The organism is Pantoea sp. EKM20T (assembly GCF_011800485.1).
Classification (GTDB): Bacteria; Pseudomonadota; Gammaproteobacteria; order Enterobacterales; family Enterobacteriaceae; genus Pantoea; species Pantoea agglomerans.
The window spans coordinates 1-230,686 of record NZ_JAALFW010000001.1; the positions used below are offsets into that span (position 1 = coordinate 1).

Below are 230,686 nucleotides of genomic sequence, written 5' to 3' on the forward strand. Positions count from 1 at the left end.
ACGGTTCGTCGGCACGACGTCAAAGCCGAAGGTACCGCGTGAGCGGCGCGAGGACGGCCCGGCAGCAGCAGAGGTGCTCTGGCCCGCACTGCGGCTCGCTCGCCCGGAAAAAAGCTGCCACGTTTGACCGTGACAGCCTTTACAAATCTAATCTTAACTGACCAGCATTACCCTGTTGGGCAGCGGATTTTCTTTGACAGCATAAAAAGCAGGTGCAAACGGTTGCCTGAATCCTTATGCTTAGACCCCGGCCAAAACACGCCTTTTGTTTCCCTTCTGCCGGAGCTTCACTGATGACAGCACAACCTCAGCAACTTACCCTGCGTCGCCCTGACGACTGGCATATTCATCTGCGCGACGATGAGATGCTCAACACGGTCCTGCCCTATACCAGCGCGGTGAATGGGCGTGCCATTGTGATGCCTAACCTGGTGCCACCGGTGACCAGCGTGGCAGCAGGTGAAGCGTACCGCGATCGCATCCTGGCGGCGCTGCCCGCCGATCACGCCTTTACGCCGCTGATGACCTGCTATCTGACCGACTCGCTTGATCCTGATGAGCTTGAGCGCGGTTTCACCTCCGGTCTGTTTACCGCGGCTAAGCTCTATCCGGCGCACGCTACGACGAACTCCAGCCATGGCGTTACCGATATCGCCTCCATTGCCCGCGTGCTGGAGCGGATGCAGAAGCTCGGTATGCCACTGCTGATCCACGGCGAAGTCACCGATGCGCATGTCGACATTTTTGACCGCGAAGCCCGGTTTATCGAAACGGTTATGCTGCCGCTGCGCAGCCAGTTTCCGGCACTGAAAGTGGTGATGGAGCACATTACCACTCAGGACGCCGCAGAATATGTTGCCGCCGCCGATGAGACGCTGGGCGCGACCATTACCCCGCAGCATTTGATGTTTAACCGCAATCACATGCTGGTGGGCGGTATTCGTCCGCACCTCTATTGCCTGCCGATTCTTAAACGCAACGTGCATCAGGAAGCATTGCGCAAATTAGTAGCGAGTGGTCATCCGCGCGTCTTCCTCGGCACCGACACAGCACCGCATCTGCGTCATCTCAAAGAGGCCAGTTGCGGCTGCGCGGGGGTATTTAATGCGCCAGCGTCGTTACCCGCTTACGCCACCGTTTTTGAAGAGCTGAACGCGCTGGAACATTTTGAAGCGTTCTGTTCGGAGAATGGCCCGCGTTTTTACGGCCTGCCGCTGAATGAAGGGACGATTACTTTGGTGCGTGAGTCCTGGCAGGTGCCAGAGTCCATCGCCCTCGGCAGCCATTCACTGGTGCCGTTCCTGGCGGGTGAAACGCTTAACTGGCGCATCGCATAATTTTACTTGCCTCCGGCCTGCTGATACTGTAAATATATACAGTATCTTAAACGGAGGCTGTTATGCGCGTTGAAATTACCGTATCAAATACCCGACCTCTTCCTGCTGGTGCGATAGAAGCGTTAAGCGATGAATTATCGCGCCGCATTGATGAACAGTTCCCTGACTCGACCAATCACGTCAAGGTACGCTATGCCAGTGCCAATAATCTCAGCGTGCTGGGCGGTGGAAAAGAGACGCGCGACCAGATCAGCGAAATCCTGCAGCAGACGTGGGAAAGCGCTGACGACTGGTTCAATACTGATTAACCGCCACTGTGCTTTTTTTCCGGGTGTCGCCACCCGGTTTTTTTATCTTTTCTCCCCTCTCGCACTTACCCCGACCTGCATCTAGACTCTTAATGATCAATGCCCTATCCTTGCGCTCGTCACGCATAACAGGAGGTGCGACACCATGACTACTGATAAACCGGAAGAGGCGATGACCTTTGGTGAGTTGTTAGCACTGATTGGTGATCAGAAGCGTCGTTTAACGGTGCTGGAAAATGCCTTTTCCAGTCTGATTTTCTGTCTTGACGATCGTGCCAGTCAGCTACTGGTACACAATCTGTCGCTGGAAGCCCAAAATCAAAACCATGATGAGCAGCTTCAGCAGCACTTTGCCCGTCTGGCAGAAACACTGCAAAAACGCGGCGGCGGCGTAGTGCCAGAAACGCCGGCTCTCTGAGTCCGCTCACGCGGCTAAGCCCGCTTTTTGCCTCTCTTTTGACTGCTGATAAAAATGCCTGCCCGTCAGGCATTTTATTTTTTTACGCCCGCCTTTCAAACGCAAATATTCTGTGAGAAGCTGACTCACGGCATTTTTTAAACAGTGATACCCTCGTTTACTGTTATAATTGTTTCGCTATTGGAATAAAAAAGCCGCATTGAACCTCATCATGCACTTCGTTTAACGAGTAATAAGGAGGTTATAATGGACAGAAGAAAAGATGTTATACAGACTCACCCACTGGTGGGCTGGGATATCAGTACCGTTGACAGCTATGACGCCATGATGATCCGCCTGCACTCGTTGTCGTCGCAGGATCAAAAAGAAGAAGAAGCGGATGTTGGCCCGACATACTGGCTGACAACGGATGTGGCAAGGCAATTTATCTCGATCCTCGAAGCAGGCATCGCCAAGATAGAATCAGCCGAGCAGATAGAACGACTCCTCAAAAAGCATTAATTTCTGCCGCATCAAAGAGGCGCCCTCAGGGGTGCCTTTTTCGTTTCTGTTTCTGGTATGCTTTTGATTATCTGTCTCTTAGAGCGTAGTTACCATGATTTATGATCTTATCGTCGTTGGCAGCGGTTCCGTGGGCGCGGCGGCAGGCTACTATGCCACCCAGGCGGGTTTATCGGTGTTAATGATCGACAGCGCCCATCCTCCCCATAATCAGGGCACACATCATGGCGAGAGCCGGCTGATTCGTCACGCCTATGGTGAAGGTGAACGCTATGTCCCCCTGGTTCTGCGGGCGCAAACGCTGTGGGATGAGCTGGAACAGCGTGCCGGTGAGCGCATCATGCATCGCAGTGGCGTACTTAACCTCGCCCCGAATCAGTCGCCGTTTATTCAGAACGTCATCGACAGCGCGACCCGCTGGCAGCTCAATATTGAGGTGATGCAGCCAGATGACGTGCGCAAGCGCTGGCCACAAATCAATGTGCCTGAGGGCTATCTGGGCGTATTTGAGCCGCAGTCCGGCTATCTGAAATGTGAACAGGCGGTACGCAGCTGGATCCAGCTGGCGGAGCAGGCGGGCTGCGCGCAGCTGTTTAACTGCCCGGTTTCAGAGCTGGGTCGCGATGGCGATCTGCAGCAGGTCACTACCCTGGATGGCGTCTACCGGGGCCGCAAAATGTTGATCAGTGCGGGCACATGGGTTGGCAAATTAGTTCCTGACCTGCCGGTCGCGCCCACCCGCAAGGTGTTCGCCTGGTATCAGGCCGATGGCCGCTACAGTGAGAACAATAAGTTTCCCGGTTTTACGGTGGAAATGGGCGATGGCAGCCAGTTTTATGGCTTCCCGGCGGATAACAACGCCCTGAAAGTGGGTCGTCATGATGGCGGTCAGTTGATGCAGCAGCCTGAGGATCGTAAGCCTTTTGGCGCGGTGGCGGCCGATGGCAGTGAAGCTTTTGGATTTCTGCGTCAGTTTTTACCTGGCGTCGGTGTCTGCCTGCATGGCGAAGCCTGCAGCTACGATTTTAGCCCGGATGAAGACTTTATAATTGATACCCTGCCGGGTGAACCAGACCGCTTGTTAATCACCGGGCTCAGTGGACATGGGTTTAAATTCGCCAGCGTATTGGGCGAACTGGCTGCAGAATTTGCCCAGCTAAAACCGTTCTCTTTTGATCTGACACCCTTCCGCCTCTCACGTTTCTGACTCTGATAAAGGGTGGTATCAGCCTGATGCCGCCCGACTGACAGACTTTGACGAAAATTGACTATTACTGACATAAAATCAGAATATATCTCGCCCTTTGGGTTAATTCCGGCTCTTTTTAGTTGACGACCAGCGCCTCACAAATAACTCATTCAGTAATATTGCGCATTTCACACCTGGTTTATTCAACCTTTTCACAATATAAAATTAAAGTTATAGAAGCGTAAGGATGATTGCTTTTATATTTCATAATGTGGATGCTTATTTCAGATTATTACTTCATGAAACCTCATTATGTTATTACGTAATTCATCTCATCAGTTTGGCCTGGTTGCTGTGCTGCTGCACTGGTCGATGGCGCTGGCGATTTACGGCATGTTTGCGCTGGGATTATGGATGGTCGGCCTCGGCTATTACGATAGCTGGTATCACGACGCGCCTGAGATCCATAAAAGCATCGGCGTGATCCTGTTGCTGACGCTGATCGTTCGCCTGCTGTGGCGCGTTATTTCACCGCCGCCAAAACCGCTTAGCAGTTATTCCCCGCTGGTACGCATCAGTTCGGTGGTGGCCCACCTGTTACTGTATACCCTGCTGCTGGCGATTCTGATCAGCGGCTATCTGATCTCCACCGCCGATGGCAAACCCATCTCAGTATTCAGCTGGTTCACCCTGCCCGCGCTGTTCAGCGGTGCTGGCGAACAGGCTGATCTTGCGGGCGACATTCACCTCTGGCTGGCCTGGACGGTTGCGGTCCTGTCACTGCTGCATGGGCTGGCTGCGGTAAAACATCACTTTATCGATCGCGATATCACCTTAAAACGGATGTCGGGTTTGCGTTTCACCTCTCCCTCTGAAAAGGATAAATAATATGTTTAAAAAGACCCTGCTGGCGATGACCGGTGCCAGTCTGCTGCTCGGCTCACTCACCGCCTCTGCCGCTGACTACAAAATCGATAAAGAGGGCCAGCACGCCTTTATTCAGTTCCGTATCCAGCATCTGGGTTACAGCTGGCTCTACGGCACCTTTAAGGATTTTGATGGCCGCTTTACCTTTGATGAGAAGAATCCTGCCGCAGATAAAGTCGACGTCACCATTAACACCAGCAGCATCGATACTAACCATGCTGAACGTGACAAGCACCTGCGCAGTGCCGACTTCCTGAACACCAGCAAAAACCCGCAGGCCACGTTCAAATCCACAGCGGTGGAAAAAGAGGGTGATGAGCTGAAGATTACTGGCGATCTTACGCTGAATGGCGTGACCAAACCGGTAACGCTCGAGGCGAAAATGCTGGGTGAAGGTAAAGATCCGTGGGGCGGCTACCGCGCTGGCTTTGAGGCTGAAGGGGAAATTGCACTGAAAGATTTCAACATCACCAAAGATCTGGGGCCAGCTTCGCAGAAGGTTCAGCTGATGATTTCGGTTGAGGGTGTACGCCAGTAAAACAGCAAGCCGCCTGAAGCTGACTTCAGGCGGCCACGCTTATTTCTTCAGCGGCGAGGGAATGGTCATGTTTAACAGGCCACGCGACTTGTTAAAGATTTTGTTGCCATTTTCACGTCCTGCCCGACGCGCGCGCTGCTCTTCCGGTGAGAGCTTCGCCTCTTCCTGGCAGATCGGGCTACAGCAGTTCTCAAACTTCTCCGCGCAGCTTTTGCACTGAATAAACAGCAGATGACAACCGTCATTGACACAATTAACGTGGGTATCACAGGGTTCGCCGCACTGATGACAGTTCGACAACACATCGTCAGAGATCCGCTCACCCATCCGCTCATCAAAAACAAAGTTTTTGCCTTTGAAACGTACCGGTAATCCCTGCTCACGGGCGCGTCGGGCATACTCGATGATACCGCCCTCAATGTGATAGACATCCTCAAAGCCGTTGTGGCGCATCCAGGCGCTGGCCTTTTCACAGCGGATCCCGCCGGTGCAGTACATCACGATCTTTTTGTCTTTCTGATCCTGCAGCATCTCAACCGCCATCGGCAGCTGATCGCGGAAGGTGTCAGCAGGCACTTCCAGCGCATTATCAAAGCGACCCACTTCATATTCGTAGTGGTTACGCATATCCACGAACAGGGCGTCAGGATCGTCCAGCATGGCGTTAACGTCCGCCGCTTTAAGATACTGACCCACATCGCTGGCATCAAAACTGTCGTCTTCGATACCGTCCGCGACAATGCGGTCTCGCACTTTCAGACGCAGCACCCAGAACGATTTACCATCATCATCCAGCGCAATATTCATCCGCAGGTTGTTCAGCGCCGGATCAAAGCCATATAGCCATTCTTTCATCTTTTCATACTGGCTGGCTGGCACGCTGATCTGCGCATTGATGCCTTCGTGGGCCACGTAGACGCGACCAAAGACCTTAAGAGCTGTCAGGCCAAGATAGAGCGCGTCACGGAATGCTTTGGGATCGGCAATCTGGAAATATTTATAAAAAGAGACAGTGGTGCGCGGCTCGGTTTCAGCCAGCATGCGCGCCTTCAGCTCTTTATTGGAAACGAGGTTATGTAACACTGGCATGGTGTTCGTCCTGTTATCAATAGAAGAAATTTAGCGCGCACATGATACCTGATTTCACCGGGATGCAAAGGCCAGTGACCAGATTGATCGCCTGTTGCCGTTTTTTGCAGCAACATTGGACTATTAACCTTTGTTCATTGATGGCACGTTCCGATAGTGATATTTAAGCGCACGTCAAAAACTGGCACAATGGTGTAAATCAACGAGATATCAGCACCGCACGGTGCGCGACGCAGGAAAATTAACCTTCACATGACTCAGTTGCCTCAGTTTTCACGAGAACTGCTTCACCCGCGCTATTGGCTGACCTGGCTGGGTGTCGCTTCTCTTTATCTTTTGGTGCTACTTCCTTATCCCCTGCTTTATGTTCTCGGCTGTAATATTGGCCGCATTGGGATGCGTTTTATGAAACACCGCGTCAGTATTTCCCGGCGTAATCTGGAATTAAGTTTTCCGGATATGCCGGTAAATGAACGCGAAGCGATGGTTAAACACAATTTCGAATCGGTCGGCATGGGATTAATTGAGACCGGTATGGCGTGGTTCTGGCCTGACTGGCGCATCAATAAATGGCATACGCCTTCGGGGCTGGAGCATATTCAGCAGGCGCGCGATAGCCAGCGCGGCGTGCTGCTTATCGGCATGCACTTTCTGACGCTGGAGATTGGTGCACGCATGTTTGGTATCCATAACCCTGGCATTGGCGTCTATCGCCCGAATGACAACAAACTGATCGACTGGCTTCAGGTCAAAGGTCGGATGCGGTCGAATAAAAGCATGCTCGATCGTAAAGATCTCAAAGGAATGATCCGCGCACTGAAACAGGGTGACATTATCTGGTATGCGCCCGACCACGATTATGGCCCGCGCAGCAGCGTCTTTGTCCCCTTCTTTGGCGTGGAAAAAGCGGCCACAACGGTGGGCACCCATCTGCTGATCCGCACCGGTAAACCGGCTGTCATCCCTTTTGTGCCGCGTCGTCTGCCTGGGGGTCGCGGCTATGAACTGATGATACTGCCTGACATCAGCGGCGAATTTACGCTGGAAAGTGATGTCGCAACCGCAACCAGAATGAATCAGGTTGTTGAAGAGGGTGTGCTGCTGGCACCTGAACAGTATATGTGGCTCCACCGCCGCTTTAAAACGCGCCCCGAGGGCGAACCCTCCCGTTATTAATCTGTTCGCGCTAAATGTCTGTCAGGCATTTAGCGCGTTTTACTCCCCTGCTAAATAAATCACTCATGGCTGACTCAGCCTGTAAGCGAAACCGCAGGTCCAGTAATTAATAAACACCTATATTCATAATATAATTTCTCTCTGTTTAAATTTAAAAAAGCTAATCAATTAACAGGACGGCAGGCGGCATTCAGCCTGTTTCGCTATTTATTAATTAATATTGCAGCGAGTGCTATTAAATCTGTTATGGCGCTGATTATTCTGCACGCCAGGCCTAATCCTATTTAGCCGGTCTTAACGGTGTCTCACCGCTTATGAATCGATAAAAATTAACTTATTTTACAAGCAATTGCCTTGCTGATTTAGCTTATATTCCATTTTACATTTTTTTAACACTCCGATAGACCATTATGGAATTTGAACTCATTAATGCTTATCGGTAGTTTCGTTTGTAACAGTCAGGCCTTTAACGGCTCTGGCCAGAATTATAAAAAAGACAACACAGCAAACCTCTAATGGGACAGTTAATATGAACAAAGGTCTCTACTATTACGTTACAATCGGTACCGATCAGGAAAATTATCACTTTCTTCATCGTAAAGGGTGCAAGCGTATGCCTGATAAAGAAGAGGTCATATTTATCGGCACGTTATATAATTTGAGTCAGGCCCTCTCCATCGCCAGAATTAATTTTAAGAAAGTTAAGCCATGTATAAAATGTTGTATCCGCTACTCAGCCCCCGTGATTCATGAGTCCGTTCAACCGGTTTTGCATTTCCCGCAAAAGATGATCTGACCCTGACTGGCGGGAAATGGCTTATTTCCCGCCAGTTGCACCGGCCTGACCTTTCCCTCCTTCAGATTTCGTCTATCCTTCACTGAAATCAAATAAATCCATAGTCATAGACCCGTGAAGGAGAAGAGCGATGAGCATGTACAGTACCTTAGAGGAAGCCATCGATGCTGCACGTGAAGAGTTCCTCGCTAACCACCCGGAGCTCGAGGAAGGGGACGCATCAATCAGCCAGTTTGGTCTGCAAAAGTATGTGATGCAGGATGGCGATATCATGTGGCAGGCTGAATTCATGGCAGAAGAAGGTGAAGCAGGCGAATGTCTGCCTTACCGTAGCGGTGAAGCGGCACAGGCTATTTTTGATGCAGATTTTGACGAAGTTGAACTACGTCAGGAGTGGTTAGCAGAAAATACCTTGCACGAGTGGGATGACGGCGAGTTCCAGCTGGAGCCGCCGCTGGACACCGAAGAGGGTGAAGCTGCCGCGCAAGAGTGGGAAGATGATAACAGCGATTCCGATCGCAGTTACTCGTAAGGACCGTGGCTGGCATCCACCGGTAACAACAGGGTATCAACCACCAGCGACAGCGGCAGGTCGAGGATCGTCAGGACCCGCCATCCGCTGTCGCGAACATCCCACTGTACGCCGGGATAGTACTGATTACCGTGCCCCTGCCCGGGAATGGTACGGCTGATAATACTGCCGCATCCGCTTAAGCAGAGCACAGCCGCGACGATAACACCCGCCTTTAAGCACCCTTTCACCACACATATCCGCCATGAAGAAACAGCCATTGAGATCGTCACACGCTGCTCGCGGTGACTGCCAGCAATAAATTTATCAGCGAATCGCTGTTTTAATCCGATAAAAAAAGCGGCATCGCTGCCGCTTTTTCAGATTACGCGTTGTTTGCCAGCGCGTTGGGGTTGAGCGTGAGTTTTTGATAACTCTCAACCCACTGATGATACTTGTCCGCATCTTCCCACAGTCGGGTATGAACACGGGCCAGCACCACCGGATCGCTGATCAACTGCAGACGCTGTTCGCGGCCCAGTTTATCCGGCGCATCGCTCAGCGCCTGATCAACCCGACGGTCACGCGCATAGTCCAGTAACTGACTCTGCTTGTGGCGCGATGTGGCCAGTGCCGTTGCCAGCGCGTTGAAAGCAGGATGGAATAAGGCATGCATAAAGCCATTTTCCAGCGCGCGCTCACGGTTCAGCACCACATAGCGATCGGTATCCACCAGCTCCTGCGGCGGCGAGTACTCTTCCGGGATCAGGAACAGCTTCGCTTTCTTGCTCTTAATGCCCAGCGTTGCGCGGCTCGACATGACCGAGACAAACGGCGACAGAATCAGTGAGAAGACAATCGGGGCCAGCCACCACAGGAAGTTAAGATCCAGCAGTCCCATACCAATCGCCCACACCAGACCCAATGCCATCTGCGAACCGTGACGTTTAAACGCCTCGCTCCACGGTGTCGCATCGTCATCACGCTGCGGTGAGTTCCACACCACTTCCCAGCCGAGGAAGGCGCTGACCACAAACACCGTATGGAACAGCATACGCACTGGTGCCAGCAGCACCGAGAACAGCGTTTCCAGCACCAGTGAAGCCAGCAGCCGCAGAGGTCCGCCGTAGGCCTTCGATCCTTTAAACCAGATCAACACGACACTCAGCATTTTCGGCAGGAACAGCAGCACCATGGTGGTTGAGAACAGAGCTATTGCCAGTTCCGGACGCCACTGCGGCCAGACCGGGAAGAGCTGCCGCGGTTGCAGGAAGTAGGTCGGTTCCATCAGCGTATGCACTACCTGCAGGGCAGTGGAGAGCGCCAGGAACATAAACCACAGCGGAGCCGAGAGGTAGGACATCACACCCGTCAGGAACACCGCACGGTGAACCGGGTGCATCCCTTTCACCAGGAACAGGCGGAAGTTCATCAGGTTGCCGTGACACCAGCGGCGGTCACGTTTCAGCTCATCCAGCAGGTTCGGTGGCAGTTCTTCATAGGATCCCGGCAGGTCATAGGCAATCCAGACGCCCCAACCGGCACGACGCATCAGCGCAGCTTCTACGAAGTCATGCGACATGATTGAACCCGCAAAGGAGCCCTCTCCCGGTAACGGTGCCAGGGCACAGTGCTCAATAAAGGGTTTCACGCGGATAATGGCGTTGTGACCCCAGTAGTGAGACTCACCCAGCTGCCAGAAGTGCAGACCGGCGGTAAATAACGGACCGTAGACGCGGGTCGCAAACTGCTGACAGCGCGCATAAAGCGTATCCATACCCGATGCTTTCGGCGACGACTGGATGATCCCGGCATTCGGGTTGGCATCCATCATGCGTACCAGACCGGTGAGACACTCTCCGCTCATGACGCTATCGGCATCCAGCACCACCATGTAGCTGTAGTTGCTGCCCCAGCGACGGCAGAAGTCATCGATGTTTCCGCTTTTACGCTTCACGCGACGACGACGACGGCGATAGAAAATCTTGCCTGCCCCGCCAACATCCCGCACCAGTTCCATCCAGGCTTTCTGTTCGGCAATCGCGATATCCGCATCGTAACTGTCGCTGAGGATGTAGACGTCGAAGTGTTCAGCGTTACCGGTACGAACCACCGACTCCCAGGTCGCACGCAGACCGGCGTAAACACGCTCAACGTCTTCATTACAGATCGGCATAATCAGCGCGGTACGATGTTCCGGGTTGAGCGGTTCATCTCCGACCGTTGAGTAAGAGATACTGTATTTATCACGTCCAATCAGCAGCTGCAGGAATCCCATCAGGGCCGTCCAGAAACCGGCAGAGACCCAGCAGAAGAGTATGGCGAACAGGAACAGGATGCCGGTCTGCAACAAATAAGGCAGGATCTGCATCACTGACTGCTGCCAGTTCTGATTGATCATCTCCATCGGATCCAGAAGCGTCCAGCCCTGATACGGCAGAATACTCTTCATGTACCAGGTGGCGACCACGGTCTGGAAAATGGTCAGGATCAGCAGAATGTAGCGTCGAATCGAACCGACATGACGCCACTTCTCCTCGGCACGCCGCTCTTCCGCATTGCTATAACGCGGCACCGATTTGTGTCCACGCAGTGAGTCCCAGGCACGGGCGACCGGGTTGGTACGCCAGGCTTCCGGGAACATCAGTGAGCGTTTGACCTTCGGCATCGCCTTCAGCGTGGTGCGGTCGAGGTAATCTTTACCCAACTGCTGACCTTCGGCCAGCGAATCGGGCCAGGCCATTTCAACCCGCGATGAGACCGATTTTAACGGCGCATCGTCGGGACGGTCACTGGCTGCGACATCCCTGCCCAGCACATCATGGATGAAGTGGAACTCGCTGGCATTCTGCAATGAGACGCTCAGGCGGGCCTTCCCTGCCGCATCCAGCGGCAGAGATTCCACATAACGTTGAGGTGTAAAAGTCGATTTATTCATTGGCAGGTAACTGATAGCTCCAGGTTTCCGTCAATGTCTTGTCGCCGCTAACCAAGGCCGCACGCATTTCGGTGGACTGTTTGGCATCTTTCACACGCAGACGCAACACCAGACGCCAGCCTTTGGTGACCGGGTTATAACGTACGCTCTGCTCAACCACATCAGCATTTTTACCCACGCTGACCTGCGGTGCCACCTGACTGTTTTCCGCCATCTTGCTCATGTCTTTACCCACGAAGTCGATGGTGAAAGCCACGGTGCCATCCGGCTGACGCACCAGATTAGACTGCTTCACGTCACCCGCTGAACGCAGGGTATTTTTGACCCAGGCGGTATCATCGGAGTGCAGCTGGTTTTCGTCGCGCGAGAAGTGCAGACGATATTTGAAGTTCATCTCTTTGCCAGGCTCTGGCAGCGTCTCCGGCGTCCAGAACGCAACGATGTTGTCGTTGGTTTCATCTGCCGTCGGGATTTCAACCAGTTCAACCCGGCCTTTACCCCAGTCGCCTATTGGCTCAACCCAGCCGCTTGGACGAAGATCATAGCGGTCATCAAGATCCTGATAGTTGTTAAAGTCACGCCCACGCTGCAGCAGACCAAACCCTTTCGGATTCTCGATGGTGAAGGTGCTCACTGCCAGATGACGCGGGTTGTTCAGCGGACGCCAAATCCACTCCCCGTTGCCATTGTGGATAGAGAGACCGTCAGAGTCGTGCAGTGCCGGACGGAAGTTGTTCACCGTTGATGGCTGGTTCTGACCAAACAGGAACATACTGGTCAGCGGTGCAACACCCAGTTTGCCGACGTTATCACGCAGGTAAACTTTTGACTGCACATCAACCGTTGAAGCGTCACCCGGATGCAGCACAAAGCGATACGCACCCGCCGCACGCGGCGAATCGAGCAGTGCGTAGATCACCAGCTGTTTGTCCTGTGGTTTAGGACGCTGAATCCAGAACTCTTTAAAGCGCGGGAACTCTTCACCGGATGGCAGCGCCGTATCGATGGCAAGTCCACGCGCCGACAGGCCATAAACCTGACCGGCACCGATGACACGGAAATAGCTCGCGCCCAGGAAGCTGGCGATCTCATCGTTTTTACCCTTGTTGTTGAGTGGGTAAAGTACTTTGAAACCGGCAAAACCGAGGTTTTTTACCGCATCTGCGTCATGTTTTACATTACCGAAATTAAAATAATCGGGGTTGTATTTAATCTCGCGCACCGCGCTGGCGGTCACTTCGTTGATCTGCACCGGGGTATCGAAATACATTCCCTGATGATAAAACTCCAGCTTGAACGGCGTGCGCAGTTTGCCCCAATACGCTTTATCGTGGTTAAACTGGATCTGCTGATAATCAGCAAATTTCATTTCACGAAATTGAGAGGGTAAATTGCTTTTAGGCGCTTCGAAGCTTTTCCCTGCCAACGCTTTGGCTTGTTTGGCAACATCGTCGATGTTAAACGCCCAACTGTTATTGGCGTACAACGCCAGCAGAACTGCAGTACCAATCCAGCGTACCTTCATCAGTCCGGCTTTATTTTTTTCTTTAGTCAGCACATCCCCCCCTTTCGTGTGCTTAAATCAAACCCGTTTATCTTAAAGGATTATTCGGTTTTCCGACAGCTTATGCGCAACATTGTTCCCGCATTTCGTCAGGCTTAACCCTGCTTTTAGGACAATTAGACACTACGGATTCCACTGATAGTATACCTGGTTTATCCCAGGTAGAATTTTCACAGAGCATAATCCGGTTTCAGGGTGAAACCGGTTAAACGTACTAACGAACTGGAACTTTATGAGTACTGTAAAACCTGAACGTGAATACTTCCTCGACTCCATCCGCGCCTATCTGATGTTACTGGGGGTGCCGTTTCACGTTTCCCTCATCTACTCCGCGCAGAAATGGGCAGTAAACAGTCATGAAGCGTCGTTGTGGCTGACACTGCTGAATGATTTTATTCATGCGTTTCGTATGCAGGTGTTTTTCGTCATTTCGGGCTATTTCTCCTACATGCTTTATCTGCGCTATCAGCCACGTCGCTTCCTGAAGGTGCGTCTGGAACGGGTAGGTATCCCAATGCTGACCGCCATTCCGCTGCTGACGCTGCCGCAATTTTTTATGCTGAAAGAGTGGACGGATAAGCTGGCTGACTGGCCCCGTTTCACCCCCTATCAGAAATTTAATAACCTGATGTGGGAGCTGATTTCACACCTGTGGTTCCTGGTGGTGCTGGTGATGCTGACCACGCTGGGGATGGTGACCTTCCGCTGGCTGCGCGATCAGCATCGCACCATTGATTATTCGCGGGTTGGCTGGGGATCGCTGACGGCGGGCGTACTGGCGTGGGCGCTGCTCTGGTGCGTGTTCCGGCGTCTGGTGTTTATTTTCCAGCCTGCGTGGCTGATGGATGGTTTGTTTAGCATCATAGTGATGCAGACGCTCTTCTATCTGCCGTTCTTTATGCTGGGAGCGCTGGCGTGGAAACATCCCCCGCTGAAGCAGCTGTTTGTCCGCTTCAATCTGGTGATGTGGGTCGGTGCGCTGCTGATGTTTGCGGCCTATTGCGCCAACCAGCGACTGAGCAGCGGTGAGGGCTGGTTGTATGAGCTGGATGCGATTATCTCGACGCTGATGGGCATTTGCATGCTGAATGTCTGCTTCTGCTTTGGTCATAAGCTGCTGAATTCACATTCGCCGCGCATTATGTATCTGGTCAATGCGTCACTGTTTATCTATCTGGTGCACCATCCGCTGACGCTGCTGTATGGCATTTACGTGACGCCACGGATTGAAAATAACACGCTGGGCTTCTTCGTTGGCCTGCTGATGGTGTTTGGCATCGCGTTTCTGCTGTATGAGATTCACCTGCGCATTCCGCTGCTGCGGTTCCTGTTCTCGGGGAAATTTGAGCGTAAACAAGCACAATGACAGGCGATCAGTGACCTCGGGCCATAAGTGAGGTCAGGCTATAAATGATGTGTCTCACAGACAGCTTAAGAGTTTAAAGCGATGGGAGCATACGCCAGTAGCAAAGCATAGCGGGCCAGGGACAAAAACGCCGGGAGCGTTTTTGAACAAAGCAACGCGTTGGCCCGGCAACGGGCGCACCTCAGGGATGAGGTGCGTAATCGCCCGCGCTGAGCCCGCCAGGGATGGCGGGTTTTGCGTCTTTGCGGAGGGCGCATGCTTCCTGATCCAGCGCCTGTACCCAGGCAAGGTCCAGCTTACAGCAGCCACTCAATCGGCAGTCGCCACACCAGGCGTACCTGCAGGCGCTGCCACCAGGAGCAGCCTGGCTCGTGTTTATGCACAATCTGCTGCGGCTCACCCGGATACTCCAGCCAGTTTACCCTGCCCCACTTATCCAGCCGCAGCGTCCATGCCCGATCGCGCATTGACTGGCTGAAACGCTGATGCGTCTCTCCGGCGAGCGCCGCACTCTCAATCACCAGTCCCATTTCCGTATTCAGCACCGCTGAACGGGGATCGAAGTTAAACGAGCCGATAAACAGCGTCTGTTGATCCACTGAGAAGGTTTTGGCATGCAGGCTGGAGCCGGAGTTACCGGTTAATCCCCGGTCGTGCGGGGCATCAGGCACGCCCGCCTGCGGTTTCAGCTCATAGAGCGCAATACCATGACGCAGCAATTTTTTGCGCCACTTAGCGTAGCCGGCATGGACAATCGACACATCGTTAGCCGCCAGCGAATTGGTCAGAATGGCAATTTTTACCCCTTTGCGCTTCAGCGACAGCAGCTGAGCGACCCCTGCGCGGGTCGGCACGAAATAGGCCGAGATGATGTCGAACTGCTTTTGCGGCGTGCCTATCACCTCCAGCATTCGCTGCGGCAGCAGGCTTCTGGCACGCGCTTTGCCCAGCCCTTTACGCGGATCATCGCTCAGCAGGCGCGCTTTTGCCCAGGTCAGAGCCAGCGTGCCCTCTTCCAGCTCCTGTAGCAGCGAAGAATTTTCCAGCCGCTGAAGATAGCGCTGCACCGGTTCACTGTGACGCCACTCTGCTGGCAGACTCACACTGTCCTCTTCCGGCTCCTCTTCATCCAGCACCTGCTGCAGCGGCGAGACCGGCTTGCTGCGCCAGTAGCGCTCAAAATCCTCTGCGACTTCTTTAACCACCGGGCCTATTGCCATGACGTCGAGATCGGCAAACAGCGGTTCATTGCCGGTGCCGAAATATTCGTCGCCGATATTGCGCCCACCGACCACGGTCGTGACGCCATCCACCGTAAAGCTTTTGTTGTGCATGCGGCGGTTCAGACGGGCAAAGTCGGTGAGATAACCCAGCGCGCGCAGAGTGCGAAACGAGAACGGATTAAACAGCCGCACCTCAATGTTGGGATGGCGGTTGAGCTGGGCCAGCGTGTCGTCCAGGCCCGGCGTATTATTGTCATCCAGCAGCAGCCGCACTTTCACCCCGCGTCGGGCAGCTTCCAGCACGGCGCTGAACAGCAACCGGCCAGAGAGATCGTTTTGCCAGATGTAATACTGGATATCGAGTGAACGCTCCGCTTTTTGCATCAGCAGATAGCGGGCAGCAAAAGCATCCAGCCCGTCGCTCAGCTGATGGACGCCGCTCAGCCCCGGATGGCGCAGACACTCTGGCTCCAGCTGTGTTTCCAGCCAGCTGGACCGTTCCAATGGCTGGGAGAGCTCAAACGCTTCGGTCATGACATTTCCCTGTAAAATGCAGTTATTTTTATTATTCCCCGGTCCGACCTCTGATGCTATTCCTCTGTTCTGAGTTAGTGAGGGGTCACGGGCGTTTTTTAGTCTAGACTTAACCGGACGATCTGTGACCGGCATTATCCCGGCAGGAGAGGAATATGTCTCATCAATCCCTTACAGATGCCCGCCAGCGCTATCATCCCAGCCTGTTTCGCAGCTTTTTCCAGGGCAGTTTCCCCTGTTCCACTGCCTGCCGTACGCCCGGTAAACGGCTGGATATGGTGATCAGCAGCGGACACGATATGCTGCTGGAAAAAGATTATGCCGCCCTGGCTGAGCAGCATCTGCTCACCGCCCGCGACGGTGCGCGCTGGCATCTGATCGAAAAGATCCCTGGCCAGTATGACTGGCAGAGCTTTCTGCCAATGGTCGACGCCGCGCGACGTCAGCAGATGGAGATCATCTGGGAGCTGGCTCATTTCGGTTATCCCGATCATCTTAATATCTGGAAAGCCGAATTTGTTGACCATTTTAGTCGTTTCGCCCGTGCGATGGCACAACTGATGCGCGATCAGGGTATCGAACGCCCCTTTTTTACACCGGTTAATCAAATCTCATTCTGGTCATGGGCCGGGGCGGATGTGGCCTGGTTTAATCCTCATGCGGCGCAGCGTGGTAAAGAGCTTAAACGCCAGCTGGTCCGCGCCTCGCTGGCGGCGATACATGCCATTCGCGAGGTCTATCCGGAGGCGCGTTTTGTACTGACTGACCCGCTGGTGCAGATCGCTCATCATCCCGACAATCCGGACAGCAAACCCTATGCCGATGCGCAGCATCAGGCGCAGTTCGAAGCCTGGGACATGCTGGCCGGTCGCGTCGATAAGGAGCTAGGCGGCAGTGAAGATTGCCTGGATATCCTCGGCCTGAACTACTATCCCGATAACCACTGGTTTTTCCCCGACCAGCCGATGTCGCTGGAGGATCCGGAGCGTGTGCCGCTGCATATTCTGCTGGCGCAGTGCTGGCAGCGCTACCAGCGTCCGATACTGATTGCTGAAACCGGCGCTGAGGGTGAAGCGCGCGCCCCCTGGCTGCAGGAGATCAGTGAAAACGTGGCGGTGGCGCTGGATCAGGGCATTGCGGTGGAGGGGATTTCGCTCTATCCGGTAGTGGAGTATCCGGCCTGGGCCGATGACCGGCGTTCCCCTGGCCCGCTGCTGGGATTAGCCGATCCCAATGGCAACCGTAATCTGCATGAGCCGCTGGCGCTGGTATTGCGCAGTCAGCAGATTAAGTTTGCGACACGAAATCAGACGTGCTGAGAAGGTGGTTTTTTAGGGTAACAGGAGCGAACGTCGAGAGAGGGATCGGCAGGATGACGTACGTCGGTCAGCCAGACCATGGTAAACAGGAAGGTCACCCCGATCAGGCAGGCCGCCAGCAAACCGATAATTGCGATTAATTTGTCATCTCCGGAGTCCATCGCCTTCTCCTTATTCAATCCGTTGAATCCCTGTGCGTGTCAGCTCATCCAGAGCGTAATCATCAGGACAAAGATTATAAGCGTTACCGAGGTCACCGCAAGCACCACTATCGCAAAGTGCGCATCGTCAAGTGACTGGCGAATTGGCTCATCGTGATCGTCGGGCGGCAAGGGTAAAGACATAACTATCCTGTGAAAAACATGGGCCGCCGGGAGTGATGCGGTGAGTGACAGTGTAGATGAAAGGCTGATTATCGTCCGGTTCTTTCGTCCGAAAAATAAACTGGCCCGTGCCAGCGCGGCACGGGCCTGAGATCAGACGCTGCGCCAGCGTTTGAAGATCAGTGAAGTATTAATGCCACCAAAGGCAAAGTTGTTGCTCTGGATATAGTCGGTTTCAATCTCACGCGGCTCACCCATGATGTAATCCAGCTGGCCGCCATCTGCTGCCGGTTGCGTCAGGTTCAGGGTTGGCGCAAACCACCCTTCCCGCATCATCTCAATACTCATCCAGGCTTCCAGCGCCCCACAGGCACCCAGCGTATGGCCAAAATAGGACTTCAGCGAGGAGATCGGCGTCGTTTCGCCAAACACCGCCGCCGTCGCCAGACTTTCGGCCATATCACCCCGTTCAGTGGCGGTGCCGTGCGCATTCACATAACCAACGTCTGCGGCCGTGATACCGGCGCTTTGCAACGCCCGCTCGATGCAGATCTGCATGGTTTCCCGCTGCGGCTGAGTAATATGGGCGGCGTCGCAGTTGGTATGAAAACCGGTGATCTCGGCGTAGATCGTTGCACCGCGTGCCAGGGCATGTTCCAGCGACTCAAGGATCAGCGTGCCCGCCCCTTCGCCAATTACCAGACCATCGCGCTGCTGATCAAAAGGTGCAGGCGTGGTGTGCGGCGCGTCATTACGCTGACTGGTGGCAAACAGGGTGTCAAACACCGCGGCTTCCGACGGACAGAGCTCTTCTGCGCCGCCAGCCACCATCACCGTCTGATACCCGTGACGAATCGCTTCCCAGGCATAGCCAATCGCCTGGCTGCCAGAGGTACAGGCGCTGGAGGTCGGGATCACCCGGCCGCGCAGGCCGAAAAAGAGCCCGGCATTAACGGCCGTGGTGTGTGGCATCATCTGCACATAGGTGGTGCCGGTGATATTGTTGGTGTGCTTTTCGGTCAGCATGGTGGCGAACTCGCTGACCGGCCCGGTGCTGCCGGTGGAAGAACCGTAGGCGATACCCGTTTCTCCGCTGGTCAGCACCGGATGGTCAATCAGGCCCGCCTGGGTCAGCGCCAGCTCGGTCGCGCGCGTTGCCAGCAGCGAAACGCGGCCCATGGCGCGGATGCGCTTGCGGGTGTAGTGCGCCGGCAGCACAAAGTCATCCACCGGTGCGCCGAGCAGCGTATGCAGCCCGTCGTAGATCTGCCACTCCGGCATAAAGCGCACCGCATTGCGGCCCGCACGGATCCGTGCCGAAACTTCAGCCCAGGACTCACCAAAGGCGGTTACGCCGCCCATGCCGGTTACGACTACCCGCTGGATCACAGCATGCCTCCGTTAATAGAAATGACCTGACGCGTCACGTAGCCTGCGATATCGGACATCAGATAGCTCGCCAGTCCGGCGACCTCTTCAGCCGCGCCCATGCGCTTCATCGGCACGATCTTCATCGCTTCCTCAATCACCTGAGGTTCCAGCCCCTCCATACCGGTATCAATCAGGCCTGGCGCGATGCAGTTAACGGTGATTTTGCGTTTCGCCAGCTCAATCGCCAGCGCCTTAGTGGCACCAATAATGCCCGCTTTCGCCGCGCTGTAGTTCACCTGACCACGATTGCCCATTATCCCCGACACCGACGAGAGGGTGATAATGCGGCCGCCGCGCCGCAGACCGATCATCGGCATCACGCAGGGCTGGATCACATTGTAAAAACTGTCGAGATTGGTGTGGATGACGCTGTCCCACTCCTGATCCGTCAGGGCAGGAAACGCCGCATCGCGGGTAATACCGGCGTTGCTTACCACGCCATAATAGGCGCCATGTTGCTCAATATCCGCCTCCAGCGCAGCGCGGGTTGCTGCCCGATCGGCCACATCAAATCCCAGCACACGGCCGCTGCCGCCTGCGGTTTCGATCTGCTGCAGGCACTGCTCAGCGCCTGCGCGGTCACGGTTGAAATGGACGATAACCTGATAGCCATCCTGGGCGAGACGCAACGCAATCGCGCGGCCAATCCCTTTACTGGCGCCCGTCACTAATACCGAATCTGTCATGGCTGATTTCCTTGTGACATCAATTGCTGTAATTCTGCTTCATTGGGTTGATACGTATTCAGACGACCGCTGGCAAGCCGCTGAGTGCCGTAATGAATGTCACCCTCAAAGCTGCCCATGCGGTCATCGCGCATCAGCAGCGTCATTCTGATATCCAGCGTAACACTGGCGGGAAAGAGGGATCGCTCTGCACGCCAGCCGCGTCCGCCCAGCAGCATGCCGGGCGGGATAAGGGTGGCGCCGCCCTGCTTTGCATGCCAGCCCGACCAGACGCCCACGGTTTGCGCCATCATCTCCACGCCAAACCAGGCGGGCAGTTCACCCTGAGGCGTCAGAAACGGTGTCAGTACGCCACCGGCGCAGGTCGACACCTGACAGTGAACCTGCTCATCATCAACGGCGATCAGCTGATCAAGCAGCAGCATCGGCGCAGCGTGCGGCAGCCAGCGTGCCGCGGGAGAATTAATAACCATGTTGGCGTCCCAGAATCAGACAGGTGTTGTTGCCGCCAAAGGCGAAGGAGTTAGAAGCGATGACAGGCCGTTGCAGCGCCTGCGGCTGTAATAACAATCCGCAATCCGGCAGCGTCTCATCCGCCGCCATCTCACTGAAATCCTGCGCGGGCAGCGGCAGATTGTTTTGCAGGATCAGCGCACTGAGGGCGGCTTCACACACTCCCGCCGCGCCGAGCGTATGGCCGGTCAGATGTTTGGTCGAGCTGCACGGCACCGCATTGCCAAACAGACGCTGAATCACGGCGGCTTCCATCTGGTCGTTAAGCGGCGTCGCGGTGCCGTGCAGATTGATATAACCCACCTGCTCTGGCAACAGGTTCGCCTGTTGCAGCGCCATACGCATCGCCCGTTCAGCGCCCTCGCCCTGCGGATGGGGAGCGGACATGTGCCAGGCGTCAGACGATTCGCCAGCTCCCAGTAGCGCCAGCGGCTGCGGTTCCCGCGTCAGCAGCATCAGTGCGGCCCCTTCGCCAATCGAGATGCCGTCGCGATCGCGGCTGAAGGGAGCGCAGCGACGTTCAGAGAGCGACTCCAGGCTGTCGAATCCGTTGATCGGCATCCGGCTCAGCGAGTCCGCACCGCCCACCAGCGCCACATCCACCAGCCCTGCCGCGATCAGCCGCTCACCACTGATAATGGCGCGGGCGCTGGAGGAGCAGGCGGTTGAAATGGTATAGGCCGGGCCATCCAGGCTTAGATAGTGAGCCAGGAAACGGGAGGGATCGCCCAGCTCCTGCATCTGATAGTGATAACCGGACTGACTGCCGCCAATCTGCTGATCGCCCTCATCCACGCCCGAGGTGCTGGTTCCCAGCACAACTGCCACTCTGCTGGCACCATAGTGAGCAATCGCCGCGTCGAGCACCGGACGGATTTGCGCCAGCGCGGCCAGCAGCAGCTGGTTATTACGGGTGTTGTGCACGCTCAGGGCAGCAGGAACCGATGGCAAATCGCCTTCAACCCTGCCAAGCCAGCAGGCGCGGTCGCCGCTCAGCCAGCCATGACGCAGCTGCATGCCGGGTGCCTCACCCCTGGTAAGGCTGGCCGCAATCTGCTGAGTGTTGTTCCCCAGGGCATTCAGCATGCCGATGGCAGAGATGTAAATCATGAGCCGTCCAGATGTTGAATGCGGATCTGATAGCCAAACGCATGCTGCTGAATGCTGATGGGCTGGCGCTGATTACCGCGTTGCAGATAATCGATTTCGGTAACCAGCTTATTATCGGCATCGATCAGCCGTCGCTTTAACCCCTGATCCTGCAGCGTCCAGCCTGGCGGCAGCTGTTTTTGCCACAGCTCCCGTGGCCAGTAACTGAGCATAATATCCGCCAGCACCTGACTGGCAGGCGGCATCTGCGGCAGCGGCATCAGCTGCTGGGTGTGAATACCGCTGGCATCGTAGCGCAGGCTGAACAGACGAATACCCACCGAGGAGAGTCCGGCCAGATCAATTTGCTGTTCATCGGCGCTGAGCAGCACCAGCAGTGACTGACTCTGGCCTTTCACCTGTCCGGTCAGCAACTGCTGCTGCTGGAAGGCGGGACGGATGCCCGGCGGTGGCAGCGTCACCTTCACGCCCGGTTTCAGCCAGGCGGTGGGACGGCTGCTGTCGGGTGCAGGTCCGGCACAGGCGCTGAGCAGCAGAGCCGTCAGCAGAATAAGAGCGGCGCGGATCATCGTTTACTCCTTGATCGGGTGGGTCGCATCGCCAGCGGCGACAGCAGGAAAGCGCTGAAGATGCCGCTGCATAACACTGTGCCAAAACTGGCAATCGCGCTGGTGCTGCTGAATACCAGCATACCCAGCGTCAGTAAGGTGGTAATCATCGCCAGCGACACCGCCAGCAACGAGGTCAGCGGCGTACCCTGCGGGTTGCTGAAAAAGAGCGTGTAATTAATGCCGATGCCCAGCACCAGAATCAGTGCCAGCAGCGCAAACAGATTCAGCGACGCACCGATCCAGCCCAGCGTTGCCAGCGCCATCGCCAGCGACAGCACTGACGGCAGCGCGCTGCGTAAGCCCGCCTTTAACCCCAGTCGCAGGACAAAACTCAGGGTGATCAGCAGCAGCGCCAGCGCCAGTAACCCGCTCAGCAGGGTGCGCCAGAAGCTGAACAGCGAATCGTAACCTGATTTACGGTCAATCCAGCTGACGCCCGGATGCTGTTTGGTCAGCTCCGCGAGTGCAGCGCTGTTTTTTACGCCGCTGGTGGGGATCAAAACACCGCTGCGCCCGTCTGGCAGCGTCAGCCACAGCAGTCGCCAGCCTTCACTCAGCGGACTCGACAGCCACGCCTCTGGCGTTACCGGCATCGGGGTCAGATTCGGTGCCGGCAGCGTGATACCCGCCTGCTGCAGGCGGGCCGTAATATCCGGTGCTGCCTGTTTCAACAGCTGAAGATCCCGCTGTTGCTGCGCCAGCGACGTCAGCGGCAGCAGACGATAGTGCTGCAGCCAGCCCTGCTGCTGCGCCTGGTGCAGATCCGGTGCCAGTTTTTCCAGTCGCTGCAGCGTCTGCTGCGCGTCATCGCCCCAGACCACAAACCAGGTCTGATCGGCGCGCTGTCCGGTCAGGGTTGCCAGCTGGCGATCCTGCTCCAGCAGATGCGCAGGCGCACTTTGCAGATGGGCGATGTCATCATCCACCTTTAACTGGGCGATACCGGCCAGCGCGAAGATCGCCATCGCCATCGGTAATCCGACGCGCAGCCCGCGCTGGCGACGCCAGGCGGCAAGCCAGCGCGCCAGAGGCACCATCAGCGGCACCGGACGCACCGGTAATCCGCGTACCAGCCACGGGTAGATCAGAATCACCGTCAGACAGGAAGCCGTTAATCCGCTGGCGGCAAACACCGCCAGCTGCCGCAGCCCCGGGAACGGTGCCAGCAGCATCAGCAGCCAGGCGATGGCGGTGGTCCCGAGCGCCAGCAGCAGCGTGCCGCGGACTTTTCGCAGACTCTGCCACGGCGTCTGCTGATCGCCGTGAACCATGCGCTCGGTGAGATAATAGAGCGTGTAATCCGCAGAGATGCCGACAATACTCAGGCTCATCACCAGCGTCATCAGATGCAGTTCACCGAAGCAAAGCAGCGTCATCACCGTGCCCGCCATCGCGCCGATGGCCACGGACGTGACCGTCAGCAACAGCGGGCGCAGTGAGCGGAAGACCAGCAGCACCAGCAGGACGACGCCACCCAGCGTCACACTGCCCAGCGTTTTAACGTCATGCTGCGCACGCTGGCTGGCGTTGTCGCTGAACAGCACCGTGCCACGCGTCAGCAGTTTCGCCTGCGGCCAGCGGCTTTTAAGCTGTTGCTCCAGCGCGCTGAGTCGGGTAACCAGCGCATGACTTTGCTGCATACTGAAGGCGTTGTTCGCCAGTTCGCCATGCAGAAAATACCACTGCTGACCCTGTGCATCTTTTACTGTCAGCCAGCCATCATGCAGCGTCATGCGCCCGGCGTTTTGTGCCAGCGCCAGCTGCGAACCCCGCACCAGCATCAGGGGATCGCCCTGCAACTCTTTGCTGCTGACGCCAGAGAAGGCCGAAAAGAGCTGCGCCAGCAGCCAGTCAGCCTGCGCCTCGCCGCCGTTCTGCAAGCGGTCGCGCGTCACCTCATCGATCAGGCCGTTACGGTGTTGCCAGGCAAAGCGGCCCCACTGCTGCTGCTGTTGCCCGTCGAGATCACCCTGCACCTGTTTCAGGTCAGGCAGCGCGCGCAGCTGGGCCAGCCACCAGTCGGCGACCTGGGGATCGTCCTGCTCACCGGGTGAAACCAGCCACACCAGCTGGCGATCCAGCCGCTGCATAAAGCCCTGCTGCAGCGCAGGCGGTGCCGCCCCCAGATTCTGCTGCGGCAGTAGCGCCAGCACACTGCTGTTGAGCTGACTGCGCGGCAGCAAAAAAGAGAGCGCAGCCGCCAGCAGCAGACAGAGGGCCAGCCACAGGAGAGCCAGCAGCCGATCGTTACGGCCCGGCAAAACGCGCCTGCTCCTCGTCGCTTAACTGCGGCGGTTCAATTCGGGTGTTGCTGAGCTCTATTTGCGTTTTATCGCCCTGCTTATCATCCAGATTGATACTGTCCAGGAAGGCGCTGCCCGCCAGCGAGATACGGTTGAAGATTTTGTTGAGCGGCGCCACTTTGGGCGTCAGCTCCAGCGTCCAGGCTCCGTTGCCGCGATCGCTGAAGGCCACGCTGAAGTTCTCGTTCAGCACTTTCTGGTCGGCCTGGAACAGCGCCCGCAAGAGATGGTTGAACTGGAACATCTGCGGGTTGCTGTCGGCGGTGATTACCTGAGGCTTCTGGCCGCTGAGGCTCTGCACCATGCGTTTATCATCCAGCAGCAGCGTCATCACAAAGGGTGTCTGCTGATGCCACCATAAGCCCTGCTCGCGAGCGATCAGCATCTGCCCGTGCGAGACCAGCGGCTGACGCATGCCGGAAATGGTGCGCGTCTGGATAAAGTCTGCCCGAATCACCGGCTGGCTGGCAAAACGCTGCTGCAGCTGATCCAGCGTGACCGCGCTGGCGGCACTGGCCCACAGCAGCAGGCTGGTAAGCACAATTTTCAGCATCCTTTCACTCCTAAACGTTCCAGTAAAATATCGGGTGAAACAAAGCACAACGCCTGACTCTCCTGCTCCACCGCCACCTGCAGAGTATGCGCTTTGGTGGTGATCTGGCCGGCAGCATTTCGCACTTCATAGTCGATGCGCAGACGGTTCTCATATTCCGTAATCCGGGCGCTGACGCGGATCGTCTCTTCGCAGCGCAGTGGCTGGCGGTATTTGACCCGGGTATCGACCACCGGCCAGACGTAGCCGCTGGCGGCCATCTCGCCATAGCTGTAGTTAATGCTGCGCAGCAGGGCTTCACGCGCCACTTCGAAAAAGCGAAAATAGTTGCCGTGCCAGACCACCCCCATGGGATCGCAGTCGTGGAATGAGACGGTCAGCACGACTTCAGCATGATGTTCAGTCATGGTCAGACTCCTTGTGGTGCGCCTGTTGATCAGGCAGCGTCCAGAAATCGAAAAAGTTAAACCAGTCGAGCGGCGCCAGCAGTGCGTAATGGGCCAGCCGCGCTGCGTAACGATCGACCGCCTGTTGCAGTGCCTGCTGACGTTGCGCACGCGGCAGCAGCAGCGGATCGGCGAAGGGCTCACAGTGAATACGCAGTTTACCCTGTTGCTGCAGGGCGAACATCAGCAGCACCGGACAGCGCAACGCGGCCGCCAGTACAAACGGCCCCTGTGGAAAGGGCGCGGCGCGGCCCAGAAAGTCGCTCCAGATCACCCGCCGCTCGCCGCCGCGCTGCGGATTGACCGCGGTGCGATCCCCGACAATCGCCACCCATTCGCCCGCATCCAGCTTCTGTTGCAGCAGGATAGCGGTCTCCGGCCCGATATCGCTCACCGGCATCAGATTCACCCCCGCCTGCGGGGCGATGGTTTCCAGCACCGCCCGAAAACGCCGGGCGTTGTCGGTAAACACCAGCGCATTAATCACCAGTCCGCTGACCTGCTGCGCCATCGCGCGACAGGCTTCAATGTCACCAAGATGGGAAGCGAGAATCAGCTTGCCCTGCGGCGTGGGTGTGCGGATCACCGCTTCTGCGCCTGGCGCAAAATCGATATCACGTCCCCAGCGCAGATCGCCGCGCCAGCTGGCCACTTTATCCAGCATTGCCCCGGCGAACCGCAGGAAATGGCGGTAGCTGTTAAGCCGTGGCGGTAACGCAATCTGCTGCTGCTGAGCGGCGGCAGTGACCTGCGCCAGCCACTGCCGGGAAGCGCGTCGCGCGCGCTGACCGCTCAGCCAATAGACCGCCACTACCGGCCAGAGTAGCAGCGTAAAGGGCAGCCGCCCGCCGTAGCGATAGACCGCCAGCATAAAACGTAATCCCCACTGTCCGCGCCGCTCCGTTTCCGCAGACCAGTGCGTCGGCGGTTTACGCATCGCCAGCAGACGAGGAATGCGCGGCAGCATGCCGAAAAACAGCCGGGTATGCATCCAGGAGATGCGCAGGTTGTCGTAGAGCGCATCGAAGTGTGACAGCCCGCTGGCCGGATAGGTGACGCGGGTCGGGATAAAGCGACTGCGGGTTCCCTGCCAGTAGAGCCGCACCATGATCTCGGTGTCAAAATCCATGCGCTGACCGATGGCCCGGCGATCGCACAGCGCCAGCGTCGCGGCCAGGGGATAGACGCGGAAGCCGCACATGCTGTCGCGGATCGACAGCGACAGCGTTTCAATCCAGACCCAGAAGTGGGTGATGTAGCGACCATAAAGGCGTGATTTGGGGATCGAGTCGTCATAGAGCGGCTGACCGGAGATCAGCGCGTCGGGATAACGCTCCGCTTCCGCCAGCATCAGCGGCAGATCTTCCGCCTGATGCTGGCCGTCCGCGTCAAGCTGCACCGCATGGGTGAAGCCGCGTGCCGCCGCGGCCCGCAGTCCGTGGATCACCGCCGCGCCTTTACCCTGATTGCTGTCGAGTCGCAGCAGGCTGAGCTGCGGGGCGTGCAGCGTCGCCAGCTGAAGCTGTGTGGCCGCATCGCTGCCATCATCCACCACGATTACCGGCAGATTAAAGGGTGCCAGCCGTGCCAGCACTGACGCCATCATCGCGCCGTGGTTGTAGCAGGGGATCACCACGCAGGGTGAAAACGGGGCGCTTAACACAGCGCGATCTTCCCGCTGCTGGCGATCTGCTCGCCGTCGTTCTTCAGCAGGCTGTAACGGAAACTCAGGCGGGATTTTTCAGCGTCCCAGTCCAGATGCAGTTGCAATAGCGAGTCGGGTAATACCGGCTGCTGAAATTTAATGTTATCAACGGCGGCAAACTGTTTACCGGGCGCAAGCAGTGATACGCCGTAGTGCATCACCCAGTCGAGCTGAGCCACACCCGGCAGAATGGGCAGATGCGGAAAGTGGCCCTGAAACCAGAAGAGTCCGGCATCTATCTGCAGGATCAGCGTGACGCTGTCAGCCCGCAGCTCCCGGCTGCGTTCAATCGGCAACATGAAAAAGTTCCTCTATTTGCGGCCAGGCGCGTTTGCTTTGGGTGGTCACCGGAATAGTGGCCACAATCCGCCAGTAGCGCGGCATCGCCAGCGGTTCCAGCCAGCGCTGCAGCTGGCGTTTCCACTGCTGCCTGCGCTGATGCAGAGCCGCCTCATCCAGCGCGCTGTTCAGCGCCAGCACGACGCCAATCGCCTGACGCTCATGACGCGTGACCACCAGCGCTACGGCATCCTCTATTTCCGGCAGGTCGGTCAGACGGCGCTCTATCTCGCTTAATGAGATGCGCTTGTCACCGATTTTTACGATGCGATCGTGGCGGCCTGCAAGCTGAAATCCGCCGTCCGGCTGCATAGTCAGTCGATCGTCGAGCTGCAGCCCGCTGTCACCGGCAATCAACGGCGACCAGACCTGCCAGCGATCGGGCGTCACCTGCTCCAGCCTGACCTGCGGGAAGCAGCGCCACGGCGCCTCCGCCCGATCATACTGACGCCAGGCCAGAATGCCGGTTTCGGTGCTGCCGTAGATTTCACTGACCTGACAGCCAAATCGCTGCCAGACCTGCTCCGCATCAGAGTCGCGCAGTGCGCCACCGGCAGAGACAATCAGTTCACAGGCGGGCGCTTTCAGCGTGCTGTCCAGCCGCGATAAAAAGGCCGGGCTGCTGATAAAGGCATAGCGAACGTCGCGCGGAAGCTGGGCCAGTTGTTCACCGTAAAACAGCGGCTGGGCGGCAAACGGCAGCCTGAGCATCATCGGCAGGAAAAGTCGAAACGATAAACCGTAGAGATGCTGATGGCTGACCGAGGCGATGACCCGGCACCCCCGCAACGGTTCGCCCCACAGGCTGCTGAGCCAGCGACTCTCCTGCTCCATCACCGCCAGCGACTTCACTACCTGACGCGGTGCGCCGGTGGATCCCGAGGTGAAGAGCACCAGTTCTGCACTCTCCGGCAGCGGCGGCAGCGGCCCCTGCGCTTCTGCGTCGTCCCACGCCAGCAGCGGCAGGCTGACCGCCAGCGGCATGTCGCACAGCACGCCATCCAGCCGATCATGCCTCTCATCCAGCAGCGCGGCGCGGCAGTGACCCGGCATCACCGGCGTTTTGCCGGCATACCAGCATGCCAGCAGCGCCACACAAAAACGATAACTGTCATCAAAACAGAGCGCCCAGTAGCTGCCCGGTTGTGCTGCCAAGCGCTGGCGGAGCGCCACGACCTGACGATGCATCGCGCTGAGCATCAAACGTTGGTCGCCGCGCCAGGCAACCTCGCGATCGTCTCCCGTCAGCCAGTCGGCCACTCTCATGCTTTTCGCCTCACACGCTGACGTACCAGCCATTCAGCACTCATCAGCGCTGCGATTAACAGATAACTTATGCCGCCATTCCACAGCGTCCAGAGCTGCAGATCGCCCAGCAAACAGGTATAGAGCGCCATGCTGCCGTTGCCGATAAAAAACAGGCACCAGATTTGGGTGACGCGGCGGGTATAGCGCACTGCCGCAGGGGGAAGCACGGGCTCACGCAGCCGGGCGATGCGTTCCACCAGCGGCATCGCACTCCAGAGTGAGGCGCCAAACACCAGCAGCATCGCCAGATTGACCGCCACCGGATACCACAGCAGCAGATGCTGAGTGCGTAATAGCTGGCTGCTGACACAGAGCAGTGCGCCGAGCAGCGCCAGCCAGCCCATGACCGCGCCCATGGCGTTTTGCTGACGACGCAGCTGCAGCCAGCGCAGGCCAAACAGCAGTGCCAGCAGCCAGAAAAGCCCCTGCCAGCGCGGCTGGGTCAGCGCCAGCCAGACCAGCAGTGGCCAGGCCAGTAGCGTAAGCAGATTCAGCAGGCGAAGCGTAGCAGCAGGCACGGCGGGATCAGGCGTCTTCGCGCATCAGTTGTTCCACGGCATCCACCACATCCTGCACGGTGCGCACTGCGCGGAAGGTTTCCGGTTTAATTTTACGGCCGGTACGTTTTTGCAGATGAACCACCATATCGACGGCATCAATGCTGTCGAGTTCGAGATCTTCATACAGACGTGCCTCGGGATGGATATCCTCAGGCGCAATTTCAAACAGGCTGGTCAGCAGCGAAGCCACTTCCTGATAGATCTGTTCTTTGTTCATCATAAGGTTGTCTCCGCTTTCAGCCGCGCTGTTGGTTGACGAACGCAGCCAGCGTCGCAACAGAGAAAAAGTGGGCGCGCAGGGTTTCACTCTCAGCGGACAGCGCCACGCCGTAGCGATTTTTCACTGCCAGGCCAAGTTCCAGTGCATCAATCGAGTCCAGCCCCAGTCCGTCGCCAAACAGTGCAGCGTCGGTCTCTATATCATCGGGACTGAGATCTTCAAGGTTCAGCGTGTCGATAATCATCTGTTTGATATCGTTAATTAATGAATCCATACCGGTTTTCGTCTTACCTGTTCTGGGGGACCAGCGCCTGCTGTAAATGGCGGGTCAGGCGACGCGCGGCCAGCGGCTGCGCATCGGGATTACTTTCACAAAACGACTGACTGTCGATTCGCGTTTGTACACGCACGGTAAACAGCGGTTTAACCGGCGGAATCTGATACCAGCGGCTCTGTTTATCGAGCATACGCTGGCTACAGGTGATGTGAACCACACGCAGATCGCATCCGGCGCGCACCGCAATATTGGCTGCCCCGCGCTGCAGAGTCAGTGGATGACCGTAGCGGGTGCGGGTGCCTTCCGGAAAGATCAGGATATTGTCGCCGCGCGCCAGTCGCTGCTGGCTGTCCGGCAACAGCGTCTCCGCTTCACTGTTGATCAGATAGTCCGCGGCGCGGATCACCCCACGCATAAAGGGGTTCTTTTGCAGATCGGCTTTAACCAGACAATCCATCTCTGGCAGTACCGAAGCGATCATCACATAGTCGATCAGTGATGGATGATTGGCGACAATCAGGCATCCGCGATCCTGTTGCAGCAGCTCTGCGCCTTCAATCCGGTAGTCATAGACCCCGGTCATCCGGCAGAATCGCAGAAAGCAACGGAAGCTAAAGGCGATAGCGCGTCGGGCCAGGAGGCGGCGGCGCAGCGAATCGCGCTGTACCAGCAGCAGCAGGTTGAAGCCAATCAGCGACAGCAGCAGTCCGCCTATGCCAAACAGCGTAAAACTCACCGCCGTCATCACCAGCCGCCAGCAATAGTTCATGCGGCTGCCGGTGTAGTGCGCCGGTTGTGAACAATCAGCCATGATGAATCTCCCAGTGCCATGTCAGGCGTTCGCCCGGCAGGCTGAAGGTGGGCGATTCCGCCAGCCACTGCTGCAGAAAGCGCAGGCTCTGCGGTAACCCTGTGTCTGCCCTCTCCTCTCTGCCAGGACGGCCAGTGCAGTGCAGCTGGTCGCCCGGGCGCAGCAGCAGCGCCATCGCATAGGGAAAGTTCACACGCTGTTCCGGCAGCCACGGCAGATAGTAGTCAGGCACGATGCCGTCGAAATCGACCAGCAGTACCTGCTGATAACCCGCCTGATGCAGCGCGCTGACTTCGATCAATCCCTGCTGAAACGAGTCGACTCCGGCGGCGATTGAGGTGGAGACCAGTGGTGCTTTGGCTGCAATGGTCAGGCTGCCGACCGCCGAATTGTGAACCGACATGGCAAAATCCGTGGGTGACATTGACTGCTGATCGGCCAGCGTAGTGAGGATACGCAGATTACGTTCCAGTTCACCGTGACGACTGGTGAACACGATAGCGTCAACCTGCTGACGCGCGAGCAGCGCCAGCCCACACTCTACCGCCGCACGACTGCCGCCGCTCAGACGACGTGCTGTCATCATCGGTAAAAATTGCGGCTTTGCCATCGCCTCTTTAGGGTCTATGACGGTGCCCTGTTGCGCCCAGTGCTGCCAGCCCTCGCCCCCGTGTAATCCCGGAGCCAGAGCCTGCCAGTCGACCAGTGAGTAAGCGAGTCTCATCTCAACACTCTTTTTGTCATATGTGTGGCGTCGGCGTTCATCGGGGCGTCATCCCGGCCCTCTGCAAAAAAAGTGCGTCCGGGAAACCCTCTGCCGATTCCGCATCAGGCCTTCACGGTAGAGGGTTACTCAGTGGTTCAGCAATAGCAGCTCATCTGATTTGTCGGCCGGCTGCCGGAGATCTTTATGCTTTGATCGGCTGTCGACACATCATTGCGACAGCGCACGCATTACTGAGCGGCAAGAGCAGAGAGTCGTAACTGAATATCCTGATCGAGATTGGCAATCCAGCGGTTGTAGTTATTGTGGATCTCGCCCTGCTCCGCTTTCAGGTTCTCACTGCTGACATAATCGATGCGGTAGTTCTGGCTGGTATACGTAATGCGAATAGTCGCCACGAAATCACGCTGGGCCAGACGACCATTGATCACGCCAGGCGAAACGGGAGTCATCACCCATTTCCGGCCAATACCCGCTTCAATGATCGCCAGTTTCATCTGGTTGTCGCTGTAACGCTGAGTGAGCGTTTGATTCACGTTATGAATCGGCGCAGTGCGCGCGCAGCCGGTTAATAACGCAGCGACCACGGCCAGCGTGCAAATAGTTTTTTTATTCATGATGAATCCCTTCTTTTATTTTTATATCAGTAAGTTAAACGGATAATCCGTCTCGCGCAGGCTAAGCTTTCAGTGCGCTTTTCCGTCTGGCTGGCTTAAAACCCGCGCATGATACCACCGAATGTAAAGACAGGTAAGCAGAAGTATGCATGGGTTTTAGGGGGTTATTTGGGGGATTAAAGCGGGGAATATACGCAGTCGCCCCGACAGCGCAGAGGCCGATCCCGGCCGCAGAAACTCTGGCTGCGGCTGGATCGGTCTGGGGATTACTGTGTGGAGGCGGGTGTCCAGCCACCGCCCAGCGCGCGGTAGAGATCGATCTGCGCCAGCAGCAGGTTATTTTTGACAGTCACCCGATTCAGCTGCGTTGAAAACAGGGTTCTCTGCGCATCCAGTTCATCCAGATAGGAGGCGTAGCCGTTCTGATAGCGATTGCGGGCAATGCGCAGCGCCTCCGTTACATAGGCTTCCTGCTTTTGCAGCTCCTGAAGTTGTGCCTCACGCTGCCTGATGGCGTCTATTGCATCGTTAACTTCCGAGAAGGCGTTGCGCACCACTTTTTCATAGCCATAAAGTGCCTGATTGCGCGTCGCCATTGAGACATCTACCTGCGCCGTCAGCGCTTCACGGTTCAGCAGCGGTGCCAGGATGCTGCCGCCCACGCTCCACAGCCGGAACGGATCATCCGCTAACTGGTGCAGCACCGAACTCTGCAGGGTGCCGGTCGCAGTGAGGTTAAGCCCAGGCAGCAGCTTAGCGCGCGATGATGCCAGGCTGGCATCTGCGGCCAGTAACTGGCGCTGAGCCTGCACAATATCCGGACGGCGATTGAGCAGCTCTGATGGCAGCAGTGACGGCATCCGCTGCGGTGAAATCTGGTCAAACTGCTGACGACGGGCGATGCTGCGCGGGTTCATACCCACCAGAAGGCTCAGCGCATTCTCCTGCTGGGTGATCTGGTGCTGCAACTGAGGCATCTGCGCTTTGGCCGACTGATATTCCGAGGCGGCCTGCATCCACTCCAGCCTGGAGGTGTAGCCGGTTTCAAACTGACGCTGTGCCAGCTTCAGCGAATTGTTGCGGGTCGCCAGCGTCGCCTCCGTGACCCGCAACTGCTCATCCAGCGCGCACAGGTTGAGATAACCTGACGCCACCGAACTGGCGATGGTCAGCTCGGCGGCAGACGCAGCGGCCTGCTGCGCCGCTAGACTCGCCTGCGATGCTGTGATGCTGCTGCTGCGTGCTCCCCAGAGATCGACCTCGTAGTTCGCCTGTAATAAGCCCTGAAAAATATCGGTTTCATAGGGCTGGCCCGTCACTGACGAGAGGGTACGCTCACGGGTCGCGGCCACACCGGCGCTCAGGGTCGGAAAGTTATCGCCCTGCGTGGCGCGTAGCTGGGCGCGATACTGGTCAACCCGGGATCGCGCCGTGAGGATATCGGGGTTATTGCGCAGCGCCTGCGTCACCAGCCGGTTGAGATTTTCATCATGAAAAGCGCGCCACCACTCCGCCTCCGGCGCAGCAGATGGCCCGACACTATTGCGCCAGGCGTCGGGGATCGGCAGAGAGGCCGGTGCCTTTTCAACCTGCGTGGCACAGCTGGTCAGAAGGAGTGCCAGTGCGCTTACCATTAAGCTGCGCCGCATCATGGCGCACCCTCACCAGCGGGTTGTGCGGCGGTGTCGATGTTGACTTCGACCGACATACCCGGGCGTAACTGATGCATATCCTGGTCATTGATGCGGATGCGAACCGGAATGCGCTGCGCAATTTTAACGAAGTTACCGGTGGCGTTGTCGGGCGAAATCGCGCTGAACTCTGAGCCTGCGGCCGGAGAGATAAATTCAACCTGACCCGTAAAGCGTTTGCCATCCAGCGCATCGACCCGAATCGTCACCGGCAGGCCAGGACGAATATTTGCCAGCTGGGTCTCTTTCAGATTCGCGATAATCCATTTGTGATTAGGCACCACCGAGGTCAGGCGCGTACCTGCCGTGACATAGGCGCCGGTGCGGACCGCCAGCTGGCCGAGCTGGCCATCATCGGGCGCGGTAATTCGGGTATTCGCCAGATCGATCTCCGCCAGCTCCAGCGCGGCGCGGGCGCTGTCGACATCGCCTTTCAGCGCGTCACGGTTAACGATGACGGTTTGCAGATTCTGCTGGGCAACGGCGATCTGCGCCGCAGCCTGACGAACCTGTGCCTGCGCCTGGGCGTCTGCGGCCCGGGCGGCATCGCGCTCACGCACTGACAGGGATCCATCCGCCGTGAGATTTTCGACACGCTTCAGATCGAAGCCGCTTTTCAGCGCCTGTGCTTTGGCATTCTCCAGTGCCGCTTTATTGCTCTGGATGGTCGCTTCTGCGCTGCGACGCTGCTGCAGGTTATTGTTCAGCGCCGCCTGCTTCATCGCCAGCTGCGCCTGCGCCTGATGCACCCGCTGGCGATAGATACGGTCGTCAATCGTCATCAGCAACTGCCCTTTTTTCACCGGCTGCAGATCGATCACCTCGACTGAGGTGAGATAGCCATTAACCTGCGGGCTGATAAAGGTCACCTGACCGCGCACATAGGCATTCTCGGTGCTTTGTATTGCGCTGGTGAAGGGCCAGAGTTGCCAGGCATAAAGAATAACCAGTACACCAATCACCACAATGCCGCTGCCTGCGGCGATAGAAAGAATACGGCGGCGATTCGCGCGTTCGCGTTCCGCCGCCTGAAGCTCATCCTGCTGACTCATTGTTTCTCCGTTGATTCCTGTAATGCGGCCAGCTGTTGCTGCTCACGCAGGTTAAATTGCGCCTGACGCCAGTCAAGATAACGACGACGGGTCAAACGCCAGATCACCCACATCAGGGTGACCAGTGCCAGCGCAGCGGTTAACAGGTAGGTGTCGTTATAAGCGAGCACGTTGGCCTGCAGCGTGGCGATTACCTGTAACTGGCTGGTGCTCTGCGCGCCGCGCAGAACGTCATCACCCACCAGCGAATTAAACAGCGCATTATACTGGCTGAGCCGTTCGGTGACGTTGGGATCGAGCAGTGAGAGCTGATCGCCCAGCAGGCTGGAGTGATATTTTTCCCGCCAGACCTGAAACGTGCCAAGAATAGCCGAGCCGATCAGCCCGCCAAGGTTCTGACTCATGCCAAACAGCACCACGAAGCTCACCAGATTTTTCGGCTGAGTCACCACGCTGCCAATGCCCATCAGCATCGCGGGTGCCATGAAAAAGGCGCTGCTGAAGCCCAGCAGAAACTGACTGAAATACATATTGCTGGCGCGGGTCAGCGGACTGGATTGCGCATCCATCAGCGAGGCGATAATCATCACCACAAGCGAGGTGACAATCGGCCAGTTAAGATGATTGGGCTTGATGGTCAGCGCACTGGCGGCGATGCCCGCAATAACCCCGGCCATGATCGCCAGCGCCAGACCGCGCATTTGATCGTTCTGCAAGCCAATCTGCTGCAGAAAGCCGATTGCACCGGTGTTCTGTTCCGCCAGTACGATACGGATCATGATCATCACAATGCCAAGCCGCACCATCATGCCGCTGCTTAGCCAGCGGGTATTGATCAGCGGGTTGCGCCGGTTATGCTCAATGACGATCGCAGCGACAATCAGCGTCAGGGCGATCGCGGTACAGATACCGAGCCAGGGCGTGGTAAACCACCACTCAATACGGCCCAGCGTCAGTACGCCGCACAGCAGCGCCATACCGGGTGCAAGCAGGATAAAGGTGACGAAATCCATCTTTTCAAAGGTTTTGATGCGATCGCCCGGTGGCAGTTTCACCAGCAGTACCCCGCCCAGCGCAATCAGCGCCAGACCGAGTTCAAACAGATAGAGACCGCGCCACTCGTTGAGCTGCAGCAATTCCGAAGAGAATAAACGTGCCAGCGGGATAGCCAGTTGCGATACCGTCAGGCCAATCACCAGCGCTTTCAGGCGATGCTTCGCAGGCCAGGCCTGTACCTGATAGTAGATGCCCAGAGAGCTGAGCGCCGCAGCCACCATACCGTGAGCGGTGCGCACAATGATCGCCGAACTGAGATCGTTGGCGAAGAGATGGAAAAACGCCACCAGTACATACAGCACCAGAAACGCCTCGGTAAAGACACGCAGGCCAAACTGCTGGCGGAATTTCACCAGCAGCAGGTTAATAGAGATATTTCCCATCACGTAGACCGCGGGCAGCCAGGCAATCTCATTCGACCAGGCACCAAAGGTACCCTGCAGGTTGACCAGATTCGCCGTGACCAGCGCGTTACTCAGCGCACCGGTCAGCGAGATAAGTAAACCGATCAGGCCAAACGCCAGACGTTTTGGCATCGGATGCAGCGGCGTCGAGGGCGATCCCGGCAGCATCGGTTTTTCGTGCGGCAACCACTCGCGTGCAGCGTAGGGATTTCGCTTTGCCACTGCTACATACTTCCCATGCGGCTCAGGAGTTGTTGCAATACGCGCTCGGTCACGGCCAGATCCTGAGGGTCAATATCGGCCAGCATTTCAGTACGGAGTGCGTCAGCCTCGGTTTTCACTTTGGCGAACGCTTCGTTACCCTTATCAGTCAGCACCAGGTGACGCTTACGTCGATCTTCTGGCGGCTGTACCCGCATCAGCAGTGACTGTTTCACCAGCCGATCCACCAGCGGTACCATGCTGGCATCTTCCAGCCCCAGCAGCTGTGCCAGCTCGGTCTGGGTCATGCGTTGCGGCTCACTGGCAATCAGCCCGATGGCCATCCAGCTGCTCATGCTTAAGCCGCTATCTTTAAGGTGACGATCCACCGCCAGGCGCCAGGCATGTGCGGTCAGATGCAATAAGTGGGTAAAGGTACGCGTGTGCTGAGACAAATGTTAGCAGCCTAATAGTAAGAGTTCTAATTGAGTGGTGACGTTATTATACGCAAAGCGAAACGCCAATGAAAAGCGTCCGGTCTGTTAAAAATTAGTGGATCGCGGCAGAATGTCCAGAGGCCGCAACCGGGAGCCGGATAACATGAAACAGGCATCAGCAAACTGGGTCGATCTGCGCCGTGACGCCGTCAGCGGTATTGAGGCGCTACGCGCCCATTTTACCGGACACGCCTATGATCCTCACTGGCACGACAGTTATCTGATTGGCGTGACCGAGCAAGGTGTACAGCAGTTTCATTCGCGGCGCAAACAGCATCAGAGCCGACCAGGCACGGTCTTTATGCTGGAGCCGGAGGAGCTGCATGATGGTGATGCCATCAACGACAGCGGTTTTACCTACCGGATGCTCTATCTTTCGCCGCAGCAGATTGCGCAGCACCTGGCTCCGATGCTGGCTGATAAACCCTCACTGCGTGAGCTACGTTTTGCCGCCACGCTGCGCGACGAGCGTCCACTGGCTTATGCCGTCTGGCATGCGTTCGATGCCTTGTGGCACAACCATCCCGACATCATCAAAGAGGCGGCGCTGGACCGGATGTTTGGGCAGCTCATCCCGCACCGGCAGTGGTCACTGCCCGCTCAGCCCCCGGATAAAGATGCCCGGCTGGCACTGCAGTCGCGTGACTGGCTGATTGCCCATCATGCGGATAATCCCGGTCTGGAGCAGATGGCGCAGCATCTGCAGGTGGATCGCTTCCGGTTATCGCGTCTGTTCCAGGCTCACTGGGGTTTGCCGCCCCACGCCTGGCTGGTGCAGTGGCGGCTGAGCCAGGCGCGTCGTCAGCTGGCGCAGGGCCAGCCCGTCGCCGATGTGGCAGCCGCGCTGGGTTTCGCCGATCAGAGTCACCTGGGCCGCTGGTTCAAACGCGCCTGCCAGCTTACCCCTTCCCGTTATCAGCACGCCTGCACAAATCTTCCAGACCTGGGTTAAGCCACTTGCCACAATGCGTTTTTTTAGTCAGGAGAAACGCAATGCAAGACCCACGCTGTGTAATGATACTCAATGCCGCTCTGCCGCCTGGCAAAGCCACCAATGCTGCCGCCGTGATGGCATTAACCCTGGGACAGCGACATCCGGCGCTGGTTGGCGACACCCTGGAGGATGCTGAGAGGCGCCCTTCTCCCGGTTTGATCACCACCGGCATTCCGGTGCTGGCCGCGACTGATGAACAGCTCAGTGCATTGCGGGAACAGTGCGAACAGGCTGAATATGATCTGGTGCTGTTTCCGGAAGAGGGTCAGACCACCACCGATTATCAGGCGCTGAGCGCCGTCCTGCGACAGCAACTGCGTCAGCAGTGGCGCCTGCTGGGAGTCGCCATCGTCGGCGATAAAAAAGCCCTGCGAAAGCTGACGGCAAAACTGGCGCTATTCAGCTAATCTTTTTGCGGGAAGCTGGTCATGGCTTCCTGTTTTTCCCCTCCTGCCCCTCGACCCCGCCGTTTGTACAGGTTACTTGTACAGCTTTCGTTTCGGAATAGTCCTTATAAGCTGCTGATAAGTGTCAAATAGCACACTTTGTTAAAGAATCCGATTGTACAGATTGGGCTTCATTGTATAAGTTTACTGCCACGAGTTGTCATGCGACTCTGTAACGAATGATGCACTTGCGTCGCCTCTGAAGGTGTCAGTGGATTTCCACCTTCAGAGGTTATTTTTTCTGTTCAATTTGTGACACTGGTACCATCGCATCTGTCCATGCGGTGGTTTTTTTGATCGCTTTTGTCCTGACATCCGAACCGGAATCGGGCTGTTCTGAAGGGCTTACACATGCAATATATTCTTCCCCGGACCAATCAGGAAATTGCTGATTATTTTAATCCTGCCGCCAATAAACCCGCCAGCGAGATGGAGATGCTGGGTATCCTGGTTGCAGAAATTTTGCAGTCAGGCATGCCAGTGAACAATAAAGCGATTATCTCAAAGCTTATTCATCGGCTGGAGCTGGAAAGCGACAGGGAATTACTGGATATCTACCGACAGCTGCTTGAACTGGTGGTCCATAAAACCCCGGACGATTTTTCACTGTAGCATCGACTCCACGGAGGGAGTCATCCGCCTTTTTCTGGTATCTTCGCCAGTCGCCCGGTACTATCTGCCCCTCACTGTTTATCCTGATCTTCCCGCCCCTCGCGCGGGAGCAAAATAACTAAAGAGCCTGCAATCCTTTATGACTCAAACCAATGATATTGCCGCAACCGACGTTGTGGCGGGCGATATCAGTGTAGGGCGCGTTCTGCGTTCGCCTGCGCTGCTGACCCGCGAATGCCTGGCCGGGGTGATTACCGCGCTGGCGCTGATCCCTGAAGTGATCTCCTTTTCCGTTATTGCCGGTGTAGACCCTAAAGTCAGCCTCGTCGCCTCGGTGGTGCTCTGCCTGACCCTGTCGATACTGGGCGGACGTCCGGCGATGGTAACAGCGGCTGCGGGTTCAGTGGCGCTGGTTATCGGGCCGATGGTCCATCTGCATGGCGTTGAATATATTCTGCCCGCGGTGGTGATGGGCGGCGTCATTCAGATTCTGTTTGGTGTGGCTGGTCTGGCGCGCATGATGCGTTATATCCCCCGCTCGGTGATGCTGGGATTTGTGAATGCGCTCGGGGTGCTGATTTTCTTTGCTCAGGTGCCGCACGTCTGGGGACAGTCATCACTGGTGTGGATCTTCTTTGCCGTCACACTGGCTATCGTGCTGTTGTTGCCGCGTCTGATAAAAAGTGTTCCTTCACCGCTGGTTGCCATTGTGGTAGTGACTGCCGTCGCGCTGTTAATGGGCTATCGCATGCCGAACGTGGGCGATGAAGGGCCGATGAGTCCCGGTCTGCCCGGTTTTAACAGCCTGCTGGTGCCACTTAACCTGCAGACCCTGCAGATTATCTGGCCCACGGCCCTGAGCATCGCCTTTGTCGGGCTGATGGAGTCACTGCTGACCGCCAAACTGGTCGATGACCTGACCGATACCCCATCCAGTAAGCGTCGCGAATCCTGGGGCCTGGGCGTGGCGAATATTCTGGCGGGCTTTTATGGCGGTATCGCCGGGTGCGCGATGATAGGTCAGACCATCGTCAATGTTGAGCTGGGCCGGGCGCGCAGCCGGGTCTCCACCGTGGCCGCCGGTCTGGTGCTGCTGTTACTGGTGACCGGACTGAGCCGGATTATGGCGCAAATCCCGATGGTGGTACTGGCCGGGATCATGATGGTGGTGGCCGTGAAAACCGTTAACTGGCATAGCCTGCAACCCGCTACCCTGAAACGTATGCCGTGGTCAGAGACGCTGATTATGGTGCTGACGGTAGCGGTGACTGTCTGGACAGGTAATCTGGCACTGGGCGTTCTGGCTGGGGTAATCCTGGCTATGCTGCTGTTTGCCCGCCGTATTGCGCACGTTATTCATGCGGAGCGTCAGCTGAGCGAAGATGGCGAGTCGGTGCGCTATGTGGTGCGCGGCCCGCTGTTTTTCGCCAGCAGCAACGATTTGTTTGAGCATTTCGATTATGCCCATGACCCTAAAAAGGTCACTATCGATTTAACGCACGCGCAAATCTGGGATGCGTCCAGCGTCGCGGCGCTGGATGGCATTGAGTATCGCTATCAGCGTTATGGTGCAGAGGTGACCATTGAGGGGCTGGACCCACGCAGCACGGACTTCCATCAGCGTCTGACCGGTAATTTCGGCTAAAAACGCCGTTCTGCTGCCTCTCCGGCAGCAGAACTCACTCAGCCTGTTGCCGCCGCGCGCGGTAGCGGCCAACCATGGTAATCAGCGCCTGGTAGATTAAACCGGCGTAGAGACTTGTCAGAATCGCCAGACCAGGCTCTTTGCCCTGCTGATGCCATGACATAAACCACATGAATACGCCCCACAGTACAGAGAACACCAGCCACCCGCGGACGAACTTCATCATGCCATTCATAACGACTCCTCTTAAATGAAGCGCTACCTTAGCGCGCTCCGGCCTGAAACGCATTGCCAGCATGCGCGGGTTGCGAGGCGTCTCAAATAATCGTCGACAATTTGCCATGCGTATTGATGATTTAGTCCTGTCCGGGCGGTTTTGTTGCAATTCTCTATACTCAACGTTCCGCTTACCTGATCGGGGAATTACGATGAAACGTACTGCTTATCTGTTATCCACACTGGCTATCCTCGCCACGCTTACGGCCTGTGCACCGCCGCCACCGGGCAGAGATGCCCCGCCACCGCCACCACCTGGCGGGCAGCAGCCGGTGGGCGCACCCGGCGGCAGCGGCCCGGCAGGACAACCGCAGGCCTGACATTATTCTGCCAGCCTGCGTTGCGGGCTGGTTAATGCCGGAAGGCGCAGCCGCAGGCTGACATCTCACCCGGCAGCACTTTGCCTGCGTGAGAGTGACGCCGCTGTAATTGCCCCTGCTCTTCAGCACTGCTGTTGCCTGCCTGCTGTCCCAGCCAGCGATCCAGCGCGCGGCCAGCGATCTGCCGGATGTCAGGTGACCAGCTGGTAAGATGCCAGGTTGAGCTACGGGCTTCCTCACTATCACCAAAACCTGCCACTGCCAGATGGATACCCTGACCAAAATCCCGAATCGCCTGCATTGCACCAAAGGCCATCAGATCGCTTTCACAGAAGAGTGCCTGGATACGCTCAGCAGCACGTGTCTTTTTCAGGTAAGACATCATCGCCTGATAAGCGCAGTCGCGATCATCACTCCCCACAGTCAGTTCGGCGTTCAGCGCCATGCCTGCCGCCAGCAGAGAGGCGCGATAGCCCTGTTTTTGCGCCAGTTCGCCTGGCTGGCCCTGCATAAAGCCAAACCGCTGATGCCCCTGTTTAAGCAATAATTCCGCTGTCACCTCACCCGCCCGCAGTGCATCCGCCTGCAGTTCAGGCTCAGCGTCAATCTGAAGCACCGGCAAATGGCAGGCATCAGTAACGCGGTTACCGGGGAGTAACAGCAAACCACGCAGCCCGAGTGGTGTAGCCTGCCGGATGAGTGCGGTCAGTGTGACGTCGGTTTCGGCACTCATTAGCACCGAGATAACACCGCGCGCGTTAAGCTGGCGCATCACTTCGTCCAGCATTTTTTGTTGATACGGATTAAGCAACTGGCTGGCGACAACACCGATAACCGGAGGGGCCGCCGGTTCAGTTAAGTCAGGTGTGAAAGGTGTAATCATTGGCATTAATTCTCTGCGACGGCAAACAATAGTCACCACAATACGGTAAACCACAACGTTTCAACAGGTTACAGAGTTCGACACAGGCCGCAAAAATGAGTGAAATCGGATGTAATTGGGATAGATCGGCAGAAACCCAAAAGGGATAAGGCTGGCGTTAACGTAGATGCAGGAGAGGGACCGGGCAGCAGGAGTTGAACCCGCATCGTCAACCCGTTAAGAGTTGCAGTAATACCTTTATACCATGCCCGAATGGCGTGCCTGGAAAAGCCGCGCTATGTGAACAAGAAGCGTAGTACGACTTTCTGACCAGGCAAGCGCAAGCGGCAGGTATTTTTGCAACCGTCGTATGAAATCAAAAAAGAGGTGCTGCTGCCTGTAGGCATTGATTATTCAGCTAACCTTAAGTTTCAGGCAGCCTGTTCCGACCGGGATTTATGGCCAACATTTTGCAGAGGTCAAGACTATGCCGTCAGGACAATTTTACGTGGTTGATCAACCCGAACTGAATTTTACCGCCAATTATCATATTGATACGGTTAATGATAAACCCTACCCCTCGCGCATGGTACTGGAGATCCGGAAGCAGTCACAGCCGACCGACGCCTTTGATGATATCAGCATCGGCCATGAAGTGACCTTTGTCTCTTCCAGTGGTGAGGCGCAACGGATGGTGCTGGTGAGTGACACTGATGATGAGCTGGTATTCAGCTCCCGGGGCTGATGTCGGCTTATACCGCTAAACGGAAGTTGCAGTCGCCATATCCGCCAGATAGCAGGCACAAAAAAACCGCCCTTGGGCGGTTACGACATTACTGCATATTGCTTTTATTTTATTAGATTTTCTTCGGCAGAAATATGGTGCCCGGGGCGGGACTTGAACCCGCACAGCCTTACAGCCGAGGGATTTTAAATCCCTTGTGTCTACCGATTTCACCACCCGGGCAGGGTGTAACTGGAGGCGCGTCCCGGAGTCGAACCGAGGTACACGGATTTGCAATCCGCTGCATAGCCACTCTGCCAACGCGCCTTAAACTGATGTGCCGTCAGGTTAACCTGACCTGCGAATCTGGAGCGGGAAACGAGACTCGAACTCGCGACCCCGACCTTGGCAAGGTCGTGCTCTACCAACTGAGCTATTCCCGCATTTCAGCAATTTCGTCGAACCTGCTGATTTTATTTATCTTCTGGCAGCCTGGCTGCCGTTCGATGCGATGCATTCTACTTAGATGACGCAATGAGTCAATAAAATTATCCTCACAGCGCGTCCGTTTGCTGCTTTTTAAATCGTATCGATCACGGTTCGAGCAGATCACCGCGCGCGGCGCTTAAATACTGGAACATAGACCAGAAAGTCAGCACGGCAGCAATGTATAACGCCACCACACCAATCGCCACGACGGTCGCATCAGGACGCCACAGCAAGGCAAACAGTGAGAACATCTGGGCAGTGGTTTTCACTTTACCAATCCAGGAAACCGACACGCTGCTGCGTTTACCAATCTCCGCCATCCATTCACGCAGCGCAGAGATAATGATCTCGCGTGCAATCATGGTGGCAGCGGGCAGCGTAATCCACCAGGCGTGGAAATATTCAGCCACCAGCACCAGCGCAATAGCCACCATCACTTTATCCGCTACCGGATCGAGAAACGCACCAAAGCGTGTTGTCTGCTTCCAGCGGCGCGCCAGAAAGCCATCAAACCAGTCGGTGATGGCAGCAAAAACAAAAATCAGTGCAGTCGCCAGCGGCGCCCAGGTGAACGGCAGATAGAAAGCCAGCACAAAGAACGGGATGAGCACGACTCGAAACAGGGTGAGACACGTCGGAATGTTTAATTGCATATGCCGGTAACTGTCTGGATATAGGTAGAATTTAGCCTATGTTCCTACATTGCCCCCCCCGTTTCAATGCTAGTGTTTCAACGAGTAGTATATTTTTTCTGCCAGAGCATGTGAGATACCGGGTACATTGGCGATCTCCTCCACCGACGCGTTCATCAGCGGTTGCAGGCCACCCATGTACTTAAGCAGTTGCTGACGCCGTTTCGGCCCCACCCCTTCGATGCTTTCCAGTGCGCTGGTGTTCTTTACTTTGGCCCGTTTTTTACGGTGGCCTGAAATGGCATGATTGTGAGCGTCATCACGAATATGCTGGATCACATGCAGCGCTGGTGCATCGGGTGGCAGCGAAACGCCCTCACCTTCCGCTTCAAAGAACAGCGTTTCCAGTCCGGCTTTACGATCGCTGCCTTTCGCTACGCCGAGTAAAATCGGCCGGCTTTTGTCCCAGGGCACATCCAGTTCCGCGAAGACCTGCTTCGCCTGAGACAGCTGGCCCTTACCGCCATCGATCAGAATTACATCCGGGATCTTATCTTCTTCAATCGCTTTACCATAACGGCGGCGTAGCACCTGATTCATGGCGGCGTAGTCATCACCCGGCGTAATGCCGCTGATGTTGTAGCGACGATAATCGGCACGCAGCGGACCATTCTGGTCGAACACCACGCAGGAGGCGATGGTCTGCTCACCCATGGTATGACTGATATCGAAACACTCCATGCGTTTAATTTTGTCCAGCTCAAGAAACTCCGCCAGCGCCATCAGCCGCTGATGAATTGTGGAGTGCTGTGACAGACGCGTGGTTAACGCCGTCGCGGCGTTGGTGCGTGCCAGTTTGAGATAACGGGCGCGATCCCCGCGCGGCTTGCTCTGAATACTCACCCGACGCCCGGCCAGCTCACTGAGGGACTCTGCCAGCAGTTCACGCTCTGGCAAGGTAAAGTCCAGCAGAATATCGCCAGGCAGCGTACGTGCCTCGCTACCCTGCAGGTAGAACTGCCCGACAAAGGTCTGAACGACCTCAGCCAGATCGGTATCGACGGGCACTTTCGGGAAGTAGCTGCGGCTGCCTAACACTTTGCCCTGACGGATAAACAGCACGTGGAGACAGGCCATGCCCGCTTCATAAGCCACACCCATCACATCAAGGTCATCGCCCTGATTCGAGACAAACTGCTTTTCGGTGATACGTCGCACAGCCTGAATCTGATCGCGCAGGCGTGCCGCCTCTTCAAAGCGCAGGCCCATGCTCGCCTCTTCCATCCGTTTGACCAGCTGGTTAAGAACCTGATCGTCTTTACCCGCCAGGAACAGGCGCACGTAATCGGTCTGCTGTGCATACTCCTCCTCACTGACCAGTCCCGCGACACAGGGACCCAGACAGCGACCAATCTGATATTGCAGACAGGGCCGGGAGCGATTGCGGTAGACGCTGTTTTCGCACTGGCGGATAGGGAAAACTTTTTGCAGCAGCCCCAGCGTTTCACGCACCGCATAGCCGTTGGGGAACGGGCCAAAGTATTCGCCTTTGGCATGCTTTGCACCACGGTGCATCGCCAGTCGCGGATGGGTATCGCTGCTAAGAAAGATGTAGGGGTAAGATTTATCGTCGCGCAGCAGCACGTTGTAGCGCGGCTGGTAGAGCTTGATGTAGTTATGCTCAAGCAGCAGCGCTTCGGTTTCGGTGTGGGTTACGGTGACATCGATGTGCTGGATATTACTAACCAGCGCTTCGGTTTTGCGGCTGCCGACCTGAGTGCGGAAGTAGCTGGTCAAACGCTTCTTCAGGTCTTTGGCTTTGCCCACATAGATGACGGTGCCTGAGGCGTCATACATGCGGTAAACACCGGGCTTGCTGGTTACCGTACTCAGAAAGGCTTTGGAATCAAAAACGTCATTCACTACTGATTAACGGCTCCGCATTATAGAGGCCATGTCGAATGGCCAGATGCGTTAACTCTACATCGCCACTGATATTCAGCTTGCTGAACATCCTGTAGCGGTAACTGTTAACGGTTTTAGGACTGAGATTTAACTGCTCGGAAATTTCCGTCACCTTTTGTCCACGGGTGATCATCAGCATAATCTGCAATTCCCTTTCCGACAAACAGCTGAAGGGGGATTCCGCTTTTTGTGGCTCAATCTGGCTCAGCGCCATCTGCTGAGCGATATCTGAAGCGATGTAGCGCTGTCCGGCATTGACCGAGCGAATCGCATTGATCACCTCCTGCGGCGCAGCCCCTTTACTGAGGTAGCCTGCAGCCCCCGCCTGCATCACTTTCGCAGGCAGCGGATTTTCCGTGTGAATGGTCAGCATGATGATTTTGATATCGGGATTGTAACGCACGATTTTGCGCGTCGCCTCCAGTCCACCGATGCCCGGCATGTTCATATCCATGAGGATCACATCAACCTGATTGGCACGGCACCACTTAGCGGCATCCTCGCCACAGTTGACCTCTCCGACCACGGCCAGACCTTTGACATCCTCCAGGATGCGACGGATTCCGGCACGGACAAGTTCATGGTCATCAACAAGAAGCACACTGATCAACGGGGAAACTCCAGAGGCTAAAAAAAGAGGAATCAATTAACGAATACAGGCGATAATCATACCCGCTTTTACCTCAAAAGCACATCAACAAAGCAAAACAGTCGACGCTTCGCATAACGATTTCCAGCCCCGTGCAGCCAGCAATAACAGAGATTTCTTACAACCGACAGGCGTACTGAATAATCCTTAAACTCTTAATATTTCATGGTATTAACACCAGACTTTGCTGTGCCTTATCGCTGCAGGCCCTTGTGATATCTGGCCCGGCAACACCTGTAATTACTTTCAGCGATTGATTAGTTGTACTGGACAAACCAGCTGTTTATAGCGAAGCGAACCGGCTGCTCCAGCAACTTACTGACCCTGTGATATACTCACGCACTGCTGTTCGGACAGATTGCCGACACATTGTCATTCACCAAGGAGAAACGCATGAGCGATGAAGATTTTGCAACTTCGCAGGAAGCCCGGAAATTAGCGGATGAAATCGCGGGTCTGAAGATGATGATCACCCTGATCCTGAAAGGTATGGGCCAGGCTGATGCCGGCAAAGTGATTATCAACATGGAACGCTATGTACAGACGCTGGGCGACAAGCCTCAGGCGGAAGTATTCAGCAATACCATTAAGCAGATCAAAACAGCCTACCGTCAGTAAGCTTGCTTGCCCCCACAGCCGCGGGGGCAAATTAATTAACTGTGCGCCTGCCAGTTAACCGAAACGCCCAGCGTAGGCAGCACCTCTTCCGGACTAAAGCGCCGCGTTCCCCGATACTTTTCAGCCAGCGCTGGCTGAACCACCGGAATACGGATCGCAAACAGATTATCTTCTGACAGAATAAGTCCCGGCGTCAGCGGCTCATACACCACCTGATGCTCTTCAAACATCTTCTCCAGCATCGGCGTTGCCGAACTGATGATGTATTCCATACCGTTCAATTCTGCCAGCTGCACGGCGTGCCAGAGAATATTCAGTGGCAGTTCAGCGTCCACATCCAGCCGTGCCGAGAAGCGCGACATTTCCCACACTTTCTCATGGCTGAAAGGCAGTACGATGCCTTCACTCAGTTCAGGTTCGAACCAGGGCATCAGACGCGCACAGCCGCTGATGCCCTCCCGCGCATTCCATGCGATCAGCCAGGTGACATCTGAACGATCGTAGCGATCATATTCCTGTCCTGGCGTGCTCAGGCGCGGCGGAATTGACCACCCTTCGCCGCGCGCAAAGACGCTGTATCGGTAGCTGCCGAGTTCGGCAAGCAAAGAGGATGGCATATCCTTTAATTGCGTTTGCACTATTTTCATCATGCGCCTCTGACATCCCCATGTTTGCAATGATTTCTTTGCGCCAGCCTGGCAAAGTCCCGGCGCAGAATAGACAACAGACCTGTGCAAAGGAACAGCTAAATGTAGCCGTTGCTTAATGTTCAGATCAGTCCGATTGCCGCTGCATAGCAGGCAATCTGCGTTTTATTGGAAACATTGAAACGCTTTTGCATATTTTTTTGGTGAAAGTTAACGGTATGTTCAGAGATGGATAAAATAAGTGAAATTTCGACCGCCGTTTTTCCTTCGGCTGTCCATTTCAAAATTTCCAGCTCGCGCTGACTAAACTCTTTTTTTAGTACCATCATTGCATCATCGCTAAAGCGTTCCAGCGTATCCAGACTTAGTTCCGCTAAAAGGTGTAGTTTCACCTCCAGCTCAGCATGGCAGAGCTGGACAGAAATGGGCTGTTGCGACGATATAGATAATATACCAATGACGCGATTTGGTGCCATTGCAGAGCAAGAAAATCCGCTCTGCAGCCCATATTCTCTCGCCTCACGCCACAAATTGCCGGCGTCAGCGAACAGTTCCTCCGTCCACGCCATGCCTCTGCCCGGTCGCTGACACAACCTGAGCACCGGATCGACAGCGTAATAATTCTGCTTCTCATAGCGTTTAACCCATAGTTTGGGATAGGTGCTATGTAAATGAATACGCGGTCGGGTAAAAGGCACCGGGTGCTGAATCAAAAAGGCAAAATAATCGAAGCCTAATGATTCAATAAATTGTTGCAATAACGGCTTCAATTCAGAAGAAACCGTTAATGCCTGAAATTGTTCTTTCGCCTCAGCTCGCCAGGCGAAATAATTTTCAGTACTCATATTGCCTCAGCGTTAATTTCACTCGCCCTTCCGGTAATATTCATTCAGATTCATCGGATAAAATAAATTTGCAGAAGAAAACTAATTTATCGTGCAGGACGAACCCGTCCCGATCTACAGCGCATTTAACCTTTCACCGTTGGAGCGGAGTGAAAAAGTGTTCCTGCCTTTACAAGGTGAGGCCGATCACAGCAATTTCAATCACCCCAGAAGAATAAGATTTTTCTGATAGGATTTCAATCCCTGACCTCCAGTGCAATTTTTTCTCGGACTTGAAAAGTCTGCTGAAAATATTGAATCGCGATGCTGATTGTTGGGTAAATAACGAGTAAACAAGGCGTTAATTACTCCGTTATAAGCGAAGCGGCAATGACAAATTTCTGACATATTTTTTATCAGGAAATAAGCCCGGCTCTCTCTTTGCAGCATCAGGACCGGTTTCGTCAGACGACCCCGCAGCCCCTGTGGCGTCTGTTGAGGCAGCTAACCGGCATGCTGCCCGCGCCACGCGCTTGCCGGTGAAAGACCTGTCCCGGTTTTCAGTGGCAGCCCTGTAAGCGTAACGATGTGCTGTTTAATAAACCTTTTCGGGTCTCCCCTGCCCGACCGTGCTCTGTGCCAGTCGATTCATATCCTGCTGTGGTTTATCCACTTATCTGACTGCGGGTACCTGACCCAGGACAGCACGTCCGTAATAGTCACCTTTACTTAATCTGCTGTCTGACCGCAATACGTGGCGGAGATCACTATTTACGGCGTAATGCTCAGCACTGACTCTATTTTAATCAGTTAAATCACTTTACCGATAGTCACGCAACTAAATCATCTGAAAATAAATTTGCAGGTAAAATCCGTTCTTTTCTTAATCACGCACTTTTTTATTTATGCGATACCTTTCCCTTATTTCTGCCAGCGCAATCATGAAATAATTTCATCATGCCGCCAGCAGGCGCTGAGCAAATGACGCTGAGAATTTGCGCAAGAGTTTTATCCCGCAGGCATCGTTTTATTCTTACAAATGGCCCTGAAATCGGTTTTTTTAGGAGCATCCTGACCTGTTGTCAGACTATTTCAGTAAGGGATCAGGTTCAGCAATGATAACTGGATGGGTTTTACTGGCACCATAAGAACATTTCTTAATCAAACACGGTATTAATCCTGTCTGATGATTTATCGGCAGTAGCCTGCACCTCGCATACCCAGATGAAAATGTGAGGCGTGAGCGGCGTTATAGTCCGGCCCCAGCGCATTGCCGAATACCTCACAGCCGCCACGCCACAGCGTATGAAGCATTGCCGCTTTTTCTTCCGGCTGTTGCCAGTGACGACTGACCTCAAGCCGCTGGCCATCAGCCAGCTGAAAGCCTGTCACATCCCAGGCATCGGCGGTGGCATGTTCACTGAGCCGCCCCTGAGCACGATGATAAATATTACGGCAGGCGTAACTGCCGACATGGGTAATTCGTACCAGTGGACTGTGCATCTCTCTGGCGGTCTGTTCACGACTGCGCAGAGCATACATGGTGCTGGCGACGGCCATAGGACAGCTGGCCAGAAAGCTGCTGCTGAGGCTGACAGGGCCAAATTTCTGAACCCGCAGCGGATGACTGAGCGGACAGTGACCCGTGACGTCCGGACGCTCGCTGAAGCTGACCCAGCCCGCCTGTTGAGCGCGGCGCATCACCGCCAGACATGCGTCGGGATCGCTGGCCAGCCTTTTCATCTTAATCTGCGTCATCCAGCCCGGCGGATCGGTAACAGAGAGTGGCGTAAAGGGATTAAACTGCGGCGGCAGATGCTGCTTAAGCCAGGGTAAGCTGACCCATCCCAGCGCAAGCAATAGCAAAAACAGGATAAGCGTGCGCATAGTCCCTCTCGCAGCATGATGATTAGCAAACAAAAAGTGTAGAAGCCCATCGCCTTTCACGCCGCCTGACTGACATAACGTGATGAATAATTACCCAGGCTGACGAAGGTTTGAACAAAATCGCGCTTTATTGCCGCTTCCGGGGCGGCAGGCATCACAATTGGTAAAAAAGCGTTACCCGATCCCGGCTCTCTTCCTCTATCTTATGCCGACTTGCCCTCAGGCAGACGCCTTGACTAACAGCCAGCAGAGCTGAACACAACATCACGACAGGAAAGACAATTCTATGGTTGATCAATCTAAAGAAACCGCAAGCACCCACGAGACGCCCGATAAACTCCAGCGCAATCTGCACAATCGTCACATCCAGCTGATCGCCATTGGTGGCGCTATCGGTACCGGCCTGTTTATGGGTTCCGGTAAAACCATCAGCCTGGCTGGCCCCTCGATCATTTTTGTCTATATGATTATCGGTTTTATGCTGTTCTTTGTGATGCGCGCCATGGGGGAGCTGCTGCTCTCCAACCTTGAGTACAAATCCTTTAGCGATTTTGCCGCGGATCTGCTTGGCCCGTGGGCCGGCTACTTTACCGGCTGGACCTACTGGTTCTGTTGGGTGGTAACCGGCATTGCCGACGTGGTGGCAATCAGCGCCTATTTCCAGCTCTGGTTTCCGGGCTTCTCGATCTGGATGAGCGCCCTGCTTTGCGTGGTGGTTTTTCTGGCGCTCAATATTGCCACCGTCAAGCTGTTTGGTGAGATGGAGTTCTGGTTTGCGATCATTAAAATCGTCGCCATTGTGGCACTGATCGTAACCGGGATTGTGCTGGTATCGATTCACTACCCCTCACCGGGCGGCGGCACAGCGTCACTCAGCAACATCTGGGATCACGGCGGCATGTTCCCGAAAGGCCTCAGCGGCTTCTTTGCCGGCTTCCAGATTGCGGTGTTTGCCTTTGTCGGCATTGAACTGGTGGGCACGGCAGCGGCTGAAACCCACAATCCGCATAAAGTGTTACCGCGCGCGATTAATGCGATTCCGTTGCGGGTCATTATGTTTTACGTGCTGGCGCTGATGGTGATTATGGCGGTAACGCCCTGGACCCAGGTGATGGCCGATCGCAGTCCGTTTGTTGAGATGTTCGTTCTGATTGGTCTGCCTGCGGCTGCGAGTATCGTTAACTTTGTGGTGCTGACTTCTGCCGCCTCCTCAGCCAACAGCGGCATCTTCTCCACCAGCCGTATGCTCTATGGCCTGTCGCAGCAGGGTGTGGCCAGCCGCGCCTTTGGCCGACTCTCTGCCCGTGCGGTGCCGACTACCGGCCTGTTTTTCTCCTGCCTGTGCCTGCTAATTGGTGTGGCGTTGATCTACCTGATCCCGGATGTGATGAAGGTCTTCACGCTGGTGACCACCGTCTCGGCCATTCTGTTTATGTTCGTCTGGACCATCATTCTGTGCAGCTATCTGGCCTACCGTAAAAAGCATCCGCAGCGCCATGCGGAGTCGGCATTTAAGATGCCGCTGGGCAAATTCATGTGCTGGGTCTGCATGGCATTCTTCGCATTTGTGCTGGTGCTGCTGACGCTGCAGGAAGATACGCGCCAGGCGCTGATGGTTACGCCACTCTGGTTTGCCCTGCTGGGTGTCGGCTGGATGCTGCGTAATCGTCGTAGCCGCTAATCGGTAATATCATGAACAAAGCCCGGTCAGATGACCGGGCTTTTTTTTTACAGGCGATCGCCCAGCGCAGAGAAAATGGCGGATAAAGAGGGGCGTTCATTAGGTAAGCGCTGCGGCCGGGGATCGGGCTGCTGAGGCGTGCCCAGACCAAAGGTGAAGGTATACTTATCGCCTTCGCCCATGCGCAGGTCGGCAATCGTCGTCTGACCGTCCTGCTCACGCAGCGCGTAGAAGCCGTGGCTGAACCAGGCGACACGTTCTGCATACCAGCTGCCCCGAAAGGCGTCGAACAGTTCAGGATGACGCGGATACCACGCCACCTGCAGTGGCCGTGAGGGCGACAACAGCGACCAGTAAACTTCGCCATAGCGATCCGGCGTCATAATCACGCTGCGCCATACCAGCGTATTAAAGGCCGTGGGCGTCACCAGCACTTTATTGTCCGGAATACCCTGCTCCGCCAGCGACGCTCTGATCTGCCAGCCTGCGACGCCCTGAATCACCACACTCCAGACCAGATAAAGGGTACTCAGCATCAGCCCGAGCCGGTTTCCGCGCAGCCCTTTATCACTGCGCCGCCAGAGCGCGACGCCCAGGCCTGCCAGCAGCGGCAGCGTATAGAGTGGATCGACGATGTAGATACTGCCGATGGCATAAGGATAATCGGTGATCGGCAGGCCAAGCTGGGTGCCATACACCGTCATCAAATCGAGCAGCGGATGGGTGATCAGCGCCAGCCAGATGGCAGGCCACCATGCTGCCCACTTCACCCGCTGGCGAAACAGCCCCGCCACCAGCCATGCAATCAGTGGCGAGAGCAGCGTGAGCCAGAGCAGCGCATGCGTTTCCGTGCGATGCAGGGTCATGTTGCGTATCGCATCGCCATGATCAAGAAAGACATCGAGATCGGGTAAGGTGCCGCAGACGCCGCCCACCAGCGCGGCCTGCCAGACCGGCACCCGACGTCCCATCACTGCGACACTGACTGAGGCACCCAGCACCAGCTGCGAAACAGAATCCATTGATTAACTCCGTACCTGAACCGTGGATGTATCCTGAATTAGCGTACGCGAATCCCTTCGATGATCATGCGCTGCACATTATCAACAGCCTGATCGAAAAACGCCGGATCGCTGAGCGTCTGGCCGGTAACGGCCTCAACCTGAGTGGCAAAATCGGCGTAATGCTGCGTGGTGGCCCACAGCATAAAGATCAGATGCTGCGGCTGTACGCCTGCCAGTCGTCCTTCATCAATCCAGCGTTCAATAATTGCCGCTTTGTCATCCACCAGCTGCTTAAGATCGCCTGCCAGCTCCCCTTTCAGAAGCGGAGCACCCTGCAGCATCTCCAGACAGAAGAGCCGGGAAGCCTGAGGATGATCGCGCGACACTTCCAGCTTCAGCCGGATGTAGCGACGAATCGCGACCAATGGATCCTGATCGTGCGCCAGCGCGCGCAACGGTGCCAGCCAGACATCCAGAATCTGCTTAAGCACTGCCACATACAGCACTTCTTTAGAGGGAAAATAGTAGAGCAGATTGGTTTTAGAGACATCGGCCAGCTCGGCCACCTTATCGAGGCTGGTGCCGTGAATGCCAAACTGTGAGAAGAAGGTTAATGCCGCTTCCAGTATGGCGGCCCGCTTCGCTGCGACCGCACGCGAACGTCGCGTTGGCTTTTTTTCATCGGTATTCACACGTTTACCTCATCCTTCTGGTGTCAGCGCATCATAGCAAAGGGATTCATCGCTGCCCAATCCGCGCCCTGCACCTTTTTTGCTCAGCCTGCATGGAAAACGTGCAGCGAATTTTGACCAGACGGTCTGAAATGGACCAGTTACTCCACTTACCTCTTTCGGGTTAACTTTAACTCACTGTTATTTAAAACAATAAAAAAAGTGGCACACAGTTTGCAGAATTGTGACTGAGCGCGGCCCACACGGACGATGCAGGATGCAGTGCAGCGCGTGAAACACCTTTCCCCCATCGCAACGAGGTTTCACATGAAGATAGGCGTCTTTATTCCGATTGGTAACAATGGCTGGCTGATTTCGTCCAATGCGCCGCAGTACATGCCGACTTTTGAACTGAACAAAGCGATCGTGCTGAAAGCAGAGCATTACCATTTCGATTTTGCGCTCTCGATGATCAAACTGCGCGGCTTCGGCGGAAAAACCGAGTTCTGGGATCATAATCTCGAGTCGTTCACCCTGATGGCTGGCCTGGCCGCCGTGACATCGCGCATTGAGATCTACGCCACCGCCGCCACCCTGACACTGCCTCCGGCGATTGTGGCGCGCATGGCCTCCACCATCGATTCCATTTCAGGCGGTCGCTTTGGCGTCAACCTGGTGACCGGCTGGCAGAAACCGGAATATGAACAGATGGGAATGTGGCCTGGCGATGAGTACTTCAGCAGCCGCTACGCTTATCTGACCGAATAGGTTACCGTGCTGCGCGACCTGTGGGGCACCGGAAAATCGGACTTTAAAGGTGAGTTCTTCACCATGAACGACTGCCGGGTGAGTCCGCAGCCGCAGCGCCCGATGAAGGTGATCTGCGCCGGACAGAGCGATGCCGGTATGGCCTTCTCTGCTCAGCACGCCGATTACAACTTCTGCTTTGGTAAAGGTGTTAACACGCCTGCCGCGTTCAGCTCTACCTCGATTCGCATGAAGCAGGCCGCTGAAAAAGCGGGCCGCGATGTCGGCTCCTATGTGCTGTTTATGATCATCGCTGCTGAAACGGACGAAGAAGCGCGGGCGAAGTGGGAACACTACAAAGCCGGTGCGGATGAAGAGGCGCTCTCCTGGCTCACCACTCAGAGTCAGCAGGACACCAAATCGGGCAGCGACACCAATGTGCGCCAGATGGCGGATCCGACCTCGGCAGTCAATATCAATATGGGCACCCTGGTGGGGTCGTATGCCAGCGTGGCGCGGATGCTGGATGAGGTTGCGCAGGTCGAAGGCACCCACGGCGTGCTGCTGACGTTTGATGACTTCCTGCAGGGTATCGAGAACTTCGGGCAGCACATTCAGCCGCTGATGGCCTGTCGCAGCGCCCTGCTCGACGCACAGCAGGAGGTGGCATGATGGCTACCGTTTATTGTGCTCACACGCCGGATGTTCCCCAGGTTGAACTGCCGGCGCGGCCAGAGCCGATCGCCTTTCCGCCTGGCCAGACCGCGCTGATTGTCGTGGATATGCAGAACGCCTACGCCACTGAAGGCGGCTATCTCGATCTGGCGGGCTTCGATGTTTCCGCCACCAAGCCGGTGATTGCGAAAATCCATCAGGCGGTGACGGCGGCCCGTGCGGCAGGCGTTCAGATCATCTGGTTCCAGAACGGCTGGGACAGTGACTATGTAGAAGCGGGCGACGCCGGTTCCCCCAATTTCCACAAATCGAATGCCCTGAAAACCATGCGTAAACGGCCTGAACTGCAGGGGTCGCTGCTGTCAAAAGGCGGCTGGGATTACGCGCTGGTCGATGAACTGGTGCCGCAACCCGGTGACATCGTGCTGCCGAAATCACGTTACAGCGGCTTCTATAACACCCCGCTCGACAGCATGCTGCGCAGCCGCGGGATCCGTCATCTGATGTTTACCGGCATCGCGACCAACGTCTGCGTTGAATCGACGCTGCGCGACGGCTTCTTTCTGGAGTACTTCGGCGTGGTGCTGGAAGACGCCACTTATCAGGCCGGCCCGCCCTTTGCTCAGCAGGCTGCCCTGTTCAATATCGAAACCTTTTTTGGCTGGGTATCGGATGTCGATACCTTCTGCGAAAGCCTGAATGCCCGCTAATCCACGATAAGGACGACGCTATGCCGAAAAGTATTATTGTTCCGCCAGGCACCTCCACCCCCATTGCCCCGTTCGTTCCCGGCACGCTGGCGGATGGCGTGGTCTATGTCTCGGGTACGCTGCCGTTTGATGCTGACAACAACGTGGTGCATGTGGGTGATGCCGCAGCGCAGACCCGCCACGTGCTGGAAACCATTAAAAAGGTGATCGAGACCGCCGGTGGCAGCATGACCGATGTGACGTTTAATTCGATTTTTATCACCGACTGGTCGAACTACGCCGCGGTGAATCAGGTTTATGCCGAGTTCTTTCCCGGCGAAAAACCGGCGCGCTTCTGTATTCAGTGCGGTCTGGTCAAGCCTGATGCGCTGATTGAGATCGCCAGCGTGGCGCACATCGGCAAAGCGGAGGTCTGATGCAGCTGGATATTCTGGGTCTGCAAAATCCCGATGCACCGACACTGGTGCTCTCATCCGGTCTGGGCGGCGTGGCGGGTTTCTGGCAGCCGCAGCTGGCCGCGCTAACGGCACGCTATCGGGTGGTGACCTATGACCAGCGCGGCACCGGTCGCAGCGCTGACAGCCTGCCGGAAGGCTACAGCATGGCGATGATGGCGTCAGAACTGGTCGCCGCGCTGGCGCAGCACGGCATCCTGCGCTTCAGCCTGATCGGGCACGCGCTGGGCGGTCTGATGGGGATGCAGCTGGCGCTGGATTATCCGGATCGGATCGAACGGATCGCGGTGATCAATGGCTGGCTGACGCTGCATCCCCATACCCGTCGCTGCTTTCAGGTGCGTCAGGACCTGCTGCTCAACGTCGGCGTCGAGGCATTTGTCCGCGCTCAGCCGCTGTTTCTCTATCCTGCGGAGTGGATGGCACAGCATCAGACACGGCTGGATCAGGAAGATAGCCATCACGTCGCACATTTTCAGGGGATGGAAAATCTGATGCGGCGGCTGCACGCCCTGATGAGCGCCGACTTCAGCGCGCGGGCTGATGCCATTCCACAACCGGTGCTGGTGATCGCCAGCCAGGACGATCTGCTGGTGCCATGGAGCTGCTCAACTGAGCTGGCCGCGGCCCTGCCCAATGCGACTGAACAGATGATGGCCTGGGGCGGCCACGCCATGAGCGTCACCGCCCCCGAAAACTTTAATGCCCTGCTGCTGCAGTGGCTGGATCAGACTGATGACGTGCAGCCGCTGCAGCGCGTCGTCGGATAACCTTTTCGCGGAGAACACGATGAGCCTGGATACCCTTACCCCTGCCGTTGAGAAAACTGAGTTTCGTAATGCGATGTCGCGGCTCGGTGCTGCGGTCAACATCATCACCACTGAAGGCCCGGCCGGACGCGCAGGCTTTACGGCCTCGGCGGTGTGCAGCGTCACGGATTCGCCGCCGACGCTGCTGGTCTGCCTTAACCGCTCTGCCTCGGTTTACCCGGTGTTCCGCGAAAATATGCAGCTCTGCGTCAATACGCTGGCGGCGGGCCATGAAACGCTCTCCAATCTGTTCGGCGGCAAAACACCAATGGCTGATCGTTTTATTGCCGCTGAGTGGTCAACGGCCGTGACCGGCTCGCCAGTGCTGAGCGGCGCCGTCGCGTCCTTTGACTGCCGCATCACTCAGATTGTCAGCGTCGGTACGCATGACACGCTGTTCTGCGAAGTCGTGGGATTAGTGCGCAATGACGACACCCACGGTCTGGCGTGGTTTGACCGGGGATACCATCCCCTGTTGCGGCAGGATGCCTGTTAACACTTCCCTGAATCCCACCGGCATTCATAACGCTCTGGAGTAGACGATGGCACGATCCTGGTTTCCGCAATGGCAAAAGAAGTCGGCATTAACAGAAAACGGTATTATCGCCCCGGATGAGACCCTGCCTCTGGGGCAGACGCTGGTGCTGGGTTTACAGCATGCGGTAGCGATGTTTGGCGCAACGGTGCTGATGCCCCTGCTGATGGGGCTGGATCCCAATCTGGCCATTCTGGTCTCGGGTATAGGCACGCTGCTGTTCTTCTTTATCACCGGCGGTCGGGTGCCCAGTTATCTCGGGTCGAGCGCTGCCTTTGTCGGCGTGGTCATTGCGGTAACCGGCTTCAGTGGTCAGGGGCTGAATCCCAATCTCAGCGTGGCGCTGGGCGGCGTGATCGCCTGCGGCCTGCTCTACACGCTGATTGGTCTGGTGGTGATGAAGTCCGGCACGCGCTGGATTGAAAATCTGATGCCGCCGGTCGTGACCGGTGCGGTGGTGATGGCTATCGGGCTGAATCTGGCCCCGATTGCGGTTCACAGCGTCTCCGCCTCGTCATTCGACAGCTGGGTTGCGGTGATGACCGTACTCTGCATTGGTCTGGTAGCGGTATTTACCCACGGGATGATTCAGCGACTGCTGATTCTGGTCGGCCTGATTCTGGCCTGGGCGATCTATGCACTGCTGACCAACGGTCTGGGGCTGGGTAAGCCGGTCGATTTTACCCTGCTGTCACAGGCCGCCTGGTTTGGTCTGCCGCACACCACCGCTCCCACCTTTGATCTGCAGGCGATGGTGCTTATCGCCCCGGTGGCGATCATTCTGGTGGCTGAAAACCTCGGGCATCTGAAAGCGGTGGCGGGCATGACCGGACGCAATCTCGATCCTTACATGGGACGCGCTTTTGTTGGCGATGGCCTGGCCACCATGCTCTCCGGCTCAATCGGCGGCAGTGGCGTCACCACCTATGCCGAAAATATCGGGGTGATGGCGGTGACCAAAGTCTATTCTACGCTGGCATTTGTCGCCGCGGCGGTCATCGCCATCCTCGCCGGTTTCTCGCCGAAGTTTGGTGCGCTGATCCACACTATTCCGGCCCCGGTGATTGGCGGCGCATCCATTGTAGTGTTCGGGCTGATTGCGGTAGCGGGTGCCCGCATCTGGGTACAGAACCATGTTGATTTAGGCCAGAACAGTAACCTGATCATGGTGGCGACCACACTGGTGCTCGGAGCCGGGGATTTCGCGCTGAAAATCGGTTCTTTCACGCTGGGGGGTATCGGTACCGCCACCTTTGGCGCGATTATCCTCAATGCGATTCTGCGCCGACGCAGTGCGGCAAAGCAGGACAAGCCACTGGCGCGACAGCAGGGTTAACGACCTACTCCAGCGGTGTGGCAGCAGGCTGCACCGCTTTTTTTCGTTTCAGCCGCAGCTCACTGACGATCACCCCGCAGACGATCAGCGCGCCGCCCAGCAACGCCAGCGCAGGCAGGCGCTCACCCGCAATACGCCCCACGACGCCGGCCCAGACCGGTTCCCCGGCATAAATCACCGTAGCGCGGGTTGGCGAAACGCTGCGTTGCGCCCAGTTCATGGTGACCTGAATCAGGGCGCTGGCTGCACCCAGCCCCAGCGCGCTGAGCAGCAGCGGCGTTGAGATGGCAGGCACCGTTTCCCCATTGGGGATCATCAGACCAAAGGCGCACAGCGATGCCACCGCCAGCTGGATCAGGGTCACACGGCGCACATCGACCTTACCGGCATAGCGGCTGATTAAGATGATCTCGGCGGCGATCGCCAGGGTACTGATCAGCGTCGCTATTTCACCTGCATTCAGAGTGATGCGACCATCCTGCGGCCCGGCCACCAGCAGCAGGCCGGTAAACGCCAGTACAATCCCCAGCCACGACATCAATCCCGGCGGACGGCGCAGAAACAGCCATTGCAGCAACGGCACGACAGGGACATAGAGCGCGGTGAGAAAGGCGGACTGACTGCTGGAAATGGTCTGCATTCCCCACGTCTGAAGACCATAGCCCCCGGCGATCGACAGGCCAATCAGCGCGCCCGCTTTCACCTCCAGCCAGGTCATGCCTGCCAGATAGCGGCGGAAAAAGAGCGCCAGCAGCAGCGCGGCGGTGGCAAAACGCAGGCCGACAAAGAAGAACGGGCCGGAGTGCTGCATCGCACGATGCACCACCAGAAAGGTGCCGCCCCAGATCATGGTTATGAAAAGTAATACCAGCTCCTGCCGCGTCAGGCGCAGGGTTAAACCGCGGAGTGTGTCCGACATAATTCACCTGATGATGTGTCCGGACAATATTGTGGGGAGAGCGAGGGGGAAAAGCAACGACGTTAACCGCCGGTCTCAACCGGCGGCAGTGTGGGGTTATGCGTCCGGTTTTTTAGGACTGCTGCGTCCCCCTTTCTCCCCGGCACGCGCGGCGCGATGCGGATCGTTTTTAAAATTACCGCCGCTGTTTTTCCCCCCTTTACGTCCCGCTTCTGCGGCACGTTCACGGTTTTCAGCAAAATTTCCAGAACCCCCACGATGTGTTGTCATGATTTGCTCCTGTCGCGTAGTGCGATAATTAAGAATTAAAAACAGAGGGCTGACGGCCCGAAACGCGAGCTCAGCCCATGTTTAAATAATAGCCAGATTATCCTTTCACTCGTCCGCCAGTCACATTTAGCAACAGAGTAATCACCAGAAATTTGGCTAAACAACGAACACTCTGCCGACTTACAACCGATTAGCTGCTGATTTATTGCCCGACTCCTCCGTTCCGGCTTCGGCATCGCCTGCGTAAAACGAAAGCTCTTCTATACTTTTTCTGGACGTCAAAACCATCTGGAGAGATCAATGGCTAAGATTCTGGTGCTCTACTATTCGATGTACGGACATATCGAAACAATGGCGAACGCGGTTGCAGAAGGCGCTCGTCGGGTTCCCGGCGCGGAAGTGGATATCCTGCGGGTACCAGAAACGATGGAGGCCGATCGCTTTGCCCAGGTGGGCGGCAAAACCGATCAGCAGGCAGCAGAAGCCACGCCTGAGGTGCTGCCGCACTATGACGCGATTATCGTCGGTACCCCGACCCGCTTCGGCAACATGGCCGGACAGATGCGGACATTCTGGGATCGCACCGGCGGACTCTGGGCGTCAGGCGCGCTGTTTGGCAAGGTTGCCAGCGTCTTTACCTCAACCGGCACCGGCGGCGGACAGGAACAGACCATCACGTCTGTCTGGACCACCCTGGCGCATCACGGCATGGTGATTGTGCCAATCGGCTACGGAACCAAAGAGTTGTTCGATATTTCACAGGTTCGCGGTGGAACGCCTTATGGAGCCACCACCCTGGCGGGCGGCGATGGTTCGCGTCAGCCTACCGAAGCGGAACTGAATATCGCCCGTTTTCAGGGCGAACATGTTGCCGGACTGACCGTCAAACTGCAGGACTGATTTAATCAAAGGAGAAAAGTATGTCTACTGAACAATCAAAAGCACATCACGTTGGCGAATGGGCAAGTCTGCGTCATACCTCCCCTGAAATTGCCGAGGCCATTTTCGAAGTGGCCAATTACGATGAAAAACTGGCAGAAGAGATCTGGCGTCAGCAAGGCAGTGATGACGTGCTGATTCGCGCCTTTGAAAAAACCGATAAAGATCTCCTGACCTGGGATGACAAGCCCGTAGAACGTAAGAACGTCTGATTCAGGGGCGGGACTTTCCCGCCCTCAATTTTTAGCTCACCAAGGAGTACGCTATGTCTTCCTATCAAAGCATTAATCCCGCAAACAACCAGTTGCTGAAAAGCTGGCCGTCACACGATGAAGCCGCCGCCAGCCATGCCCTCGAAGTGGCCGATCGCCTTTTCCATTCTTCATGGAGCAAAGGTGATATTCAGCCGCGTCTGCAGGTACTGAAAAAACTGGCTGACCTGATTGATAGCCGCGCGGAAGAACTGGCCACCATCGCCAGTAAAGAGATGGGTAAACTGATTGGTCAGAGCCGCGGAGAAGTGAAAATCTGCTCGCAGATTGCCCGCTACTACGCAGAGAATGCGGAACGTATTCTGCAGCCGCAGTCCTATCCCAGCGATCTGGGCGAAGCCTGGGTTGAGTATCACCCGATTGGCGTTTTAGTCGCCGTCGAGCCGTGGAACTTCCCTTACTATCAGCTGATGCGCGTGCTGGCACCTAACCTGGCGCTGGGTAACCCGGTGCTGGCAAAACATGCCAATATCGTGCCGCACTGTGCCGATGTCTTTGAGAAGCTGGTTCGTGAAGCGGGTGCGCCTGAAGGGGCCTGGACTAACCTGTTCATCTCCACCGATCAGGTCGCCGATCTGATTGCTGACGACCGCGTACAGGGTGTCGCCCTGACTGGTTCCGAGCGCGCGGGCAGCGCCGTGGCTGAGCAGGCCGGTAAGCATCTTAAGAAATCGACGCTGGAGCTGGGTGGCAATGACGTGTTTGTGGTGCTGGATGATGCCGATCTTGATGAAGCGGTACGTCAGGGCGTGCAGGCTCGCCTCAGCAACTGCGGACAGGTCTGTACCGCCGCAAAACGTTTTATTCTGCATGAGAAGATTGCCGATCGCTTTATCAGCCAGTTCAGCGCTGCACTGAGTTCCGCTACGCTGGGCGATCCGCTGGATGAGAAGACTACGCTTGGCCCGCTCTCCTCCGCTGACGCGCGTGACCGCCTGGTGAAACAGGTAGACGAAGCCGTCGCCAATGGCGCAAAACTGGTCACGGGCGGCAAAGCCGTTGAAGGTGCAGGTTGCTATTATCAGCCAACCATTCTCACTGGCATTACTCCGGATAATCCCGCCTATTATCAGGAGTTCTTCGGTCCGGTCGCGCAGATTTATGTCATAGGTGACGATCAGGCGGCTGTGGCGCTGGCGAACGACTCTCACTATGGTCTGGGCGGCTCGGTCTGGACACGCGATATTGCACGCGGTCGTAAACTGGCCTCTGCCATTGAAACCGGCATGGTGTTTATCAACTCTCAGAGCGACACCTCAGCGGAACTGCCCTTTGGTGGCGTGAAACGTTCAGGTTATGGCCGTGAGCTGTCTGATCTGGGCATTAAAGAGTTTGCTAACCAGAAACTGGTGGTCGTGGCGGGTTAATCGCCTTGCAGCCATAAAAAAACCCCGTCTCGACGGGGTTTTTTATTATCAGCCGGATAGCGCGATTACTGTGTTGCCACAGCTGCTGACTTTGAGTCGTCGTTGTGCGCTGTTGCAGGCGTGTTCGAGGCGTTAGCCTGGTCAGCCGCACCTTTATCGGCACTGGCTGATTTCGCTGCCGCGTTGTCCGCTTTCGCTTTCTCAGCGGCGGCTTTATCCGCTGCTGCCTTGTCCGCTTTTGCCTTCTCAGCCGCAGCTTTATCGGCTGCTGCCTTGTCCGCTTTTGCTTTTTCAGCGGCGGCTTTATCCGCTTCAGACTTCTCAGCGGCAGCTTTATCGGCGTCAGCCTTCTCTTTGGCTGCGGTCGCTTTATCCGCTTCAGCCTTATCAGCAGCAGCATCATTGGTCGCTGCGGCTTTCGCACTGTCGTCGTCAGACTGGGCTGCCGGTTGTGGTGCCGCCACTGGCTGCATTGGCGTGCCCTGCAACGCAGCATTCAGCACCTGAGAGAACTGATCCCAGCTGCAATAGCCGTTTGCATCGGTCTCACAACCCGCCAGCTGCAGCGTAACGCGCTTCGGTGGGTTCTTCAGGCTCAGCACGTCTGCGTTGCGCAGCTGATCGGCGCTCTGATAGACATACTCAACTTTGAGCAGGTCTTTATCATTTTTCGCATCATGCCAGCGTTCGAAAACAACCTGACCGCCAATCGGCGTTTTTTCGAAGGTATCAGGCAGTTCATAAGGCTTGACCTGCAACGCGCTCAGCAGCGAGGCGATGTTTGAGTCATGGCCTACCATCAGCGTAATTTTTGGCGCGTTGGCTTTGTCCTGATCCACTAACTGACTGCGGATGTAGTCCACCAGCGGTGCCGCCACTTCACGGGAAATGTCCGGGCTGGTAAACAGCGCATCCTGGTAACCATTTTTAATCGCTGACAGCTCTTTCCACTGCTCAGGCGTTTTGATCTGGCCCCATGCAACCTGATCCAGCGGGAAACCTTCGTAATATTGCAGCGTGAACGCATCCATCAGGGAATTCCCCGTTTTCAGCGGGCCACTGACATTCGGTTCTTTACCATTTTCAGCGCTGAAGGTGTTCTGACCACTGCTGAGGTCGCACTGCTTTTTATTGTTGCAGGCAGGCGATGCTTTGTAATCGACAATCTTTTCCAGGCGCTGGAAGGCAGGCTTCAGCGACAGTTTTTCATTTGCAGCGGCCATCTCAGCCAGCGCTTTCTTATTGAATGCTTCACTGCCATCTGTGATAACCGGATTGAAGATAGGATCCATGGAACCCATTTCATCCTGATGAGAAACAGCGACGTCACAGCCCGGGAAGGCGCCATTAACAAAGAACTGGGCGGTGGCCACAGTGCGCTGCAGGCTGTTGGCGTAAACAAAGACGTTATTGCTGTCAGGACAGCTGCCGTTCTTCACCAGGCCCTGCTGTGCCAGCCACTGACGGGTATAGTTACCCATGTAGACTTCCAGCACACCACCTTTCGTGGTCAGCTGTCCGCCGGGAACATCCCACTGCGGCCAGCTCTTTTTGGTCGACTGCGCCAGCACGCTGCCATTATCAGCCAGCGGTGCACGCAGATTGTGACGACTTAACATCAGCACCTGTTGCAGTTGCATATCACCCTCAGCAGCAAATGCTACCGTTCCGACCGGCAATGCAGCGAGCACTGACAATGCGCAAAGACTCAGTTTCTTGATCATTGTGCCTATTCCATTCATTCAGTAAAGAAACACTCTGGCTATCAACCCATTAGCTCGCCTCAGAGCGATGTAATCAACAGTGTAACTCAGCTCGCCTCAGAAAAGCGCCAGATGTTTGCAAAAACGGTGAGTGGACTATAGCAGAGATGCACCGGAGAGATGAATGCGCAGCCACGCGTCACAGAGAGTGGCACGCTTTTTTCGGACAGGAAGAAGTAACAGAGAGAGCAGAAACGAAACAGGCCAGCACTGCGTGCTGGCCTGTAAAATGTGGCGGAGGAGGAGAGATTCGAACTCTCGGATGGTTTCCCATCGGCGGTTTTCAAGACCGCTGCCTTAAGCCGCTCGGCCACCCCTCCGCAATGACGCGCACTATAAACACCCCGTTTAGGGATGTAAAGCACCTATCTGTCTATTCGCCTGAAAAACAGCCAGATTGTGATTTTTCGGTGTCAAAATCGCCACTCTGCTCAAACAATTAGCAGTTTAGCGCGTAAAGAAGGGTAAAACGCCTTTTCCCTCTTTAATGGCCTGCGTATTCTCGGCACATATCTGGTGTTCTGCTTAAAGGAGCGCAACATGGAAAGAATTGTCACCTCATCGCAGTCCTCACTGCTGTCTACGCACAGAGTTCTGCGCAATACCTATTTTCTTCTCGGACTGACCCTGGCCTTCTCGGCCGTTACGGCTACCGCCAGCACCCTGCTAGCCCTGCCTGCGCCGGGTTTAATCCTGATGCTGGTTGGCTTCTATGGCTTAATGTTTTTAACCTACCGTCTGGCTAACAGCCCGATGGGCATCCTGGCCGCTTTTGCCTTTACCGGCTTCCTGGGTTATTGCCTGGGGCCTATCCTGAGCTCATTCTTAACCGCAGGCATGGGTGACGTGATAGCGCTGGCGCTGGGCGGCACGGCGCTGGTGTTCTTCTGCTGTTCGGCCTACGTGCTGACCACCCGTCGTGATATGTCCTTCCTCGGCGGCATGATGATGGCAGGTTTCGTTGTGTTGCTGGTTGCTGTGGTAGCCAACATCTTCCTGCAGCTGCCTGCATTGCATCTGGCCATCAGCGCCCTGTTCATTCTGTTTTCAGCCGGTGCGATTTTGTGGGAAACCAGCAACATCATTCACGGTGGCGAAACCAACTACATCCGGGCGACGGTCAGCCTCTATGTTTCGCTCTATAACATCTTTGTCAGCCTGCTGAGCCTGCTGGGGTTTGCCCGCAGTAACTAATCCGCAGTGACAGTAGCCTGTAAAACCCCGCTTCGGCGGGGTTTTTGCTTTTACTGCCCGCCAGGTTTGATAAACTGCGCCGTCATTTACTAAGAGGATGTCACGTGAATTTTAACGGTAACGAAATCGCCGTCGATGCCGAAGGCTATCTGAAGCATCCCGGCGACTGGAGTGAAGCACTGGCTGTCCACATCGCCGATCAGGAAGGCCTGACCCTGACTGAAGCACACTGGGAAGTGGTCCATTTTGTGCGCGCCTTTTATCTGGAATATAACACCTCACCCGCCGTGCGAATGCTGGTGAAGGCGATGGCGCAGAAATATGGCGAAGAGAAAGGCAATAGCCGCTATCTGTTCCGCCTGTTCCCTGAAGGGCCGGCTAAACAGGCGACAAAAATCGCCGGTCTGCCTAAGCCGGCGAAATGTCTGTAATTAACCGGTCGTAAAATCGCGGGGTGGCTCTGCGGGCTGGTGCGGCTCCACCAGCACCTTTTCAACGCGCGCGCTGCGTGGCCCGCCCGCTTTAAGCCAGGCGATCAGCGCATCGACCTGCTCCGCCTCACCCCAGGCCAGCACCTCGACACTGCCGTCATCCAGATTTCGCGCATAGCCCAGTACGCCCAGCGTCCTGGCTTCTGCCTGAGTACTGTAACGAAACCCGACGCCCTGGACGCGGCCATGAACCCATGCTTTAAAACAGGCTGCTGACATTATTCTCTCCTGCTGCTGTTCGTTGCAATTTCCCGTTATCCACCGGACAATGGCGCCTCATTTTTTCAGGTAAGCATAGCAAACTATGACAGTCAGATTGATTCTCGCAAAGGGACGTGAAAAGTCCCTGCTCCGTCGCCATCCATGGGTCTTTTCAGGTGCCGTTGCGCGTCTGGAAGGTAAAGCGCAACTGGGTGAAACCATTGACGTTTGTGACAGCAACGGTAAATGGCTGGCTCGCGCCGCTTATTCACCCGAGTCGCAGATCCGCGCCCGCGTCTGGAGCTGGCAGGCCGATGAATCCATCGATATCGCCTTCTTTGTCCGCCGGTTTGAACAGGCACAACAGTGGCGCGAATGGCTGGCGGCCCGCGATGGTCTGGACAGCTATCGCCTGATCGCCGGTGAATCTGATGGTTTACCGGGCGTTACCATCGACCGCTTTGGCAACTTTTTAGTGATGCAACTGCTCTCGGCAGGCGCAGAATATCAGCGTGCAGCGATCATCACCGCCCTGCAGCACTGTTTCCCTGGCTGCGCCATCTATGACCGTTCGGACGTCGCCGTTCGTAAGAAAGAGGGTCTGGCGCTGACGCAGGGCACCGTTACCGGTGAACTGCCGCCGCCGCTGCTGCCGATTACTGAACATGGCATGAAGCTGCTGGTGGATATCCAGGGCGGTCACAAAACCGGCTATTATCTTGATCAGCGTGACAGCCGTCTCGCCACGCGTCGTTACGCACAGGATGCACGCGTCCTTAACTGCTTCTCTTACACCGGTGGATTCGCGGTTTCTGCGCTGATGGGTGGCTGTAAAGAAGTGATCAGCGTGGATACTTCACAGGAGGCGCTGGACGTTGCCCGTCAGAACGTTGAACTGAATGAGCTGGATCTCTCACGCGCGCAATTTGAGCGTGATGATGTTTTCAAACTGCTGCGCCGTTATCGTGACAGTGGCGAGAAATTTGATCTGATCATTATGGATCCGCCAAAGTTCGTCGAAAACAAAAGCCAGTTGATGGGCGCCTGTCGCGGCTATAAAGACATTAATATGCTCGCCATTCAGTTACTGAATCCGGGCGGCGTATTAATGACCTTCTCCTGCTCCGGTCTGATGGCCACCGATCTGTTCCAGAAGATCATCGCCGATGCCGCGCTGGATGCGGGCCGCGAAGTACAGTTTATCGAACAGTTCCGCCAGGCCGCAGATCATCCGGTGATCGCCAGCTATCCGGAAGGTCTCTACCTGAAAGGTTTCGCCTGCCGCGTCATGTGACTTGAAAAAACGGCTCCTGCCCCCATATTGGTAAGAGAGCTTTTTTTTCGGAGGTCACAATGATTGCCAGTAAATTTGGTATTGGTCAGCAGGTTCGTCATCGTTTGTCCGGCGTACTGGGCGTTATCGTCGATGTCGATCCTGAATACTCGTTAGATGAGCCTAAAATTGAAGATGTTGGCGCGGAAGAGAAAATGCGCACTGCGCCCTGGTATCATGTGGTGATGGAAGATGAGGAAGGCGATCAGGTACATACCTACGTTGCTGAGATTCAGCTTTCCGGCGAAACCAGCATTGAACACCCTGAGCAGCCTTCAATGGATGAGCTGGCAGCATCGGTACGTCAGCAATTACAGGCACCTCATCTGCGACATTAATCTGTGGCGGCACGCTCTGCCGCCACACTCATCATTTCTGACGCGTTATTCCCAGACGCGGAATTTCAATCTTCGGGCAGCGATCCATAATCACCGTCATGCCCGCATCCTGTGCCAGTACCGCCGCCTGCTCATTAATCACGCCCAGCTGCAGCCATAATGTTTTTGCCCCCACGGCGATAGCCTCCTGCGCCACGCCCCACGCGGCTTCAGAATTGCGAAAGACATCCACCATATCAATCTTGCCCGGTACATCCGCCAGGCTGGCATACCCCTGCTGCCCCAGCAGCGTTTTCCCTGCCAGTTTCGGGCTGACCGGGATCACCTCATATCCCTGGTCGAGCAGATATTTCATCACACCGTAACTGGGACGTTCGGGGCGATCGCTTGCTCCGACTAAGGCGATACGTTGGGTGCGCGTCAGCACCTCACGAATTGTCTGATCGTTCATGTTTATCTCCTTTCAGGCCAGTGTTGAGTGTAGATTGGCGTGCCCTTTAGCGGGTAAGTCCTCAGCGAAATTAATTGAACCCGCGCACGAATAAATATGTTTAAATGTAAATTAACTGCCATAATGTAAGAATTTGCTACACACCATCCTTTGTGTCTTCAGTTACCGGAGTTGAAATGAAGCTGTCGCTGGCTGTTACGGGGTTAATTACCCTCCTCGTTTCGGCGTCCTGTTCTGCCATCACATTAAAGCTCGATCCTCAGATCGATTTGCTGGTGCTGGATGGTCGAAAAATTTCAGGCTCCCTTCTCAAAGGTGCAGACAGCCTGGAGCTGGACCGCGGTCAGCATCAGTTTCTGTTTCGGGTAGAGCAGCAGCGCAAAGGTCAGAATGAGAACGTCATCGCTTATCAGTCGGTACCGATGATCGTCACGTTCACCGCGGTTGCCAAAACCATTACCATTCGGTTGCCTGCGCTGGAGACAAAACGCGAGCGTTATCATTTTGACCGCAGCCTGAACTTTCAGCTGGTGGATGAAAAAGGCACGGAGATTACCAGCGTGCGCGACCACCTGCCGGTCACCACATCCGCAGATATGGAAAAAGCGATGCTGAATTATAATCGCACCCGCCAGATTGCCTCTGTGCCGCGGTTTGCAAATACCACTTCTGCAACGCCCTCTTCCGTCCGGCTTACCGCCGATCTGGACTGGACTACTCAGGCCGAACTGCCCTCGCTGCACCGCTGGTTTCACCGCTTCGATGAAGCCACGCGTCAGCAGCTTCTGACGCTGGTCAAAATGCTACGTACGAGTTGATAGAGTCGAAAGGCCAGAGGTACACTCGTGCTCTCTCTTCTTGCGCATGAGCCTTACCAGGACGCCTTTATGGAACAGACTGTTCGTACCCTCGGCACCACAAAACATATCGCGCTGGTCGCCCACGACCACTGCAAAGCTGCCCTGCTTGACTGGGTGAAACAAAACCAGCCCGCGCTGGAATCGCACATCCTCTATGCTACCGGCACTACCGGGAATCTGATCAATCGCGATACGGGCCTGAATGTGACAGCCATGCTGAGCGGCCCGATGGGCGGCGATCAGCAGGTGGGTGCGCTGATTTCGGAAGGAAAGATCGATGCACTGATTTTTTTCTGGGATCCGCTCAACGCAGTGCCGCACGATCCGGATGTCAAAGCGCTGCTGCGTCTGGCTACCGTATGGAATATCCCGGTAGCCACTAACCGCTCCACGGCTGACTTTATCATTCAGTCGCCACTGTTTGCGCAAAGTGTAGAGATTATGATCCCCGACTATCAGCGCTATCTGGCCGATCGTCTGAAGTAACTCAGGCTTTACGCAGCACCGGCACACCCAGCTCGCGGAAGTGATCGACAAACGGTGACGGCGCGGCCTTATCGAACATCAGAAAAACCTGCTGACGCGCGCGCGTCAGTGCCACATAGGCCAGACGGCGCTCTTCTGCATCAGGGAACGCTTCTGGCTGCGGTAATAAGCCCTGTTCAATAATCGATTCGCGCGCCTCTGCCGGGAAGCCCTCTTTACCCTGCTGTAATCCCAGCAAAATGACGTAATCTGCCTGCTGACCTTTGCTGGCATGAATCGTCATAAATTCCAGATTGAGCTTTGGCCAGCGGGTTCTGGCTTTATCCAGTAAATCCGGTCGCAGATAGTGATAACGCGCCAGCAGCAGAATTCGCTCATCAGGCTTCGCGTAACCGCTGAGTTTGTTCAGCAAGGCTTCCAGCTGATCCTGCGCCAGCAGCGAAATCGACTTTTTATTGCCTTTGGTAATGCTGTTCAGCGGTTTTGCCAGCTGCTGCGGATTCTGTTGTATAAACCGGTTGGCAATGTCGCCGATGCGGTCGTTAAAACGGTAGGTTGTGTCCAGTACGCAGCGGTCTCCCTCACCAAAATAGTGATGGAATGCCGTCGTCAGCGTCATCTCCGCCCCACTAAAGCGGTAGATGGCCTGCCAGTCATCCCCAACAGCAAACAGTGCGGTACGCTTATTTTGCTGGCGTAATGCGCTCAGTAACGCGGCACGCTGAGGCGAGATATCCTGGAATTCATCCACCAGAATGTGTTTCCACGGACTGATAAACCGTCCTTTTTCCAGAATGGCAATCGCCTGGTGAATCAGACCCGAAAAATCGACCGCGCCCTCCTCTTTTAATGCGCTCTTCCACGCTTTCATCAACGGTGCCATCAGTTTGATGCGCTTACTGAAGAGATCCCGGATCTCTTCGGGTACGTCGGCGATCATCGCTGCCTGCGCACCGCCATGCATGCGCATCAGACCAAGCCAGCGCTCCAGCCGTGACGCCAGCCGGTTTGCCAGCCTGTCGTCCTCCCAGAATGGCCCCTCGGGTAACTCCCACTCCAGTTCATCACGCAGCCACTGACGCCAGCCGTTTGCCTGCGCCTTCTTCTCATGGCACTGCTGCCGCCACTGCTGGATCAGCAGCGTGCGACGCGCATCGGCATCACTCTCAAGTTTGCTGATAACTGGCTGCTTATTACTGCCTTCACGAATAATATGCAGTGCCAGAGAATGAAAGGTCAGCGCCTGGATGTCAGCGGCGGAGAGCCGCGACTGGATACGTGCGTTCATCTCTTCAGCCGCCTGGCGGCCAAATGCCAGTAACAGGATTTGATCGGCGCTGGCCAGCTTGCGCTGCATTAACCAGCCTGCACGAGCCACCAGCACCGAGGTTTTACCGCTGCCCGCGCCTGCCAGTACCAGCAGAGAATTCTCGCCATTAACCACCGCCTCACATTGCGACTGATTGAGTGGCGTGCTCTCGACGCTGGCAAAGAAATCCTGATAGCGGGTGAGCATGGCGGCCGTCCAGTCGCGGTTTCGCTGCCGCAACGCCGTTTCACCCTGCTCCAGCCAGCGCTGACAGAATTGCCAGTTATCCCGGCAGTCAGCAAAATCTTTTAAGCGGGAGAGCGGCATCGGCAATGCATCGAACTGTTTGAGGATGTTGGTTTTCAGCGCCTGCAACTCGTGGCGGTTCAGCCAGCGATCCTGCGCGCCAAACGCCTCGATTTCGTCACGTAGCGCCTGCAGCACCTCGCGGCACACTGCGCTCATCTCCAGACTCCAGCTCTGCCAGGCCTGCAGCAGATAGTGGTGAAAGCGCTGCGTTTCCTGCCATTCCGTGCCATGCAGGCGGACCACTTTTTCATCGGCCAGCAAAAACTCCAGCTCGCCCCACACCAGCCCGCGCTTGCAGGCGATATCCAGTAACTGGTTAAAGGGGATCAGATACTCATGCTTATCGCCGCTGACTTCGACGCCTGCCGCCATCAAACGGACACGATTATAAGGATGCTGGGCAAGCCGTTTGCCCATCGAGGTTGCTTTCAGTTCCACGCCGACACCAACGTCAGAGAATAGGATTAGGGGGAGTTTACCTGTCAGACCCTTAGCGCTCCAGCCTTAAAACAGGCTAAACTTGGCGTCACATCTTGCGGAATGCAAAAGGAAAAGAAGATCATGCGCACCGTTTTAAATATTCTTAATTTTGTTCTGGGCGGTTTTTTCACCACCCTGAGCTGGCTGTTTGCCACGTTAATCAGCATCGTGCTGATTTTTACCCTGCCGCTGACCCGCTCCTGCTGGGAAATCACCAAACTCTCGCTGCTGCCATTTGGCAACGAGGCGGTGCATGTTGATGTGCTGCGTCCGGAAAGTAAGAGTCATATTCTGAATACCGGCGGCACCTTTCTGAATATCTTCTGGCTGATTTTCTTTGGCTGGTGGCTCTGCCTTTCGCACATCTCCGTGGGGATTGTGCAGTGCATCAGTATCATCGGTATTCCGGTAGGGATTGCGAACTTTAAGATCGCCGCTATCGCGCTCTGGCCGGTTGGCCGCAGGGTGGTATCAGTGGAAGAGGCGCGCGCCGCGCGCGAAGCCAATGTCCGCCGCTACTAATATGATGTCGGATGCCGTGCCAGGCTGGCGCAAATATCTGTTTAACAGTACGTGGCGCTATCTGCTGCGGATCCTGTTTGCACTGAGTGGCTGCGCCGCCATTCCCTGGTGGCTGCATCAGATTGAGTGGACGATCCCTCTGACCCTGGGAGTGGTCGCTGCTGCGCTGGCCGATCTCGATGATCGCCTGGCCGGTCGCCTGAAGAATCTGCTGATTACCCTGCTCTGCTTCTGCATCGCCTCGGTTTCAGTCGAGTTACTGTTTCCCTATCCATTCGCCTTTATTATCGGGCTGGCAATCTCGACCTGGGGCTTTATTCTGCTGGGCGCCCTTGGCCAGCGCTATGCGACTATCGCCTTTGGTGCTCTGCTGATTGCGGTCTATACCATGCTCGGCATCGGACTGTTCAGCCAGTGGTATATGCAGCCGATGCTGCTGCTGGTCGGCGCGTTGTGGTACAACCTGCTGACATTACTGGGCCATCTGATGTTTCCGGTCCGGCCGGTGCAGGAGCAACTGGCCGGAAGTTTTTCACAACTGGCGCGTTACCTTGATGCCAAAGCGAATCTTTTCGATCCCGACGCGGGCGATCAGGATGATGCCGCGTTTATCGATGCGGCGATGGTCAACAGCCAGTTAGTGGCGCAACTTAATCTGACCAAGACCACACTGCAGAGTCGTCTGCGCGGCGATCGCGGGTCGCGCGGCACCCGCCGTAGTCTGCATTACTACTTTGTGGCGCAGGATATTCATGAACGGGCCAGCTCTTCCCATCTGCAATATCATCTGCTGCGCGGCGACTGGCGCTACAACGAAATTCTGTTTCGCTTTCAACGCCTGCTGAATATGCAGGCTCAGGCCTGTCGCCAGCTGGCACATTGCATTCTGATGCGTCAAAGGTGGGTGCATGACAGCCGTTTTGAGCGTGCATTTGAACGATTACAGAAAGCGATAGAACGTCTGGAGCAGCATGATCCTGACGCTACGCATACCCGTGCTCTTTTCTGGCTGCTGCGCAACCTGCGCGCCATCGACGCACAGCTTGCTTCGATCGAATCAGAACAGACGCTGGCCGGTGAAGATCCTCAGCACAGTGACAATCTGCTGTCACGCGAAGGATTGAGTGGCTGGAGTGATATCCGGCTGCGCTTCAGCCGCCACCTCTCGCCCGCATCGGCGCTGTTCCGGCATGCGGTTCGGATGTCTGTGGTGCTCTGTATTGGATATGGTTTTATTCAGGTAACCGGGCTGGAGCGGGGATACTGGATTTTGCTGACCAGCCTGTTTGTCTGCCAGCCCAACTACAATGCAACGCAGCGACGACTGGCCTTGCGCATCGGCGGAACGCTGGCGGGGATTGCGATTGGTCTGCCCGTTTTATGGCTGGTGCCTTCGATTGAAGGTCAGTTAATCCTGATAGTGATCACGGGCGTACTGTTCTTCGCTTTCAGGCAGGTGCAGTATGCACAGGCCACGCTGTTTATCACTCTGCTGGTGCTGCTCTGCTTTAACCTGCTGGGTGAAGGGTTTGAAGTTGCCCTGCCGCGGGTAGTGGATACCCTACTGGGCTGTGGGCTGGCCTGGCTGGCTGTCGCGTTTATCTGGCCAGACTGGCGCTTTCGTCAGTTACCTGCCGTGGCAGAACGAACGCTGAAAGCGAATTGCCGCTATCTGGACGCGATCATGGAGCAATATCATCAGGGCAAAGATAACCGTCTCGCCTATCGCATTGCACGGCGTGATGCGCATAACGCGGATGCTGAACTGGCGTCAGTGGTCTCAAACATGAGCAGTGAAAGTCGCACCAGCCAGAAGCTGCGCGATTCGGCTTTTCAACTGCTTTGCTCCAACCATTCGTTTCTGAGTTACATTTCTGCGCTGGGCGCTCACCGCGATAAAATTACCGCACCCGAACTGCTGACATTGCTGGATGATACGGTTTGCTATGTGGAGGATGTGCTGCAAACGGAAGTTGTCAGCGATGAGCACGTAGAAACGATGCGCCATCAACTGGCTCAGCGAATCAGCCAGCTGGCCGCAGATGCGGATACGCGTGCGCCGCTGGTGCTCCAGCAACTCGGTCTGCTGGTGGCATTAATGCCCGATGTGGCTCGCCTGCGCCGCACGCTAATCACTGATTAGCCTTCGCCGCTTCTGAGATTGGGGTTTGATAAAAGCGTGCGCTGGAACCACGCATTCAGCTCCGCCCGTGTCGCCTGCGGCAGCGCGGCGGCATGGTGGCCCGTGATGGCCCCCTGCAGCGCAAGTAATGTCTGGAACCCAACGTGCTGGTTGATCGCTTTAAGCTTCAGCCAGCACTGTTTAGCTCCCATCTGGTAGAGATGATTGACGCTCATGACGCCCGCCTCGTACAGCATCATCTCCATACGTACGCTGAGATTTGGCAGATCTTTTAACCGCGGTGAGGATTGTCGGTCCTGCAACTCCAGCTGCGCCGTTTCTAAAGAGGCAGCGGAGAGCGCCAGCATATGGTCAGGGTCGCGCCACAACGCCTCATCGACCCGAAAGTAATTGAGACTCACCAGCTTGCCCCGCTTGCGAAAAATCAGGGGTTGCAGCGGACGATCTGTAAGGTATTCCCGCAAAGGTTCACTGGCACGCAGATAGAGTTCGTCTTTATTAATTAAGGCAAAAACCACACTTTCTACAGCCAGGGCATAGCCTCCGAACTGGGTGCGCGACTCTATTGTTCCTAATGGGGCCAGGCGCGCTCTGGAGCGCTCTACAACCGGATTCACCTTTTTCATTGCACCACCTCCATGTAAGAAATATATCGTAAATTACCTTGGGTATCAGGTAATTAGAAGATAAAAAAAAGCTTCAGCGGGTTCAATGAATAAATAGCGTTTCAACTAATCTTGTCGCGATTTTGCGAGGCGTTTTCCGAAATTTGGGTTGATCTTTATCCAGGATGACAGTACTGTATATTCATACAGTCCACTGCTGGTGATTAACTTATGCGAACACAACATCCTGATAATTCACGCTATGCTCATCATTATGCGTCCTCTTCCGTTCCGGCCTCTCAGGGCGGTGGAATTACTGAGTTACGCTACAGCGAACAGCCCGGTATGATGCAGATGTTGCTGTTGCCATTATTGCAGCAGCTGAGTCAGCAATCGCGCTGGCAATTGTGGTTAACACCGGCATATAAACTGAATCGCACCTGGCTGCAGGAATCAGGATTACCACTGGATAAAAGTATGCATATCGCCGATTCTGAACGTCTGAATGCGGTTGAAGCGATGGTCAAAGCATTGCGTACAGGAAATTACAGTGTCGTTCTGGCATGGATTCCTTACGATCTTGACGAAGATGAACGACGTCAACTTGAAAATGCGGCGGCAGAGGGTGAAGCGCTGGGATTGATTTTGCGTGCAAGCGGGACATCGGAAGCGCCTCTCAGACCGCAAACTGCGATAAAAATTCAGTCGGATTTGTTTCATTAAGTAAAAATCAGAAGTTTCCCAAGCTATTTTTCTTATCTGTCGCAGCTAAACCACTGATTCTGTTAGTTCGAGCGTTGACAATGGTTTAGCAAGTTTTTAAGGCTTTTTGCCGCGGCAATAAGACCAGCCTAATTGTTAGAAATTGTGTATAAATCGCTGTTTTTTTACATAAGCGCCTCACATCATACTTGTAAGTTTCCAATCTCGTTGTAGACTTTAGCTCGCCAGGGTGCTCAATAACCTCCGTTTTTTGCGGTAGAGTCATAAGCGAGCGTTTTGACCCGGCGAAGGATTTAAACCAAGAGCAACCTTTTTGCTCATTGCCTATTTGGATGATAACGAGGCGCAAAATGAAAAAGACAGCTATCGCAATTGCAGTGGCACTGGCTGGCTTCGCTACCGTAGCGCAGGCCGCTCCGAAAGATGACACCTGGTACACCGGTGCTAAACTGGGCTGGTCTCAGTATCACGACACTGGTTACTACGGTAACGGTTACGAAAACAATGACGGTCCAACTCATGAAAGCCAGCTGGGTGCAGGTGCATTCGTTGGTTACCAGGCAAATCCATACCTGGGCTTCGAGCTGGGCTATGACTGGCTGGGTCGCATGCCTAACAAAGGCAACGTGACTAACGGCGCATTCAAAGCACAGGGCGTTCAGCTGGCTGCTAAACTGAGCTACCCAATCTATGACGATCTGGACGTGTATACTCGTCTGGGCGGCATGGTATGGCGTGCAGACTCAACGCAGACTAACCCAACTACTGGCCGCATCAGCGACCACGACACCGGCGTATCTCCGCTGGCTGCTGTTGGTGTTGAATATGCGCTGACCAAAAACTGGGCTACCCGTCTGGATTACCAGTGGGTTAACAACATCGGTGATGCACAGACCGTTGGTACTCGTCCAGACAACGGCATGCTGAGCGTAGGCGTTTCATACCGCTTCGGTCAGGATGACGTCGCTGCTCCGGCGCCAGCTCCGGCTCCAGCACCAGCTCCAGTTGTTGAAACCAAGCGTTTCACTCTGAAGTCTGACGTTCTGTTCACCTTCAACAAATCTACCCTGAAGCCAGAAGGCCAGCAGGCTCTGGATCAGCTGTACAGCCAGCTGAGCTCAATGGATCCTAAAGATGGTTCCGTTGTCGTACTGGGCTTCACCGATCGCATCGGTTCAGAGCAGTACAACCAGAAACTGTCTGAGAAACGTGCTCAGTCAGTCGTAGATTACCTGGTATCTAAAGGTATTCCTTCTAACAAGATCTCTGCACGTGGCATGGGTGAATCTAACCCAGTTACCGGCAACACCTGTGACAGCGTGAAAGGCCGTAATGCCCTGATCGACTGCCTGGCGCCGGACCGTCGTGTAGAAATCGACGTTAAAGGTATCAAAGACGTTGTAACTCAGCCACAGGCTTAAGTTTATACGTAATAAAAAACCCCGCTAAGGCGGGGTTTTTTTATGCCGGTAATAAAACCGGACTGAGAGATGAAGGCTCTGATTGCCCTGCCCGATTATTCGCTCTCTGAACCGGAGTTACCCAGAATCGCCTGCAAATCCTGCTTCAGGCTCGACATCTGAGTGGCATATTTCTCTTTACGTTCTGCATCTTCTATCAGCTGAACAATCGTTTCAGAGAGCGTGCAGCCGCGCCGCTGTGCCAGACCTGCCAGTCGCTGCCAGACCAGATACTCCAGGTCTATCGATTTTTTTCGCGTATGCTGATGTTCAGCGTTGAAATGGCGTTTTCGTCGGGCACGGATGGTCTGCTTCAGTCGGTTATCCAGATCAGCGTGAATATGTTCTGCGATCCATTCATTCACTGTAACCGGATTATTTTCCATTGCCAGCAGCTTATCCACTGCTGCCTGCGCCGCGCTTAACTCAAGGTGACGCGTGATCAGTTCACCTTCCCGATGTTTTTTCACCAGGTATTTCCACTTCCATCCACATTCAAGATTTTCGAGTTGCTGGTATTTCATCGGAATCTCATCGTGATCACGTAACGAACTAAGAATAACAGCTTTTTTCCCGGATGCAGCAACGAAAAACATGCTGTCACCATCACATCTTCAACAGGAAGTCTGCAGTGCTTAACAAGGGTGAATCCTGTATAATCTCGCTTTTCTTAAAACAGACAAATGCGATTATTTTGACCAGCACTCAACTTACGTGGCAGACCTTACAGCCAGATAGCGCGCAATACCAATCCGTTTTCTCCCGAATTGCTGATGAAGAAACTGATGCTCTGGCAACGGTACAGCCCCGGTTGCTGAATGCACTGGCGCATTTACACCATCAGACGCAGGGTTTCCCGTTACTGCTGGTTCGTAGCCAGGAGAATCGCGATTATCTGACATTCATTGCCCAGGCCGCAGAGCGGGTTATGGCCGACAGTACCACTCTATTCGGCGGTGATTACCATATCATGGCCGACAACGTCACGCTCCAGCCCCCCTCCGATCCTCAACGCCCATTCACCAGTCAGGGTGGTATTCACTTTGCTGAATGGACTGAGATGGAGCAGTTGTTTGGCTGCGTGCGCCAGTATAAAGATCGCATCCAGCTGGAACCGGGCCTGATCCATCGTGCTAATGGCGGCACGCTGCTGCTTTCACTGCGTAGCCTGATAACGCAGCCGATTCTCTGGTTGCGCCTGAAAAAGTGTATTGAGCAGGGCTATGTTGAGTGGACATCTCAGGATGAACGCCGGCCGCTGCCAGTCTCGATTCCTCCCTTGCCCCTCAATCTGAAACTGGTCCTGTGTGGCGATCGGGAAGCGCTGGCAGAATTTCAGGAGCTGGATCCCGAAGCTCACGAAATGGCCATCTATACTGAATTTGAAGAGAATATTCAGATTCTGGATGAAGATGACATGCTTGCCTGGTGTCGCTGGAACATCGAACTGGCGCAACAGGCGGGGCTGCCCCAGCCGGAAGTGGACTTCTGGCCAGAACTGATTAAAGAAGGCGTCCGCTACAGCGGCGATCAGGAAACGCTGCCACTCTGCCCCCGCTGGCTACAACGCCAGATGCGCGAATCGGCCCTGATGGGCGATGAACTGAATGCTGAAGCGCTGCGTGATGCGCTGGAAGCGCGTTTGTGGCGCGAGAATTATCTCAATGAGCGGATGCGTGACGAGATCCTGCTGCGACAGATTCTGATTGAAACCGAAGGCGAAGTGGTTGGTCAGATTAATGGCCTGTCGGTCGTTGAATATCCTGGCCATCCCCGTGCCTGGGGCGATCCCTCGCGTATTACCTGCGTGGTACATCCCGGCGATGGTGAATTCATGGATATCGAGCGTAAAGCGGAGCTGGGCGGTAATATTCATGCCAAAGGCATGATGATTATGCAGGCTTACCTGATTGCCGAACTGGAACTCGATCAGCAACTGCCCTTCTCGGCCTCAATGGTCTTTGAGCAATCTTACTCCGAGGTGGATGGTGACAGTGCTTCACTGGCTGAACTCTGTGCCTTAATCAGCGCGCTGGCTAATCAGCCCATCAATCAGCAAATTGCGGTGACCGGCTCGGTTGATCAGTTTGGCAACGTACAACCGGTGGGCGGACTGAACGAGAAAATCGAAGGCTTCTTTGATATCTGCCATCAGCGAGAACTGACAGGTCAGCAGGGTGTGATTATTCCCGCCAGCAATGTCCGTCATCTCAGCCTCAGCCAGGCGGTTGTCAGTGCGGTTGAACAGGGTCATTTCCATATCTGGGCAATTGACCGTGCCGATGAAGCGCTACCGCTGCTGACCGGTAAAATCTGGAGTACCGAGGATGGCCTGGGCGATTGCCTGCTGAATACCATCCAGGAACGCATTAGCCTGTTCAACCAGCCGGACGGTCCGCAACGTCCCTGGGCGCTGCGCTGGCTTAACTGGTTCAACCACCGTTAATCCGATTTGCTCAGCGTACAACTGTTCGCTAATATTCGTGATTCACTAAAACAAGGCTTATTGAAAACATGGTAGATAAACGCGAATCCTATACCAAAGAAGATCTGATTCTGTCAGGTCGTGGTGAACTGTTTGGCGAAAATGGTCCGCCGCTTCCATCCGGCAACATGCTGATGATGGACCGCGTGGTCAAAATGACCGAAGACGGCGGCAAATATGACAAAGGCTTTGTTGAAGCGGAGCTGGATATCAATCCTGATCTCTGGTTCTTCGGCTGTCACTTTATTGGCGATCCGGTGATGCCGGGTTGTCTGGGCCTTGATGCCATGTGGCAGCTGGTTGGTTTCTATCTGGGCTGGCTGGGCGGCGAAGGTAAAGGTCGTGCGCTGGGCGTGGGTGAAGTGAAATTCACCGGTCAGGTCCTGCCAGATGCGAAGAAAGTGACTTACCGCATTCACTTCAAACGCGTTATTAACCGCAAACTGGTTATGGGTGTGGCAGATGGTGAAGTGCTGGTTGACGGTAATCTGATCTATACCGCCAGCGATCTTAAAGTCGGCCTGTTTAAAGATACCGCCGCTTTCTAACTGTTTCCCCCGGAAACAAAAACCTCCGCGCATGGCGGAGGTTATATTCCCTTTTCAGTGACATCCGGTTATGCAGCTACCGACCTGTCCTCCATGGCTTGTCGCCAACCTCCCAACCAGTGAGACTTAGCGTCAATCAACTGATACGGACACATCTCTTTTGAGCGTCCAGTAATGCCTGCCTGATAACCACGTGAATGGGCGCGTTCGAGGCGGTCTCGTTTCTGTCTCTTCATACTCCGTGTCCCTCATGTAAGGTCTGTGGAATCTGGTGGAAAGAAAAGTGGTGAATTAATGTTCAACCACCCTTATGTTCTACCTCCTGCGCACCCAAAGATCAATGCCCAATCTTCATGCCAGTGTCATAAATGTGACCTTAATCAGTAAAAATAATGACGTTCTGTGATGCATACGACAACACTATCTTTCTGATTAAGCTAATAAAAAAGCCCCTGACCCATGTCGAAAAAGCACGACAATCGGTCAGGGGCTTAGCTTATTTATTCACATCAATCTTAATTTAACGCAACCACACTATTGGCAATCTTCTGTGCTGTCTGTTGCCAGCCCGCCGCCAGCGTTCTGACCATCGCATCGTAGCCATCTTCGGTCTGCGGCAGTACCAGGTTAAACGCCTGTTTGGTCAGCCGGCCCTGATGTTCCAGCGTCCATTCGCCACTGACGACTGCTTTGCCATCATAGCGTCCCTGAAAGCCTGTCACGATCACATTCAGCGTATCGTGCTGCGCGCCTAAAGGTGAACCTGCGACCAGCCGGCCTGGCAGCGCCTTGCTCAGGTTAGTGATCAATGTCTGCTGCAACTGCTGATCGAGCGGGCTGGCCCAGAGATTATTCGCGGCGATAACGTATTTGACATCGCTGGTCTGATAAACCAGTCCGTTGCCTGCCAGATAGTCCGGCACCGTCACCTGCTGCACCCATAACATCGGTTGCGCTTCATTCAGCTGGCTGCTGCTGACCTGCATGGAAGCCGCCCCGGAGGGCAGCTGATACCAGGTATTGTCAACGCTGCTACTGCACGCACTCAACACCAGCGCGGCACAAAGTATCAATCCTTTATTCACTGTTTCGCCCTCTTCGGCTGGGGATCCTGTCCCGGTTTTGCCTCAAATACCAGCGCATTGCTCTTGGTGTTAAGCGTTCTTAACACCGGCTGGAGTTCACGCAGAACCTTATCCAGGCGCTGCATATCCCCCACCAGCTTGCTGTAGGCTGGTGAACCTGGCTGCAGGCCTTTCATGCTGCGGTTCAGCTCGCGCAATGTCTGCTGCAGGTCTTCCGGCAGGGTTTTCATAGCCGGACTGGCGGTGACTTTGTTGATGTTGTCGATGGTGCGCTGCAGATCACGCATCGTTTTCTGGCTCTCTTTCAGCGTGCCTGTCGCTTCATTGACCATACCGTTCAGTGGCAGACTGTTGATCTTATCCAGCGCCGCCATCAGCTTCTGCTGAATCTGACTCAGGCCACCGCTGACCGTTGGGATAACTTCATAGCCAGAGACTTTCTGCGGCCCTTTGTAAGGCGGCGCATTGTCATAAAAGTCGAGATCGACATAGAGCGCACCCGACAACAGGCTACCGGTTTTCAGCGTCGCACGCAGGCCACGTTTTTTACCATCCTGCAGATGCTGTTGCAGATCGAAGTTCTCACCCAGTCGGCTGATAAAGCGATCCGGCTCGATGCGAATCAGCACCGGCACGCGGTAATCATTGTTCAGCGCCTGGTCCAGACCGGCTTTCATCAATGGCGCTTCTGAGACGGTACCCAGGCGAATGCCGCGGAATTCAACCGGCGCACCCGCCTGCAGACCACGGATGGAGTCGGTGAAGAACATCAGGTAATCAATATGGTTGGTGTAGAGCGAATCCTGAATGCTGCGCTGATCGTCAAACAGATGATAATCAGACTTATTCTGCGCAGGCTGACCCAGCTCCCAGCCATCCGGCACGTCAAAACTGACGCCGCCGCTGAACAGCGTGGTCAGCGATCCCATTTCCACCCGCATTCCTGAAGCGGACATATCCACGGCGATGCCACTGTCCTTCCAGAAGCGCACATTGGTTGTAATCAGGCGATCGTAAGGCGCAGCGACGAACAGCTGATAGGTCATCATGCGTTTTTCGGTATCAAAAGCGCTGGTCTCGACTGTACCGACGCGATAGCCACGGAACAGCACCGGATCCCCCGGATTGAGCTGACCCGCTTTCTTGCTGTCCAGCACGATGCGAATCCCTTTGGCATCCGGTGGCGCTAACGGCGGCGCATCCAGCAGCTTAAACTGCTCGGGTGCCTGGCTTTTAGTGCCCGGCTGTAATTCGATATAGGCACCGGATAACAGAGTACCGAGACCGCTGATCCCTTCGCGACCCACCTGCGGTTTCACCACCCAGAAAACGCTGTCGCTGTGCAGCAGTTTTTCCATGCCTGAATTCAGGCGCGCTTTGATTTCCACATGGTGGAGATCGTCGCTTAACACCGCGCTTTCCACCACACCGACATCCACACTGCGGCTTTTAATCGTGGTTTTACCCGCAACAATGCCTTCGGCGTTTTCGGTGATGAGGGTGACTTCCGGCCCCTGATGGCTGAAGTGATAAAAGAGGATCCATCCGCCGATTAACAGCGTAACGATGGGGACAATCCAGACCGGCGACCAGCGCTTAATCTGTTCCACCTTTGCATGGCCGTGATTAGTTTCCGTCAAGGCGCGACTCCTTCATATTGTTTTCGCGTACACGATCCCAGGTTAATCGCGGGTCAAAGGTCATGGCAGCAATCATGGTGATAATCACCACCATTGCAAACAATACTGCCCCCCACGCGGGATAAACATTCATTAATTGCCCCATGCGCACCAGCGCAGAGAGCACGGCAATAACAAACACGTCAATCATTGACCAGCGGCCTACAAATTCGACCACTTCATAAATTTTGTGCATCCTGTGGCTGTCACGCTGTCCGCGTCCGCTGGCATCCCAGCAAAGCCAGCCAATCGCCAGCATTTTCAGCGTAGGCACCATGATACTGGCGATAAAGATCACCAACGCCACCGGATAGGAGCCATCACCCCACAGCACAATCACCCCCGCCATGATATTGGAGGGATAGGCAGTGCCGAGGGTTTCCGTCACCATAATCGGCAACAGGTTGGCCGGGATATAAAGCAGTATGGAGGTGAACAACAGCGCCAGCGTCCACTGCAGGCTGTGCTTACGCCGTGCCTCAGCCGTGACGCCGCAGCGGGGACACTTATGCTCTGCTTCCGGCAGAATGGCCGTACAGCAGGGACAGGAGCGCAGACCCTGCTCTAAACCACTGATGCCCACTTCGGGCGGATGGGGCAGTGCAGGTCGGGGTGACAGACTGTCCCACAAGCCGCGTCGATCAACGCACTGAAAGGCCCGCAACTGCAGCAGACAGAACAGAACCCACGGCCAGAAGCTGGTCTCCAGGCCGATCTCGCCATAGGCCATCAGCTTGACGAAACTGACCAGCACGCCCGCCATAAAGATTTCTGCCATGCCCCAGTTACGCAGCTGAAACAGAATACGTGCCAGACCAGTTTTGAGTCCAGTCGGCAACGGGACCCGATTGACCAGCAGGATAATGGTGATCATGCAGAAGGCCGGAACCGCCTGCACAAAGAGAAGGAACAGCGTCGCCAGACTGCTGTAATCTTCCGTCACCATCACCTGAGGTATCTGGGCCAGGGTTATCTGGCTGGTCAGCCCCGCCACCTTCATTGAGACAAAAGGAAACAGATTCGCCAGCAGCAGCATAAACAGCGCTGCCAGCGCATAGCCCGTTGGCCGTTTACGCGGTTCGTGCCAGTTGGCCGTCAGGGAGGTGTGGCAGCGCGGGCATGACGCACGGCTGCCAACGGGAATGTCCGGCAGCTTAATCATTAAATCGCATTGTGGACAGAGCATCCACGCGTTACTTTTCACTGCTGAACACATCCGTTAGCCCTGCCCTACGCGCCGTTTTTCAGTGACTCTAGCTCTTCCCAGCGCGCAAAAGCGGTTTCCAGCTCCTGCTCAGTCTGAGCCAGATTATCCAGCACCGGTTGCGTCTGATCGTGTGCCTGACTGAAGAAGTCGGGATGACTCATCTTCGCCTGCAGTTCTCCGATACGCGCTTCCAGCTGCTCCAGTTTTTGCGGCAGCTGTTCCAGCTCACGCGCCAGGTTGTAGCTGAGTTTATTCACGCTACGCTTCGCATCACCCTTCTCTGCTGCAGGCTTAGAGGCGTTGCCCGTCGCTTTCGCCGGTGCTGCCGCCTTGTGCTGTCGGTAGGCGGCGCGCTGTTGCTGAGCATCGTGATAACCGCCAACAAAGGTACCAATCTCACCGTTGCCTTCAAAAATCCAGCACTCGGTAACGGTATTATCGACGAACTGACGATCGTGGCTCACCAGTAACACGGTGCCCTGATAACCATCAATCAGCTCTTCCAGCAGTTCCAGCGTTTCGACGTCGAGGTCGTTAGTCGGTTCATCCAGAATCATCAGGTTGCTGGGACGCAGGAACAGGCGTGCCAGCAGCAAACGGTTTCGTTCACCGCCCGAAAGGGCGCGCACCGGCGTCATGGCACGTTTTGGATGAAACAGGAAGTCCTGCAGATAGCCCAGTACGTGGCGCGGTTTGCCGTTGACCAGTACTTCCTGCTTGCCTTCGGCCAGGTTGTCCATCACGGTGCGATCCGGATCCAGTTCAGCGCGATGCTGGTCAAAGTAGGCTACTTCCAGCTTGGTGCCGGAATGCACACGACCATGGTCAGCTTTCAGCTGCTGCAGCATCAGGCGTAGTAAGGTAGTTTTCCCGCAGCCATTTGGTCCGATCAGCGCAATTTTGTCGCCACGCTGCACCTGGGTTGAGAAGTCCTTCACCAGCACTTTGCCATCGACCGCGTAGTCGACATTTTCCAGCTCAAAGACAATCTTGCCGGAACGGGACGCTTCGCCCACCTGCATGTTGGCTTTGCCCATCACTTCGCGGCGTTCTGAATGTTCACGACGCAGCGCTTTCAGCGCACGCACACGGCCTTCGTTGCGGGTACGACGAGCTTTGATGCCCTGACGGATCCACACCTCTTCCTGCGCCAGTTTGCGGTCGAATTCGGCGTTCTGCATCTCTTCAACGCGCAACGCTTCCTCTTTGCCTTCCAGATAGAGATCGTAGTTGCCTGGCCAGGAGACCAGCTTGCCACGGTCCAGATCGACAATGCGCGTCGCCATGTTGCGGATAAACGAACGGTCATGGGAAATAAAGATGATGCTGCCGGTGAAGTTCTTCAGGAACGTTTCCAGCCAGTCGATGGTTTCGATATCGAGGTGGTTGGTTGGCTCATCCAGCATCAGGACGCGCGGGTTACTCACCAGCGCACGGCCCAGCGCCGCTTTACGCAGCCAGCCGCCCGAGAGCGACGACAGCTCGGTATCGGGCTGCAGACCAATCTGCTCCAGCACGTCATGGATGCGGCTCTCCAGCTGCCACAGATTCTGGTGGTCGAGAATGCTCTGCAGACGCGCCATCTCATTGAGGTTTTTATCGCTGGGATCTTCCATCACCACATGGGAAATGGCGTGATAGGCTTTCAGATGCTCAGCCTGCTCTTCAACGCCCTCGGCCACGAAGTCATACACCGAACCGGTAATATTGCGCGGCGGATCCTGTTGCAGACGCGCCACGACCAGATCGGTTTCATAAATAATGCGGCCATCATCCAGTGGCTGTTCGCCATTGATGATTTTCATCAGCGTGGATTTACCCGCACCGTTACGGCCCACCAGACAGACGCGTTCGTTCTCTTCGATGTGCAGTTCGGTGTTGTCTAACAGCGGCGCATCGCTGAAGGAGAGATAAGCGCCGTGGATACTGATTAATGACATGTAAGCTTATTCCTTACCGGCGTGAGTGATCAGCCAGCAGTTGTGAATTTGACGGTTACGCGCGAAGTCCTGCGACTGCGTTTTCTGGGTAATATCCTGCGCCTGCAGGCCCAGTGATTTCAGGCCATCCATGTCCATTTTGAAACCGCGTTTGTTATTGGAGAACATGATGGTGCCGCCGCGACGCAGCAGGCGCTTCAGGTTACGCATCAGCATCATATGATCGCGCTGAACGTCGAAGCTCTCTTCCATACGTTTTGAGTTGGAGAACGTTGGCGGATCGATAAAGATCAGGTCAAAGTTCTCGTCACTCTCATTCAGCCAGCTCAGGCAGTCCGCCTGCATCAGACGATGCTGACGCCCGGTCAGTCCGTTGAGACGCAGGTTGCGCTCCGCCCACTCCAGATAGGTACGCGACATATCTACCGTAGTGGTTGAACGCGCGCCACCCAGACCGGCATGCACACTGGCGGTACCGGTATAAGCAAACAGGTTCAGGAAATCTTTGCCCTGACTCATCTGGCCCAGCATTTTACGGGCAATGCGGTGATCGAGGAACAGGCCGGTATCGAGATAGTCGGTCAGATTCACCCAGAAACGCGCATTAAACTCTTTAACTTCGAAATAGTCGCCCTTCTCGCTCAGCTTCTGATACTGCGCTTTGCCTTTCTGGCGCTCACGCGTTTTCATAATCAGACGGTCGGCAGGCAGTTGCAACACGCTCAGCGTCGCGCTGATGACATCGAACAGACGCTGACGCGCTTTATCAGGATCGATGGTTTTCGGTGGCGCGTACTCCTGGATAATCACCCAGTCGCCATAGCGATCGACAGCAACGTTGTAGTCTGGCAGATCGGCATCATAAATACGGTAGCATTCAATGCCTTCCTGACGCGCCCACTTCTCCAGTTTCTTCACGTTTTTACGCAGGCGGTTAGCGTAATCTTCCGCAATCTGTCCGGCGCTTTCATGACTGTTAACCGCCAGCTTATAGTTTTTCTGCACGCAATCCAGCGGACCGTTCTTCGCTTTAAACTGGCGATCGGCACGCAGCTGCAGGCAGCTCAGCAGTTCTGGCGAGGCGCTGAACAGCGACAGGTTCCAGCCGCCAAAATGCTGCTTCATCAGACGTCCGAGCTGGCTGTGCAGCGCAATCAGGGCTGGTTCGCTCTCCAGACGTTCACCGTAAGGAGGATTACTCAGCACCGTACCGTGAACCGCCGGATCGACCGGATTAGTCAGCTTCAGCAGATCCTGCTGGCCGAAGGTGAAAAGTTCAAAGACGCCAGCGCGGCGGGCATTCGCCTGCGCCCACTCCAGCACCCGACCATTATTGTCGTAGCCAAAGAAGCGCGCCTGGGTGGCAGCCGTGCCAGTGCGGGCACGGTTCTGCGCCTCAGTTTTAACCTCCTGCCACAACGCAGCGTTAAACTGGCTCCAGGCGGTGAAGCCCCAGTGCTTGCGCAGCAGGCCAGGCGCACGATCGCAGGCAATCAGTGCGGCTTCAATCAGCAGCGTACCGGAACCACACATCGGATCGATCAGCGGTGTCGTCGGCTCCCAGCCAGAACGCAGCACGATGGCCGCCGCCAGGGTCTCTTTTAACGGCGCCTGACCGGTCTGCTGGCGATAACCACGCTGATGCAGCGAGCTGCCGCTGAGATCCAGCGCAATGCTGGCGCGATCGTCATTCAGCCAGACGTTGACACGGATATCTGCCTGCTCACGATCGACGTTGGGTCGTTCGAGATTCTGACGCGTAAAGCTGTCCACGATGGCATCTTTAACTTTCAGCGCGCCGAACTGGCTGTTACGAATCGAATCGTTGGTGCCGCTGAAATGCACAACAAAGGTTTTGTCGCTGCCGAACATCGTCGGCCAGTCCACGCTCTGCACACCCAGATAGAGATCCAGATCGCTGTAGACGCCAAACTCTCCCAGCGGCAACAGGATGCGTGATGCTAAACGACTCCACATCAGGCTTTGGTACATAGTGCGATCGTCGGCTTCGTAGTGAACGCCTCCCTGCACCACTTGCAAATCCTGCGCGCCCAGCGCGTCCAGCTCACTTTTTAACAGCTCTTCGAGCCCACGCGCCGTGCTGGCAAACAGAGAATTCATATCGTCACTTTTTAACTCTTGAGAAAATTGTCGCGCATTATAGCGAATCGGAGACCTATGTCATAAAGTTAGCTTCTTTTGTGCTGCGCGTCGGGTTCAAGGAGAACACCATGATCACGCTTTCCCGCTTATTTATTCATCCTGTGAAGTCGATGCGGGGATTAGCGCTGTCACACGCGCTGGTCACTGACAGCGGACTGGCATTTGATCGTCTGTTTATGGTGACCGAACCTGATGGCACCTTTATTACCGCGCGTCAGCATCCGGAGATGGTGCGCTTCACGCCCGCGATTTTACCGGATGGCCTGCTGCTGACGGCCCCGGATGGCAGTCACTCCCTGATCCGCTTCAGCGATTTCGATGAGCAGGATCACCCCACCGAAGTCTGGGGAAATCATTTCACCGCGCGCATAGCGCCGCCTGCGATTAACCAATGGCTGAGCCAGTTCTTCCCGCGTGAGGTTCAGTTGCGCTGGGTCGGGCCGCAACCCAGCCGCCGGGTTAAAGCGTTTAATCATATTCCGCTGAGCTTTGCCGACGGCTTTCCGTTTTTGCTGATCAACAACGCGTCGCTGCATGATCTGCAACAGCGCTGCCCGGCCAGCGTCCGTGCCGAACAGTTTCGTCCGAATCTGGTCGTCAGCGGCGCTGCCGCATGGGATGAAGACAGCTGGGCGGAGATTCAGATTGGCGACGTGATATTCGAGGTGCCTAAGCCATGCAGTCGCTGCGTGCTCACCACTGTCAGCACCGAGACCGGCGTTAAGCATCCTGCCGGTCATCCACTGGCCACGCTGCAGACGTTCCGCACCGCCCTGGATGGCAGCGGGGATATTGATTTCGGTCTGAACTTAGTGGCGCGCAACAGTGGGGTGGTGCGCGCCGGTGATGAGATGATTGTCCTGAAACGTCATGCACCGCGCAGCTATGGTGCCGGTGAAGTGGTCGAAACACTGAAACCAAAGCAGCAGGCGCCAGATGCCGTGGCTATCACGTTTCAGGGTCAGACGTTCACCGGGGATAATCAGCAGGTATTACTGGATCAGCTGGAGATGCAGGGCTTCCGGATCCCCTACTCCTGTCGGGCGGGACTGTGCGGCAGTTGCAAGCTGAGTCTGGTCGCGGGTGAGGTTAAGGCGCTGAAACAGAGCGCCCTGCGTCAGGACGGCACGCTGTTGAGCTGCAGCTGTATTCCGGCTGGCGATGTAGAACTAAGGTAGTCAGACTGCGCGGGCGTAGCGCGGCGCGACATCCTGATACAGGGGCTGCAGGCGATCGTTCATCACCTTGATGGCATCGCCGAGCACCATGTTTTTTCCGGCCAGCGTCAATCCCGGCTGCGCCAGCAGGCAGAGCGCCGCATTATCGCCACTCTCAACCACCAGCAGTCGTGCCTGCGTTCCCTCTTCTGCCAGCGTAACCTGTACCATTTCACCGGGACGGGGCTGCATTGCCGGAGCATAAGAGGCGAAATGCCAGCTTTTCGGCATCAGTGGCTTGAGGAAGCGTGCAGCGACCAGCGCATTTAACACCAGTTCGGCGCGATGGCTGCCACTGAGTTTGCACTGACGGCAGGTCTCTTCAAAGGTGTAATAAAGGGCGGCGTCATCGACACAAAAACCCGATTCAGTGAAGGCATCCGGCGTGAGCATCTTGCGGGAATAACGGGAACGAAAAAGCATACCATCTGCCAGGTCGAGCATCATTCGGTCGTGGCTGCTGTCAAAATACCAACGCCAGTTATCATCGGGTTTAATTTTCATCGTGTGCCCTGTATTTACCGCTGCGCCAAACATCACGCAGAATTCAGCGAAAAAAGAAACATAAGGAAAAGCTGAAAAAGCGTGCAACAGGACAAAATATAAACGAGCCGAGGGGATAAATAAACCCCCCGGCCAATGATTGTGAGAATTGTCTTAGAGATGGGTGACGATATCTTTAATTAAGCCTGGCCCCTGATAAATAAAGCCTGAATAAATCTGAACCAGTGTTGCCCCGGCGGCGATTTTTTCACGCGCTGCCGTCAGAGAATCGATCCCGCCTACGCCAATAATCGGCAACCGTCCCTGCAGTTCCTGAGAGAGGCGCTGTATCACCGCCGTGCTGCGCGACTGCACTGGCCGTCCACTTAATCCACCCGCTTCCTCAGCATGCTTAAGACCGCTCACCAGCGAACGATCGAGCGTGGTATTGCTGGCAATCACGCCATCAATCTGATGACGAATTAAACTGTCCGCGACCTGAATTAACTCTTCTTCAGAGAGATCGGGCGCAATTTTTACGGCCAGCGGAACATATTTCAGATGACGCTGTTCCAGCTCTTTTTGTTTCTGTTTGATGGAAGAAAGCAGATCATCCAGCGCCTCGCCATATTGCAGCGAACGCAAACCTGGAGTGTTAGGCGAAGAAATATTGATGGCGATATAACCGGCGTGGGCATAGACCTTCTCCATGCAGATGAGATAATCATCTTTGCCCTGCTCGACCGGCGTATCTTTATTTTTACCGATATTGATCCCCAGCACGCCGTTAAAACGTGCTTTCTTCACGTTCTCAACCAGGTGATCAACACCCAGATTATTAAATCCCATCCGATTGATAATTCCGCCCGCTTCCACCAGACGAAACATGCGTGGCTTATCGTTCCCCGCCTGGGCGCGCGGCGTGACGGTGCCGACTTCAACAAAGCCAAAGCCCATCGCCGCAAACGCATCAATGCACTCTGCGTTCTTATCCAGACCCGCCGCCAGGCCCAGGGCATTCTTAAAGGTCAGTCCCATACAGGTGACCGGACGCGACGGCAGATTCTGGCGATAAAACATCTCCAGTGGGGTGCCATTCATAAAACGCAGTTGCTGAAAGGTGAGTTCGTGTGCGCGTTCGGGATCAAGTTTAAACAGCGCCGGTCGGACGATAGGATAAATCATGCACTCTCCTGAAGGACGGAAGCGATCGTGGAAGTCGGTGCACGGGAAATTGTGCGCCAGAATGGTAAAGTGCTCTGGCGCAAAAGTAAATCGAACAGCGGGGAAGCGTGAAGTTAACTGAAAATGCTTTGATCTTACGCGGCGGAATCGTTTACGGGTTGATTTTTCACCTGAGAGGGAAACAGATATTCCCGCAGGATGCCGTGACGTTGCATGATGCCAAAAATACCGAGACAGACAAACGCTTCAGCCCCGACCATCGACCATGCGGCACCGATTGCGCCAAACTTCCACGCCAGGAAACAGCAGAGCGGCACGTTAACCACACCAGCGGCCATCATCACCCACATACGCTGACGCGCTAAACCATGTGGGATCAGAATCTGCAATCCAGCCGGGTAGGCAATGTTGCCAAACAGGAAGCAGAGCACAAAGACGCGCAGCACATCCGCTGACTGGATAAAGTCTTTACCCAGCAATATTGAGACCACCAGGTCAGCAAAGAACCAGGTGAAGATTACAATCGACAGACTCAGGGAAAACGACAGCAGCAGGCTTTTGCGTGTCGCGGCAATCGCGGCCCGTTTATCCCGGCCGAACAGGTGGCTGACGCGCGGGAAGAAGGCGCTGCCGATCTGCTCCGGCACAGAGTTGGCCGCTTTACGCAGGCGATCGGCGCCGTTGTAGATCCCGACCATGTAAGTAGAAGCAAAGGTGGCGAGAATCACCACGTTGACGCTGTTGAAAAGGTTAGCTCCGGCAATGGCGATAAATACATCCATGCTGTCGGTGATGCGCTGTTTGATTTCGCGTGGTTCAAAGCGATAGCGGCCAATGACTTTCATCTCCAGCACAAACTTCAGCGTAATCGCCGCGCTGATAATGGAGACCGCGCCAGGGATCAGGGCAGCCAGCCAGGTATCCTGCGGAGATTTCACCAGCAAAAAGGTCAGCGGAATCGCACAGAAGTTACCGAAGGTGGCGATCATCGCCGTCTTACCCAGCTTCTCAAAGCCCTGCATCAGCCAGCCGAATGAAAACAGCGAGCCGACCAGCGTGGTGCAGTTCGCCAGAATGATGAAGAACAGAGGGTGCCAGGAGGGATTGAACCAGGTCGCGGTCAGCAGCGTGCCGCTGGTGACCACCAGCAGCATCAGCTTGGCGTTAAACGTTGACCAGAAGAGCTGACTGACGCGTTCTTTGTCATCACGATGGTGAGCAATATCTTTGGTGGTAAAGACATTGAATCCCCAGTCGGAGATGGTGCTGCAATAGAGCACGCAGGCGATCGCCAGCGCCAGCGTACCCATCTGCTCTACGCCCAGAACGCGGGCAAGATAGGGCAGCGTGGCCAGCGGAAACAGAAACGACGCGCCACGGTAAGCCAGCAGCGAGAAAATATTAATAACCAGACTTTTATCGAGTACTTTTGCCATGTCGCAACAACCTTATACACATTGCATGTCTCACCTTCTCATTTCGCTAAGGCATAAACAATATCGCTTCACATTTTTCAGAATCAGGCTGCGCGCTTGAGCTCTTTTTTAACCTTGTAGTGCTGCAGCGCAATAAAGAGCTCCGGGCGATTAAACAACAACCACTCTTTAAGATTTTCTGATTTTACATTACGACCCATAAAGCGAATGGCATTACAGACATATTCCGGCACCGGCGTTTTATTATAGAGAGACAAATAGATCATCAGACGGAACGAATGAAGTAAATAAGACTTTTCCAGCGAACTACGCCAGGCTGATTTAGGGAGCGAACTGGTTAACGTATTATAAGCATGCATAAAAGCGTCATAGCGCTGATAGAAAAACTCATTGCCTTTGGTACTGTTGGTCAGTGAACCACTGCGGATGCGCTGCTTATAATAGACCTGACGGCTGACCCATGCGTGCTGGCATTTCATAAACACGGAGAGCGTAAAGTTGTGGTCTTCATGAACCCGACGGACAAAGCGCAACTTATGCTGTTCAATGACGCTTTTTCTTAAGGCGTAATTCCAGACGGCAGAGGTATATCTGCCATTACGCAGCAGGCGCAGAAAGACCTCCTGTGGTTTCTGCTGGCCAAACTGGTCATGCTTCACTTTTGGCGAGGTGATATCAATGTGGCCATCTTCATAGACGCAGGAGTTAAAACAGAAAAGATCCGTTTCAGGATGCTTCTCCGCCACCATTGCCAGCTCAGTGACGAGGCCATCAACCACGACATCATCCGGGTCACAGAAAAAGAGAAACTGACCCTTTGCCAGTGCAATGCCGGTGTCCCGTGCATTGCCGAGGCCGCCATTTTCAATGGTGATCACTTTCACCTGAGAAAGGTGCGCATAATTCTGTTCAATTAAGGCTAATGTTCCATCAGTAGATCCATCATTCACAATGATTATTTCATTGGGCGCTTTAACCTGGCGTAATAACGAATCGACGCACTCTACAATATATTTCTCAACATTGTAGGTTGGAATAATAACGGATAACAGGATGTCAGACATATGCAATTCTCTGCTGTTAGAAAATGACAATACGATTCACCTGCCTGATGCAGGTTCTGACCAGAGGCGAAACGTCGAAAAGAGTAAGGCGCGATTATCATGATTGCTTTCATTGAGCCCGATTATCTTAAACCTGTAATGCGAAAAAAGACCAGCCGTAAAAATCATCTTAATGTTTCATGTGAGCATCACTCTTAACGAAAGTGCATCTATAGCCCGCAGTAATGTTAAAACCGTTGAGGATCGATTTAAATTAGCCCTGCAAAGCAGACGTAACCAGATTCAGAAATCTGTAAGCGAACATCTGAAACGATGAATAAGTTCAGCATTCCTTCATTATTATTACAGTTTGCTTTCTGCAATAAATCTTAATCTTTGGCAGAGGCTGCCGCAGATAAGCTGATTCTGTGCTGCTTCGCAGCGCTATTTTGTCAGCCGTTGCGCTTTATGGCCGCGCCACTCTCAGAAAAAATGATTAAGCAATCAGACGAAAGATATTTTTTCTGCTCAACCGACACATTTTGACGATCTCGTATCATGCCCCTTAATGAATTGTTCCGCTGCCAGCGCTTAATTTAAGAATTATCGGAAGCGGCGATGCTGACATCTGTCGCAACGCCTTCTATTTGCAGATTTCACCCTTACTTTGCCGGATAAATCATTTAAGCCCACTCCCCTGCTCTGACAGTATGAAGGCATAAGTTCTCAACATTTGATAATCAATAACTTTTAGTTATAAGGAGTGATGATGCGAGTTATTACGCTGGCAGGCAGCCCACGATTCCCCTCCCGCTCAACCTCACTGCTGACGTTGTGTCAGCACAAGCTGGAGGCGCGTGGTATTGAAGTCATTCCGTGGAATATTCACAACTTTCAGCCTGACGATTTAATCAATGCGCGTTTTGATGCACCTGCGCTTCTCGCCCTGCGTGACGATCTGGCTTCGGCTGATGGACTGATTATTGCGACACCTATCTATAAAGCGTCGTTTTCGGGTGCGCTGAAGACGCTGCTCGATCTGCTGCCTGAACGCGCACTGGAACACAAAGTCGTTTTACCGCTGGCCAGCGGCGGCAGTGCCGGTCATATGCTGGCGCTGGACTACGCCCTGAAGCCGGTGCTCAGCGCCTTAAAGGCGCAGGAGATCCTGCATGGTGTTTATGCCGAGGATCATCAGATCAGTCATTACGACCGTCAGCCCGAACTGCAGGATTCACTGTCACAGCGCCTGGATGAGGCCGTCTCCGCCTTCTGGCTGGCACTGACCCGTCACCACCACCCCGTTGCGCAAGCGGTATAAGGAAGCGATCGATGAAGCTGAGATTAGGAAAGTGGCTGGTGGCCGGACTTCTGCTGGCCGGCCTTCAGGTACAGGCCGCCGAATCCGATCCGTCTGAGATTCGCATCGGCTATCAGAAAGGTTCGGTCAGCATGGTGCTGGCGAAGTCACATCAGTTACTGGAGAAGCGTTTTCCCCATACCCGGATTAAGTGGATCGAGTTCCCTGCAGGTCCGCAAATGCTGGAAGCGCTGAATATCAACAGTATCGACCTGGGCAGTACCGGTGATCTTCCCCCGCTGTTTGCCCAGGCCGCGGGCGCGGATCTGCTCTATGTTGGCGCGGAGCCGCCAAAACCCAAAGCAGAAGTGATTCTGGTGCCAAAAAGCAGCCCGCTGAAACAGGTTGCGGATCTGAAAGGCAAGAAAGTGGCTTTCCAGAAAGGCTCCAGCTCTCACAACTTACTGCTGCGCGCCTTACAGCAGGCGGGTCTGACCTTTAAAGACATCACGCCGGTCTATCTCACCCCCGCCGATGCGCGCGCCGCCTTCCAGCAGGGTGACGTTGATGCCTGGGCAATCTGGGACCCCTACTATTCATCGGTGCTGCTGCAGGGGAATTCGCGCCTGCTGATTGATGGCAGCTCCCTTAACCTGACCGGCTCCTTCTATTTAGCGACGCGCAGCTACGCCGAGGCCCATGGCGCGTTTATTCAGCAGGTGCTCGACACCTTCAGCTCTGCTGACGCGCTGACAATCAGCCAGCGTCAGCAGAGCACCACGTTACTGGCACAGGCGATGGGCTTGCCCGAACCGGTTATCGCCAGCTACCTCAGCCATCGGCCACCCACCCGCATTTCGCCAGTCAGTGCCGAAACTGCCGCAGCTCAGCAGCGCACCGCTGACCTGTTCTATGCCAATCATCTCTTGCCAGTAAAAGTGACGATTCAGGATCGCATCTGGCATCCGCATACCGCGACGCAATAAGGAGCAACAATGAGCGTATCCATTTTCTGGTTCCTGCCGACGCATGGCGACGGCCACTATCTTGGTACCGCCGAAGGGGCGCGACCGGTTGATCACGCCTATCTGCAACAGGTGGCGCAGGCCGCTGACCGCCTCGGTTTTGGTGGCGTACTGATCCCGACCGGCCGCTCCTGTGAAGATGCCTGGCTGGTTGCCGCCTCGCTGATTCCGGTGACGCAGCGCCTGCGATTCCTGGTGGCGTTGCGTCCTGGGGTGATTTCACCAACCCAGGCAGCGCGTCAGGCCGCCACGCTGGACCGTCTTTCTAACGGACGTGCGCTGTTTAATCTGGTGACCGGCGGCGATCCGGAAGAGCTGGCGGGCGACGGTGTGTTCCTGGATCACCGCGAGCGTTACGCGGAATCCGCCGAGTTTACCCGCGTCTGGCGTCGGGTGCTGGAAGGCGAAACCGTCGATTATGAAGGCAAGCACGTGAAGGTTCGCGGTGCGCGTCTGATGTTTAAACCGGTGCAGCAGCCTCGTCCCCCGCTGTGGTTTGGCGGCTCTTCTGAACCCGCCCAGGAGCTGGCGGCCGAACAGGTCGATGTTTACCTCACCTGGGGCGAACCCCCTGCTCAGGTTAAAGAGAAGATTGATCAGGTGCGCGCGAAAGCGGCAGCCCAGGGACGCACCGTCCGGTTCGGCATCCGTCTGCATGTGATCGTGCGTGAAACCAATGAAGAGGCCTGGCAGGCCGCAGACAAACTGATTGCCAATGTGGATGACGCCACCATCGCGAAAGCGCAGGCGGCGTTCCAGCGGGCAGATTCTGTGGGGCAGCGCCGGATGGCCGCACTGCATGGCGGTCGCCGCGACAAGCTCGAAATCAGCCCTAACCTGTGGGCAGGCGTCGGCCTGGTGCGCAGCGGAGCCGGGACCGCGCTGGTCGGCGATGGTCCGACCGTAGCCGCACGCATCAAAGAGTATGAAGCGCTGGGCATTGAGACCTTCATCCTGTCGGGTTATCCGCACCTGGAAGAGGCTTATCGCGTCGGCGAACTGCTGTTCCCGCATCTTGACCTGCAGGTTCCACTGGTGCCCCAGCCGCGCGTGGTTCAGGCACACGGTGAAGCGGTAGCCAACGATTTTACCCCTGAGAAAAAAGTCGCCCGGGGCTGAGGAGAGCATGATGACCAGAACCCGAAAACGCCTTGCTGATAAGCTGGTGCCCTGGCTGCTGCCAACGCTGCTGGTGGTGGTGTGGCAGATTGCCTCGCAAACCGGCTGGTTGTCGACCCGTATTCTGCCCGCACCGGAGAAAATTGTGACCACCTTCTGGCAGCTGACCGCCAGTGGTGAACTCTGGCAGCACCTGGCGATCAGTAGCTGGCGGGCGCTGATCGGCTTCAGTATCGGCGGTTCTATCGGCCTGCTGCTCAGGCTGATTACCGGTACCTCCAGAACCGGTGAACGACTGCTGGATACCTCGGTACAGATGCTGCGCAATGTGCCGCATCTGGCGCTGATCCCGCTGGTAATCCTCTGGTTCGGTATTGATGAGTCCGCCAAGATCTTTCTGGTGGCGCTGGGGACGCTGTTCCCGATCTACCTGAATACTTATCACGGCATCCGCAACATCGATCGCGGGCTCGTTGAGATGGCGCGCAGCTATGGCCTTTCCGGCTGGAGCCTGTTTATCCAGGTGATCCTGCCCGGCGCGCTGCCCAATATCATGGTCGGCGTGCGTTTCGCGCTGGGCCTGATGTGGCTGACGCTGATTGTCGCAGAGACCATCTCTGCCAACGCGGGTATCGGCTATCTGGCCATGAACGCGCGTGAATTCCTGCAGACCGATGTGGTGGTGGTCGCCATTATTCTTTACGCCCTGCTCGGCAAACTGGCGGATGTCGCCGCGTTGTTGCTTGAACGTGTCTGGCTGCGCTGGCATCCCGCTTATCAACTGAAGGAGGAGAACGCATGAGTCAGACTCTCTCACCGGCGCGCCTTAACACCGGCACCCCGGTTGGCGTTAACGGCGTCAGCAAACAGTATGGCAGCCGCACCATTCTGAATAAGATTGACCTGCATATTCCCTCCGGTCAGTTTGTGGCGGTGGTGGGTCGCAGCGGCTGTGGCAAAAGCACGCTGCTGCGCCTGCTGGCCGGTCTCGAACAGAGCTCCAGCGGTGAACTGCTGGCAGGCAATGCGCCGCTGCAGTCGGCTCGTGAAGATACCCGCCTGATGTTTCAGGATGCGCGACTGCTGCCGTGGAAAAAAGTGATCGATAACGTCGGACTGGGTCTGCGCGGACGCGAATGGCGCAGCGCAGCGCTGGATGCGCTGGCGGCGGTAGGCCTCGCCGATCGGGCTGATGAGTGGCCAGCCGCCCTCTCCGGCGGCCAGAAACAGCGCGTCGCACTGGCCAGGGCGCTGATCCACCGGCCCGGTTTACTGCTGCTGGATGAACCGCTGGGGGCGCTGGATGCCCTGACACGCATTGAAATGCAGGGATTGATTGAGTCACTGTGGCAGCAGCATCACTTTACCGTGCTGCTGGTTACGCATGATGTCAGTGAAGCGGTGGTGATGGCAGATCGCGTGCTGTTGATCGAAGAGGGTCAAATCGGGCTGGATCTGCTGGTGGATCTGCCCCGTCCCCGCCGCCGCGGATCGGCGCGGCTGGCCGAGCTGGAAGCGGAGGTTCTGGATCGGGTCATGCAGCGTACGGAACGACCCCAGCCGGTTCGTTACGCGCAGCAGCGCTAAAAAAGGGGAGTGTCTCAGACGCTCCCCTTTTTAATTATCAGGCGTTCAGTGCCCGGGTAATTTTCTCGTAGAGGTCGCCAGAGAGTTTATCCAGCTCCAGCAGCTGCTCCAGCGCCTGGCGCATCATCGCCTGACGGCCTTCGTCATAACGTTTCAGGCGAATCAGCGGCTCCACCATCCGCGCCGCAACCTGCGGATTGCGGGTGTTGAGGTCGGTAAGCATCTCCACCAGGAACTTGTACCCGCTGCCATCTTTAGCATGGAAGGCGGCCGGGTTAGCCGAGGCAAAGGCACCCACCAGCGAGCGAACACGGTTCGGATTACTCATGGTGAAGGAGCGATGATTCAGAAGCTGACGCACATTGCGCATCACGTTAGCGGCCGGACTGGTCGCCTGCAGCACAAACCATTTGTCCATCACCAGACCATCCTGATGCCAGCGCTCATCGTAAGCTGCCAGCAGCGCATCACGGCACGGTAACTGTGCCGCAACAGCAGCAGAAAGCGCCGCCAGCGCATCGGTCATGTTGGTCGCCTGGTGATACTGGGTCTGCACCAGTTTATCCGCCAGCTGCGCATCGCTGAAGGCGAGATAGGTCAGGCAGATATTTTTCAGGCTGCGCTGACCAATCGCGTCATGCTCCACGCGGTATTCAGGCTGCTGATTGGCGTTGTAGATCGCAAAAAACTCATCGGCCAGTTCGCGTGCCAGCGTGCGTTGCAGCGCGTCACGCACCAGCGCAATCGCCTGCGGATCGATAGTATCAAACAGCTCGGCAATCTCATTTTCCGACGGCAGCGTCAGGATCAGCGCGGTCAGCGCCGGGTCGCAGTCGGTATCCAGCAGCACCGCGCGGAAGGCGTCGGCGACATGCAGCGGTAGTGACAGATGCTGGCCCTGCTGATAGCGGGCGACATTCAGACGGATATAGGTCGCCAGCAGGCTCTGAGCCGCATCCCAGCGGGAGAAGTCGTTGCGTGCATGACGCATCAGGAAGGTGAGCTGAGCATCACTCCATTTGTAATCAAGCTTCACCGGGGCAGAGAATTCGCGCAGCAGCGACGGCACCGGCTGGAAGTAGACGTTATCGAAAATAAAGGTCTGGAACTCCTCGGTAACATTCAGCACATGATGTACCGGATGACCATTATTCTGCAGCGGGATCACCTTGCCTTCGCCATCATAGAGTTCAATATCCAGCGGGATATGCAGCGGCAGCTTCTCTTTCTGATCGGCAGTCGCAGGCGTGTGCTGCGTGACGTGCAGCGTATACTGTTCCAGCTCCGGGTTGTAATCGTCGCGCACCGTCAGCACCGGCGTACCGGACTGGCTGTACCAGCGGCGGAACTGCGACAGGTCAACATTTGAAGCATCTTCCATCGCCTGAACAAAATCATCGCAGGTGGCGGCGCTACCGTCGTGGCGATCAAAATAGAGCTTCATGCCCTTCTGGAAGTTCTCTTCACCCAGCAGGGTGTGCATCATACGGATCACTTCTGACCCTTTTTCATACACCGTCAGGGTGTAGAAGTTGTTCATCTCGATGACCTGATCCGGACGGATCGGGTGTGCCATCGGGCTGGCATCTTCGGCGAACTGCGCACCGCGTACGATACGCACGTTATCAATGCGATTCACCGCGCGTGAACCCAGATCAGAGCTGAACTCCTGATCGCGGAACACCGTCAGCCCCTCTTTCAGGCTGAGCTGGAACCAGTCGCGGCAGGTCACACGGTTACCGGTCCAGTTATGGAAATATTCGTGACCGATAACCGCTTCAATGCCCAGGTAATCTTTGTCCGTCGCCGTTTCCGCTTTAGCCAGCACATATTTGGCATTGAAGACGTTAAGGCCTTTGTTCTCCATGGCGCCCATGTTGAAGAAGTCCACCGCCACGATCATAAAGATGTCGAGGTCATACTCCAGACCGAAACGCTCTTCATCCCACTTCATGCTGTTTTTCAGCGACGTCATCGCCCAGTCGGCACGGTCGAGGTTACCGCGATCGACGAAGATCTCCAGCGCCACATCACGTCCTGAACGGGTAGTGAAGCTGTCGCGCAGCACGTCGAAATCGCCCGCCACCAGCGCAAACAGGTAGCAGGGTTTCGGGAACGGATCCTGCCACTTCACCCAGCTGCGACCCTGCTCATCCCGGCCGCTGTCAATCCGGTTACCGTTGGAGAGCAGGAATGGATAACGCTCACCGTCGGCATAAATGGTGGTGGTAAAGCGCGCCAGCACGTCGGGGCGATCGAGATACCAGGTAATATGACGGAAGCCTTCAGCCTCACATTGGGTGCAGAGCGCCTCGCCCGATTTGTACAGCCCTTCCAGCGCGGTGTTCTGGTCCGGGTGAATATCGTTAATAATTTTCAGGGTGAAGCTTTCCGGCAGCTGGCTGATGACCAGTGCGCCCTCTTCTTCACGGAAGGCCGTCCAGGCTTGCCCGTCGACCTCCAGCGCAATCAGCGTTAACGCTTCGCCGTCCAGTCGCAGCTCAGCCTGGCTGTCGCCCAGTCGTTTAACCTGGCTGATGGCCGTTACGCGGGTGGTGGACGCATCCAGTTCAAAAGTTAAATCGATATCGGTGATGGTGTACTCAGGCGCACGGTAGTCGTGGCGATACTTGATTTGGGGCTGTTGCGTCATATTGCGTCTCGCGTTGTTATAAGTTTACCGGCAAAGTCTAAGCTTGTTACTACAAGCTTGCCACGCACAATGCACCTAAAGGGTGAAATGGCTACACTTTGTTAACAATGGCACAGATTGGCCTCGACCCGCCCGTCTGAAATATGCTGTGATCGGCTTCAGATAGTGAATTATACTTTTGCGTCTTTATGACTGTGTACAACACCGGGCTCTGCGCCACCGAACAGGATGCTGAAACGCGCCATGACAGGACATGCTTCCCCGATACTGACCTCGCTGCTGGATACGGACGCCTATAAGCTCCATATGCAGCAGGCCGTTTTCCACCGCTATCATGACATAACGGTGGCGGCGGAGTTTCGCTGCCGCGGCGACGAACTGCTGGGTCTCTACGCTGACGAAATTCGTGACGCGATAACCGCAATGCAACACCTGGCGCTGACTGATGATGAAGCGACCTGGTTGTCTCACCTTCCCTTCTTCCGGCAGGATTACCTCAGCTGGTTACGCCAGTTCCGCTATAACCCGGATCAGGTTGAGGTGCGCAATCACCATGGCAAGCTGGAACTCCGTATTCAGGGGCCGTGGCGAGAAGTGATCATGTGGGAGGTGCCGCTGCTGGCGCTGATCAGTGAGATTGTGCATCGTCATCGCACGCCGCAGGTCACTACTCAGCAGGCACTTGACCACTTACATCAGAAACTCGGCGACTTTAAAGCCCAGGTGGCTGACCTTGATATGTCACGCTTCCGCCTGATGGATTTTGGCACCCGTCGTCGCTATTCGCAGGATGTGCAGCAGTCGATCGTCTCAACGCTGAAACAGGATTTTCCGTGGCTGATTGGCACCAGTAATTATGATCTGGCGCGCCGTCTGTCACTGACGCCGGTGGGAACACAGGCGCACGAGTGGTTCCAGGCCTTCCAGCAGATCAGTCCGGTACTGGCCAACAGCCAGCGCGCGGCGCTGCAGGCGTGGCTGGATGAGTATGACGATAAGCTGGGCATCGCCCTGACCGATTGCATTGCCATGGACGCCTTTCTGCGCGATTTCGGTCCGGTGTTTGCCCGCCGCTACCAGGGACTGCGCCACGACTCCGGCGATCCGGTCGAATGGGGCGAGAAAGCGCTCGCCCACTACCAGAAGCTGGGTATCGATCCGCAAAGCAAACACCTGGTCTTTTCTGACAACCTGAATCTCGACAAAGCGCTGGCGCTTTACCGCCACTTTGGCCAGCGGACGAACGTCGTGTTCGGCATCGGAACCCGCCTCACCTGCGATATTCCGGGCGTGACGCCACTGAACATCGTTATCAAACTGGTGCAGTGCAATGGCAAGCCGGTGGCGAAACTCTCAGACAGCCCGGGCAAAACCATCTGCCAGGATAAAGCCTTTGTCAGGGCCCTGCGTAAAGCTTTTGATCTGCCGCTGGTGAAAAAAGCGAGTTAATCCTCTTCTTATCGGGGCGTTGATACGCCCCGCCTCTGCTGTAATAAATCTGCTTTCCCCCTGAATTTTGCTTGTTTCCTGAAGACTCGCAAGTAACATAGCAAAACCCCGGATGGGGCAACTTTTTTACTCACTTCTTCTATATAGAGAGATATTTATGAGCGTAGTGCCTGTAGCGGACGTACTGCACGGTCGCGTCGCGGTTGACAGTGAAGTCACCGTACGTGGTTGGGTGCGTACCCGAAGAGATTCCAAAGCCGGTCTTTCCTTCATCGCTGTCTATGACGGCTCCTGCTTTAATCCCGTTCAGGCTGTCGTCAATAATTCTCTGAATAATTATCAGGATGAAGTGCTGCGTCTGACTACGGGCTGTTCCGTTATCGTCACCGGTAAAGTGGTGGCCTCGCCGGGTCAGGGCCAGGCGTTTGAGATTCAGGCGACCAGCCTGGAAGTCGTGGGCTGGGTGGAAGATCCCGACAGCTATCCGATGGCGGCGAAACGCCACAGTATCGAGTACCTGCGCGAAGTAGCTCACCTGCGTCCGCGCACCAACCTGATTGGCGCGGTCGCCCGCGTTCGCCACACCCTGGCGCAGGCGCTGCATCGCTTCTTCCATGAAAATGGCTATTTCTGGGTCTCGACTCCGCTGATTACCGCCTCCGATACCGAAGGTGCCGGCGAAATGTTCCGTGTCTCTACGCTGGATATGGAAAACCTGCCGCGTAACGATCAGGGCAAAGTTGACTTCAGCGAAGATTTCTTTGGTAAAGAGGCGTTCCTGACCGTTTCAGGTCAGCTGAATGGCGAAACCTATGCCAGCGCCCTGTCGAAGATCTACACCTTCGGTCCGACGTTCCGCGCAGAGAACTCCAACACCAGCCGCCATCTGGCGGAATTCTGGATGCTGGAGCCGGAAATCGCCTTTGCCTCACTGGATGATGCCGCTGCACTGGCCGAATCAATGCTGAAGTATGTCTTCAACGCGGTGCTGGAAGAGCGTGCCGATGACATGGCCTTCTTTGCTGAGCGGGTAGATAAAGAGGCGGTTGAGCGTCTGCAGCGTTTCATCACCACCGATTTCGCGCAGGTGGATTACACCGATGCGGTTGAGATCCTGATGAACTGCGGTCAGACCTTCGAAAACCCGGTTTCCTGGGGTATTGACCTCTCATCTGAGCATGAGCGTTACCTGGCCGAGAAACATTTTAAAGCGCCGGTGGTGGTGAAAAACTATCCGAAAGACATTAAAGCGTTCTATATGCGCCTGAATGACGATGGCAAAACCGTGGCGGCGATGGATGTTCTGGCGCCAGGCATTGGTGAGATCATTGGCGGTTCACAGCGTGAAGAACGTCTGGATGTCCTGGATGCGCGTCTGGAAGAAATGGGTCTGAATAAAGAAGACTACTGGTGGTATCGTGACTTGCGTCGCTACGGTACCGTGCCACATTCTGGCTTTGGATTAGGCTTTGAACGTTTAATCGCCTATGTCACCGGCGTACAAAATGTCAGGGACGTAATCCCCTTCCCGCGCACCCCACGCAACGCGAGTTTCTGATATTCGGCATTAAATATAAGAAATTCATATATATAACGAGGTCGGCACTGCCGGCCTTTTTTTATTTTTGTAAATTTTGAGTTCTCTCACAAAGTTCCGTGTTTTTTACATTTTGTAATACATATTTTCTTACTGAAACAAGATTACGAGTTTAGTAGCATTTAAGCGCTAGAATTACGGCGGGTGGGATGGAAAGATGCGTGCAGACACAGGAAGACACCAAACTTCGTTCAGGGTTCCCGTAAAGGTTTCTTGACGGCAGTGGCAGGTGTACAAATAACTCCAATGAGGGTAATGAATAATGATGAAGCGCAATATTCTTGCAGTGGTTATCCCTGCTCTGTTAGTAGCTGGCGCAGCAAACGCTGCAGAAATCTATAACAAAGACGGCAACAAACTGGACCTGTACGGTAAAGTGGATGCGCGTCACCAATTCTCTGATAGCGCTGGTGATGATGGCGATCAGACTTATGTGCGCTTCGGCTTCAAAGGCGAAACCCAGATTAATGACCAGCTGACCGGTTACGGCCAGTGGGAATACAACATTCAGGCGAACAAATCTGAAGGTGATGACGCACGGGACGGCACCAAAACCCGTCTGGGCTTCGCGGGTCTGAAATTCGGCGATGCCGGTTCAATCGACTACGGCCGTAACTACGGTTTGGTTTACGATGCAATCGGCTGGACCGATATGCTGCCAGTATTTGGTGGTGACTGGGGCGGCTCAGACAGCTTTATGAACGGTCGTAGCACCGGCCTGCTGACCTACCGCAACACCAACTTCTTCGGCCTGGTTGATGGCTGGGACTTTGCTGCTCAGTATCAGGGTAAAAACGAACGTACCGCAATCGATCGTGCTAACGGTGACGGCTATGCATTCTCAACTTCATATACCTTACCAATTGGTGTAGGCATTGTTGGTGCGTATAGCAGCAGCGACCGTACAAATTCGCAGGCAGCGGGTGTTGCTGTGAATGGTAACGTAGTTGGTCAGGGCAAACGTGCTGAGAACTGGGCAACCGCGCTGAAATATGATGCGAACAACGTTTACCTGGCAGCGCTGTACGGTGAGGGCCGTAACTCTTCCGTTATCGGCATCCCTGTAGCTAACACTACCGACTCAGTGACTGCATTTGCCAATAAGAGCCAGACTATTGAATTAGTTGCTCAATACCAGTTCGACTTCGGTCTGCGTCCATCCGTTGCATACGTGCAGCAGAAAGGCAAAGATATCGAAGGTATCGGCGATGCTGACCTGTACAAATACATCGACGTTGGCGCGACTTACTACTTCAACAAAAACATGTCTACCTATGTTGATTACAAAATCAACCAGCTGGATGACAACAACCCACTGAATCTGAACACAGACGACATTGTTGGTGTAGGCCTGGTTTACCAGTTCTAATTCCGCTTTAAACATGTTTAAAAACGGGGCTAAGTCCCCGTTTTTTTATGGCTGCTATTCCCAACAGGTGCGTTTTTCCCCGCGCCGTTACCCCGCTTTAATCACTGCATTCCCCCGTCGCGCAATCCGCCCTGCAAAATGTATGAATTTGTCTCGCAAACGGTTGGCATTTGTCTGGCCGGACGCTAACCTGAGAGCTCTTTTCGCTAAAGTTCACGCTAATGGACCTGACACATGTTTGAATCGATCTCTGCTGCACCCGCCGATCCTATTCTTGGGCTGGCCGATCTGTTTCGTGCTGACGACCGCCCGGAAAAAATCAATCTGGGCATTGGCGTCTATAAAGACGAAACCGGCAAGACCCCGGTGCTGACCAGTGTTAAAAAAGCTGAGCAATATCTGCTGGAAAATGAAACCACCAAAAACTATCTCAGTATTGATGGTCTGGCTGATTTCGCCCGTTGCACACAGGCCCTGCTGTTCGGCAACCAGAGCCCGCTAATCACCGCTGGCCGCGCTCGCACGGCTCAGACACCGGGTGGTACAGGCGCGCTACGCGTTGCAGCCGATTTCCTCGCCACGCAAACATCGGTGAAGCGGGTCTGGATCAGCAATCCAAGCTGGCCGAATCACAACAATGTGTTTAACGCTGCCGGTCTTGAAGTCTGTGAATACCACTATTATGACGCTGCAAACCATACGCTCGATTTCGATGGTATGCTGGCGTCACTTAAACAGGTTCAGCCAGGCGACGTGGTGCTGTTCCACGGCTGCTGCCATAACCCGACCGGTATCGACCCGACCGCTGAGCAGTGGCAACAGCTGGCGGAGCTGTCACAGGCCAACGGCTGGCTGCCGTTGTTTGACTTCGCTTACCAGGGTTTTGCCCGTGGTCTGGAGGAAGATGCAGAAGGCCTGCGTATTTTTGCCGCCTCGCATCAGGAACTGATCGTCGCCAGCTCTTACTCCAAGAATTTCGGCCTGTATAACGAGCGTGTCGGTGCCATCACGCTGGTTGCCGCCGATGCGAGCGTGGCTGATACCGCGTTCAGTCAGGTGAAGTACACCATTCGCGCGAACTACTCCAATCCGCCGGCACATGGCGCCGCCATCGTCGCCACCATTCTGGGCAACGATACCCTGCGTACCATCTGGGAGCAGGAGCTGTCGGACATGCGTCAGCGCATTCAGCGCATGCGCCAGCTCTTCGTAAACACGCTGGCGGAGAAAGGCGCACAGCGCGACTTCAGCTTTATTATTAAGCAGAACGGCATGTTCTCGTTCAGTGGCTTAACCAAAGAGCAGGTCATTCGCCTGCGTGAAGAGTTTAGCGTCTACGCGGTGAACTCAGGGCGTGTGAATGTGGCGGGCATGACGCCAGACAATATGTCGGCGCTGTGCGAAGCCATTGTCGCCGTGCTGTAAGCAGGATGACCGAATTGAAAAATGGGCCTGCTGGCCCATTTTTTATTGCAGGAAAGGATTGCTGATGCGTTCATGCCCCAGCGTAGAAATCGGGCCGTGACCGGGCAGAAAAGTGACATCATCGCCCAGCGGCAGCAGTTTCATGCGGATAGCATTGATTAACTGCTGATGATCGCCCTGCGGGAAGTCTGTGCGTCCCACACCACCATTAAAAATCACGTCACCTGAAATCAGTAACCGTCCTGGGCGATCGAAGAACACCACGTGGCCAGGCGAATGGCCCGGACAGTGCAGGACTTCCAGCGTGGTCAGCCCTACCTGTACGCTCTCCCCCTCTTCCAGCCAGCGATCGGGGGTAAAAGGCGCGCATTCATCAAGTCCGAACATCCGGCTCTGGGTAGGCAACGCCTCCAGCCAGAATGCATCACGCTTTTGCGGTCCGATAATCGGAATCTGCCAGAAGGCAGCCAGCTCGACGGCAGCCCCGACGTGATCAAGGTGCCCATGGGTCAGCAGAATCCGGGAAGGTTTAAGCTGGCGTTGTTCCAGCGTCTCTTTGATCAGATCGGCATCGCCGCCTGGATCAACCAGCGCGGCTTCACGAGTGGACTCGCACCAGATAACTGAACAGTTCTGGGCAAACGCGGTAACAGGAATAATGTGGTAATTCATAACGCTCCATGACCGGCTCACGCAGCGTTGCCGGTGTCATTACCAGTGCCTGATCGGCCCGGTATCAATATGTACAAAGTTACTGCGGGGATAATATCCTACACCACCCGCACGCAGAGATAACGCCGCTTTGCGTACATTGGCCAGAGAAACTCCTTCGATATGGAAATCCATTGCCTGGCCTTTGGTATGATAGCTGTGCTTTGCCACCCCAGGACCGCTCTCACGTAACATGTTGTTGGTTGCCAGTGAACGGTAGCCCGAAACCAGCTGTATCGGTTTACGCATTCCCAGCAGCGCCTGCAGGCGGAAGATTTGATCAAACAGGTGCGGATCGATGCTTTTCACTTTATTGGCGCGATAGTCACGGAAAAAGTGATTTAATCGTGACAACTCATCCTTGTCGTAACTCTTACCATTAAAAAACTCAGTTTTAAGGGTTTCACCGGTATGAAGATTATTAAGCATCAATACACGCGGGCGAGAGGTAGAAAGCGAGGCCCTTGCAGAAGCGGGTAATAATGCCAGACCGGCGGCGGCGCTACCGCACAGCAGTAGTTTGCGACGAAAAGAATCAATAGTAGACATGTAACGATTTACCTGAGAGTGAAGCCATAGAAATGTGCAAAAAGCGCACAGCCCGAACCATAACTTTCTCTCAGTAGAGCGTCAACCCATCTGCAACCTGTTTGCGTGGCGATCCCTGCAGGAATCGCCATTTGATAACATTTTTCTGAATAACCGGCCCGCCGCTAACGATTTAAAATCAATCACTAGAGCAGCAATTGCTCAGCCCGACTCAAAGCCTGGCTGCCCGAACGCGCGGTGTCATCATAATTGTAAATATCTGTGCGGAACTGTGGTTTGCCATCATCAGCTACCCACGCCGTCAGATAATAGAGATTGACCGGAATACGATGCCGAATGGGCACGTAGCGGGTGTCACCCTCTTTTAACGTACTGGAGATGCGGGCATCGTTCCAGCCCGCGTCCTGCAGTAATAAGCCCGCCAGTTCGGACGCTTTATTTACCCGGACGCAGCCTGAGCTGAGCGCGCGGATATCCCGCTGGAACAGGTTGTGGTTCGGCGTGTCGTGCAGATAGATCGCATCTGAGCTGGGCATATTAAATTTATAGCGGCCCAGCGCATTCGCCACACCCGGTGCCTGAATCAACCGATAGGGGAACGATGAAGCGGTGACCATGCGCCAGTCGATCATGCTGGGGTCGATCACTTCAGCGTCAGCGCTCCAGCCCGACAGCAGGGTATAGCCATGCTTATAGAGATAGGTCGGATCCTGCTTCACTTTAGGAATGATATCTTTACGCACCAGCGTGGTTGGCACATTCCACGGCGGGTTCAGCACCACATTATTGAGCGCGCTGCGCATCAACGGCGTTTTGCGATCCGGACGCCCGACGATGACCCGTGATGAGAGGATCTTGTTGCCGTTGTTGTAATAAATCAGCGAGTAGTTGGCGATGTTCACCATTATGCCGTTGTGCATATCGTCCGGCAGCAGGCGCAGTCGCTGAATGTTCAGCGCCAGCAACGAAGCACGCATCTGCGGAGAGACGTTAAGCCACTGCCGCGTTCTGGCACCGATAGCACCGTCGCCATCCAGTCCCTGCCACTGCTGGAAACGCTTCACACCCGCCACCAGCGTCTCGTCATAGACATTGGCGGTGTTCCCTTCCAGCGTCTGACTCTGAACGTTACCCGGCGATTGCAGTGAAGGCGCAGACAGATCGGTGACTGGCGCGGCAGAAGGGCTGACCGCAACCGGCTGGTCGCTGTGGGTCACTGGTGAGGCGGCCACCGGCACCGCATCGTCATCCGGTGCAGGTGCATTAACCTGCGCCGTTAACATGCCGCTGCGCTGCAGGATTTCACGCAGCGCCGGCACATCGTCACTGACCTGTCCCGGACGCAGCGTTTCACTGCTTTTCAGCTGCGGCCAGGGCTGCTTATCGCCTAGCAGGGTTTTCAGCGCGGCGTGCATCGGCTGATACTGCGGGTGCTGCGGCTGCAGTGACGCAATAAACGTGTTGCCCGATCCTGCATTGACCGCGTTCTGCCACTGATTCACGACCGCCACCGACGGCTGTGTCAGCCGGTAGGGAACATTGCTGTAAAGCCAGGTTTCACCCTGCGTCGGCACATTAGAAACAAATTGCAGATAGCCCAGCATCGCATCGGACAGCGCGACATCCCGGGCAAAGCCGGTGATCGCCGGGTTAGTCAGACGCTCAATCCAGCGCGTGAACTGTGGCTGAACACCGGAAAGTGCCACTTCAGCCAGCTGCTGCTGAAATTTTTGTATCGCCTGGGGATCCTGCCAGAGCGGTTGCATATGGCGGGATGCATAGAGCGTCGCCAGCGGTGCCAGATAAAACGGCTGATCGGCGCTGGAAAACGCCTGCCGGATGCGTTGCTGACTTTCGGAGACGGAGGTGACCGCCTGCGTTGTCCCGGGCAAAGCGGCGATAACAGCGGCCTGCGGTAGCGTAAATGGAACAACGGTTAGCGCCAGCGCTAACAATGATAGAACGCGATGATGATTTAATTTTTTTACCAGCAACATCCCTGCCCCCTTGTTTTTCAACTTCGCAGTGTTCCCTGTATCCACTGCGACCGCGCCATGACTCATCATGTGAGTATACAAACAAAAACGGCATTTGCCTCATGCGACAAATGCCGTAACCAGATTAACGAATGGTTCAGTTTTTGACTACGTTTCCGCCTGCGAATTTTCAGCGGTTAAATCGGGCAGCGCATCTGCGTCGCTTCCCGCCCGCACCGGCGAAGGATCGGCAGCAAAACCACGCAGACCGACCACATGCACATGCTCGGTGTTATTAAACACCTTACGCACCAGTTTGTAGGTCGTGCCTTTTTCCGGACTGATATTCTCCGGTGCTGCAATCACCAGCTGCATCTCCAGTCGCTCACACAGTTCAAACAGCGTGGCGATGGAGCGGGCATCCAGACGGGCCGCTTCATCAAGGAACAGCAGTCGGCATGGCGAAATATCTTTGCCGCGCAGACGACGGGACTCCTCTTCCCAGCTCTGCACCACCATCACCAGAATGGACATCCCGGTACCGATCGCTTCACCGGTTGAGAGCGCCCCGCTCTCTGCGCGCAGCCAGCCATCGGAACCACGGTTAACTTCCACTTCCATCTCCAGATAGTTGCGGTAGTCCAGCAGCTCCTCACCGATGGTCTGCGGCGTACGCTGCCCCATGTCGATATGCGGATTAAGACGCTGGTAGAGCTTCGCCAGCGCCTCCGAGAAGGTCAGGCGATTGCTGTTAAAGAGATCCTGATGCTGCTCGTGCTCTTCCGACAGCGTATCCAGCAGCATGGCGTGGGTTTCACGCACGTTCACGTTGAGCCGCACGCTGCGTACCTGACCAAAGCTGACGGTCTGCAGGCCCTGGTTGAGCTGGCGGATACGGTTCTGTTCACGCTGGATCGTTTTACGGATGATGTTGGCCGCACTGCGCGAACTGATTGCCAGCATCTGCTCACGCGCCGTCAGCTCTTCCGTCAGACGGTTCAGTTCGATTTCCATCTGCTCAATTGCTTCGACCGGATCGTCAGTACGAATAATATCCTGACGAATACGCTCGCGCAGATGCTGATAAACCGCAATAAAGAACTGAATTTTACGTTCCGGACGTTTTGGATCTTCCGACAGTCGCAGCACGTCGCGCAGATGTTCGTTGTCCGCCACCGCCAGACGCAGCGCACCCAGCGCTTTATCCGACATAGAGCGCAGCTCATCGCCGCTCAGGTAGGCCAGTTCACGGCGATGCAGACGACGCTCAACGCCATTCTCTTTCACCAGACGCAGTACGGTACACCAGCCCGCTTTGGCGCTGACCACCTGTTCACGCACCTGATGATACTGACGCTCCAGCTGACGCAGTCGCTTCTGCAGGTTATCCATCTCCGCTTCGCAGAAGGTAAGCTGTTTCTCCAGCTGATTGCGGCGGGCGCGGTTATGACTCAGCGCCGTGTAGAGCTCGTCACGGCGAACACGCGCGCGTTCTTCGGCGCTGCTGTCAGCCTGGACGCCAATATCCTGCATCTCCTGCTGCAGCTCTTTGAGCATGTCGCGCTTGGCGTCATAGGCGCTTTTCAGCGAGGCCAGCACCTGGGAGTATTGCGTCAGCTGCGCCTGATGTTCACGCAGGCGATCACGACTGCGGCTGCGTTCGCCCTCAGCCTGCTCCAGACGCTGACGCAGCTTATCGCTGAGGTCGTTGTTGCCGTTGAGCATGCTGGCCGAGTCGTCGTAGCTGAAGTGGGCGCGACGCTGCACCACTTCTGTCAGGGCAAAGGCCTGCTGACGGGCGTTGCGCTGCTGCTGCTGCGCCTGCTGATAATCCGCCTGTAACTGCTCATGCTGTTCAGGATCGCTCTGCAGCACGGCGATGATCGGTTCCAGTTTCGCCAGCTTAGCGCCATGCTGATGCAGGAAGCGCGCCGCTTCCTGTGCCGCATCGACCTGCTCGCGGATCTCTTCGCAGCGATCGCCCAGCGTCTCATCCAGCAGCAGATTGACGCGTGGCAGCAGCCGGTTTAACTGTGATACGCCCTCTTTGGCCAGCTCATACTGCTGACGCTGCTGCTGATTGTTGCTCTCATGCTGATTCAGCGCGCGCTCCAGCTCACCCCGGCGTGCGCCGAGCTGACGGATCTGCGCTTCCGGATCGGCGTCAAAGGCGACGGCCAGATGACTGCCGATAAAGCGGCTGAATGACTGATGCAGACGCTGCGTTTTCTGCACGTCGAACGACAGCGTGGCGTAGCGTTCGGCCAGCTTATCACGCTCAAGGTGCAGCAGCTCCAGCTGATTCTCACGCGCCGCGCGGCCAAACAGCGGTATTTTCGGGAAGCGGGAGTAGCGCCACTGACGCTCTGCCACCTTCACCACCACCGCATTCTGTAGTTCATCGACGCTGAAGACGCTGTCATCGAACGACTGCGGATCACCCTCGATCAGGTAGAGATCTTCCGGACACTCTTCCAGACCATCCAGCAACTCACGAACGCGGGAGAGATCCGGCACCACAATCGCATGACGCGACGGACCGTAGAGCGCCGAGAAGTAAGGCGCATCATCCAGCGTCACATCATCGTAAATCTCTGACAGCAACACGCCGCCAAAACGTTCGGCAAGCTGGGTCAGGCGCGCATCTTCGGCACCGCCCGGCTGGCTAAGACGTTCAATCTGCCGCTCGATATCGCGTTTACGCGCCGCCACTTCGTCGCGCTCGACGGTGGTTTCACGCTCACGCTCCAGCAGCTGCTGCATATATTCGGTCACGTCCTGGCTGCTGTTCAGCGCCTGCCCGGTCTGTTCGCTGAGCTGAGTCAGAATCTCCTGCGCCGCCAGCCAGTGTGGCGCACGGGCCGTCAGGCTGGTGATGCGTTCGCGCAGCTGCTCCAGCTCCTGGCGCATCATCATGCGCTGCTCACCGGCGTCGGAGACGCTGCTATTCAGCTGTTCAATCTGTGCTTCAAGCTCCTGCTGCAGGCCTGCCAGCGCATCCGCTTCATAATGCTGCCCCTGACGCTTGCAGAATTCCGCCAGCAGACGCTCCGCCTCATGCTGCTCGCGCAGACGCTGCTCCAGCTCATTCAGACGCAGACGCAGCGACGAGAGCTGTTCGGCGTGATGACGCTGGTTGCTGGCATCACGCAGCAGTTCGCGGCCGGTTTGCCAGGCGTCCTGACGGGTCACGTCACCGGCAATGCTGGTCACCAGCGCCAGCGCCTGTTCAAACTGACTGTGCGCCGCTTCCGCTACGCTCAGCTTCTGCTCCAGGCGCAGCAACCGTTCTGTCGCCTCTTCCTCTTTGGCCTGGAAGCTTTCCTGCCATTCAGCCGCATTGTCAATGCTCAGATCGGGCAGCTGGCAGAGCGTGCGGGCGCGTTCCAGCGCCTGCAATGCCTGCTGATACTGGATAGCGCGGGTTTGCTGCACGTCGAGCGCCTGCTGGAAATCGGCCAGCTGGCTTTTCAGCTCATCCACTTCCAGCTCAGCCGCTTCGGCCCGCGCTTCATTCTCTTCCTGAATTTCACGCGCTTCGGCGACCACTTCGGTCTGCTCTTCCAGCCGCAGCGTCAGATCTTCGATATCCGCATCGTAGCGCTCAATCTTCTCCTGCTGACGCATCGCCGTCTGTACCAGGTTCAGGTGATCGCTGGCGGCCTGATAATCGACTTCAAGATCGCTTTCTGCACCACTGTGCTCGGCCAGTTCGCGCGCCATCTCAACATGACGATACTGCTCGGTGGCGAGCTGCTTGCGGCTGCTGAACAGCTCGTTGCGCAGCTGTAACGCGCTGTCAAGGTGTCCCCGACGCTCGTTGGCGTGGCGCATATAGTCAGCCGAAACGTAGCTGGTCGCCTCGGAGATGAGATGCTTGAAGAGATCGCGGTCAGACTGGGTAACGCGGATCGCCTCCAGCGTCATGCGGTTCTCGCGCAGCGCGGCTTCCATATCCTGGAACGCTTTGCGCACGCCACTGTTTTCTGGCAGCAGATAATCACGCAGCGATCGGGTGATGGCGCTGGAGATACCGCCATACAGCGAGGCTTCAATCAGACGATAAAACTTGCTGCGATCGCTGGCAGAGCGCAGACGACGCGGCACCACGCCAAGATCAAACAGCATGGCGTGATAATCGGTGACTGAGTTATAGGCGCGGAACTGCACGCCTTCCTGTGCCTCAACCCGATCTTTGACTTCGTTCAGCGGCAATACGCGAGCCTGACGGCTGTTGAGCACTTCCGTCAGCATATCGGTTGGGTTGGTGTCGGTGGGCAGGCCATGAATACTGAATGGCTTGATATCGACCTTTTTATCGCGTCCGGCGACCTGTTGCAGACGGACACCGACCACGACACGCTGATGGCGTGAGTTCACCACATCCAGCATGGAGTAGCAGACGCCAGCCCGCAGTTTACCGTGCAGCCCCTTGTCACGGGATCCTGATGTCGCGCCCGCTTCGGTGGTGTTACGGAAGTGCAGCAGCGTTAAATCGGGGATCAGCGCGGTGACAAATGCCGCCATCGTGGTGGACTTACCCGCACCGTTACCGCCTGACAGCGTGGTCACTAATTCATCGAGATCAAAGGTACGGGCAAAAAAGCCGTTCCAGTTGATCAGCGTAAGCGAACGAAACTTTCCGCGCTCAATCATGCCTGTTCTTCCTCTGCGTTCTCACTCGCGTCGCCTTCCTGTCCTTCATTTTCATCGGTGTCGACCGGTGCTGTCGCGTTTTCCAGTAGCATGGCTTCGCCATCACGAATCAGACGAAGCTGCGCTTCACGGGCGTCGTCACCGCCGCGCACGTCGGCACCAAAGCGGAACACCGATTCCGTGATGCGGAACTTGCTGCTGTCATTGCCGAAAAACCACACCATGCCAAGGCGACGCAGGCGGCTCAGAGAGGCGCGCACTTTCTCCTGCAGTTTGGTGCGATCCAGATCCGAACCGGTTGAGCGCTGGTTGACCAGCTTCAGCAGGCGGTTCTCATCGGCCAGAGAGAGCAGTTCGTCGTACAGCTCCTGCTGGGTGAAGATACCTTCATTGGCCAGTCGTTCCGGGCTGAGATAGAGATAGCAGAGAATCTTCCCGACCATCATGTCCAGCTCAGAAAGCACGGAACGTGGAATCAGCGTGGTTGAACGCGGACGCAGATAGAAAAAGCCTTCCGGCGCACGGATTAACTCAACGTTATAGCGGCTGTAAAACTCTTCGAGAAACGACTGGTAGTCCATCAGAAAAGCGTGATTATCCAGCTCTTCGATACCGATATGGCGTCCGGCGCGTAACTGGCTGTCCAGCGCGGGAAAAATCGGGTTGGCCAGTGCCTGTGCCAGCTTAACCGGCATCACTTGTTCAATATTTGTCGATGACATGTGCCTGCACCTTGGCTCCGTAATCATTGATGGTTTGCCATTCCACAGGCAAACCGGCTAAATCAGCTTCCGCTACGCCAAGGCGCACCGCCTGATCCACCACAATGCGCGCCAGATCGAAATGGCGGGCTCGGGGATACTGGGCCAGGTAGTCGCGCATCACTGACGCGAGGTTGAGCGGTTTTTGTTGCGATTTGTAGACCTGCAGCGCTTCTTCAATCATCGCTGCCAGCTGTTCGCGGATTTCGTTGATCTCTTCGTACTCCATCTCCGGCGGCAGTTCACCCATCACTTCGTCGTTACGCAGCGTCAGCGCCTCATCACGCATGTCATACAGGCGGTCGGCGTTGGCATAGGTCAGCGCCCAGGGCGCGTCGAAGTAATTCTGCACCGATACCCGCAGGCGCTGCGCAAAGACGCGGTTTTTATCCATGTCGATGGCGGTACGAATAAATTTATGGACGTGGCGGTCATAGCCGATCCAGAGGTCAATCGCCTGCTGGCCCCAGCTGGTAATACGGTCGAGTTTGCTTTGCAGATCAAACACCAGCTTATCGACGAAGCCCAGATCGGGACTGTCCAGCGTGGCATCCTGAATGCGCAGCAGATTTTCCTGAAGTTTGTCGCCCGCGGCTTCCAGCGTATCCTGCAGTTCACGCAGCGTCCCTGAGGTTTCAGAAAGCAGCATTTCACAGCTGGAGATGGCCGCGCGCCAGTCTTTATTCAGCAGTTCGGCGATATCATTTTTAACCGCCTGCTGCTGTTCATCCATCAGACGCTGGGTCATATCGATGCTGTCAAAGATCTCCGCCACCGAATATTTCAGCGGCGCGAAAACATTGCGGTGCCAGTGAAACTCATCGCCGTTTTCCTGCGCGGCATCGGCTGCGCGCTTAAGCTCATTGGCCACAATCGACAGCTGCATCGACAGGCGCAGAGTCGAGAACTCACGCTGGCGGATGTAATAGTCGGTGATGCCGATCGCCAGCGGCGTCAGGCGATAGATGGCATTGCCTTCCGTGATTTCGCTGGTAAAACGGTTGAGCAGGCGCTGTCGCACCATGTCGTTGATGGCGTTGTTGGCACGAACCAATACGGTTTCATGGGTTTGTTCGAAAGCTTTGCTGACGTGACGGAAAGCATCAATCAGATCGCCTTCGCTCATTTCGCCATCCATCCGCTCACCGTTGAGGGTGGCGATAGCCAGCAAAAAGGCCAGACGTTCCACTGGCAGCGCAAGGGAAAAGTCATTTTTGCGCGCCCAGGAGACCAGTTCAGGTACCGTCTGGGAAAATTCACTCATAATTCGTCCTTCTGCCCGGGTTTACGCGCGGTCACGTGGATGTAGCGCCCTAAGCTCAAAAAGGGTTCCTGACGGCAGTAACGCCGCTCCATCTCAATAATTTCGTCGTCGCTTTTTGGCTCGCCCTTCGGCGGCTTCATGTAGTCACTGAACACCCGGATCCCGGCACGCTGCTCAATCACAAAGCCACACGCCTCCAGCCAGCGATAGACCTGCTCGGGGTCGCGCGGATAGTCAGGCGACAGCGTTCGCTTTTTGCGTTTGGTCAGGTTGGTGCGCAGATAGCCGAAGTTACCCAGCGTTAAGGTGCGCAATGTCAGGCCGTGCAGATTGTAAAACATCAGCGACATGACGCCCCCCGGACGCAGCAGATCGAACAGCGCTTTCAGCACCTTCTCCGGTTCAGCGACCCACTCAAGCACAGCGTGGAACAATACCAGATCCACCGGCTTATCCAAATGTTCACCCACCTGCTGAGCGCTAATTTGTCTGAATTGCATGTTGTGGCTCACACCCTGCGCCGCCGCATTTTCCCCGGCCCGGCGCAGCATCTCGCTGGAAAGGTCGCACAGCAGAACCTGATGGCCCTGCGCAGCAAGCCCGCTGGAGACCTGGCCGACACCGCCGCCAGCATCCAGCACCGATAGCGGGTGCGGTGACAGACCGGGCAGAATCTTCTCCAGCTCATCCCAGAGAATGGCCTGGCGTATCTTCCCTTTAGTGGTGCCGTAAATATTTTGCGAAAATTTATCCGCGAGATCGTCAAAGTTACGATCCTGCATGGCATGCGCTCCGGTATGCTGCGGTGAGACTTGTGCTATTTTGTCACAGGCACCAGAAGAATGAACCTTTCATCCCCATCTTCCCTTCCGGGTGCTCTATTTTCGGACAACAGGACTCTTTTTTGATGTTATTTACCCTTAAAAAAGTTATCGGCGGGCTGCTTTTACCCTTGCCGTTTCTGCTTTTGCTGATGGCGGTTGGCATTTTACTGCTTTGGTTTACTGGCTGGCAGAAAAGCGGCAAAACCGTGATCTCCGTCAGCTGGCTGTTACTGCTGCTGCTGAGCCTGCAACCGCTGGCCGATCGTCTGCTTTTGCCGCTGGATAGCCGCTATCCGACCTGGAACGGATCAGAGAAGGTGGAGTTCATTGTGGTGCTGGGCGGAGGCTATACCTTTAACCCGGCGTGGGCACCCAGCTCGAACCTGCTGAATAACAGTCTGCCGCGCGTGGCAGAAGGCGTTCGTCAGTGGCAGCGGAATCCGCAGTCGACGCTGATTTTTACCGGCGCAGCGGGCGGCACCAATCCAAAGAGTAGCGCCTGGGTAGCGGCACAGGTGGCGGAAAGTCTGGGCGTTCCCCGCGAACATGTTCAGATTCTCGACCAGCCCCGCGACACCGCGGATGAAGCGCAGGCGGTCAAAACCGTGGTGGGCGATCGCCCGTTTCTGCTGGTCACATCCGCGAATCATATGCCGCGGGCAATACGCTTTTTCCACGCGATTGGGTTGAAGCCAATGGCCGCTCCCGCTAATCAGCTGGCGATTACGTCACCGCTGAATGGATGGGAACGGGCGATACCCTCATCAATCTGGCTGAGTCACAGCGAACGTGCGGTCTACGAAACGCTTGGCACACTATTGCAACAGCTAAAAGGCGAGGAATCGGACTCAGCCGAGCCAGGGAAGTAATTGCGCGCGTGCATGGTCAAAACGTGGACGATTAAACGTGCCGGTCTGTACCAGATGCTCAATGCAGTCCCACAGTTGATAAACCCACCGACGCCAGACAAAACCCTCTGAAACCGGCGCCCGTTGCAGGTAATTGTGCAGCAGCGCCGTTTCGGCAGGCGAGGTATCCAGATGGATAAGATCGTATTCACGGGGTGCCCAGAGGATGGTGCCCGGCTGTGTCATCGCGATTAACTGGTCACTGCGGCTATCTTTCAGCATGCTCTGCAGCTGAATGTTGCCGTGAACCATCACACAGGGATCGTCGAAGCCGCGAAACAGATACGCCAGTCGCGCCCGGCAGCGAAACAGAATCTGGCGATCTTCCAGCGTAAAGGCTGGCGGACGCAGATAGCTCAGGGTCGACCATAGCACTTCAACCCGTTGTGCATACCAGGCGGGCCAGCTGTTCTGCTGCGTGCTGTCCACCGTACCGACCAGGCCATGGCTGTCGAGCCGGTGCCAGGCCAGCACTCCCTCGACCACCTGTTCGCAAAACTGTTGCCAGCGCTGAGCATCCCGCGCAGGCGCTTCCGCCGTCACGCCATTCAGTCGCGCCAGCAGGAGCATTTCATGCACCGGCGGCTGCTGGCTCATCACCAGACCATAGACCGCTGGCACGGCGATCAGTCCGGCCTGGCCCAGCAGCGCCAGCTTTCTGGCTTCCATCGCCGCCCGGCCCTGATGACGAAAATATTTCGCCACCACCGGCATGGGGCGCCCGTCCCGATCGTATAACGCATAAAGCCGGGTGGGTGGATGTTCACTGATCATTTCGAGGCGGCTGATGGTTTCACCCAGCGCCAGCGTGAGTTCCGATTTAAGCTGTTCCATACGGCATCCTCCTCAGATGAGTATCACAATATCCTGAAGGAAGTGTTGGAGATAAGTTTAGCGACGGATCAAGAACGTTGCGCTGAAACGGGGAGACAGGCTCCCCATTTGTCAGGCCTGCATGGCATCACGAACGCGTTGCAAATCGTCTGGCGTATCCACACCCACACTGGGAATGGTTTTCGCGACGGCGACATGAATTTTTTCGCCGTACCATAAAACACGCAGTTGCTCGAGCAGCTCAATCTGTTCCAGAGGACAAGGCGCCCAGGCGACATAGCGGCGAATAAAACCAGCACGGTAAGCGTAGATGCCAATGTGGCGCAGCAGCGTATCACCGATCTGCTCGCGCGATGCGGCGTACCGTTCACGATCCCAGGGGATAGTCGCCCGTGAAAAATAGAGCGCGTAGCCATTCACATCCATGACGACTTTCACCGCATTCGGATTAAAGGCTTCTTCCACATCGGTGATCGGCACCGCCAGCGTCGCCATCCCGGCCGCCGACCCCGCCAGATTGGTCGCCACCTGACGCACAATCTCGGCCGGAATCATTGGCTCGTCGCCCTGCACGTTTACGATGATTTCATCATCGGCAAAGTGATATTTTTCGATCACTTCCGCCAGTCGCTCAGTGCCTGACTGGTGATCGGCGCGCGTCATGCAGACTTCGCCGCCTGCCGCTTCCACTGCCTGCGCCACGTCGGGATGATCGGTAGCAACAATGACCCGGCTGGCACCCGATTCACGGGCCCGCTCCATTACATGCACGACCATCGGTTTACCGTGGATATCGAGCAGCGGCTTGCCGGGTAAGCGGGTTGACGCATAACGCGCAGGAATGATAGCGGTGAAACTCATGGATGAATCTCTTCAACGGACAGCGTGCGGGCTTCGGTTTCCAGCAGCACCGGAATGCCGTCCCGGACCGGGAAGGCCAGGCCATCAGGTTTGCAGATCAGCTCTTGTTGAGCATTGTTGAAGTAGAGTTTGCCATTGCAAACCGGGCAGGCAACGATTTCGAGTAAACGATGATCCATATGTCCTCCATCAGGGACCGAATGCTTAAGGATTCAAGCATACCATAGCGCGGCGCGTGCGGGATGGGGTAAAACGCCATCCCGCAGCGGCTGCCGCAAAATTGATTAATCCAGCGTCCACAGGGCTGGCCACTGATCGTTAAGCGCGTCGGGTGCCTGCAGGATAGCGACACTTTCAGCACCCTGCCACGTCGCGAAGCGTTCGATAGCACGCCGGATATCCAGCAAAAATCGCGCCGTAACGCGGGTCTTCTCCTCCAGCCAGATGTTTTTAATCTCCAGCTGTTTTGCCTGACGCAGCATGCGGGCATCCAGCCGCCCTTTTATCTGGCCGCGATGGAGGATGGGCAAAACAAAATAGCCAAATTTGCGTTTTTCCTCCGGCGTATAGCACTCAATACGGTAGTCAAAATTGAACAGCTCCCGCGCACGCTTGCGATCCCAGACCACCGGATCAAACGGCGACAGCAGCGCGCTGTGCGTCGCCTGCAGCGGTGTCTCCAGCAACGGCACGTAGTCACGATGCAGCCACATCTCACCCAGTCCCTCTGTATTGACGGCGACCAGATCGCCCGCAGCCTGGGCGTCAGCGATAAAGTCGTTCACGGGTGCCCGCTTCAGGCGATAGTAATCCGCCAGCCAGGCCGCGCGGAAAATCCCTAAGCTGCGGGCGCTGTTCATCAGCATCTGACGGGTCGCCTCCGCTTCACTGATGCCATGTATCGCATCCTGCCAGTCGGGCATCACGCGGCTGCGCAGATCGTAGACGCGCTGAAAATTACGGCGTTCGGTGACCATCAGCTCACCGGCACTGAACAGATTTTCCAGATGACGTTTGTGCGGTTTCCATGCCCACCAGCCTGACTTCGGGTTATCGGCATGGGTAAAATCGGCGGCGCGTACCGGGCCGTTGTCTCTGATCTGCTGCAGTAATTCGGCAATAGCCTGCTGGTGCTCAGCGACCCATTGCGCATTGTATTTCCAGCCCAGACGTTCCGGCGACAGCATGCGATGACGAAGAAGTCGGTAATCGGCACGGGGAATAAAGCAGGCTTCGTGCGCCCAGTACTCAAAGAGTTCGCCCTGTGCCAGAGCCTGTTCCAGCCATGCCTGAGGATAGTTCCCCAGGCGACTGAACAGCACCAGATACGGACTGCGGGCCACCACATGAATGGTATCGATTTGCAGCAGCGACATGCGGGAAATGCAGTTAATCAGATCCTGATAAACAGCGCGTTTTGCCGGAGCTCGTAGCAGGCCCTGCGCGGCGAGATGAAGGTGGCGTGCTTGCTGTAACGAAAGTGAATGCGTACTGTTCATCCTCTTCCTTATCAGGCTTCACCTGAACGGGGGCGGGTATCAGGAAATATGGCGGCAGAGTTGTTCAATATCGTCCAGTAACGGCGTCACGGCGTTACCGGTTAAATGGGCATCGACCGGCAAATACCACCAGTCAGGCTGGGCAAAGGGACGGCATTTCACCGCGTCTTTTTCGGTCATCAGCAGTTGCTGACCCGCCTGGAGTAATCGGGTCAGTTCATCTTTGCTGTAGGCGTGATGATCGGCAAAGGCGATCTCTACGACCGGCGTTATACCCTGCTGTTTCAGCGTGGTAAAAAAACGCGGGGGATGACCAATACCGGCCATGGCGACTACCGCACCCAGTTGCTCCGGCGGGCAGGTTTCACCGGTCAGCAGATTGGTAGCCAGCCCGGGCTGAAGTTGCATGGCAATCTCGTCGGGCTGTGCTTCGCCGCCGTTAATGATCACGGCATCGACCTGCTGCAGACGATCGGCACGTTCACGCATCGGACCGGCAGGCAACCACCAGCCATTACCAAAGCGACGGATCCCATCAACCACCACGATCTCGCGATCGCGCTGCAGGGCGTAATGTTGCAGGCCATCATCCGTGATGATCACATCCAGCGAACCCTGTTTCAGTAACGCCTCAATCGCCCGTCGCCGTTGAGGGGCGACCGCGACCGGCGCCCCGGTGCGCTGGGCGATCAATACCGGCTCATCCCCGGCCTGTTCGGTGGGGGTCTGCGCCGTGACCAGCAAGGGATAGTGGTCCGCCTTGCCGCCATATCCTCGGGAGACCACGCCAGCGCGCAGGCCGCGCTGCTGTAACGCCTCGACCAGCCAGATGACCACCGGCGTCTTTCCATTCCCGCCGGCAGTCAGGTTACCCACCACCACGACCGGCAGAGGCGCGCGCCAGCTTTTACGCCAGCCGCGCCTGTAACTGAAGCGTATCAGGGCCGTGATCGCACCATACAGCAGGCTGAATGGCCATAGCAGTAACCATAGCGGTGAGCGACCACTCCAGATACGTTCAATCATTGGCCGAATTGCATCTTGTGCAGCTGTGCATAGGCACCGCGTTCTGCTAACAGCACCTGATGCGTACCGCGTTCAACAATCTGGCCATCTTCAATTACCACGATTTCATCCGCTTTCTCGATGGTAGAGAGTCGGTGTGCAATCACCAGCGAGGTACGGTTCTTCTGCAACTCATCCAGTGCAGACTGAATCGCGCGTTCAGACTCGGTATCCAGCGCCGAGGTGGCTTCATCGAGGATCAGGATCGGGCAATCACGTAATAACGCACGGGCGATGGCAATACGCTGACGCTGACCGCCAGATAACAGCACGCCATTCTCGCCAATCATCGTATCCAGGCCCTTATCCATTTTATTGATAAAGTCCATGGCATGCGCCATGGTGGCCGCCTGCTCGATCTCTTCACGACTGTATTGCTCACTGCGGGCATACGCGATGTTATTGGCAATCGTGTCGTTGAAGAGGTGCACATTCTGTGACACCAGCGCCACCTGATTACGCAATGAGCGCAGGCTGTACTCACGCAGATCATGACCGTCCAGCAGGATTTCGCCCTGCTGGATATCATAAAAGCGGGTCAGCAGGCTCGCCATCGTAGACTTACCGGAACCGGAACGGCCCACCAGCGCCACCGTTTTTCCCGCTGGCAGCGACAGATTGATATTACGCAGTGCCGGAATTTCACGGCCTGGGTAGGTAAAGGTCACATCACGGAATTCAATATCCCCTTTAGCACGGGTGATTTCGCGCGTACCGTTATCTACTTCCTGCTCACTATCCAGAATAGAGAACAGTGTCTGACAGGCCGCCATCCCACGCTGGAACTGGGCGTTGACGTTGGTCAGAGACTTAAGCGGGCGCATCAGGGCAATCATCGAGGAGAAGACCACGGTGATGGTACCGGCTGTCAGGGTATCCATGACGCTGGGGAAGCTGGCGGCATAGAGCACAAAAGCCAGTGCCAGCGACGCGATCAGCTGAATAATCGGATCGGAAATGGAGGACGCTGAAACCAGTTTCATTCCCTGCTGACGCATCCGGTTACTGACGCGGGAAAAGCGCTCCGATTCAATGTCCTGTCCGCCAAAAATCAGCACTTCTTTGTGCCCTTTCAGCATCTGCTCGGCGCTGGTTGTCACCTGCCCCATAGTGTTCTGCATACTTTTGCTGATGGTGCGGAAGCGCTTAGAGACGGTGCGGATAGCAAAGGAGACGATAGGTGCCAGTACAATCAGGATCAGCGACAGCTGCCAGCTGTAGTAGAACATCATGATAAACAGGCCAATAATGGAAGCCCCTTCACGCACTACGGTGACCAGCGCGCCCGAAGAAGAGGAGGCGACCTGCTCAGAATCGTAAGTAATGCGTGACAACAGGGTGCCGGTTGACTGCTGGTCGAAAAACGAAACCGGCATGCCCATCATATGGCTGAACAGACGGCGGCGGATGTTCATCACGACGTTGCCAGAGACCCAGGAGATGCAGTAGCTGGAGATATAACTGGTAACTCCGCGTACCAGCATCAGGCCAATAACCACTAACGGCAGCCACAGCATCACCGATCTGTCAGCTTTACCAAAACCATCATCCAGTAACGGTTTCAACAGTGAGAGCATTAAGGCGTCGCCCGCAGCATTAATAATCAGGGCGACTGAGGCCGCAATTAATCCCGCTTTATTAGGCGCGATCATCGGCCAGAGTCGGCGAAACGTCTGCCACGTAGAGAGATCTTTATCTTGATGCATTATTTATTCACGCTGTTGGAAATAGCCGGCCATTCTACCTGGATTCGCGTTTGACGCCAAACCACTGATGATACCAACGGGGCATTAATTGTTCCCGCAGGGTAGAAACCTGCGCTCTGCCCTGCTCTATCCTGATACTGATTTGTCCTGACTGGCCCGTATCCAGCCACTGAAAACCGGCCGTTCGATAGTTTTCCAGCACATTTTTCGCGGGCATACGCCATGCATTGTAGCGTGCCAGCGAGGCGATAGCGGTGTGGCCTGCGGCTTTACGCAGCAGCAATGAGGTCGACGAAGTCCGGCTGCCGTGGTGCGGGACCTGCAGAATATCGACCTTCAGCCCCTGCTTCTCCAGCGCCACCAGCTGGCGTTCCGCTTTCGCTTCAATGTCACCGGTTAACATCAGACGAACCTGGCCATCATCGACGATCACCACACAGGAGTCATTATTCCCACCCGGCAGGGGTGCCGTCAGCGGCCAGACCACCCGAAAGTGGAGCTGCCGCCAGCGCCACTGCGTGCCCCGTACGCAGGGTAAGTGTGCCTCATCAGCCAGCGCACTTCTGACTTCAACCGCTGGCCAGCGTTGAGTAATCGCCGCCAGCCCGCCAGTATGATCCAGATGTTTATGACTCAGGATGACCTGTTTTAACCGTAGCTGCCGGCGCTCCAGCCACGGAATGATCACCCGACTCCCCGCATTATCGTTCTGCCAGCGCGGGCCGGTGTCATACATCACGGCCTCGTCGCCCTGGCTGATCACCAGACTCAGACCGTGCCCGATATCCAGCATATCGATGCGCCAGCCCTGCTCCTGATTTGGCTGGCGACTCATTATCATCGCCAGCGCTAAGGCGCAGCTGCTTAGTGGCAGAGAGAAGAAGAGCTGCGCACGCCAGAGAATCAGGCCGCCCCATACCATAACCGTAAACCAGGTTGTGCCACTCAGCGGCCACCAGCCTGGTGGCAGCAACGTCAGGCAATGAAACAGTGCACGTAAAGAGAGATCGGCCGCTCCCCAGAAGAAGCCAGATAAATTCGCCACCGGCAGCAGCAGGGCGAGCGTCACCAGAGGCATGGTAATAAACGAGACGACCGGAATCGCGACAACATTCGCCGCCAGCGCAGTCAGGCTGATGCCGTTGAAAATCGCCACCTGCAACGGCACCATTAAAATCATCATGCCCGCCTGTAAATGCAGCAGCTGTACCGGAATCCAGCGCCGTTGCTGACGGAACGCCGCAGGCAGCGGGAACCAGTGATACCAGACCAGCAGCATGCCCACAGCCAGTACCGAGAGCCAGAAGCTGTCAGAGAGCACGGTCAGCGGGTCGGTTACCAGCAGCAACGCAATACAGAACGTCCAGACCTGCCAGCTATTCAGCTGAACACCCGCAAACCGTGTTATCGCCCATAGCGTCAGGGCAAGCAGCGAACGCTCTGCGGGAGGCTGTGCACCGGAGAGCCAGGTATAGATTGCAGCAAACAGCCAGCTCACGATGAGGGGGAAAAGATAGCTGATATAACGGGCTGGCAAGATAAATTGCACCCCACGCGCAATCATCCAGCCGGTGCTGGCGGCCAGGGCGATATGCATGCCCGATATCGCCATCAGATGCGCGGTACCGGTATCCCGCAGTAGCTGACGCGTCTGCTGGCTCATCTCATCCCGAATGCCAAAAGCCAGTGCCTCCAGCGTTGCACGTGCAGGCATTGCACGGGTCCTGTCACGATGCCATAAAATAAATCGCCAGCGGCTATCACAGCGATCGCTTACCGCAGTCTGCTTAAGGATTCGTCCCTGAAGCGGCGTATTATTAGCCAGTGCAAAACGCTGTGCATCAAAATCGCCCTCATTAAGGCGGGCATGTACCGGTCGCAGACGTAGTTGCATCGTCCAGCGTTGTCCTGGACAGTAGACCTCCGGATCAGCATCAAACCAGATCCAGGCAAAGCGAGGCGGAAAAATCATCCTGCCCTCCTCTTTCAGCAGACGAACCCGGATTTGCTTCCGCTCTTTCCGCAGTTCACTGATCTGAAGGGTGTAGGTGGCAGGACGCGCCGAGAACTTTTCGATATCCCGCACTATCAGACGGGCGTCGTTACAGGCCCATGCCAGCAACAGCAGAGTAATACCGGCCAGACGGACGGGTTGGTAAGGGCAATGCAGCAGAGCCAGTCCTGTGAGGAGGAAGCCCCCCATCACCTCACCGGAAGGCAGCCGGGCCATCAGCATTAGCGGTAACGTTGCAACGATCGCCAGTCGCGCCAGAACGGTCCATGTCAGCATAATCGTATCCATTGATTCAGTTCGATTATTCTGGGCAAAGGAGATGAAAGTAACAGCGGATGATCAGGCAGGCTGGAGCGCTCTCACAAAGAGAGTGCGGTGTTGCAGTGTTGATGACAGCAATCCGGATGTCAGGTCTGAGCCTGAATCGCAGGCAAAAAAAAACGACATCCGGAGATGTCGTTTATCTGGTTCGGTATCGGCTTAGCCGTAGATATTTGCGCGATCGCGCAGCTCTTTGCCTGGCTTAAAGTGGGGAACGTATTTGCCTTCCAGATCCACTTTGTCACCCGTTTTCGGGTTACGTCCAGTACGCGGAGCGCGATAGTGCAAAGAAAAGCTGCCGAATCCCCGGATTTCGATGCGTTCGCCCTGTGCCAGCGTAGTGGCCATGTGCTCAAGCATCTCTTTTACTGCATCCTCAACGACTTTCGCCGGTATATGAGTATGCTGTCCCGCCAGTCTTTCGATCAGTTCTGACTTGGTCATGTAACCTCCGGTTTATCCCTATGGGAATGTATGACAGCTTTTACCGAAACCGGGTGGTTGCCCACCCGGTGCTTCAGGCCGATTACTCGCCTTTAGCCGCTTTGAACGCTTCAGCCATAGCGCTAGAGAAATTGCCTTCTTCCTGTTTGGTGTTAACAGTATTGATAGCTTCTTTCTCATCAGCCTGGTCTTTCGCACGGACAGACAGGCTTACGACACGGTTTTTACGATCAACGCCGGTGAACTTAGCTTCAACGTCGTCGCCAACGTTCAGAACCAGAGTTGCATCTTCAATGCGGTCCAGTGAAGCTTCAGAAGCGCGCAGGTAACCCTCAACGCCGTCTGCTAATTCAACTGTAGCACCTTTAGCATCAACTGCAGTCACTTTACCGGTGACGATGGCACCTTTCTTGTTCAAAGTGATGTAGTTGTTGAACGGATCTTCTGCCAGCTGTTTAACGCCCAGAGAGATACGCTCGCGCTCTGCATCAACCTGCAGTACAACGGCAGCGATTTCGTCGCCTTTTTTGTACTCACGAACGGCTTCTTCGCCAGTCGCGTTCCAGGAGATGTCAGACAGGTGAACCAGACCGTCGATGCCGCCATCCAGGCCGATGAAGATACCGAAGTCAGTGATTGACTTGATTTTACCTTCAACACGATCGCCTTTGTTGTGCGTCTCAGCGAACAGCTGCCATGGGTTAGATTTACACTGCTTCAGACCCAGGGAGATACGACGACGCTCTTCGTCAATGTCCAGAACCATAACTTCAACCACGTCGCCTACGTTAACAACTTTAGACGGATGGATGTTTTTGTTGGTCCAGTCCATTTCAGACACGTGTACCAGACCTTCAACGCCTTCTTCGATTTCCACGAAGCAGCCGTAATCAGTCAGGTTGGTAACACGACCGGTCAGGCGAGTGCCTTCCGGATAGCGTTTAGCGATAGCAACCCATGGATCTTCGCCCAGCTGCTTCAGACCCAGAGAAACACGGGTACGCTCGCGGTCGAACTTCAGCACCTTAACGGTGATTTCGTCGCCCACGTTGACGATTTCGCTTGGATGCTTAACGCGTTTCCATGCCATGTCAGTGATGTGCAGCAGGCCATCAACGCCGCCCAGATCAACGAATGCACCGTAGTCAGTCAGGTTCTTAACGATACCTTTGACTTCCATGCCTTCCTGCAGGTTTTCCAGCAGCTGATCGCGCTCTGCGCTGTTTTCGGATTCGATAACCGCACGACGTGAAACCACGACGTTGTTGCGTTTCTGATCCAGCTTGATCACTTTGAATTCAAGCTCTTTGCCTTCCAGGTGCAGCGTATCGCGCACCGGACGCACATCTACCAGTGAACCTGGCAGGAACGCACGGATACCGTTGAGCTCAACTGTGAAGCCGCCTTTAACTTTGCCGTTGATAACACCGGTAACAGTTTCAGCGTCTTCGTAAGCTTTCTCCAGCGTGATCCATGCTTCATGGCGCTTAGCTTTCTCACGGGACAGCAGGGTTTCACCGAAGCCGTCTTCCACTGCATCCAGAGCAACATCAACTTCGTCGCCTACCTGGATTTCCAGTTCGCCGGCTGCGTTCTTGAACTGCTCTGCAGGAATTGCAGATTCAGATTTCAGACCCGCATCAACCAGAACGACATCTTTGTCGATAGAAACGACGATGCCACGAACGATAGAACCCGGGCGGGTTTCGATTGTTTTTAAGGATTCTTCAAATAGTTGAGCAAAAGATTCAGTCATATTGATAATCTTCAGGATTCTTCAATTTAACGTCCATCTGACTTCATGTCGGATGGGGTTGTTTCACATGCCCGGCACCGGATCCATGGTACAGGGTGGTAGATTCAGTTAAGCCGTAATACCCAGCTTCTCGCGGGCATATTGTAGCGCTTTTTCAATGACTTGATCGATAGACATCTCGGTAGAGTCCAGAACCAGTGCATCGCCAGCGGCTACTAAAGGCGCAATTGCGCGATTACGATCGCGGTCGTCGCGTTCTTTTATCTCGGCTAAAAGGCGGTCAAAGTTAACATTAAAGCCATTATCCTGCAACTGTAGCATACGGCGCTGAGCACGCTCTTCCGGGCTGGCATCAAGGAAAATTTTCACTGGCGCATCCGGAAAAACCACGGTGCCCATATCACGGCCATCAGCAATCAGGCCAGGCATCTCGCGGAAACCGCGCTGGCGGCGCAATAATGCTTCGCGTACCCGGGGAAAAGCGGCAACACGAGAAGCAGTGTTGCTGACCTCCTGAGTACGGATTTCACCGGTGACATCTTCACCTTCAAGTATGACCTGCATTTCACCATTTTGTGACACAAAGCGCACATCCAGGTGAGCGGCAATCGGCACCAGCGCTTCTTCAGATTCAATCTCCACCTGATGATGCAATGCGGCCAACGCCAGCACGCGATAAATAGCACCGGAGTCCAGCAGATGCCACTGCAGCGATTCCGCCATCGCTTTGCACAGGGTTCCCTTTCCCGCTCCACTTGGCCCATCAATAGTTATGACCGGGGCAGTTACTGTCATTATTCCCTCCTGTTGCTGCGTGCTTCCTGACCTTTCGGTCACCATTAATGACTAGCATTATACGCTGCATAGCACGGCTTGGTTACCCTTTCGCACTGATCAGGTTCGTAATCTTAGTCAATTCAGAGGATCTCTGGCCTGTTACAGCCAGATAAAATCAGGGGAGTTCCGGTGCGAACCGCACCGGAAAGGGAGATATCAGGCGCTCTGGCTGATTTTAGCCAGTTGAACGAAATAGTCCGGGAAGGTTTTTGCAGTACAGCCAGGATCGAGAATGGTCACCGGGGTATCAGAAAGAGCAACCAGAGAGAAACACATCGCCATGCGGTGGTCATTGTAGGTGCCAATATCCGCATGAATCAGCGTCGCTGGCGGCGTAATGCGGATGTAGTCATGACCCTCTTCGACTTCTGCCCCGACTTTACGCAGCTCTGTGGCCATTGCGCTCAGTCGATCGGTCTCTTTTACCCGCCAGTTATAAATATTGCGTAACCGGGTGGTGCCCTCTGCAAATAGCGCCGTAGTCGCGATGGTCATTGCAGCATCCGGAATATGGTTCATGTCCATATCGATGGCCTGCAGTTTTCCGGCCGTACAGGCAATGTAATCATCGCCCCACTCAATCGTCGCGCCCATCTTTTCCAGCACGTCAGCAAACCGGATGTCACCCTGCACACTCTGGCGTCCAATCCCGGTGACGCGAACCGTTCCGCCTTTAATGGCGGCAGCGGCCAGGAAATAGGAAGCGGAAGAGGCATCGCCTTCAACCAGGTAATCACCCGGCGACTGATACTGTTGCTGTCCCTTGATCAGGAAGCGTTGATAGTTCTGATTCTCAACCTCGACGCCAAAGCACTGCATCAGATTAAGGGTAATATCGATGTAAGGTTTCGACACCAAATCACCTTTGATGGTGATACAGGTATCCTGCTGTGCCAGCGGCGCGGTCATCAGCAGCGCGGTCAGGAACTGGCTGGAAACGCTGCCATCCACACTGACTTCACCCCCGGTAAAACCACCGCGTAAACGCAGCGGCGGATAGTTTTCGTTTTCCAGGTACTCAATGGTTGCTCCGCCCTGACGAAGTGCGTCAACCAGATGCCCGATTGGACGCTCTTTCATGCGGGGTTCGCCGGTCAGTTCGATATCGTGCTGGCCCAGACAAAGCGCCGCGGCCAGCGGACGCATTGCGGTTCCGGCATTGCCCAGAAACAGTGACAGCGGTTGAGATGCGTGCAGTGGCCCGGCATTTCCCGTCACTTCACACAGGGTGCGATCGCTGGAAAGCGTATAGCTTACACCAAGCGCGGTCAGCGCATTCAGCATGTGCTTAACGTCGTCGCTGTCGAGCAGGTTGGTAAGACGGGTTGTACCTTTAGCCAGAGCAGCCAGCAGCAATGCACGATTGGAAACGCTCTTTGAGCCGGGCAGATTTACCGTGCCGTTGACGCGCGCAATCGGTTGGAGAGTCAGGGAGTCCTGCATGTGAAACGAAATCCTCAAAAAATACAGAGACCTCGCCGTGTGACGAGGTCTGGCATCAGCATCAATGCTGATATCTTAATAATCAGCCGTGACGGCGTTCAAAATCGACCATGAAATCGGTCAGGGCCTTCACACCTTCCAGCGGCATCGCATTATAAATAGAGGCGCGCATACCGCCTACTACACGATGGCCTTTAAGCGCGTGTAATCCCGCCTTAAACGACTCTTCCAGGAACAGCGCATCGAGTGAAGCATCGGCCAGCTGGAAAGGAATGTTCATGCGTGAGCGGTTTTCTGTTGCCACATCATTACGATAGAAGCCACTGTGATCGATTACGCCATAAAGCAGGTCAGATTTTGCCTGATTGATACGATCAATTTCAGCCACACCGCCCTTCTCTTTCAGCCATTTAAACACCAGCCCTGAGAGATACCACGCAAAAGTCGGCGGGGTGTTAAACATCGAATCGTTATCGGCCAGCACTTTGTAATCGAGGATTGAGGGCACAGAGGCGTGTGCCTGACCCAGCAGATCTTCGCGAACGACAACCAGCGTTAATCCGGCCGGGCCCACATTTTTCTGCGCACCCGCATAAATCACACCGTAACGACTCACATCGATAGGGCGTGACAGAATGGTGGATGAGAAATCAGCAACAACGGTTTTACTGCCAAAGTCGGGCTGTTCGTCAATCGCGATGCCATCAATGGTTTCATTCGGGCAGAAATGCAGGTAAGCGGACGTCTCACTCACCTCCCATTCGCTCATTGGCAGGATGGCTCGTTTACCGTCGCGCGTTGTTTTGACATCCAGCGTGCGTGGGGAACAATACTTTTCCGCTTCTTTTATTGCGCTATGCGCCCAGTAACCGCCATCAACATAGTCGGCACTGGTCGCTTTACCCAGGAGATTTCCCGGTACGGCAGCGAACTGCGCACGCGCCCCGCCATGACAGAATAAAACTTTGTAATTCGACGGTATTTTTAGCAGATCACGGAAGTCCTGCTCCGCTTCTTCAGCCACCTGAATAAACTCTTTACTGCGGTGACTGATCTCCATTACAGAGGTACCCAGACCGCGCCAGTTCGTCAGTTCCTGTTCTGCACGACGAAGCACTTCAACCGGTAGCATCGCCGGGCCAGAGCTAAAATTATAAACTTGCGTCATTTCCCCTCACCACTGTCATATCGAACGGTTATGAATAACCATCCGGTTTTATCACTGCATTCTGATAGCTGCAATCATAAATCAGGGAGCGGTCACATTTTCTGAATCTGGCTCGCCGGAGGTTATGTTACCAATGCAAATCTGCACGGAATTTTGTGAGGCTTTATCCAGCGCCATTAATCCGCGTTTGGCCTTAGAGCGAAAGTGATGAAAACTAAGCCGGTAAAGTAAGCCGGTAAAAATGTCCCGCCCTGATAGCGGTCTGTTAGCAAAATCCGTATCATTGCGCGCTTTACGCACCCTATGACAACTGAGAGAGCGGCACTATGACGCAAACATTTATCCCGGGCAAAGATGCCGCACTGGAAGACTCCATTGCGCGTTTCCAGAACAAGCTGCAGGATCTTGGCTTTAACATTGAAGAAGCATCCTGGCTGAATCCTGTCCCCCATGTCTGGTCAGTGCATATCCGCGACCGCGATTGCCCGCTCTGTTTTACCAACGGCAAGGGCGCCAGTAAAAAAGCGGCGCTGGCCTCCGCGCTTGGCGAGTATTTCGAGCGTCTCTCAACTAACTATTTTTTTGCTGACTTCTGGCTGGGAAAAAAGATCGCTAACGGCGATTTTGTTCACTATCCCAATGAAAAATGGTTTGCGTTACCTGATGATGAGTCCTTACCTGAAGGTATTCTGGATCCACGCCTGCGCGCATTTTACGATCCCGATAATGCCCTGACGGCTTCCGGCCTGATCGATCTGCAGTCCGGGAATACTGAACGTGGTATCTGCGCCCTGCCCTTTACCCGTCAGTCCGACCAGCAGACTGTCTATATCCCGATGAATATTATCGGCAACCTCTATGTCTCAAACGGCATGTCGGCAGGTAATACCGCGAATGAAGCGCGTGTTCAGGGGCTGTCTGAAGTGTTTGAGCGCTATATTAAAAACCGCATTATTGCTGAAGCGATCAGCCTGCCTGCGATTCCTGATGACGTGATGCAGCGTTATCCTGAGGTGATCGAGGCCATTGCACGTCTTGAAGCGGAAGGCTTCCCGATTTTCGCTTATGACGCCTCTCTCGGCGGTAAATATCCGGTTATCTGCGTGGTGCTGTTTAACCCAACCAACGGAACCTGTTTTGCCTCATTTGGTGCTCACCCTGATTTCGGTGTGGCGCTGGAGCGTACCGTTACCGAGTTGCTGCAGGGCCGAAGCCTCAAAGATCTGGATGTGTTTACTCCACCGACCTTTGATGACGAAGAAGTGGCTGAGCATGCCAACCTTGAAACACACTTCATCGATTCAAGCGGCCTGATCTCCTGGGATCTGTTTAAAGAAACTGCGGATTATCCTTTTGTCGACTGGTCATTCGCGGGCAGCACCGAACAGGAATTCGCCACGCTGATGGCAATCTTCGCCTCGGAAGATCAGGAAGTCTATATTGCAGACTACGAGCATCTGGGTGTCTATGCCTGCCGCATCATCGTGCCAGGCATGTCTGATATCTATCCGGCAGAAGATCTGTTCCTGGCGAACAACAGCATGGGAGCGGGCATGCGTGAAACCCTGCTGGCCCTGCCTGACAGCAACTGGAATCCGGAAGAGTATCTGGATCTGATTGGACAGCTTGATGATGAAGGCTTTGATGACTTCACCCGCGTTCGTGAGCTGCTGGGTCTGGCGACCGGTAAAGACAATGGCTGGTACACGCTGCGTGTTGGCGAATTAAAAGCGATGCTGGCGCTGGCGGGCGGCGATCTGGATCAGGCATTGATCTGGACAGAATGGACGATGGAGTTTAACAGCTCAATCTTTACGCCAGAGCGCGCTAACTACTATCGTTGCCTGCAGACCCTGCTGTTACTGGCTATGGAAGATGAGCGTGATCCATTGCAGTATCATCACGCTTTCCTGCGGATGTATGGTGAGAGCGCAATGGAAGCAGCCTCCGCCGCGATCAGTGGTGAGAATCCGTTTAACGGCCTTCAGGCTGTTGATGATGAACTGCAGGCCTTCCCGGCCCATCAGTCGCTGCTTGCCGCCTACGAAAAACTGCAAAACGCCAAACGTCACTACTGGAAAAACGCGTAAGCCCTGACGCGTCAGACTGAAAGCAGACGGTTAACCATGGCACTGGATTTATCTGGTGCCATCCTTCCCCACTTTCTCTATGAAACATTAGCTACTTTAAAATTCCTTCCCATTACATCACATCATTTTAATTAACATATAAGCCATTAATTAATAACACAGCCTGAACAAAAAAAGTGGCGCATCACTTTATATTAAAATATTTTTGTATTTTTAAAATAAATTTATTTGATTATATTCAGTTAGTTAACTCATTATTTTCTTATTAATTTGCGACCAGTGGGTTACCACCCTGGCAAACATGATCCATATCAATTACTGACCTATACTCCTTTGTTAGTATTTTTTCAGACAACTTCAGGAGTAAGTTAGTGTGAAAACTGACAACCCTTTTAATCTTTTATTACCCGCCGCGATGGCGAAAGTGGCCGAAGACGCGGGTATCTATAAAGCAACCAAACATCCTTTTACGACCTTCTTTCTGGCAATAAACGCCGGCGTATTTATCTCAATCGCATTCGTTTTTTATATTACAGCAACCACCGGTAGCGGCGCGATGCCCTATGGCATAGCCAAACTGATTGGAGGTATCTGCTTTTCACTTGGCTTAATGCTGGTCGTGGTATGTGGTGCTGACCTTTTTACCTCTACTGTATTAATCGTTGTCGCCAAAGCCAGTGGCCGTATCAGCTGGGGCCAGCTGGCCCGCAACTGGATTAACGTCTACGCCGGTAACCTTGCAGGTGCACTCTTCTTTGTCGCCCTGATGTGGTTTGCCGGACAGCACATGGTCGCGAATGGTGCCTGGGGATTGAATGTCCTGCAAACCGCCGACCACAAGATGCATCACACCTTCATAGAGGCGGTTTGTCTGGGTACATTGGCCAATCTGCTGGTCTGTCTCGCCGTCTGGATGAGTTACTCAGGCCGCACCCTGACCGATAAGCTGGTCGTGATGATTCTGCCTGTTGCGATGTTTGTCGCAAGCGGTTTCGAACACAGTATCGCCAACATGTTTCTTATACCCTATGCCATTGCTATTCGTGACTTCGCGACACCTGAATTCTGGCAGGCAGCTGGCACCACAGCGGCACAGTTTCACTCGCTGACCCTCAGTAACTTTATTATCGACAACCTGATTCCCGTGACCATCGGAAACATTATCGGCGGCGGCGTTCTGGTTGGGTTGACCTACTGGGTTATCTATCTCCGTAAAGGTGACCAGGTTCATTAACCGCATTTTTGACGGCACAGGAAGTTGGCTGTGCCCGACCGTAAAGTCTCCTCATATAAGGCAGGTATATTATGACCGAACTTAATGCAAAACTGGCTTCAGCATGGGAAGGATTTGCTGAAGGCGAATGGCAGAATAGCGTCAATGTGCGCGACTTCATTCAGAAAAACTACACCCCATATGAAGGTGACGAGTCATTCCTGGCGGGTGCCACCGAAGCGACCACCAAACTGTGGGAAAGCGTGCTGGAAGGCATCAAAATTGAGAACCGCACCCACGCGCCAGTCGACTTCGACACCGATCTCGCCTCAACCATCACCTCGCACGACGCGGGTTACATCATTAAGCCACTGGAAAAAATTGTTGGTCTGCAGACCGAAGCGCCATTAAAACGCGCCATCATTCCTTATGGCGGCATCAAAATGGTCGAAGGGTCATGCAAAGTGTATGGCCGTGAACTCGACCCTTCACTGAAAAAAATCTTCACCGAATACCGCAAAACGCACAACCAGGGCGTGTTCGATGTTTATACCCCGGACATTTTGCGCTGCCGTAAATCAGGTATCCTGACCGGCCTTCCTGATGCTTATGGCCGTGGCCGTATTATCGGTGACTATCGTCGTGTGGCGCTGTACGGCATCGATTTCCTGATGGCAGATAAATTCGCTCAGTTTGCCTCACTGCAGGAAGATTTAGAGAATGGCGTTAATCTGGAAGCGACTATTCGTCTGCGTGAAGAGATTTCTGACCAGCATCATGCGCTGGCCCAGATTAAAGAGATGGCAGCAAAATATGGCCATGACATCTCCGGTCCGGCTACCAATGCGGTTGAAGCAGTCCAGTGGACTTACTATGGCTACCTGGCTGCAGTTAAATCACAAAACGGTGCTGCCATGTCATTTGGCCGCGTCTCAACCTTCCTTGATGTTTACATCGAACGTGACCTTAAAGCCGGTAAACTGACTGAAGAGCAGGCTCAGGAACTGATTGACCATCTGGTGATGAAACTGCGCATGGTTCGCTTCCTGCGCACACCTGAATATGATGAGCTGTTCTCAGGTGACCCAATCTGGGCAACGGAATCCCTGGCAGGTATGGGCGTTGATGGCCGTACTCTGGTCTCAAAAAGTACGTTCCGCTTCCTGAATACCCTCTACACCATGGGTCCTTCACCTGAGCCGAACATGACCATCCTGTGGTCAGAAAAACTGCCGATTAATTTCAAAAAATATGCCGCTAAAGTCTCTATCGATACCTCATCTTTGCAGTATGAGAACGATGACCTGATGCGTGCTGATTTCGACAATGATGACTACGCAATCGCCTGCTGCGTGAGCCCGATGATTGTCGGCAAACAAATGCAGTTCTTTGGCGCACGTGCCAACCTGGCGAAAACGCTGCTCTACGCAATCAACGGCGGCGTGGATGAAAAGCTGAAAATGCAGGTTGGACCGAAAGGCGACAAAATCAGCGACGACGTACTGGATTTCGACACCGTCATGGAGCGTATGGATCACTTCATGGACTGGCTGGCAAAACAGTATGTGACTTCGCTGAACATCATTCACTACATGCATGATAAATACAGCTACGAAGCGGCACTGATGGCCTTACATGATCGGGATGTCTACCGCACCATGGCCTGTGGTATCGCGGGTCTCTCCGTCGCTGCGGATTCACTTTCAGCCATTAAATATGCCAAAGTGAAACCAATTCGTGACGAAGATGGTCTGGCCATCGACTTCGATATTGAAGGCGAATATCCGCAGTTCGGTAACAACGACTCACGGGTAGATGACCTGGCCTGCGATCTGGTTGAACGCTTCATGAAGAAAATTCAGCAGCTGAACACCTATCGTAATGCCGTGCCGACGCAGTCTGTTCTGACCATTACTTCGAACGTGGTATATGGTAAGAAAACCGGTAACACACCAGATGGACGTCGCGCTGGCGCACCGTTTGGACCAGGTGCTAACCCGATGCATGGTCGTGACCAGAAAGGTGCAGTTGCCTCACTGACTTCCGTCGCGAAACTGCCGTTTGCCTACGCGAAAGATGGTATCTCTTATACCTTCTCAATCGTACCAAACGCGCTGGGTAAAGATGATAACGTGCGGAAAACCAACCTTGCCGGTCTGATGGATGGTTACTTCCATCACGAAGCCAGCATCGAAGGCGGTCAGCACCTCAACGTTAACGTTATGAACCGTGAAATGCTGCTGGATGCGATGGAACATCCAGAGAAATATCCGCAACTGACCATTCGCGTTTCCGGTTACGCTGTGCGCTTTAACTCACTGACTAAAGAGCAGCAGCAGGATGTGATTACCCGAACCTTCACTAAGTCACTGTAATTACTGCTCTACCTGATAAAAAAGGCTCCTCGCGGAGCCTTTTAATTAAAAGTCTGTTCTGGTGGTCATCTCCATCAAGGTTCCCACCAGAATCGATTTCCTGCCCTGAGCGCAACAGAGATTGCGCCGTCTGTCCCGGCAGACTTACTGGAGAAAACATCGCAATGTCAGTTAACGGTCGTATCCACTCATTTGAATCCTGCGGCACCGTCGATGGTCCCGGTATCCGTTTTATCACCTTCTTCCAGGGCTGCCTGATGCGCTGCCTCTACTGTCACAACCGCGACACCTGGGATACGCACGGGGGCAAAGAGATCAGCGTCGAAGCGCTGATGGCGGATGTACTCTCCTATCGCCATTTTATGAACGCCTCTGGTGGCGGCGTCACGGCCTCAGGCGGTGAAGCCATTCTTCAGGCTGAATTTGTGCGCGACTGGTTCCGTGCCTGTAAGGCCGAAGGTATTCATACCTGTCTCGACACCAACGGCTTCGTACGCCGCTATGATCCGGTGATCGATGAACTGCTCGACGTTACCGACTTAGTGATGCTCGACCTGAAACAGATGAATGATGATGTGCATCAGATTCTGGTGGGTGTCTCTAATCACCGTACGCTGGACTTTGCCCGTTACCTGCAGAAAAAAGGCAAACGGACATGGATCCGTTTTGTCGTGGTGCCCGGCTATTCCGACGATGATGACACCGCGCATCGCTTGGGTGAATTCACGCGTGACATGGAGAACGTTGAGAAGATTGAATTGCTGCCCTATCATGAGCTGGGTAAGCATAAATGGATTGCGATGGGTGAAGAGTACAAGCTGGACGGGGTGAAGCCACCGAGCAAAGAGACAATGGATCGCGTGAAAAACATTCTCGCCAGCTATGGCCACGAAGTGATGTACTGAAGAATCTGCCACAAAAAAAGGGAGCTTAACGCTCCCTTTTTGCTGTTCAGCGATCAGGCATGTGCCACTGGCGTAGCCTGATGATTCGCTTTGCGCAGCAGCATCACCAGATAAATCAGCGCCACAGCAGCGATCATCACGAACAGCAGCTGGTCAGAATAATTCTGCATCAGAACAGAGGTCATTGCCGGTCCAGCCAGACTGCCCACGGTATAACTCATCAGCAGTGCCTGATTCATCGCTACCAGTTCATGATGTGCGACCGTCTCGCAAGCCCAGGACATCGCCACCGGATAGAGTGTGAAGCCTGCCAGCCCCAGAACAAATAGCGCTGGTGCCATCGCGGCATTGGTTAACATGGCCATCGCACCCAGGATAACCACAAAGACCTGAACTCGCAGCACCAGCATGCGACCAAAACGATCGGCCAGACGGCCAATGGGCCACTGGCCCACAATGCCTGCGCTGACCAGCAACGCCATCCAGTAACCCACATTGGCATCACTCATTCCCTGATGTGACAGGTAAAGCGGCATCAGGCCATAAAGCGAGCCCAGAAGGATGCCAGAGATAATGCAGCCATTGATGCCCAGACGTGAGCTACGGCGACGCAGCATCGGCCAGATGCGGGCCGGAGCGGCTTCTGTCGCTTCACCGCTGGCGGAGACGCGAGTAAAGACCAGTGGCAGCACGGCGCAGAAGACCAGCGACGTCACCCACGGAATCACGCTGAGTAATTCCGTAGACAGTTTGCTGACCAGCAACTGGCCTGTCACGGTGCCGATGTAATAGACAACCATATAGGCCGCCAGCAGCTGTCCCCGATTACGTACCGTTCCGCTGCACAGAAGTGCGCTCTCGACCACCACCCACATCAGCGCACAGCCGACACCGGCGATGAAACGCATTGAACTCCATGCCCAGAAACCCGACATCATCGCCAGGCACAGAGTCGCGACGGCAAACATCAAGGTAGCCAGGTAGTAGCTGCGGTTGAAGCCGTAATGCCTGATTAACCAGCCAGCCAGCAGAGTCCCTGCGAGGTTACCGGTGTAATAGGAGGAGCTTACGATGCCCACCTGCCAGGTTGTCAGTAAGTCATGCGTCAGCCACAGTGGAACGAGCGTATTCAGCACGGCAATTGCGACAGTCATTAACATCAGGCCGCAAAGCAGCAATATCACGGGGCGTGACCAGGTTGACATAGGGGATAGAAACCAGAGCAAATGAAGGAAATTGCGCGCAGTTTGCCACTGGCCTTTTTAAAGTCAATGGGCGAATTTTAACGGCAGCACATTTTGCTGTGCGACAATTTAATTTACTAATCTTCAGTGGGTTACATTCGTAAGAAGCGGCAGGTCGCTAAATGCTATCTCTATGAAAAATTAGGTTTTTAGCCATTCCGGCCTGGCTGGTATCGATAACGTTTATTTGTGATTAAAATGAGGCCTGACAGAACAGTTTTTCCGGAGCAATAACATAAAAAAACCCGGCCATGGCCGGGTTCAGAGAGTTACTGTTGCTTAGCCGATAATTTCGACGCCATTCATATAGGGGCGTAAAACCTCAGGCACAGTGATGCGGCCATCTTCCTGCTGATAATTTTCCAGCACCGCCACCAGGGTACGGCCTACGGCCAGCCCTGAGCCATTCAGGGTATGAACCAGACGCGGTTTCTTATCCTGTTTGTTGCGGCAACGCGCCTGCATACGACGCGCCTGGAAATCACCCATGTTGGAACAGGATGAAATTTCACGATAGGTATTCTGCGCCGGTAGCCAGACTTCCAGATCGTAAGTTTTAGTCGATCCAAAGCCCATATCGCCGGTGCAGAGTAAAACCTTACGATATGGCAGGTTCAGCAGCTGCAGCACTTTCTCAGCGTGACCGGTCAGCTCTTCCAGGGCATCCATTGACTGCTCCGGCGTGACGATCTGCACCATCTCAACTTTGTCGAACTGGTGCATACGGATCAGGCCACGCGTGTCACGACCGTAAGAACCCGCTTCAGAACGGAAGCACGGCGTATGCGCAGTCAGTTTAACCGGCAGGCTATCCTCTTCGAGGATCTCATCACGCACCAGGTTAGTCAGCGGCACTTCCGCAGTAGGAATTAACGCATAGTTGCTGCTGTCTGACTCCTCTTCCAGCGGACGGGTGTGGAACAGGTCTTCGCCAAACTTAGGCAGCTGTCCGGTACCGTAAAGCGTTTCGTGGTTAACCAGATAAGGCACGTAGGTTTCAAGGTAGCCATGCTGCTCGGTGTGCAGGTCAATCATAAACTGACTCAGTGCACGGTGCAGGCGGGCAATCTGCCCCTGCATGACCACAAAGCGTGAACCGGTCAGTTTCACGGCAGACGCAAAATCCAGGCCTTTAGCCGCTTCACCCAGCTCAACGTGATCTTTAACCGGGAAGCTGAACTCGCGCGGGGTACCCCAGCGGCTCACTTCCTGGTTTTCGCTGTCATCTTTGCCCAGCGGCACTTCATCGGCCGGAATGTTCGGCAGTGCCAGTGAGAAGTCACGGATTTGATTCTGCAGTTCATCCAGTTCTGCTTTTGCGGCATCCAGGCGTTCGCCCAGCGCGTTCACTTCCTGACGCAGCGGCTCGATGTCTTCCCCACGTGCTTTGGCCTGACCGATGGATTTGGATCGGGAGTTACGCTCTGCCTGCAGATTTTCTGTTTCCACCTGCAGCACTTTGCGACGCTCTTCAAGCGAACGCAGCGTTTCCACATCCAGTTTGTATCCCCGGCGTGCCAGTTTTTCTGCGACTGCGTCTGGCTCGTTACGCAGCAGATTGGGATCGAGCATGCTTATCCTGTGTATAAAAAGTTGGTTGAAAGAAGGGACGCATTCCAGCGGAATGCGTTGAAAACATTGCCCACATTACCGTAACGTCTGTTTCAGCGGTAGCGTTTTGTCGGGCTATTTTGATCCTGCTCAGCCAGCCAGCTTAGCTTTTCACCAATCTTGCCTTCAAGCCCGCGCTGGGTTGGGGTGTAATAGCGCGCGCTGGCCAGTTCCTGCGGAAAATAGACTTCACCCGCGGCATAGGCGTTGGTTTCATCATGGGCATAACGGTACTCTTTACCCAGGCCCATCTCTTTCATCAGCTTAGTCGGGGCATTGCGCAGATGTTCCGGCACATCGTAATCGGGATGGTCGCGCGCATCACGCATTGCGGCTTTAAACGCGTTGTAGACCGCATTACTTTTAGGCGCGCAAGCCAGATAAACAATGGCCTGGGCAATCGCACGCTCCCCTTCTGCCGGACCGACGCGCGTGAAGCAATCCCAGGCCGCAATCGCCACCTGCATACCGCGCGGATCGGCGTTGCCGACATCTTCGGAGGCGATTGCCAGCAACCGACGAGCCACATAGAGCGGATCGCCGCCCGCAGTGATAATGCGCGCATACCAGTAGAGCGCCGCATCCGGTGCGGAGCCGCGTACCGATTTGTGCAGTGCAGAAATCAGATCGTAAAAACGATCGCCTTTATTATCAAACCGCGCGGATCGCTCACCAGAGACTTCGTTAAGCAGCTGCGGCGTCAGTTCTCGCTGACCTGATGCGGTGATTTCGGCCATATCAGCCATCATCTCCAGCGTGTTCAGCGCCCGACGTGCATCACCATTAACCAGTTCAGCGATCATCCTGCGTGTGTTGTCCGGCAGCACGATGTCACTGTCCCCATAACCTCGCGCTTTATCCTGCATCGCCTGATCCAGCACCTGCTCAATATCTTCCAGGGTTAGTGATTTCAGCAGGTAAACGCGGGCGCGTGACAACAACGCAGAGTTAAGTTCAAAAGAGGGGTTTTCGGTGGTCGCACCAATAAAGGTAATGGTGCCATCTTCGATATGGGGCAGAAAGGCATCCTGCTGGCTCTTGTTGAACCGATGGACCTCGTCCACAAACAGGATCGTGCGCCGCCCGGCATGTTTATTCTGACGGGCCCGCTCAATCGCCTCACGGATCTCTTTTACGCCGGAGGTGACGGCCGAAATACGCTCCACATCGGCGTTACCGTAATGGGCAATGATCTCAGCCAGCGTGGTCTTGCCGGTCCCGGGAGGTCCCCACAGGATCATTGAATGCAGGTGCCCTGCTTCAATCGCGCGCGGCAGAGGTTTGCCTGCGCCCAGCAGATGCTGCTGACCAATGTACTGTTTCAATGTTTCTGGCCGCATACGCGCGGCCAGAGGTTTGAAATTTTCGGTGGAAAAATCCAGGGACAGGTTACTCACCGTGACCTCACTGACGTTGGTCGTCCACCGTCACGCCTTTTGGCGGTGTGAACGTGAATTTATCCGGGCTGATAGCGCCATTCTGCTGGCTTTTCAGCTGGTAATCGCTGCGCTGGCCATCCTGCTCGATAGCACTGAAGCGGTTGATGGTCCCGCTGGACGTCACCTGGATGGTGAACTGTTTCAGGTTGCCGTCGCTGTTCTTAGGTGTCAGTTCAAAATTGTCACCCTGCTGTTTGATATTGTACTGCTTCCAGTCATTTGACTGGTTGCGGGCAATCAGCATAAAGGGCGTGTTGCTGGTCGCATTCTGCAACAGGCTGACTGTCGCCTGCTCAACAAACGGGTTGTAGAACCACAGCGATTTACCGTCGGAGATGATGATGCTTTCGTCCGGCGCGGTCATGTGCCAGTTAAACAGGCTGGGACGTTTTACCCACAATTCGCCTTCGCCGTCCTGCACATTCGCGCCGCTGCTGTCGGTCACTTTTTGGGTGAAGCTGGCGTGGAAGCTGCTGACCTTGTTCAGGCGCTGTTGCAGATCACTGGAAGCATCAGCCAGAACGCTGGCTGAAGAAAAGGTGGCCAACAGGCCCAGAGCGATTACGCGTAATTTCATCTGCTTCAATTCCTTATTTAAACGTTCCCATCGATAACTGCATTAAGCCTGGCCGCCGTTCCGCCATCAGAACAGAGGAAAAAACCGAAAGCTGATTCAGATATGGGGTTTAACCGCATAAAAACAATGAGCCAGTCGGAACTGGCTCATTGCGTTGTGTTTCAAAACATTTAGCCACTACATATCGTGTGGCGGTGGCGACAGCACTTCACGGTTACCATTGTGTCCTGGTGCAGAAACGATGCCCTGCGCTTCCATCTGTTCAATGATACGTGCCGCGCGGTTATAGCCGATGCGGAACTGACGCTGAACGCCTGAAATCGACGCACGGCGCTTATCGACCACAAAACCGACCGCCTGATCGAACAGCGGATCGAGCTCTTCATCACTGTCGATGCCACCGGCATTTTCGCTCTCTTCGCCCGCCGTAATGCTGTCGATATATTGCGGACGACCACGCGCTTTCCAGTCCTGAACCACTGCATGCACTTCCTGGTCACGAACAAACGCACCGTGAACACGAATCGGCAGCGAGGAGTTCGGCGGCATGTAGAGCATGTCACCCATACCCAGCAATGACTCCGCGCCGCCCTGATCGAGAATGGTACGTGAATCAATTTTGCTGGAAACGGTAAAGGCGATACGCGTCGGAATGTTCGCTTTGATCAGACCGGTAATGACATCCACGGATGGACGCTGTGTCGCTAGTACCAGATGGATGCCGGCAGCACGGGCTTTCTGTGCCAGGCGGGCAATCAGCTCTTCCACCTTTTTACCGACTGCCATGATCAGGTCAGCAAACTCATCGACCATCACAACGATATAAGGCAGCTTCTCCAGAACCGGCGGCGTCATATCCATGCTGTCGCCCGGCTTCCAGAACGGATCGGGAATCGGACGACCCATCGCTTCGGCCTGTTCCACTTTTTCGTTGTAGCCCGCCAGATTACGCACGCCCAGCGCCGACATCAGCTTGTAGCGACGCTCCATTTCACCGACGCTCCAGCGCAGCGCATTGGCAGCATCCTTCATGTCTGTGACCACTTCGGTCAGCAGATGCGGAATACCTTCATAGACCGACAGCTCAAGCATTTTCGGGTCGATCATGATGAAGCGAACTTCTTCCGGCGTCGCCTTATACAGCATGCTGATAATCATGGCGTTCACGCCCACAGATTTACCGGAACCGGTGGTACCGGCGACAAGTAAGTGTGGCATTTTCGCCAGATCGGCCACCACCGGCTGACCGGCAATATCTTTACCCAGCACGACGGCCAGCGGTGAAGGGTTGTCGCGGAATTTAGGGCAATCCAGCACTTCACGCAGATAGACGGTCTGACGATGCTTGTTTGGCAGTTCCAGACCCACGTAGGGTTTGCCTGGGATCACTTCCACCACACGAACCGCTACCGTCGACAGCGAACGCGCCAGATCGCGGGACAGATTGGAGATACGCGCCGCTTTAACGCCCGGCGCCAGGTCAAGTTCGAAACGGGTAATAACCGGGCCAGGCGAGATACCGACCACCTCCGCTTTGACGCGATAATCGCCTAAGCGCGACTCCACCAGACGGGCAGTCTGCTCCAGCGAGAACATATCAACCGGCTCTTCCTCTTCAGGCGGTGCGGTCAGCAGATCCAGCGAAGGCAGTGGCGTGGAAGGTTTCTCCAGCGGCTGCTCATGGCGCATCAGGAACGGATGAATCAGGCTGTCATGCAGTGAAGGTTTCGCCTCTTCCACCGGCTGAACCGGCGCTGCCGTGCCATAGCCAGGCGCAGAGTACGCCGGAGCCTGAGGAGCCGCAGGGGTACCATAAGCGGGTGCAGAGGTTGCCGCAGGTGCAGCATAGTCAGGTTCAGACGGTGCTGCCGGGGCGCTATAGGCAGGCTCTGCCGGGGCAAAGCTGGCTGGTGCAGGAACATGAGCCGGAGCCTGAGGTCTTGAAACCTCACTCACCTGCTGCCAGGGTTCGTGTGAAACCGCTGGAGCTTCAGGTTCTGGCGTCGCCGCAATGGTAAACAGCGGTTCAGAAGGACCGTCATCCACCAGATCTTTCATCGGTGAAAAATCAAACGCTGAGGCGGTATCAATATTGAATACCGGCTCTTTTTTCACTTCTGGCTCATAGCGCTGCTGTTGCTGCTCGGCGAACTGACGGGCCAGTGCATCCTGCTGCTGTGCATCCTGTTCATCTTCCTCGTCCTGCTGCCAGCTGGTGCCGTAACGCTGTTGCTGTTCAGACTGGAAAGCCTGTCGCAGTTCAGCCTGCTGCAGCGCCTCTTCAGCATCCGGAGCAGAGGAAACAGAGCCAGCACTAACCGGTTCGGTCTCTTCCGTTTTCGCTTTCTCTTCTGCCATGCGCTGAGAAGGCAGCTTAATGCCATAAGAGGCCAGCTCACGACGGGTTGGCAGTTTTACCGGGTTAGGACGCGGCAGTGCCGGGCCGATACCTTGTTTAACCTGCGGATTGAGATTGGTTTCAGGGGCTAAATCAAAAACAGGCGCAGTACGCGTTGTTGCCTGGGCTGCCGTTGCAGCGGCTGCCGCTGCCGCCGATGCCGCAGGGATGGCTGACGTATCCCGCCAGTTACCCATTTTAGGTTCATCATCGTCGTAAGCACTGAACGACGGCGTAGCCGGAGCGTCGTCTGGCATTTCAAAATGATAAAGCGGTGGTGAGTCTGCGGGTGCAGAAGCACTCTGCGCCGGGGAATTCGCCACACTCTGCGGAGCTGGCGCGCTCTGTGCGTACGCAGGCGCAGGTTGTGCAGACGGCGATGCAGGGATGGATGTCGCTGACGCGGCAGGCGCCGAAGCTGTAACCGCAGCAGCAGGTGCAGCGACAGATGCTGGCGTCACCGTGGCTGCAGGGGCGAGGGTCACCTCAGCGGCTTCAGCGGTGGCCGCGACTGCCGCACTGGTGGCTGCTGCAGCTTTAGCCAGCAGCGGATCCTGTTGTGACGCCGCAGGCTCAGCAGCTGCACGTGGGGCAGAAAGCAGCACATCATCATCCTGATCGGCGGCATGAAGCTCAGGCACATCCGCGTATTCACGCGCGTCCCGCTCGTCATCCTCTTCCTGCCAGGGTTCATCGTGACGAGAGCGGTTGCTTGCAAACGTCAGTACGCCCATGACTACGCCACCAATTCTTTCTGCAATGGTGAGCCATGACCAGCCGGTGTAAAGGGTAATGCCCGCCGCCCAGACGCAGAGTAGCATCAGCGTGCCGCCAGCCGGACTGAACCAGGGTGCAATAGCATTACTGACCAGGCTGCCGATCACGCCGCCCGAGGCAAAGTACCAGATATCATCGGCGTTCAGCGCCGCCATACCACAGGTCGTCACCACCAGCGCGAGGACGCCAATTAAGCGCAGCCCGACGGCAAAGTAGTCAAAGTAGTCCTGGCTGTCGCGCTGACGGAAAGCAATCCAGCACAGACCCAGGATGACGGGCGGAATGGCATACGCCATCACACCAAAGATGAAGAGTAAGGTGTCAGCCAGCCAGGCACCGACGCTGCCGCCGATATTATGGATAGGTTCATGCCAGGCCGTTTGCGACCAGCTCGGGTCGGAAGGGTTAAAACTGACCAGAGAAACCATCAGGTAGATGGCAAACAGCGCCACCAGAATGAGCATCGCTTCCAGCAGACGACGTCCACTGCTCATCGATTGTAACGAAACGTCTTTATCTTCTGTATATTCCTGGCTCAAGAGGACTCTCCAGGTGCCTGTAAAGTAAGAAGCAACAGCGCCGGGCGAGCCCGACGCTGATCCTGTATGAATGCACAGGAGTGTACCGAAATCTCACAGGTTTTGCACCTGCCCCGCATCAGCGAGTTTTGATCACCAGCCGATTGCTCTGTTTAACCTCTTCCATCACCACATACGTACGCGTGTCGTTTACGCCCGGCAGGCGCAACAGGGTTTCACCCAGCAGCTTACGGTAGGCTGACATATCAGGTACGCGCGTTTTCAGCAGGTAGTCGAAATCGCCGGAAACGAGGTGACACTCTTGAGTTTCCTCAAGTTTTTGCACAGCGGCGTTAAATTGCTCAAACACATCCGGTGCACCACGATTCAGAGTAATCTCAACGAATACCAGCAGCGACGCATCCAGATAGTGCGGGTTCAACTGCGCGGTGTAGCCAAGAATAAATCCCTGACGTTCGAGACGACGCACGCGCTCAAGACATGGCGTAGGCGATAAGCCTACGCGTTTGGAAAGCTCTACGTTTGAAATGCGACCATCTTTCTGAAGTTCATTCAGAATGTTCCTGTCAATTCTGTCGAGGTCTTTCCCGGGGCGTTTCTTATTGTCTACCATTATTATTGTCTCTCTTAATTCCTTCCCTTTACCTGCCACGCCCTGAAAACGCTCATTGTTCGGGGCATTTCTGAAGTGAGCTAACAGAGCCTGTGTTCTGACACCTATCGATATGACGCATGTTGTCTGTCCACATCATGCGTCATTATCCATATCAGGCTGCTTTTATTCGGCGTTACGTGCAAAACGGGCGATGAAAACCTGTTTTGTTCCGATAAATGTTATTCGCTTCTGATAATGTTTTCGCAAAAGCGCAGGCGATTGTCAAAGTAAAATCACCAAATTCAGGACAAGATGCCAGACAGTCCGCTGGGTATCTGTTTTTAAATGACTATTTTTCCACTATTGCACCCCTCTAACCCGAGTTTTGCCCCCTTTTGGCGCATTGGCCAGGCAAAACCGTCGCTCATCGTCTACGCCGTTTGCAGCTATCGTTAACAAAATTGCCTAAGCCTTGTCATTGTCGCCGGATATTCCCTACAATCGCAGGCTATGTCAGCCGAATGAAACTGAGGAACGCATGAGTACGGCCAAACACAGTAAGTTACTCATTCTGGGCTCCGGCCCAGCGGGTTATACCGCAGCCGTTTATGCTGCACGCGCCAACCTGAACCCGGTACTGATCACGGGTCTGGAAAAAGGCGGACAGCTGACCACTACCACCGAGGTAGAGAACTGGCCGGGCGACCCGCACGATCTGACAGGTCCATCGCTGATGGAGCGGATGCATGAGCATGCCGAAAAATTTAATACTGAGATCATTTTCGATCACATTCACACCGTCGATTTGCAGAACCGTCCGTTCCGCCTCACGGGTGACAGCGGCGAATACACGGCAGATGCCCTGATCATCGCCACCGGTGCGTCAGCGCGCTACCTCGGTCTGCCTTCCGAAGAGGCCTTTAAAGGCAAAGGCGTCTCTGCCTGTGCAACCTGTGACGGCTTCTTCTATCGCAACCAGAAAGTCGCGGTGATTGGCGGTGGCAACACGGCTGTGGAAGAGGCGCTCTACCTGGCGAATATTGCGGCTGAAGTGCACCTTATTCACCGTCGTGACAGCTTCCGCGCAGAGAAGATCCTGATCGACCGCCTGATGGAAAAAGTGCGCAATGGCAATATCGTGCTGCACACCCATCGCACGCTGGAAGAAGTGGTGGGCGATCAGATGGGTGTCACTGGTCTGACGCTGCGTTCTACCCAGAACAGTGATGAGACAGAAGCGCTGGAGGTGGCGGGTCTTTTTGTTGCTATCGGACACAGCCCGAATACGGCCATTTTTGAGGGTCAGCTGGCGCTGGAGAACGGTTACATCAAAGTTCAGTCAGGTCTGCACGGCAACGCCACTCAGACCAGCATCCCTGGCGTCTTTGCGGCAGGCGATGTGATGGACCATATCTATCGTCAGGCGATTACCTCTGCCGGCACCGGCTGTATGGCCGCGTTAGACGCTGAGCGCTTTCTTGACGGACTGGTTAAAAACGATCAGTAAGTTGTTAACCCTCTGATCTCAAATGTTCCAGGCGACGGTTTTTCCGTCGCCTTTTTTATTGCTCTCATGCTAGATTCTTGCGCCTGAAGAGATGGAAATGTCTTTCCATTTTCACCCGTCATCGACATTCATCATGGTCTCGCATGGACAAATCGCGGCAGCAGCATCTTACCCGCTGGCTTCGTCAGCAACGTCATTTCGCCGGTCGCTGGTTGCGACTCAACACCCTGCTGGGCATGGCAAGTGCACTTCTGATCATTGCTCAGGCGGGTTTACTGGCCTCGCTGCTGCAGGCTCTGATTGTTGACCAGCGGCCGCGTGAATCTCTGACAGTCAGTATCCTGCTGTTACTGCTCTGCTTTGTGCTCCGCGCCCTGATTAACTATGCCCGTGAACTGACCGGTTATCGTGCCGGACAGGCTATCCGTCAGGCTTTACGTCAGCAGGTATTAGATCGGTTATCTGATCTGGGGCCGGCTTGGATTCAGGGAAAGCCAGCCGGCAGCTGGGCGACGCTGCTGCTGGAGCAGATCGAAGAGATGCAGGAGTATTACGCGCGCTATCTGCCGCAGATGACCCTGGCGGTGCTGATCCCCTGCTGCATTCTGCTGACTATTTTTCCGCTCAACTGGACGGCGGGTCTGATCCTGTTTGCCACCGCGCCACTGATTCCGCTGTTTATGGCGCTGGTCGGGATGGGTGCGGCCGAGGCCAACCGCCGGAACTTCCTGGTGCTGGCCCGCCTGAGCGGTAACTTTCTCGACCGCCTGCGCGGCAGAGAGACGCTGCGGCTGTTTCATCGTGGCGCAGCGGAGCAGCAGGCGGTTGCCGCCGCCACCACCGATTTTCGCCAGCGCACCATGGAAGTGCTGCGCTTAGCCTTTCTCTCCTCTGCCGTGCTGGAGTTTTTTGCCTCGCTGGCGATTGCCGTGGTGGCCGTCTACTTTGGTTTCTCCTATCTGGGCGAATTGCATTTTGGTGATTACGGCCAGGGCGTGACGCTGTTTGCCGGCTTTCTGGTGCTGATCCTCGCCCCGGAGTTTTTCCAGCCACTGCGCGATCTCGGCGCTTTCTATCACGCCAAAGCCCAGGCTGTAGGCGGTGCCGATGCCCTTGAAGCCTTTATGCAGGCGACGCCTGCCACCGCGCCGCAGGAAGGCCAGTTGCCCTTCACTGCCGATCGCTCAATCGCACTTACCGCCGAAGATCTGCGTGTCTGTGCGCCTGATGGTCAGGTGTTGTGCGGCCCGCTCTCTTTTACTGTCGCCCCTGGCGAACAGATTGCACTGGTCGGTCAAAGCGGGGCCGGTAAAACGGCCCTGATGAACGCCCTGCTCGGTTTTCTGCCTTATCAGGGTTCGCTGAAAGCGAATGGCGTTGAACTTCGCGATATACGACGGAGTGACTGGCATCAGCAGCTCAGTTGGGTAGGACAGAATCCTCAGTTACCGGCCGCCACCTTGCGCGACAATATCGTGATGAATGCGGCCTGGGATGACGAGCGTTTTGCAGCACTGCTGGAGTCGTGCGGCATTAATGAGTTCCTGCCTCGTCTGCCCGAGGGCATTGACACCCTGCCAGGCGATGGCGGTAATCAGCTGTCGGTGGGTCAGGCGCAGCGGGTCGCGGTCGCGCGCGCACTCTATAAATCCTCGCATTTTTTGCTGCTCGATGAACCCGCAGCCAGCCTGGATGCGCTCAGTGAACGTCATGTGATGCTGGCACTTAACCAGGCGGCAGCCCGCCAGACCACGCTGATGATAACTCATCAGATTGATACGCTAAGTCACTGGCAGACCCTCTGGGTAATGGAAGCCGGTAAGCTGGTGCAACAGGGTAACTGGCAGCAGCTGTCGCAACAGCCGGGTGCGTTCAGTGAGATGCTGAAGCATCGTCAACAGGAGATTCGCTGATGTCCGCCTTGCGTCCTTTTCTTCGTCTCTGGCTGCGCCACCCTTATCGCCTGGTGCTGGGCATCGTGCTGGCGATTGTTACCCTGCTGGCCAGCATCGGCCTGCTGACGCTTTCAGGCTGGTTTCTGGCCGCCTCGTCAGTGGCAGGCGTAGCCGGTCTCTATACCTTCAACTATATGCTGCCTGCGGCAGGCGTACGTGGCGCCGCCATCATTCGCACTGCCGCACGCTATGCTGAACGGCTGGTCAGCCACGATGCAACATTCAGGGTTCTTCAGCATCTGCGTGTCCACACCTTCAGCCGCCTGATGGCCCTTTCGCCAGGCCAGCTTTCGCGGTTCCGGCAGGCGGACCTGCTCAACCGCTTCGTGGCCGATGTCGATACGCTGGATCACCTCTATCTGCGCGTCATCTCGCCGCTGATCGGCGCACTGGTGGTGATTGTCGTGGTTACCCTCGGAATGAGCTTCATCGATCTTCAGCTGGCACTGACGCTGGGCGGCATCATGCTGAGTACGCTGGTGGTGATGCCAGCGCTGTTTTACCGTCTGGGATCGCCCGCAGGCGGCGCGATTGCCCGTGGGCGCGCCCGCTGGCGCTTACAGCTGATGCAGTGGCTGGCGGCTCAGGCTGAACTCACCCTGTACGGTGCCTCGCGGGACTGGCGTCAGCAACTTGATGAAGATGAACAGCGCTGGCAGCAGGCTCAGAGCCAGCAACAGCGCTTGCAGGCTGCGGCACAGAGCCTGCTGCTGCTGATCAGCGGCGTAACCGTCACACTGTTGCTCTGGCTCAGTGCGGCGACAATCAGCCAGCAGCAGTTGCCCGGCTCGCTGATTGCCCTGGTGGTGTTTTGCGCGCTGGCTGCTTTCGAGGCGCTGGCACCGGTTGCAGGGGCCTTTCTGCCCATGTCGCAGGTGATAAATGCCGCTCAGCGGGTCAATGACATTATCGATCAGTCACCCGCTATCACCTTTCCGGCAGATTCAGATGCCCGGCCAGGACGTCTCGCAGTCGATATCGATCAGCTCGACTTCAGCTATCCCGACCGCCCGGATAAGGTGCTGAACCGCTTTACCCTTAAGGTGGCAGCCGGTGAACACATTGCACTGCTGGGGCCGACCGGCTGCGGCAAATCGACTCTGCTGGCGCTGTTGACCCGTAGCTGGGATAGCCAGCACGGTGTCATCAGCCTGAATGACCTGCCGATCACCGCATGGTCAGAGCCAGCGCTGCGTCAGCGCATCAGCGTGGTGACTCAGCGGGTTCATCTCTTCAGTCAGAGCCTGCGTGATAACTTACTGCTGGCCTGTCCCGATGCTACTGATGAGCAGTTACGCCGCGTGCTGAATGACGTCGGCCTGCAGCGCCTGCTTGAGAGCCCGGAAGGATTAAACGCCTGGATGGGAGAAGGCGGTCGCCCGCTGTCAGGCGGCGAACTGCGTCGGCTGGCGCTGGCGCGTGCGTTACTGCATGACGGCGATCTCTGGCTGCTGGATGAACCCACCGAAGGACTGGATGCCACAACCGAGCAGCATATCCTCACCCTGCTGCAGCGGCTGACCGCTGGCAAGACCGTAATAATGGTCACCCACCGTCTCAGCGGCCTGGAGCAGATGGATCGCATCTGCGTGATGGATAATGGCGTGATTGTGGAACAGGGAAGTCATGCCGAATTAATCTCAAAAGCGGGTCGGTACTGGCGTTTCCGACAGCGGATTGCGCTATAGTCTTAGCGAAATGCTGATAGGTAACAAAACGCGATGAGACTGGTACAACTGTCACGGGAATCTTTGCAATTTCCCCCACCGGAGATGGCGCTGCGCGAGCCAAACGGCCTGCTGGCCATGGGGGGTGATCTCTCCCCTGCCCGGTTACTTAACGCTTATCAGCGCGGCATCTTTCCGTGGTTTTCTTCTGGCGACCCGATTCTCTGGTGGTCGCCCGATCCCCGTGCAGTGCTGTTGCCTGAGCAGTTTCATCTCAGCCGGAGCATGAAGCGTTTCCACAGCCGTTCGCCCTATCGGGTGACGATGAATGAGTCATTTGCCGAGGTGATCGAGGGCTGTGCCACCGGTCGTGAGGAAGGCACCTGGATCACCTTTGAAATGAAGCGCGCCTGGTTGCGATTGTATGAACTGGGCCACGCCCACTCCATTGAAGTATGGGACGAACATCAGCTGGCAGGTGGCATGTATGGGCTGGCGATGGGGCAAATCTTCTGCGGCGAATCAATGTTCAGCCGTCAGCAGAATGCGTCAAAAACCGCACTTTGGGTATTTTGTCAGCATTTTCTCAGACATCAGGGCCGTCTGGTGGATTGTCAGGTACTTAACCCTCATACGGCCTCTTTGGGCGCGCAGGAGATCCCGCGCGCCGACTATCTGCAATATGTACAAAGCCTTGCGTGCCAGCCGGTCAGCGATGGCTGCTGGCAGACTCAAACCCTTTTTTAGTCGCACAGAGATGTTTTGCACACATAAAGGCGTATTAAGTGGTATAATGGTCGAGTTTGGTATGTCGTCCGCGCTTCGCAATAACGAGCCGGAATTGCCAGGCTGGGAATCTCAACGCACTCTCGGAACTGTTTTCAATCGTGCGCGTGTAACCGGTTGATACAGATTCTTAGCCCGCTAATCCCCCGCAGACGTCACATAAACACCCTAATTTTACCGGATGCGCGCGACTGACGTGCACCCCGGCAAAGCGTTGGCAAAATCGCCGACGGTTCTTTACATAAATCGTTGAATTGGGCATTATCTTGCCGGTTCAACTGAAAGGTAGTACACCCAGAGGATTCGATGGCCAAAGAAGACAATATTGAAATGCAAGGTACCGTACTGGATACGTTACCTAACACCATGTTCCGCGTAGAACTTGAGAACGGACACGTGGTTACTGCTCATATCTCCGGTAAAATGCGCAAAAACTACATCCGCATCCTGACGGGTGACAAAGTGACCGTTGAGCTGACCCCGTACGACCTGAGCAAAGGCCGCATTGTCTTCCGTAGTCGCTAATTTGCAGTAATCTCATCGCTCTGCAATTTGCAGCGAAAAAAAAGGCCGGATTTTAATCCGGCCTTTTTCATATCTGCAGCAGGTGATTAATGCACCGTGCCTTCGGTTTTGCGTTTTTCAGCACTCAGGAAGTGATAGGTCAGTTCACCTTTCTCACGATCCAGCGCCACTGACACCGAGCCGCCATCCACCAGCGAACCAAACAGCAGTTCATTGGCTAACGGTTTCTTCAGGCTGTCCTGCACGGTGCGCGCCATCGGACGAGCGCCCATCGCTTTGTCGTAGCCTTTCTCAGCAAGCCAGTCGCGTGCTTCATCGCTGACTTCCAGCGACACGCCTTTGGCATCCAGCTGCGCCTGCAACTCGACAATGAACTTGTCGACCACCTGATGGATCACCTCTGGTGACAGGTGACTGAACCAGATAATGTTGTCGAGACGGTTACGAAACTCTGGAGAAAACATCTTTTTGATCTCTTCCATGGCATCGGTGCTGTTGTCCTGATGAATCAGGCCAATCGACTTACGTTCAGTCTCGCGGACACCGGCGTTAGTGGTCATGACCAGCACCACATTGCGGAAGTCCGCTTTGCGACCGTTGTTGTCGGTCAGCATACCGTTATCCATCACCTGCAGCAGCAGGTTGAAGACATCCGGGTGTGCTTTCTCAATCTCATCCAGCAACACCACCGCATGAGGATGCTTAATCACCGCATCCGTCAGCAGGCCGCCCTGATCAAAACCGACGTAACCCGGAGGCGCACCAATCAAACGGCTGACGGTGTGACGCTCCATATACTCGGACATATCAAAGCGCAGCAACTCAATGCCCAGCGCTTTCGCCAGCTGCACGGTGACTTCCGTTTTACCGACACCGGTAGGCCCGGCAAACAGGAAGGAACCGACCGGCTTACGATCCTGACCCAGACCTGCACGGCTCATTTTGATCGCTTCCGTCAGCGCCTCAATGGCGTTGTCCTGACCAAACACCAGCATCTTCAGACGATCGCCCAGATTTTTCAGCGTATCGCGGTCGCTTGCTGACACGCTTTGCTCAGGAATACGGGCAATACGAGCCACCACCGTTTCAATGTCAGAGACGTTGATGGTTTTCTTGCGCTTACTGGCTGGCATCAGGCGCGCACGCGCACCCGCTTCATCAATCACATCAATCGCCTTGTCAGGCAGATGACGGTCGTTGATATATTTCACCGCCAGTTCCACGGCTGCGCGCACCGCTTTCGCGGTATAGCGCACATCGTGATGCGCTTCGTACTTGGTCTTCAGGCCATTCAGGATCTGCACGGTCTCTTCTGGTGAAGGCTCCGTGATATCGATCTTCTGGAAGCGACGTGCCAGGGCACGGTCTTTTTCAAAGATGTTGCTGAATTCCTGATAGGTGGTGGAACCCATCACCCGAATCTTGCCAGAGGAAAGAAGAGGTTTGATCAGGTTCGCAGCATCGACCTGGCCGCCGGATGCAGCACCCGCACCGATGATGGTATGGATCTCATCGATAAACAGAATGCTGTGTTCGTCCTGCTCCAGCTGCTTCAGCAGCGCTTTGAAACGTTTTTCAAAGTCACCACGGTACTTGGTGCCGGCTAATAACGAACCGATATCCAGCGAGTAGATCGTGCAGTCTTTCATCACTTCCGGTACATCGCCCTGCTCTATGCGCCAGGCGAGACCTTCAGCAATGGCGGTTTTACCCACACCCGACTCACCCACCAGCAGCGGGTTATTTTTACGGCGACGGCATAGCACCTGAACGGTACGTTCCAGCTCTTTATCGCGACCAATCAGTGGATCAATACCACCGACGCGAGCAAGCTGATTAAGATTGGTGGTGAAGTTTTCCATACGCTCCTCCCCGCCTGCTTGCTCTTCGTTAACCGGATTTTCTGCGCCTGGCGCCTGGCCGGACTCATCTTTACGCGTACCGTGAGAGATGAAGTTCACCACATCAAGGCGGCTCACTTCATGTTTGCGTAGCAGATAAGCCGCTTGCGACTCCTGCTCGCTGAAAATGGCGACCAGTACATTCGCACCGGAGACTTCGCTGCGACCGGATGACTGGACATGGAAAACCGCACGCTGCAGGACGCGCTGGAAGCTGAGCGTGGGTTGTGTATCACGCTCCTCTTCGCTGGCAGGCAGCACGGGCGTGGTTTGTTCGATGAAGGCTTCGAGTTCCTGCCGCAGAGCCACAATGTCCACCGTACAGGCTTCCAGTGCCTCTCTGGCCGACGGGTTACTGAGCAACGCCAGTAACAGATGCTCGACGGTCATAAACTCATGACGGTGCTCACGCGCTCTGGCGAAAGCCATATTTAAACTGAGTTCCAGTTCTTGATTGAGCATTAGGCACCTCCCCCAATTATCGCCCTTACCTGTTTCCTATATGGAGACGGGTTCAGGCCTTTTCCAGCGTACACAGCAACGGATGATGATTTTCCCGTGCATAGTTGTTCACCTGGGCCGCTTTTGTTTCGGCGACTTCTGCAGTAAATACACCACAGATCGCCTTGCCGTGATAGTGAACTTTCAACATCAGCTGCGTTGCACGTTCAACATCATAAGAAAAGAACTTTTGTACAACGTCAATAACAAATTCCATAGGTGTATAATCGTCATTATTCAGAATGACTTTATACATAGAAGGCGGCTTTAACCCTTCACGTACTTTATCGTCGGCCAGATGTTCAAAGTTAAGCCAGTCGTTTGCGTTTGCCATAGTGTTCCGTTGAGATTTTGCTTTTAGCCTTTAAGTAGCTACATATTGAGAGTTTAACATGCCTGTCAAGCCGCATGCCGCTGCTGAAAATTTATTCAGAAATTCCCCTGCGCGACCTGCATCACAAAATTTGCAATAGCGTTAACTGCCTCAAATTTTGATGATTTTTTCCCCACCTGGCCCGGTGGTTTGCTTGACGTCAGCCGCGCTTTCTCTACATTCTAGCTGCACAGGCTGATTGAGTTTTAATCAAATCCGACTCACAGCTTCGATGACCTCACCTACTTATAAAATGTCTTGCGAGGGAAGTAAAAGCATGGAGACGGGCACAGTTAAATGGTTCAACAATTCCAAAGGCTTTGGCTTTATCTGTCCGATTGGCGGTGGCGAAGATATTTTTGCGCACTACTCCACCATTCAGATGGAAGGCTACCGCACGCTTAAGGCAGGCCAGCAGGTACAGTTCGATGTCCACGAAGGCCCGAAAGGCAATCACGCCAGCCTGATCGTGCCGGTCGAGGTGCAGGCCGTGGCCTGACACATATCGCCTTTCTGAACAAAGACCCAAAAATGCCAGCCAGTGCCGCTGGCATTTTCCTGTTCGATGTCACCTAATCTGCCTGGCCCTGCGCCAGTCCAATCACCCGGGCAAACATCTGCCGCATCAATGGCGGGATGGCCTCTGGCCCGCGTTCCGCCGCCGACGTAGCCACTGCGATCGCCAGTTCCGGCTTGGAGCTCTGGTGAATCGCTTTAGTAATAATACGCCTGGAACTCATCGGAACGTTTAACGGCAGGTGCGCCATCTGATGATAGACATCCTGAAAGCCGTGCTGATAGAGAAAATTTTCCATATCCAGCGCCGGTAACTGCGTCAGAAAACGCGGCTCCGGTTCACCCGGCTGTAACTGAGTGCGTGCCGTACTGGCATATTTATTCCCCGCCTGATCACCGTCAGTCAGGACATGCCAGGCGATACCCATGCGCCGGGCAAACTTCAGTAGCGGTTTTAACCCCGACTGCGCAAACTCAATCACCTTCACGCCTTCAGCAGCGAAGTTGTAACCGCACTGCTGCGCCAGCTCATTCATGATCCAGACTTCGGTTTCTCCCTCCACCAGCAGCCAGCAACGGGCAAACAGTGCAGCAGGCCGGTTGACCCGAATATGGAAGCCAATGCGCCGGCTCTCTTCGGCACTCAGTCCCTCTGGACCGATGCGCCAGGCCGCTACGCGCGAGGGTCCACGCACCAGACGACAGACGTTTTCCACCGGCACCTGCGACAGCAGCTCCGGCGAATTAGTGGTGGCGATTTTTTGCAGCGGCAGCAGCCTCAGCAGATTCCATGCTACCGACAGCATAATCGGATGCAGCCGGGTTTCCGGATCTTCAATCAGCAGCAGCGGGCGGGCACCGGCGGCCAGCGGGACGTCTCCTCGTGCCTCAATCAGCAGGGTAAACATCTGCAGCAGTATCAGCTGACGGCTGCGGGAGTCGGTTCCGGCAATCAGCTGATTCAGGTGATCCAGCGCCCGCCATCCCTGTCCCCCCTCGCGCGTCTGCGGGTCCCGTAGCCTGACCTCGTTGCCCGCATCGGGCGGCTGTACCAGAAAGTAGTGCTGCATCAGTTGCTGCATCGTCTTCAGCCCCTGCCGCAGCACCTCATCGCTGAGCTGTTGCGGATGGTGCTCCAGATCGCGCGCCAGCGTCTCCATACCCGCCAGTAGCTCAGGATGTGCGGTGGGGAGCGGCGCACGACTCCGCGTCCGCTTACTGAAACGCGCATCGCGCAATCGCAGAACCGGATACCGTTTCAGCAAAAGATCGATGGCCGCCGCGCAGTTCTGCTCAGGCAACAGCTGATAGTTCAGGTCAACAAAACGGCGGCGGGTTTCGATACCGCTGTCACGCCAGGTGGCGCTGACGCTATAACAGAGCTGACGCTGGCCCTGAGCATCACGCTGCCAGAAGCTCGAGAGCACCGCATCCGGGTCGTTGCCGTCATCGCGAAAGTGGAACACCACCGACAGACGGCGCATCGGATCGGTCACATCGCCTGGGGTGAAATGGAAATCAGCCTCGGTAAAAACATAGGCCGGTTCATGGGGCGAAAGTAACAGGCTCAGGGCATCCAGCAGACTGGATTTGCCCCAGGCGTTCTCACCAATCAGCAGATTGGTCTGGGTTAAAGGCAGTGAGAGCTTATTGATGCCGCGGAAACCGCGAATGTCGATATGTTCCAGAATCATAGGCGTCCATCCTCAGTTTATAAACAGCATGGTTGCCGCCAGCGAGCCGGTCAAGCCGCTTTCTCAGGGTTTACTCCGTTACGCTTTTTCGCTAGCGTGTGGCCTCTTCCACCATGGATGGCCCATATCGCTATGTACTCCGGACTCCTGATTATTCTGCTGCCGCTGATCGCCGGCTGGCTGCTACCGTTCCGTCAAACTTCAACCCTGCGCCGGGTCAATCAGCTGCTGGGCTGGATGGTTTACGTCATTCTGTTCTTTATGGGCATCAGCCTGGCCTTTCTCGACAACCTGAGCAGCAATCTGCTGGCGGTATTTCACACCGCGCTGGTAGCGGCCTTCTGTATTTTGCTGTGCAACCTGCTGGCGCTGCGCGGGCTGGAAAAATATGCCCCATGGCAGCATGCGCATCGGCAGGAGAAACTGCCCTCGCGGCTGCATATGGCGCTGGACTCTCTGAAGCTATGCGGCGTGGTTGTCATCGGTTTTCTGCTTGGCCTGACCCAGTGGCCACTGCTGCAACACGCCTCGACGGCCAGCGAATATGCGCTGATTTTCCTGCTGTTTCTGGTTGGCATTCAGCTGCGCGGCAGCGGCATGACGCTGCGTCAGATTATCCTGAACCGTCGTGGCCTGCTGGTTGCCAGCGTGGTGCTGGTCAGCGCGCTTATCGGCGGCATGATTGCGGCGTTGCTGCTGGGCGTGCCGCTGAAAACCGGTCTGGCGTTAGCCAGCGGTTTTGGCTGGTACTCTCTCTCCGGCATTCTGATGACCGAAGCTTTTGGTCCGGTCATCGGCAGCGCCGCCTTCTTCAACGACCTGATACGTGAACTGGTGGCAATCATGCTTATTCCGGCGCTGATTGGCCGTCATCGCTCCAGCGCACTGGGCCTGTGTGGCGCCACCTCAATGGACTTTACCCTGCCGGTGCTACAGCGGGCGGGCGGCAATGAGATCGTCCCGGCCGCCATTGTGCACGGCTTTGTGATGAGCCTGCTGGCCCCGATTCTTATCGCCCTCTTCTCCGCCTGAATCCTGTCTGATATGCGCTGAGCTCTGCCAGCGCATTTTTTCACGCCTGCTTTTCTTCCGTGTCGTCTACGCTTCTTTTTTCGGTTCTGGTCACGTCACTCTTCAGGGCGGGCCGACAAAGGAGAAGAGCATGAAACAAACCGTCGCGGCGCTGGTCGCCAAAACGCTGGAAAGCGCGGGCGTAAAACGCATCTGGGGCGTCACCGGGGATTCCCTTAACGGCCTGAGCGACAGTCTTAATCGCATGGGCACCATTGAATGGATGCCGACGCGCCATGAAGAAGTCGCCGCATTCGCAGCGGGCGCGGAAGCGCACATCAGCGGTGAACTGGCGGTCTGCGCCGGCTCCTGTGGGCCAGGCAACTTACATCTGATCAACGGTCTATTCGATTGCCATCGTAACCGCGTTCCTGTTCTGGCGATTGCGGCACATATTCCCTCCAGCGAAATCGGCAGCGGCTATTTTCAGGAAACCCATCCGCAGGAGCTGTTCCGCGAATGCAGCCACTACTGCGAACTGGTTTCGAACCCTGAGCAGCTACCGCAGGTGCTGGGCATCGCGATGCGTAAAGCGATTCTGAATCGTGGCGTCTCGGTGGTGGTGCTGCCTGGGGATGTCGCGCTTAAACTGGCGCCAGAGAGCGCCAGCGCGGAATGGTATCCGCCACAGTTGCCGCAGGTCCTGCCACAGCCCGCCGAACTGGCGCAGCTGGCGCAGACGCTGAACGAAGCCAGCGATATTACGCTGCTGTGCGGCAGTGGCTGCGCCGGAGCGCATCAGGAGGTGGTGGCGCTGGCAGAAGCGCTGAAAGCCCCTATCGTCCATGCGCTGCGCGGCAAAGAACACATCGAATATGACAACCCTTATGATGTCGGCATGACCGGTCTGATCGGTTTCTCATCCGGTTTCCACGCCATGATGAATGCCGGGACGCTGGTATTGCTGGGCACGCAGTTCCCCTATCGCGCCTTCTATCCGGAAAAGGCTAAAATCATCCAGATCGACATCAATCCGGGCAGCCTTGGGTCACATTGTCACGTCGATCAGGCCTATGTCGGCGATGTGAAAAGCACACTGCAGGCGCTGCTGCCGCAACTGACACACAAAAGCGATCGCAGCCATCTCGACAGCGCGGTTAAGCACTATGGCGAGGCGCGCAAAAGTCTGGACGAACTGGCGCAGCCCAACGACAAGCAGCCGATCCATCCGCAATATCTGGCACAGCAGATCAGCCACTACGCCAGTGATGACGCCATCTTTACCTGCGATGTCGGGACACCGACCGTCTGGGCGGCGCGCTATCTGAAGATGAACGGCAGACGTCGCCTGCTGGGTTCGTTTAACCACGGCTCAATGGCGAACGCGATGCCACAGGCGCTGGGCGCGCAGTCGATTGATCGCAATCGTCAGGTGGTGGCACTGTGTGGCGACGGCGGCTTCAGCATGCTGATGGGGGATTTTATCTCGCTGGCGCAACTGAAAATGCCGGTCAAACTGGTGATTTTCAACAACAGCGTGCTGGGCTTTGTGGCGATGGAGATGAAAGCGGGTGGCTATCTCACCGATGGCACCGAGCTGGAGAATCCTGACTTTGCCGCTATCGCCGAGGCCTGCGGTATCCGGGGTATCCGGGTGGAAAAGGCATCTGATCTCAATGGCGCGCTGGAGCAGGCGTTTGCCCACGATGGCCCGGTGCTGGTGGATGTCATTACCGCCAAAGAGGAACTGGCGATGCCGCCGGAGATCAAAATGGAGCAGGCTAAAGGCTTCAGTCTCTACATGCTGCGCGCCATCATGAATGGTCGCGGTGATGAGGTGGTAGAACTGGCGAAAACCAACTGGCTGCGGTAAAACAGAGACTCCATCCAGGCGGGCGCGATGCCCGCCTTTTTTTTCTTCCGCCACGTTCAGGAGCATAGGGTGATCGATTTACGCAGTGATACCGTAACCCGGCCCAGCGCCGCCATGTTAAGCGCGATGATGTCTGCCGAAACCGGTGATGACGTCTACCGTGACGACCCCACCGTAAATGCGCTGGAGGCGGAAGCCGCACGGCTGAGTGGCAAAGCAGCGGCGCTGTTTTTCCCGACCGGCACCCAGGCGAATCTGGTGGCGCTACTCAGCCATTGCGAACGCGGCGATGAATATATCGTCGGTCAGCAGGCGCACAACTACAAATATGAGGCGGGCGGCGCGGCGGTGCTGGGCAGTATTCAGCCACAGCCGATTCTGGCCGCCGACGATGGCACCCTGCCGCTCGACGTAGTAGCGGCCGCCATTAAGCCGGACGATATTCACTTTGCCCGCACCCGTCTGCTGAGTCTGGAGAACACGCATCACGGTAAAGTCCTGCCGCTGGCGTATCTGGAACAGGCGTGGACCTTTACCCGCGAGCACCAGCTGGCGCTGCACATTGATGGCGCACGCATTTTCAATGCGGTAGTCGCGCAGCAGACCACGCTGGCGGCGATTGCCCGCTACTGCGACACCCTGACCATCTGTCTCTCTAAAGGCCTGGGCACGCCTGTCGGTTCTCTGCTGTGTGGCGACACGGCGCTGATTGAGCGCGCACGTCGCTGGCGTAAAATGACCGGCGGCGGCATGCGCCAGGCCGGTATTCTGGCGGCGGCGGGTCTCTATGCGTTAGAACACAACGTGGCGCGGCTGCAGGAGGATCATGACAATGCCGCCTGGCTGGGACAGCAGTTGCATGAGCTGGGCGTTCAGGTCATCGATCAGCAGACCAACATGCTGTTTGTGGCGGTGCCGGAAGCCCAGGTCAAACCATTAGGTGAGTGGATGAAGGCGCGCGGGGTGTTAATCAGCGCAGGAACCCGCACCCGTCTGGTCACCCATCTGGATGCTGATCGTGCGGCACTGGCGCAGGTCGTCGCCCACTGGAAGGCGTTTTTACACCAATAATCCGCTATTGCGCCGCGCCATATTTATCCAGTAGCGCGGCGGCTATCGCGGCGGTTTCTGCATCGGGCTGCCCGCGATAATCCGCAGGCCGGAAATGCATCTGAAACGCGGCGATCACCCTCTGCTGTTCACGCGCGCTCATCTCTGCCGTTACGGGATAGCCATAGCGCTGTAAACGTTCCAGTAGTGGCTCCACGGGCACCACCGCGTGCGGATCCTGACCCGCTAAATGAAACTGCACTCGTCCGGCATCGGGCCAGGCACCCATTCCGCGCTGGGCCAGCTGATGCCACGGAAAGAGTGGGCCGGGATCCTGCTTACGCTGCGGCGCGATATCACTGTGACCGACAATATTTTCCGGTGCGATGCCGTAGCGCTGTGCAATATCGCGCAGCAGCGCCTCCAGCGTGGTGATCTGCGCAGCGGTAAATGGCTGCCATTCAAGACCTGTCAGGGTCCGGCGATAACCCTGGTTCACCAGTTCGATACCAATCGATGTGTCATTGATGCGGCTGGCTCCGCGCCAGAAGCTTGGACCGGCATGCCAGGCGAGCTGCTGCTCCGGCACCAGTTGCCAGATAACGCCTTTCCCGGCGCGCTGTGGCGGCTGGCGGGGGATCAGATAGTGGGCGCTGACTTCCCGATCGGTCAGGGTCGCCAGCGACGAAGAAAAATCTTCGGCGGTGTAGTGGATCACAATCACCTTCACCCGCGGTCGCGCGCCCTGCGCCGGATGCCGCACATCGGCCCAGTAGCCGTCACGGGATTCTATCCCGGACTGGCAGCCCGCCAGCAGCAGCGCCAGTATCAGCCACAGCCCCCGTTTCAACGAATGATCACCGCCGTGCCGCTGACGCTCACCATCAGCATGCTGCCATCTTTGCCGACCGTTTCGTAGTCAATATCGATACCGACCACGGCGTTGGCGCCCAGCGCTTTTGCCTGCTCCTCCAGCTCTTCAAACGCGATCTCTCGCGCTTTGCGCAGCTCTTTCTCGTAAGCACCGGAGCGGCCACCGACCACATCACGGATGCCAGCGAAAAAGTCACGGAAGATGTTGGCACCCAGAATCGCTTCACCGGTGACGACGCCACAATATTCGCTGATGCTGTGACCTTCCAGCGTGGGGGTTGTTGAAAATTTCATCGCATTCTCCTTGTTGAAAACCGGGCTAAGGCTCTTTCGACTAAAAAGCACGGCTATACTCTATGCTAAAAAGGGCACCTTGCCAGAGAACCATAAGGAAATCGAGATGAGAAACAACGCGTTTGCGCTAATGATCCCGGCGGCCCTGCTGCTCAGCGCCTGTACCACCGTTGAGCCAGTGATTAAGGATAATGGCCCACGTACCGCACCGTGCATTGAAGGCGGTCCTGACCAGGTGGCCCAGCAGTTTTACGACCTGCGTATCGAACAGCCTACGCAGGGTCTGCCCGACAGCAACACCCTGGCAAAATATCGCCCTTACCTGAGTGATGCGCTGTACCACTCATTGCAGGCGGCCAGCGGCAGCAATGCAGGCGCACAGTGGCGCAATGGCGATCTCTTCTCCAGCCTGTCACAGGGTCCGACCGCCGCCAGCGTCGCTGATGCTTCCACCATTCCGAACCGCGATGCACGCAACATCCCGCTGCGGGTCGACCTGAGCCGCGACGGCAAGCAGTGGCAGGATGAAGTGCTGATGATCCATCAGGGCAGTTGCTGGGTGGTGGATGATGTGCGCTACATGGCCAACCCTGCGCATGCAGAGGGTGGCAGCCTGAGCCAGATGCTTGAGAAATCGAAAAAATAACCTCAGGCTTAACCGTTCAGAGAAGCGCAGTCGCCCCCGGGCGCTGCGCTTTTTTTATTTCCGCCGCCCGTCCCGCTGCAGCGCGCTGCTCCCAGGCAGTGCATGATATTGTGCTAAGCTTTTGCGGTTAGCCTGCTGTTTTACAAATTTTAACCCACCTTATTTGCATAACTATTCTGGTGACGTTAAAATCCGCGACACTAATAGCTATTCAAATCTGGCGCATGAGTATTCAACTAAACGCAATAAACTGCTTCTACGGTGCTCATCAGGCGCTGTTCGACATTAACCTTGAGTGTCCGCAAGGCGAGACCCTGGTGCTGCTGGGTCCCAGCGGTGCGGGTAAGAGTTCGCTGCTGCGGGTGCTTAACCTGCTGGAGCAACCGCGTTCAGGTCAGTTGCAGATTGCCGGTAATCAGTTCGACTTCAGCCAGAAACCCTCCGATGCTGCGATTCGCGAACTGCGTCAGAACGTCGGTATGGTGTTTCAACAGTACAACCTCTGGCCGCACCTTACCGTGCTGCAGAATCTGATTGAAGCGCCCTGCCGGGTACTGGGCCTCAGCAAAAGTGACGCCCGCGCCCGCGCCGACAAGCTGCTTGACCGGCTGCGCCTGACGCCCTACAGCGATCGCTTTCCGCTGCATCTCTCCGGTGGTCAGCAGCAGCGTGTGGCGATTGCCCGCGCGCTGATGATGGAGCCGCAGGTGCTGCTGTTCGATGAGCCGACTGCCGCGCTGGACCCTGAAATTACCGCACAGATTGTCAGTATCATTCGCGAACTGGCCCAGACCCGCATTACCCAGGTGATTGTGACCCATGAAGTGGAGGTGGCACGTAAAACGGCCAGCCGCGTCGTCTATATGGAGAACGGTCACATTGTGGAACAGGGCGATGCCAGCCGCTTTACACAGCCGCAAACCGAGGCGTTTGCTCACTATCTTTCGCACTAAGTCAGGATGCTAAAAATGAAAAAAATGGTACTTGCTGCACTGCTTGCTGGTTTTAGCCTGAGCGCTACGGCGGCTCAGACGATTCGTTTTGCGACCGAAGCCTCTTATCCTCCTTTTGAGTTTGTGGATGCGGACAACAAGATTCAGGGCTTTGATGTCGATCTGGCCAATGCGCTGTGTAAAGAGATTGACGCGACCTGCACCTTCACCAATCAGGCGTTCGACAGCCTGATCCCAAGCCTGAAATTCCGTCGTTTTGATGCGGTGATGGCGGGCATGGATATCACGCCAGATCGTGAAAAACAGGTCCTGTTCACCAAGCCTTACTACGACAACTCCGCGCTGTTTGTTGCCCAGAAAGGCAAAGTCGCCAGCGTGGAAGCGCTGAAAGGCAAGCGGGTTGGCGTCCAGAACGGCACCACCCATCAGAAATACCTGACTGAGAAACACAGCGAGATCACCACCGTTCCTTACGACAGCTATCAGAATGCGGTGCTGGATCTGAAAAATGGCCGTATTGATGCTGTGTTCGGTGACACCGCAGTCGTCAACGAGTGGCTGAAGCAGAATGCCGCGCTGGCTGCCGTTGGTGAGAAAGTCACGGACAAAGCCTACTTTGGTACCGGCCTGGGCATTGCGGTACGTACCGGTAACACCGATCTGCAGACCAAATTCAATGGCGCGCTGGATAAGATCAAAGCAGACGGCACGTACAAAACCATCTACAGCAAATGGTTCCAGCAGTAATCTCTGATGAATGAAATGATGACCCTCGCAAGCGCCGCCGGCATGACCGTCGGCCTTGCTGTTTGTGCTCTCATCGCTGGCCTGGTGCTGGCGATGATTTTCGCTGGCTGGGAGTCACTGCGCCTGAAACCGCTGGCGTGGATTGGCACCGGCCTGGTAACGCTGATCCGCGGCCTGCCGGAAATTCTGGTGGTGCTGTTTATCTATTTTGGCGCCTCACAGCTGCTGCTCACCCTCTCTGACGGCTTCACCCTGAATTTCGGCCTGTTTCAGTTACCGATTCAGGTTGAAATTGAAAACTTCGACGTCAGTCCGTTCCTGTGCGGTGTGATTGCGCTGGCGATGCTCTATGCCGCCTATGCCTCGCAGACGCTGCGCGGCGCGCTGAAAGCGGTGCCGATGGGTCAGTGGGAGTCGGGTCAGGCGCTGGGCATGAAAAAATCGGCCATCTTTCTCCGGCTGATTATGCCGCAGATGTGGCGTCACGCCCTGCCCGGTCTGGGCAATCAGTGGCTGGTGCTGCTGAAAGATACTGCGCTGGTCTCGCTGATTAGCGTCAACGATCTGATGCTGCAAACCAAAAGTATCGCCACCCGCACGCAGGAGCCGTTTACCTGGTTCCTGGTGGCGGCCGCTATCTACTTAGTGATCACGCTCTTCAGCCAGGCGGTGTTACGCCGCATCGAACTGCGCACCACCCGCTTTGAACGGGGGAACAGCTAATGCTGGCCTATCTGCCTGAACTCCTGAAAGGGTTGCATACCAGCCTGACGCTGACGGCAGCCTCGCTGGTCGTGGCCCTGCTGCTGGCGCTGCTCTTCACCGTGGTGCTGTCGCTGAAAACGCCGGTGTTCAACCCGCTGGTCAAAGGCTTTATTACGCTGTTTACCGGCACACCGCTGCTGGTGCAGATTTTCCTGATCTATTACGGTCCGGGACAGTTTCCCTCGATCCAGCAGATCCCCTGGCTGTGGCATTTACTGTCGCAGCCCTGGCTGTGCGCGATGCTGGCGCTGTCGCTGAACAGCGCGGCTTACACCACGCAGCTGTTTTACGGTGCGGTGCGTGCGATTCCTTCCGGACAGTGGCAATCGTGTGCCGCGCTCGGCATGAGCCGCAAAGATACCCTGCGCATTCTGCTGCCGTATGCATTTAAACGCGCCCTCTCCTCCTACTCCAATGAAGTGGTGCTGGTGTTCAAAGGCACCTCGCTGGCCTACACCATCACCCTGATGGAAGTCATGGGCCACGGTCAGTTGCTCTATGGCCGCACCTACGACATCACGGTCTATGCCGCGGCGGGTCTGGTTTATCTCTGCGTTAACGGTTTGCTGACGCTGATGATGCGGCTGATCGAAAAGCGCGCCCTGGCCTTCGAACGACGTAACTGATATCCGGGCGAGGCCCCTCGCCCTTTTCGCCTGAAAAATCACACTAATTGCATAAAAATGCATTTTATGGCAGGGTATCGCCTTCTCTGGCTGACCACATCACAGGAATCATAAAATGAAAAAATGGATTGTTGCCGCTGCGCTGGCTTCGCTGGCACTTACCGCCCAGGCAGCGGAAAAGATTCGCTTCGCCGCCTCAGCGACCTACCCGCCGTTTGAATCCCTGGATCGGGAAAATAACCTGGTGGGATTCGATATCGATCTGGCCAAAGCGCTGTGCCAGCAGATGAAAGCGGAGTGTACCTTTACCAACAATGCCTTCGACAGCCTGATCCCGTCACTGAAGTTCCGCCGCTATGACGCGGTGATTTCCGGCATGGATATCACCACTGAGCGCAGCAAGCAGGTCGATTTTACCCAGCCTTATTACGCTAACTCCGCCATCGTGATCGCCCGTAAAGGCCAGTTCAGCAGCTTTGCTGAGCTTAAGGGCAAGCGCATTGGCGTGGAAAACGGCACCACTCACCAGAAGTACCTGCAGGATCAGCATCCGGAAGTGAAAGTGGTGGCCTATGACAGCTATCAGAATGCGATTCTGGATATGAAGAGTGGCCGGCTGGATGGCGTGTTTGGCGACAGCGCGGTGGTGAATCAGTGGCTGAAGACCAATGCGGATCTCGCCACTGTCGGTGAACATGTTACGGATGCGGACTACTTTGGCACCGGTCTCGGCATTGCCGTGCGTAAAGGCAATACGGCGCTTCGCGATCAGTTCAATCAGGCGCTGAACGAACTGAAAGCCAACGGCAGCTGGCAGCAGCTTAATCAGAAGTGGTTCCCGGAGTGATTACCGGCTGAGGCTACCTCTGACGATGCTTTCCCGGACTCGTGCTGACGGCGGGTTAACAGCGTCAGCACTTCAAAATGGGCGGTGTGGGGAAACATATCGAACAGTTGCACCTTCGTCACCTCATAGGCACTCAGTCGGGCAATATCCTGCGCCATGGTCTGCGGATTACAGCTTGAATAGAGCAGATAATCCGGGGCCATCTGGCTGAGATAGTCGCACAGCGCCTCACCAATTCCACGACGCGGCGGATTAACCAGCACCAGCTGCGGCACCGCATCGCGTCCGGTCGCAAACGCCGTAGAATCCAGCGCCGCAAACTGCACTTTTTCCAGTCCCAGCATCTCAGCGGAACGTTGGGCGCATTTTATCGCCTCGGCGCTGATCTCAATGCCCGTCAGTTCCATCTCCGCTGTCGCGCAGTGCAGACCAAAACCGCCTACGCCGCAGAAGAGATCCCACATGCTGTTGACCGGCAGCGCCCTGACCCAGTCGCGCGCGGTGGCATAGAGTGCGCTGGCAACCTGCGGGTTGGTCTGGAAGAAGCTTTGCGGGCGGATCCACAGCGGCACGCCGTTGAAGTTCTCTGCCAGCGACTGCGCGGGCGTCAGCGCAATCTCCTCTTCCCCCTCCAGAATCGCCATATGCACCGGCTGAATATTGGCAGAGATCACCGCCAGCTGCGGCAATTGCTGTTGCAGCCACGGCAATGCGGCGCGCAGCTGTTCCAGTTTCGCGGTTGAACGCAGGACAAAGCGCAGCATCACGCCGCCCTGCTGGCTTTCGGTTATCAGCAGGAATTTGAGTTCGCCGCGTTTGCGCGCCACGTTATAGGGCGTCAGTCCGGCACGGGCGATAAAGGGCTTAAGTGCAGCAAAAACCGGCTGGAAGCTGGCGGGATAGAGCGGACAATCGCACAGATCCACAGCTTCACCATCACGATGGATTAATCCCAGCACCGGACGCTCGACGCTGCCACTCACCACCATTTTGGCTTTATTACGAAATGCCTGCTGCGGTGATGCGACCGGCGGCAACCAGGCAGCGACCGGCTGCTCAGCCAGTAACTGTTCCAGCAGCGACTGTTTGTCGTTCAGCTGAGTGGGATAGGGTTTTTCCAGCCACTGACAGGAGCGGCAACGGTTAGCGTCATAAAGCGCGCAGTACATGGTAAAGCCTTAACGATCGGGTCGGGCGGAGCGCGATTGTATCATCGCTTCCTGAAAAAAGCGCGGCTGCTGGCAGGCAGAAACAGCAGCAGGAGCACCAGCAGATCGGGGATTTTCTGCGACAGGGTATGGTGGATAATCTGAACGTTATTGTCGCCATCAATGCTGAAAATCTCGGGGTAGATCCAGCCCAGCGAGGCGACCAGCATATAGCTGAGCACAATCACCTGCGTCGCCACATAGCCCCAGCGTCCACGGTTACTGCCGCGCATCAGGGTAAAGGCGCAGCGCAGTTCGAACAGGAAGATCAGCTGGCTGGCGACAAAGATGAGTGTCGCGTCCCAGGACTGGGCGCTGCGGTGAACAAAGTTTGCGAGTTCACTGTAACCCAGCTCGTTTGCCAGCATCAGGACGCTCAGGCAGCGGGTCGCAATAATAGCAATGCCCGCAACCGTCACCGGAACCGGCGCGATTGAAAGCGTGGCACTGCTTTTGAAGATTTCTGACATAGTCCGTGACTCCACCTGATCGAAAAACGGGCCGGTCAGACCGGCCCGTTCATATAGTGGCAAAGGTTACGGATTTCAGCCACGTTTAGCTTTCTGAATATCGCTTAAACGTTGTTTTTCTTCGTGTGCCATCACCCGCCAGGCGATAAAACCCACTAAACCGACCACAAACAGGATCAATGAAGCCAGCGCATTGATTTCCGGGTTAACGCCGCGTCGCACGGTGGCGAAGATCGCCATCGGCAATGTGGTGGCACCCGGCCCGGTCACAAAGCTGGCGATCACCAGATCGTCGAGTGACAGGGTAAACGCCAGCAGCCAGCCGGTCACAATAGCCGGTGCAATCATGGGCACGGTAATCACAAAAAAGACCTTCAGCGGCGTTGCGCCTAAATCCATCGCCGCCTCTTCGATGGAGCGGTCCAGCTCACGCAGACGCGAGTTGATCACCACGGCCACATAGGCGGTACAGAAGGTGACGTGGGCCAGCCAGATGGTCAGCATGCCGCGTTCACTCGGCCAGCCAAAGGCGTTACCCATTGCCACGAACAGCAGCAGCAGCGACAGACCGGTGATGACGTCGGGCATCACCAGCGGCGCGGTCAGCATAAAGGCAAAACCGTTGTGGCCGCGGAAGCGACCAAAGCGCACGATAATCACCGCCGCCAGCGTGCCCAGTACCACCGCCATGGTGGCGGAGAGACCGGCAATGCTCAGACTCAGCAGCACGGCGTCAATCATCGCGCTGTCCTGGAAGAGCACCCTGTACCAGTGGAACGAGAAGCGCTCCCACACCGTCACCAGCGGTGAGCTGTTGAAGGAGTAAACCACCAGCAACAGCATCGGCGCATAGAGGAACAGGAAGCAGCAGACCAGAATACCGGTACGCCAGGGTGAGCGAATGGTTGGCAAATTATTCATGCCTTCTCTCCCATTTCACGGTTTTGATGCTTATGGAACCAGATGATCGGCAGAATCAGGATCAACAGAATGATAACCGCCAGCGCGGAGGCCACCGGCCAGTCGCGGTTGTTAAAGAACTCCTGCCACAGGATACGGCCAATCATGATGCTGTCCGGGCCACCCAGCAGTTCAGGGATCACGTACTCCCCCACCGCCGGGATAAACACCAGCATCGATCCGGCGATAATGCCCCCTTTTGTCAGCGGGACAATCACGCTGAAAAAGGTCTTCAGCGGACGCGCACCCAGATCCAGTGAGGCTTCCACCAGCGAGTAATCAATGCGGGTCAGCGCGGTGTAGATTGGCAGCACCATAAACGGCAGATAGCAGTAGACGATACCGATATAGACCGCTGTATTGGTGTAGAGGATCACCAGCGGATGATCGATCACCCCCAGCCACAGCAGGAACCGGTTCAGGATACCGTTGTTGTTAAGCAGCCCCATCCAGGCGTAGACGCGCACCAGAAATGAGGTCCACGACGGCAGGATCACCAGCAGCAGCAGAATGGTGCGCATGGATGGCTTGCTGTGCGCCACGGCCCAGGCGAGCGGGTAGCCAATCAGCAGACAGATCACCGTGGAGATCGCCGCCACTTTCAGCGACTGCAGATAGGCATCGACGTAGAGCGGATCGTCGGTCAGCGTCAGGTAGTTGCCGAAATTGAGCACAATGCTGAACTGGTCATCAGCCCAGCTCACCAGCTCGGTGTAGGGGGGAATCGCACGCGCAATGTCCGCGAAGCTGATCTTCAGCACCGTCAGAAACGGCAGCAGAAATAACAGCACCAGCCAGACATAAGGCAAGGCGATCACCAGCTTGCGGCCATGCTGCATTTTTATCCGCGTGGCCCAGCGTTGCAGCGGCGTGCCGACCAGTCGGGCTGGCGCTTTGGCGCGTTGGAAAATCTGGCTCATAGCCGCTCCTTAAACCGTCAACACCACGCAGCTGTCGCATTCCCAGCAGAGGCGGACTTCATCACCCCAGGTCGGCAACCCTTTGCGGTAGCGATGCGCGTTTTGCAACTGTGCGCTGATCATCTGTCCGCTGTGCAGACGGACATGGAAGATAGAGAGGTCGCCGAGATAGGCGATGTGGACCACTTCACCCACCGCAAAGTTACAGCCATCGGCAGGCACCTCATCGCACAACATCACTTTTTCCGGGCGCAGTGCGACATGGACCGGAACGTTATCCACCACCGAGACATCGGAGTCGACTTTCAGCGGATGCATCAGGCCGGGACTGTCAATCACCAGGCCATCCGCCTGACGTTCACGCAGTAAGCCTTCGAAGACGTTAACCGAACCGATAAATTCCGCGCTGTAGCGGCTGGTAGGATGCTCGTAGATCTCCTCCGGTTCACCAATCTGCACGAACTTGCCGCGATTCATAATCGCGATACGGCCCGCCATGGTCATCGCCTCTTCCTGATCGTGCGTCACCATCACACAGGTGGCGCCAACACGCTCCAGAATATCGACCACTTCCAGCTGCATCCTGTCGCGCAGCTTCTTGTCCAGTGCCCCCATCGGCTCATCCAGCAGCAGCAGTTTTGGCCGTTTCGCCAGGCTGCGGGCCAGCGCCACACGCTGACGCTGACCACCGGAGAGCTGATGCGGTTTGCGTTTAGCAAACTCCTGCATATGCACCAGCGCCAGCATCTCTGCTACCCGGCTGGTGATCTCCCCTTTCGGCAGCCGATCCTGTTTCAGACCAAAGGCGATATTCTGCTCCACCGTCATGTGGGGAAACAGCGCGTAGGACTGGAACATCATGTTGATCGGGCGCTGATAGGGAGCAACGTGGGACAGATCCTGGCCATCCAGCACAATCTGCCCGCTGGTTGGCGGCTCAAAACCGGCCAGCATGCGCAGCAGCGTTGATTTACCACAGCCCGATGCGCCCAGCAGGGCAAAGATCTCACCTTTATAAATAGTCAGGCTGACATCATCCACGGCGTGTTGCCCGTCAAAGGATTTGGTCAGATTGCGAATTTCCAGCAGTGGCGTTAACGCCTTTGCGGTTTTATTTTGAGGACGGGGAATGGCATCGTTCACAAAGGTTCTCTCCGGAGCCAGGCGGAACATGGCGACAAAATTTGCCGCTAAAAATGGCACAACAGAGGCCGACACCGCGCCTCTGTTGCTGATGCATGACAGGTCAATCCGTTAAGGACGAATTACTTACCACTTTTTACTTTAGTCCATGCGCGCGTACGCACACGATCCAGTTTTGGATCCTGGACTTTCAGCACAAACAATTTCGACATCGCTTCAGGCGTCGGGAAGATACCCGGGTTGTTGCGGACGTCGGCATTGATCAGCGGCAGCGACGCTTTGTTGCCGTTGGCGTAGTTCATTTTGTTGGAGACATCGGCGATTACTTTCGGATCCATGATGTAGTTCAGCCAGGCGTAAGCACCATCGAGGTTTTTCGCATCTTTCGGGATCGCCATCATATCGAAGAAGGCCAGTGCGCCCTCTTTCGGTACGCTGTAGCCCAGATGCACGCCATTTTTAGCCGCATCAGCACGGTTTTTCGCCTGCAGAATATCGCCCGACCAGCCAATGGCGACGCAGATATTACCGTTGGCCAGATCGTTGATGTACTGCGACGAATGGAAGTAGCGGATATTCGGACGCAGTTTCAGCAGCAGGTCAGTGGCCGCGCCGGAATACTCTTTGGCATCAGAGGTATTGGGATCTTTGCCCAGGTAGTTGAGCACCGTGGCAAAAATCTCTTCTGGGGCATCCAGGAAGGAGACGCCGCAGCTTTTCAGCTTCTCCAGGTTTTCCGGCTTCAGCACCAGATCCCAGCTGTTGACCGGCGCATCAGCGCCCAGTGCGGCCTTGACCTTGTCGACGTTGTAGCCGATACCGGTGGTGCCCCACAGATAAGGAATGGCATATTTATTACCCGGATCGTGCTGCGCCACTTTCTCCATCAGCGCCGGATCGAGGTTTTTGTAGTTAGGCAGTTTGCTCTTATCCAGCGGCTGGAATACCCCGGACTGCAGCTGACGCGCCAGGAAGCTGGAGGATGGCACCACCACATCATAGCCGGTGCTGCCCGCCATCAGTTTGCCTTCCAGGACTTCGTTGGAGTCAAACACATCGTAGACCACTTTGATGCCGGACTGCTTTTCAAAGTTCGGCACGGTATCTGGCGAAATATAATCGGACCAGTTGTAGACGTGCAGCGTTTTATCTTCCGCCATGCTGCTGGCCGATGCGGCCATCAGCGCAGCAGCTACCACAGCTGACAGCCATTTCTGACGTGAGTTGAACATATTTTTCCATCCTCCTGAGCGGGTCATTACAACGCTGCAAACCAGAGATCCCTGCATTGCGTTCTGTACAAGACGTCAGTGACACAATGAATCATTATTCAGCGGGAGTTTAATAGCAAAAACCTATAGCTGAGGCGCAGTTACGCGCCTGTTACAGCCCCGCAAGCATAGCCCCCCCGGTCAGGCTTCACCAGACCCCAGCGTAAAAAACGCCTGAAAGCGATATTTTATGCATGTTTGAGCTATGAGGTTCGGCTTTGATGGCATAAACCACGACTAATATCTGGCGTTAAAGGGCAAAATGCAGAATAAAAAATTATCGCGGCAGCGGATGGCGGGCATAAAAAAGCCGTCTCAGGGACGGCTTAGTGTGTGACCATGTCGGGCTTAGTGCAGCACAGAATGAACGCTGGTCACCGGAACGTGCTCTTCTTCTTCGCCCACGATCAACAGATTGTTGGCAAAGGCTTCCAGGATCACCATGGAGATCTGCTCTTCACTCTGTTTCATAAAGTGCGAGAACTGACCAAAGGTTAACCCGGCGGTGGTAATCATTGACTGACAGACAATGAGTTTCGGCAGATTATCATCCTGAATGTCGATAAATGCTTTCACCGTCAGCGAACTGGCATTGATCTGCGACAAATCGCCAACCAGTGGAATCAGCGCCGTCGGCTTCACTTCAGCCAGCGCCGAAAACAGAATGACGTTGTCGACCAGATCGATTTTGGCGTCAAACACCCCATCGAAGTTTTGCATGTGCGGCAGATGAAGTGCCTGACAGGCATCGCATTCGAACCAGGTGATATTTTGCTGATCCAGCCAGCGACGCAGCAGGTCGATATCCGGAACGACAAGAGAATCCATCGTAAAATCCCAGTGGGGTGATAAACAGGCGACTTAGCTTACGGAAAAATGCGCGACGATGCCATGAAAACCGCTGAAAAGCGCGTGTCAGCCAGCGGTTTTAGGACGGAGCCCGGGGATGGCCTGCTGCTCAATCCGCTCGATCATCAGGGCGGCGATGTTAAGGTCACTGCTGGTTTCAATGCCTTCAAGACCGGGCGAGGCGTTAACTTCCATCACCAGCGGGCCGCGATGGGCGCGCAGAATATCGACGCCCGCCACTTCCAGCCCGAGCGTAGCCGCCGCTTTCACGGCGATCTGCCGCTCCTGTTGCGTAATGACGACCGGATAAGCTTTGCCGCCGCGATGCAGATTAGAGCGAAAGTCGCCCTCTTTCGCCACCCGCTCAATCGCTGCCACCATCTGATTGCCAATCACCAGACAGCGAACATCACGACCCTGCGCTTCTTTAATAAACTCCTGCACCAGAATATGGGCATTCAGGCCGCGAAAGGCATCGATAACGCTTTCTGCCGCCTGCCGCGTTTCCGCCAGCACCACGCCAATGCCCTGGGTGCCCTCCACCAGCTTGACCACCAGCGGCGCACCGCCGACCAGGGCGATCAGATCAGCGGTGTCATCGGGTGAGGAGGCAAAGCCGGTGACCGGCATGTCGATGCCTTCCCGTGCCAGCAGCTGCAGCGAGCGCAATTTGTCACGGGTGCGGGTAATGGCGGCGGACTCATTCAGCGGATAGCTGCCGCACATCTCAAACTGTCGCAGCACGGCCGTGCCATAAAAAGTGATAGGGTTGCCGATGCGCGGGATAACCGCATCAAAATGGCCCAGCGGTTCACCACAGTAGTGAACCGCCGGTGAGGCGGGATTAATATTCATATAGCAGGAGAGCGGATCGATGATCTGAACCTGGTGGCCGCGTGCGGCGGCCTCCTCACGCAGTCGCCGACTGGAGTAGAGCGTCTCATCACGTGACAGGATAGCTATCTTCATCGCTGCTCTCCCTTACTGGCTTAACGCGTGGCCCAGCCCTGCTGATGCAGATAATCGAGCATAAACGGACGCGTCTCTTTAATGATCAGGCGCTGGATCAGCTCACTCCAGGTTTCGCTGCGCTGGTTGCTGCCGCGCTGCTGATAATAGAGTTCTGTGCGGCTATCGTATTCGGCCAGTACCGCCGGATCCAGCGGCTGATAGCGGTTCTCATGCACCAGCATCGCGTGCGGCATACGCGGTTTGACGTCCGGCTTTGACTCCGGATGGCCCAGGCAAAAACCAAACAACGGCAGAACAAATTTCGGCAGGCCCAGCAGTTCGGTTACTTCCACGATACTGTTACGGATTCCGCCGATAAAGACGCCGCCCAGATCCAGCGATTCCGCTGCGACCATGGCATTCTGACCCATCAGCGCGGTATCGACGCAGCCCAGCAGCAACTGCTCGGCACGACCCAGCTGCGCATCAGGGCAAATCTGCAGATGGCGATTAAAGTCAGCGCAGAAGATCCAGAACTCAGGCGCATCCGCGACCCAGGACTGTCCGCCCGTCAGCGTCACCAGCTTGTCGCGCAGGGCTTTGTCGGTGATACGGATAATGGAAGAACACTGTAAAAAACTGGATGTGGACGCCGATTGCGCCGCAGTAATAATCGCTTCACGCTGTGCTTTGCTGACCGGCTGGTCAGTAAAGGCGCGGATTGAACGATGGCTGCACAGTAAATCAATGGTCGGTGTCATAAAGTCTCCAGCAATATTATCTTTTTTTGTCAGTTTGATTAAACAGCTGTGGTGCTATCGCTTTCGCGGTGCGCCACATTAACAGCCAGGCAGCAGGCAGCATCAGAACCACGCCAGCAATAAACAGCACAGTGGCCAGCGTTTTTACATCCGCCTTGTCTGGCAGCGGAAGCCAGTGGTTGATCAGCAGCAGCGCGGCCACGATTAACAGGCCGCCAGCCGCCTCCAGCACCACCACAAACCGGGGTAATCTGGCTACACTCTGCATGATATCCTCCTGCCTTAGCGGCTGACTGAGCGTCAATTATGGTCAACAACCCAAAAATTGCGCGAGATACACGGGCTGCCGGCGCGAAAAAGCCTCTGATTCAGAGGCTTCCTGACCGGGCAGCGATAGCGTGCGGGCATCAGACTAACAGGCAAATCCTGCTTTCCTTAAGCGATACGAGCGGGCATCATGGTTGCCATTCTCTGTTTCATTGTGTGATACACATCACATAATAGTCGCTGCAAGGAGTTCTCAATGATTGCTGTTATTTTTGGTCGTCCGGGCTGTCCCTACTGTGTGCGTGCCCATGAACTGGCCGACAAACTAACCGCTGAACGTGATGATTTTAGCTACCAGTATGTCGATATTAACGCAGAAGGCATTACTAAAGCCGACCTGGAAGCGAGCGCCGGTAAACCGGTCAGCACCGTGCCACAGATTTTCGTCGACGAAAAACATATCGGTGGCTACACCGAGTTTGCGGCCTGGACCAAAGAGAATCTGGGATTTGCCGCGTAAGCGCTGATAGCCGGAATGAAAAAGGCGAGCCAGGTTTTCCTGTCTCGCCTTTTTACGCTCTGCCGGTCATCCATCGCCCGGCACTGTTTAATTGAGTGATGCCATCACTATCTGCATCAACCGTACCAGCAAGGCCCCGCAGCCTGCCCAGAACAGCGCGCTGAGGCTCCATGCGACCACAAAGAGTGCGTTGCTGTGGATAAACAGGCTGCTGTTTAACAGCAGTGCTGCCAGTAACGTTCCCCATAATCCCATGAGCAGGGTGCTTTTTAACGGGCTTTCCACCTGCACCAATGCCATCACGATACCGGGCAACATAAAGAGCAGTAATTCGGGCTGACCACGAAGCGGGCCGGGACCGACCTGCCAGAAATGACAGGTAAAGACAAACACCAGACTGTACAACACCACGCCGCACAGGCGGGTAGTCCAGAGATAAGAACGCTGCGGCATACCACCCCACTGATTAAAAGTAACCCCGACAATAACCTGCTGATAACCCTGATGCGTTCAGATGGAAATAAAAAGAAACAGTTCGCTGTGGCAACGAATGAAAACAGCCAATGGCTGTGAAAGATATTTGTGATTAGAATAGCGCCGCGGTAAAGGTTCCATTTGCAGTACTGATGCAACAGCACCTCAACGGCCTGCTCACGATAGCGAAAAACAGGCTACTCTTCAATAGGTTACATGTAAACAAGAAGTTAAACAGTGAATATTAACGTCGCAGGATTGTTAAGCGGAAATGACATTTTGTTATTGTTTGTCGTTTTAGCGCTCGGCCTCTGTCTGGGTAAGTTGCGTCTGGGCTCGGTTCAGCTGGGAAATTCGATTGGCGTATTAGTGGTTTCGCTCTTATTAGGCCAGCAGCACTTTACGATCAATACCGATGCATTGAGTCTGGGCTTTATGCTGTTTATTTTTTGTGTCGGCGTCGAAGCCGGTCCCAACTTTTTTTCCATTTTCTTTCGCGACGGCAAAAACTATTTCATGCTCGCCATCGTCATGGTGGTCAGCGCACTGTTGCTGGCGCTGGGACTGGGCAAACTCTTTGGCTGGGATATCGGTCTCACCGCCGGCATGCTGGCCGGGTCGATGACCTCAACGCCGGTGCTGGTCGGAGCGGGCGATACCCTGCGGCAAAGCATCAGCGATCCGAAGCAGCTTGGACTGATGCAGGATCAGCTGAGCCTCGGTTATGCCGTGACCTATCTGATAGGCCTGGTCAGTCTGATTTTCGGCGCACGTTATCTGCCCCGTCTGCAACATCAGGATCTGCCCACCTGCGCCCAGCAGATCGCCCGGGAACGCGGTCTGGATGCGGACAGCCAGCGCAAAGTTTTCCTGCCGGTGATCCGCGCCTATCGCGTCGGTCCTGAACTGGTGGCATGGAGCGGCGGCAAAAACCTGCGCGAACTGGGTATCTATCGTCAGACCGGTTGCTACATTGAGCGCATCCGCCGCAACGGTATTCTCGCCAGTCCCGATGGCGATGCGGTGTTACAGCTCGGTGATGATATCTCGCTGGTGGGCTATCCCGATGCTCACGCCCGGCTCGACCCCAGCTTCCGCAACGGCAAAGAGGTTTTTGACCGCGACCTGCTGGATATGCGTATCGTCACTGAAGAGATCGTGGTGAAAAACCACAATGCGGTAAACAAACGCCTCAGCAAGTTAAACCTCACCGATCACGGCTGTTTTCTGAACCGGGTGATACGCAGTCAGATTGAGATGCCGATCGACGACAGTATCATGCTTAACAAAGGTGATGTGCTGCAGGTCAGCGGCGAGGCACGACGGGTCAAAAGCGTGGCGGATCGCATTGGCTTTATCGCGATTCACAGTCAGATGACCGATCTCTTAGCCTTCTGCGCCTTCTTTATCGTGGGTCTGATGATTGGTCTGATCACCTTCCAGTTCAGCAATTTCAGTTTTGGTATTGGTAACGCCGCGGGCCTCCTGTTCGCCGGTATCATGCTCGGCTTCCTGCGCGCCAACCATCCAACCTTTGGTTATATTCCGCAGGGCGCGCTCACTATGGTGAAAGAGTTCGGTCTGATGGTGTTTATGGCGGGAGTGGGATTGAGTGCCGGTAGCGGCATTAATCACGGCCTGAGCAGCGATGGTGCGCTGATGCTGCTGTGCGGCCTGCTGGTCAGCCTGATTCCGGTGATCATCTGCTATCTGTTTGGTGCTTATGTGTTGCGGATGAACCGCGCCCTGCTGTTTGGCGCCATCATGGGCGCACGTACCTGCGCACCGGCCATGGAGATCATCAGTGATACGGCACGCAGCAATATTCCGGCGCTGGGCTATGCCGGAACCTATGCCATCGCCAACGTGTTGCTGACGCTGGCGGGAACGCTGATTGTGATTATCTGGCCGATATTGCCCCTATAAAATTTTTTTGCCTGCGTCCAGAACTTTATTGTTAAGGGATAGTCATAATAAGTGCCACTGCTTTTCTTTGAAATCCCCAAATTGTGGAGCCCGCTGGTCTTTTTCCCGGCGGGTTTTTTTATGCCTTTTTTTCGTCCCTGCCCGTCATTCCCCCCTGATTCGCAACTGCATGTGTCATAAAACTTAAACCGTTACACAACTCAACGGCAGATTAAGAGCCTTTCTATAGACGAACAAAACGGTAAAAAGCAGGATAGACCGCTGTTTAGTTAGCAATTTGTGCTGGCTGATTGGGTGAGCGTGCTGTCGCTGACCGTTTTTTTTGCCGCTGTTATCGGGCCGGGCTGGCGGGATGCTGCCAGCTGCCGTTAACCGGACTGTCTGCTGAGGAATTTATCCCGAAATGGAAGAGCTGAACCATTCACTGTTTACTGCCATTAATGCCACACCGGCTTCACCCGCCTGGTTACTGCAGCTGGCGACGTTTTTTGCCAAAGATCTGATCGCCATCGTGCCGCTGTTAATCGTAGCGATGTGGCTCTGGGGACCGCGTGATCAGGTGTCTTCGCAGCGGGTGCTAGTACTGAAAACCGGTATGGCGCTGATCTATGCGCTGGCGATCTCCTGGTCTGTGGGCCAGCTGTTGCCGCATCCCCGCCCTTTCGCTATCGGTTTTGGTTATCAGTTCCTGCATCACGCCGCCGATGACTCCTATCCCAGCGATCACGGCACCACGATATTCACCTTTGCACTGGCCTTTATCTTCTGGCATCGCCTCTGGTCAGGTGTGGTTCTGATGGTGGCCGGTTGCGCTATTGCCTGGTCGCGGGTCTACCTTGGCGTTCACTGGCCAATGGATATGCTGGGCGGGTTCCTGGTGGGTCTGCTGAGCTGTCTGGCTTCGCATCTGGCGTGGCAGTTCTATGGCGAGCGGATGCTGGCGGTAATCAATCCACTCTATCGGTCGCTATTTGCCGTGCCGATTCGCAAAGGCTGGACGCAGGATTAAGAAAGGGACGCGTTAGCGTCCCCAGCACTGTGGCAAACCCGGATTTACCGCAGCGAATAAGCTTAAAGCGCAGGGAACAGGGTCAGAGGAGGAAAGCGTCCCGCGCCAGGGACGGCGCGGGCCGAGCGTGTCATGGATGACGGATTTTGCGTCTTTCCGATCTGACCCTGTTCCCTGTGCAGGCTCGGGCTCAACGCAGTACGAGCCTGCGTCCCTGCTTACTTATGAAAACCACTTCCCGAACCAGCCATTGAATTTCATCATCACGAAATCAATCATCCGGCTGAAGAACCCGCCTTCCGGCACATCCTGCATCACCACCAGCGGCCGCTGCTCAATGGTTTTCCCGTCCAGCTGGAAATCGATGGTGCCGACCACCTGATTCTTCTTCAGCGGGGCTTCCAGCTGCGGCGTAGTGAGTCTGAAACTCGCCTTCAGATTCTTCATCTGCCCTTTAGGGATGGTCAGCGCAGCATCTTTCGCTACGCCCAGATTGACCTGGCTGCGATCACCGAACCAGACCCGCTGCTGCGCAAACGGCGCATCCGCTTTAATCGGCGTGACCGTTTCAAAGAAACGGAAGCCCCATGTCAGCAGCTTTTCACTTTCGCGGAAACGAATCGCATCGCTGGCGGTGCCCAGCACCACCGAGATCAGACGCATATCCCCTTCGGTTGCTGAAGCGACCAGGTTATTCCCCGCGCCTGAGGTGTGGCCGGTTTTGACGCCATCAACCTTGAGATTGGTGCTCCACAACAGGCGGTTGCGGTTGATCTGGCGAATATTATTGAAGGTGAACTCTTTCTCTTTATTCAGCGCGTACTCTTCGGGCACATCGCGGATCAGCGCCTGAGCAATCAGCGCCATGTCACGCGCGGTACTGTACTGCCCTTCTGCATCCAGACCATGCACCGTCATAAAGTGGGTATTCTGCAGTCCCAGCGCCTTCACGTAGTTGTTCATCAGGCCGATAAACGAATCCTGACTGCCCGCCACATAATCCGCCAGCGCAATACAGGCGTCATTGCCGGACTGGATCACGATTCCCTTATTCAGCTCATGCACCGGAATACGATCGCCCGGCTTGAGGAACATCAGCGACGAGCCGCGCAGCTTAGGGTTGCCGGTGGCCCAGGCATCCTGTCCGACGGTAACCAGGTCATCCGGCTTAATTTTGCCCGCTTTAATCGCCTGACCCACAACATAGCTGGTCATCATTTTAGTCAGACTGGCGGGGTCGAGGCGCTGATCGGCACTCGATTCGGTTAACACCTTACCGCTGGCGTAGTCGATCAGAATCCACGCTTTAGCATCAATGCCTGGCGCGGCGGGAGCCTGCTCAGCAAAAACGCTGACGGGGGCAAGAATCAGTAATGAAGTGGCAGCAAGGTGCCGCAGGCGAGATGTGAAGCGAGTGTTTGTCATGGGCTTGGCCGGATTGTCCTTGTTAAATCGAAATTCCAGGGGCAGAAAATTCTCACTCAAACGCTAACCCTTGACGGCAGCGAAAAAAACCGTCGAATCGTAAAGTTTTTTAAAGTTTAGTAGAGTAACCCTGGCATAAGTGCCGCGCGCGTGCCGCTTTTCCCCGATTCTGTCGCTATCAAAACTGCGTGAAATTCCGATTTTTCGCAGAAGAGTTAAGCCCGTCACAAATATCAGTTAACCTGAACGCCAGTCAGCCGAGGAGACCGACCATGGACTTAGCCCTTTTTGATCTGGATGAAACACTCATTTGTGAAGACAGCACCAGCCTGTGGCTGCGCTGGCTGGTATCACAGGGATTCGCCCCCAGTGAACTGATTGATCAGGAACAGGCATTAATGAGCCAGTACTATGCCGGTACGCTGTCGATTGAAGAGTATATGAATAAAACACTCTCCCCCCTGGCGGGCATGGCCACGCTTACCGTTGAAGGCTGGGTGCGCCGCTTCATTCACCGCGACATCATGCCACGCGTTTATCCTGCAGCCCGCGAGCGGATTGAGTGGCACCGGGCGCGTGGCGACAAGGTCATGATCATCTCCGCCAGCGGCGAGCATCTGGTGGTGCCGATTGCAGAAAAGCTGGGTGCCTGCGGCGCGCTGGCGATTGGCGTTGAAATCGTGGACGAGCGCTACAGCGGCAACACTTACGGCACCATGACCTATAAAGAGGGCAAAGTCACGCGACTGGGTGACTGGAAAGCGCTGCAACAGGACGAGACCTTTGACCGCACCTGGGCCTACAGCGATTCGATGAACGACCTGCCGCTGCTGGAACAGGCCGATCATGCCCATGTCATCAACCCTGACGAACAGTTACACAAGGAAGCGTTAAACCGCGGCTGGCAGGTTTATCACTGGGCGCGCTGACTCAGAGCCTGCTCCATCAGGCATACTGTTGCTGGCAGCCTGGACACGGACAGCGCGGAACACTCCGTAGTACACGTAGTCCGTGAGGATTACTCGCTGCGCTCGCCCCTTCAGGGCCGCCCTGACGGGCGTTCAGGTTGCTAAAGCAGCCTGTGTGAGCACTGCCCTGGCCCAGACTGACCAATAAAATAGCCTGGGGACAGGCTCTTAGCCGCGGGACGCACCAGCGTCCTGCGCTAATCCCACTTTCAGCAGCTTGCCATTGGCCTCATCGGTCAGCACATAGAGCCAGCCATCCGGCCCCTGACGCACATCGCGAATGCGCGCCTTCTGATCGTCCAGCAGACGCTGCTCTTCCACCACTTTCTCGCCGTTGATACTCAGACGAATCAGGTTTTTCTCTTTCAGAGCGCCGATAAACAGCGAGTTTTTCCACTGCGGAAAACGGGCGCTATTGTAGAACGCCATGCCGCTGATGGCCGGAGAATCCTTCCAGTGATAAAGCGGCGGTTCGGTACCCGCAACCTGTGTGCCTTGTGACTCCGGCACTTTGTCACCGCTATAGTCGATGCCGTAGGTTGCCAGCGGCCAGCCGTAATTCTTGCCCCGCTCCATGATATTCACTTCATCGCCGCCGCGCGGGCCATGTTCATTTTCCCATATTTTGCCGGTCCAGGGGTTAAGCGCCAGCCCCTGCGGATTACGCAAACCATAGGCCCAGATCTCTGGCCGTGCGCCGCGCTGTTTCGCAAACGGGTTATCGTCCGGCACGCTGCCATCGGCGTTGAGCCGCAGCAGTTTGCCCTGCAGCTTATCGAGATCCTGCGCAGCGCTGCTGGCAAAGTTATCGCCGAAGGCGATCCAGAGATAGCCCTGGGTATCAAACGCCAGCCGGGTACCGATGTTGTTGCCGCTGGAGAGCATCGGCGTCTGCCGAATCACCTCGCGGAAATCGCTGAGTTGCCGGTTATCCTTGCTCAGCGTGCCCACGCCTACCACCGCGCCCGCTTTGCCACTGCTGTTCGCTTCGGTATAGCTAAGCCAGACGCGACGACTGGTGGCAAAATCGGGTGCCAGCACCACGTCCAGCAGGCCACTCTGCCGTTCTGCCCAGACCTTTGGCACGCCCTGGATCGGCTGCGACAGGCCGCTCTCCGGGCTCCAGCTGCGCAGTTGTCCGCTACGTTCGGTAATCAGCAGCGTTTTATTGTCGGGCAGGAAGGCGACGGACCATGGATGTTGTAACTTATCCTGTAATACCTCGACCTTTACGTCGGCGGCAAACAGGGGGGCGGTACAGAACAGGGAGCCACTTAGCAACAAGGCAGTTGAGAAACGGGCCATAACGATCTCCTGACGGGATAGAATGCCCTTAAGCGTAGTCAGCCCCTCTGCAATGATGTTGAGGATTTACAAAAGATTAATCAGGGCGACAGCGCTCTGCTGTCGCCCGTCAGAGTCAGGGCGCGTTAAAACTTACCGTGTCACGCACCATCGTATCGATACCAGGCTTCAGCTCGTCAAAGGTGATCGGCGTATTGCTGTTACTGACCGTTTTGCCAAAGGCTTTGCGAACCACCCGGATCATCGGTTTGCCCGTCACCGCATCGCTGGCTTCTATCTCCAGAAACAGTTCGCTGTTCTGAGTACGATGCCCTGACGCCGCCATGGTGCTGGCAACGACCGCGGCAACCGGTACCACTTCATAAAACTGCACGCCCTGATTTTCTGCTGACACGGCGGTAATGGCGGCCCTTACCTTCAGAGTATGCGACGTAGCCTGATTCACCAGCGGCAGGCGGGTGGCTATCGCGCCTTTTAGCTGGATCTCGGTGTAACTGAGCACCTGATCCAGCGTTTGCTGAGTGACGCGTGGCGTGGGGTGCGCCGCCGGGTAGTAGATCAGCGATGTATAAAGCACATCTTTATAATGGCTGCTTTGATAATCGGGTGAAATCCAGCGCAGAGTCGGTTCACCACTGGCTGACGACGTCGGTTGCAACTGGCTGTAATCGCTTAAAAAACCTGAATATTGCTGTTTATCAGCAACATGAGAAGTACAACCACTGAGCAGCACGGCAGAGACCGCCAGAAGAGCAGCAACGGAAGTTTTACGCATCATCAACTCGCTTGTATCAGGAAGGTTTAAGCAAGCATAGATAAGCCAGAGGGGAAATGCAGAATAACAGAGGCGATTTAACGCTGTTATGCAGAATAAATAGCAGGAAAACCCGCTGCAGAGCACAGCGGGCGAAAAATATTACTCAAAGCAGGTATCAGGATTCTCAGACAGGGTGATGAACTGTTTGCCACCCTGGGTCAGCGCCATAATGGTGCCGCTTTCGATATCGTAAACCCAGCCGTGCAGACGCAGCTTACCGTTACGCAGCGCGACGGAGACGGAAGGATGGGTTTTCATGTTGTTCAGCTGGGCGATGACGTTCTCTTTGACCATCTCGTTCAGCTTCTTCTCTGGCGAGTCATACTCACGCTGCTCAACCACCGCTTTTGCCGCATCGGCATAGCGCAGCCAGTGCTCAACCGCAGGCATGGTATCCATGCAGGCGCAGGAGGCGATGGCGTTCATGGCACCACAGTTAGAGTGACCACAGATGATGATGTCGGAGACGCCCAGCGCGACCACCGCATATTCGATAGTGGCGGAGACACCGCCTGGCTCCGGGCCGAATGAGGGAACGATGTTGCCCGCATTGCGGATAACGAACAGCTCTCCTGGCTCCTGCTGCGTCACCAGTTCAGGCACCAGACGACTGTCTGAACAGGAGATGAACAGCGCTTTCGGATTTTGATTTGATGCCAGGCTTTTGAAAAGATCCTTCCTTTCAGGAAACACATTCTGCTGGAAATTCAGAAATCCGTTGATGATCTCTTTCATTATTTAGCTCTCACATTATCCATTTCATTACCTGAGGGGCATAGCCCCCTCAGTGGGGTTTGCCCGTTTATTATTAATGAAAACAAGTGAATATCAACCCGCCTTTTACCGGATGCTCTAAACAGCGGCCACTGTCAGCGTTTCGCTTGTTCACCAGTCAGAGGCTCCGCAGCCAATTTCTTTTTATAGCACGGGAAGTTATTGGAAAAAGCACGGTTTGAACCGCCCGTTTTTTTGCCTGTGCTGTGGATCGGCTTTTACGCGTTTTTTCACTACTTTACGCCCCCGGCTCGCCAGCAGAAAAGGTTTCTCTTCTGCTGCTGTCTGACTTTATCTGGCAAGCGTGGCGGGCTATGGTGTTTTGGGGCGTGGCGAAACGGCTGCGCATCTGACAGCACGGGCGCTGCGCCAGAACCGTTGCAGACAAGGAATGAGGGATAAGAGAGAGCAGGACGGGTTTCATTAAAACAACCCCAGCAGCAGGGGTTAGCGGCTGCCGGGAGAGCAGGATTAACGCTTAGCCATACTGCTGCTGATGCGCTTTTTTACGTCGCAGATAGTCCTCATCTGCACGAAGTTTGTCCCAGTAGCCTTTGAAAACAGCCGCCGCCGCGGCTTTTTCCTCGTTGATGCCGCGCGGCAGCTCCTTGCCATCTGCGTCATATTTACGTCCGCCCTTGTGGTTGCTGTAACGGCGCGCGCGGGTATACCCCATCTGAATAAATTTACGCGCCATATCCATGCCGACAAAATCATCTTTGCGCCGATACTCCTCAAACAGCGCCATGATTTTCTCAGCCGACTCTTCAGCAATGGGAACGGTACGAAAACGCCAGTGTGGCAGTATTTCGCCTTTATAAGGCTCGACCATCAGCACGCCCTGCTCACCACGCCCGACCTGATAAAGCTCGGGGTGCTGGCGGAAGTCGATAGTGCTGAAGTCCTGATCATAATCGAAAGGTTTCATCTCTTTAGTTTAGGATCAAGTGCGTCGCGCAGCCCGTCTCCGAGTAAATTAAATGCCAGAACGGTGAGGAAGATGGCCAGGCTGGGGAAAATTGCCACGTGAGGCGCGATAACCATGTCGGCCCGCGCCTCATTCAGCATCGCCCCCCACTCCGGCGTAGGCGGTTGTGCGCCCAGCCCCAGAAACGACAGGCTGGCCGCGGTAATGATTGAGGTACCGACCCGCATGGTGAAATAGACCACAATCGGCGATACCGTGCCGGGCAGGATATGCCGCATCAGGATAGTCCAGTCAGAAGCGCCGATACTGCGTGCCGACTCAATATAGGTCTGATGCTTCAGCACCAGCGTATTGCCGCGAACCAGCCGGGCAAACGCCGGGATACTGAAGATAGCGACCGCCACAATCACATTACTCATGCCGCTGCCCATAATCGCCACCACCGCAATCGCCAGCAGAATGCCGGGAAAGGCAAACAGCACATCGCAGATACGCATGGTGATGCGGTCCCACCAGCCTTCGTAATAGCCGGCTAACAGACCAAAGAATGTACCGATCAGCGCGCCGATCACTACCGAAAAGAAGCCCGCAATCAGGGAAATCCGCGTGCCGACCAGCACCCGACTGAAAATGTCACGCCCCAGCGAATCGACGCCAAACAGATGCATCAGCGAGGGGCCGTCATTGAGCCGGTCATAATCGAAGTAGTTCTCTGCGTCGAACGGCGCAATCCATGGGGCGATAACCGCCAGCACAATCAGTACCAGCACAAACAGCCCGGCCAGCAGCGCCACCGGCTGTCCTCTGAAACGCCGCCAGAATTCACGCCACGGCGTTCGCACCCGATTCTCCGCAATCAGCGGCATCGTTTTCAGTGCCGCTTCGCGTCGCCAGTTTTTCATCGCGACTCCTTAAAGCGAATAGCGGGATTAATCACCGCATAGAGCATGTCGACAAACAGATTGATCAGAATAAACTCCAGTGAAAACAGCAAAACTTCCGCCTGAATAACCGGGTAGTCGCGCATCGCCACGGAATCGACCAGCAGTCGCCCCAGGCCCGGCCAGTTAAACACCACCTCGACCACGATCGATCCGCCCAGCAGGAAACCAAACTGCAGCCCCATCATCGTCACCACCGGGATCATGGCGTTGCGCAGGCCATGCTTGACCACCACCAGCGACTCGCGCACCCCTTTGGCCCGGGCGGTCCGCATATAATCTTCCTGCATCACCTCCACGAACGAGGCACGGGTAAAGCGCGCCATCACCGCCGCCACCGCCGCACCCAGGGTGATGGAGGGCAGAATGTAATGTTTCCAGCTCTCTGCCCCGACGGTTGGCAGCCATCCCAGCTCCACCGAGAAGACCTGCATCAGCAGCATGCCCAGTGCAAAGGCGGGAAACGAAATGCCCGACACCGCCAGCGTCATCCCCAGCCGATCGGGCCAGCGATTGCGCCAGACAGCAGAAACGATGCCGATTGCCATGCCAAAAATCACGGCCCAGATCATGCTGACCAGCGTCAGCCACAGGGTCGGCATAAAGCGTGAGGCGATCTCCTCCGCGACCGGCCGCTTCGAGACCATCGACTGGCCGAAATCGCCCTGCAGCGCATTCAGCATAAAGTGCCAGAACTGCTGCGGCAGCGGCAGGTCGAGTCCCAGCTCCTGACGCACCAGCGCCACCACCGAGGCATCGGCTTCCGGCCCGGCGATCAGACGCGCCGGGTCGCCCGGCAGCAGGTGAACAAACAGGAACACCAGCACCGCCACAATCAGCAGCGTGGGGATCAGCCCAAAGAGTCGTTTGAGAAAATAGTTAAACATGCAACATCCTGCAGCTGCGGCCAGCCTCGCGGGCTGGCCGGCTCCGTTACTTCAGAGTTGCCTCATCAAAATTGAATGAGGTATCGGGCATTACATAAAAACCGCTGAGGTTTTTGCTGTTGGCAGAAACCAGCTGCTCAACCACCAGTGGGATCCACGGGTGATCCTGCCAGATGGTATCCTGCGCATCTTTGTAGAGACGCGCTTTCTCGGCACGGTCAGTGGTTTTCAGCGCATCAGCCAGATCTTTATCGACCTTAGGATTGCTGTAAAACGCGGTATTGAAGATCGCCGGTGGCCAGGCCGTAGTAGCAAACAGTGGCGTCAGTGCCCAGTCCGCTTCGCCGGTTGAGGCGGACCAGCCGGTGTAGAACATGCGCACGCCGCTCTCTTTCTGGCCCTTGCCTTCTACTTCAGCGGCACGCTGACCCGCATCCATCGCCGTAACTTTAACTTTCACGCCAACCTGCGCCAGCTGCTGCTGGGTGAACTGCAACACTTTCTGCGCGGTGCTGTGGTTGTGTGACGACCAGAGCGTGGATTCAAACCCGTTCGGGTAACCCGCCTCTTTCAGCAGGGCTTTCGCTTTGGCTGGATCGTAGCTGATGGCCGGATAGGTCTGAGCGAAGTCGATGGTGGGCGGCACGATGCCGGTAGCAGGCGTGGCGTAACCGGAGAACGCCACTTTCGCCAGCGCCTGACGGTTGATGGCATACTCCAGCGCTTCACGCACCTTCGGATTATCGAACGGCTTCTGAGTGACGTTAAGGCTGATGTAACGCTGCATAATCGATGGCGTGGTTACCACAGCAAGCTTGCTGTTCTTCTCCAGCAGTTTTGCCTGCTCATAGGGCACCGGGAAAGCAAAGTTCGCTTCGCCGGTCTGTAGCATCGCCGCGCGGGTGTTGTTATCCACCACCGGTCGCCAGGTAATGCTGTCCAGCTTCGGATAGCCCGGCTTCCAGTAGCCGTCCCACTTTTTCACCTTCACAAAATCGGTCTGGTTCCAGGTTTCGAACACAAACGGGCCGGTTCCTACCGGATGGAAACCGATCTCTTTGCCATATTTTTTCAGCGCGGTGGGTGAAATCATCGCTGCCGCCGGATGGGCCAGGATGTTGATAAAGGCGGAGAACGGCTCTTTCAGCGTCACTTTCACCGTAGTCGGATCCACCACTTCGGTGCTGGCGATATGTTTAAACAGGTTGTAGCGCTTGAGATGGTTATCCGGATTGCTGGCGCGATCGAGGTTGACCTTTACCGCTTCCGCATTGAAGTCAGTGCCATCCTGGAATTTAACTCCGGAACGCAGCTTAATGGTGTAGGTCAGGCCGTCGGCGCTGGCCTGATAGCTCTCAGCCAGCACGTTGGTGAGCTTCATCTCTTTATCAAAGCTAAACAGGCCCTGATAGAAGGATTTCGCGACCGCCTGCGACAGCGTGTCGTTGGCGTCATAGGGATCGAGAGTGGTGAAGTTGGACGCGACGGCAATCACCGCATCCTGTGCTGCCCAGGCGGGCAATGCCATTGCGCTGCTTAACACGCCAGCCGCCAGTAACCCTTTACGCATCGTAATCTGCATCTTGTTCTCCTGTAATCCCTGTCGGGTTGGTCGCCGGGGCGACATCGTCACTGTTCAGGTCGCACTGATAACGTGGCGGGCGACGAAATGGCCCGGAGCCACCTCCATCAGCGGCGCCACTTCAGGTTCATCCCCTAACGCATGAATCGGGCTGGGGATCTCATCGACCAGTAAGGCTCGTTCGCGACGCCGGTGAGCCGGATCGGCTACCGGCACCGCCGCCATGAGTTTTCGGGTATAAGGGTGCTGAGGCTGCTCAAACACCGCCTGACGCGGCCCCATCTCGACAATCTGACCGAGATACATCACCGCCACGCGGTGGCTGATACGCTCCACCACCGCCATATCATGAGAAATAAACAGGAAGGCGATGCCAAACTCGCGCTGCAGGTCGAGCATCAGATTAATTATCTGCGCCTGAATTGACACATCCAGCGCCGAGACGGACTCATCGGCGATCACCACTTTGGGATTCAGCGCCAGCGCGCGGGCTATACAGATGCGCTGACGCTGGCCGCCGGAAAATTCATGGGGATAGCGCTGAGCATGTTCCGGCAGCAGACCCACTTTATCCAGCAGCCAGGCGACGCGCTGCTCCGCCTCGCGACGCGGCATCGCCTTGTGGACCAGCAGCGGCTCCATAATGGAGAAGCCAACCGTCAGCCGGGGATCGAGCGAAGCGTAGGGATCCTGAAAGATAAACTGAATATCGCGTCGCAGATGGGCCAGCGCAGCACCCGACAAATGGTCTATCCGCTGTCCGTCAAAGGTCAGGGTGCCACCCTGACTGGCCACCAGCTTCAGCAGCGATCGCCCGGTGGTCGATTTACCACAGCCAGACTCGCCCACCAGCGCCAGTGTCTCACCGGCATAGAGATCAAAACTGACTTTTTCGACGGCATGCACCCGGCTTTTGACGCGGTTCAGCAGGCCGCCGCGAATATCAAAGCGGGTGACCAGATCGCGCACCTGCAAAATGGGTGGCTGCAGGCGGCGAACCGTATCCTGCGGCACGTCATCAACGGCATCGCTGTGCAGCAACGGAAATTTGGCCGGCAGGGGCTGGCCCTGCATCGAACCGAGCTTTGGCACCGCCGCCAGCAGCGCCTGGGTATAGGGCTGCTGCGGGGCGCTGAACAGCCTGGCTACCGGGGCATTTTCTACTACTTCGCCGCGATACATCACCTGAACCCGATCGGCCATTTCGGCGACCACGCCCATATCGTGAGTGATAAAAATCACCCCCATCTGCATCTCTTTTTGCAGCACGCGGATGAGTTGCAGAATCTGCGCCTGAATGGTGACGTCGAGCGCGGTGGTCGGCTCATCGGCAATCAGCAGGGCCGGTTTGCAGCAGAGCGCCATGGCGATCATCACGCGCTGGCGCATCCCGCCCGACAGCTGATGCGGGAAGCGGGATAATACATTTTGCGCATCCGGGATTCGTACCAGATCCAGCATCCGGCGCGCCTCGGCCAGCGCGCCGGCGTGGCTCAGGCCCTGATGCAGACGGATGGATTCCGCAATCTGCTCGCCCACGGAGAAGACCGGATTCAGCGAGGTCATCGGCTCCTGAAAGATCATCGCCATATCTGCACCGCGCACCCGCCGCATCTGACCTTTTGAGGCGCGCATCAGATCCAGCACGTCGCCATTGCGACGCCGCAACAGCACCTCGCCGCTGACCCTCCCGCCAGCCTGCTCAATCAGCCGCATCAGCGCCAGCGAGGTCACTGATTTCCCTGAGCCTGACTCCCCCACCAGCGCCAGCGTTTCGCCGCGAAACAGATCGAGTGACAAATGACGCACCGCGTCAGTGACGGTGGTTTCGTGCTGAAAACGCACATTGAGATCGCGCACCGCCAGGACCTGCTCAGGGGCCAGCGGCGGTAACGTTTGCCTGTCGCTCATCTCTGCTCCTTAACTTTCGCGATAGATAGCGACGTCTGCCACTTCGCCAACCCGCGCCACACCGCGATACATCCCTTCGCTGTTGAAAGGCAGCGCTACGTTGCCTGCGCGGTCGACGGCGATCAGCCCCCCGCTGCCGCCCAGCTCCAGCACACTGTCATGAATAACATTAACCGTGGCCTGCTGCAGTGAGCGCCCGGCGTAGCGCATCTGCGCTGCCACATCGTAGGCCGCCAGCGTCCGCATAAAGACTTCCCCGGTGCCGGTACAGGAGACCGCCACGCTGTCGTTGCTGGCGTAGCAGCCTGCGCCCGGCAGCGGCGAGTCGCCGACCCGTCCGGCCTGCTTGTTGGTCATACCGCCCGTTGACGTGGCGGCCGCGAGGTTGCCCTCAAGATCCAGCGCGACGGCCCCCACCGTACCAAACTTACGGTCCGGGTCGAGCGGGTCATCGCTGTGCGCGGCACCATCATGGTCCAGCACCGCCGTATCGCTGTTCAGCGCGCGCTGCAACTGCTCCCAGCGTTCCGGAGTCGAGAAGTAATCAGGCGCGACCGTTTCCAGCCCGTGCGCTTCAGCAAACTGCTCTGCGCCCTCGCCGATAAACAGGACATGCTCGCTATGTTCCAGCACGGCACGTGCCGCCAGCACCGGATTCCGTACCCGCGTTACGCCCGCGACCGCCCCTGCACCCAGGGTGCGGCCATCCATGATGCAGGCATCGAGTTCATGGGTGCCCTGATGGGTGAAGACCGCGCCTTTACCAGCGTTGAACAGCGGGCACTCTTCCAGCAGCCGCACCGCTTCGGTCACCGCATCGAGTGCGCTGCCGCCCTGAGCCAGTATCTGCTGGCCCTGAGTGACAATATCGTGTAGCGCCTGACGATAGAGTTGCTCTTTTTCGGCGCTCATTGCTGAGCGCGTAATGGCACCGGCGCCTCCATGAATGGCGATCACTGCATTGACCATAACGATCTACCCTGTGGTTGCATCAGGACGAAAAACACTGATTTAAAATGGTTTTCACCCATTTTTGGTGATTTTTGACTATAGAAAGCCTGCTAAGTGTTGTAAAGCGGAAACTGTTCCTGTGGTTATAACCTTTTCTTACCGCCATATTTCACTTTGGCCACAACAACAGGTAAGTCAGGCCGACACCGATGTGACTCAGCGGCTAATTCCCACCATAATAGGCAGCATCTGAGATAACCAGGCTGGAATATCCATGGAAAGTTTTACTGCAGGCTTAATCTCCCTTGAGGAGGCACAACAAAAAATGCTGTCACAGCTGACGCCCGTCACCGACTCTCTTAGCGTGCCGCTGGCCGAAGCGGTCGGGCGTATCACCGCCAAAGCGGTGACCTCACCGATTGCCGTCCCGCCATTTGATAACTCTGCAATGGATGGCTACGCCGTCAGGCTGGCAGACGCCAGCAGCGGTCAGCCGCTGCCAGTGGCGGGTAAAGCCTTTGCCGGCGCACCGTTTAGCGGTGAGTGGCCGCAGGGCAGCGTGATTCGCATCATGACCGGTGCGCCGGTGCCTGCAGGCTGTGAAGCAGTAGTGATGCAGGAGCAGACCGAAACACAGGGTGATGCGATTATGATCACCGCGCCGGTCCGTCCCGGACAGAACATTCGTCTCATCGGCGATGATATTCAGCCAGGCACCGTGGTGCTGGAAGCGGGAACGCGTCTGGGTGCCGCGGAGCTGCCACTGCTCGCCTCACTGGGTATCGCGCAGGTCAGCGTGCTGCGAAAACTGCGGGTCGCTATCTTCTCCACCGGTGATGAACTCCAGCCGGTAGGCGAGCCGCTGGCCGAAGGCCAGATCTACGACACCAACCGCTTTGCGGTATCACTGATGCTGCATAAGCTGGGTTGCGAAGTCATCGACCTTGGCATCATCAAAGATGACCCGGCCGCACTGCGTGCTGCTTTCACCGAGGCCGATCGGCAGGCGGATGTCGTGATTACTACCGGCGGCGTCTCGGTGGGCGAAGCGGACTTCACCAAAACGATGCTGGAAGAGCTTGGTGCCATCAGCTTCTGGAAGCTGGCGATCAAGCCTGGCAAGCCATTTGCCTTTGGCCGCCTCAACAGCAGCTGGTTCTGCGGCCTGCCAGGTAATCCGGTCTCCGCCGCAGTGACCTTTTATCAGCTCGTTCAGCCGCTGCTTGCCACCCTCACCGGCCAGCGAAAATCAGCATTGCCGCCACGTCAGAAAGTGCGCTGCGCCTCGCGGCTTAAAAAGTCACCAGGCCGGCTCGATTTCCAGCGCGGCATCCTGCGACAGAACGCACAGGGTGAACTGGAGGTGGAAACCACCGGGATGCAGGGTTCGCACGTCTTCAGCTCCTTCGCCCAGGCAAACTGTTTTATTGTGCTGGAACGGGATCGCGGCAACGTTGAACCGGGCGAATGGGTCGAGGTGGAACCGTTCAACGCCCTGCTGGAGGCGTAGATGCTGCCTGAATTAAGCGATGAGGAGATGCTGCGCTACAACCGGCAGATTGTATTGCGCGGCTTTGATTTCGACGGTCAGGAGCGGCTGAAAGCGAGTCACGCGCTGGTCGTGGGGCTGGGCGGACTCGGCTGCGCCGCTGCGCCCTATCTGGCGGCTGCCGGTGTCGGTAGCCTGACGCTGCTCGACTTCGATACCGTATCGCACTCTAACCTGCAACGGCAGATCCTGCATCACGATGCTGATATTGGTCGTGCCAAAGTGGACTCCGCCGCACAAAGCCTGGCCGCCATCAATCCGCACTGTCAGCTGCATCCGGTCAATGGACAGCTGGACGATGCAGCGCTGCTGGCGCTGATCGCCAGGCAGCAGGTGGTGCTTGACTGCACCGACAACGTTGCGGTGCGTGAGCAGCTTAACCGGCTCTGTCGTCAGCAGCGGGTGCCACTGGTCTCCGGCGCCGCGATTCGGATGGAAGGTCAGATCAGCGTATTCAACTGGCAGCCCGGCACACCCTGCTATCGTTGCATCAGCCGCCTGTTTGGGGAACAAACCCTGAGTTGCGTGGAAGCGGGCGTCATGGCTCCGCTGGTTGGCGTGATTGGTGCGATGCAGGCGATGGAAGCGATTAAAGTGCTAACGGCATTTGGCACGCCCGCCACCAGCCGGTTGCTGATGTACGATGCGATGAGCGCGGAGTTCCGCAGCATGAAGGTGGCGCAGGATGCGCACTGTGAAGTGTGTGGTGGTAACGCGTAGCGTCGGCAGGAACGCCTGTGCTCCCTGAAGCCCGTGCTGAACCAACAAACCACCAAAAAAAACGGGGTGGCCTGCGCCACCCCGTTTCAATCAGACGATACCCTGACTCCGCAGGTAATCTTCGTAATTACCGGTGAAGTCCACCACGCGGTCTGCTTTCAGCTCTATCACGCGGGTTGCCAGCGAGCTGACAAATTCACGGTCGTGTGAAACAAACACCAGCGTGCCTTCATACATCTCCAGCGCCATATTGAGCGATTCAATCGACTCCATATCGAGGTGGTTGGTCGGCTCATCCATAATCAGAATGTTCGGTTTTTCCATCATCAGCTTACCGAACAGCATACGACCCTTCTCTCCACCGGAAAGCACTTTGGCCGGCTTCTTAATATCATCCTGCGAAAACAGCAGGCGACCCAGAATACCGCGAATGGTCTGCTCATCATCGCCAGGCTGTTTCCACTGACTCATCCAGTCAAATACCGTCAGGTCATTGGCAAAATCATCGGCGTGATCCTGAGCGTAATAACCAATACGTGCATTCTCTGACCATTTAACGCTGCCGTTATCTGGCGTCAGCTGACCCACCAGCGATTTTAACAGTGTTGATTTACCGATACCGTTGGCACCGATCACCGCCAGCTTCTCACCCACTTCCAGCAGCAGATTTAAATTCTTAAACAGCGGACCGTTATCAAATCCTTTGGTCAAACCTTCCACTTCCAGCGCATTACGGAACAACTTCTTGTCCTGCTCAAAGCGGATAAACGGGTTCTGACGGCTGGAGGCTTTCACTTCATCCAGTTTAATTTTATCCATCTGCTTAGCGCGTGATGTCGCCTGACGCGATTTAGAGGCGTTGGCGCTAAAACGACTGACGAACGATTGTAAGTCAGCAATCTGCGCTTTTTTCTTAGCGTTATCGGATAACAGACGTTCACGCGCCTGGGTCGCCGCGGTCATATATTCGTCATAATTACCGGAATAAACCCGCAGCTCGCCATAATCCAAATCAGCCATGTGCGTACAGACCATATTAAGGAAGTGACGGTCATGCGAAATGATAATCATGGTGCTGTCACGCTCGTTCAGCACCTGCTCCAGCCAGCGAATAGTATCGATGTCCAGGTTGTTCGTCGGTTCGTCGAGTAACAGAATATCAGGATTAGAAAACAGCGCCTGCGCCAGCAGCACACGTAATTTAAAGCCCGGCGCAATTTCGCTCATCGGGCCATAATGCTGCTCAACCGGAATGCCGACGCCGAGTAATAACTCACCGGCACGAGACTCCGCGCTATAGCCGTCCATCTCACCGTAAAGTGCCTCAAGATCGCCGACTTTATACCCCTCTTCTTCGCTCATTTCTGGCAAAGAATAAATACGGTCGCGCTCCTGCTTCACTTCCCATAACTCATGGTGACCCATGATAACGGTGTCCAGCACGCTAAATTGTTCAAAGGCGAACTGATCCTGACGCAACTTACCGATGCGCTCGTTGGGATCGTAAGAAACATTGCCGCCTGAAGGCACCAGATCGCCACCCAAAATCTTCATGAAGGTGGATTTTCCGCTGCCGTTCGCACCGATTAAACCGTAACGATTACCGCCGCCAAATTTAACGGAGATATTTTCGAACAGTGGCTTGCTGCCAAACTGCATGGTGATATTGCTGCTAACTAACACGGCATTGACCTTTGTGAAGAGAATGGATGAAAAAACGGCGGCTATTATGCCAGATGTGACGCAGCGCACGCCAGCGTCAGCCGTGGATTCCTTGCGGGGTGATTGATATCCCGGCAGAAATAAAAAAGCCGGAAGGCCATGATGGCCCCCCGGCTCCCACTTACAAGGATTGTGTCGATCAATCGATCAGGAAACTGTCCAGGCTTTTACCGGAATCCAGCGCTTTTTTAATCGCTGCCGGGGTACGGCCCTGGCCAGTCCAGGATTTCTGCTCACCATTTTCGTCGGTGTAAGAATATTTAGCCGGACGCGGCGCACGCTTGGTACGTTTTTTTCCGCTTTCCAGTGCACCTAATAATTCATTAGGATCGATGCCGTCAGCCAGTAGCATTTCGCGATATTTAGAAAGCTTTTCTTCTTTTTCACGATTCTGCGTCTCTTCCGCTTCTGCTTCTTCACGGCGCTCAGTAACAACAACCGTTAATTTTTCCAGGATCTCTTCAAGATCGGTCAGTGGCAGTTCACGAGCCTGGGCACGTAATGTGCGAATATTGTTCAGTACCTTAAATGCGTCACTCATCACAATGTCCTTGATTAAGGGGGGTTAATAAAACTGTAGCGCCAAGACTACCTAATTCAAATAAAAAAATAAATTATTTTTACGCTACAGATAATTCCTAAGTATTAATTCGGGCAAAACAGAGCTATTAAAATCGGGCGTGCCTGACCTTTTATTAACGCTGAATTAACAACGAATGGCACTTTTACTCAGGAGTTGAAAACGATTTCAGGCAGATTATCCCGGCAGAAGGCAGTTAACGCTATCTACTAAATGCGGGCCATGCAGCCTCATTATTTACGCTTACGGGCCGGAGATAACAGATTAAAAATGTGCCTGCCCGTGACCCCAGTCACACCAGCTTACAGATTATGCTTAAAAAGCCACCCCCGGCACCGTTAAATAGCGCAAAAGAATTAACGCTCTGGTGGCTTTTTTAATTATGCCCTTTGCCACCTGTTAACCATTTTTGCCGCTGCGATTTATAGTAGAGTCGGATTATTCGCATATCGCTTAGCTGCGCAATAACAGTTCCGCCCGGTTCAGGCTGACTGAATAGCCTCACGCGCCCCCACTCGTTCAGTCGTAAGTTGCCTTAAAAAAACGTCAAAGAAATAAACTGAGAAAGGTGACAGAGCTCAAAAACCTGAATCCGGAAAGTGCCAGCAACATAAAAATAATTGCTCGCCGGAGGCGCTGATAATAACCCTGCGATTACCACTGCTTTATTTTCTGCTGGCTGCACCCGTTACAGTGATGCTGACAAGCTTTCTTTTTTCAATGAGTTAGATCATGGGGAACAACATGGAAAGACAGCCAGCATCGGTTTTAACGCTGCCGGAGGAGAGAAAAAGCGGTAACTGCGCAGAGACAGCTACCGCCGGATGACCAGACTAATTCGCCTGCGTGGCCGGGCCAAATACCGGATATTGCGGCATATCCACGTTCTGGTAAGTCTCCCAGCCGCCGCCCAGCGCTTTATAGAGCGCCACTAAATCGAGTGCACTCTGCATCCGCGCCTGTGTCGCCTGCTCCTCTGCCTGAGCCAGCTGACGCTGCGCATCCAGCACCTCCAGGAAGGTCGAGAGCCCCTGGCGATAACTGTCGCTGGCGAGATCAAAGGCGCGCTGAAGCGCACCGGTTGTCTCATCCAGCGCGGTGACCCGCTGCTGATCGGCGCGATAGCTGACCAGCGCATTCTCCACATCCTGCAACGCCGTCAGCACCGTCTGGCGATAATCCAGCGCGGCACTGGCCTGCTGTGCCCGCGCTAACTTCACGCTCGACACCAGCTGTCCGCCCTGGAAAATCGGAATCGATAACGACGGGCCATAACTGTAGAAATGGCTGCTCCAGTTATCCAGATAACTGACATCGGTGTTGCGCACGCCCAGCTGGCCGGTCAGTGACAGGCTCGGGAAAAGCTGCGCGACAGAAACCCCAATCTCAGCGGTTTGTGCATGCAGCGTCGCTTCAGCCTGACGAATATCAGGACGACGACGTGCCAGCGTAGAAGGAATGCCTACCGGGACAAACTGTGGCAGCGGGGGTAACGCTTTTGGCGTACTGAGTTCAGCATCCAGCGCCCCCGGTGTCTTGCCGAGCAGCACCGCTAACCCATTCATCGCCTGCCGTGCCTGCGACTGATACTGCGGCAGCTGCGCCTGCAGCGTGCTGAGCTGGGCACGCGCATTTTCCACATCGGTCAGCGGGGCCAGGCCATTACGCTGCTGGCTTTGGGTCAGCTCGGTCGTCTGCTGCGCCACCTCAATCTGCTGTTGCAGCGTCTGAATCGTGCTCTGCGCGCCACGCAGCTGCAGCCAGGCTCGCGCCACTTCGGCCTCCAGTGAGACCAGCGCATCGTTGCGCTGTTCTATCGCTGCCTGCTGCTGGGCATTAGCTGCCTCAACCTGACGGCGCACTTTGCCCCACAGGTCCAGCTCCCAGCTGGCATCGAAGCTGCCCTGGTAGAGGGTAACCGGCTGGGTCAATCCATTGAGCTGGCTGGCCACATTGCTGTCGAGCTGATCGGTTGCGCCATTGGATTTAAGCAAGCCTTCCAGCCCGAGCTGCTGACGCGTCACTTTGGCTGAACCGCCCAGGGTGGGGAACAGACTGCCCTGCGCCTGCGTCAGCTGTTCACGTGCCCCGGCAATGCGCAGCACCGTCTGCTGCAGGCTCAGGTTGCCCGCAATCGCCCGCTCAATCAGACTGTCGAGCTGCGGATCATTGAAGCTGCGCCACCAGCGTGAATTAATCGCGGCGTTTTGTGGCTTTGACGCCTCCTGCGAATCCAGGGTGTTGTAGCCACCCGGCACGGCAGGTTTCGGCGCCTGATAGTCAGGTCCGACGGCGCAACCCGCCAGCCCGAGGGCCAGCAGTAAACTCAGGGGTTTCAGGCGATGAGAGTAAAAAACCTTCATGTTAGTGTGCTCCTGCACTGCCTTCGCTCTTAATCGGCGACAGCAGCCAACAAAATGGAATCAAAATCAGGGCGACAATACTCAGGCCTGAGAAGACATCGATGTAAGCGAGGATACGCGACTGCGCAATCATCTCCTGATAGAGCTGACCGGTTGCCAGCGTGACGGGATCGCCCACCGCCGAGGTTAAGTCGCGTATCGCCTGCGCCCAGTGCTGAAGCGTAATGTTGAACGGCTCATTCAGCGGCGTCATGTTATGCACCATGTGCGCTGACCGCACCTGTTCGCGCTCGGTAATGGCAGCGGTCGAGAGTGAAATCCCAATCGATCCGGCCACGTTACGGAACATGGTAAACAGCGCCGAGGCGTCAGCATTAAGCCGCTGCGGAATGGTGACAAAGGCGATAGTCGTCAGCGGGACAAACAGGAAACCCAGCCCGATTGACTGTGCGCTGCGCATCAACACCAAAGTGGTGAAATCAACGTTGGGCGTTAAGGTGGCGGAGTAGAGAAACGCCACGGCCAGACAGCTAAAGCCAAAGGCAATGATGTAGCGCGTCTGAACGATTGGCATCAGTTTCAGCACCAGCGGTATGGTCAGCACAATCAGCACCGCGCCAGGCGATAAAACCAGACCTGACCAGGTGGCGGTGTACCCCAGATCCTGCTGCGCCAGCTGTGGCAGCACTACGGAGCTGCCATACAGAATCATCGCCATCCCCGCCATCAACAGCCCGGCGACCCAGAAGTTGCGGTCTTTCATCACCAGAATATCGACCACTGGCTTACGGGCATACATCAGCCAGTAGATGGCACCGACGATGCCAATCAAGGCCAGAATGGCGAACAGCACGATAAAGTGCGAGGCAAACCAGTCCTCATCCTCTCCGCGATCCAGCATCACCTGCAGACAAGCCAGTCCTAAGGTAATCAGGCTGATGCCGATATAGTCGATCTTCAGCTTACCTTTGGCCCATTTACGCTCCCACGGTGGATCTTCCAGCAGCTGATAGATCGCCAGTACGGTAAGCACGCCGACCGGAATGTTGATAAAGAACACCCAGCGCCAGCTGTAGTTGTCGGTAATCCAGCCACCTAATGTCGGGCCAATCACCGGCGCGACAATAATGGCAATGGAGGAGAGCCCAAATGCCTTGCCGCGATCTTCCGCCTTGAAGTAGTCCAGCAGCACAGACTGCTGAACCGGCTGCAATCCGCCACCAAAAAAGCCCTGCAGCACGCGGAACAGAATGATTTGCCACAGTTCGGTAGCGATGCCGCACAGGAAGGAGCAGATGGTAAACATCACGATGCAGATCAGGAAAAACTGTTTACGGCCAAACAGTCGGCTGAAGAACGCAGAGATAGGCAGCACAATGCCGTTCGCCACCAGATAGGAGGTCAGCACCCAGGTTGACTCATCGTAACTGGAGGAGAGCGAACCGGCGATATGCGGCAGCGCCACGTTAACAATGGTGGTGTCGAGGATCTCCATAAACACCGCCAGCGTGACCGTGATCGCCACTAACCACGGATTACTGGCGGGTTTCCAGCTCTGCGCCGTACTCATTCCACCGTTACCTTCGGTTCAACAGAGAGACCCAGCGGCAGAGGATGGTTCGGATCAAGGCCCTTGTCGATGACGATTTTCACCGGCACGCGCTGAACGATTTTCACATAGTTACCGGTGGCGTTTTCTGACGGGAAAGTCGAGAAGCGAGAACCAGAGCCCATCTGAATACTGTCAACATGCCCTTCCAGCTTCATATCCGGCCAGGCATCGACGCTGATTTCAACTTTGTCGCCAGGATTCATGTGTTGCAGCTGAGACTCTTTGAAGTTAGCGGTGACCCAGATCTCAGGCGAGACCAGCGAAAACAGCGACGATCCCGCCTGCACCAGTGTGCCCAGCTGAACGTTACGCTTGGTGACAAACCCGTCATAGGGCGCGCGAACCTGGGTATAGGAGAGATTAAGATCGGCCGTGCTTAACTGCGCCTTCGCCTGCTCAACCTGTTGCTGACGCGCTTCAACATTGGTCTCCTGCTGGCGAATCTGCAGAGCAACCTGTGACGCCACTTCAACCTGTGCTTTCGCGCTTTGTAACTGCGCCTGCGCCGAACGTAACTGCGCGGACGCGCTGTCGATATTACGCTGACTGGTCGCACGCGGATCGACGCCGCGCTGGCGACGATAATCCGCCTGCGCATTAAGCAGATTCGCTTCGGCTTTCGCCTGATCCGCCAGCGCCTGATCGCGCTGTGCCGGATACTGTACCTTTGACAGCGCCAGTTGAGCCTGCGCCTGATGCAGCTGTGCGACAGCTAAACCGAGCTGCGCATTAGCCTGCTCACGCTGGGCACGATTGTCGCTGGGATCGATCTCCACCAGCAGATCGCCCTTCTTCACCCGCTGGTTATCTTTCACCAGCAGCTTCACGACATAGCCGGAGGCTTTAGGCGCAATGGTAACGGCATCGCCTTCGGTAAAGGCGTCGTCGGTGGTTTCAATATTGCGGGTAGTGAACCAGAACCAGAAGCCGACAATCAGCATAATAACCACCACTACCGCCAGAATAATCAGCGGCTTTTTACCGGGGCGTTTACGCTCAGGCTGCTGGTCGTTGTCCTGATTTTCCTCTGACTGACGGTTTTTATCCGTCGCATTTTCTGCGTCCTGCTGGTGTGGATCGCGTTGGTTATTCTCGCTCATAGTTCCCATCACTGGCTAAGGCCCTAATTCCCGGGCATAAAGGTCATGTTAACCTTATATCGGAAACTGACAAAATCCAGCGCAACTTTACGAAACTTGAGAAATGGCGCACATCCTGCCACCTGTGGCGGGTAGCAGGATGCGTCGGGCCTAATTAAGCAGCCGCAACAGCAGCCAGCCGCTGGCCATCGACCAGGCAAGCAGAGGGAGAGAAAAGAGATGGAAATGCCACCAGACGGCCCGATCTTTCGCCATACGCAGGGCAATAAGGTTAGCGAGCGAACCCGGCAGCAGGCCGAATCCGCCAATATTGACCGCCCAGGCCAGCACATCGCCAGGCGGGACTTTTTGCAGCAGCAGAATCGTCGCCGGAACGTTGCTGATCACCTGTGACAGACCAATCGCCAGCAGGTAGAGCTGCCCCTGACCGAAATGAGAAACCGCATCAAAGTGAGCCTGCATCACCGGCAGACGCGTCATCAGGAAGACGTCAATAAACATGGCGATAAACACCGCCAGCAGGCTCCAGTCGATGCGCAGCAGCACCGGACGCGCCATCACCAGGAACGTGGCAAGAATCAGCAGCAGGACCCAACCGGTGATTTCCAGCTCCAGTCCGGCGATAAACAGCAGGTATAGCACCACGCTGACAATAAACAGCGGCTTCTGCCACTGCGGCTGTTCCGGGTTGTCATGCTTATCAATCGAGCGCTTTGAAAAGCTGAACCAGGTTAATACCATCAGGCTAAGCAGCAGCCAGGCGGCCAGCGGCAGCATCTGCACAATAAACGCGACAACGCTTAGTTTGCCGTGGCTCCACAGCAGAATGTTTTGCGGGTTGCCGACCGGCGTCAGCAGGGATCCGGCGTTGACCGCCAGCGCTTCGAAGATGATCAGTCGCGAGATAGGTAAGTGAGAGAACTTTCGCAGCGTCAGCGTCAGCGGCACCAGAATAAACAGCGCCACATCATTGGTCAGAAACGTAGAGAGCAACGCGGCAGCCAGCACCATAAACAGCGCCAGCGCACGTTCGTGCCGGAAACGCGCAATCAGTCGTCCCCCCAGCACGTCAAAATAGCCACTGGTTTCCAGCCCTTTGGTCAGGATCAACAATCCGGTGAGCGTAATAATGGTATGCCAGTCTACGGCACCGGGCAGATCGGCCCAGCGAAAATCCGCCAGAAATGCCAGAACTACACCAATCACGATTAATAAATGCAAAACAGAGTCATGCAAAAAAGATCGAAGCAGTTGAGGCATGATGAAGGTACGCCTTAGCGTTAGCGGGTTTCGGAGAATTTCTTAAATACGGCCAGCGTTTCATCACTGACGTGATGCTCAATTCCTTCTGAATCACGTCGGGCAGTTTCGGGACTGATGCCTAACGCCAGCAGAAAACTTTCAACAATGTGATGACGGGCGCGGCTCTCCTCTGCCAGTTTCTCCCCTTCACCGGTCAGGAAGACACCGCGGTAAGGCACCTGTTCAACCAGCCCGGCACTGCCAAGCCGCTTCAGCATTTTCGCTACGGTAGGTTGTGAAACGCCCAAGCGGGCCGCCATATCAACCTGACGCGCTTCGCCAAATTCACCAATCAAATCAGAGATTAACTCAACGTAGTCATCAATTAATTCCCGACGATGCGCTTCACGCACCTGCCGAAAACCTTCGACATGCTCTTCAATATCTTTCAGTGGTCCTTTTGGCGCAGAAACCACGCTTTTAGCACGACGACTCATTCAGCTTCCTCATTATTTTTTCCCGTACTGTCACTGCTGTACGGATTTAGCTGCGCTCATTGTAAACCAGCCGCAAAGAAGCTCAAATTTTTCGTCATTAGCCTTGGCTAAAGGATATAGCCAGTGCTATATTTGACGATAATGTAAGCAGCAAAAGAGCGATCCCTGGTGATCCTCTGTTGCTCCGGTGATGATGACGCCTCTCACCGCAGGCTGCTGACTACCGCGTCGACAATGATTGGGAGGTGATTCTATGAGCACCCTGAAATGTTGCTTAGATTGCAGTAAATGCTTCCAGGCTGAGAAGAAAACAACCACGGAGATGAAATCCTGGCTGTGCCTGCTGACGCGTTCACCGTTCACACTGCGTCTGATGTTGCTGGAAAAACTGCTGGGCCATAAGTCTGACGATCGTCGCTGTGAGAATCTCATCTGGCGCGGCTAATCCTGATTCTATGCCTTTCAGCCGCTGGCTGAGAGGCGCACTCTCCCTTTCTGCTCTCTCTTTTTCCTGTTTCCCCATCGAATCAATATGACCTGCGGCTTCAACCAGCATGGCTGCTGATCGGCTACAGCGATCCGGAAAAGTCGGGAAACGTGCAGATACGAGAGAAGGGTGAGTAAATCAGCACAATAAAAAACGGCCCACAAGGGGCCGCTTTTTTGCAGGTCAGCTAAGCTAAACTTAGAAGCTGTAACCTACGCCAGCAATCCAGGTGCCAACGTCAACGTTACGGATACGGCTCTGCTCGTAACCAACGTCAACTGCGAAGTCCTGAACTGGGTTAAACTGCAGACCTGCGCCGTAAGAGAAACCTACGTCGCTTGAATCAGTTTTATCGCGTGATGAAGTATCGTTCTGCTGGAATTTACCGTAGCCGATACCCACAACACCGTAGATGCTTGCCCAGTCGTTCAGACGGAAAGCAGGACCACCGGTCACACCGTAGTACTGGCCTTTGTTATAAATGCCAGAATCGGTGTTATCTTTTTCTGTGTAGGTGAATGAACCGATCCAACCCAGTGGGTTAGAACCGTCTTCGTAGCGGTATTTCAGGTTGAAGCCGTTAGCTTTGTTAGCTACGCCCTGATAGTCGCTCTGAGCATAGCCACCAGTTACGGTGCTCTGTGCCATTGCTGAACCTGCAGATACTGCCAGTACACAGGCTAATGCTGAAAGACATGCAATTTTTTTCATAACCACCTCAAATGTGAAAATACTTCTCTCCTGACAACGCTGAAAATATAACAAAAAATAGCGAGAAACTCTGCCCGGATTTTGTTGTCTAACAGAATGTTTGGTGTAACAGGAAGTTAATGCGACAACCTATGTCATTCATTTTTCTTATAAAATCCGTCATCTTTCTGCAATAATCATTTTGTGCTCATTTCGTTCTTTAAGTTAAATCCTAAAAAAACCTGACATTTCTTTACCTAAATGGCCCTGATTCTGGCCAAAAATCGCTCAGTTGAGAGAAATTTAAAACCCCATTCCGTGATTTTTTGCCTGCTATTTCCTTTACACTGGCTGACTCATTACGTTGATGACCAGGAAAAGTACACAGGATGTCTGCCTCTCCCGCTTCTAAAAACCTTGCCCCGATAGTGATGCCGATTGCCGTGCTGCTGATTGCGATGCTGTCGCTTCAGGGCGGTGCTTCGCTGGCGAAAAGCCTGTTTCCTGCCGTTGGCGCTACCGGCATCACCGCGCTGCGTCTGGGCTTTGGCACCCTGATACTCTGTATTATCTTCAAACCCTGGCGTTTACGCTTTAGCCGGGAACAACGTCTGCCACTCCTGATGTATGGACTGGCGCTGGGCACAATGAATTTCACGTTCTATCTGGCGATTCGTACCGTGCCGCTGGGTGTGGCGGTGGGACTGGAATTTACCGGCCCACTGGCGCTGGCGCTATTCGGATCGCGACGGCCACTGGATTTTGTCTGGGTGCTGCTGGCCGTGATTGGTCTGTGGTTCCTGCTGCCTTTTGGCACAGGCATGACTGCGATTGATCCGCTGGGCGCTGCGCTGGCAGTGAGTGCAGGCGCCTGCTGGGCGATCTATATCCTGGCGGGACAGCGGGCAGGCGCAGAACATGGCCCGGCGACAGTGGCTATCGGGTCGCTGATTGCCTCAGTGATTTTTGTACCGCTGGGGCTGACGTTCGCAGAAAGTGGCATCTGGACATGGGCCGTTATGCCGATCGCGTTGCTGGTTGCCCTGCTCTCCAGCGCCATCCCCTATTCGCTGGAGATGATCGCCCTCACCCGCTTACCGGCGCGCATCTTCGGCACGCTGATGAGTCTGGAACCCGCCATGGCTGCCTTTTCCGGCATGCTGTTTCTGGGGGAAACCCTGACCGGACTTCAGTGGCTGGCGCTGCTGGCGATCATCATCGCCTCGGCAGGTTCAACGCTGACCATGCGGCCGAAAAAGAGTCAGTTAAACAGCGTTGAATTATCAGACGATATCCAAAAATAAACGCTATCCGCCCCGCCTGCAGGCGGGGCTAAATAATAATCATGCTCATCATGAGAATTATTCCTAATCTTCGCTCCTTCCTGAGTTGCCTATTTTGAAACAGACACTTACCAGTTATTTACATAATAGAATAACAACATGATTTAAATAGCTATTTATTTGGTTTTATATTTTAACATGGCATTAACCTTCTTAGCCCAGCTCTGCTCTGACTAAAGACGCACGCTATTTCATCCATCGACAAAGTCGTTTCTGCAAAGCTGAAAAGCGCTGCTATACTTATCCGGTACTTGATTAGGACAACCATCAAAGAGAGGACTGAAACGATGAGTACCGCTAAATTGGTTAAAACTAAATCTTCTGACCTGATTTATACCCGCAATGATGTGGCCGAAGACGATAAAAAAGCCACCATCGCGGTGTTAAACCGTCTGGTAGTCGAGTTTATTGACCTGTCATTGATCACTAAGCAGGCGCACTGGAACATGCGCGGTGCTAATTTTATCGGTGTGCATGAGATGCTGGACGGCTTCCGCACCGCGATTACCGATCATCAGGATACTATTGCCGAGCGTGTGGTTCAGCTGGGTGGCGTGGCACTGGGCACCACGCAGGTCGTTAACGATACGACTCCGCTGAAGAGCTATCCGCTGAATATTCACAGCGTTCAGGATCATCTGAAAGCGCTGGCAGACCGTTACAGCGTTGTCGCGAATGACACCCGTAAAGCGATCACTGAAGTAAAAGACGAAGATACCGCTGATATCTTTACTGCGGCATCACGTGACCTTGATAAATTCCTGTGGTTTATCGAAGCGAACATCGAATAAGACTCAATGCAGTCTGTCAGGCGGGGAAACCCGCCTTTTTTACGTCTGTGTTACCGCATTTTTATGACCCTGTTAACAGTTCTTCCCTCCTCCGCTTCACAGCCTTAACATCTGAGGCACACTACCGCTTGCACCAAAACAGCCACCTGCACCAAAACTGAGCACCAAAATAGTGCAATGGCAGAATTAACTGCAAAATCGTGTCAGCTATGTTATTTAACTCTCTGATTTCGCGGATTTTGCAAAGTTGGCATAATTCTTTCATATGACAAGCCGCAAACGCAGGCCCTGCCGCCTGGTAGTAAAAAAAGGAAAAATGATGAAGTCACTGTTAAAAGTTTCTGTGGCCGCGCTGGCGCTGGCCTTCTCTCTCTCTTCCACTGCAGCAGACAAAAAGCTGGTCGTCGCCACGGATACCGCCTTTGTTCCGTTTGAATTTAAACAGGGTGATAAATATGTCGGCTTCGATGTGGATCTGTGGGATGCCATTGCGAAAGAGCTGAAGCTCGATTACACCCTGAAGCCAATGGACTTCAGCGGCATTATCCCTGCACTGCAAACGCGCAATGTCGATCTGGCACTGGCGGGTATCACCATTACCGAGGAACGTAAAAAAGCGATTGAGTTCTCTGACGGCTATTACAAAAGCGGTCTGCAGGTGATGGTGCGTAACAATGAAAACGACATCAAAGGCATCAGCGATCTGAACGGTAAAGTGGTCGCAGTGAAAAGCGGCACCGGCTCCGTGGAATACGCGAAAGCCAACATCAAATCCAAAGATCTGCGTCAGTTCCCGAATATCGACAGCGCCTATATGGAGCTGGGCACTAACCGTGCGGACGCCGTGCTGCATGACACGCCAAACATCCTTTACTTCATCCATACCGCCGGTAAAGGCCGCTTTAAAGCGGTAGGCGATTCAATTGAAGCGCAGCAGTATGGTATCGCCTTCCCGAAAGGCAGCGACGATTTACGTGAAAAAGTAAACGGCGCACTGAAAACCCTGAAAGAGAACGGCACCTACAACACGCTCTATAAAAAATGGTTTGGCACCGAACCTAAATAATAATTTGCCCGTTATCTGATTTCAGCAGGGGAACTTTTTCCCTGCTTTTTTCCATCGCAACATATCTGGAGTGACACCATGGAGTTTGACTGGAGCGTCATCTGGCCCGCCATGCCAGCGCTGCTTGAAGGCGCTAAACTGACCTTAATTATCTCAATTATTGGACTGGTTGGCGGCCTCTTCATCGGCCTGGTAGCGGGCTTTGCCCGCGCTTACGGTGGCTGGATCACCAATAACATCGCACTGGTGTTTATCGAAATCATTCGCGGCACCCCTATCGTGGTGCAGGTGATGTTTATCTATTTTGCTTTGCCGATGGCGTTCCCCGACCTGCGCATTGATCCCTTCAGCGCGGCGGTGGTGACCATCATGATTAACTCCGGCGCTTACATTGCCGAGATTACCCGTGGTGCCGTGCTGTCGATCAACAAGGGCTTCCGCGAAGCCGGACTGGCGCTTGGCCTGTCGAGCCGCGAGACGCTGCGCTACGTGATTATGCCGCTGGCACTGCGCCGCATGCTGCCACCGCTGGGCAACCAGTGGATTGTCAGCATCAAAGATACTTCGCTGTTTATCGTTATTGGTGTGGCTGAACTGACCCGTCAGGGTCAGGAGATTATTGCCGGTAACTTCCGCGCGCTGGAAATCTGGAGCGCCGTCGCGATTATCTATCTGGTTATTACGCTGGTGTTGAGCTTTGTGCTGCGCCGCATTGAGAAAAGGGTGAAAATCCTGTGATTGAATTTAAAGATGTCTCCAAACATTTTGGCCAGACCCAGGTGCTGCACAATATCGACCTGAAGATTAACCAGGGCGAAGTGGTGGTGATTATCGGCCCATCCGGTTCCGGTAAATCAACCCTGCTGCGCTGTATTAACAAGCTGGAAGAGATCACCAGTGGCGAACTGATTGTCGATGGCCTGCGCGTCAATGATCCGAAAGTCGATGACCGCCTGATTCGTCAGGAAGCGGGCATGGTGTTTCAGCAGTTTCATCTGTTCCCACAGATGAGTGCGCTGGATAACGTCGCCTTTGGTCCTATCCGTGTGCGCGGTGCCAGCAAAGAGGCGGCACGCCAGCTGGCGCGTGAGTTGCTGGGCAAAGTGGGCCTCGCCGAGCGCGCGCACCACTTTCCGTCTGAGCTTTCCGGCGGTCAGCAGCAGCGCGTGGCGATTGCCCGTGCACTGGCAGTTAAGCCGAAAATGATGCTGTTTGATGAGCCAACCTCAGCGCTCGACCCGGAACTGCGTCACGAAGTGCTGAAGGTGATGCAGGATCTGGCCGAAGAAGGCATGACGATGGTGATTGTGACGCACGAAGTGGGCTTCGCACAGAAGGTGGCTTCACGGCTGATCTTTATCGATAAAGGCCGGATTGCGGAAGATGGCGATCCCGACAGCCTGATCAGCAACCCACCCAGCGAGCGTCTGCGCGAATTCCTGCAGCACGTCTCCTGATCAAAATGGGCCGCTAAGCGGCCCGTTAAAACTGATGACAATCCAAACCAGGGTAAATCTGGCAGCAACGAATAAACCCGAAGCACAGGGAACCCGGTCAGAAGAGGAAAGCGTCCCGCGCCAGGGACGGCGCGGGCCGAGCGTGTCATGGATGACAGCCTTTGCGTCTTTCCGATCTGACCGGGTTCCCTGTGCCAGCTCGGTCTTACCTCCACCGAGTCGGGCGTTGTCAACAATCAAAACGGGCCGCATCGCGGCCCGTTCTATTTTACTCTTCGCCCACAGATACACCTGTTACCATGTAAAGCGACACCTCAGTTCCCCAGGCGACTCAGCAGTTTAGTGCGCTGGGCGGCAGGCATAAAACTCCACGCCAGGAAGCGACTCTGCTTCTGACCCTGCGCCATATTAACCATCCGCATCTCCGCCACGTCGAGCGCCTGCAGCTGTTTTTCCAGCGCCGGTAAGTTCTCTTTGCGCGACACCAGCGAGGTAAACCAGCCGATCTGACGACCAAACGCCACGCTCTCGGCGATCATCTTGCCGATAAAACCTTTTTCGCCCCCGGGATACCACAGCTCATTGTGCTGGCCGCCAAAGTTGAGCGGCGCACTCTTATCCAGTCCGAGATTGCGGACCTTACGCTGCGATCCCGATACCGCCTCTTCCGCCGAGGCGTGGAATGGCGGGTTACACATCACTGCACTGAAAAATTCAGTTTTACTGACCACACCAGCCAGCACTGCATCGCTGTTTTTCTGACGACGCAGACGGATCTGGCGCGTCAGGCGCGGATTGGCCGCAACAATGCGGTTAGCGGCTTTGATGGCGGCTTCATCGACTTCGGTGCCGGTAAAGCGCCAGCCATATTCTGCCGCGCCAATCAGCGGATAGATGCAGTTTGCACCGCAGCCGACATCCAGAACGTCCGCCGTCGGAATCACGCCGTTGTTATCCAGCGCCAGCAGATCGGCAAGGTAGTGCAGATAATCGGCGCGTCCCGGCACGGGCGGGCAGAGTGAGCCGGGAGCCAGCTGCCAGTCGATGTCGTAAAATAGTTTGATCAGCGCCTGGTTCAGCAGCATCACCGCCTCCGGGTCCGCGAAATCCACGGACTGCACGCCATACCCATTGGGCCGGACTTTGGCTTTCAGCGGCGGATGGGCAGCGGTTAACGCGGCAAAATCGTATTCGCCCTGATGGCGATTGCGGGCGTGGAAGGGCGACGTGCTGGCTGACTTTTTCATACGTTCTCTCAATTATTCAGGCGCGCGTACAATACGCTGTAGGCGGCGGAAAATAAACCCGCACCATCCGCTTACCTCTTTCCGATTCCGTCGGGCGATGCTGTCGGGCTAAGATAAATAAAATTCCCTGCTGGAGAAGTTATGACCCGGAAACGCTATTCCTATCAACCCCGTGCTGGTCACGGTCTGCCGCACGATCCGCTGAACGCCATTATCGGGCCGCGCCCGATCGGCTGGATTAGCTCAGTGAGCAGCAGCGGCCAGCACAATCTGGCACCTTACAGCTTCTTTAACTGTTTCAACTATCATCCACCGATTATCGGTTTCGCCAGTAGTGGCTGGAAAGACAGCGTGAGAAATATTGCTGAGACCAAAGAGTTTGTCTGGAACCTGGCGACCCGTCCGCTGGCGGAAGCGATGAACGAAAGTTCCGCCTCGCTGCCTGCCGATCAGGATGAGTTCGCCTTTGCCGGTTTAACGCCGCTGGCGGCTTCACAGGTCAGCGCCAGTCTGGTGGCAGAGAGCCCGGTCAACTTCGAGTGCCGCCTGACGCAACTGATTCAGCTGCAGGATGCCAGCGGCAATCTGATCGACAGCTGGCTGGTGCTGGGTGAAGCGGTGGCGATTCACATCGATGAATCGCTGCTGGAAGAGGGCATTTATCAGACCGCTAAAGCCGAGCCGATTCTGCGCGCGGGCGGCCCCAGCGCCTATTACGGCATCAGCGAAGCGCAACGTTTTGATTTAGTCCGTCCGGACGCGCGCCGCAGGTAATCCTCACCCCACAAGCGCATCGGCCCGGTGCGCTTTAATCTGAGCTACCGCGCGGGCGATGTCGGGTGCCAGCCAGCGATCCTGCTGCCAGCGCTCAACAACCTGCCGCAAATGCTGCCAGGCGCGCCGCGTGCCTGCTGCCAGCTGTGACTCACCGTGAAACTCCAGCGCCTGCGCCGCCAGCAGATACTCAATCGCGATAATGTGATCAACATTGCTGACCAGTTTCAGCAGCTTCAGCGCCGAGCCGGTGCCAAGGCTCAGATGATCCTCCTGTAATCCTGAAGTGACATAGTTATCAAGCACCGCAGGCTGCGCCAGCTGACGGTTCTCCGCGCAGAGTGACGCCGCCACGTACTGCGCAATCATCATGCCGGAATTGACGCCCGGCTCGGCCACCAGAAACGGCGGCAGGCCGCTGACCAGCGGATTCACCAGCCGATCAAGCCGCCGCTCGGCGATGCTGCCCAGCTCCGCCATCGCAATCGCCAGCAGGTCGCAGGCCATTGCCACCGACTCGCCATGCGGATTGGACTGTGACACCACGCGCCAGGCCTGCGGCGTCCCCAGTACCAGCGGATTGTCGGTACAGGCGTTGAGTTCGGTCTCCACCTGACGAACAGCGTGACTAAACTGATCGCGACAGGCGCCGTGCACCTGCGGCATCGAGCGCAGACTGAGTGCATCCTGAGTCCGGATGCCAACGCTGGCTTTCAGCAGCGGGCTGTCACTCAGCAACTGGCGCAGTCGTTCGCCGCTGCGCTGAATCCCCGGGCTGGCCTTCAGCGCCAGTACCTCAGGGTCAAACGCCACCATCTGACCGCGCAGCGCCTCAAAGCTCATCGCACCGGTAACGTCTGCCCAGTCCAGCAGCCGTTCGGCATCGTCCAGCGCCAGACAGGCTAAGCCGGTCATGCAGGGCGTGCCGTTGACCAGGCTCAGCCCCTCTTTGGCACCAGGCCGGTAAGGGGCTAATCCCGCCTGGGCCAGCGCCTGCTGCGCGGGCATGATTTCACCCTGCCACTCCACCTCGCCGATGCCAATCAGCGCCAGGCCGATATGCGCCATGTGGGTCAGATACCCCACCGATCCCTGCGACGGTACCTGTGGCGTAATCTGCAGGTTTAGCAGCGCCAGTAGCTGTTGCACCAGCGCCACTGAAACACCCGATTTGCCGTGACTGTAGTTCGCAATCGCAGCGCACAGAATGGCGCGGACCTCGGGTTTTGCCAGCACCGGCCCGACGCCACAGGCATGACTCAGCAGGGTATTGCGCGACAGCTGGCTCAGCTCATCTTCAGACAGGGTAATGTTGCACAACGCCCCCAGCCCGGTATTGATGCCGTAAGCCACCTGCCCCGCCGCCACGATATTACCGACGATTTCACGGCTCTGCGCAATGCGCTGCCAGGCACTATCGCTCAGCGTCAGGGTGGCGCCGTGCCGGGCGACCTGCACCAGCGCCTGCCATTTCAGCGGGCCATCGCCCCAGACCAGCGTCTGACGTATTACGTCGCTCATACCGCCGGCTCCACCTGATGATGACTGGAGATAAACTGCTTAAAGCGCGCCGATCCCGCCTCGCCGAACATCGCTTCTGGCGTGCCCTGACAATCAATAGTGCCCTGATGCATAAACACCACCCGGTTAGAGACGTTGCGGGCAAAACCCATTTCATGGGTCACCACCAGCATAGTGCGGCCCTCTTCCGCCAGGCTGCGCATGACCTTCAGCACCTCGCCTACCAGTTCCGGATCGAGTGCCGAAGTTGGCTCATCAAACAGCATCACCTCCGGGTCCATTGCCAGCGCCCGGGCGATCGCCACCCGCTGCTGCTGACCGCCTGAAAGCTGGGCGGGATAGAAATCTTTGCGATTCAGCAGACCGACCCGATCCAGCAGCTGTTCCGCCTGGGCAATACAGGCTTTTTTATCGCGCTTGAGGACGTAGTGCGGCCCTTCAATGACATTTTGCAGCACCGTCAGGTGAGACCAGAGGTTAAAGCTCTGAAACACCATGCCGAGCCGGGAGCGCAGCCGCTCAATCTGACGCGGATTAGCCGCCAGCTGGTGTCCCCGGGCATGGCGCTTCATCTCAATGGTTTCACCGCCCACGCTGACCACGCCCGCGTCAGGCGTCTCAAGGAGATTAATGCAGCGCAGCAGCGTACTTTTGCCCGAGCCGCTGGCACCGAGTATTGAGATAACATCGCCCTGGTGCGCCTGCAGCGAGATGCCTTTCAGCACCTCCATGGCGCCAAAGGATTTATGGATATCGCTGGCCGACAGCGTGACGGGTGGCAGTTCAGACATGTTTATTTTCCTCCAGGAATCGGCTTAGCGGCCGGTAACGGCTTTTTTTCCGGTTTATGAACAGGCGTCAGACGCCGCTCCAGCAGGGCATAGAGTTGCACAATGATGAAGTTGAGGATCAGGTAGATTGCCGCCGCACAGAGAAACACCTCCATGGTGCGGTAAGTACGCTGGATAATCTGCTGCGCCACCCCGGTGACATCCCAGACCGTGACCAGACTGGCCAGCGCGGTCGACTTCACCAGCAGAATCGCCTCGGTGGAGTAAGCGGGCAGCGCATAACGCAGCATCACCGGCGCGATAATGCGCCGCAGCAGCAGCCCGCGCGACATGCCGCACGCCATCCCCGCCTCCACCTGACCGGGCGGCACAGCCAGCAGCGCGCCGCGCAGGATCTCCGCGGTGTAGGCGGCGGTGCAGAGCGACAGCGCCAGCACCGCACAGGTAAAGGGCTCACGCAGAAACGGCCAGAAGAGACTGTGCCGGATCACACCAAACTGCCCCAGACCGTAGTAGATCAGGAACAGCTGGATCATCAGCGGCGAGCCGCGAAACACCAGAATGTAGCCACGGGCAAAAGCACTCAGCAGACGCCAGCGGCTCATGCGCAGCGCCAGAATACCCACCGCCAGCACGCCACCGCACAGAAAGGCGCTGATAAACAGGCCCAGCGTAACCGGCAACGCGGCGCTGAGTTTCAGGAAGGTGTCAGTGAGGAACGCGAAATCGATCATAAGTCTCCTTAATGCTGTGCAGCGGTGCGGCTTTGCCAGGCGCGACCCAGACGGGATTCAGCCCTCAGAAAGGCGCGGTTCGACAGCAGCGTCAGCAGCAGATAACAGGCACCGCCCACCAGATAAAAGGAGAAGTAATCACGGGTGGAGCCGGCCGCAATCTGGCTGGCCCGCATTAGCTCGACAATGCCGGTCACTGACACCAGCGCCGAGTCTTTCAGGCTCATCTGCCAGACGTTTGACAGGCCGGGCAGCGCATAGCGCGCTACCTGCGGCAGCAGGATGCGTTGCCGGATGCGCCAGCGCGGCATACCAATAGCGACAGCGGCTTCAATCTCCCCTTTCGCCAGGGCCAGCCGTGCGGCACGATAGACTTCCGCCTGGTAAGAGCCGGAGATAAGCCCGATGGCCAGCGCCCCGATCAGAAACGGCGGCGCTTCGATAAACCCGTCCGCGCCAAACAGTTGTCCGATCTGCGTGATCAATCCCGATCCGCCGAAGTAGAACAGGTAGATCACCAGCAGCTCAGGGATGCCACGAAAGATCACCGAGTAGCCTTCCCCTGCCCAGCGCACCGCGCGGTGCGGGGATAACTTTGCAGCGGCAACGCCCGATCCCACTACCGCACCGACCAGCAGCGCGGCAAATGAGAGCAGCAACGTCGTCAGCGTGGCACTCAGAATCAACCGTCCCCAGCCCTCCGGGCCAAAACTCAGCAGGCTTATCATCAGTTACCTCACTCAGGGTGTGACGTCAGTTTTGAACCACTTCTCGCTCAGCTTTTTCACTGTGCCATCGGCCAGCGCGGCTTTGATCGCCTGATCCAGCCGGGCTTTCAGATCGTTGTCTGCCATGCGCACGCCCATCGCCTCGCCCTCACCCCAGATTGGGCCGCCCAGCTGCGGACCGCTAAAGCTGAGGTTACGGTTATCCGGTCGCGCCAGCATCGACTGCGCAAAGGTCACATCGTCAAACACCGCGTCAATACGCCCCGCCTGCAAATCGAGGATCGCATCGGCTGAGCTGGTGTATTCACGGACATCCGCCACCTCTTTGAAGTACTTGTCGATAAACGGCGTGTAGACGGTGCCGGAGGCGATACCGATGGTTTTGCCCTTCAGCGCCGCTTTAAGGGGTGCAATGGCAGGCTCCACGGTTTTCTCATCGTCGGTGAGTTTGATGATCTTACTGTCGGCAGGCAGCAACGACCCTTTCACCGTGATGAAGGTGGCGGGCGTAGAGGCGTAGGGCACGGTGAAATTGATCACTTTCTTGCGCTCGGGGGTAATCACAATTGCATCCATGATCACATCATATTTTCCGGCATTCAGACCGGCGATCATTCCATCCCAGTTCTGCACCACCAGCTTGCACTGTATTGCCATACGCTGGCAGAGATCGGCCATCAGCTCCGGTTCAAAACCGCCCAGTTTGCCGCCTGGCAGGGTGAGGTTCCAGGGTTCATAACTGCCTTCGGTGGCAATGGTGATCGACTTCCACTCTTTGGCCTGGGCGCTGACGCCACAGAGCAGCAGGCTGGAAACCAGCGTAGTGAGACATAAACGACGAAGAGTCAGAGGGTGCGTCATACGGTTCTCCTGAAAGTAGCGGTCTGGTGATCGCCCTGACGAGATTTAACATAAATTTCACAGGATGATATGTCATGTATATACAAGTTAACGCAGCGCAGTTCATTGCCGGCTTTATCGTTTTGTGAGCCAGACAGAATTTATTACGCAGATGGCGGTGCTGCTGCACTTGTACATACAACCAAGCAAAGGTTATGCCAGCTCTGCAGAGGTGGAAAAAAGCGGCGGGAGTCTATGAGATGGCAGGCGACCTGCCCGCCGCTGCACTTAAGCAGGGCAGCGATGCACCGGAGTGGCGCATCGCTCTGGTGAGTTTTATTGCGGTTTAGCCTGCGCCAGCATGGCGTGGATCAGTGCCTTAAGCACGTTCTGCAACCGGGCGGCACGCGCCTGCTGCCAGGCGTAAGGTGGGGTTTCATCCATGTAGTTGAGCTGCGCCAGCTCCAGCTGGACCGCCTCAATCTGCTGCTGCGGCTGACCGTAGGCACGGGTGATGTAACCGCCTTTAAAGCGCCCGTTAATCACCCAGCTGTAGTCGTTCTGCGCCGCGCACACGGCCTCCAGCGCCGCACTCATTGCAGGCGTGCAGCTTGCGCCGTCGTTGGTGCCTATGTTGATATCGGGCAGACGGCCGTCAAACAGGCGGGGAATTTCACTGGCGATAGAGTGGGCGTCAAACAGCAGCGCATAGCCATGCTGCGCTTTGAGCCGCGCCAGCTCCTGTTGAATCTGCTGATGATAGGGCTGCCAGATCTGATCGATGTAGCCCTGACGCGCCGTGTCGTCGGGTGTTTTGCCTGGTGCAAAGGTCGGTGTACCGTCGAACAGGGTTTCCGGGAACAGGCCGGTGGTGGCGCTGGTGTAGAGCGGCTGGTTATCGGGCGGGCGATTGAGATCGACCACAAAGCGGGAGTAGCGGCCGATTAACACGCTGGCCCCGAGATCACGCACAAAATCATACAGCAGGGGAATATGCCAGTCGGTGTCGGGTAAGCCGCGCGCGGCCTCACTCAGTCCGGCTTCCACGTCGGGCGTCAGCTCGGTACCGGCGTGGGGAATGCTGACCAGCAGCGGCAGACTGCCCTGGGTAAAATGGAAAGGGTTCATTGCGGTTCTCCACGATAGATAACGGTACAGGGCAGTTCACCACCCAGCCAGTAAACCAGTTCTGCCGGACGGGCCAGCGGCCAGTGAACGAAGTTCGCCACTTTTCCCGCCTCCAGCGAGCCGTGACTGTCAGCCAGCCCCAGCGCTTTTGCCCCCCACAGCGTGACGCCCGCCAGCGCCTCTTCCGGCGTCATGCCAAACAGGGTACAGCCCATATTAAGCATCAGACGCAGCGACAGCGCAGGCGAGGTGCCGGGATTGGCATCGCTGGCCAGCGCCATCGGCACGCCATAGCGCCGGAAGAGATCCACCGGCGGACGCTGCGTCTCCCGCAGCAGATAAAATGCACCAGGCAGCAGCACCGCCACGGTGCCATGTTGTGCCATCGCTCTGGCATCCTCCTCGGTGGCATATTCAAGGTGGTCCGCAGAGAGCGCCCCATAGCGGGCCGCCAGTGCTGCGCCACCTGACGCCGAGAGCTGCTCCGCATGCAGTTTCACCGGCATGCCCAGCGCCACTGCCCGGTCAAACACCCGCGCTACCTGCTGCGGTGAAAAGGCGAGATGCTCGCAGAACGCATCCACCGCATCCGCCAGTCCCAGTGCCTGCACCTGCGGCAGCAGCCGTTCGCAGATGATATCGACCCAGCCATCCGGGTCGTGCTTAAACTCCGGCGGAAAAGCATGTGCCGCCAGACAGGTGGCACGGACGTCAGCAGCTACGCTCTCTCCCAGCTGGCGAATCGCCCGCAACATCCGCAGTTCGCTCTCTTCATCCAGGCCATAGCCGGACTTGATCTCCACGGTGGTGACGCCCTCTGCCAGCAGGCGGTTTAGCCGCCAGCGAGCCGATGCCACCAGTTCCTCTTCAGTAGCGGCACGGGTAGCGCGCACGGTTGAGAGGATGCCACCGCCCTGCGCGGCAATCTCTGCATAGCTGACGCCATTCAGGCGCTGTTCAAACTCCTGGCTGCGGTCGCCGCCAAACACCAGGTGGGTATGACAATCCACCAGCCCCGGGGTCACGATGCCGCCCGGCAGATGATGATGCTGATCGGCGACGAACGCGGGCATCTCCGCCTGCGGCCCGACCCACACCAGCCTGCCCGCCCGCACCACCAGCGCCCCCTGCGGGATAAGATGGTACTTTCCGTCACGCATGGTGACCAGGTCAGCCCCGGTCCACACCGTCTCTACGCGCATCTCTTCTGCCATCGCTGCCTCATGCCTCCGCCGTTTACACTGTGCCTCAAAGTATGTATATGTATATACAACCACATCCGATGAGGATCAACCATGGCGACTTTTTTTGCCTCGCGTGCCCTGCTGGCGGAGGGCTGGCAGCAGCAGGTGCGTATCACGGTCAATCAGGCCGGTTTTATCGACTCCATTACCCCGGATAGCCACGCTGATCAGGCTATCCGGCTCAACGGCGAGGTGATCCCGGCAATCGCCAACCTGCACTCGCACGCCTTCCAGCGTGCCATGGCGGGTCTGGCTGAAGTAGCGGGCGATCCTCAGGACAGTTTCTGGACGTGGCGGGATCTGATGTACCGCATGGTGCAGCGCCTGACGCCGCAACAGGTGGGCGATATTGCCGCCCTGCTCTACATCGAGATGCTGAAAGGCGGCTACACCCATGTGGCAGAGTTTCACTACCTGCACCACGACACACAGGGTGCGCCCTACAGTGATGATGCGATGCTGCAACAGCTGATTGAAGCGGCGGAGATCGCCGGTATCGGCCAGACGCTGCTGCCGGTGCTCTACAGCTACAGCGGCTTCGGCAGCCAGCCAGCGTCCGCGGGTCAGAAGCGTTTTATCCAGCAGACCGACCGCTATCTGCAACAGCAGGCGCGGCTTGATACGTGGCAGCAGCAAAGGCCACTGCTGAACCGTGGCCTCTGTTTCCATTCACTGCGGGCGGTGAGTGAAAGCCAGATGCAGGACGTGCTGGCGGCCAGTGATCTGACACTGCCGGTACATATCCATGTGGCTGAACAGCAGAAAGAGGTGAATGACTCGCTGGCGTGGAGCGGCGAGCGTCCGGTGGCCTGGCTGCTGAACCGCTTTGAGGTGGATGCGCGCTGGTGCCTGATCCACGCCACCCATCTGGATGAGAGTGAGCTGGCGCGTCTCGCCCGCAGCGGCGCAGTGGCGGGTCTCTGCCCGACCACCGAAGCCAACCTCGGTGACGGCATCTTCCCGGCAGTGGAGTACATCGCGCAGGGCGGACGCTGGGGCATCGGCTCTGACAGTCACGTCTCGCTGAGCGCCCAGGAAGAGCTGCGCTGGCTGGAGTATGCTCAGCGACTGCGCGACCAGCGCCGCAACCGGATTACCCTGCCCGGCCAGCCGTCGGTAGGCGATCTGCTGTGGCAACAGGCAGCAGCAGGCGGTGCGCAGGCGTGTGGCATTCAGCAGGGCACGCTGGCGGTGGGACAACGTGCCGACTGGCTGGTGCTGCGGGATGAGGCGTGGCTCGGCAGCGTCGGGTCGCACGCCGTCCTCAACCGCTGGCTCTTTGCCGGGCAGCGCGATCAGATTCGGGACGTTTATGTGGCGGGTAAAGCCGTGGTTGAAGATGGGGTGCATCCGCACCAGACGGCGTGTGCCGCCCGCTTTGCTCAGGCGATGGAGGCGCTGCGATGATCGCCCGGTTCACATACGCGGAGCTGGCGGTCAGCCGCTGGCGCAACGGCGGCGGCGAAACCCGCGAAATCATCAGCTTTCCACCCGGCGAGGAGCGCTTCGGCTGGCGCGCCAGCATTGCGACGCTGGCGCAGGATGGTCCCTTCTCAGCCTTTCCTGACATTGATCGGGTGATTACCCTGCTGCATGGCGATCCGGTGTTGCTGACCGCGCCGGGCGTGCAGCACTTACTGACGCCTCAGCAGCCCTGGGCGTTTGCCGGCGAACTCGCCTTAACGGCAAAGCTGCAGGGCAGCGTCAGCGAAGATTTTAATATTATGACGCGGCGCGGGGAATGGCAGGCAGCGGTGGAGGTGGTGACCACGCCGGTCAGCACTCTGCATGGCGTTGCCTGGGTGCTGGCTGGCGCCTGGCAGATGGCTGACGGGGAACGGCTGACTGCGCAGCAGGGCGCGTGGTGGGTCGATGAAGAAACAGCATTCAGCCCGTGCGATACCGATGCCCGGCTGCTGTTTACCCGTCTTAACCGTGTCCCCTGAAGCGGCCCAGTAGTTTGTAACGTGAGCCGGGATAGAGCAGCCGCGCATAGGTCACGATTTTAGTGTCGCTCCAGGTCTGACGGCGAATCAGCAGGCAGGGTTCGTGCTCATCCACCGACAGATGTTTACGCTGACGCGCATCGGGCAACACCGCTTCAACAATGTGCTCGCCCGCCGTCAGCGGCGCGACGCGCATCAGATAGGTGTAAGGCGTCATCTGCTGATAATCCTGCGTCAGGTAATCGGGCGCGACCAGCGGATTGACCAGACGGTCCTCCAGCTGCACCGGCAGATCATTTTCGTAATGCACAATCAGCGAATGATAAAGCGTCTGCCCGGTGGTCAGTCCCAGCACCGCCGCCTGCTCAGGATCGGCTTTGTCCTGGCCGATGGCGAGAATTTTGCAGCTGTGCTGATGGCCGCGCTGAGCGATCTCATCGGCGATGTTATGCACCTCCAGCATGGCGGTGTAGCCTTTCATCTCCGCCACGAAGGTTCCGACGCCCTGCATCCGCACCAGAAAGCCTTCGCTGGTGAGTTCACGCAGCGCCCGGTTAATGGTCATGCGGCTGACGCCCAGTTCATTAACCAGTTCACTTTCTGATGGCACACGCTGATTCGCTTTCCACAACCCTTCACGGATCTGGCTGACGATGGCCTGCTTCACCCGCTGATAAATCGGGGCAGGCTCATCGCTCATTGCCGCCGCCAGTTGTGCCAGTGCCGTATGCTCAACCATTTGCTGTTCCTTATGCTGAAAGTCCCCTAAGTTTACTGTCTCACCGTGTGAATGTATATACATCCAGTACGCTGCGCGGTGCCCCAATGGTGCAGCCTGCGCATCCTGATGGTGCAGCCTCTGAGTAGCGCTAAATAGTCAACCCGCAGCGGACGGGCAATCGATTTTTGTGATCGGCCTGGCACGGCACTTGCTTGCTCCCTTTGATTGTATAGACAAGCATAGACAAGAATTAACGCTTATGTTTCACTCGTATTATTCCGCTGGATCAGGGCAAGGAGAGCAGTTTAGCCACACCAGCACACTTGTATAGACAGGAGTAGACTATGTCAGGTTCGTTTCAGGTTTTGCGCCTGGTGCCAGGCGAGGTGGACCTCGCCACATTACGCGCTATCTATCAGGGCAACGTCACGCTGACGCTTGATGAGCCCGCGCGTCAGGCAATTGCGGCGGCGCAGCAGACCGTGGATGCGATTGTCGCCTCTGGCAACGTGGTGTATGGCATTAATACCGGCTTCGGCAAGCTGGCGCAGACGCAAATCCCGGCCAGTCGGCTGGCGGATCTGCAGCGTAATCTGGTGCTGTCACACAGCGTCGGGCTGGGCGATCTGCTGCCCGACAATGTTACCCGTCTGGTGGTCGCCACCAAAATCATCAGCCTGGCACGCGGTCACTCTGGCGTGCGAATCGAACTGGTTGAGGCGCTGCTGGCGCTGTTCAATGCGGGAGTCATGCCCTGCATCCCGGAAAAAGGCTCGGTCGGTGCCTCCGGCGATCTGGCACCGCTGGCGCACATGTCCCTGATGCTGCTGGGCGAAGGTCAGGTCCGGCTCAGGGGTGAGTTGATTCCGGCAACCGAAGGCCTGGCAAGCGTGGGCCTGTCGCCGTTTGTACTCGGCCCGAAAGAGGGACTGGCGCTGCTTAACGGCACCCAGGTCTCAACTGCGCTGGCGCTGCGCGGCCTGTTTGAGGGTGAAAACCTGTTTGCCGCCGGTCTGATGGCCGGTGCGCTGTCGCTGGAGGCGATTAAAGGCTCGCTAAAACCGTTCGACGCCCGTATCCATCAGGCGCGCGGCCAGCATGGTCAGATTGCCGTCGCCGCTGCCGTCAGCACCCTGATTGAGGGCAGTGAAATAGTGCTGTCGCATACGCATTGCGGCCGCGTTCAGGATCCCTACTCCATCCGCTGCGTGCCACAGGTGATGGGTGCCTGCCTGGACAACTTCAGCCACGCGGCGCGGATTCTGGAAATCGAAGCGAACGCGGCCTCTGACAACCCGCTGGTGTTCAGTGACAGCGGCGATGTGATCTCCGGCGGCAACTTCCACGCCGAACCGGTGGCCTTTGCTGCGGACATCCTGGCGCTGGCGATTGCCGAAGTCGGGGCCATCTCCGAGCGACGGCTGGCGCTGCTGCTGGACAGCGGCTTGTCGGGCCTGCCGCCCTTCCTGGTGCGCGACGGCGGCGTGAACTCCGGCTTTATGATCGCTCAGGTGACCGCCGCCGCGCTGGCCTCTGAGAACAAATCGCTGGCCCATCCGGGCAGCGTCGACAGCCTGCCGACCTCCGCTAATCAGGAAGATCACGTCTCGATGGCAACCTACGCCGCCCGCCGTCTCGGCAGCATGTGCTTTAACAGCGCCGCGGTAGTCGGCATTGAGGCGATGGCCGCCGCACAGGGCATTGAATTCAACCGGCCGCTGAAAAGCTCTGCGCTGATTGAGCAGGCCATCGACACCATTCGCGAGCAGGTCGCCTTCCTTGAGGAGGATCGTCTGCTGGCTCCCGATATCGAGGCAATGCGTCAGTGGGCAAGCCGCACTGACTGGCCTCAGGCATTGACCGCGCTGCTGCCGAGCATGCGCCCAACTTCTTGAATTAAGGAATCTTTCATGAGCGAAACTCTTTCTCAGGCTGTGGCACGTGAAATTCGCGCGCCTCACGGTACTACGCTGCACTGCGCAAACTGGCTGATTGAAGCCGCTTACCGCATGATTCAGAACAACCTCGATCCCGATGTTGCCGAGCGGCCGGAAGATCTGGTGGTTTATGGCGGCATCGGTAAGGCGGCGCGTAACTGGGAGTGCTTCGAGCAGATCCTGCGTTCGCTGCGGGCACTGCAGCCGGATGAAACCCTGCTGATCCAGAGTGGCAAGCCGGTCGGCATATTCCGCACCCATGCGGATGCACCCCGCGTACTGCTGGCAAACTCCAATCTGGTGCCGCACTGGGCGACCTGGGATCACTTCCATGAGCTGGATAAAGCGGGCCTGATGATGTACGGCCAGATGACCGCCGGTTCCTGGATCTATATCGGCGCGCAGGGCATCGTGCAGGGCACCTACGAAACCTTCGTGGAAGCGGGACGTCAGCACTACAACAACGACCTCAGCGGACGCTGGATCCTCACCGCCGGGCTGGGCGGCATGGGCGGCGCGCAACCGCTGGCGGGCGTTCTGGCCGGGGCCTGTGTGCTGGCGATTGAGTGTCAGGAGTCGCGCATCGATTTCCGCCTGCGTACCCGCTATGTAGATTACAAAGCCACTACGCTGGATGAAGCGCTGGCGTTAATCAGCGAAGCGACCGCGGCGAAAAAAGCGATTTCGGTCGGGCTGCTGGGCAATGCCGCCGAGATCCTGCCGGAGCTGGTGAAACGCGCCCGGGCGGGCGGGCCAAAACCAGACATCGTCACCGATCAGACCTCGGCACACGATCCGATTAATGGCTATCTGCCGGCTGGCTGGGATCTGGCGCGCTGGCAGCAGGAACGCGTCTCACAGCCGAAGGCAGTAGAGAAAGCGGCGCGTGCCTCAATGGCGGTCCACGTGCAGGCGATGCTCGACTTCTGTCATATGGGCATCCCGACCGTGGATTACGGCAACAATATCCGTCAGGTAGCGCTGGATGAGGGTGTCAGCAACGCCTTCGACTTCCCTGGTTTTGTACCGGCCTACATCCGTCCGCTGTTCTGCGAAGGAAAAGGCCCGTTCCGCTGGGTGGCGCTGTCCGGCGATCCGGAAGATATCTACAAGACCGACGCGAAACTCAAGGAACTGTTCCCGCACCACAAAACGCTGCATCGCTGGCTGGATATGGCGCAGGAGCGCATCGCCTTCCAGGGATTGCCAGCGCGTATCTGCTGGCTGGGACTGGGCGAACGGCATCTTGCCGGTCTGGCGTTCAATGAAATGGTGCGCAACGGCGAGCTGAAAGCGCCGGTTGTGATTGGCCGCGACCATCTCGACTGCGGCTCGGTTGCCTCACCTAACCGTGAAACCGAAGCGATGAAGGATGGCTCGGATGCAATCTCAGACTGGCCGCTGCTCAACGCGCTGCTGAATACCGCAGGCGGTGCGACCTGGGTCAGCCTGCATCACGGCGGCGGTGTCGGTATGGGCTTCTCGCAGCACGCCGGTATGGTGATTGTCTGTGACGGCAGCAAAGAGGCGGATGCGCGTCTGGGTCGGGTGTTGTGGAATGACCCGGCCACCGGCGTGATGCGTCATGCCGACGCGGGTTATGAGCTGGCACAAAGTTGCGCGGCAGAGCATGAACTGAACCTGCCGATGCAGAAGTAATACGCTGAACGGGGCGGGTAGCGACTTGCCCCGTTTTCTTCGCATTTTTCCCTTCTGAAGCCCTGCCCGGACATCACTTCCTTATTACTTATTCCATTTTGATTTAGCCTATAGCCAGATTTCGTCCTGCCGGCGATAGACGCAGCGCCACCCGACCTCTAAAGTGAAATCTTCTCATTCTGTATGGAGCGCGACTCTGCATGACCCTTTCCCCTGCCCTGCTTGAAGATGCCCTGCGCTGGCGCCGTGAGTTTCATCGCCACCCCGAATTAGGTTACCAGGAACAGCAAACCAGCCAGTTTATCGCTGATGAGTTAGAGCGGGCGGGATTGCAGGTGTTTCGTGGTCTGGCGGGCACCGGCGTGATTGGCACGCTGGAAAACGGTCCCGGCCCGGTTATCGGGCTGCGTGCGGATATGGATGCGCTGCCGATTACGGAAAAAGGCGACACTGAATGGCGCTCCGCGACTCCTGGCGTGATGCACGCCTGCGGGCACGACGGTCACAGCGCCATTCTGCTGGCCGCCGCCCGACAGCTGGCCGCCACACGCCAGTTCCGCGGCACGGTACATTTCATTTTTCAGCCTGCCGAAGAGAACCTGGGCGGTGCGCGCAAAATGGTGGAAGAGGGACTGTTCCAGCGCTTCCCGATGGATGCGATCTATGCGATGCACAACTGGCCGGGCCTGCCGCTGGGGTCACTGGCGGTTAACCCTGGCGCCATGATGGCGTCGCTGGATTCGTTTGAGATTACCCTGCACGGCAAAAGCTGCCACGCGGCGATGCCGGAAAGCGGTGCCGACCCAATGGTGGTGGCGGCCGAGCTGATTCTGGCGCTGCAGACGATTCCGTCACGTCGCCTCTCGCCGCTCGCCTCGGCGGTGGTCAGCGTGACGCAGATCCACGGTGGCGAAGCGATCAACGTGATCCCGGAACAGATTGTACTGCGCGGCACGGTGCGCTGCCTGCAGACCAGCGTGCGCGAAAAAGTGCGCGGGCTGATTGATGAGTTTGTCGCTACCCTGCCACGTCCGTTTGGCGTGAGCGGTGAGATTGAGTGGTTACCGGGCTATCCGGTGACCGCCAACCATGCGGCCCCGGCTGAGCAGGTACGCGAGGTGGCGCTGGCGACGCTGGGGGCCGAACAGGTTCAGTGGCAGGTTAATCCGTCGATGGCTTCAGAAGATTTTGCCTGCATGATGGAGGCCTGTCCGGGTGCTTACTTCTGGCTGGGCGCGGATGGCGACACGCCTTCCGCCCCGCTGCACAACGCCCGCTATGACTTCAACGACGCGCTGCTGCCAATTGGCATTACTTTCTGGCAGAACCTGGTTGAACAGGCGCTGCCAGCAGCCTGAGTCAGTAACCGGCGGTGAGGATCTGCTGCTCTGCCGCCGCCAGCGAGTCGCACTGGCCGCTGGCGCGCAGGCAGCAGGCGAGCTGCAGTCGCAATGATGCGGGCACCGGCCGCTGCTGATTCAGCACCTGCTCAATCCAGCGCGCGGTTACCTCTGCCGTCTTATCGGCCGGCAGTTCAACGGCTACTTCGGGCTGACGCTCAACCCACACTTCCGCTTCCGCGCCTGCGCCCTGAATCATGCTGATCGCCGGGCAGCGCTGTGGATTGGCATAGACTTCTCCTTCGGTGCCATTGAGCAGTATCGCAGGCGCATCGATGTCACTGAAGAATTTCGCCACACGCGGCACATACTCCGGATGCGACACGCTCGACAGACGCAGCGCCGCACGTTCGGCAAACGGGGTCGCCAGTTTTGCCAGCGTATGCGCGCTGTTACGCACGCCCATTCGCCAGCGCAGCGACAGCTGTTTCGCCATTGGCGGGCAGAGATGATCGATGGTGATAAAGGCGAGTTCGCCCTGATCGAGTTTTGCCTGCGCCGCCTCTGCGGTGGTGACGGGGGTAATACCCAGCGCGGCAAACACCGCTTCACTGGTGATGCGCGTCGCGTCGTCGCTGACGCCATGCACCAGCACCGGGAAGCCGAGTTTCACCAGCAGCAGCGCCAGCAACGGCGTAAGATTGCCCTGTCGGCGTGCTCCGTTGTAGCTGGGGATCACAACCGGCATCGGGCGGTTTTCCGGCGCCTGCAGTTGCATCATCTGCGCCTGCATCGCCTGATAAAAGCCGCGCATTTCCGCTTCGCCTTCGCCTTTGATACGCAGCGCAATCAGAATGCCGCCCAGCTCCAGGTCCGGCACCTCGCCCGCCAGCATCGCGCCATAGAGCGCCACGGCAGTATCAAAGTCGATATCGCGGGCATGATTTTTACCGCGACCAATCTCTTTAATGATTTTATTCAGTTCCATCACTCGCTTCCGGTTAAGTGCGCGGCTCAGCGCCGCGTGGGACGTCGTTTACGCACCGTATTTTTTGGCACCACGGTGGCCGGTATCGCTGCCGGCTCTGGCGTTTCCGGCTGCTCAATCGGGAAGATCGGCAGCGCCGCTAATAGCCGGCTGCCGTAGGATTTGCTCAGCAGACGGCGGTCGTAAATGACGATTTCGCCATAACATTGATGGCTGCGAATCAGGCGTCCGACCTGTTGAATCAGGGTAAAAGAGGCGCTGGGTAAGCTCTGCACCTCAAACGGATAGCGTTTCAGGCTTTTCAGCCACTCGCCTTCGGTCAAAATTACCGGACTGTCTACCGGGGGAAAAGCGATTTTATGGATA

General features: G+C 55.9%; 216 protein-coding genes, 5 tRNA genes and 1 pseudogene (1 of these 222 cut by a window edge). 90 read left to right on the forward strand and 132 right to left on the reverse strand.

Going from position 1 to position 230,686, the window contains the following annotated elements:
* The first annotated feature begins 293 nt into the window (after positions 1–293).
* The 7 genes from pyrC to HFD94_RS00035 all read left to right on the forward strand — a co-directional run bounded on the left by pyrC (position 294) and on the right by HFD94_RS00035 (position 5,218).
* Positions 294–1,337 (forward strand): dihydroorotase, encoded by a 1,044-nt coding sequence (gene pyrC, locus HFD94_RS00005; protein WP_045140520.1) that lies wholly within the window; start codon positions 294–296, stop codon positions 1,335–1,337.
* A 62-nt stretch (positions 1,338–1,399) separates the two neighbouring features.
* Positions 1,400–1,645: a DNA damage-inducible protein I gene (dinI, locus tag HFD94_RS00010; RefSeq protein WP_010246395.1), complete on the forward strand. Its 246-nt coding sequence runs from the start codon at positions 1,400–1,402 to the stop codon at positions 1,643–1,645.
* A gap of 145 nt (positions 1,646–1,790) precedes the next feature.
* Positions 1,791–2,063, forward strand: coding sequence for a hypothetical protein (locus HFD94_RS00015; protein WP_010246397.1), 273 nt, complete (start codon positions 1,791–1,793; stop codon positions 2,061–2,063).
* 246 nt (positions 2,064–2,309) lie between these two features.
* On the forward strand, positions 2,310–2,564 hold the full coding sequence (gene bssS / locus HFD94_RS00020) for a biofilm formation regulator BssS (protein ID WP_010246399.1): 255 nt from the start codon (positions 2,310–2,312) through the stop codon (positions 2,562–2,564).
* Between the two features lie 94 nt (positions 2,565–2,658).
* Positions 2,659–3,771 (forward strand): N-methyl-L-tryptophan oxidase, encoded by a 1,113-nt coding sequence (gene solA / locus HFD94_RS00025; RefSeq protein ID WP_167432686.1) that lies wholly within the window; start codon positions 2,659–2,661, stop codon positions 3,769–3,771.
* 294 nt (positions 3,772–4,065) lie between these two features.
* Positions 4,066–4,641: a cytochrome b gene (locus HFD94_RS00030; protein ID WP_167432687.1), complete on the forward strand. Its 576-nt coding sequence runs from the start codon at positions 4,066–4,068 to the stop codon at positions 4,639–4,641.
* Between the two features lies 1 nt (position 4,642).
* Positions 4,643–5,218: a YceI family protein gene (locus HFD94_RS00035; RefSeq protein WP_022625884.1), complete on the forward strand. Its 576-nt coding sequence runs from the start codon at positions 4,643–4,645 to the stop codon at positions 5,216–5,218.
* 39 nt (positions 5,219–5,257) lie between these two features.
* On the opposite strand, the gene HFD94_RS00040 is transcribed toward HFD94_RS00035, so the two are convergent.
* Positions 5,258–6,307: a rhodanese-related sulfurtransferase gene (locus tag HFD94_RS00040; RefSeq protein WP_010246407.1), complete on the reverse strand. Its 1,050-nt coding sequence runs from the start codon at positions 6,305–6,307 to the stop codon at positions 5,258–5,260.
* Between the two features lie 252 nt (positions 6,308–6,559).
* Between HFD94_RS00040 and HFD94_RS00045 the strand changes: the two genes are divergently transcribed.
* The 3 genes from HFD94_RS00045 to HFD94_RS00050 all read left to right on the forward strand — a co-directional run bounded on the left by HFD94_RS00045 (position 6,560) and on the right by HFD94_RS00050 (position 8,811).
* Positions 6,560–7,483: a Kdo(2)-lipid IV(A) acyltransferase gene (locus tag HFD94_RS00045; protein ID WP_010246409.1), complete on the forward strand. Its 924-nt coding sequence runs from the start codon at positions 6,560–6,562 to the stop codon at positions 7,481–7,483.
* A 529-nt stretch (positions 7,484–8,012) separates the two neighbouring features.
* Entirely contained in the window at positions 8,013–8,279 is a 267-nt protein-coding gene (locus tag HFD94_RS22950; RefSeq protein ID WP_010669830.1) for a hypothetical protein, read from the forward strand.
* A 130-nt stretch (positions 8,280–8,409) separates the two neighbouring features.
* Positions 8,410–8,811, forward strand: coding sequence for a MysB family protein (locus tag HFD94_RS00050; protein ID WP_010246413.1), 402 nt, complete (start codon positions 8,410–8,412; stop codon positions 8,809–8,811).
* Here the strand turns inward: HFD94_RS00050 and HFD94_RS00055 are convergent.
* The 3 genes from HFD94_RS00055 to HFD94_RS00065 form a co-directional block, all read right to left on the reverse strand.
* On the reverse strand, positions 8,802–9,041 hold the full coding sequence (locus tag HFD94_RS00055; RefSeq protein ID WP_010669829.1) for a YceK/YidQ family lipoprotein: 240 nt from the start codon (positions 9,039–9,041) through the stop codon (positions 8,802–8,804). The genes HFD94_RS00050 and HFD94_RS00055 overlap by 10 nt on opposite strands.
* Positions 9,042–9,175: 134 nt before the next feature.
* Positions 9,176–11,728 (reverse strand): glucans biosynthesis glucosyltransferase MdoH, encoded by a 2,553-nt coding sequence (gene mdoH / locus HFD94_RS00060; RefSeq protein ID WP_010669828.1) that lies wholly within the window; start codon positions 11,726–11,728, stop codon positions 9,176–9,178.
* On the reverse strand, positions 11,721–13,256 hold the full coding sequence (locus tag HFD94_RS00065; RefSeq protein WP_170933489.1) for a glucan biosynthesis protein G: 1,536 nt from the start codon (positions 13,254–13,256) through the stop codon (positions 11,721–11,723). Before HFD94_RS00065 ends, mdoH begins: the two co-directional genes overlap by 8 nt.
* 268 nt (positions 13,257–13,524) lie before the next feature.
* Between HFD94_RS00065 and mdoC the strand changes: the two genes are divergently transcribed.
* The gene (gene mdoC / locus HFD94_RS00070; protein ID WP_010246421.1) at positions 13,525–14,658 is read left to right on the forward strand and encodes a glucans biosynthesis protein MdoC; all 1,134 of its coding nucleotides are present in this window, start codon (positions 13,525–13,527) and stop codon (positions 14,656–14,658) included.
* A 296-nt stretch (positions 14,659–14,954) separates the two neighbouring features.
* On the opposite strand, the gene HFD94_RS00075 is transcribed toward mdoC, so the two are convergent.
* A complete protein-coding gene (locus HFD94_RS00075) occupies positions 14,955–16,415 on the reverse strand; it encodes a phospholipase D family protein (RefSeq protein WP_010669827.1) in 1,461 nt (486 codons plus the stop codon).
* A 155-nt stretch (positions 16,416–16,570) separates the two neighbouring features.
* Between HFD94_RS00075 and HFD94_RS00080 the strand changes: the two genes are divergently transcribed.
* On the forward strand, positions 16,571–17,734 hold the full coding sequence (locus tag HFD94_RS00080; protein ID WP_045140522.1) for a beta-glucosidase: 1,164 nt from the start codon (positions 16,571–16,573) through the stop codon (positions 17,732–17,734).
* Here HFD94_RS00080 and HFD94_RS00085 read toward each other — a convergent pair.
* The 23 genes from HFD94_RS00085 to HFD94_RS00195 all read right to left on the reverse strand — a co-directional run bounded on the left by HFD94_RS00085 (position 17,722) and on the right by HFD94_RS00195 (position 37,130).
* Positions 17,722–17,895 carry a hypothetical protein gene (locus HFD94_RS00085; protein ID WP_010246427.1) on the reverse strand — a complete coding sequence of 58 codons (174 nt, stop codon included), beginning with the start codon at positions 17,893–17,895 and terminating at the stop codon, positions 17,722–17,724. The genes HFD94_RS00080 and HFD94_RS00085 overlap by 13 nt on opposite strands.
* A 39-nt stretch (positions 17,896–17,934) precedes the next feature.
* Complete coding sequence (locus HFD94_RS00090) at positions 17,935–18,078, reverse strand: hypothetical protein (RefSeq protein WP_010246429.1); 144 nt, start codon at positions 18,076–18,078, stop codon at positions 17,935–17,937.
* 132 nt (positions 18,079–18,210) lie between these two features.
* Positions 18,211–19,446 carry a beta-ketoacyl-ACP synthase gene (locus tag HFD94_RS00095; protein WP_181955338.1) on the reverse strand — a complete coding sequence of 412 codons (1,236 nt, stop codon included), beginning with the start codon at positions 19,444–19,446 and terminating at the stop codon, positions 18,211–18,213.
* On the reverse strand, positions 19,443–20,174 hold the full coding sequence (locus HFD94_RS00100; protein WP_010246433.1) for a 3-ketoacyl-ACP reductase FabG2: 732 nt from the start codon (positions 20,172–20,174) through the stop codon (positions 19,443–19,445). Before HFD94_RS00100 ends, HFD94_RS00095 begins: the two co-directional genes overlap by 4 nt.
* A complete protein-coding gene (locus HFD94_RS00105) occupies positions 20,171–20,647 on the reverse strand; it encodes a 3-hydroxy-fatty acyl-ACP dehydratase (protein WP_010246435.1) in 477 nt (158 codons plus the stop codon). The genes HFD94_RS00100 and HFD94_RS00105 overlap by 4 nt, the downstream gene beginning before the upstream one ends.
* Positions 20,637–21,797, reverse strand: coding sequence for a beta-ketoacyl-[acyl-carrier-protein] synthase family protein (locus tag HFD94_RS00110; protein ID WP_167432688.1), 1,161 nt, complete (start codon positions 21,795–21,797; stop codon positions 20,637–20,639). The genes HFD94_RS00105 and HFD94_RS00110 overlap by 11 nt, the downstream gene beginning before the upstream one ends.
* A complete protein-coding gene (locus tag HFD94_RS00115) occupies positions 21,794–22,366 on the reverse strand; it encodes a DUF3261 domain-containing protein (protein WP_022625891.1) in 573 nt (190 codons plus the stop codon). The genes HFD94_RS00110 and HFD94_RS00115 overlap by 4 nt, the downstream gene beginning before the upstream one ends.
* Positions 22,363–24,669 (reverse strand): MMPL family transporter, encoded by a 2,307-nt coding sequence (locus tag HFD94_RS00120; RefSeq protein WP_167432689.1) that lies wholly within the window; start codon positions 24,667–24,669, stop codon positions 22,363–22,365. Before HFD94_RS00120 ends, HFD94_RS00115 begins: the two co-directional genes overlap by 4 nt.
* Complete coding sequence (locus HFD94_RS00125) at positions 24,656–25,264, reverse strand: outer membrane lipoprotein carrier protein LolA (RefSeq protein WP_167432690.1); 609 nt, start codon at positions 25,262–25,264, stop codon at positions 24,656–24,658. Before HFD94_RS00125 ends, HFD94_RS00120 begins: the two co-directional genes overlap by 14 nt.
* A complete protein-coding gene (locus HFD94_RS00130; protein ID WP_010246444.1) occupies positions 25,258–25,671 on the reverse strand; it encodes a thioesterase family protein in 414 nt (137 codons plus the stop codon). The genes HFD94_RS00125 and HFD94_RS00130 overlap by 7 nt, the downstream gene beginning before the upstream one ends.
* Positions 25,664–27,373, reverse strand: coding sequence for a glycosyltransferase (locus tag HFD94_RS00135; RefSeq protein WP_050680298.1), 1,710 nt, complete (start codon positions 27,371–27,373; stop codon positions 25,664–25,666). Before HFD94_RS00135 ends, HFD94_RS00130 begins: the two co-directional genes overlap by 8 nt.
* Positions 27,367–27,714 carry a 3-hydroxyacyl-ACP dehydratase FabZ family protein gene (locus HFD94_RS00140; RefSeq protein WP_010669819.1) on the reverse strand — a complete coding sequence of 116 codons (348 nt, stop codon included), beginning with the start codon at positions 27,712–27,714 and terminating at the stop codon, positions 27,367–27,369. The genes HFD94_RS00135 and HFD94_RS00140 overlap by 7 nt, the downstream gene beginning before the upstream one ends.
* Positions 27,701–29,020: an AMP-binding protein gene (locus HFD94_RS00145; protein WP_167432746.1), complete on the reverse strand. Its 1,320-nt coding sequence runs from the start codon at positions 29,018–29,020 to the stop codon at positions 27,701–27,703. The genes HFD94_RS00140 and HFD94_RS00145 overlap by 14 nt, the downstream gene beginning before the upstream one ends.
* On the reverse strand, positions 29,017–29,580 hold the full coding sequence (locus tag HFD94_RS00150; protein WP_167432691.1) for a hypothetical protein: 564 nt from the start codon (positions 29,578–29,580) through the stop codon (positions 29,017–29,019). The genes HFD94_RS00145 and HFD94_RS00150 overlap by 4 nt, the downstream gene beginning before the upstream one ends.
* Positions 29,581–29,587: 7 nt before the next feature.
* Positions 29,588–29,842: an acyl carrier protein gene (locus HFD94_RS00155; RefSeq protein WP_010246453.1), complete on the reverse strand. Its 255-nt coding sequence runs from the start codon at positions 29,840–29,842 to the stop codon at positions 29,588–29,590.
* 16 nt (positions 29,843–29,858) lie between these two features.
* Positions 29,859–30,116 (reverse strand): phosphopantetheine-binding protein, encoded by a 258-nt coding sequence (locus HFD94_RS00160; RefSeq protein WP_010669816.1) that lies wholly within the window; start codon positions 30,114–30,116, stop codon positions 29,859–29,861.
* Positions 30,117–30,129: 13 nt separating this feature from the next.
* A complete protein-coding gene (locus tag HFD94_RS00165; protein ID WP_022625895.1) occupies positions 30,130–30,930 on the reverse strand; it encodes a 1-acyl-sn-glycerol-3-phosphate acyltransferase in 801 nt (266 codons plus the stop codon).
* Positions 30,923–31,654 carry a beta-ketoacyl synthase chain length factor gene (locus HFD94_RS00170; RefSeq protein WP_167432692.1) on the reverse strand — a complete coding sequence of 244 codons (732 nt, stop codon included), beginning with the start codon at positions 31,652–31,654 and terminating at the stop codon, positions 30,923–30,925. The genes HFD94_RS00165 and HFD94_RS00170 overlap by 8 nt, the downstream gene beginning before the upstream one ends.
* Before the next feature lie 230 nt (positions 31,655–31,884).
* Entirely contained in the window at positions 31,885–32,271 is a 387-nt protein-coding gene (locus tag HFD94_RS00175) for a hypothetical protein (RefSeq protein WP_010669813.1), read from the reverse strand.
* A 266-nt stretch (positions 32,272–32,537) separates the two neighbouring features.
* Entirely contained in the window at positions 32,538–33,923 is a 1,386-nt protein-coding gene (locus HFD94_RS00180; protein WP_371742505.1) for an efflux transporter outer membrane subunit, read from the reverse strand.
* Positions 33,920–35,014, reverse strand: coding sequence for an HlyD family secretion protein (locus HFD94_RS00185; RefSeq protein ID WP_010669812.1), 1,095 nt, complete (start codon positions 35,012–35,014; stop codon positions 33,920–33,922). Before HFD94_RS00185 ends, HFD94_RS00180 begins: the two co-directional genes overlap by 4 nt.
* Positions 35,011–36,696, reverse strand: coding sequence for an MFS transporter (locus HFD94_RS00190; protein ID WP_029518976.1), 1,686 nt, complete (start codon positions 36,694–36,696; stop codon positions 35,011–35,013). Before HFD94_RS00190 ends, HFD94_RS00185 begins: the two co-directional genes overlap by 4 nt.
* A 2-nt stretch (positions 36,697–36,698) precedes the next feature.
* Entirely contained in the window at positions 36,699–37,130 is a 432-nt protein-coding gene (locus HFD94_RS00195; protein ID WP_010669811.1) for a MarR family winged helix-turn-helix transcriptional regulator, read from the reverse strand.
* 145 nt (positions 37,131–37,275) lie between these two features.
* Between HFD94_RS00195 and HFD94_RS00200 the strand changes: the two genes are divergently transcribed.
* The 4 genes from HFD94_RS00200 (at position 37,276) to HFD94_RS00215 (ending at position 40,869) form a co-directional block, all read left to right on the forward strand.
* Positions 37,276–38,124, forward strand: coding sequence for an AraC family transcriptional regulator (locus HFD94_RS00200; protein WP_167432693.1), 849 nt, complete (start codon positions 37,276–37,278; stop codon positions 38,122–38,124).
* 41 nt (positions 38,125–38,165) lie between these two features.
* Complete coding sequence (locus HFD94_RS00205) at positions 38,166–38,573, forward strand: DUF2000 domain-containing protein (protein WP_163637265.1); 408 nt, start codon at positions 38,166–38,168, stop codon at positions 38,571–38,573.
* A 390-nt stretch (positions 38,574–38,963) separates the two neighbouring features.
* Positions 38,964–39,224, forward strand: a complete 261-nt coding sequence (locus HFD94_RS00210) for a biofilm/acid-resistance regulator YmgB/AriR (RefSeq protein WP_010246474.1) — start codon at positions 38,964–38,966, stop codon at positions 39,222–39,224.
* 139 nt (positions 39,225–39,363) lie between these two features.
* The gene (locus HFD94_RS00215; protein ID WP_022625901.1) at positions 39,364–40,869 is read left to right on the forward strand and encodes a SulP family inorganic anion transporter; all 1,506 of its coding nucleotides are present in this window, start codon (positions 39,364–39,366) and stop codon (positions 40,867–40,869) included.
* Positions 40,870–40,903: 34 nt separating this feature from the next.
* Here the strand turns inward: HFD94_RS00215 and HFD94_RS00220 are convergent, their stop codons facing one another.
* Positions 40,904–41,104 (reverse strand): DUF6404 family protein, encoded by a 201-nt coding sequence (locus HFD94_RS00220; RefSeq protein ID WP_010669807.1) that lies wholly within the window; start codon positions 41,102–41,104, stop codon positions 40,904–40,906.
* A 193-nt stretch (positions 41,105–41,297) separates the two neighbouring features.
* Between HFD94_RS00220 and HFD94_RS00225 the strand changes: the two genes are divergently transcribed.
* Positions 41,298–41,465: a hypothetical protein gene (locus tag HFD94_RS00225; RefSeq protein WP_010246480.1), complete on the forward strand. Its 168-nt coding sequence runs from the start codon at positions 41,298–41,300 to the stop codon at positions 41,463–41,465.
* A 31-nt stretch (positions 41,466–41,496) separates the two neighbouring features.
* On the opposite strand, the gene HFD94_RS00230 is transcribed toward HFD94_RS00225, so the two are convergent.
* Positions 41,497–42,348, reverse strand: coding sequence for a substrate-binding domain-containing protein (locus HFD94_RS00230; RefSeq protein ID WP_167432694.1), 852 nt, complete (start codon positions 42,346–42,348; stop codon positions 41,497–41,499).
* A 179-nt stretch (positions 42,349–42,527) separates the two neighbouring features.
* Positions 42,528–42,600, reverse strand: a tRNA-OTHER gene (locus HFD94_RS00235).
* Between the two features lie 235 nt (positions 42,601–42,835).
* Between HFD94_RS00235 and HFD94_RS00240 the strand changes: the two genes are divergently transcribed.
* Positions 42,836–43,072 (forward strand): hypothetical protein, encoded by a 237-nt coding sequence (locus HFD94_RS00240; RefSeq protein WP_223565690.1) that lies wholly within the window; start codon positions 42,836–42,838, stop codon positions 43,070–43,072.
* A gap of 135 nt (positions 43,073–43,207) precedes the next feature.
* Here HFD94_RS00240 and HFD94_RS00245 read toward each other — a convergent pair.
* The 6 genes from HFD94_RS00245 to uvrY form a co-directional block, all read right to left on the reverse strand.
* Positions 43,208–43,294: transfer RNA gene (locus HFD94_RS00245), tRNA-Leu, on the reverse strand.
* A 10-nt stretch (positions 43,295–43,304) separates the two neighbouring features.
* A tRNA-Cys gene (locus HFD94_RS00250) sits at positions 43,305–43,378 on the reverse strand.
* Between the two features lie 40 nt (positions 43,379–43,418).
* A tRNA-Gly gene (locus HFD94_RS00255) sits at positions 43,419–43,494 on the reverse strand.
* 150 nt (positions 43,495–43,644) lie between these two features.
* Positions 43,645–44,193 carry a CDP-diacylglycerol--glycerol-3-phosphate 3-phosphatidyltransferase gene (gene pgsA, locus HFD94_RS00260; protein WP_010246604.1) on the reverse strand — a complete coding sequence of 183 codons (549 nt, stop codon included), beginning with the start codon at positions 44,191–44,193 and terminating at the stop codon, positions 43,645–43,647.
* A 69-nt stretch (positions 44,194–44,262) separates the two neighbouring features.
* Positions 44,263–46,095 carry an excinuclease ABC subunit UvrC gene (gene uvrC, locus HFD94_RS00265; RefSeq protein ID WP_022625905.1) on the reverse strand — a complete coding sequence of 611 codons (1,833 nt, stop codon included), beginning with the start codon at positions 46,093–46,095 and terminating at the stop codon, positions 44,263–44,265.
* Positions 46,088–46,747, reverse strand: a complete 660-nt coding sequence (uvrY, locus tag HFD94_RS00270; protein ID WP_010246608.1) for a UvrY/SirA/GacA family response regulator transcription factor — start codon at positions 46,745–46,747, stop codon at positions 46,088–46,090. Before uvrY ends, uvrC begins: the two co-directional genes overlap by 8 nt.
* Before the next feature lie 432 nt (positions 46,748–47,179).
* Here uvrY and HFD94_RS00275 point away from each other — a divergent pair, with 432 nt between their 5' ends.
* The gene (locus HFD94_RS00275) at positions 47,180–47,404 is read left to right on the forward strand and encodes a DUF2594 family protein (RefSeq protein WP_003849983.1); all 225 of its coding nucleotides are present in this window, start codon (positions 47,180–47,182) and stop codon (positions 47,402–47,404) included.
* Between the two features lie 35 nt (positions 47,405–47,439).
* On the opposite strand, the gene HFD94_RS00280 is transcribed toward HFD94_RS00275, so the two are convergent.
* From HFD94_RS00280 to HFD94_RS00290, 3 genes are all read right to left on the reverse strand, one after another.
* On the reverse strand, positions 47,440–48,051 hold the full coding sequence (locus HFD94_RS00280) for an acyl-homoserine-lactone synthase (RefSeq protein WP_029518973.1): 612 nt from the start codon (positions 48,049–48,051) through the stop codon (positions 47,440–47,442).
* A 122-nt stretch (positions 48,052–48,173) separates the two neighbouring features.
* Positions 48,174–48,896 (reverse strand): transcriptional regulator SdiA, encoded by a 723-nt coding sequence (gene sdiA / locus HFD94_RS00285; protein WP_022625907.1) that lies wholly within the window; start codon positions 48,894–48,896, stop codon positions 48,174–48,176.
* A gap of 1,170 nt (positions 48,897–50,066) precedes the next feature.
* Entirely contained in the window at positions 50,067–50,762 is a 696-nt protein-coding gene (locus HFD94_RS00290; RefSeq protein WP_010669801.1) for an extensin family protein, read from the reverse strand.
* A gap of 286 nt (positions 50,763–51,048) precedes the next feature.
* Here HFD94_RS00290 and cycA point away from each other — a divergent pair, with 286 nt between their 5' ends.
* Positions 51,049–52,443, forward strand: coding sequence for a D-serine/D-alanine/glycine transporter (gene cycA, locus HFD94_RS00295; protein ID WP_022625909.1), 1,395 nt, complete (start codon positions 51,049–51,051; stop codon positions 52,441–52,443).
* Positions 52,444–52,490: 47 nt separating this feature from the next.
* On the opposite strand, the gene HFD94_RS00300 is transcribed toward cycA, so the two are convergent.
* Positions 52,491–53,465, reverse strand: coding sequence for a metal-dependent hydrolase (locus HFD94_RS00300; RefSeq protein ID WP_061901596.1), 975 nt, complete (start codon positions 53,463–53,465; stop codon positions 52,491–52,493).
* Positions 53,466–53,503: 38 nt separating this feature from the next.
* Positions 53,504–54,139 carry an HTH-type transcriptional regulator RutR gene (rutR, locus tag HFD94_RS00305; protein WP_003849991.1) on the reverse strand — a complete coding sequence of 212 codons (636 nt, stop codon included), beginning with the start codon at positions 54,137–54,139 and terminating at the stop codon, positions 53,504–53,506.
* Positions 54,140–54,445: 306 nt separating this feature from the next.
* On the opposite strand from rutR, the pseudogene rutA reads away from it, so the two are divergent.
* The 6 genes and pseudogenes from rutA (at position 54,446) to rutG (ending at position 59,385) form a co-directional block, all read left to right on the forward strand.
* A pseudogene (gene rutA / locus HFD94_RS00310) lies at positions 54,446–55,537 on the forward strand (pyrimidine utilization protein A).
* A complete protein-coding gene (gene rutB, locus HFD94_RS00315) occupies positions 55,537–56,250 on the forward strand; it encodes a pyrimidine utilization protein B (RefSeq protein ID WP_010246624.1) in 714 nt (237 codons plus the stop codon). Before rutA ends, rutB begins: the two are co-directional and overlap by 1 nt.
* A 20-nt stretch (positions 56,251–56,270) precedes the next feature.
* Positions 56,271–56,666: a pyrimidine utilization protein C gene (gene rutC / locus HFD94_RS00320; RefSeq protein ID WP_033779453.1), complete on the forward strand. Its 396-nt coding sequence runs from the start codon at positions 56,271–56,273 to the stop codon at positions 56,664–56,666.
* Entirely contained in the window at positions 56,666–57,475 is an 810-nt protein-coding gene (gene rutD, locus HFD94_RS00325; protein ID WP_167432695.1) for a pyrimidine utilization protein D, read from the forward strand. The genes rutC and rutD overlap by 1 nt, the downstream gene beginning before the upstream one ends.
* A gap of 19 nt (positions 57,476–57,494) precedes the next feature.
* Positions 57,495–58,010: an NADH-dependent FMN reductase RutF gene (gene rutF, locus HFD94_RS00330; RefSeq protein ID WP_029518970.1), complete on the forward strand. Its 516-nt coding sequence runs from the start codon at positions 57,495–57,497 to the stop codon at positions 58,008–58,010.
* A gap of 46 nt (positions 58,011–58,056) precedes the next feature.
* The gene (gene rutG, locus HFD94_RS00335) at positions 58,057–59,385 is read left to right on the forward strand and encodes a pyrimidine utilization transport protein G (RefSeq protein WP_010669797.1); all 1,329 of its coding nucleotides are present in this window, start codon (positions 58,057–58,059) and stop codon (positions 59,383–59,385) included.
* Positions 59,386–59,389: 4 nt separating this feature from the next.
* On the opposite strand, the gene HFD94_RS00340 is transcribed toward rutG, so the two are convergent.
* Complete coding sequence (locus tag HFD94_RS00340; protein WP_010669796.1) at positions 59,390–60,304, reverse strand: DMT family transporter; 915 nt, start codon at positions 60,302–60,304, stop codon at positions 59,390–59,392.
* Between the two features lie 96 nt (positions 60,305–60,400).
* Complete coding sequence (locus tag HFD94_RS00345; protein WP_167432696.1) at positions 60,401–60,574, reverse strand: general stress protein; 174 nt, start codon at positions 60,572–60,574, stop codon at positions 60,401–60,403.
* A gap of 300 nt (positions 60,575–60,874) precedes the next feature.
* Here HFD94_RS00345 and wrbA point away from each other — a divergent pair, with 300 nt between their 5' ends.
* From wrbA to HFD94_RS00360, 3 genes are read left to right on the forward strand one after another with little or no spacing between them, the layout of a single operon-like run.
* Entirely contained in the window at positions 60,875–61,474 is a 600-nt protein-coding gene (gene wrbA, locus HFD94_RS00350) for an NAD(P)H:quinone oxidoreductase (protein ID WP_022625914.1), read from the forward strand.
* 20 nt (positions 61,475–61,494) lie between these two features.
* On the forward strand, positions 61,495–61,725 hold the full coding sequence (locus HFD94_RS00355) for a YccJ family protein (RefSeq protein WP_010669794.1): 231 nt from the start codon (positions 61,495–61,497) through the stop codon (positions 61,723–61,725).
* A gap of 53 nt (positions 61,726–61,778) precedes the next feature.
* Complete coding sequence (locus tag HFD94_RS00360) at positions 61,779–63,152, forward strand: NAD-dependent succinate-semialdehyde dehydrogenase (RefSeq protein WP_167432697.1); 1,374 nt, start codon at positions 61,779–61,781, stop codon at positions 63,150–63,152.
* Between the two features lie 65 nt (positions 63,153–63,217).
* Here the strand turns inward: HFD94_RS00360 and agp are convergent, their stop codons facing one another.
* Together agp and HFD94_RS00370 are read right to left on the reverse strand one after the other, a co-directional pair.
* Positions 63,218–64,876 (reverse strand): bifunctional glucose-1-phosphatase/inositol phosphatase, encoded by a 1,659-nt coding sequence (gene agp / locus HFD94_RS00365; protein WP_181955339.1) that lies wholly within the window; start codon positions 64,874–64,876, stop codon positions 63,218–63,220.
* Between the two features lie 271 nt (positions 64,877–65,147).
* Positions 65,148–65,235, reverse strand: a tRNA-Ser gene (locus HFD94_RS00370).
* A 220-nt stretch (positions 65,236–65,455) separates the two neighbouring features.
* Here HFD94_RS00370 and yccA point away from each other — a divergent pair.
* Positions 65,456–66,109: an FtsH protease modulator YccA gene (yccA, locus tag HFD94_RS00375; RefSeq protein ID WP_003850014.1), complete on the forward strand. Its 654-nt coding sequence runs from the start codon at positions 65,456–65,458 to the stop codon at positions 66,107–66,109.
* Between the two features lie 104 nt (positions 66,110–66,213).
* Positions 66,214–66,540, forward strand: a complete 327-nt coding sequence (locus HFD94_RS00380; RefSeq protein ID WP_010246645.1) for a TusE/DsrC/DsvC family sulfur relay protein — start codon at positions 66,214–66,216, stop codon at positions 66,538–66,540.
* Here HFD94_RS00380 and yccX read toward each other — a convergent pair whose 3' ends face one another.
* Positions 66,541–66,819, reverse strand: a complete 279-nt coding sequence (gene yccX, locus HFD94_RS00385) for an acylphosphatase (RefSeq protein ID WP_010246647.1) — start codon at positions 66,817–66,819, stop codon at positions 66,541–66,543. It lies immediately after the preceding gene.
* An 85-nt stretch (positions 66,820–66,904) separates the two neighbouring features.
* Here yccX and rlmI point away from each other — a divergent pair, with 85 nt between their 5' ends.
* Entirely contained in the window at positions 66,905–68,095 is a 1,191-nt protein-coding gene (rlmI, locus tag HFD94_RS00390) for a 23S rRNA (cytosine(1962)-C(5))-methyltransferase RlmI (RefSeq protein ID WP_022625919.1), read from the forward strand.
* Between the two features lie 59 nt (positions 68,096–68,154).
* Positions 68,155–68,472: a heat shock protein HspQ gene (gene hspQ, locus HFD94_RS00395; protein WP_010246651.1), complete on the forward strand. Its 318-nt coding sequence runs from the start codon at positions 68,155–68,157 to the stop codon at positions 68,470–68,472.
* Positions 68,473–68,503: 31 nt separating this feature from the next.
* On the opposite strand, the gene HFD94_RS00400 is transcribed toward hspQ, so the two are convergent.
* On the reverse strand, positions 68,504–68,923 hold the full coding sequence (locus tag HFD94_RS00400) for a CoA-binding protein (protein WP_010669789.1): 420 nt from the start codon (positions 68,921–68,923) through the stop codon (positions 68,504–68,506).
* A 176-nt stretch (positions 68,924–69,099) separates the two neighbouring features.
* Between HFD94_RS00400 and HFD94_RS00405 the strand changes: the two genes are divergently transcribed.
* Complete coding sequence (locus HFD94_RS00405) at positions 69,100–69,741, forward strand: DUF2057 family protein (RefSeq protein ID WP_022625921.1); 642 nt, start codon at positions 69,100–69,102, stop codon at positions 69,739–69,741.
* Positions 69,742–69,810: 69 nt separating this feature from the next.
* The gene (gene mgsA, locus HFD94_RS00410; protein ID WP_010246657.1) at positions 69,811–70,269 is read left to right on the forward strand and encodes a methylglyoxal synthase; all 459 of its coding nucleotides are present in this window, start codon (positions 69,811–69,813) and stop codon (positions 70,267–70,269) included.
* A gap of 1 nt (position 70,270) precedes the next feature.
* On the opposite strand, the gene helD is transcribed toward mgsA, so the two are convergent.
* Positions 70,271–72,325, reverse strand: coding sequence for a DNA helicase IV (gene helD, locus HFD94_RS00415; protein ID WP_167432699.1), 2,055 nt, complete (start codon positions 72,323–72,325; stop codon positions 70,271–70,273).
* 123 nt (positions 72,326–72,448) lie between these two features.
* Here helD and HFD94_RS00420 point away from each other — a divergent pair, with 123 nt between their 5' ends.
* Positions 72,449–72,889: a YccF domain-containing protein gene (locus HFD94_RS00420; protein ID WP_010255036.1), complete on the forward strand. Its 441-nt coding sequence runs from the start codon at positions 72,449–72,451 to the stop codon at positions 72,887–72,889.
* Positions 72,873–75,032 (forward strand): YccS family putative transporter, encoded by a 2,160-nt coding sequence (gene yccS / locus HFD94_RS00425; RefSeq protein ID WP_022625924.1) that lies wholly within the window; start codon positions 72,873–72,875, stop codon positions 75,030–75,032. The genes HFD94_RS00420 and yccS overlap by 17 nt, the downstream gene beginning before the upstream one ends.
* On the opposite strand, the gene HFD94_RS00430 is transcribed toward yccS, so the two are convergent.
* Complete coding sequence (locus HFD94_RS00430) at positions 75,029–75,658, reverse strand: TfoX/Sxy family DNA transformation protein (protein WP_122889035.1); 630 nt, start codon at positions 75,656–75,658, stop codon at positions 75,029–75,031. The genes yccS and HFD94_RS00430 overlap by 4 nt on opposite strands.
* A gap of 210 nt (positions 75,659–75,868) precedes the next feature.
* On the opposite strand from HFD94_RS00430, the gene sulA reads away from it, so the two are divergent.
* Positions 75,869–76,360 carry an SOS-induced cell division inhibitor SulA gene (gene sulA, locus HFD94_RS00435; RefSeq protein ID WP_031592832.1) on the forward strand — a complete coding sequence of 164 codons (492 nt, stop codon included), beginning with the start codon at positions 75,869–75,871 and terminating at the stop codon, positions 76,358–76,360.
* Positions 76,361–76,710: 350 nt separating this feature from the next.
* Entirely contained in the window at positions 76,711–77,781 is a 1,071-nt protein-coding gene (gene ompA / locus HFD94_RS00440) for a porin OmpA (RefSeq protein WP_010255028.1), read from the forward strand.
* Positions 77,782–77,876: 95 nt separating this feature from the next.
* Here the strand turns inward: ompA and matP are convergent, their stop codons facing one another.
* Positions 77,877–78,344: a macrodomain Ter protein MatP gene (gene matP / locus HFD94_RS00445; RefSeq protein WP_138919647.1), complete on the reverse strand. Its 468-nt coding sequence runs from the start codon at positions 78,342–78,344 to the stop codon at positions 77,877–77,879.
* 53 nt (positions 78,345–78,397) lie between these two features.
* Here matP and HFD94_RS00450 point away from each other — a divergent pair, with 53 nt between their 5' ends.
* Positions 78,398–80,266, forward strand: coding sequence for a Lon protease family protein (locus HFD94_RS00450; protein ID WP_122889036.1), 1,869 nt, complete (start codon positions 78,398–78,400; stop codon positions 80,264–80,266).
* Between the two features lie 68 nt (positions 80,267–80,334).
* Positions 80,335–80,853 (forward strand): bifunctional 3-hydroxydecanoyl-ACP dehydratase/trans-2-decenoyl-ACP isomerase, encoded by a 519-nt coding sequence (gene fabA, locus HFD94_RS00455; RefSeq protein WP_009091047.1) that lies wholly within the window; start codon positions 80,335–80,337, stop codon positions 80,851–80,853.
* Positions 80,854–80,921: 68 nt separating this feature from the next.
* On the opposite strand, the gene rmf is transcribed toward fabA, so the two are convergent.
* The 6 genes from rmf to rlmKL all read right to left on the reverse strand — a co-directional run bounded on the left by rmf (position 80,922) and on the right by rlmKL (position 88,885).
* Positions 80,922–81,089, reverse strand: coding sequence for a ribosome modulation factor (rmf, locus tag HFD94_RS00460; RefSeq protein ID WP_008925875.1), 168 nt, complete (start codon positions 81,087–81,089; stop codon positions 80,922–80,924).
* 279 nt (positions 81,090–81,368) lie between these two features.
* Positions 81,369–81,938 (reverse strand): membrane integrity-associated transporter subunit PqiC, encoded by a 570-nt coding sequence (gene pqiC / locus HFD94_RS00465; protein ID WP_122889037.1) that lies wholly within the window; start codon positions 81,936–81,938, stop codon positions 81,369–81,371.
* On the reverse strand, positions 81,935–83,578 hold the full coding sequence (gene pqiB, locus HFD94_RS00470; RefSeq protein ID WP_010255015.1) for an intermembrane transport protein PqiB: 1,644 nt from the start codon (positions 83,576–83,578) through the stop codon (positions 81,935–81,937). Before pqiB ends, pqiC begins: the two co-directional genes overlap by 4 nt.
* Positions 83,565–84,833: a membrane integrity-associated transporter subunit PqiA gene (gene pqiA, locus HFD94_RS00475; RefSeq protein ID WP_010669781.1), complete on the reverse strand. Its 1,269-nt coding sequence runs from the start codon at positions 84,831–84,833 to the stop codon at positions 83,565–83,567. The genes pqiB and pqiA overlap by 14 nt, the downstream gene beginning before the upstream one ends.
* 14 nt (positions 84,834–84,847) lie before the next feature.
* Entirely contained in the window at positions 84,848–86,764 is a 1,917-nt protein-coding gene (locus tag HFD94_RS00480; protein WP_031592840.1) for an ABC transporter ATP-binding protein, read from the reverse strand.
* A gap of 6 nt (positions 86,765–86,770) precedes the next feature.
* Positions 86,771–88,885: a bifunctional 23S rRNA (guanine(2069)-N(7))-methyltransferase RlmK/23S rRNA (guanine(2445)-N(2))-methyltransferase RlmL gene (rlmKL, locus tag HFD94_RS00485; RefSeq protein WP_010669780.1), complete on the reverse strand. Its 2,115-nt coding sequence runs from the start codon at positions 88,883–88,885 to the stop codon at positions 86,771–86,773.
* Positions 88,886–88,995: 110 nt separating this feature from the next.
* Here rlmKL and HFD94_RS00490 point away from each other — a divergent pair, with 110 nt between their 5' ends.
* Positions 88,996–90,105: a YcbX family protein gene (locus HFD94_RS00490; RefSeq protein WP_010255007.1), complete on the forward strand. Its 1,110-nt coding sequence runs from the start codon at positions 88,996–88,998 to the stop codon at positions 90,103–90,105.
* On the opposite strand, the gene HFD94_RS00495 is transcribed toward HFD94_RS00490, so the two are convergent.
* The 4 genes from HFD94_RS00495 to HFD94_RS00510 form a co-directional block, all read right to left on the reverse strand.
* A complete protein-coding gene (locus tag HFD94_RS00495; RefSeq protein ID WP_033757182.1) occupies positions 90,106–90,648 on the reverse strand; it encodes a cell division protein ZapC in 543 nt (180 codons plus the stop codon). It abuts the gene before it with no gap.
* A 153-nt stretch (positions 90,649–90,801) separates the two neighbouring features.
* Positions 90,802–91,812 (reverse strand): quinone-dependent dihydroorotate dehydrogenase, encoded by a 1,011-nt coding sequence (gene pyrD, locus HFD94_RS00500; RefSeq protein ID WP_122889038.1) that lies wholly within the window; start codon positions 91,810–91,812, stop codon positions 90,802–90,804.
* Positions 91,813–91,946: 134 nt separating this feature from the next.
* On the reverse strand, positions 91,947–93,248 hold the full coding sequence (locus HFD94_RS00505; RefSeq protein WP_122889039.1) for a flippase: 1,302 nt from the start codon (positions 93,246–93,248) through the stop codon (positions 91,947–91,949).
* 83 nt (positions 93,249–93,331) lie between these two features.
* The gene (locus tag HFD94_RS00510) at positions 93,332–94,312 is read right to left on the reverse strand and encodes a glycosyltransferase (RefSeq protein WP_052270875.1); all 981 of its coding nucleotides are present in this window, start codon (positions 94,310–94,312) and stop codon (positions 93,332–93,334) included.
* A gap of 748 nt (positions 94,313–95,060) precedes the next feature.
* Here HFD94_RS00510 and ssuE point away from each other — a divergent pair.
* The 5 genes from ssuE to ssuB are packed head-to-tail and all read left to right on the forward strand — an operon-like array spanning position 95,061 to position 99,322.
* Complete coding sequence (gene ssuE, locus HFD94_RS00515; protein ID WP_045140577.1) at positions 95,061–95,612, forward strand: NADPH-dependent FMN reductase; 552 nt, start codon at positions 95,061–95,063, stop codon at positions 95,610–95,612.
* Positions 95,613–95,623: 11 nt separating this feature from the next.
* A complete protein-coding gene (locus HFD94_RS00520; RefSeq protein WP_122889040.1) occupies positions 95,624–96,577 on the forward strand; it encodes a sulfonate ABC transporter substrate-binding protein in 954 nt (317 codons plus the stop codon).
* Between the two features lie 9 nt (positions 96,578–96,586).
* Positions 96,587–97,735, forward strand: a complete 1,149-nt coding sequence (gene ssuD / locus HFD94_RS00525) for an FMNH2-dependent alkanesulfonate monooxygenase (RefSeq protein WP_022625932.1) — start codon at positions 96,587–96,589, stop codon at positions 97,733–97,735.
* 10 nt (positions 97,736–97,745) lie between these two features.
* On the forward strand, positions 97,746–98,537 hold the full coding sequence (gene ssuC, locus HFD94_RS00530) for an aliphatic sulfonate ABC transporter permease SsuC (RefSeq protein ID WP_167432748.1): 792 nt from the start codon (positions 97,746–97,748) through the stop codon (positions 98,535–98,537).
* Positions 98,534–99,322, forward strand: a complete 789-nt coding sequence (gene ssuB, locus HFD94_RS00535) for an aliphatic sulfonates ABC transporter ATP-binding protein (RefSeq protein ID WP_010254985.1) — start codon at positions 98,534–98,536, stop codon at positions 99,320–99,322. The genes ssuC and ssuB overlap by 4 nt, the downstream gene beginning before the upstream one ends.
* 37 nt (positions 99,323–99,359) lie before the next feature.
* Here ssuB and pepN read toward each other — a convergent pair whose 3' ends face one another.
* On the reverse strand, positions 99,360–101,975 hold the full coding sequence (gene pepN / locus HFD94_RS00540) for an aminopeptidase N (RefSeq protein WP_033766848.1): 2,616 nt from the start codon (positions 101,973–101,975) through the stop codon (positions 99,360–99,362).
* 243 nt (positions 101,976–102,218) lie between these two features.
* Between pepN and pncB the strand changes: the two genes are divergently transcribed.
* From pncB to HFD94_RS00560, 4 genes are all read left to right on the forward strand, one after another.
* Complete coding sequence (gene pncB, locus HFD94_RS00545) at positions 102,219–103,424, forward strand: nicotinate phosphoribosyltransferase (protein ID WP_010254983.1); 1,206 nt, start codon at positions 102,219–102,221, stop codon at positions 103,422–103,424.
* Between the two features lie 157 nt (positions 103,425–103,581).
* The gene (gene asnS / locus HFD94_RS00550; protein ID WP_010254981.1) at positions 103,582–104,982 is read left to right on the forward strand and encodes an asparagine--tRNA ligase; all 1,401 of its coding nucleotides are present in this window, start codon (positions 103,582–103,584) and stop codon (positions 104,980–104,982) included.
* 301 nt (positions 104,983–105,283) lie between these two features.
* The gene (ompC, locus tag HFD94_RS00555) at positions 105,284–106,390 is read left to right on the forward strand and encodes a porin OmpC (protein WP_061901610.1); all 1,107 of its coding nucleotides are present in this window, start codon (positions 105,284–105,286) and stop codon (positions 106,388–106,390) included.
* A 234-nt stretch (positions 106,391–106,624) separates the two neighbouring features.
* Positions 106,625–107,815 (forward strand): amino acid aminotransferase, encoded by a 1,191-nt coding sequence (locus HFD94_RS00560; protein WP_122889042.1) that lies wholly within the window; start codon positions 106,625–106,627, stop codon positions 107,813–107,815.
* Between the two features lie 42 nt (positions 107,816–107,857).
* Here the strand turns inward: HFD94_RS00560 and HFD94_RS00565 are convergent, their stop codons facing one another.
* The 7 genes from HFD94_RS00565 to cmoM all read right to left on the reverse strand — a co-directional run bounded on the left by HFD94_RS00565 (position 107,858) and on the right by cmoM (position 118,514).
* The gene (locus HFD94_RS00565; protein WP_167432700.1) at positions 107,858–108,487 is read right to left on the reverse strand and encodes an MBL fold metallo-hydrolase; all 630 of its coding nucleotides are present in this window, start codon (positions 108,485–108,487) and stop codon (positions 107,858–107,860) included.
* Positions 108,488–108,526: 39 nt separating this feature from the next.
* The gene (locus HFD94_RS00570; protein WP_010254972.1) at positions 108,527–109,075 is read right to left on the reverse strand and encodes a YcbK family protein; all 549 of its coding nucleotides are present in this window, start codon (positions 109,073–109,075) and stop codon (positions 108,527–108,529) included.
* 185 nt (positions 109,076–109,260) lie between these two features.
* A complete protein-coding gene (ldtD, locus tag HFD94_RS00575; protein WP_045140579.1) occupies positions 109,261–111,072 on the reverse strand; it encodes a L,D-transpeptidase in 1,812 nt (603 codons plus the stop codon).
* A gap of 147 nt (positions 111,073–111,219) precedes the next feature.
* A complete protein-coding gene (gene mukB / locus HFD94_RS00580) occupies positions 111,220–115,707 on the reverse strand; it encodes a chromosome partition protein MukB (protein WP_122889043.1) in 4,488 nt (1,495 codons plus the stop codon).
* Complete coding sequence (gene mukE, locus HFD94_RS00585) at positions 115,704–116,429, reverse strand: chromosome partition protein MukE (RefSeq protein WP_122889044.1); 726 nt, start codon at positions 116,427–116,429, stop codon at positions 115,704–115,706. Before mukE ends, mukB begins: the two co-directional genes overlap by 4 nt.
* Complete coding sequence (gene mukF / locus HFD94_RS00590; protein ID WP_022625941.1) at positions 116,410–117,732, reverse strand: chromosome partition protein MukF; 1,323 nt, start codon at positions 117,730–117,732, stop codon at positions 116,410–116,412. The genes mukE and mukF overlap by 20 nt, the downstream gene beginning before the upstream one ends.
* Positions 117,729–118,514 (reverse strand): tRNA uridine 5-oxyacetic acid(34) methyltransferase CmoM, encoded by a 786-nt coding sequence (gene cmoM / locus HFD94_RS00595; protein ID WP_010254961.1) that lies wholly within the window; start codon positions 118,512–118,514, stop codon positions 117,729–117,731. Before cmoM ends, mukF begins: the two co-directional genes overlap by 4 nt.
* A gap of 125 nt (positions 118,515–118,639) precedes the next feature.
* Between cmoM and elyC the strand changes: the two genes are divergently transcribed.
* A complete protein-coding gene (gene elyC / locus HFD94_RS00600) occupies positions 118,640–119,425 on the forward strand; it encodes an envelope biogenesis factor ElyC (protein ID WP_163798198.1) in 786 nt (261 codons plus the stop codon).
* On the opposite strand, the gene HFD94_RS00605 is transcribed toward elyC, so the two are convergent.
* From HFD94_RS00605 to serC, 12 genes are all read right to left on the reverse strand, one after another.
* Complete coding sequence (locus HFD94_RS00605) at positions 119,405–120,298, reverse strand: fructosamine kinase family protein (protein WP_163798196.1); 894 nt, start codon at positions 120,296–120,298, stop codon at positions 119,405–119,407. The genes elyC and HFD94_RS00605 overlap by 21 nt on opposite strands.
* 111 nt (positions 120,299–120,409) lie before the next feature.
* Positions 120,410–121,159 (reverse strand): 3-deoxy-manno-octulosonate cytidylyltransferase, encoded by a 750-nt coding sequence (gene kdsB, locus HFD94_RS00610; protein WP_122458952.1) that lies wholly within the window; start codon positions 121,157–121,159, stop codon positions 120,410–120,412.
* A complete protein-coding gene (locus HFD94_RS00615) occupies positions 121,156–121,338 on the reverse strand; it encodes a Trm112 family protein (RefSeq protein WP_003849374.1) in 183 nt (60 codons plus the stop codon). Before HFD94_RS00615 ends, kdsB begins: the two co-directional genes overlap by 4 nt.
* A gap of 105 nt (positions 121,339–121,443) precedes the next feature.
* Positions 121,444–122,658: a winged helix-turn-helix domain-containing protein gene (locus HFD94_RS00620; protein WP_163798194.1), complete on the reverse strand. Its 1,215-nt coding sequence runs from the start codon at positions 122,656–122,658 to the stop codon at positions 121,444–121,446.
* A 39-nt stretch (positions 122,659–122,697) separates the two neighbouring features.
* The gene (gene lpxK, locus HFD94_RS00625; RefSeq protein ID WP_163798192.1) at positions 122,698–123,684 is read right to left on the reverse strand and encodes a tetraacyldisaccharide 4'-kinase; all 987 of its coding nucleotides are present in this window, start codon (positions 123,682–123,684) and stop codon (positions 122,698–122,700) included.
* Complete coding sequence (msbA, locus tag HFD94_RS00630; protein WP_010669759.1) at positions 123,681–125,429, reverse strand: lipid A ABC transporter ATP-binding protein/permease MsbA; 1,749 nt, start codon at positions 125,427–125,429, stop codon at positions 123,681–123,683. Before msbA ends, lpxK begins: the two co-directional genes overlap by 4 nt.
* A 34-nt stretch (positions 125,430–125,463) precedes the next feature.
* Positions 125,464–127,719: a DNA internalization-related competence protein ComEC/Rec2 gene (locus HFD94_RS00635; protein WP_167432701.1), complete on the reverse strand. Its 2,256-nt coding sequence runs from the start codon at positions 127,717–127,719 to the stop codon at positions 125,464–125,466.
* A gap of 204 nt (positions 127,720–127,923) precedes the next feature.
* Positions 127,924–128,208, reverse strand: coding sequence for an integration host factor subunit beta (gene ihfB, locus HFD94_RS00640; RefSeq protein ID WP_003849360.1), 285 nt, complete (start codon positions 128,206–128,208; stop codon positions 127,924–127,926).
* 82 nt (positions 128,209–128,290) lie between these two features.
* Positions 128,291–129,964, reverse strand: a complete 1,674-nt coding sequence (gene rpsA, locus HFD94_RS00645; RefSeq protein ID WP_003849352.1) for a 30S ribosomal protein S1 — start codon at positions 129,962–129,964, stop codon at positions 128,291–128,293.
* A 108-nt stretch (positions 129,965–130,072) separates the two neighbouring features.
* Positions 130,073–130,759 carry a (d)CMP kinase gene (gene cmk, locus HFD94_RS00650; RefSeq protein ID WP_010254946.1) on the reverse strand — a complete coding sequence of 229 codons (687 nt, stop codon included), beginning with the start codon at positions 130,757–130,759 and terminating at the stop codon, positions 130,073–130,075.
* 198 nt (positions 130,760–130,957) lie between these two features.
* Positions 130,958–132,244 carry a 3-phosphoshikimate 1-carboxyvinyltransferase gene (gene aroA / locus HFD94_RS00655; RefSeq protein WP_010254943.1) on the reverse strand — a complete coding sequence of 429 codons (1,287 nt, stop codon included), beginning with the start codon at positions 132,242–132,244 and terminating at the stop codon, positions 130,958–130,960.
* 82 nt (positions 132,245–132,326) lie between these two features.
* A complete protein-coding gene (serC, locus tag HFD94_RS00660; RefSeq protein ID WP_010669757.1) occupies positions 132,327–133,412 on the reverse strand; it encodes a 3-phosphoserine/phosphohydroxythreonine transaminase in 1,086 nt (361 codons plus the stop codon).
* A 326-nt stretch (positions 133,413–133,738) separates the two neighbouring features.
* Here serC and ycaO point away from each other — a divergent pair, with 326 nt between their 5' ends.
* The 4 genes from ycaO to pflA all read left to right on the forward strand — a co-directional run bounded on the left by ycaO (position 133,739) and on the right by pflA (position 139,995).
* On the forward strand, positions 133,739–135,502 hold the full coding sequence (gene ycaO, locus HFD94_RS00665) for a 30S ribosomal protein S12 methylthiotransferase accessory factor YcaO (RefSeq protein ID WP_010254940.1): 1,764 nt from the start codon (positions 133,739–133,741) through the stop codon (positions 135,500–135,502).
* A gap of 373 nt (positions 135,503–135,875) precedes the next feature.
* Complete coding sequence (gene focA / locus HFD94_RS00670; protein WP_010254939.1) at positions 135,876–136,736, forward strand: formate transporter FocA; 861 nt, start codon at positions 135,876–135,878, stop codon at positions 136,734–136,736.
* 71 nt (positions 136,737–136,807) lie between these two features.
* Complete coding sequence (gene pflB, locus HFD94_RS00675; protein ID WP_010254936.1) at positions 136,808–139,090, forward strand: formate C-acetyltransferase; 2,283 nt, start codon at positions 136,808–136,810, stop codon at positions 139,088–139,090.
* A 164-nt stretch (positions 139,091–139,254) separates the two neighbouring features.
* Positions 139,255–139,995, forward strand: a complete 741-nt coding sequence (gene pflA, locus HFD94_RS00680) for a pyruvate formate lyase 1-activating protein (protein ID WP_010669755.1) — start codon at positions 139,255–139,257, stop codon at positions 139,993–139,995.
* A gap of 53 nt (positions 139,996–140,048) precedes the next feature.
* On the opposite strand, the gene HFD94_RS00685 is transcribed toward pflA, so the two are convergent.
* From HFD94_RS00685 to lrp, 6 genes are all read right to left on the reverse strand, one after another.
* On the reverse strand, positions 140,049–141,200 hold the full coding sequence (locus HFD94_RS00685; RefSeq protein ID WP_010254932.1) for an MFS transporter: 1,152 nt from the start codon (positions 141,198–141,200) through the stop codon (positions 140,049–140,051).
* A 318-nt stretch (positions 141,201–141,518) separates the two neighbouring features.
* On the reverse strand, positions 141,519–142,811 hold the full coding sequence (serS, locus tag HFD94_RS00690; protein WP_010254930.1) for a serine--tRNA ligase: 1,293 nt from the start codon (positions 142,809–142,811) through the stop codon (positions 141,519–141,521).
* A gap of 92 nt (positions 142,812–142,903) precedes the next feature.
* Positions 142,904–144,247, reverse strand: coding sequence for a replication-associated recombination protein A (locus HFD94_RS00695; protein ID WP_033757131.1), 1,344 nt, complete (start codon positions 144,245–144,247; stop codon positions 142,904–142,906).
* 7 nt (positions 144,248–144,254) lie between these two features.
* A complete protein-coding gene (gene lolA / locus HFD94_RS00700) occupies positions 144,255–144,866 on the reverse strand; it encodes an outer membrane lipoprotein chaperone LolA (protein ID WP_003849334.1) in 612 nt (203 codons plus the stop codon).
* Positions 144,867–145,043: 177 nt separating this feature from the next.
* Positions 145,044–148,580 carry a DNA translocase FtsK 4TM domain-containing protein gene (locus HFD94_RS00705; protein ID WP_122889049.1) on the reverse strand — a complete coding sequence of 1,179 codons (3,537 nt, stop codon included), beginning with the start codon at positions 148,578–148,580 and terminating at the stop codon, positions 145,044–145,046.
* Between the two features lie 118 nt (positions 148,581–148,698).
* Complete coding sequence (lrp, locus tag HFD94_RS00710) at positions 148,699–149,193, reverse strand: leucine-responsive transcriptional regulator Lrp (protein WP_006118610.1); 495 nt, start codon at positions 149,191–149,193, stop codon at positions 148,699–148,701.
* A gap of 520 nt (positions 149,194–149,713) precedes the next feature.
* Here lrp and trxB point away from each other — a divergent pair.
* The 5 genes from trxB (at position 149,714) to infA (ending at position 155,615) form a co-directional block, all read left to right on the forward strand.
* Positions 149,714–150,682 (forward strand): thioredoxin-disulfide reductase, encoded by a 969-nt coding sequence (gene trxB / locus HFD94_RS00715; RefSeq protein WP_003849329.1) that lies wholly within the window; start codon positions 149,714–149,716, stop codon positions 150,680–150,682.
* Positions 150,683–150,825: 143 nt separating this feature from the next.
* Entirely contained in the window at positions 150,826–152,595 is a 1,770-nt protein-coding gene (cydD, locus tag HFD94_RS00720; RefSeq protein ID WP_122889050.1) for a cysteine/glutathione ABC transporter permease/ATP-binding protein CydD, read from the forward strand.
* On the forward strand, positions 152,595–154,325 hold the full coding sequence (cydC, locus tag HFD94_RS00725; protein ID WP_060679857.1) for a cysteine/glutathione ABC transporter ATP-binding protein/permease CydC: 1,731 nt from the start codon (positions 152,595–152,597) through the stop codon (positions 154,323–154,325). The genes cydD and cydC overlap by 1 nt, the downstream gene beginning before the upstream one ends.
* 33 nt (positions 154,326–154,358) lie before the next feature.
* The gene (gene aat / locus HFD94_RS00730; RefSeq protein ID WP_010254921.1) at positions 154,359–155,051 is read left to right on the forward strand and encodes a leucyl/phenylalanyl-tRNA--protein transferase; all 693 of its coding nucleotides are present in this window, start codon (positions 154,359–154,361) and stop codon (positions 155,049–155,051) included.
* Positions 155,052–155,396: 345 nt separating this feature from the next.
* Entirely contained in the window at positions 155,397–155,615 is a 219-nt protein-coding gene (gene infA, locus HFD94_RS00735; RefSeq protein WP_002211347.1) for a translation initiation factor IF-1, read from the forward strand.
* 86 nt (positions 155,616–155,701) lie between these two features.
* Here the strand turns inward: infA and clpA are convergent, their stop codons facing one another.
* The gene (gene clpA / locus HFD94_RS00740) at positions 155,702–157,978 is read right to left on the reverse strand and encodes an ATP-dependent Clp protease ATP-binding subunit ClpA (protein ID WP_010254457.1); all 2,277 of its coding nucleotides are present in this window, start codon (positions 157,976–157,978) and stop codon (positions 155,702–155,704) included.
* Positions 157,979–158,030: 52 nt separating this feature from the next.
* Entirely contained in the window at positions 158,031–158,351 is a 321-nt protein-coding gene (clpS, locus tag HFD94_RS00745) for an ATP-dependent Clp protease adapter ClpS (protein ID WP_010254453.1), read from the reverse strand.
* Positions 158,352–158,667: 316 nt separating this feature from the next.
* On the opposite strand from clpS, the gene cspD reads away from it, so the two are divergent.
* Positions 158,668–158,889 (forward strand): cold shock-like protein CspD, encoded by a 222-nt coding sequence (cspD, locus tag HFD94_RS00750; RefSeq protein ID WP_010254451.1) that lies wholly within the window; start codon positions 158,668–158,670, stop codon positions 158,887–158,889.
* A gap of 73 nt (positions 158,890–158,962) precedes the next feature.
* Here cspD and HFD94_RS00755 read toward each other — a convergent pair whose 3' ends face one another.
* Complete coding sequence (locus HFD94_RS00755) at positions 158,963–160,600, reverse strand: ATP-dependent endonuclease (protein ID WP_167432702.1); 1,638 nt, start codon at positions 160,598–160,600, stop codon at positions 158,963–158,965.
* Positions 160,601–160,732: 132 nt separating this feature from the next.
* On the opposite strand from HFD94_RS00755, the gene HFD94_RS00760 reads away from it, so the two are divergent.
* The 3 genes from HFD94_RS00760 (at position 160,733) to ltaE (ending at position 164,555) form a co-directional block, all read left to right on the forward strand.
* A complete protein-coding gene (locus HFD94_RS00760; protein ID WP_010254448.1) occupies positions 160,733–161,632 on the forward strand; it encodes a lysine exporter LysO family protein in 900 nt (299 codons plus the stop codon).
* 130 nt (positions 161,633–161,762) lie between these two features.
* Positions 161,763–163,484: a ubiquinone-dependent pyruvate dehydrogenase gene (gene poxB, locus HFD94_RS00765; RefSeq protein WP_022625954.1), complete on the forward strand. Its 1,722-nt coding sequence runs from the start codon at positions 161,763–161,765 to the stop codon at positions 163,482–163,484.
* 69 nt (positions 163,485–163,553) lie between these two features.
* The gene (ltaE, locus tag HFD94_RS00770; protein ID WP_010254443.1) at positions 163,554–164,555 is read left to right on the forward strand and encodes a low-specificity L-threonine aldolase; all 1,002 of its coding nucleotides are present in this window, start codon (positions 163,554–163,556) and stop codon (positions 164,553–164,555) included.
* Between the two features lie 4 nt (positions 164,556–164,559).
* Here ltaE and HFD94_RS00775 read toward each other — a convergent pair whose 3' ends face one another.
* The gene (locus tag HFD94_RS00775; RefSeq protein ID WP_033785523.1) at positions 164,560–165,384 is read right to left on the reverse strand and encodes an N-acetylmuramoyl-L-alanine amidase; all 825 of its coding nucleotides are present in this window, start codon (positions 165,382–165,384) and stop codon (positions 164,560–164,562) included.
* Positions 165,381–165,701 carry a heavy metal-binding domain-containing protein gene (locus HFD94_RS00780; RefSeq protein WP_003849304.1) on the reverse strand — a complete coding sequence of 107 codons (321 nt, stop codon included), beginning with the start codon at positions 165,699–165,701 and terminating at the stop codon, positions 165,381–165,383. Before HFD94_RS00780 ends, HFD94_RS00775 begins: the two co-directional genes overlap by 4 nt.
* Positions 165,702–165,807: 106 nt before the next feature.
* Here HFD94_RS00780 and HFD94_RS00785 point away from each other — a divergent pair, with 106 nt between their 5' ends.
* The 6 genes from HFD94_RS00785 to HFD94_RS00810 all read left to right on the forward strand — a co-directional run bounded on the left by HFD94_RS00785 (position 165,808) and on the right by HFD94_RS00810 (position 170,285).
* A complete protein-coding gene (locus HFD94_RS00785; RefSeq protein ID WP_010254434.1) occupies positions 165,808–166,347 on the forward strand; it encodes a lipoprotein in 540 nt (179 codons plus the stop codon).
* Positions 166,348–166,571: 224 nt separating this feature from the next.
* Complete coding sequence (gene artP, locus HFD94_RS00790; RefSeq protein WP_010254433.1) at positions 166,572–167,300, forward strand: arginine ABC transporter ATP-binding protein ArtP; 729 nt, start codon at positions 166,572–166,574, stop codon at positions 167,298–167,300.
* Positions 167,301–167,315: 15 nt separating this feature from the next.
* On the forward strand, positions 167,316–168,047 hold the full coding sequence (gene artJ / locus HFD94_RS00795) for an arginine ABC transporter substrate-binding protein (RefSeq protein ID WP_022625956.1): 732 nt from the start codon (positions 167,316–167,318) through the stop codon (positions 168,045–168,047).
* A gap of 6 nt (positions 168,048–168,053) precedes the next feature.
* Positions 168,054–168,770, forward strand: coding sequence for an arginine ABC transporter permease ArtQ (artQ, locus tag HFD94_RS00800; protein WP_010254430.1), 717 nt, complete (start codon positions 168,054–168,056; stop codon positions 168,768–168,770).
* Positions 168,770–169,438: an arginine ABC transporter permease ArtM gene (gene artM / locus HFD94_RS00805; protein ID WP_031593159.1), complete on the forward strand. Its 669-nt coding sequence runs from the start codon at positions 168,770–168,772 to the stop codon at positions 169,436–169,438. The genes artQ and artM overlap by 1 nt, the downstream gene beginning before the upstream one ends.
* Positions 169,439–169,553: 115 nt before the next feature.
* Positions 169,554–170,285, forward strand: coding sequence for an arginine ABC transporter substrate-binding protein (locus HFD94_RS00810; protein WP_167432703.1), 732 nt, complete (start codon positions 169,554–169,556; stop codon positions 170,283–170,285).
* On the opposite strand, the gene rlmC is transcribed toward HFD94_RS00810, so the two are convergent.
* From rlmC to HFD94_RS00860, 10 genes are all read right to left on the reverse strand, one after another.
* Positions 170,264–171,454 (reverse strand): 23S rRNA (uracil(747)-C(5))-methyltransferase RlmC, encoded by a 1,191-nt coding sequence (gene rlmC, locus HFD94_RS00815; protein WP_167432704.1) that lies wholly within the window; start codon positions 171,452–171,454, stop codon positions 170,264–170,266. The two genes, HFD94_RS00810 and rlmC, sit on opposite strands and share 22 nt — an antisense overlap.
* Positions 171,455–171,495: 41 nt before the next feature.
* Positions 171,496–171,963, reverse strand: a complete 468-nt coding sequence (locus tag HFD94_RS00820) for a YbjO family protein (RefSeq protein WP_010254423.1) — start codon at positions 171,961–171,963, stop codon at positions 171,496–171,498.
* Between the two features lie 75 nt (positions 171,964–172,038).
* Positions 172,039–172,884 (reverse strand): putrescine ABC transporter permease PotI, encoded by an 846-nt coding sequence (potI, locus tag HFD94_RS00825; protein ID WP_033771251.1) that lies wholly within the window; start codon positions 172,882–172,884, stop codon positions 172,039–172,041.
* A complete protein-coding gene (gene potH, locus HFD94_RS00830; protein ID WP_010254421.1) occupies positions 172,881–173,843 on the reverse strand; it encodes a putrescine ABC transporter permease PotH in 963 nt (320 codons plus the stop codon). Before potH ends, potI begins: the two co-directional genes overlap by 4 nt.
* Positions 173,844–173,852: 9 nt before the next feature.
* The gene (gene potG / locus HFD94_RS00835) at positions 173,853–174,986 is read right to left on the reverse strand and encodes a putrescine ABC transporter ATP-binding subunit PotG (protein ID WP_010254420.1); all 1,134 of its coding nucleotides are present in this window, start codon (positions 174,984–174,986) and stop codon (positions 173,853–173,855) included.
* A gap of 122 nt (positions 174,987–175,108) precedes the next feature.
* Positions 175,109–176,218, reverse strand: a complete 1,110-nt coding sequence (gene potF, locus HFD94_RS00840; protein ID WP_010254418.1) for a spermidine/putrescine ABC transporter substrate-binding protein PotF — start codon at positions 176,216–176,218, stop codon at positions 175,109–175,111.
* A 387-nt stretch (positions 176,219–176,605) separates the two neighbouring features.
* Positions 176,606–177,085, reverse strand: a complete 480-nt coding sequence (locus HFD94_RS00845) for a YbjN domain-containing protein (RefSeq protein WP_022625960.1) — start codon at positions 177,083–177,085, stop codon at positions 176,606–176,608.
* 87 nt (positions 177,086–177,172) lie between these two features.
* Positions 177,173–178,075, reverse strand: a complete 903-nt coding sequence (rimK, locus tag HFD94_RS00850) for a 30S ribosomal protein S6--L-glutamate ligase (protein WP_167432705.1) — start codon at positions 178,073–178,075, stop codon at positions 177,173–177,175.
* Positions 178,076–178,095: 20 nt separating this feature from the next.
* Entirely contained in the window at positions 178,096–178,818 is a 723-nt protein-coding gene (gene nfsA, locus HFD94_RS00855) for an oxygen-insensitive NADPH nitroreductase (protein ID WP_062757297.1), read from the reverse strand.
* A gap of 16 nt (positions 178,819–178,834) precedes the next feature.
* Positions 178,835–179,086 carry a DUF1418 family protein gene (locus tag HFD94_RS00860; RefSeq protein WP_010254414.1) on the reverse strand — a complete coding sequence of 84 codons (252 nt, stop codon included), beginning with the start codon at positions 179,084–179,086 and terminating at the stop codon, positions 178,835–178,837.
* Positions 179,087–179,341: 255 nt separating this feature from the next.
* On the opposite strand from HFD94_RS00860, the gene HFD94_RS00865 reads away from it, so the two are divergent.
* On the forward strand, positions 179,342–179,605 hold the full coding sequence (locus HFD94_RS00865) for a GrxA family glutaredoxin (protein WP_010254413.1): 264 nt from the start codon (positions 179,342–179,344) through the stop codon (positions 179,603–179,605).
* A gap of 87 nt (positions 179,606–179,692) precedes the next feature.
* On the opposite strand, the gene ybjM is transcribed toward HFD94_RS00865, so the two are convergent.
* Positions 179,693–180,058 carry an inner membrane protein YbjM gene (ybjM, locus tag HFD94_RS00870; protein WP_010254412.1) on the reverse strand — a complete coding sequence of 122 codons (366 nt, stop codon included), beginning with the start codon at positions 180,056–180,058 and terminating at the stop codon, positions 179,693–179,695.
* 258 nt (positions 180,059–180,316) lie between these two features.
* Between ybjM and HFD94_RS00875 the strand changes: the two genes are divergently transcribed.
* Positions 180,317–182,005, forward strand: coding sequence for an aspartate:alanine antiporter (locus HFD94_RS00875; protein ID WP_010254410.1), 1,689 nt, complete (start codon positions 180,317–180,319; stop codon positions 182,003–182,005).
* A gap of 403 nt (positions 182,006–182,408) precedes the next feature.
* Complete coding sequence (ybjG, locus tag HFD94_RS00880; RefSeq protein ID WP_010254408.1) at positions 182,409–183,014, forward strand: undecaprenyl-diphosphate phosphatase; 606 nt, start codon at positions 182,409–182,411, stop codon at positions 183,012–183,014.
* 222 nt (positions 183,015–183,236) lie between these two features.
* Here the strand turns inward: ybjG and HFD94_RS00885 are convergent, their stop codons facing one another.
* Complete coding sequence (locus tag HFD94_RS00885; protein WP_010254406.1) at positions 183,237–184,439, reverse strand: serine hydrolase; 1,203 nt, start codon at positions 184,437–184,439, stop codon at positions 183,237–183,239.
* Positions 184,440–184,711: 272 nt separating this feature from the next.
* Between HFD94_RS00885 and HFD94_RS00890 the strand changes: the two genes are divergently transcribed.
* On the forward strand, positions 184,712–185,368 hold the full coding sequence (locus HFD94_RS00890; protein ID WP_010254405.1) for an HAD family phosphatase: 657 nt from the start codon (positions 184,712–184,714) through the stop codon (positions 185,366–185,368).
* A 207-nt stretch (positions 185,369–185,575) separates the two neighbouring features.
* Here the strand turns inward: HFD94_RS00890 and HFD94_RS00895 are convergent, their stop codons facing one another.
* From HFD94_RS00895 to HFD94_RS00935, 9 genes are all read right to left on the reverse strand, one after another.
* Complete coding sequence (locus HFD94_RS00895) at positions 185,576–186,712, reverse strand: PQQ-dependent sugar dehydrogenase (RefSeq protein WP_010254401.1); 1,137 nt, start codon at positions 186,710–186,712, stop codon at positions 185,576–185,578.
* Between the two features lie 115 nt (positions 186,713–186,827).
* Complete coding sequence (locus HFD94_RS00900; RefSeq protein ID WP_010254398.1) at positions 186,828–187,487, reverse strand: DUF3313 domain-containing protein; 660 nt, start codon at positions 187,485–187,487, stop codon at positions 186,828–186,830.
* Positions 187,488–187,628: 141 nt separating this feature from the next.
* Positions 187,629–188,264 carry a carbonic anhydrase gene (locus HFD94_RS00905; protein WP_010254395.1) on the reverse strand — a complete coding sequence of 212 codons (636 nt, stop codon included), beginning with the start codon at positions 188,262–188,264 and terminating at the stop codon, positions 187,629–187,631.
* 517 nt (positions 188,265–188,781) lie between these two features.
* Positions 188,782–189,231 (reverse strand): DUF4385 domain-containing protein, encoded by a 450-nt coding sequence (locus HFD94_RS00910; protein WP_111533563.1) that lies wholly within the window; start codon positions 189,229–189,231, stop codon positions 188,782–188,784.
* Positions 189,228–190,133 carry a glutathione ABC transporter permease GsiD gene (gsiD, locus tag HFD94_RS00915; RefSeq protein ID WP_010254377.1) on the reverse strand — a complete coding sequence of 302 codons (906 nt, stop codon included), beginning with the start codon at positions 190,131–190,133 and terminating at the stop codon, positions 189,228–189,230. Before gsiD ends, HFD94_RS00910 begins: the two co-directional genes overlap by 4 nt.
* On the reverse strand, positions 190,130–191,059 hold the full coding sequence (gsiC, locus tag HFD94_RS00920; protein ID WP_010254376.1) for a glutathione ABC transporter permease GsiC: 930 nt from the start codon (positions 191,057–191,059) through the stop codon (positions 190,130–190,132). The genes gsiD and gsiC overlap by 4 nt, the downstream gene beginning before the upstream one ends.
* A gap of 46 nt (positions 191,060–191,105) precedes the next feature.
* A complete protein-coding gene (gene gsiB / locus HFD94_RS00925; protein ID WP_167432706.1) occupies positions 191,106–192,641 on the reverse strand; it encodes a glutathione ABC transporter substrate-binding protein GsiB in 1,536 nt (511 codons plus the stop codon).
* Between the two features lie 54 nt (positions 192,642–192,695).
* Positions 192,696–194,552, reverse strand: a complete 1,857-nt coding sequence (locus HFD94_RS00930; RefSeq protein ID WP_010254373.1) for a dipeptide ABC transporter ATP-binding protein — start codon at positions 194,550–194,552, stop codon at positions 192,696–192,698.
* Positions 194,553–194,561: 9 nt separating this feature from the next.
* Positions 194,562–195,521 carry an isoaspartyl peptidase/L-asparaginase family protein gene (locus HFD94_RS00935; RefSeq protein WP_167432707.1) on the reverse strand — a complete coding sequence of 320 codons (960 nt, stop codon included), beginning with the start codon at positions 195,519–195,521 and terminating at the stop codon, positions 194,562–194,564.
* 256 nt (positions 195,522–195,777) lie between these two features.
* On the opposite strand from HFD94_RS00935, the gene moeA reads away from it, so the two are divergent.
* The gene (gene moeA / locus HFD94_RS00940) at positions 195,778–197,013 is read left to right on the forward strand and encodes a molybdopterin molybdotransferase MoeA (RefSeq protein ID WP_167432708.1); all 1,236 of its coding nucleotides are present in this window, start codon (positions 195,778–195,780) and stop codon (positions 197,011–197,013) included.
* Complete coding sequence (moeB, locus tag HFD94_RS00945; RefSeq protein ID WP_045140592.1) at positions 197,014–197,772, forward strand: molybdopterin-synthase adenylyltransferase MoeB; 759 nt, start codon at positions 197,014–197,016, stop codon at positions 197,770–197,772.
* Positions 197,773–197,862: 90 nt separating this feature from the next.
* Here moeB and HFD94_RS00950 read toward each other — a convergent pair whose 3' ends face one another.
* From HFD94_RS00950 to mntR, 7 genes are all read right to left on the reverse strand, one after another.
* Positions 197,863–199,455, reverse strand: a complete 1,593-nt coding sequence (locus HFD94_RS00950) for an ABC-F family ATPase (protein WP_010254366.1) — start codon at positions 199,453–199,455, stop codon at positions 197,863–197,865.
* A 178-nt stretch (positions 199,456–199,633) separates the two neighbouring features.
* Positions 199,634–200,035, reverse strand: a complete 402-nt coding sequence (locus HFD94_RS00955) for an H-NS family nucleoid-associated regulatory protein (RefSeq protein ID WP_003850507.1) — start codon at positions 200,033–200,035, stop codon at positions 199,634–199,636.
* 872 nt (positions 200,036–200,907) lie between these two features.
* Positions 200,908–202,437, reverse strand: coding sequence for an efflux transporter outer membrane subunit (locus tag HFD94_RS00960; protein WP_010669731.1), 1,530 nt, complete (start codon positions 202,435–202,437; stop codon positions 200,908–200,910).
* 1 nt (position 202,438) lies between these two features.
* Positions 202,439–204,007, reverse strand: a complete 1,569-nt coding sequence (locus HFD94_RS00965) for a DHA2 family efflux MFS transporter permease subunit (protein ID WP_167432709.1) — start codon at positions 204,005–204,007, stop codon at positions 202,439–202,441.
* Positions 204,004–205,149 carry an HlyD family secretion protein gene (locus HFD94_RS00970; RefSeq protein WP_010254357.1) on the reverse strand — a complete coding sequence of 382 codons (1,146 nt, stop codon included), beginning with the start codon at positions 205,147–205,149 and terminating at the stop codon, positions 204,004–204,006. Before HFD94_RS00970 ends, HFD94_RS00965 begins: the two co-directional genes overlap by 4 nt.
* A gap of 150 nt (positions 205,150–205,299) precedes the next feature.
* Positions 205,300–206,409 (reverse strand): SLC13 family permease, encoded by a 1,110-nt coding sequence (locus tag HFD94_RS00975; protein ID WP_022625975.1) that lies wholly within the window; start codon positions 206,407–206,409, stop codon positions 205,300–205,302.
* A gap of 20 nt (positions 206,410–206,429) precedes the next feature.
* Entirely contained in the window at positions 206,430–206,888 is a 459-nt protein-coding gene (gene mntR, locus HFD94_RS00980; protein ID WP_010254350.1) for a manganese-binding transcriptional regulator MntR, read from the reverse strand.
* Between the two features lie 253 nt (positions 206,889–207,141).
* Between mntR and HFD94_RS00985 the strand changes: the two genes are divergently transcribed.
* Positions 207,142–207,333 carry a hypothetical protein gene (locus tag HFD94_RS00985; RefSeq protein ID WP_122458979.1) on the forward strand — a complete coding sequence of 64 codons (192 nt, stop codon included), beginning with the start codon at positions 207,142–207,144 and terminating at the stop codon, positions 207,331–207,333.
* A gap of 240 nt (positions 207,334–207,573) precedes the next feature.
* Here the strand turns inward: HFD94_RS00985 and ompX are convergent, their stop codons facing one another.
* Entirely contained in the window at positions 207,574–208,086 is a 513-nt protein-coding gene (gene ompX, locus HFD94_RS00990; protein WP_010254344.1) for an outer membrane protein OmpX, read from the reverse strand.
* Between the two features lie 368 nt (positions 208,087–208,454).
* Between ompX and rhtA the strand changes: the two genes are divergently transcribed.
* The 5 genes from rhtA (at position 208,455) to glnQ (ending at position 212,722) form a co-directional block, all read left to right on the forward strand.
* Complete coding sequence (gene rhtA / locus HFD94_RS00995; protein WP_010254339.1) at positions 208,455–209,369, forward strand: threonine/homoserine exporter RhtA; 915 nt, start codon at positions 208,455–208,457, stop codon at positions 209,367–209,369.
* Between the two features lie 326 nt (positions 209,370–209,695).
* Positions 209,696–210,199, forward strand: a complete 504-nt coding sequence (dps, locus tag HFD94_RS01000) for a DNA starvation/stationary phase protection protein Dps (RefSeq protein WP_010254336.1) — start codon at positions 209,696–209,698, stop codon at positions 210,197–210,199.
* A gap of 319 nt (positions 210,200–210,518) precedes the next feature.
* On the forward strand, positions 210,519–211,265 hold the full coding sequence (gene glnH / locus HFD94_RS01005; protein WP_010254333.1) for a glutamine ABC transporter substrate-binding protein GlnH: 747 nt from the start codon (positions 210,519–210,521) through the stop codon (positions 211,263–211,265).
* A 78-nt stretch (positions 211,266–211,343) separates the two neighbouring features.
* On the forward strand, positions 211,344–212,003 hold the full coding sequence (glnP, locus tag HFD94_RS01010) for a glutamine ABC transporter permease GlnP (protein WP_022625976.1): 660 nt from the start codon (positions 211,344–211,346) through the stop codon (positions 212,001–212,003).
* Complete coding sequence (glnQ, locus tag HFD94_RS01015; RefSeq protein ID WP_010254327.1) at positions 212,000–212,722, forward strand: glutamine ABC transporter ATP-binding protein GlnQ; 723 nt, start codon at positions 212,000–212,002, stop codon at positions 212,720–212,722. The genes glnP and glnQ overlap by 4 nt, the downstream gene beginning before the upstream one ends.
* Positions 212,723–213,036: 314 nt before the next feature.
* Here the strand turns inward: glnQ and rlmF are convergent, their stop codons facing one another.
* Positions 213,037–213,969 carry a 23S rRNA (adenine(1618)-N(6))-methyltransferase RlmF gene (gene rlmF, locus HFD94_RS01020; protein ID WP_122889062.1) on the reverse strand — a complete coding sequence of 311 codons (933 nt, stop codon included), beginning with the start codon at positions 213,967–213,969 and terminating at the stop codon, positions 213,037–213,039.
* A 141-nt stretch (positions 213,970–214,110) separates the two neighbouring features.
* Here rlmF and HFD94_RS01025 point away from each other — a divergent pair, with 141 nt between their 5' ends.
* Positions 214,111–214,743 carry a flavin reductase family protein gene (locus tag HFD94_RS01025; RefSeq protein WP_022625978.1) on the forward strand — a complete coding sequence of 211 codons (633 nt, stop codon included), beginning with the start codon at positions 214,111–214,113 and terminating at the stop codon, positions 214,741–214,743.
* Between the two features lie 3 nt (positions 214,744–214,746).
* On the opposite strand, the gene hutH (HFD94_RS01030) is transcribed toward HFD94_RS01025, so the two are convergent.
* Genes hutH (HFD94_RS01030) through HFD94_RS01050 form a run of 5 tightly spaced genes read right to left on the reverse strand, consistent with a single transcriptional unit; the run spans position 214,747 to position 219,378 of the window.
* A complete protein-coding gene (gene hutH, locus HFD94_RS01030; protein WP_122889064.1) occupies positions 214,747–216,264 on the reverse strand; it encodes a histidine ammonia-lyase in 1,518 nt (505 codons plus the stop codon).
* Entirely contained in the window at positions 216,261–217,055 is a 795-nt protein-coding gene (locus HFD94_RS01035) for an ABC transporter ATP-binding protein (RefSeq protein ID WP_122889065.1), read from the reverse strand. The genes hutH (HFD94_RS01030) and HFD94_RS01035 overlap by 4 nt, the downstream gene beginning before the upstream one ends.
* A gap of 2 nt (positions 217,056–217,057) precedes the next feature.
* Entirely contained in the window at positions 217,058–217,789 is a 732-nt protein-coding gene (locus HFD94_RS01040; protein ID WP_010254311.1) for an ABC transporter permease, read from the reverse strand.
* 8 nt (positions 217,790–217,797) lie between these two features.
* A complete protein-coding gene (locus HFD94_RS01045) occupies positions 217,798–218,517 on the reverse strand; it encodes an ABC transporter permease (protein ID WP_010254310.1) in 720 nt (239 codons plus the stop codon).
* A 12-nt stretch (positions 218,518–218,529) separates the two neighbouring features.
* A complete protein-coding gene (locus HFD94_RS01050; protein ID WP_010669726.1) occupies positions 218,530–219,378 on the reverse strand; it encodes a transporter substrate-binding domain-containing protein in 849 nt (282 codons plus the stop codon).
* A gap of 194 nt (positions 219,379–219,572) precedes the next feature.
* Here HFD94_RS01050 and HFD94_RS23090 point away from each other — a divergent pair, with 194 nt between their 5' ends.
* Positions 219,573–219,707, forward strand: a complete 135-nt coding sequence (locus HFD94_RS23090) for a hypothetical protein (RefSeq protein ID WP_256378004.1) — start codon at positions 219,573–219,575, stop codon at positions 219,705–219,707.
* Here the strand turns inward: HFD94_RS23090 and hutG are convergent.
* The gene (gene hutG, locus HFD94_RS01055) at positions 219,694–220,485 is read right to left on the reverse strand and encodes an N-formylglutamate deformylase (protein ID WP_062758093.1); all 792 of its coding nucleotides are present in this window, start codon (positions 220,483–220,485) and stop codon (positions 219,694–219,696) included. The genes HFD94_RS23090 and hutG overlap by 14 nt on opposite strands.
* Complete coding sequence (gene hutI, locus HFD94_RS01060; protein WP_031293039.1) at positions 220,482–221,699, reverse strand: imidazolonepropionase; 1,218 nt, start codon at positions 221,697–221,699, stop codon at positions 220,482–220,484. The genes hutG and hutI overlap by 4 nt, the downstream gene beginning before the upstream one ends.
* A gap of 81 nt (positions 221,700–221,780) precedes the next feature.
* Here hutI and HFD94_RS01065 point away from each other — a divergent pair, with 81 nt between their 5' ends.
* Together HFD94_RS01065 and HFD94_RS01070 are read left to right on the forward strand one after the other, a co-directional pair.
* Entirely contained in the window at positions 221,781–223,136 is a 1,356-nt protein-coding gene (locus HFD94_RS01065) for a formimidoylglutamate deiminase (RefSeq protein WP_167432710.1), read from the forward strand.
* Positions 223,133–223,675: a HutD family protein gene (locus tag HFD94_RS01070; RefSeq protein ID WP_167432711.1), complete on the forward strand. Its 543-nt coding sequence runs from the start codon at positions 223,133–223,135 to the stop codon at positions 223,673–223,675. Before HFD94_RS01065 ends, HFD94_RS01070 begins: the two co-directional genes overlap by 4 nt.
* Here HFD94_RS01070 and hutC read toward each other — a convergent pair.
* Positions 223,659–224,414, reverse strand: coding sequence for a histidine utilization repressor (gene hutC / locus HFD94_RS01075; RefSeq protein ID WP_010254300.1), 756 nt, complete (start codon positions 224,412–224,414; stop codon positions 223,659–223,661). The two genes, HFD94_RS01070 and hutC, sit on opposite strands and share 17 nt — an antisense overlap.
* Positions 224,415–224,740: 326 nt before the next feature.
* On the opposite strand from hutC, the gene hutH (HFD94_RS01080) reads away from it, so the two are divergent.
* The 3 genes from hutH (HFD94_RS01080) to HFD94_RS01090 all read left to right on the forward strand — a co-directional run bounded on the left by hutH (HFD94_RS01080) (position 224,741) and on the right by HFD94_RS01090 (position 229,350).
* Positions 224,741–226,291: a histidine ammonia-lyase gene (hutH, locus tag HFD94_RS01080; protein ID WP_010254298.1), complete on the forward strand. Its 1,551-nt coding sequence runs from the start codon at positions 224,741–224,743 to the stop codon at positions 226,289–226,291.
* Between the two features lie 15 nt (positions 226,292–226,306).
* On the forward strand, positions 226,307–227,992 hold the full coding sequence (hutU, locus tag HFD94_RS01085; RefSeq protein WP_033757077.1) for a urocanate hydratase: 1,686 nt from the start codon (positions 226,307–226,309) through the stop codon (positions 227,990–227,992).
* Positions 227,993–228,192: 200 nt separating this feature from the next.
* Positions 228,193–229,350 (forward strand): M20 aminoacylase family protein, encoded by a 1,158-nt coding sequence (locus HFD94_RS01090; RefSeq protein WP_031591721.1) that lies wholly within the window; start codon positions 228,193–228,195, stop codon positions 229,348–229,350.
* Between the two features lies 1 nt (position 229,351).
* Here HFD94_RS01090 and ybiB read toward each other — a convergent pair whose 3' ends face one another.
* Positions 229,352–230,320 (reverse strand): DNA-binding protein YbiB, encoded by a 969-nt coding sequence (gene ybiB / locus HFD94_RS01095; RefSeq protein ID WP_122889067.1) that lies wholly within the window; start codon positions 230,318–230,320, stop codon positions 229,352–229,354.
* A 26-nt stretch (positions 230,321–230,346) separates the two neighbouring features.
* Positions 230,347–230,686: the end of an ATP-dependent DNA helicase DinG gene (gene dinG / locus HFD94_RS01100; RefSeq protein WP_122889174.1), read on the reverse strand. 1,829 nt of this gene lie beyond the right edge of the window; 340 of the gene's 2,169 nt are visible here — the last part of the coding sequence; its start codon lies beyond the right edge, outside the window; the stop codon is at positions 230,347–230,349.

Coding starts and splice junctions, on each gene's coding strand:
- ybjM (WP_010254412.1), bottom strand. CDS start 180,058: ATGCCGCAGCGTTCTTATCTCTGGACTACCCGCCTGTGCGGCGTGGTG.
- pgsA (WP_010246604.1), bottom strand. CDS start 44,193: ATGCAATTAAACATTCCGACGTGTCTCACCCTGTTTCGAGTCGTGCTC.
- HFD94_RS00125 (WP_167432690.1), bottom strand. CDS start 25,264: ATGCTGAAAATTGTGCTTACCAGCCTGCTGCTGTGGGCCAGTGCCGCC.
- HFD94_RS00045 (WP_010246409.1), top strand. CDS start 6,560: ATGACTCAGTTGCCTCAGTTTTCACGAGAACTGCTTCACCCGCGCTAT.
- HFD94_RS00450 (WP_122889036.1), top strand. CDS start 78,398: ATGCAGCAACGAAAAACATGCTGTCACCATCACATCTTCAACAGGAAG.
- HFD94_RS00570 (WP_010254972.1), bottom strand. CDS start 109,075: ATGTCTACTATTGATTCTTTTCGTCGCAAACTACTGCTGTGCGGTAGC.
- HFD94_RS00220 (WP_010669807.1), bottom strand. CDS start 41,104: ATGAATGGCATGATGAAGTTCGTCCGCGGGTGGCTGGTGTTCTCTGTA.
- HFD94_RS00225 (WP_010246480.1), top strand. CDS start 41,298: ATGAAACGTACTGCTTATCTGTTATCCACACTGGCTATCCTCGCCACG.
- HFD94_RS00495 (WP_033757182.1), bottom strand. CDS start 90,648: ATGAAAATTAAACCCGATGATAACTGGCGTTGGTATTTTGACAGCAGC.
- cydD (WP_122889050.1), top strand. CDS start 150,826: ATGGACAAATCGCGGCAGCAGCATCTTACCCGCTGGCTTCGTCAGCAA.
- HFD94_RS00975 (WP_022625975.1), bottom strand. CDS start 206,409: ATGCCTCAACTGCTTCGATCTTTTTTGCATGACTCTGTTTTGCATTTA.
- HFD94_RS00175 (WP_010669813.1), bottom strand. CDS start 32,271: ATGAATAAAAAAACTATTTGCACGCTGGCCGTGGTCGCTGCGTTATTA.
- cmoM (WP_010254961.1), bottom strand. CDS start 118,514: ATGCAGGATCGTAACTTTGACGATCTCGCGGATAAATTTTCGCAAAAT.
- HFD94_RS00865 (WP_010254413.1), top strand. CDS start 179,342: ATGATTGCTGTTATTTTTGGTCGTCCGGGCTGTCCCTACTGTGTGCGT.
- HFD94_RS01045 (WP_010254310.1), bottom strand. CDS start 218,517: ATGATAAGCCTGCTGAGTTTTGGCCCGGAGGGCTGGGGACGGTTGATT.
- ompX (WP_010254344.1), bottom strand. CDS start 208,086: ATGAAAAAAATTGCATGTCTTTCAGCATTAGCCTGTGTACTGGCAGTA.
- HFD94_RS00360 (WP_167432697.1), top strand. CDS start 61,779: ATGTCTTCCTATCAAAGCATTAATCCCGCAAACAACCAGTTGCTGAAA.
- pepN (WP_033766848.1), bottom strand. CDS start 101,975: ATGACGCAACAGCCCCAAATCAAGTATCGCCACGACTACCGTGCGCCT.
- solA (WP_167432686.1), top strand. CDS start 2,659: ATGATTTATGATCTTATCGTCGTTGGCAGCGGTTCCGTGGGCGCGGCG.
- ybjG (WP_010254408.1), top strand. CDS start 182,409: ATGGAAGAGCTGAACCATTCACTGTTTACTGCCATTAATGCCACACCG.
- HFD94_RS00430 (WP_122889035.1), bottom strand. CDS start 75,658: ATGAAAAAGGTGAATCCGGTTGTAGAGCGCTCCAGAGCGCGCCTGGCC.
- potF (WP_010254418.1), bottom strand. CDS start 176,218: ATGTTCAACTCACGTCAGAAATGGCTGTCAGCTGTGGTAGCTGCTGCG.
- rutF (WP_029518970.1), top strand. CDS start 57,495: ATGAGCCTGGATACCCTTACCCCTGCCGTTGAGAAAACTGAGTTTCGT.
- rimK (WP_167432705.1), bottom strand. CDS start 178,075: ATGAAGATAGCTATCCTGTCACGTGATGAGACGCTCTACTCCAGTCGG.
- HFD94_RS00290 (WP_010669801.1), bottom strand. CDS start 50,762: ATGCGCACGCTTATCCTGTTTTTGCTATTGCTTGCGCTGGGATGGGTC.
- HFD94_RS00910 (WP_111533563.1), bottom strand. CDS start 189,231: ATGAAACCTTTCGATTATGATCAGGACTTCAGCACTATCGACTTCCGC.
- HFD94_RS00905 (WP_010254395.1), bottom strand. CDS start 188,264: ATGAAAGAGATCATCAACGGATTTCTGAATTTCCAGCAGAATGTGTTT.
- ompC (WP_061901610.1), top strand. CDS start 105,284: ATGATGAAGCGCAATATTCTTGCAGTGGTTATCCCTGCTCTGTTAGTA.
- ssuE (WP_045140577.1), top strand. CDS start 95,061: ATGCGAGTTATTACGCTGGCAGGCAGCCCACGATTCCCCTCCCGCTCA.
- lpxK (WP_163798192.1), bottom strand. CDS start 123,684: ATGATTGAACGTATCTGGAGTGGTCGCTCACCGCTATGGTTACTGCTA.
- HFD94_RS00985 (WP_122458979.1), top strand. CDS start 207,142: ATGAGCACCCTGAAATGTTGCTTAGATTGCAGTAAATGCTTCCAGGCT.
- serC (WP_010669757.1), bottom strand. CDS start 133,412: ATGACGCAAGTTTATAATTTTAGCTCTGGCCCGGCGATGCTACCGGTT.
- HFD94_RS00405 (WP_022625921.1), top strand. CDS start 69,100: ATGAAGCTGTCGCTGGCTGTTACGGGGTTAATTACCCTCCTCGTTTCG.
- rlmKL (WP_010669780.1), bottom strand. CDS start 88,885: ATGAATTCTCTGTTTGCCAGCACGGCGCGTGGGCTCGAAGAGCTGTTA.
- clpA (WP_010254457.1), bottom strand. CDS start 157,978: ATGCTCAATCAAGAACTGGAACTCAGTTTAAATATGGCTTTCGCCAGA.
- agp (WP_181955339.1), bottom strand. CDS start 64,876: ATGATCAAGAAACTGAGTCTTTGCGCATTGTCAGTGCTCGCTGCATTG.
- ompA (WP_010255028.1), top strand. CDS start 76,711: ATGAAAAAGACAGCTATCGCAATTGCAGTGGCACTGGCTGGCTTCGCT.
- HFD94_RS00895 (WP_010254401.1), bottom strand. CDS start 186,712: ATGGCCCGTTTCTCAACTGCCTTGTTGCTAAGTGGCTCCCTGTTCTGT.
- infA (WP_002211347.1), top strand. CDS start 155,397: ATGGCCAAAGAAGACAATATTGAAATGCAAGGTACCGTACTGGATACG.
- HFD94_RS00760 (WP_010254448.1), top strand. CDS start 160,733: ATGTACTCCGGACTCCTGATTATTCTGCTGCCGCTGATCGCCGGCTGG.
- HFD94_RS00085 (WP_010246427.1), bottom strand. CDS start 17,895: ATGGACTCCGGAGATGACAAATTAATCGCAATTATCGGTTTGCTGGCG.
- HFD94_RS01070 (WP_167432711.1), top strand. CDS start 223,133: ATGATCGCCCGGTTCACATACGCGGAGCTGGCGGTCAGCCGCTGGCGC.
- HFD94_RS00155 (WP_010246453.1), bottom strand. CDS start 29,842: ATGATGAACAAAGAACAGATCTATCAGGAAGTGGCTTCGCTGCTGACC.
- ssuC (WP_167432748.1), top strand. CDS start 97,746: ATGACCAGAACCCGAAAACGCCTTGCTGATAAGCTGGTGCCCTGGCTG.
- HFD94_RS00145 (WP_167432746.1), bottom strand. CDS start 29,020: ATGAGAGTGGCCGACTGGCTGACGGGAGACGATCGCGAGGTTGCCTGG.
- HFD94_RS00615 (WP_003849374.1), bottom strand. CDS start 121,338: ATGGATCATCGTTTACTCGAAATCGTTGCCTGCCCGGTTTGCAATGGC.
- HFD94_RS00885 (WP_010254406.1), bottom strand. CDS start 184,439: ATGACAAACACTCGCTTCACATCTCGCCTGCGGCACCTTGCTGCCACT.
- HFD94_RS00420 (WP_010255036.1), top strand. CDS start 72,449: ATGCGCACCGTTTTAAATATTCTTAATTTTGTTCTGGGCGGTTTTTTC.
- ssuD (WP_022625932.1), top strand. CDS start 96,587: ATGAGCGTATCCATTTTCTGGTTCCTGCCGACGCATGGCGACGGCCAC.
- HFD94_RS00130 (WP_010246444.1), bottom strand. CDS start 25,671: ATGACTGAACATCATGCTGAAGTCGTGCTGACCGTCTCATTCCACGAC.
- elyC (WP_163798198.1), top strand. CDS start 118,640: ATGTTATTTACCCTTAAAAAAGTTATCGGCGGGCTGCTTTTACCCTTG.
- HFD94_RS00845 (WP_022625960.1), bottom strand. CDS start 177,085: ATGGATTCTCTTGTCGTTCCGGATATCGACCTGCTGCGTCGCTGGCTG.
- HFD94_RS00080 (WP_045140522.1), top strand. CDS start 16,571: ATGTCTCATCAATCCCTTACAGATGCCCGCCAGCGCTATCATCCCAGC.
- dinI (WP_010246395.1), top strand. CDS start 1,400: ATGCGCGTTGAAATTACCGTATCAAATACCCGACCTCTTCCTGCTGGT.
- pflB (WP_010254936.1), top strand. CDS start 136,808: ATGACCGAACTTAATGCAAAACTGGCTTCAGCATGGGAAGGATTTGCT.
- potI (WP_033771251.1), bottom strand. CDS start 172,884: ATGAATAATTTGCCAACCATTCGCTCACCCTGGCGTACCGGTATTCTG.
- HFD94_RS00935 (WP_167432707.1), bottom strand. CDS start 195,521: ATGGTCAATGCAGTGATCGCCATTCATGGAGGCGCCGGTGCCATTACG.
- ssuB (WP_010254985.1), top strand. CDS start 98,534: ATGAGTCAGACTCTCTCACCGGCGCGCCTTAACACCGGCACCCCGGTT.
- mdoC (WP_010246421.1), top strand. CDS start 13,525: ATGAGTACTGTAAAACCTGAACGTGAATACTTCCTCGACTCCATCCGC.
- artP (WP_010254433.1), top strand. CDS start 166,572: ATGAGTATTCAACTAAACGCAATAAACTGCTTCTACGGTGCTCATCAG.
- HFD94_RS00520 (WP_122889040.1), top strand. CDS start 95,624: ATGAAGCTGAGATTAGGAAAGTGGCTGGTGGCCGGACTTCTGCTGGCC.
- HFD94_RS00505 (WP_122889039.1), bottom strand. CDS start 93,248: ATGGCAAAAGTACTCGATAAAAGTCTGGTTATTAATATTTTCTCGCTG.
- HFD94_RS00100 (WP_010246433.1), bottom strand. CDS start 20,174: ATGACAGATTCGGTATTAGTGACGGGCGCCAGTAAAGGGATTGGCCGC.
- HFD94_RS00140 (WP_010669819.1), bottom strand. CDS start 27,714: ATGTTGCCGATTGAACGCAGCCGGGAGCTGCGGGCTGACAGCGTCACG.
- HFD94_RS00355 (WP_010669794.1), top strand. CDS start 61,495: ATGTCTACTGAACAATCAAAAGCACATCACGTTGGCGAATGGGCAAGT.
- hutU (WP_033757077.1), top strand. CDS start 226,307: ATGAGCGAAACTCTTTCTCAGGCTGTGGCACGTGAAATTCGCGCGCCT.
- moeA (WP_167432708.1), top strand. CDS start 195,778: ATGGAAAGTTTTACTGCAGGCTTAATCTCCCTTGAGGAGGCACAACAA.
- HFD94_RS00230 (WP_167432694.1), bottom strand. CDS start 42,348: ATGATTACACCTTTCACACCTGACTTAACTGAACCGGCGGCCCCTCCG.
- msbA (WP_010669759.1), bottom strand. CDS start 125,429: ATGCATCAAGATAAAGATCTCTCTACGTGGCAGACGTTTCGCCGACTC.
- lolA (WP_003849334.1), bottom strand. CDS start 144,866: ATGAAATTACGCGTAATCGCTCTGGGCCTGTTGGCCACCTTTTCTTCA.
- moeB (WP_045140592.1), top strand. CDS start 197,014: ATGCTGCCTGAATTAAGCGATGAGGAGATGCTGCGCTACAACCGGCAG.
- HFD94_RS00275 (WP_003849983.1), top strand. CDS start 47,180: ATGAGCGATGAAGATTTTGCAACTTCGCAGGAAGCCCGGAAATTAGCG.
- gsiD (WP_010254377.1), bottom strand. CDS start 190,133: ATGAAAAACTGGCGACGCGAAGCGGCACTGAAAACGATGCCGCTGATT.
- HFD94_RS00890 (WP_010254405.1), top strand. CDS start 184,712: ATGGACTTAGCCCTTTTTGATCTGGATGAAACACTCATTTGTGAAGAC.
- HFD94_RS00930 (WP_010254373.1), bottom strand. CDS start 194,552: ATGAGCGACAGGCAAACGTTACCGCCGCTGGCCCCTGAGCAGGTCCTG.
- HFD94_RS00105 (WP_010246435.1), bottom strand. CDS start 20,647: ATGGTTATTAATTCTCCCGCGGCACGCTGGCTGCCGCACGCTGCGCCG.
- HFD94_RS01035 (WP_122889065.1), bottom strand. CDS start 217,055: ATGTCTGAACTGCCACCCGTCACGCTGTCGGCCAGCGATATCCATAAA.
- HFD94_RS01065 (WP_167432710.1), top strand. CDS start 221,781: ATGGCGACTTTTTTTGCCTCGCGTGCCCTGCTGGCGGAGGGCTGGCAG.
- HFD94_RS00300 (WP_061901596.1), bottom strand. CDS start 53,465: ATGGATTCTGTTTCGCAGCTGGTGCTGGGTGCCTCAGTCAGTGTCGCA.
- HFD94_RS00810 (WP_167432703.1), top strand. CDS start 169,554: ATGAAAAAATGGATTGTTGCCGCTGCGCTGGCTTCGCTGGCACTTACC.
- HFD94_RS00970 (WP_010254357.1), bottom strand. CDS start 205,149: ATGAGCGAGAATAACCAACGCGATCCACACCAGCAGGACGCAGAAAAT.
- HFD94_RS00560 (WP_122889042.1), top strand. CDS start 106,625: ATGTTTGAATCGATCTCTGCTGCACCCGCCGATCCTATTCTTGGGCTG.
- HFD94_RS23090 (WP_256378004.1), top strand. CDS start 219,573: ATGCCAGCTCTGCAGAGGTGGAAAAAAGCGGCGGGAGTCTATGAGATG.
- serS (WP_010254930.1), bottom strand. CDS start 142,811: ATGCTCGATCCCAATCTGCTGCGTAACGAGCCAGACGCAGTCGCAGAA.
- fabA (WP_009091047.1), top strand. CDS start 80,335: ATGGTAGATAAACGCGAATCCTATACCAAAGAAGATCTGATTCTGTCA.
- HFD94_RS00210 (WP_010246474.1), top strand. CDS start 38,964: ATGCAATATATTCTTCCCCGGACCAATCAGGAAATTGCTGATTATTTT.
- mntR (WP_010254350.1), bottom strand. CDS start 206,888: ATGAGTCGTCGTGCTAAAAGCGTGGTTTCTGCGCCAAAAGGACCACTG.
- HFD94_RS00200 (WP_167432693.1), top strand. CDS start 37,276: ATGAAACAGGCATCAGCAAACTGGGTCGATCTGCGCCGTGACGCCGTC.
- yccX (WP_010246647.1), bottom strand. CDS start 66,819: ATGTCAGCAGCCTGTTTTAAAGCATGGGTTCATGGCCGCGTCCAGGGC.
- cydC (WP_060679857.1), top strand. CDS start 152,595: ATGTCCGCCTTGCGTCCTTTTCTTCGTCTCTGGCTGCGCCACCCTTAT.
- artJ (WP_022625956.1), top strand. CDS start 167,316: ATGAAAAAAATGGTACTTGCTGCACTGCTTGCTGGTTTTAGCCTGAGC.
- asnS (WP_010254981.1), top strand. CDS start 103,582: ATGAGCGTAGTGCCTGTAGCGGACGTACTGCACGGTCGCGTCGCGGTT.
- rlmF (WP_122889062.1), bottom strand. CDS start 213,969: ATGAAAAAGTCAGCCAGCACGTCGCCCTTCCACGCCCGCAATCGCCAT.
- gsiB (WP_167432706.1), bottom strand. CDS start 192,641: ATGCAGATTACGATGCGTAAAGGGTTACTGGCGGCTGGCGTGTTAAGC.
- rlmI (WP_022625919.1), top strand. CDS start 66,905: ATGACAGTCAGATTGATTCTCGCAAAGGGACGTGAAAAGTCCCTGCTC.
- HFD94_RS00780 (WP_003849304.1), bottom strand. CDS start 165,701: ATGAAATTTTCAACAACCCCCACGCTGGAAGGTCACAGCATCAGCGAA.
- sdiA (WP_022625907.1), bottom strand. CDS start 48,896: ATGAGTACTGAAAATTATTTCGCCTGGCGAGCTGAGGCGAAAGAACAA.
- HFD94_RS00820 (WP_010254423.1), bottom strand. CDS start 171,963: ATGTCAGAAATCTTCAAAAGCAGTGCCACGCTTTCAATCGCGCCGGTT.
- clpS (WP_010254453.1), bottom strand. CDS start 158,351: ATGGCAAACGCAAACGACTGGCTTAACTTTGAACATCTGGCCGACGAT.
- HFD94_RS00340 (WP_010669796.1), bottom strand. CDS start 60,304: ATGTCGGACACACTCCGCGGTTTAACCCTGCGCCTGACGCGGCAGGAG.
- artQ (WP_010254430.1), top strand. CDS start 168,054: ATGAATGAAATGATGACCCTCGCAAGCGCCGCCGGCATGACCGTCGGC.
- hutI (WP_031293039.1), bottom strand. CDS start 221,699: ATGGCAGAAGAGATGCGCGTAGAGACGGTGTGGACCGGGGCTGACCTG.
- mukB (WP_122889043.1), bottom strand. CDS start 115,707: ATGATTGAGCGCGGAAAGTTTCGTTCGCTTACGCTGATCAACTGGAAC.
- potH (WP_010254421.1), bottom strand. CDS start 173,843: ATGAGCCAGATTTTCCAACGCGCCAAAGCGCCAGCCCGACTGGTCGGC.
- HFD94_RS00785 (WP_010254434.1), top strand. CDS start 165,808: ATGAGAAACAACGCGTTTGCGCTAATGATCCCGGCGGCCCTGCTGCTC.
- dps (WP_010254336.1), top strand. CDS start 209,696: ATGAGTACCGCTAAATTGGTTAAAACTAAATCTTCTGACCTGATTTAT.
- HFD94_RS00035 (WP_022625884.1), top strand. CDS start 4,643: ATGTTTAAAAAGACCCTGCTGGCGATGACCGGTGCCAGTCTGCTGCTC.
- rmf (WP_008925875.1), bottom strand. CDS start 81,089: ATGAAGAGACAGAAACGAGACCGCCTCGAACGCGCCCATTCACGTGGT.
- HFD94_RS00205 (WP_163637265.1), top strand. CDS start 38,166: ATGCAAGACCCACGCTGTGTAATGATACTCAATGCCGCTCTGCCGCCT.
- lrp (WP_006118610.1), bottom strand. CDS start 149,193: ATGGTAGACAATAAGAAACGCCCCGGGAAAGACCTCGACAGAATTGAC.
- artM (WP_031593159.1), top strand. CDS start 168,770: ATGCTGGCCTATCTGCCTGAACTCCTGAAAGGGTTGCATACCAGCCTG.
- HFD94_RS00280 (WP_029518973.1), bottom strand. CDS start 48,051: ATGAAAATAGTGCAAACGCAATTAAAGGATATGCCATCCTCTTTGCTT.
- HFD94_RS00860 (WP_010254414.1), bottom strand. CDS start 179,086: ATGCAGAGTGTAGCCAGATTACCCCGGTTTGTGGTGGTGCTGGAGGCG.
- rlmC (WP_167432704.1), bottom strand. CDS start 171,454: ATGTACTGCGCGCTTTATGACGCTAACCGTTGCCGCTCCTGTCAGTGG.
- hutG (WP_062758093.1), bottom strand. CDS start 220,485: ATGAACCCTTTCCATTTTACCCAGGGCAGTCTGCCGCTGCTGGTCAGC.
- pyrC (WP_045140520.1), top strand. CDS start 294: ATGACAGCACAACCTCAGCAACTTACCCTGCGTCGCCCTGACGACTGG.
- HFD94_RS00160 (WP_010669816.1), bottom strand. CDS start 30,116: ATGGATTCATTAATTAACGATATCAAACAGATGATTATCGACACGCTG.
- HFD94_RS00955 (WP_003850507.1), bottom strand. CDS start 200,035: ATGAGTGACGCATTTAAGGTACTGAACAATATTCGCACATTACGTGCC.
- HFD94_RS00620 (WP_163798194.1), bottom strand. CDS start 122,658: ATGAACAGTACGCATTCACTTTCGTTACAGCAAGCACGCCACCTTCAT.
- wrbA (WP_022625914.1), top strand. CDS start 60,875: ATGGCTAAGATTCTGGTGCTCTACTATTCGATGTACGGACATATCGAA.
- hutC (WP_010254300.1), bottom strand. CDS start 224,414: ATGGTTGAGCATACGGCACTGGCACAACTGGCGGCGGCAATGAGCGAT.
- glnH (WP_010254333.1), top strand. CDS start 210,519: ATGAAGTCACTGTTAAAAGTTTCTGTGGCCGCGCTGGCGCTGGCCTTC.
- hutH (WP_122889064.1), bottom strand. CDS start 216,264: ATGAGCGACGTAATACGTCAGACGCTGGTCTGGGGCGATGGCCCGCTG.
- HFD94_RS00965 (WP_167432709.1), bottom strand. CDS start 204,007: ATGAGTACGGCGCAGAGCTGGAAACCCGCCAGTAATCCGTGGTTAGTG.
- HFD94_RS00180 (WP_371742505.1), bottom strand. CDS start 33,923: ATGATGCGGCGCAGCTTAATGGTAAGCGCACTGGCACTCCTTCTGACC.
- HFD94_RS00635 (WP_167432701.1), bottom strand. CDS start 127,719: ATGCTGACATGGACCGTTCTGGCGCGACTGGCGATCGTTGCAACGTTA.
- HFD94_RS00165 (WP_022625895.1), bottom strand. CDS start 30,930: ATGGCTGATTGTTCACAACCGGCGCACTACACCGGCAGCCGCATGAAC.
- ycaO (WP_010254940.1), top strand. CDS start 133,739: ATGACGCAAACATTTATCCCGGGCAAAGATGCCGCACTGGAAGACTCC.
- nfsA (WP_062757297.1), bottom strand. CDS start 178,818: ATGACACCGACCATTGATTTACTGTGCAGCCATCGTTCAATCCGCGCC.
- ybiB (WP_122889067.1), bottom strand. CDS start 230,320: ATGGAACTGAATAAAATCATTAAAGAGATTGGTCGCGGTAAAAATCAT.
- yccS (WP_022625924.1), top strand. CDS start 72,873: ATGTCCGCCGCTACTAATATGATGTCGGATGCCGTGCCAGGCTGGCGC.
- yccA (WP_003850014.1), top strand. CDS start 65,456: ATGGAAAGAATTGTCACCTCATCGCAGTCCTCACTGCTGTCTACGCAC.
- ldtD (WP_045140579.1), bottom strand. CDS start 111,072: ATGTTGCTGGTAAAAAAATTAAATCATCATCGCGTTCTATCATTGTTA.
- rpsA (WP_003849352.1), bottom strand. CDS start 129,964: ATGACTGAATCTTTTGCTCAACTATTTGAAGAATCCTTAAAAACAATC.
- HFD94_RS00090 (WP_010246429.1), bottom strand. CDS start 18,078: ATGTCTTTACCCTTGCCGCCCGACGATCACGATGAGCCAATTCGCCAG.
- HFD94_RS00510 (WP_052270875.1), bottom strand. CDS start 94,312: ATGTCTGACATCCTGTTATCCGTTATTATTCCAACCTACAATGTTGAG.
- pflA (WP_010669755.1), top strand. CDS start 139,255: ATGTCAGTTAACGGTCGTATCCACTCATTTGAATCCTGCGGCACCGTC.
- rutC (WP_033779453.1), top strand. CDS start 56,271: ATGCCGAAAAGTATTATTGTTCCGCCAGGCACCTCCACCCCCATTGCC.
- HFD94_RS00040 (WP_010246407.1), bottom strand. CDS start 6,307: ATGCCAGTGTTACATAACCTCGTTTCCAATAAAGAGCTGAAGGCGCGC.
- HFD94_RS01025 (WP_022625978.1), top strand. CDS start 214,111: ATGACCCGGAAACGCTATTCCTATCAACCCCGTGCTGGTCACGGTCTG.
- HFD94_RS00185 (WP_010669812.1), bottom strand. CDS start 35,014: ATGAGTCAGCAGGATGAGCTTCAGGCGGCGGAACGCGAACGCGCGAAT.
- HFD94_RS00900 (WP_010254398.1), bottom strand. CDS start 187,487: ATGCGTAAAACTTCCGTTGCTGCTCTTCTGGCGGTCTCTGCCGTGCTG.
- bssS (WP_010246399.1), top strand. CDS start 2,310: ATGGACAGAAGAAAAGATGTTATACAGACTCACCCACTGGTGGGCTGG.
- trxB (WP_003849329.1), top strand. CDS start 149,714: ATGAGTACGGCCAAACACAGTAAGTTACTCATTCTGGGCTCCGGCCCA.
- HFD94_RS00215 (WP_022625901.1), top strand. CDS start 39,364: ATGACTCAAACCAATGATATTGCCGCAACCGACGTTGTGGCGGGCGAT.
- glnP (WP_022625976.1), top strand. CDS start 211,344: ATGGAGTTTGACTGGAGCGTCATCTGGCCCGCCATGCCAGCGCTGCTT.
- cspD (WP_010254451.1), top strand. CDS start 158,668: ATGGAGACGGGCACAGTTAAATGGTTCAACAATTCCAAAGGCTTTGGC.
- HFD94_RS22950 (WP_010669830.1), top strand. CDS start 8,013: ATGAACAAAGGTCTCTACTATTACGTTACAATCGGTACCGATCAGGAA.
- HFD94_RS00015 (WP_010246397.1), top strand. CDS start 1,791: ATGACTACTGATAAACCGGAAGAGGCGATGACCTTTGGTGAGTTGTTA.
- kdsB (WP_122458952.1), bottom strand. CDS start 121,159: ATGAGTTTCACCGCTATCATTCCTGCGCGTTATGCGTCAACCCGCTTA.
- HFD94_RS00400 (WP_010669789.1), bottom strand. CDS start 68,923: ATGAACGATCAGACAATTCGTGAGGTGCTGACGCGCACCCAACGTATC.
- HFD94_RS00170 (WP_167432692.1), bottom strand. CDS start 31,654: ATGAGACTCGCTTACTCACTGGTCGACTGGCAGGCTCTGGCTCCGGGA.
- hspQ (WP_010246651.1), top strand. CDS start 68,155: ATGATTGCCAGTAAATTTGGTATTGGTCAGCAGGTTCGTCATCGTTTG.
- aat (WP_010254921.1), top strand. CDS start 154,359: ATGAGACTGGTACAACTGTCACGGGAATCTTTGCAATTTCCCCCACCG.
- rutB (WP_010246624.1), top strand. CDS start 55,537: ATGGCTACCGTTTATTGTGCTCACACGCCGGATGTTCCCCAGGTTGAA.
- HFD94_RS00030 (WP_167432687.1), top strand. CDS start 4,066: ATGTTATTACGTAATTCATCTCATCAGTTTGGCCTGGTTGCTGTGCTG.
- mukF (WP_022625941.1), bottom strand. CDS start 117,732: ATGAGTGAATTTTCCCAGACGGTACCTGAACTGGTCTCCTGGGCGCGC.
- mdoH (WP_010669828.1), bottom strand. CDS start 11,728: ATGAATAAATCGACTTTTACACCTCAACGTTATGTGGAATCTCTGCCG.
- aroA (WP_010254943.1), bottom strand. CDS start 132,244: ATGCAGGACTCCCTGACTCTCCAACCGATTGCGCGCGTCAACGGCACG.
- sulA (WP_031592832.1), top strand. CDS start 75,869: ATGCGAACACAACATCCTGATAATTCACGCTATGCTCATCATTATGCG.
- poxB (WP_022625954.1), top strand. CDS start 161,763: ATGAAACAAACCGTCGCGGCGCTGGTCGCCAAAACGCTGGAAAGCGCG.
- pyrD (WP_122889038.1), bottom strand. CDS start 91,812: ATGATTTATCCTATCGTCCGACCGGCGCTGTTTAAACTTGATCCCGAA.
- HFD94_RS00345 (WP_167432696.1), bottom strand. CDS start 60,574: ATGACAACACATCGTGGGGGTTCTGGAAATTTTGCTGAAAACCGTGAA.
- pncB (WP_010254983.1), top strand. CDS start 102,219: ATGACAGGACATGCTTCCCCGATACTGACCTCGCTGCTGGATACGGAC.
- mgsA (WP_010246657.1), top strand. CDS start 69,811: ATGGAACAGACTGTTCGTACCCTCGGCACCACAAAACATATCGCGCTG.
- hutH (WP_010254298.1), top strand. CDS start 224,741: ATGTCAGGTTCGTTTCAGGTTTTGCGCCTGGTGCCAGGCGAGGTGGAC.
- HFD94_RS00490 (WP_010255007.1), top strand. CDS start 88,996: ATGATCACGCTTTCCCGCTTATTTATTCATCCTGTGAAGTCGATGCGG.
- HFD94_RS01040 (WP_010254311.1), bottom strand. CDS start 217,789: ATGATCGATTTCGCGTTCCTCACTGACACCTTCCTGAAACTCAGCGCC.
- rutG (WP_010669797.1), top strand. CDS start 58,057: ATGGCACGATCCTGGTTTCCGCAATGGCAAAAGAAGTCGGCATTAACA.
- HFD94_RS00960 (WP_010669731.1), bottom strand. CDS start 202,437: ATGAAGGTTTTTTACTCTCATCGCCTGAAACCCCTGAGTTTACTGCTG.
- mukE (WP_122889044.1), bottom strand. CDS start 116,429: ATGTCATCGACAAATATTGAACAAGTGATGCCGGTTAAGCTGGCACAG.
- cmk (WP_010254946.1), bottom strand. CDS start 130,759: ATGACAGTAACTGCCCCGGTCATAACTATTGATGGGCCAAGTGGAGCG.
- HFD94_RS00755 (WP_167432702.1), bottom strand. CDS start 160,600: ATGATTCTGGAACATATCGACATTCGCGGTTTCCGCGGCATCAATAAG.
- HFD94_RS00075 (WP_010669827.1), bottom strand. CDS start 16,415: ATGACCGAAGCGTTTGAGCTCTCCCAGCCATTGGAACGGTCCAGCTGG.
- HFD94_RS00110 (WP_167432688.1), bottom strand. CDS start 21,797: ATGATTTACATCTCTGCCATCGGCATGCTGAATGCCCTGGGGAACAAC.
- HFD94_RS00480 (WP_031592840.1), bottom strand. CDS start 86,764: ATGTCATTAATCAGTATCCACGGCGCTTATCTCTCCTTCAGCGATGCG.
- HFD94_RS00115 (WP_022625891.1), bottom strand. CDS start 22,366: ATGATCCGCGCCGCTCTTATTCTGCTGACGGCTCTGCTGCTCAGCGCC.
- gsiC (WP_010254376.1), bottom strand. CDS start 191,059: ATGTTTAACTATTTTCTCAAACGACTCTTTGGGCTGATCCCCACGCTG.
- HFD94_RS00605 (WP_163798196.1), bottom strand. CDS start 120,298: ATGGAACAGCTTAAATCGGAACTCACGCTGGCGCTGGGTGAAACCATC.
- rhtA (WP_010254339.1), top strand. CDS start 208,455: ATGTCTGCCTCTCCCGCTTCTAAAAACCTTGCCCCGATAGTGATGCCG.
- HFD94_RS01050 (WP_010669726.1), bottom strand. CDS start 219,378: ATGACGCACCCTCTGACTCTTCGTCGTTTATGTCTCACTACGCTGGTT.
- cycA (WP_022625909.1), top strand. CDS start 51,049: ATGGTTGATCAATCTAAAGAAACCGCAAGCACCCACGAGACGCCCGAT.
- rutD (WP_167432695.1), top strand. CDS start 56,666: ATGCAGCTGGATATTCTGGGTCTGCAAAATCCCGATGCACCGACACTG.
- matP (WP_138919647.1), bottom strand. CDS start 78,344: ATGAAATACCAGCAACTCGAAAATCTTGAATGTGGATGGAAGTGGAAA.
- HFD94_RS00565 (WP_167432700.1), bottom strand. CDS start 108,487: ATGAATTACCACATTATTCCTGTTACCGCGTTTGCCCAGAACTGTTCA.
- HFD94_RS00685 (WP_010254932.1), bottom strand. CDS start 141,200: ATGTCAACCTGGTCACGCCCCGTGATATTGCTGCTTTGCGGCCTGATG.
- ihfB (WP_003849360.1), bottom strand. CDS start 128,208: ATGACCAAGTCAGAACTGATCGAAAGACTGGCGGGACAGCATACTCAT.
- pqiA (WP_010669781.1), bottom strand. CDS start 84,833: ATGTGTTCAGCAGTGAAAAGTAACGCGTGGATGCTCTGTCCACAATGC.
- HFD94_RS01090 (WP_031591721.1), top strand. CDS start 228,193: ATGACCCTTTCCCCTGCCCTGCTTGAAGATGCCCTGCGCTGGCGCCGT.
- HFD94_RS00050 (WP_010246413.1), top strand. CDS start 8,410: ATGAGCATGTACAGTACCTTAGAGGAAGCCATCGATGCTGCACGTGAA.